This is a genomic window from Streptomyces sp. CA-278952, assembly GCF_028747205.1.
Taxonomy (GTDB): domain Bacteria; phylum Actinomycetota; class Actinomycetes; order Streptomycetales; family Streptomycetaceae; genus Streptomyces.
In genome coordinates this window covers 57,672-288,357 of record NZ_CP112880.1, presented here as the reverse complement: position 1 = coordinate 288,357, position 230,686 = coordinate 57,672, and the positions used below count along the sequence as shown (strand labels likewise).

At 71.8% G+C, this 230,686-nt stretch carries 164 protein-coding genes, 1 tRNA gene and 7 pseudogenes (2 of these 172 only partly in view); 75 read left to right on the top strand and 97 right to left on the bottom strand.

The window, feature by feature from the left end:
* The 5 genes in view from N7925_RS01080 to N7925_RS01060 are tightly spaced (at most 14 nt apart) and all read left to right on the top strand, a layout consistent with a single transcriptional unit that may run on beyond the window.
* Positions 1–8,412: the 3' portion of a non-ribosomal peptide synthetase gene (locus N7925_RS01080; protein ID WP_274342718.1), read on the top strand. The gene continues 7,194 nt to the left of window position 1, outside the view; only the last 8,412 of its 15,606 coding nucleotides appear in the window; its start codon lies beyond the left edge, outside the window; its stop codon occupies positions 8,410–8,412.
* Positions 8,409–20,687 (top strand): non-ribosomal peptide synthetase, encoded by a 12,279-nt coding sequence (locus N7925_RS01075; protein ID WP_274342717.1) that lies wholly within the window; start codon positions 8,409–8,411, stop codon positions 20,685–20,687. Before N7925_RS01080 ends, N7925_RS01075 begins: the two co-directional genes overlap by 4 nt.
* Entirely contained in the window at positions 20,684–38,017 is a 17,334-nt protein-coding gene (locus N7925_RS01070) for a non-ribosomal peptide synthetase (RefSeq protein WP_274342716.1), read from the top strand. Before N7925_RS01075 ends, N7925_RS01070 begins: the two co-directional genes overlap by 4 nt.
* A 2-nt stretch (positions 38,018–38,019) precedes the next feature.
* On the top strand, positions 38,020–45,186 hold the full coding sequence (locus N7925_RS01065) for an amino acid adenylation domain-containing protein (protein ID WP_274342715.1): 7,167 nt from the start codon (positions 38,020–38,022) through the stop codon (positions 45,184–45,186).
* Positions 45,187–45,200: 14 nt separating this feature from the next.
* Positions 45,201–46,307, top strand: a complete 1,107-nt coding sequence (locus tag N7925_RS01060; RefSeq protein ID WP_274342714.1) for an MFS transporter — start codon at positions 45,201–45,203, stop codon at positions 46,305–46,307.
* Between the two features lie 499 nt (positions 46,308–46,806).
* Here the strand turns inward: N7925_RS01060 and N7925_RS01055 are convergent, their stop codons facing one another.
* A complete protein-coding gene (locus tag N7925_RS01055; RefSeq protein WP_274346377.1) occupies positions 46,807–47,103 on the bottom strand; it encodes a winged helix-turn-helix transcriptional regulator in 297 nt (98 codons plus the stop codon).
* Between the two features lie 139 nt (positions 47,104–47,242).
* On the opposite strand from N7925_RS01055, the gene N7925_RS01050 reads away from it, so the two are divergent.
* Both N7925_RS01050 and N7925_RS01045 read left to right on the top strand, forming a co-directional pair.
* Complete coding sequence (locus N7925_RS01050) at positions 47,243–47,446, top strand: hypothetical protein (RefSeq protein WP_274342713.1); 204 nt, start codon at positions 47,243–47,245, stop codon at positions 47,444–47,446.
* A complete protein-coding gene (locus N7925_RS01045; RefSeq protein WP_274342712.1) occupies positions 47,439–47,750 on the top strand; it encodes an EthD family reductase in 312 nt (103 codons plus the stop codon). The genes N7925_RS01050 and N7925_RS01045 overlap by 8 nt, the downstream gene beginning before the upstream one ends.
* A gap of 791 nt (positions 47,751–48,541) precedes the next feature.
* Here N7925_RS01045 and exaC read toward each other — a convergent pair.
* From exaC to N7925_RS01020, 5 genes are all read right to left on the bottom strand, one after another.
* Positions 48,542–50,065 carry an acetaldehyde dehydrogenase ExaC gene (gene exaC, locus N7925_RS01040; protein WP_265597585.1) on the bottom strand — a complete coding sequence of 508 codons (1,524 nt, stop codon included), beginning with the start codon at positions 50,063–50,065 and terminating at the stop codon, positions 48,542–48,544.
* A 210-nt stretch (positions 50,066–50,275) separates the two neighbouring features.
* On the bottom strand, positions 50,276–51,535 hold the full coding sequence (locus N7925_RS01035) for a GAF domain-containing protein (RefSeq protein ID WP_265597584.1): 1,260 nt from the start codon (positions 51,533–51,535) through the stop codon (positions 50,276–50,278).
* A gap of 108 nt (positions 51,536–51,643) precedes the next feature.
* Positions 51,644–52,231 carry an N-acetylmuramoyl-L-alanine amidase gene (locus N7925_RS01030; protein ID WP_265597583.1) on the bottom strand — a complete coding sequence of 196 codons (588 nt, stop codon included), beginning with the start codon at positions 52,229–52,231 and terminating at the stop codon, positions 51,644–51,646.
* A gap of 548 nt (positions 52,232–52,779) precedes the next feature.
* Positions 52,780–54,186, bottom strand: a complete 1,407-nt coding sequence (locus N7925_RS01025; protein ID WP_274342711.1) for an SWIM zinc finger family protein — start codon at positions 54,184–54,186, stop codon at positions 52,780–52,782.
* Positions 54,183–57,197, bottom strand: coding sequence for a DEAD/DEAH box helicase (locus N7925_RS01020; protein ID WP_274342710.1), 3,015 nt, complete (start codon positions 57,195–57,197; stop codon positions 54,183–54,185). The genes N7925_RS01025 and N7925_RS01020 overlap by 4 nt, the downstream gene beginning before the upstream one ends.
* 256 nt (positions 57,198–57,453) lie before the next feature.
* Between N7925_RS01020 and N7925_RS01015 the strand changes: the two genes are divergently transcribed.
* On the top strand, positions 57,454–58,524 hold the full coding sequence (locus N7925_RS01015; RefSeq protein WP_265597580.1) for a fatty acid desaturase family protein: 1,071 nt from the start codon (positions 57,454–57,456) through the stop codon (positions 58,522–58,524).
* Between the two features lie 81 nt (positions 58,525–58,605).
* Positions 58,606–58,788 (top strand): hypothetical protein, encoded by a 183-nt coding sequence (locus N7925_RS01010; RefSeq protein ID WP_265597579.1) that lies wholly within the window; start codon positions 58,606–58,608, stop codon positions 58,786–58,788.
* A 33-nt stretch (positions 58,789–58,821) separates the two neighbouring features.
* Here N7925_RS01010 and N7925_RS36145 read toward each other — a convergent pair whose 3' ends face one another.
* Entirely contained in the window at positions 58,822–58,956 is a 135-nt protein-coding gene (locus N7925_RS36145; protein WP_416222857.1) for a hypothetical protein, read from the bottom strand.
* A 204-nt stretch (positions 58,957–59,160) separates the two neighbouring features.
* A complete protein-coding gene (locus tag N7925_RS36140) occupies positions 59,161–59,352 on the bottom strand; it encodes a hypothetical protein (protein ID WP_416222856.1) in 192 nt (63 codons plus the stop codon).
* A 123-nt stretch (positions 59,353–59,475) separates the two neighbouring features.
* On the opposite strand from N7925_RS36140, the gene N7925_RS01000 reads away from it, so the two are divergent.
* The gene (locus tag N7925_RS01000) at positions 59,476–60,381 is read left to right on the top strand and encodes an oxygenase MpaB family protein (RefSeq protein ID WP_274342709.1); all 906 of its coding nucleotides are present in this window, start codon (positions 59,476–59,478) and stop codon (positions 60,379–60,381) included.
* Between the two features lie 99 nt (positions 60,382–60,480).
* On the opposite strand, the gene N7925_RS00995 is transcribed toward N7925_RS01000, so the two are convergent.
* Together N7925_RS00995 and N7925_RS00990 are read right to left on the bottom strand one after the other, a co-directional pair.
* On the bottom strand, positions 60,481–61,083 hold the full coding sequence (locus tag N7925_RS00995; RefSeq protein ID WP_274342708.1) for a class I SAM-dependent methyltransferase: 603 nt from the start codon (positions 61,081–61,083) through the stop codon (positions 60,481–60,483).
* A 58-nt stretch (positions 61,084–61,141) separates the two neighbouring features.
* A pseudogene (locus N7925_RS00990) lies at positions 61,142–61,448 on the bottom strand (TerD family protein); the annotation flags it as partial.
* A gap of 49 nt (positions 61,449–61,497) precedes the next feature.
* Here N7925_RS00990 and N7925_RS00985 point away from each other — a divergent pair.
* Positions 61,498–62,027: pseudogene (locus N7925_RS00985) on the top strand (GTP-binding protein).
* Positions 62,028–62,060: 33 nt separating this feature from the next.
* Here N7925_RS00985 and N7925_RS00980 read toward each other — a convergent pair.
* A pseudogene (locus tag N7925_RS00980) lies at positions 62,061–62,479 on the bottom strand (PPOX class F420-dependent oxidoreductase); the annotation flags it as partial.
* A 133-nt stretch (positions 62,480–62,612) separates the two neighbouring features.
* Here N7925_RS00980 and N7925_RS00975 point away from each other — a divergent pair.
* The 3 genes from N7925_RS00975 (at position 62,613) to N7925_RS00965 (ending at position 64,808) form a co-directional block, all read left to right on the top strand.
* Entirely contained in the window at positions 62,613–63,026 is a 414-nt protein-coding gene (locus N7925_RS00975; protein ID WP_274342707.1) for a roadblock/LC7 domain-containing protein, read from the top strand.
* 129 nt (positions 63,027–63,155) lie between these two features.
* Positions 63,156–64,280, top strand: coding sequence for a DUF6397 family protein (locus tag N7925_RS00970; RefSeq protein ID WP_274342706.1), 1,125 nt, complete (start codon positions 63,156–63,158; stop codon positions 64,278–64,280).
* Positions 64,281–64,319: 39 nt separating this feature from the next.
* Positions 64,320–64,808: a GNAT family N-acetyltransferase gene (locus tag N7925_RS00965; RefSeq protein WP_274342705.1), complete on the top strand. Its 489-nt coding sequence runs from the start codon at positions 64,320–64,322 to the stop codon at positions 64,806–64,808.
* Between the two features lie 54 nt (positions 64,809–64,862).
* Here the strand turns inward: N7925_RS00965 and N7925_RS00960 are convergent, their stop codons facing one another.
* Positions 64,863–65,564, bottom strand: a complete 702-nt coding sequence (locus tag N7925_RS00960) for a histidine phosphatase family protein (protein ID WP_274346376.1) — start codon at positions 65,562–65,564, stop codon at positions 64,863–64,865.
* Between the two features lie 247 nt (positions 65,565–65,811).
* Here N7925_RS00960 and N7925_RS00955 point away from each other — a divergent pair, with 247 nt between their 5' ends.
* Positions 65,812–66,468, top strand: coding sequence for an LAETG motif-containing sortase-dependent surface protein (locus N7925_RS00955; RefSeq protein ID WP_265597573.1), 657 nt, complete (start codon positions 65,812–65,814; stop codon positions 66,466–66,468).
* A gap of 62 nt (positions 66,469–66,530) precedes the next feature.
* On the opposite strand, the gene N7925_RS00950 is transcribed toward N7925_RS00955, so the two are convergent.
* Positions 66,531–68,663, bottom strand: coding sequence for a SpoIIE family protein phosphatase (locus tag N7925_RS00950; protein ID WP_265597572.1), 2,133 nt, complete (start codon positions 68,661–68,663; stop codon positions 66,531–66,533).
* Between the two features lie 236 nt (positions 68,664–68,899).
* Here N7925_RS00950 and N7925_RS00945 point away from each other — a divergent pair, with 236 nt between their 5' ends.
* A complete protein-coding gene (locus N7925_RS00945) occupies positions 68,900–70,003 on the top strand; it encodes an enoyl-CoA hydratase/isomerase family protein (RefSeq protein ID WP_274342704.1) in 1,104 nt (367 codons plus the stop codon).
* Positions 70,004–70,049: 46 nt separating this feature from the next.
* Here the strand turns inward: N7925_RS00945 and N7925_RS00940 are convergent, their stop codons facing one another.
* Together N7925_RS00940 and N7925_RS00935 are read right to left on the bottom strand one after the other, a co-directional pair.
* On the bottom strand, positions 70,050–70,277 hold the full coding sequence (locus N7925_RS00940) for a hypothetical protein (protein ID WP_265597570.1): 228 nt from the start codon (positions 70,275–70,277) through the stop codon (positions 70,050–70,052).
* A gap of 459 nt (positions 70,278–70,736) precedes the next feature.
* The gene (locus N7925_RS00935) at positions 70,737–71,231 is read right to left on the bottom strand and encodes a hypothetical protein (protein ID WP_265597569.1); all 495 of its coding nucleotides are present in this window, start codon (positions 71,229–71,231) and stop codon (positions 70,737–70,739) included.
* 215 nt (positions 71,232–71,446) lie between these two features.
* Between N7925_RS00935 and N7925_RS00930 the strand changes: the two genes are divergently transcribed.
* Positions 71,447–72,289, top strand: coding sequence for a pentapeptide repeat-containing protein (locus tag N7925_RS00930; protein ID WP_265597568.1), 843 nt, complete (start codon positions 71,447–71,449; stop codon positions 72,287–72,289).
* A 32-nt stretch (positions 72,290–72,321) separates the two neighbouring features.
* Here the strand turns inward: N7925_RS00930 and N7925_RS00925 are convergent, their stop codons facing one another.
* The 5 genes from N7925_RS00925 to N7925_RS00905 form a co-directional block, all read right to left on the bottom strand.
* Positions 72,322–72,840: an SRPBCC family protein gene (locus N7925_RS00925; RefSeq protein WP_274342703.1), complete on the bottom strand. Its 519-nt coding sequence runs from the start codon at positions 72,838–72,840 to the stop codon at positions 72,322–72,324.
* 202 nt (positions 72,841–73,042) lie between these two features.
* Entirely contained in the window at positions 73,043–73,636 is a 594-nt protein-coding gene (locus N7925_RS00920; protein ID WP_274342702.1) for a hypothetical protein, read from the bottom strand.
* A 4-nt stretch (positions 73,637–73,640) separates the two neighbouring features.
* Positions 73,641–74,663 carry a DUF6286 domain-containing protein gene (locus tag N7925_RS00915; protein WP_274342701.1) on the bottom strand — a complete coding sequence of 341 codons (1,023 nt, stop codon included), beginning with the start codon at positions 74,661–74,663 and terminating at the stop codon, positions 73,641–73,643.
* Complete coding sequence (locus N7925_RS00910) at positions 74,660–74,887, bottom strand: hypothetical protein (protein WP_274342700.1); 228 nt, start codon at positions 74,885–74,887, stop codon at positions 74,660–74,662. Before N7925_RS00910 ends, N7925_RS00915 begins: the two co-directional genes overlap by 4 nt.
* Before the next feature lie 4 nt (positions 74,888–74,891).
* Positions 74,892–75,416: an Asp23/Gls24 family envelope stress response protein gene (locus N7925_RS00905; protein WP_265597563.1), complete on the bottom strand. Its 525-nt coding sequence runs from the start codon at positions 75,414–75,416 to the stop codon at positions 74,892–74,894.
* A gap of 307 nt (positions 75,417–75,723) precedes the next feature.
* Here N7925_RS00905 and N7925_RS00900 point away from each other — a divergent pair, with 307 nt between their 5' ends.
* From N7925_RS00900 to N7925_RS00890, 3 genes are read left to right on the top strand one after another with little or no spacing between them, the layout of a single operon-like run.
* Positions 75,724–76,311: an RNA polymerase sigma factor gene (locus N7925_RS00900; protein WP_265597562.1), complete on the top strand. Its 588-nt coding sequence runs from the start codon at positions 75,724–75,726 to the stop codon at positions 76,309–76,311.
* A complete protein-coding gene (locus N7925_RS00895; protein WP_265597561.1) occupies positions 76,302–77,078 on the top strand; it encodes a hypothetical protein in 777 nt (258 codons plus the stop codon). Before N7925_RS00900 ends, N7925_RS00895 begins: the two co-directional genes overlap by 10 nt.
* The gene (locus tag N7925_RS00890) at positions 77,075–77,413 is read left to right on the top strand and encodes an Asp23/Gls24 family envelope stress response protein (protein ID WP_265597560.1); all 339 of its coding nucleotides are present in this window, start codon (positions 77,075–77,077) and stop codon (positions 77,411–77,413) included. The genes N7925_RS00895 and N7925_RS00890 overlap by 4 nt, the downstream gene beginning before the upstream one ends.
* A gap of 90 nt (positions 77,414–77,503) precedes the next feature.
* Here the strand turns inward: N7925_RS00890 and N7925_RS00885 are convergent, their stop codons facing one another.
* Positions 77,504–78,421: an NADPH-dependent F420 reductase gene (locus N7925_RS00885; RefSeq protein ID WP_274342699.1), complete on the bottom strand. Its 918-nt coding sequence runs from the start codon at positions 78,419–78,421 to the stop codon at positions 77,504–77,506.
* Between the two features lie 126 nt (positions 78,422–78,547).
* On the opposite strand from N7925_RS00885, the gene ctaD reads away from it, so the two are divergent.
* Together ctaD and N7925_RS00875 are read left to right on the top strand one after the other, a co-directional pair.
* Entirely contained in the window at positions 78,548–80,221 is a 1,674-nt protein-coding gene (gene ctaD, locus N7925_RS00880) for an aa3-type cytochrome oxidase subunit I (RefSeq protein WP_265603709.1), read from the top strand.
* 49 nt (positions 80,222–80,270) lie between these two features.
* Positions 80,271–80,612 carry a hypothetical protein gene (locus tag N7925_RS00875; protein ID WP_265597558.1) on the top strand — a complete coding sequence of 114 codons (342 nt, stop codon included), beginning with the start codon at positions 80,271–80,273 and terminating at the stop codon, positions 80,610–80,612.
* A gap of 64 nt (positions 80,613–80,676) precedes the next feature.
* Here N7925_RS00875 and N7925_RS00870 read toward each other — a convergent pair whose 3' ends face one another.
* The 6 genes from N7925_RS00870 to N7925_RS00845 form a co-directional block, all read right to left on the bottom strand.
* Positions 80,677–81,054 (bottom strand): VOC family protein, encoded by a 378-nt coding sequence (locus N7925_RS00870; protein ID WP_265597557.1) that lies wholly within the window; start codon positions 81,052–81,054, stop codon positions 80,677–80,679.
* Between the two features lie 29 nt (positions 81,055–81,083).
* Positions 81,084–82,685 (bottom strand): sigma-70 family RNA polymerase sigma factor, encoded by a 1,602-nt coding sequence (locus N7925_RS00865; protein ID WP_274342698.1) that lies wholly within the window; start codon positions 82,683–82,685, stop codon positions 81,084–81,086.
* Positions 82,686–82,906: 221 nt separating this feature from the next.
* Entirely contained in the window at positions 82,907–83,101 is a 195-nt protein-coding gene (locus tag N7925_RS00860) for an antitoxin (RefSeq protein WP_265597555.1), read from the bottom strand.
* A 315-nt stretch (positions 83,102–83,416) separates the two neighbouring features.
* Positions 83,417–84,442, bottom strand: a complete 1,026-nt coding sequence (locus tag N7925_RS00855) for an MASE1 domain-containing protein (RefSeq protein WP_274346375.1) — start codon at positions 84,440–84,442, stop codon at positions 83,417–83,419.
* Between the two features lie 63 nt (positions 84,443–84,505).
* Entirely contained in the window at positions 84,506–85,339 is an 834-nt protein-coding gene (locus N7925_RS00850; protein WP_265597553.1) for a PP2C family protein-serine/threonine phosphatase, read from the bottom strand.
* Between the two features lie 99 nt (positions 85,340–85,438).
* A complete protein-coding gene (locus N7925_RS00845) occupies positions 85,439–86,059 on the bottom strand; it encodes a DinB family protein (RefSeq protein ID WP_274342697.1) in 621 nt (206 codons plus the stop codon).
* 149 nt (positions 86,060–86,208) lie between these two features.
* On the opposite strand from N7925_RS00845, the gene N7925_RS00840 reads away from it, so the two are divergent.
* Positions 86,209–86,478, top strand: a complete 270-nt coding sequence (locus N7925_RS00840) for a hypothetical protein (RefSeq protein ID WP_003964175.1) — start codon at positions 86,209–86,211, stop codon at positions 86,476–86,478.
* A 15-nt stretch (positions 86,479–86,493) separates the two neighbouring features.
* On the opposite strand, the gene N7925_RS00835 is transcribed toward N7925_RS00840, so the two are convergent.
* A tRNA-Trp gene (locus N7925_RS00835) sits at positions 86,494–86,569 on the bottom strand.
* 240 nt (positions 86,570–86,809) lie between these two features.
* Here N7925_RS00835 and mptB point away from each other — a divergent pair.
* From mptB to N7925_RS00820, 3 genes are all read left to right on the top strand, one after another.
* Positions 86,810–88,285, top strand: coding sequence for a polyprenol phosphomannose-dependent alpha 1,6 mannosyltransferase MptB (mptB, locus tag N7925_RS00830; protein WP_274342696.1), 1,476 nt, complete (start codon positions 86,810–86,812; stop codon positions 88,283–88,285).
* A 331-nt stretch (positions 88,286–88,616) separates the two neighbouring features.
* Complete coding sequence (locus N7925_RS00825; protein ID WP_265597549.1) at positions 88,617–90,293, top strand: ABC-F family ATP-binding cassette domain-containing protein; 1,677 nt, start codon at positions 88,617–88,619, stop codon at positions 90,291–90,293.
* 35 nt (positions 90,294–90,328) lie between these two features.
* Positions 90,329–90,898, top strand: coding sequence for an AAA family ATPase (locus N7925_RS00820; protein WP_274342695.1), 570 nt, complete (start codon positions 90,329–90,331; stop codon positions 90,896–90,898).
* Here the strand turns inward: N7925_RS00820 and N7925_RS00815 are convergent.
* The 7 genes from N7925_RS00815 to N7925_RS00780 all read right to left on the bottom strand — a co-directional run bounded on the left by N7925_RS00815 (position 90,883) and on the right by N7925_RS00780 (position 96,264).
* The gene (locus N7925_RS00815; RefSeq protein ID WP_003964170.1) at positions 90,883–91,107 is read right to left on the bottom strand and encodes a hypothetical protein; all 225 of its coding nucleotides are present in this window, start codon (positions 91,105–91,107) and stop codon (positions 90,883–90,885) included. The genes N7925_RS00820 and N7925_RS00815 overlap by 16 nt on opposite strands.
* A 116-nt stretch (positions 91,108–91,223) precedes the next feature.
* Positions 91,224–91,844, bottom strand: coding sequence for a hypothetical protein (locus N7925_RS00810; protein WP_265597547.1), 621 nt, complete (start codon positions 91,842–91,844; stop codon positions 91,224–91,226).
* A gap of 78 nt (positions 91,845–91,922) precedes the next feature.
* Positions 91,923–92,543 (bottom strand): L-threonylcarbamoyladenylate synthase, encoded by a 621-nt coding sequence (locus N7925_RS00805; protein ID WP_274342694.1) that lies wholly within the window; start codon positions 92,541–92,543, stop codon positions 91,923–91,925.
* Positions 92,544–92,668: 125 nt separating this feature from the next.
* Positions 92,669–93,685, bottom strand: a complete 1,017-nt coding sequence (locus tag N7925_RS00800; RefSeq protein ID WP_265597545.1) for a hemolysin family protein — start codon at positions 93,683–93,685, stop codon at positions 92,669–92,671.
* Positions 93,682–95,019 (bottom strand): hemolysin family protein, encoded by a 1,338-nt coding sequence (locus N7925_RS00795; protein WP_265597544.1) that lies wholly within the window; start codon positions 95,017–95,019, stop codon positions 93,682–93,684. Before N7925_RS00795 ends, N7925_RS00800 begins: the two co-directional genes overlap by 4 nt.
* A gap of 371 nt (positions 95,020–95,390) precedes the next feature.
* Complete coding sequence (locus N7925_RS00785) at positions 95,391–95,777, bottom strand: DUF4180 domain-containing protein (protein ID WP_274342693.1); 387 nt, start codon at positions 95,775–95,777, stop codon at positions 95,391–95,393.
* On the bottom strand, positions 95,770–96,264 hold the full coding sequence (locus tag N7925_RS00780; RefSeq protein ID WP_265597542.1) for a helix-turn-helix domain-containing protein: 495 nt from the start codon (positions 96,262–96,264) through the stop codon (positions 95,770–95,772). Before N7925_RS00780 ends, N7925_RS00785 begins: the two co-directional genes overlap by 8 nt.
* Positions 96,265–96,475: 211 nt before the next feature.
* On the opposite strand from N7925_RS00780, the gene N7925_RS00775 reads away from it, so the two are divergent.
* Both N7925_RS00775 and N7925_RS00770 read left to right on the top strand, forming a co-directional pair.
* Positions 96,476–96,910, top strand: a complete 435-nt coding sequence (locus N7925_RS00775; RefSeq protein ID WP_274342692.1) for a hypothetical protein — start codon at positions 96,476–96,478, stop codon at positions 96,908–96,910.
* A 151-nt stretch (positions 96,911–97,061) separates the two neighbouring features.
* Positions 97,062–97,232: a DUF6381 family protein gene (locus tag N7925_RS00770; RefSeq protein WP_265597540.1), complete on the top strand. Its 171-nt coding sequence runs from the start codon at positions 97,062–97,064 to the stop codon at positions 97,230–97,232.
* 59 nt (positions 97,233–97,291) lie between these two features.
* Here the strand turns inward: N7925_RS00770 and N7925_RS00765 are convergent, their stop codons facing one another.
* A complete protein-coding gene (locus N7925_RS00765) occupies positions 97,292–98,803 on the bottom strand; it encodes a hypothetical protein (protein WP_274342691.1) in 1,512 nt (503 codons plus the stop codon).
* A gap of 439 nt (positions 98,804–99,242) precedes the next feature.
* On the opposite strand from N7925_RS00765, the gene N7925_RS00760 reads away from it, so the two are divergent.
* Positions 99,243–99,743, top strand: coding sequence for a GNAT family N-acetyltransferase (locus N7925_RS00760; RefSeq protein WP_265597538.1), 501 nt, complete (start codon positions 99,243–99,245; stop codon positions 99,741–99,743).
* Positions 99,744–99,862: 119 nt separating this feature from the next.
* Here the strand turns inward: N7925_RS00760 and N7925_RS00755 are convergent, their stop codons facing one another.
* The 3 genes from N7925_RS00755 to N7925_RS00745 form a co-directional block, all read right to left on the bottom strand.
* Positions 99,863–100,606 (bottom strand): transporter substrate-binding domain-containing protein, encoded by a 744-nt coding sequence (locus N7925_RS00755; protein ID WP_265597537.1) that lies wholly within the window; start codon positions 100,604–100,606, stop codon positions 99,863–99,865.
* Between the two features lie 134 nt (positions 100,607–100,740).
* Positions 100,741–101,253, bottom strand: coding sequence for a DinB family protein (locus N7925_RS00750; RefSeq protein WP_265597536.1), 513 nt, complete (start codon positions 101,251–101,253; stop codon positions 100,741–100,743).
* Positions 101,254–101,344: 91 nt separating this feature from the next.
* Positions 101,345–103,756 (bottom strand): polysaccharide lyase 8 family protein, encoded by a 2,412-nt coding sequence (locus N7925_RS00745; RefSeq protein ID WP_274342690.1) that lies wholly within the window; start codon positions 103,754–103,756, stop codon positions 101,345–101,347.
* Positions 103,757–104,142: 386 nt separating this feature from the next.
* On the opposite strand from N7925_RS00745, the gene N7925_RS00740 reads away from it, so the two are divergent.
* The 5 genes from N7925_RS00740 (at position 104,143) to N7925_RS00720 (ending at position 109,864) form a co-directional block, all read left to right on the top strand.
* Positions 104,143–105,279, top strand: a complete 1,137-nt coding sequence (locus N7925_RS00740; protein ID WP_274342689.1) for a substrate-binding domain-containing protein — start codon at positions 104,143–104,145, stop codon at positions 105,277–105,279.
* A 224-nt stretch (positions 105,280–105,503) separates the two neighbouring features.
* Positions 105,504–106,811 carry an ABC transporter substrate-binding protein gene (locus N7925_RS00735; RefSeq protein ID WP_265597533.1) on the top strand — a complete coding sequence of 436 codons (1,308 nt, stop codon included), beginning with the start codon at positions 105,504–105,506 and terminating at the stop codon, positions 106,809–106,811.
* An 82-nt stretch (positions 106,812–106,893) separates the two neighbouring features.
* Entirely contained in the window at positions 106,894–107,904 is a 1,011-nt protein-coding gene (locus N7925_RS00730; RefSeq protein WP_265597532.1) for a carbohydrate ABC transporter permease, read from the top strand.
* The gene (locus N7925_RS00725; protein WP_265597531.1) at positions 107,901–108,830 is read left to right on the top strand and encodes a carbohydrate ABC transporter permease; all 930 of its coding nucleotides are present in this window, start codon (positions 107,901–107,903) and stop codon (positions 108,828–108,830) included. Before N7925_RS00730 ends, N7925_RS00725 begins: the two co-directional genes overlap by 4 nt.
* On the top strand, positions 108,827–109,864 hold the full coding sequence (locus N7925_RS00720) for a hydroxyacid dehydrogenase (protein ID WP_274342688.1): 1,038 nt from the start codon (positions 108,827–108,829) through the stop codon (positions 109,862–109,864). The genes N7925_RS00725 and N7925_RS00720 overlap by 4 nt, the downstream gene beginning before the upstream one ends.
* 85 nt (positions 109,865–109,949) lie before the next feature.
* Here N7925_RS00720 and N7925_RS00715 read toward each other — a convergent pair whose 3' ends face one another.
* The 8 genes from N7925_RS00715 to N7925_RS00680 form a co-directional block, all read right to left on the bottom strand.
* A complete protein-coding gene (locus tag N7925_RS00715; protein WP_265597529.1) occupies positions 109,950–110,819 on the bottom strand; it encodes a class II fructose-bisphosphate aldolase in 870 nt (289 codons plus the stop codon).
* 50 nt (positions 110,820–110,869) lie between these two features.
* Positions 110,870–111,757: an SIS domain-containing protein gene (locus N7925_RS00710; RefSeq protein ID WP_265597528.1), complete on the bottom strand. Its 888-nt coding sequence runs from the start codon at positions 111,755–111,757 to the stop codon at positions 110,870–110,872.
* Positions 111,758–111,942: 185 nt separating this feature from the next.
* On the bottom strand, positions 111,943–114,801 hold the full coding sequence (locus tag N7925_RS00705) for a hypothetical protein (RefSeq protein WP_274342687.1): 2,859 nt from the start codon (positions 114,799–114,801) through the stop codon (positions 111,943–111,945).
* Entirely contained in the window at positions 114,798–115,928 is a 1,131-nt protein-coding gene (locus N7925_RS00700; RefSeq protein ID WP_265597526.1) for an ATP-binding protein, read from the bottom strand. Before N7925_RS00700 ends, N7925_RS00705 begins: the two co-directional genes overlap by 4 nt.
* A gap of 120 nt (positions 115,929–116,048) precedes the next feature.
* Positions 116,049–117,425 (bottom strand): VWA domain-containing protein, encoded by a 1,377-nt coding sequence (locus N7925_RS00695; RefSeq protein ID WP_274342686.1) that lies wholly within the window; start codon positions 117,423–117,425, stop codon positions 116,049–116,051.
* Positions 117,422–118,825: a hypothetical protein gene (locus tag N7925_RS00690; protein WP_274342685.1), complete on the bottom strand. Its 1,404-nt coding sequence runs from the start codon at positions 118,823–118,825 to the stop codon at positions 117,422–117,424. Before N7925_RS00690 ends, N7925_RS00695 begins: the two co-directional genes overlap by 4 nt.
* Positions 118,825–119,328 (bottom strand): hypothetical protein, encoded by a 504-nt coding sequence (locus N7925_RS00685; protein ID WP_274342684.1) that lies wholly within the window; start codon positions 119,326–119,328, stop codon positions 118,825–118,827. Before N7925_RS00685 ends, N7925_RS00690 begins: the two co-directional genes overlap by 1 nt.
* 136 nt (positions 119,329–119,464) lie before the next feature.
* Positions 119,465–132,208: a non-ribosomal peptide synthetase/type I polyketide synthase gene (locus tag N7925_RS00680; protein ID WP_274342683.1), complete on the bottom strand. Its 12,744-nt coding sequence runs from the start codon at positions 132,206–132,208 to the stop codon at positions 119,465–119,467.
* 129 nt (positions 132,209–132,337) lie between these two features.
* Here N7925_RS00680 and N7925_RS00675 point away from each other — a divergent pair, with 129 nt between their 5' ends.
* Positions 132,338–132,883 (top strand): AAA family ATPase, encoded by a 546-nt coding sequence (locus N7925_RS00675; RefSeq protein ID WP_274346374.1) that lies wholly within the window; start codon positions 132,338–132,340, stop codon positions 132,881–132,883.
* A gap of 88 nt (positions 132,884–132,971) precedes the next feature.
* Here the strand turns inward: N7925_RS00675 and N7925_RS00670 are convergent, their stop codons facing one another.
* From N7925_RS00670 to N7925_RS00660, 3 genes are read right to left on the bottom strand one after another with little or no spacing between them, the layout of a single operon-like run.
* On the bottom strand, positions 132,972–133,301 hold the full coding sequence (locus tag N7925_RS00670; RefSeq protein WP_018960991.1) for an antibiotic biosynthesis monooxygenase family protein: 330 nt from the start codon (positions 133,299–133,301) through the stop codon (positions 132,972–132,974).
* Positions 133,298–134,404, bottom strand: coding sequence for a sensor histidine kinase (locus N7925_RS00665; protein ID WP_274342682.1), 1,107 nt, complete (start codon positions 134,402–134,404; stop codon positions 133,298–133,300). Before N7925_RS00665 ends, N7925_RS00670 begins: the two co-directional genes overlap by 4 nt.
* Positions 134,405–134,414: 10 nt before the next feature.
* On the bottom strand, positions 134,415–135,113 hold the full coding sequence (locus N7925_RS00660) for a response regulator transcription factor (RefSeq protein WP_274342681.1): 699 nt from the start codon (positions 135,111–135,113) through the stop codon (positions 134,415–134,417).
* A gap of 164 nt (positions 135,114–135,277) precedes the next feature.
* On the opposite strand from N7925_RS00660, the gene N7925_RS00655 reads away from it, so the two are divergent.
* From N7925_RS00655 to N7925_RS00635, 5 genes are all read left to right on the top strand, one after another.
* Entirely contained in the window at positions 135,278–135,883 is a 606-nt protein-coding gene (locus N7925_RS00655) for a M15 family metallopeptidase (protein ID WP_265597519.1), read from the top strand.
* On the top strand, positions 135,880–137,091 hold the full coding sequence (locus tag N7925_RS00650) for an endonuclease/exonuclease/phosphatase family protein (RefSeq protein ID WP_274342680.1): 1,212 nt from the start codon (positions 135,880–135,882) through the stop codon (positions 137,089–137,091). The genes N7925_RS00655 and N7925_RS00650 overlap by 4 nt, the downstream gene beginning before the upstream one ends.
* Before the next feature lie 331 nt (positions 137,092–137,422).
* The gene (locus N7925_RS00645; protein WP_265597517.1) at positions 137,423–138,532 is read left to right on the top strand and encodes a FecCD family ABC transporter permease; all 1,110 of its coding nucleotides are present in this window, start codon (positions 137,423–137,425) and stop codon (positions 138,530–138,532) included.
* Positions 138,532–139,314 (top strand): ABC transporter ATP-binding protein, encoded by a 783-nt coding sequence (locus tag N7925_RS00640; protein WP_274342679.1) that lies wholly within the window; start codon positions 138,532–138,534, stop codon positions 139,312–139,314. The genes N7925_RS00645 and N7925_RS00640 overlap by 1 nt, the downstream gene beginning before the upstream one ends.
* Before the next feature lie 16 nt (positions 139,315–139,330).
* Entirely contained in the window at positions 139,331–140,353 is a 1,023-nt protein-coding gene (locus tag N7925_RS00635) for an ABC transporter substrate-binding protein (protein WP_274342678.1), read from the top strand.
* Between the two features lie 72 nt (positions 140,354–140,425).
* Here the strand turns inward: N7925_RS00635 and N7925_RS00630 are convergent, their stop codons facing one another.
* The 3 genes from N7925_RS00630 to N7925_RS00620 form a co-directional block, all read right to left on the bottom strand.
* Positions 140,426–141,256 carry an aldo/keto reductase gene (locus N7925_RS00630; protein WP_274342677.1) on the bottom strand — a complete coding sequence of 277 codons (831 nt, stop codon included), beginning with the start codon at positions 141,254–141,256 and terminating at the stop codon, positions 140,426–140,428.
* Between the two features lie 71 nt (positions 141,257–141,327).
* Entirely contained in the window at positions 141,328–142,743 is a 1,416-nt protein-coding gene (locus N7925_RS00625; protein WP_265597513.1) for an NAD-dependent succinate-semialdehyde dehydrogenase, read from the bottom strand.
* 179 nt (positions 142,744–142,922) lie between these two features.
* Positions 142,923–143,813, bottom strand: a complete 891-nt coding sequence (locus tag N7925_RS00620; RefSeq protein WP_274342676.1) for an NAD-dependent protein deacetylase — start codon at positions 143,811–143,813, stop codon at positions 142,923–142,925.
* A 281-nt stretch (positions 143,814–144,094) separates the two neighbouring features.
* Here N7925_RS00620 and N7925_RS00615 point away from each other — a divergent pair, with 281 nt between their 5' ends.
* The gene (locus N7925_RS00615; RefSeq protein ID WP_265597511.1) at positions 144,095–144,673 is read left to right on the top strand and encodes a snapalysin family zinc-dependent metalloprotease; all 579 of its coding nucleotides are present in this window, start codon (positions 144,095–144,097) and stop codon (positions 144,671–144,673) included.
* A gap of 121 nt (positions 144,674–144,794) precedes the next feature.
* On the opposite strand, the gene N7925_RS00610 is transcribed toward N7925_RS00615, so the two are convergent.
* Positions 144,795–145,979: a GDSL-type esterase/lipase family protein gene (locus N7925_RS00610; RefSeq protein ID WP_265597510.1), complete on the bottom strand. Its 1,185-nt coding sequence runs from the start codon at positions 145,977–145,979 to the stop codon at positions 144,795–144,797.
* Positions 145,980–146,035: 56 nt separating this feature from the next.
* Positions 146,036–146,623 carry a TetR/AcrR family transcriptional regulator gene (locus N7925_RS00605; protein WP_274342675.1) on the bottom strand — a complete coding sequence of 196 codons (588 nt, stop codon included), beginning with the start codon at positions 146,621–146,623 and terminating at the stop codon, positions 146,036–146,038.
* A gap of 82 nt (positions 146,624–146,705) precedes the next feature.
* Here N7925_RS00605 and N7925_RS00600 point away from each other — a divergent pair, with 82 nt between their 5' ends.
* From N7925_RS00600 to N7925_RS00590, 3 genes are all read left to right on the top strand, one after another.
* Positions 146,706–147,197 (top strand): FBP domain-containing protein, encoded by a 492-nt coding sequence (locus N7925_RS00600; protein ID WP_274342674.1) that lies wholly within the window; start codon positions 146,706–146,708, stop codon positions 147,195–147,197.
* A 344-nt stretch (positions 147,198–147,541) separates the two neighbouring features.
* Positions 147,542–148,792 carry a cytochrome P450 gene (locus N7925_RS00595; protein WP_274342673.1) on the top strand — a complete coding sequence of 417 codons (1,251 nt, stop codon included), beginning with the start codon at positions 147,542–147,544 and terminating at the stop codon, positions 148,790–148,792.
* Positions 148,789–148,995, top strand: coding sequence for a ferredoxin (locus N7925_RS00590; RefSeq protein ID WP_265597506.1), 207 nt, complete (start codon positions 148,789–148,791; stop codon positions 148,993–148,995). The genes N7925_RS00595 and N7925_RS00590 overlap by 4 nt, the downstream gene beginning before the upstream one ends.
* Positions 148,996–149,088: 93 nt before the next feature.
* On the opposite strand, the gene N7925_RS00585 is transcribed toward N7925_RS00590, so the two are convergent.
* From N7925_RS00585 to N7925_RS00575, 3 genes are all read right to left on the bottom strand, one after another.
* Positions 149,089–149,643, bottom strand: a complete 555-nt coding sequence (locus tag N7925_RS00585) for a tellurite resistance TerB family protein (RefSeq protein WP_265597505.1) — start codon at positions 149,641–149,643, stop codon at positions 149,089–149,091.
* A 147-nt stretch (positions 149,644–149,790) separates the two neighbouring features.
* Positions 149,791–150,447, bottom strand: a complete 657-nt coding sequence (locus tag N7925_RS00580; RefSeq protein WP_274342672.1) for a DedA family protein — start codon at positions 150,445–150,447, stop codon at positions 149,791–149,793.
* A 992-nt stretch (positions 150,448–151,439) separates the two neighbouring features.
* On the bottom strand, positions 151,440–152,312 hold the full coding sequence (locus N7925_RS00575) for an alpha/beta fold hydrolase (protein WP_274342671.1): 873 nt from the start codon (positions 152,310–152,312) through the stop codon (positions 151,440–151,442).
* 365 nt (positions 152,313–152,677) lie between these two features.
* Here N7925_RS00575 and N7925_RS00570 point away from each other — a divergent pair, with 365 nt between their 5' ends.
* Positions 152,678–152,971: a hypothetical protein gene (locus N7925_RS00570; protein ID WP_265597502.1), complete on the top strand. Its 294-nt coding sequence runs from the start codon at positions 152,678–152,680 to the stop codon at positions 152,969–152,971.
* Positions 152,972–153,088: 117 nt separating this feature from the next.
* On the opposite strand, the gene N7925_RS00565 is transcribed toward N7925_RS00570, so the two are convergent.
* Together N7925_RS00565 and N7925_RS00560 are read right to left on the bottom strand one after the other, a co-directional pair.
* Complete coding sequence (locus tag N7925_RS00565; RefSeq protein WP_274342670.1) at positions 153,089–153,634, bottom strand: MOSC domain-containing protein; 546 nt, start codon at positions 153,632–153,634, stop codon at positions 153,089–153,091.
* Positions 153,635–153,708: 74 nt separating this feature from the next.
* A pseudogene (locus tag N7925_RS00560) lies at positions 153,709–153,867 on the bottom strand (TetR family transcriptional regulator); the annotation flags it as partial.
* 388 nt (positions 153,868–154,255) lie between these two features.
* On the opposite strand from N7925_RS00560, the gene N7925_RS00555 reads away from it, so the two are divergent.
* On the top strand, positions 154,256–156,217 hold the full coding sequence (locus tag N7925_RS00555) for a CASTOR/POLLUX-related putative ion channel (protein ID WP_274342669.1): 1,962 nt from the start codon (positions 154,256–154,258) through the stop codon (positions 156,215–156,217).
* 32 nt (positions 156,218–156,249) lie between these two features.
* On the opposite strand, the pseudogene N7925_RS00550 reads toward N7925_RS00555, so the two are convergent.
* Positions 156,250–157,067, bottom strand: a pseudogene (locus N7925_RS00550) (APH(3'') family aminoglycoside O-phosphotransferase).
* A gap of 116 nt (positions 157,068–157,183) precedes the next feature.
* Here N7925_RS00550 and N7925_RS00545 point away from each other — a divergent pair.
* The 4 genes from N7925_RS00545 (at position 157,184) to N7925_RS00530 (ending at position 160,695) form a co-directional block, all read left to right on the top strand.
* Entirely contained in the window at positions 157,184–157,807 is a 624-nt protein-coding gene (locus N7925_RS00545) for a class I SAM-dependent methyltransferase (protein ID WP_265597500.1), read from the top strand.
* Between the two features lie 94 nt (positions 157,808–157,901).
* Positions 157,902–158,585 carry a response regulator transcription factor gene (locus tag N7925_RS00540; RefSeq protein WP_265597499.1) on the top strand — a complete coding sequence of 228 codons (684 nt, stop codon included), beginning with the start codon at positions 157,902–157,904 and terminating at the stop codon, positions 158,583–158,585.
* Positions 158,582–160,111 carry a sensor histidine kinase gene (locus N7925_RS00535; RefSeq protein ID WP_274342668.1) on the top strand — a complete coding sequence of 510 codons (1,530 nt, stop codon included), beginning with the start codon at positions 158,582–158,584 and terminating at the stop codon, positions 160,109–160,111. Before N7925_RS00540 ends, N7925_RS00535 begins: the two co-directional genes overlap by 4 nt.
* Positions 160,108–160,695, top strand: coding sequence for a hypothetical protein (locus N7925_RS00530; protein WP_274342667.1), 588 nt, complete (start codon positions 160,108–160,110; stop codon positions 160,693–160,695). Before N7925_RS00535 ends, N7925_RS00530 begins: the two co-directional genes overlap by 4 nt.
* A 131-nt stretch (positions 160,696–160,826) precedes the next feature.
* Here the strand turns inward: N7925_RS00530 and N7925_RS00525 are convergent, their stop codons facing one another.
* The 3 genes from N7925_RS00525 to N7925_RS00515 form a co-directional block, all read right to left on the bottom strand.
* The gene (locus tag N7925_RS00525; protein ID WP_274342666.1) at positions 160,827–164,171 is read right to left on the bottom strand and encodes a S8 family peptidase; all 3,345 of its coding nucleotides are present in this window, start codon (positions 164,169–164,171) and stop codon (positions 160,827–160,829) included.
* A 182-nt stretch (positions 164,172–164,353) separates the two neighbouring features.
* Positions 164,354–164,902, bottom strand: a complete 549-nt coding sequence (locus N7925_RS00520) for a GNAT family N-acetyltransferase (protein WP_274342665.1) — start codon at positions 164,900–164,902, stop codon at positions 164,354–164,356.
* A 71-nt stretch (positions 164,903–164,973) separates the two neighbouring features.
* Positions 164,974–165,252: a DUF3253 domain-containing protein gene (locus N7925_RS00515; protein WP_018960964.1), complete on the bottom strand. Its 279-nt coding sequence runs from the start codon at positions 165,250–165,252 to the stop codon at positions 164,974–164,976.
* Positions 165,253–165,731: 479 nt separating this feature from the next.
* Here N7925_RS00515 and N7925_RS00505 point away from each other — a divergent pair, with 479 nt between their 5' ends.
* Positions 165,732–166,214, top strand: a complete 483-nt coding sequence (locus tag N7925_RS00505; RefSeq protein WP_274346606.1) for a hypothetical protein — start codon at positions 165,732–165,734, stop codon at positions 166,212–166,214.
* Between the two features lie 30 nt (positions 166,215–166,244).
* On the opposite strand, the gene N7925_RS00500 is transcribed toward N7925_RS00505, so the two are convergent.
* A complete protein-coding gene (locus N7925_RS00500) occupies positions 166,245–167,183 on the bottom strand; it encodes a sigma-70 family RNA polymerase sigma factor (RefSeq protein WP_274342664.1) in 939 nt (312 codons plus the stop codon).
* Positions 167,184–167,193: 10 nt separating this feature from the next.
* Positions 167,194–168,384: an NAD(P)/FAD-dependent oxidoreductase gene (locus N7925_RS00495; protein ID WP_274342663.1), complete on the bottom strand. Its 1,191-nt coding sequence runs from the start codon at positions 168,382–168,384 to the stop codon at positions 167,194–167,196.
* A 529-nt stretch (positions 168,385–168,913) separates the two neighbouring features.
* On the opposite strand from N7925_RS00495, the gene N7925_RS00490 reads away from it, so the two are divergent.
* From N7925_RS00490 to N7925_RS00465, 6 genes are read left to right on the top strand one after another with little or no spacing between them, the layout of a single operon-like run.
* Positions 168,914–169,216: an urease subunit gamma gene (locus N7925_RS00490; RefSeq protein WP_026291061.1), complete on the top strand. Its 303-nt coding sequence runs from the start codon at positions 168,914–168,916 to the stop codon at positions 169,214–169,216.
* Entirely contained in the window at positions 169,213–169,572 is a 360-nt protein-coding gene (gene ureB, locus N7925_RS00485) for an urease subunit beta (RefSeq protein ID WP_274342662.1), read from the top strand. The genes N7925_RS00490 and ureB overlap by 4 nt, the downstream gene beginning before the upstream one ends.
* On the top strand, positions 169,560–171,263 hold the full coding sequence (locus N7925_RS00480; protein WP_265597490.1) for an urease subunit alpha: 1,704 nt from the start codon (positions 169,560–169,562) through the stop codon (positions 171,261–171,263). Before ureB ends, N7925_RS00480 begins: the two co-directional genes overlap by 13 nt.
* Positions 171,263–171,928 (top strand): urease accessory protein UreF, encoded by a 666-nt coding sequence (locus N7925_RS00475; RefSeq protein WP_265597489.1) that lies wholly within the window; start codon positions 171,263–171,265, stop codon positions 171,926–171,928. The genes N7925_RS00480 and N7925_RS00475 overlap by 1 nt, the downstream gene beginning before the upstream one ends.
* Positions 171,921–172,673: an urease accessory protein UreG gene (gene ureG, locus N7925_RS00470; protein ID WP_274342661.1), complete on the top strand. Its 753-nt coding sequence runs from the start codon at positions 171,921–171,923 to the stop codon at positions 172,671–172,673. The genes N7925_RS00475 and ureG overlap by 8 nt, the downstream gene beginning before the upstream one ends.
* A complete protein-coding gene (locus tag N7925_RS00465; protein ID WP_274342660.1) occupies positions 172,670–173,437 on the top strand; it encodes an urease accessory protein UreD in 768 nt (255 codons plus the stop codon). Before ureG ends, N7925_RS00465 begins: the two co-directional genes overlap by 4 nt.
* A gap of 62 nt (positions 173,438–173,499) precedes the next feature.
* Here the strand turns inward: N7925_RS00465 and N7925_RS00460 are convergent, their stop codons facing one another.
* The 5 genes from N7925_RS00460 to N7925_RS00440 all read right to left on the bottom strand — a co-directional run bounded on the left by N7925_RS00460 (position 173,500) and on the right by N7925_RS00440 (position 179,544).
* Positions 173,500–174,756, bottom strand: coding sequence for a sugar ABC transporter permease (locus tag N7925_RS00460; RefSeq protein WP_274342659.1), 1,257 nt, complete (start codon positions 174,754–174,756; stop codon positions 173,500–173,502).
* Positions 174,753–175,613: an ATP-binding cassette domain-containing protein gene (locus N7925_RS00455; protein WP_265597485.1), complete on the bottom strand. Its 861-nt coding sequence runs from the start codon at positions 175,611–175,613 to the stop codon at positions 174,753–174,755. Before N7925_RS00455 ends, N7925_RS00460 begins: the two co-directional genes overlap by 4 nt.
* Before the next feature lie 114 nt (positions 175,614–175,727).
* On the bottom strand, positions 175,728–176,807 hold the full coding sequence (locus tag N7925_RS00450) for a substrate-binding domain-containing protein (protein WP_265597484.1): 1,080 nt from the start codon (positions 176,805–176,807) through the stop codon (positions 175,728–175,730).
* 109 nt (positions 176,808–176,916) lie between these two features.
* The gene (locus N7925_RS00445) at positions 176,917–178,389 is read right to left on the bottom strand and encodes an FGGY-family carbohydrate kinase (protein WP_265597483.1); all 1,473 of its coding nucleotides are present in this window, start codon (positions 178,387–178,389) and stop codon (positions 176,917–176,919) included.
* Between the two features lie 99 nt (positions 178,390–178,488).
* The gene (locus tag N7925_RS00440; protein WP_265597482.1) at positions 178,489–179,544 is read right to left on the bottom strand and encodes a 2-hydroxyacid dehydrogenase; all 1,056 of its coding nucleotides are present in this window, start codon (positions 179,542–179,544) and stop codon (positions 178,489–178,491) included.
* 200 nt (positions 179,545–179,744) lie between these two features.
* On the opposite strand from N7925_RS00440, the gene N7925_RS00435 reads away from it, so the two are divergent.
* From N7925_RS00435 to N7925_RS00425, 3 genes are all read left to right on the top strand, one after another.
* The gene (locus N7925_RS00435; protein WP_265597481.1) at positions 179,745–180,395 is read left to right on the top strand and encodes a histidine phosphatase family protein; all 651 of its coding nucleotides are present in this window, start codon (positions 179,745–179,747) and stop codon (positions 180,393–180,395) included.
* 5 nt (positions 180,396–180,400) lie between these two features.
* A complete protein-coding gene (locus N7925_RS00430) occupies positions 180,401–181,177 on the top strand; it encodes a DeoR/GlpR family DNA-binding transcription regulator (RefSeq protein WP_265597480.1) in 777 nt (258 codons plus the stop codon).
* 142 nt (positions 181,178–181,319) lie between these two features.
* Positions 181,320–182,792, top strand: a complete 1,473-nt coding sequence (locus tag N7925_RS00425) for an FGGY-family carbohydrate kinase (RefSeq protein WP_265597479.1) — start codon at positions 181,320–181,322, stop codon at positions 182,790–182,792.
* A gap of 129 nt (positions 182,793–182,921) precedes the next feature.
* Here N7925_RS00425 and N7925_RS00420 read toward each other — a convergent pair whose 3' ends face one another.
* Positions 182,922–183,554, bottom strand: coding sequence for a hypothetical protein (locus tag N7925_RS00420; protein ID WP_265597478.1), 633 nt, complete (start codon positions 183,552–183,554; stop codon positions 182,922–182,924).
* A gap of 223 nt (positions 183,555–183,777) precedes the next feature.
* Between N7925_RS00420 and N7925_RS00415 the strand changes: the two genes are divergently transcribed.
* A complete protein-coding gene (locus N7925_RS00415; protein WP_265597477.1) occupies positions 183,778–185,355 on the top strand; it encodes a pectate lyase family protein in 1,578 nt (525 codons plus the stop codon).
* On the opposite strand, the gene N7925_RS00410 is transcribed toward N7925_RS00415, so the two are convergent.
* The 12 genes from N7925_RS00410 to N7925_RS00355 all read right to left on the bottom strand — a co-directional run bounded on the left by N7925_RS00410 (position 185,343) and on the right by N7925_RS00355 (position 199,565).
* On the bottom strand, positions 185,343–186,506 hold the full coding sequence (locus tag N7925_RS00410; RefSeq protein WP_265603707.1) for a pectinesterase family protein: 1,164 nt from the start codon (positions 186,504–186,506) through the stop codon (positions 185,343–185,345). The genes N7925_RS00415 and N7925_RS00410 overlap by 13 nt on opposite strands.
* 227 nt (positions 186,507–186,733) lie before the next feature.
* Complete coding sequence (locus tag N7925_RS00405; protein ID WP_265597476.1) at positions 186,734–188,077, bottom strand: pectate lyase family protein; 1,344 nt, start codon at positions 188,075–188,077, stop codon at positions 186,734–186,736.
* Between the two features lie 81 nt (positions 188,078–188,158).
* Positions 188,159–189,013 (bottom strand): rhamnogalacturonan acetylesterase, encoded by an 855-nt coding sequence (locus N7925_RS00400; RefSeq protein ID WP_274342658.1) that lies wholly within the window; start codon positions 189,011–189,013, stop codon positions 188,159–188,161.
* 113 nt (positions 189,014–189,126) lie between these two features.
* Complete coding sequence (locus N7925_RS00395; protein ID WP_265597474.1) at positions 189,127–190,461, bottom strand: ABC transporter substrate-binding protein; 1,335 nt, start codon at positions 190,459–190,461, stop codon at positions 189,127–189,129.
* Positions 190,458–192,083 carry a glycoside hydrolase family 43 protein gene (locus tag N7925_RS00390; RefSeq protein WP_274342657.1) on the bottom strand — a complete coding sequence of 542 codons (1,626 nt, stop codon included), beginning with the start codon at positions 192,081–192,083 and terminating at the stop codon, positions 190,458–190,460. Before N7925_RS00390 ends, N7925_RS00395 begins: the two co-directional genes overlap by 4 nt.
* On the bottom strand, positions 192,080–192,934 hold the full coding sequence (locus N7925_RS00385) for a PmoA family protein (RefSeq protein WP_274342656.1): 855 nt from the start codon (positions 192,932–192,934) through the stop codon (positions 192,080–192,082). Before N7925_RS00385 ends, N7925_RS00390 begins: the two co-directional genes overlap by 4 nt.
* Positions 192,931–194,172 carry a Gfo/Idh/MocA family protein gene (locus tag N7925_RS00380; RefSeq protein WP_274342655.1) on the bottom strand — a complete coding sequence of 414 codons (1,242 nt, stop codon included), beginning with the start codon at positions 194,170–194,172 and terminating at the stop codon, positions 192,931–192,933. Before N7925_RS00380 ends, N7925_RS00385 begins: the two co-directional genes overlap by 4 nt.
* The gene (locus tag N7925_RS00375; RefSeq protein ID WP_265597470.1) at positions 194,169–195,080 is read right to left on the bottom strand and encodes a carbohydrate ABC transporter permease; all 912 of its coding nucleotides are present in this window, start codon (positions 195,078–195,080) and stop codon (positions 194,169–194,171) included. Before N7925_RS00375 ends, N7925_RS00380 begins: the two co-directional genes overlap by 4 nt.
* Entirely contained in the window at positions 195,077–196,009 is a 933-nt protein-coding gene (locus N7925_RS00370) for a carbohydrate ABC transporter permease (protein WP_265597469.1), read from the bottom strand. The genes N7925_RS00375 and N7925_RS00370 overlap by 4 nt, the downstream gene beginning before the upstream one ends.
* A gap of 195 nt (positions 196,010–196,204) precedes the next feature.
* Positions 196,205–197,959, bottom strand: a complete 1,755-nt coding sequence (araD, locus tag N7925_RS00365; protein ID WP_265597468.1) for an L-arabinonate dehydratase — start codon at positions 197,957–197,959, stop codon at positions 196,205–196,207.
* A complete protein-coding gene (locus tag N7925_RS00360) occupies positions 197,956–198,858 on the bottom strand; it encodes a dihydrodipicolinate synthase family protein (protein ID WP_274342654.1) in 903 nt (300 codons plus the stop codon). Before N7925_RS00360 ends, araD begins: the two co-directional genes overlap by 4 nt.
* A gap of 50 nt (positions 198,859–198,908) precedes the next feature.
* On the bottom strand, positions 198,909–199,565 hold the full coding sequence (locus N7925_RS00355; RefSeq protein WP_018960934.1) for a GntR family transcriptional regulator: 657 nt from the start codon (positions 199,563–199,565) through the stop codon (positions 198,909–198,911).
* Positions 199,566–199,986: 421 nt separating this feature from the next.
* Here N7925_RS00355 and N7925_RS00350 point away from each other — a divergent pair, with 421 nt between their 5' ends.
* The 7 genes from N7925_RS00350 (at position 199,987) to N7925_RS00320 (ending at position 208,915) form a co-directional block, all read left to right on the top strand.
* Positions 199,987–200,661 carry a DUF3159 domain-containing protein gene (locus N7925_RS00350; protein ID WP_265597465.1) on the top strand — a complete coding sequence of 225 codons (675 nt, stop codon included), beginning with the start codon at positions 199,987–199,989 and terminating at the stop codon, positions 200,659–200,661.
* A 43-nt stretch (positions 200,662–200,704) separates the two neighbouring features.
* Positions 200,705–201,970: a phthiocerol/phthiodiolone dimycocerosyl transferase family protein gene (locus tag N7925_RS00345; protein WP_274342653.1), complete on the top strand. Its 1,266-nt coding sequence runs from the start codon at positions 200,705–200,707 to the stop codon at positions 201,968–201,970.
* A gap of 95 nt (positions 201,971–202,065) precedes the next feature.
* Positions 202,066–203,640, top strand: a complete 1,575-nt coding sequence (locus N7925_RS00340) for an alpha/beta fold hydrolase (RefSeq protein ID WP_274342652.1) — start codon at positions 202,066–202,068, stop codon at positions 203,638–203,640.
* Positions 203,641–203,902: 262 nt separating this feature from the next.
* Complete coding sequence (locus tag N7925_RS00335) at positions 203,903–204,640, top strand: MerR family transcriptional regulator (protein WP_274342651.1); 738 nt, start codon at positions 203,903–203,905, stop codon at positions 204,638–204,640.
* A gap of 91 nt (positions 204,641–204,731) precedes the next feature.
* A complete protein-coding gene (locus tag N7925_RS00330; RefSeq protein WP_274342650.1) occupies positions 204,732–207,050 on the top strand; it encodes an MMPL family transporter in 2,319 nt (772 codons plus the stop codon).
* A gap of 4 nt (positions 207,051–207,054) precedes the next feature.
* Positions 207,055–208,239: a sensor histidine kinase gene (locus N7925_RS00325; RefSeq protein ID WP_274342649.1), complete on the top strand. Its 1,185-nt coding sequence runs from the start codon at positions 207,055–207,057 to the stop codon at positions 208,237–208,239.
* A gap of 1 nt (position 208,240) precedes the next feature.
* Positions 208,241–208,915, top strand: coding sequence for a response regulator (locus N7925_RS00320; protein WP_274346373.1), 675 nt, complete (start codon positions 208,241–208,243; stop codon positions 208,913–208,915).
* A 39-nt stretch (positions 208,916–208,954) separates the two neighbouring features.
* On the opposite strand, the gene N7925_RS00315 is transcribed toward N7925_RS00320, so the two are convergent.
* Positions 208,955–209,857, bottom strand: coding sequence for a LysR family transcriptional regulator (locus tag N7925_RS00315; protein WP_265597459.1), 903 nt, complete (start codon positions 209,855–209,857; stop codon positions 208,955–208,957).
* Positions 209,858–209,926: 69 nt separating this feature from the next.
* On the opposite strand from N7925_RS00315, the gene N7925_RS00310 reads away from it, so the two are divergent.
* Positions 209,927–210,838, top strand: coding sequence for an EamA family transporter (locus N7925_RS00310; RefSeq protein WP_331615087.1), 912 nt, complete (start codon positions 209,927–209,929; stop codon positions 210,836–210,838).
* Positions 210,839–210,875: 37 nt separating this feature from the next.
* On the opposite strand, the gene N7925_RS00305 is transcribed toward N7925_RS00310, so the two are convergent.
* From N7925_RS00305 to N7925_RS00285, 5 genes are all read right to left on the bottom strand, one after another.
* Positions 210,876–211,667 carry an alpha/beta fold hydrolase gene (locus N7925_RS00305; protein ID WP_274342648.1) on the bottom strand — a complete coding sequence of 264 codons (792 nt, stop codon included), beginning with the start codon at positions 211,665–211,667 and terminating at the stop codon, positions 210,876–210,878.
* 15 nt (positions 211,668–211,682) lie between these two features.
* Positions 211,683–212,099 (bottom strand): ester cyclase, encoded by a 417-nt coding sequence (locus N7925_RS00300; protein WP_274342647.1) that lies wholly within the window; start codon positions 212,097–212,099, stop codon positions 211,683–211,685.
* Positions 212,100–212,311: 212 nt separating this feature from the next.
* A complete protein-coding gene (locus N7925_RS00295; RefSeq protein ID WP_274342646.1) occupies positions 212,312–213,343 on the bottom strand; it encodes an endonuclease/exonuclease/phosphatase family protein in 1,032 nt (343 codons plus the stop codon).
* 351 nt (positions 213,344–213,694) lie between these two features.
* Complete coding sequence (locus N7925_RS00290) at positions 213,695–213,820, bottom strand: hypothetical protein (protein ID WP_274342645.1); 126 nt, start codon at positions 213,818–213,820, stop codon at positions 213,695–213,697.
* A 41-nt stretch (positions 213,821–213,861) separates the two neighbouring features.
* Entirely contained in the window at positions 213,862–214,179 is a 318-nt protein-coding gene (locus tag N7925_RS00285) for a thioesterase II family protein (protein WP_274342644.1), read from the bottom strand.
* 39 nt (positions 214,180–214,218) lie between these two features.
* Here N7925_RS00285 and N7925_RS00280 point away from each other — a divergent pair.
* Positions 214,219–214,539 (top strand): annotated as a pseudogene (locus tag N7925_RS00280) (transposase); the annotation flags it as partial.
* 34 nt (positions 214,540–214,573) lie between these two features.
* Here the strand turns inward: N7925_RS00280 and N7925_RS00275 are convergent.
* Together N7925_RS00275 and N7925_RS00270 are read right to left on the bottom strand one after the other, a co-directional pair.
* Positions 214,574–214,891, bottom strand: a complete 318-nt coding sequence (locus N7925_RS00275; protein WP_265597454.1) for a hypothetical protein — start codon at positions 214,889–214,891, stop codon at positions 214,574–214,576.
* 177 nt (positions 214,892–215,068) lie between these two features.
* A complete protein-coding gene (locus tag N7925_RS00270; protein WP_265597453.1) occupies positions 215,069–215,668 on the bottom strand; it encodes a hypothetical protein in 600 nt (199 codons plus the stop codon).
* A gap of 1,233 nt (positions 215,669–216,901) precedes the next feature.
* Here N7925_RS00270 and N7925_RS00265 point away from each other — a divergent pair.
* The gene (locus N7925_RS00265) at positions 216,902–217,183 is read left to right on the top strand and encodes a hypothetical protein (protein WP_274342643.1); all 282 of its coding nucleotides are present in this window, start codon (positions 216,902–216,904) and stop codon (positions 217,181–217,183) included.
* Between the two features lie 253 nt (positions 217,184–217,436).
* On the opposite strand, the gene N7925_RS00260 is transcribed toward N7925_RS00265, so the two are convergent.
* The gene (locus N7925_RS00260; protein ID WP_274342642.1) at positions 217,437–218,012 is read right to left on the bottom strand and encodes a hypothetical protein; all 576 of its coding nucleotides are present in this window, start codon (positions 218,010–218,012) and stop codon (positions 217,437–217,439) included.
* Between the two features lie 166 nt (positions 218,013–218,178).
* Between N7925_RS00260 and N7925_RS00255 the strand changes: the two genes are divergently transcribed.
* From N7925_RS00255 to N7925_RS00245, 3 genes and pseudogenes are all read left to right on the top strand, one after another.
* Positions 218,179–220,608 carry a protein kinase domain-containing protein gene (locus N7925_RS00255; protein WP_331615078.1) on the top strand — a complete coding sequence of 810 codons (2,430 nt, stop codon included), beginning with the start codon at positions 218,179–218,181 and terminating at the stop codon, positions 220,606–220,608.
* Between the two features lie 11 nt (positions 220,609–220,619).
* Positions 220,620–222,854, top strand: coding sequence for a protein kinase domain-containing protein (locus N7925_RS00250; protein WP_274342641.1), 2,235 nt, complete (start codon positions 220,620–220,622; stop codon positions 222,852–222,854).
* A gap of 33 nt (positions 222,855–222,887) precedes the next feature.
* Positions 222,888–223,769: pseudogene (locus N7925_RS00245) on the top strand (IS630 family transposase); the annotation flags it as partial.
* A 128-nt stretch (positions 223,770–223,897) separates the two neighbouring features.
* On the opposite strand, the gene N7925_RS00240 reads toward N7925_RS00245, so the two are convergent.
* From N7925_RS00240 to N7925_RS00230, 3 genes are all read right to left on the bottom strand, one after another.
* The gene (locus tag N7925_RS00240; protein WP_274342640.1) at positions 223,898–227,167 is read right to left on the bottom strand and encodes a BTAD domain-containing putative transcriptional regulator; all 3,270 of its coding nucleotides are present in this window, start codon (positions 227,165–227,167) and stop codon (positions 223,898–223,900) included.
* A 236-nt stretch (positions 227,168–227,403) separates the two neighbouring features.
* Complete coding sequence (locus N7925_RS00235; protein WP_274342639.1) at positions 227,404–228,990, bottom strand: MFS transporter; 1,587 nt, start codon at positions 228,988–228,990, stop codon at positions 227,404–227,406.
* Between the two features lie 100 nt (positions 228,991–229,090).
* A complete protein-coding gene (locus tag N7925_RS00230; RefSeq protein ID WP_265597446.1) occupies positions 229,091–229,675 on the bottom strand; it encodes an NADPH-dependent FMN reductase in 585 nt (194 codons plus the stop codon).
* A gap of 59 nt (positions 229,676–229,734) precedes the next feature.
* Between N7925_RS00230 and N7925_RS36135 the strand changes: the two genes are divergently transcribed.
* Complete coding sequence (locus N7925_RS36135; RefSeq protein WP_360731925.1) at positions 229,735–230,247, top strand: DUF6233 domain-containing protein; 513 nt, start codon at positions 229,735–229,737, stop codon at positions 230,245–230,247.
* Between the two features lie 68 nt (positions 230,248–230,315).
* Here N7925_RS36135 and N7925_RS00225 read toward each other — a convergent pair whose 3' ends face one another.
* On the bottom strand, positions 230,316–230,686 hold the 3' portion of the coding sequence (locus N7925_RS00225; protein ID WP_274342638.1) for a restriction endonuclease. Its footprint extends 22 nt past the window's final position; only the last 371 of its 393 coding nucleotides appear in the window; its start codon lies beyond the right edge, outside the window; it ends in the stop codon at positions 230,316–230,318.

Below are 230,686 nucleotides of genomic sequence, written 5' to 3'. Positions count from 1 at the left end.
CCCGTGGCCGGTCGCGACGACGACGCCACCCACGAGCTTGTGGGCTGCTTCGTCAACACGCTGGTCCTGCGCACCGACACCTCGGGCAATCCCACCTTCTCCGGGCTCCTGGACCGGGTGCGTGGCACCGACCTGGACGCCTACAGCCACCAGGACGTGCCCTTCGAGCGAGTCGTCGAACTGGTCAGGCCCGAGCGTTCCCAGGCCCACCAGCCGCTTTTCCAGACGGCACTGACGGTGCGCCAGTCGGTGGAAAACGCGGAGACGTTCGGCGGGCTGGCCCTCGAAAGCTTCGAAGTCGACACCCAGCAGGCCAAGTTCGACCTGCTGCTCAGCCTGGAGGAGCTCGGCGGTACGAGCGGCATGGCGGGGGTGCTCCAGTACGCCACCGACCTCTTCGACGAGGCCACCGCCGTGATGATCGCCGACGCCCTGCGCCGGGTGCTTGCCCAGGTCGCCGCCGCGCCCGGCACCCGGCTGGGAGAGTTGCGACTCCCGCCCTCCCCCGTTCAGCCGAACGCCGGTGGCACCGACGGGAGCGACGGCCCCGTCGCGCCGGTGGAGCCGCTTACCTTCCCCGAGCTGTTCGCCCGGCAGGTCGCCGCCGCTCCCGACGCCCCCGCGGTGAGCGGCGAGGACCGCGAGCTCGGCTACGCCGCACTCGACGCCGCCGCCAACCGCGTGGCCCACCACCTCATCGCCCGCGGCATCGGCACCGAGGACCTGGTGGCAATCGCGCTGCCCCGCTCCGTCGAACTCGTCGTCGCCGTCCTCGCCGTGCACAAGGCCGGCGCCGCCTACCTGCCCCTGGACCCGGACTATCCCGCCGCCCGTATCGCCCACATGCTGCGGGACGCCGCCCCCGCGCTCCTGCTGACCACCGCGGGGCTGACCGAGGGCGCGCACTGGGACGGCGTCCCGGCCGCCCTCTTCGAGGAACTGCCCACCGGGCCGGACAGCGGCACACCCGCCCTCGCGCCCACCGACGCCGACCGGATCAGGCCGCTGCACCCCGACCACCCGGCGTACGTGATCTACACCTCCGGATCGACGGGGCTGCCCAAGGGCGTCACCGTCACCCACCGCGGGCTCGCCGCCCTCGCCCGCACTCACCGGGAGCACCTAGGCGCGGGACCGGGCAGCAGCGTGCTCCAGTTCGCCTCGCTGAGCTTCGACGCCGCCGCGTGGGAGATCTGCATGGCCCTGCTGACCGGTGGACGGCTCGTCGTCGCCCCCGCCGAACGCCTCGTGCCCGGAGATCCGCTCGCGGCGCTGCTCGCCGAACGCGGCGTCACCCACGCCACCCTGCCGCCATCCGCCCTGCCCGTGCTCGCCGACGGCGCGCTGCCCGACGGCATGGTGCTCGTGGTCGCCGGCGAGGCGGTCGGGCCCGACCAGGTCGCCCGCTTCGCCCCCGGCCGCCGCATGGTGAACGCGTACGGCCCGACCGAGACGACGGTCTGCGCGACGATCAGCGCACCGCTGCGCGGCGGCGGGCCCGTACCGCTCGGCCGGCCGGTCACCGACGCCCGCGTCCGGGTGCTGGACGAGTTCCTGCACCCGGTCCCGCCGGGAGTGGCCGGAGAGCTGTACGTCTCCGGGGCCGGTCTCGCCCGCGGCTACCGGGGGCGCGCCGCCCTCACCGCGGCGCGGTTCGTCGCCTGCCCCTTCGGAGAGCCGGGCGAGCGGATGTACCGCACGGGCGACCTGGTCAGATACACCAGGGAGGGCGCGCTGCTGTTCGTGGGCCGCGCCGACGACCAGGTCAAGCTGCGCGGCTTCCGCATCGAGCTCGGCGAGATCGAGTCCGTCGCCGCCGACCACCCCGCCGTGGAGCAGGCCGTCGCCGTGGTCCGCGAGGACCGGCCCGGCGACCGCCGCCTGGTGCTGTACACCGTGACCACCTGCGACGAGGCCGACCTCGCCGTCCACCTCGCCGACCTCCGCGCGCACCTCGGCGAGCGGCTGCCCGCCCACATGTCGCCCGCCGCCGTGGTGCCGCTGCCCGCCGTGCCACTGACGCCGAACGGCAAGGTCGACCGCAAGGCGCTGCCCGCACCCGACTGGGAGTCCGGCACGGGCTCCTCGCGCCGCCCCCGCGACGTCCGTGAGGAGCTGCTCTGCTCCCTGTACGCGGAGGTCCTCGGCCTGGACGAGGTCGGGATCGACGACGGCTTCTTCACCCGCGGCGGCGACAGCATCATGAGCATGCGGCTGGTCTCCCTCGCCCGCCGCGCGGGTGCGTCCCTGTCGGTGCGCGACGTCTTCGAGCACCCGACCGTCGCCCGCCTCGCCTCGGTGGCCGACTGGTCGGGCCGTGACACGGACGAGGCTGCGGACGACGACGGAACCGGCCGCTTCCCGGCGCTGCCGATCGTGTCCTGGCTGCTCGAACGTGGCGGCGACTGGCGGGAGTTCAACCAGTCCCAGGCCGTGCGCACCCCCGCCGGGCTCGACGAGGCGACTCTGCGCACCGCGCTCCAGTCCCTCCTCGACCGGCACGACCTCCTGCGTTCCCGGCTCGTCTCCGTCGAGGCGCTGGACGCGATCCCCGAGCTGGACGTACGACTCGCCGGTGCCGTGCCGGCCGACTCCTGCCTGGACCGCGTCGAGGTGCCCGCCGGCACCGGGGACGCGGAGTGGCCGGAGCTGCTGTCCGAGCACGCCGACCGCGCCCGGCGCCGACTCGACCCGGCCGAGGGCGACATGCTCCGCTGCGTGTGGCTCGACGCGGGGCCGGAGGCCCCCGGCGCTCTGGTCCTCGTCGCCCACCACCTGGTCGTCGACGGGGTGTCATGGCAGGTACTGCTGCCCGACCTCGCCGAGGCCGTACGCGGCAACGCGTACGGCGGGACGCCCCCCGCACCCGTCGGGACGTCCGTACGCCGCTGGTCGCAGGAGATCGCCCGGCAGGCCACGACCGACGAGCGGACCGCCGAGCTCCCATGGTGGGAGGCAGTGCTGACGCCCCCGAGTCCGGTCACCGGCGGGACGCTCGACAGCGCCGTCGACACCTACGGCAGCGCGGGCGTGCACACCGTCACCCTGCCCGAGGACGTCTCGCGGACCCTGCTCGACCGGGTTCCGGTACTGCTCCGGGCCAACGCCGAGGACGTCCTGCTGGCCGGACTCGCCCTCGCACTGGACCGCTGGGCACCGCGCGACGGCGGTGACGGCTGGGTCGTGGACCTGGAGGGTCATGGGCGGCACGAGGAACTGCTGCCCGGCGCCGACCTGTCGCGGACCGTCGGCTGGCTCACCACGCTCCATCCCGTACGCCTCGCGGCCGGGAACCAGCCGTGGCGGGAGTCCGGTCCGGGAGAGGCCGCCGTGGGCGCCGCGCTCAAGCGCGTCAAGGAGCAGCTGCGCGCCACCCCGGGCAACGGCGCGGGCTTCGGCCTGCTCCGTCACCTGAATCCCGAAACCGCTGAAGCCCTGCGCCGACTCGACGCCCCCCAGCTGTCGTTCAACTACCTCGGCAGGTCCGCCGTCCTCCCCGGCGCGGCCACCGACTGGCAGCCGGTCGCCGCCGGTGTGGCCGGACCCGGACCGCACACTCCGCTCAGCCACGTCGTCGCCGTCAACGCCGGTGCCGAGGACGGCGGCGACGGGCCACGCCTGCGCGCCCACTTCAGCTGGGCGCCCCGGCTGATCACGCGGCAGCGCGTGGAGGAACTCGCCGGGCTGTGGGCGCGTGCGCTGGCGGCGATCGCCGCGTACGCCGACGCACCGAACTCCGGCGGGCTCTCCCCGAGCGACCTGGCCGACCCGACCCTCGACCAGGCCGAGATCGAGCGACTCGAGGCGGCCCACCCCGGTCTGGAGGACGTGCTCCCGCTGTCCCCGCTCCAGCGCGGCATGCTCTTCCACCACCTCTACGACGACACCGGCACCGACGTCTACACCGCGCAGCTCGCCTTCGACCTCGACGGCGCCGTGGACCGCGACCGGCTGAACGCCGCCGCGGGCGCCCTGCTGCGGCGCCACCCCAACCTGCGGGCCGGCTTCGTGCAGCGGGACTCGGGGGAGTGGTGCCAGGCGGTGACCCGCACCGTGCGGGTTCCGTGGCGCGACGAGGACGTCTCCGGAGCCGCCGACCCGCAGGCCGCCGCCGAGGAGCTGACGGCCGCCGCCCGCTGGGAGCCGTTCCCGTTGGACGCGCCGCCGCTGGCACGGTTCACCCTGATCCGGCTCGGGCCCGGCAGATTCCGCTTCCTGATGGCCAACCACCACATCCTGTGGGACGGCTGGTCCGCGCCCGTCCTGCTGCGCGAGCTGCTGACCCTCTACCGCGACGGCGCAGACGATCGAGCCCTGCCGCCCGTGCCCCCGTACCGCGACCGGCTCGCCTGGCTCGAGGCCCGCGACCGGGACGCGGCCGAACGAGCCTGGCGGGAGGCCCTCGACGGGCTGCCCGAGCCCACGCTCCTGGCCGCCGACCGGGCCCGCGCCACCACCGTGCCCGAGCAGCGGCACACCACCCTCGACCGGGAGACCACCGCGGCGCTCGGCGCGTACGCCCGCGAGTGGGGCGTCACGGTGAACACCGTGGTGCAGGCGGCCTGGGCTCTGGTGCTGTCCTGGACGACCGGTCGCGGCGACATCGTGTTCGGCGCCACCGTCTCCGGGCGCCCCGCCGACCTGCCGGGCGTGGAGTCGATGGTGGGGCTGTTCATCAACACCGTGCCCGTACGGGTGTCCCTGCGCCCCGCCGAATCCCTCCGCGGACTCGTGGAGCGGATCCAGCGGGAGCAGTCCGCGCTGCTGGAGCACCAGCACGTAGGCCTCGCCGACATTCAACGATGGGCGGGGCAGGGCGAGTTGTTCGATACCGCGCTGGTCTTCGAGAACTACCCCGTCGCACCTGACACCCTCTCCACCGACGGCAGCGGGTTCCGGATCGCCGCCGTGCACGGCCGCGGCGCCACGCACTACTCGCTCGGTCTCGTCGTCGCCCCCGGCGACGAACTCGTGCTGCGCCTGGACTCCCAGCCCGACGTCGTCGACGACGCACAGGCAGAGGCGACGCTGCGCCGGCTGACCACCGTGCTCCGCGGCCTCGCCACCGCCCCCGACCAGGCCTCCGGAACGCTGGACCTGCTGGACCGCGACGAGCGGCACCGCATCATCGAGGAGTGGAACAGCGGCACCGGGCACGACCGGCCCGGCACCGTCCGCGACTGGGTCCACGAGCAGATCCGGCGCACCCCGCAGGCGCTCGCCACCGTCAGCGGCGGCGACACCTTGACGTACGCGCAGCTCGGTGAGCGCGCCGACCGCCTCGCCCGCGTCCTGCGCGACCGCGGGGCCGGACCGGAGTCGTTCGTCGCCGTACTGCTGCCGCGCGGCGTCGACTTCGTGGCCGCGGTGCTCGCCGTGTGGAAGACGGGCGCCGCCTATCTGCCGATCGACCCCGACTATCCGGCCGAGCGCATCGGCTACGTCCTCGACGACGCGAAGCCCGTGCTCGTACTGACCACCACGGACCTTCAGGAGAAGGCGCCGGGCGCCGCACCGTGCCTCGTGGTGGACACCCCGGAGTTCGCCGCAGAGGCCGACCGCCACGCGCCCGAGCCGGTTCAGGTGCCGCAGCCGGACACCGCCGCGGCGTATGTCATCTACACCTCCGGCTCGACGGGACGCCCCAAGGGCGTCGTGCTCGCGCACACCAACGTGGCCGCATACGTGGGCTATTCGTCCCGGGAGTACCCCGACATGCGCGGGGTCGTCCTGGTCGGTTCCTCGGTGGCCTTCGACGCGACGGTCACCGGGCTGTTCACCCCGTTGGTCGTCGGCGGCTGCGTGTGGCTCGGCCGGTGGGACCCGAACGAGCCCGTCCCCGCCGCAGTCAAGGAGGCCGGCGGAATCTCCGCCACCAAGATCACCCCCAGCCATCTGGCCGTGCTGTCGCTGCTGCCCGAGGAGATGTCGCCCTCCGGCACCCTCGTGATCGGCGGCGAGGCTCTCCAGGGCCCGGCACTCGCGCGCTGGCGCGCCCAGCACCCCGGTGTACGGGTCGTCAACGCCTACGGTCCGACCGAAGCGACCGTCAACTGCTCGGAGTTCACCCTCCGGCCGGGTGACCCCACGCCCACGGGGCCCGTACCGATCGGCCGCCCCTACCCGCACGCCCGGCTGTACGTCCTCGACGCCGGCCTGCGCCCCGTACCACCGGGCGTCGCCGGTGAGCTCTACATCGCCGACGCCCTGGTCGCGCGCGGCTACTGGGGCCGCGAGGCCCTGACCGCCGAGCGCTTCGTCGCCGACCCGTTCGGCGCGCCCGGCGGCCGGATGTACCGCTCCGGCGACCTGGTGCGCTGGACCGACGACGGCAACCTGGTGTTCGCGGGCCGCGTCGACGACCAGGTGAAGGTGCGCGGCCACCGGATCGAGCTCGGCGAGATCGAGTCCGTGCTCGCCGAACACCCCTCGGTGCGGCGGGCGGTGGTGATGGCGCGCGAGGACCGCCCCGGCAACCGCCGACTCGTCGCGTACGTCGCCTATACCGGCGCACCGGACCCGGCGGTGGCCGACCACCTGGGCGAGCGGTTGCCGGACTACATGGTCCCCGCCGCCTGGGTCACCCTCGACACGCTGCCGCTCAACAGCAGCGGCAAGGTGGACCGCTCGAAGCTGCCCGCGCCCGAGTACGAGCGCACCGACGCGGGCCGCGCGGCGGACGGCCCGCGCGAGGAGGCACTGTGCGCGCTCCTCGCCGAGGTGCTCGGCGTCGCGGAGGTCGGCGTGGACGACTCGTTCTTCTCGCTCGGCGGCGACAGCATCGTCGCCATCCAGGTCGTCGGCCGCGCGCGGCGCATCGGCGCGGACTTCTCCGTCCGCGACCTCTTCCAGCACCCCACGGTCGCCGAGCTCGCGGAGGTCGCGGAGTGGCCCGACGACGACGGCGGACGGGCCGCAGCCGACGACGGCACCGGTGTCTTCCCGCAGCTGCCTGCCGCTCGCGCCCTCTTGGAGCGCGGCGGCAACTGGGCCGGGTACAGCCACACCCAGGTCCTGCGGGCACCGGCGGGACTGGGGTGGACGGACCTGGTCACCGCCGTCCGGGCCGTACTGGACTGCCACGACGTGCTGCGCGCCCGTACCCGCCGAGATCCCGCGCTGGGCGAGGTCCTGGACGTCGCCCCGGCGGGCTCGGTCGACGTCGGGTCGGTGCTGACCCGCGTCGACGTCGAAGGCCGAGACGCGGAGGCGGTACGGGAGGAGCGCACGGCACGCGCCCTCGCCGCACGCGAGCTGCTCGACCCGGCCGAGGGCCGCATGCTCGCCATGGTCTGGCTCGACGCGGGCCCCTGCGCCCCCGGCGAACTCGTCGTCGTCGCGCACCATATGGTCGTCGACGGCATCTCCTGGCGCGCCCTGCTGCCCGATCTGGCGCAGGCGGTCGATGGCGCCCGCAGAGGCGGTGCCCCCGCCGCGACACTGCCCCCGGTGGGCACGTCGCTGCGCACCTGGTCGCAGGAGCTGGCCCGGCAGGCCACCACCGACCGCAGGACCGGGGAGCTGCCCCGGTGGGAGTCCGTGCTCGCCGCCGGGCGGCCGGTCGCCGACGGAGAGCTGGACCCCGCGCGGGACCTGCACAGCACCATGGGGCTGCTGACCGAGTCCCTGACGCCCGAGATCACCGAGACCGTCCTCGTACGGGCGGCCGAACTGTTCCACGCGGGCGCCGAGGACGTCCTGCTGGCCGCCTTCGCCGCCGCGCTCTCGCACTGGCGGAGCCCGCTGGACGGTACGGGCTGCGTCGTGGACCTGGAGGGCCACGGCCGGCACGACGACTGGCTTCCCGGCGCCGAACTCTCCCGCACCATGGGATGGTTCACGACCCTCTACCCGGTGGCCCTGGAGCCGGGCCGGGTCAGCTGGCCGGACTTCACCTCCGGCGGACCCGTCGTGGGGGACGTCATCAAACGTGTCAAGGAGCAGCTCCGCGAGGTACCCGACCGCGGTGTGGGCTACGGCCTGCTGCGCCACCTCAATCCCGGTACCGCCGAGACCCTGTGCGCTTACCCCGTGCCGCAGGTGGGCTTCAACTACCTGGGCCGGCTGCGCACCGCCGACCCCGGGCACGTCCCCGACTGGCAGCCGCTGCCAGGCACCCTCATCGAAGGAGAACCGGATACCCCGATGAGTCATGTCGTGGAGCTCAACGCGGTCGCCGAGGAGACCGGGGGCAGCCTCCGGCTCCGCATGAACTTCAGCTGGGCGCCCCGGCTGCTGACCCGCGAGGACGTCGCCGCCCTCGCCCGGCTGTGCACCGAAGCCCTCAACGGCGTCGCCGCGCACACCGAAGACCCCGGAGCCGGCGGACTCACGCCCTCCGACCTCTCCCTGGCCGGCCTGAGCCAGCACGAGATCGAACTTCTTGACGCCGACTGGGGAGGCTCCGCATGAGCACGCCGCGCCGCAACATCGAAGACGTCCTTCCGCTCTCCCCGCTCCAGGAGGGCATGCTCTTCCACAGCGTCCACGACGAGGGCCCCGCCGACCTGTACGTACGGCAGCTCGCCGTCGACCTGCACGGCGAGCTCGACCGCGACCGCCTGTACGCGGCGGCCGAGGCACTCCTGCGCCGGCACGCCAACCTGCGCGTGGGTTTCCGCCACGAGGGCCTGGCCAAGCCCGTCCAGGTCGTCGCCCGGTCGGTGACCCTGCCGTGGCGCGACGAGGACGTCCAAGCCGAGAGAGACCCCGAGGCCGCCGCCGGGAAGCTCGTGGAGGCGGACCGGTGGGCGCGGTTCGACCTGCGGCTGCCGCCGCTCGTGCGCTTCACCCTGATCCGCCTCGCCCCGGGCCGCCACCGGTTCTTGATGACCCACCACCACATCCTGTGGGACGGCTGGTCCTCCTCGGTCCTGCTGCGCGAACTCGCCGTCCTGCACCGGCAGTCCGGCGACGACCGCGGCCTCCCCAGGGTCCGCCCGTACAAGGAGTACCTGGGCTGGCTCTCCGGCCGCGACCGCGCGAGCTCGGAGCAGGCCTGGCGCCGCGCCCTGGACGGCGTGACGGGACCCACGCTCGCCGGGCCCGCGGGCGGAAGCCGGGTCGCCGCCGTACCCGAGACGCTCACCGCCACGCTCGACGCCCGGACGACGCGCGGACTCCAGCAGCGCGCACGAGAGCTCGGCGTCACCCTCAACACCCTGGTGCAGGCCGGCTGGGCCGTCGCGCTGGGCGCGCTCACCGGACGGCGGGACGTCGTCTTCGGCGCCACCGTCTCCGGCCGCCCCGCCCAGCTGCCCGGCGTGGAGTCCATGGTGGGCATGTTCATCAACACCGTGCCGGTACGTGCCGTACTGGACCCGGCCGAGCCACTGCGGGAACTGCTGCTGCGGCTCCAGGCCGAGCACGCGGGACTCGCCGACCACCACCACGTCGGCCTTGCCGACATCCAGCGCTGGGCCGGGCACCGCGAACTCTTCGACACCGTCACCGTCTTCGAGAACTACCCGTTCGACGGCGACGACGGAGGCACGTTCGACGATCTCAAGGTCACCGACGTCGAGGCGCAGAGCGCGACGCACTACCCGCTCTACCTCCTCGCCCTCCCCGGCGAGACCCTGACCCTGCACCTGAAGTACCAGCCGCACCTCGTCGACGCCGTCCTCGCCGGGCGGTACGCGCAGGCCCTGCGGAACGTGCTCACCACCGCCGTCGACGACCCCGACCACCCGATCGGCGGCATCCCGCTGCTGTCCGCCGAGGAGCGGCACACCCTCACCGACACCTGGAACCGCACCGGCACCCCGGCCGAACCCCACCACCTCACCGGCCTGTTCACCCGCCAGGCTACCGCCACACCCGACGCCCTCGCGGTCGTCGCCGACGACGGACAGCTGACGTACGCCGAGCTGAACGAGCGCGCGGGCCGCCTCGCCCGGGTGCTCGCCGCATCCGGCGTGGGCCCCGAGACACCGGTCGGCGTGCTGCTCCCGCGCGGTACCGAACTGCTCGTCGCGCTGCTCGCGGTCTGGAAGGCCGGCGGCGCCTGGGTACCGCTGGACCCGGAGCACCTCGCCGAACGCACCCGGCACATCCTCGGCGACAGCGTGCCCGTCCTCACCGTCACCACCGGCGCGCTCGCCGCACGGGTCCCGGGCACAGCCCTGCTCCTGGACGACCCCGGCACCGCCGCCCGACTGCGCGACGCGGACCCCTGCGCCCCCGACGCCGACGTACCGCCGCAGTGCGCCGCCTACGTGATCCACACCTCCGGCTCCACGGGACTGCCCAAGGGCGTGGTCGTGTCGCGCGAGAGCGTCGCCGCGTACGTGGGCTACGCCGCGGGCGCCTACCCGGACATGACCGGAGTGACCTTCGTCGGCTCCTCCGCCGCGTTCGACCTGACCGTCACCGGCCTCATCACCCCGCTCACCGCGGGCGGCACGGTGTGGCTCGGCACCTGGGACGCCGACACCCCGGTCCCCGACGCCGTCACCGCCGCGGGCGGGGTGACGCTGGCGAAGGTGACACCGAGCCACCTGCCCCTGCTCTCCCTCGTGCCGGAGGCGATGCGCCCCTCGGGCACGCTCGTGCTCGGTGGCGAGGCGCTCCAGGGCGCCGCGCTGGAGCGATGGCGCGCCGACCGGCCCGGCGTGACCGTGGTCAACGCCTACGGCCCCACCGAAACCACCGTGAACTGCTGCCACTTCGTGCTGGCACCCGGCGCCCCCGTCCCCGGCGGCCCCGTGCCGGTGGGGCGCGCGTTCCCGCACGCGAGGACATACGTGCTGGACGCCGGACTGCGCCCGGTCCCGCCCGGCGTCCCCGGCGAGCTGTACGTCGCCGGCTCCGGCGTCGCACGCGGCTACCGCGGCCGCCCGGGCCTCACCGCGGAACGCTTCGTCGCCGACCCGTTCGGCGCGCCGGGTACCCGGATGTACCGCACGGGCGACCTCGTGCGCTGGACCCCCGAGGGCGAACTCGTCTTCGTCGGCCGGGCCGACGACCAGGTCAAAATACGTGGCCACCGCATCGAACCCGGTGAGGTCGAGGCCGCGTTGGAGCGCTGCACCGGCGTCGTACGGGCCGTGGTCACCGTCCGCGAGGACCGCCCCGGCGACCAGCGGCTCGTCGCCTACGTGGTGCCGGCCGACGGCGGACGCCCCGCTGCGGACGTGCTCCGCGAGGCGGCGCGGTGGCTCCCCGCGTACATGCTCCCCACCGCCGTCGTCACGCTGGCGGAGATCCCTCTGACCCCGAACGGCAAGGCGGACCGCAGGGCGCTGCCCGCCCCCGAGTGGGACGAGCCCGCCGCGGCCCTGGGCGCGCCCCGCACCCCGCAGGAGGAGATCGTCTGCGGGCTGTACGCCGAGATCCTCGGCCTGCCGTCCGTCGGCGTCGAGGACGGGTTCTTCGCCAGGGGAGGCCACTCCCTGCTGGCGACCCGCCTGGTCTCCCGCGTCCGCGCCACCCTGGGCGTCGAACTCGCGCTGCGGGACGTGTTCGAGCACTCCACCCCCGCCGAGCTGGTCCGGCTCCTCGCCGAGCGGACCGACCGCCCCCGCACTCCGCTGCTACCCGCCGCGCCCCGCCCCGCGCATGTACCGCTGTCCTTCGCGCAGCAGCGGCTCTGGTTCCTGTACGAGCTGGAAGGGCCGAGCCCGACCTACAACATCCCGCTGGCGCTGCGGCTCTCCGGCGAGCTGGACACCGCGGCCCTCAGCGCGGCGCTGGCCGACGTCGCGGTGCGGCACGAGAGCCTGCGCACCGTCATCGCCGCCACCGCCGACGGGCCCGCCCAGATCCTGCTGGAGCACGCCGAACCGCCCGTGGACATACGGGACTGCGGCCGGGAGGAACTGCCGGCCGCCCTCGCGCGTGCCGCCGCGCACCCCTTCGACCTCACCGCCGAGGCGCCCCTGCGCGCCACCGTGCTGCGGCTCGCCCCCGCGGAGTGGGCGCTGGTGCTGGTCGTGCACCATATCGCCACCGACGGCTGGTCGATGGCGCCGCTGGCCCGCGACCTCACCCGCGCCTACACCGCCCGCGTGGGCGGCACCGCGCCGACGTGGGCGCCGCTGCCGGTGCAGTACGCCGACTACACGCTGTGGCAGCGTGCACTGCTCGGCGACGACACACGCGAGGAGCGGGTGGCGGACACGGACGCCGACGACGGTCTGCACCACACCCAACTCGCATACTGGCGATCGCAGTTGTCCGAGCTGCCCGACGAGCTCGACCTGCCCGCCGACCGGCCGCGCCCGGCCGTGGCCTCGCACGAGGGAGCCCGGCTGTCGTTCGCCGTGCCCGCCGAGGTCCACGGAAAGCTGCGCGCGCTGGCCCGCAGCCGGGGCTGCAGCATGTTCATGCTGGTGCATGCCGCCGTGGCCGCGCTGCTGTCGCGGTTCGGCGCCGGGACCGACATCCCGGTCGGCGCCCCGATCGCGGGCCGCACCGACGAGAAGCTCACCGATCTGGTCGGCTTCTTCGTCAACACCCTCGTCCTGCGCACCGATCTGTCCGGCGATCCGACGTTCACCGAACTTCTCGGCCGGGTCCGCGGCACCGACCTCGCCGCCTACCAGCACCAGGACGTGCCGTTCGAGCACCTCGTCGAGGCGCTGAACCCCACCAGATCGCTGTCCCGGCACCCGCTGTTCCAGACGATGGTCACCTACAACAACCCCGGCGACCGTGCCGAGTCGGTGTCACTGCCCGGGCTGGAGGCCGAGGCGCTGGACATCGGCGTGGCGACGGCGCGTTTCGACCTCACCGTCTCACTCGCCGAACGCCCCGCCGCCGAGGGCGGCGAGGCGCATCTGGCCGGTGCGATCGGCTACCGCACCGACCTCTTCGACCGGCAGACCGTCCAGGCCCTGGCCCTCGGGCTCCAACTGCTGCTCCGCCAGGTCGCCGACAGCCCGCACACCCCGCTGTCCGCACTCGAGGTGCTCGACGCGGGCCAGCGGCAGCGGATGCTCGTCGACTGGAACACCCCGGTCGCCGACACCCTCCCCGAGACCCTGCACCCCGCGGTCGAGGCACACGCCGCCGCCACCACCGACGCCGTCGCGGTCACCGACGGCACTCGTGCCCTGACGTACGGCGAACTCAACGCGCACGCCAACCGGTTGGCCCGAGTCCTCATCGACCGGGGCGTCGGCACGGGCGACTTCGTCGCCGTCGCGCTGCCCCGCTCGGCGGAGCTCGTCGTCGCGCTCCTCGCCGTCTGGAAGGCCGGTGGCGCCTACGTACCCCTCGACCCGGACTACCCGGCCGACCGCCTCCGCCGCACCCTCGCCGACGCCGGGCCCGCGCTGACCGTCACCACCGCCGAGCAGGCCGGGACGCTCGCCGCGCGCACGCCGCTCCTGCTGCTGGACGACCCCGCCACCACCGCCGCGCGGGCCGGCGCGGACCCCGCGAACGTCACCGACGCCGACCGCACCCGGCCGCTCACCCCGGCCCACCCCGCGTACATGATCTACACCTCGGGCTCCACCGGCACCCCCAAGGGCGTGGTGGTCGAACACCGCAACGTGGCGCGGTTGTTCCGCTCCACCGACCACTGGTTCGGCTTCGGCCCCGACGACGTGTGGACCCTCTTCCACTCCTACGCCTTCGACTTCTCCGTGTGGGAGCTGTGCGGCGCGCTGCTGCACGGCGGACGGCTCGTGGTCGTCCCGCACGCGCAGCGCACCTCGCCCGCCGACTTCCTCCGGCTGCTCGGCGACGAGGGCGTCACGATCCTCAGCCAGACCCCCTCGGCCTTCCACCAGCTGAGCGCCGCCGAGCGCGAGCACCCCGAGGCGGGCGCACGCCTGGCCCTGCGCCGCGTCGTCTTCGGCGGCGAACCGCTGGACCCCCGCCGCCTCGCGGAGTGGTACGAGCGGCACCCGGCCGACTCCCCGGTCCTGGTGAACATGTACGGCATCACCGAGACGACCGTCCACGTCACCCACCGGCCCCTCGACCCGGGCACCGCCGCCGCGGCCCGCACCGGCGTCATCGGAGAGCGCATCCCCGACCTGCGGGTGTACGTCCTCGACGGGGCCCTGCGGCCCGTACCGCCATCCGTCGCGGGCGAGTTGTACGTCGCCGGCGCCGGTGTGGCCCGCGGCTACTGGCGCCGGCCCGCCCTCACCGCGGCCCGCTTCGTGGCCGACCCCTTCGAGCCGGGCGGCAGCCGCATGTACCGCACCGGCGACGTCGTCCGCTGGACCCGCCACGGCGAGTTGGAGTTCGTCGGGCGCGCCGACGACCAGGTCAAGATCCGCGGCCACCGCGTCGAACTCGGCGAGATCGAGGCCGCGCTGGAGGCCCACCCGGACGTCGCCGCGGCCGCCGCGACCGTGCGCGAGGACCGCACCGACGACCAGCGCCTGGTCGCCTATGTCGTGCCGCACCCCGGCGGCTCGGTGCCGCCGCTGCGGGACTGGCTCGCCGAACGGCTGCCCTCCCACATGGTCCCCGCCACCCAGGTGGAACTCGAAGCCCTGCCGTTGACCCCGAACGGCAAGCTCGATCGGGCGACGCTCCCCGCACCCCGGTACGAGGCGCAGTCCGCCGCCCGCGCCCCCCGGGGCCCGGAGGAGGAGATCCTCTGCGGCCTCTTCGCAGAGGTGCTCGGCCTGGCAGAGGTCGGCGTCGACGACGGATTCTTCGACATCGGCGGCCACTCGCTGCTCGCCACCCGCCTGGTCAGCCGCATCCGCTCCGCGCTCGGCGTCGAGGTGGCCATCAGGGACCTCTTCGACACCCCGACGGTCGCCGCGCTCAGCGCCCGAATCGGCTCCTCGGGCCGCGCCCGCACCGCCCTTCGCCGCGTCGTCCCACGCCCCGAGACCGTACCGGCGTCGTTCGCGCAGCAGCGGCTGTGGTTCATCCACCGGCTGGAGGGCCCGAGCCCCACCTACAACATCCCGCTCGCCATCCGTATGCGGGGCGCACTCGACATCGACGCGCTGCGGGCCGCCTTCGCCGACATCGTCGCCCGGCACGAGAGCCTGCGCACCGTCTTCGCCGACGGCGACGACGGCACCCGGCAGATCGTGCTTCCCGCCGAGCGGGCCGTGCCGGAGCTGGAGGTCCTGCCCACCGACGAGGCGAAGCTGCCCGAGGTCCTCTCCCGCCTCGCCCGGCACACCTTCGACCTCACCGGCGAACTCCCCGTCCGGGGCTGGCTGCTGCGCCTGGACGACGAGGGCACCGACTGGGTACTGGAGGTGATGCTGCACCACATCGCGGGTGACGGCTGGTCGCTCGGCCCGATGGTCCGCGACATGACCGCCGCGTACACCGCACGCCTGGCGGGGCACACCCCGCAGTGGCTCGAACTGCCCCTGCAATACGCCGACTACGCCCTCTGCCAGCGCGAGCACCTCGGCTCCGAGGACGACCCCGACAGCGTCCTGTCCAGCCAGCTGGACTACTGGCGCGAGCGCCTCGCCGAGCTGCCCGACGAGCTCGCCCTGCCCTTCGACAGGCCCCGTCCGCCGGTCTCCTCCCACCAGGGGCGCAGGGTGCCGTTCACCGTCACCGCCGAGCACCACGCCGCACTGGCCGCGCTCGCCCGCGAACACGGCTGCAGCCCCTTCATGGTCGTGCACGCGGCCGTCGCCACGCTGCTCTCCCGGCTGGGAGGCGGCACCGACATCCCGCTCGGCTCGCCCATCGCCGGACGCACCGACGACGCGCTCAGCGAACTGGTCGGCTTCTTCGTCAACAGCCTCGTGCTGCGCACCGACCTCTCCGGCAACCCCACGTTCGCCGAACTGCTCGAACGCGTACGGGAGACCGACCTCGCCGCCTACGCCCACCAGGACGTGCCGTTCGAGCGGCTCGTGGACGTGCTCAACCCCTCGCGGTCGCTGGCACGGCACCCGCTGTTCCAGACGATGATCGCGTTCAACAACACCGACAAGGCCATGGCGAAGGCCGCGCTCGCCGACTTCCCCGGCATGACGGTCACCCCCACCGAGATCGAGACAACCGCCTCCAAGTTCGACCTCGCGTTCTTCTTCGTCGAGGGCGGCGGCGAGGGCGCGACCCCCGGGTTCCAGTGCGTCCTGGAGTACAGCCGCGACGTCTTCGACCAGGAGACGGCGGACCGGATCATCGCCGGGCTGCACCGGGTGCTGGACCAGGTCCTCACCCGTCCCGAACTCCCGGTCGACGACGTGGACCTGCTCGACCCGGCCGAGCGCACCCGGCTCCTCACCGAGTGGAACGACACCGGCCGCACCGCCCCCGAGCTCTCCGTGCCGGAGGCCTTCGCCGCCGTCGCGTCCACCGCGCCCGACGCGGTCGCCGTCACCGCGGGCGACGAGGAGCTCAGCTACGCCCGGCTCGACCAGCTCTCCGACCGCCTCGCCGCGGTGCTCACCGCCCGCGGTGTCACCGCCGAGACACCCGTCGCCGTGGCGATGGAACGCGGAGTCCTCGTCCCCGTCGCCCTGCTCGCCGTCCTCAAGGCCGGCGGCGCCTACGTACCGCTGCGGCCCACCGACCCGGCGGGCCGCGTACGCCACCTCCTGACCGGGACGTCGGCCGCCCTCGCGCTCGTCGACCCCGTACACGCCGCTGCCGCGCGGGAGTGGGGCGTCGAGACGCTCGACCCGCACGCCGTGCTCGACGCCGAACCCACCGGCGCCCCCGCCCCGCTCACCGCCGTCCCCGCCACGGGGCTGGCGTACGTGATGCACACCTCCGGCTCGTCGGGCGTCCCCAAGGGCGTAGCCGTGACCCACCGCGACATCGTCGCCCTCGCCCGCGACCCGCGTTGGCGGGAAGGCCAGGAACGCGTACTCGCCCAGTCGCCCATGGCGTTCGACGCTTCGACGTACGAGCTGTGGGTACCGCTGCTCACCGGCAACCGGATCGTGTTCGCCCCGCCCGGCGACATCGACGTGGCGGTCCTCGCCGAGACCGTCTCCCGCCACGGGGTCACCGGACTGTGGCTGACGGCCGGCCTGTTCCGCGTGGTCGCCGAGGAGGAGCCCACCGCGCTGTCCGGCGCCCGCCGCGTGTGGACCGGCGGCGACGTCGTGTCGCCCACCGCCGTCGCCCGGGTCCGCGCGGCCTGCCCCGACCTGGTCGTCGTCAACGGCTACGGGCCGACCGAGACCACCACGTTCGCCCTCAGCCACCTCATCGCCGACGAGGAGACCGGCGCCGCGGCCGTACCCGTCGGACGGCCGCTGGCCGGGATGGCCGCGTACGTTCTCGACCACCGGCTGCGCCCCGCGCCCACCGGTGTCGCGGGAGAGCTCTACCTCGCCGGCGCAGGCGTCGCCCGCGGCTACCACGAGCGGCCCGCGGCCACCGCCGAACGCTTCGTCGCCAGCCCCTTCGGGCCCGCGGGCGAACGGCTCTACCGCACCGGCGACCTCGTACGGTGGAACCGCGGCGGCGAGATCGAGTTCCTCGGCCGCGCCGACGACCAGATCAAGCTCCGCGGCTTCCGCGTCGAACTCGGCGAGGTCGAGGCCGCGCTGGCCGCGCACCCCGCCGTCGCGCACGCCGCCGCCGTGGTCCGCGAGGACCGGCCCGGCGACCGCCGCCTGGTCTCCTACGTCGTCCCGGCCCGCCAGGTCGAGGTCGACGAGTCCGCGTCCACCGACGTCGTCGGCGCCTGGCACGAGGTGTACGAGGACCTCTACCGGCCCGATCTCGAAACCCCCGCGTTCGGCCAGGACTTCCGCGGCTGGCACTCCAGCTACGACAACGCCCCGCTGCCGCTCGCCGAGATGCGCAGCTGGCGGCGGGCCACCGTCGACCGCATCCGCGAACTACGGCCCCGCCGCGTCCTGGAGATCGGTGTCGGCAGCGGACTGATCCTCGCCGAGCTAGCCCCCGACTGCGAGAGCTACTGGGGCACCGACTTCTCCGCACCGGCCGTCGCCCGCCTCACCGACGAGGTCGCCGCCGTGCCCGGGCTCGCGGACCAGGTCGAACTCCGCGTCCAGGACGCCGCCGACGTCACCGGGTTGCCGCAGGGCCACTTCGACACGATCGTCATCAACTCCGTCGTGCAGTACTTCCCCGGCGCCGACTACCTCACCACCGTCCTCGACCGCGCACTGGACCTGCTCGCACCCGGCGGCGCCGTCCTCGTCGGCGACGTCCGCAACCTCCGGCTCGCCCGCCTCTTCCACAGTGCCGTCCAGCTGGCCCAGGCCGACCCGTCCACCCAACTGCCCGCACTGCGCCCGGCCGTCGACCGCGCCGTCCTCTTCGACAGCGAACTCCAACTGGACCCGGACTACTTCGCCGACTGGGCGCAGAGCGACCCCCGCGTCCAGGCCGTCGACATCCGGGTCAAGCGCGGCGACTACCACAACGAACTAAGCCGCTACCGCTACGACGCCGTCCTGCACACCTCCGCCGCGGCGCCCGCCTCCGCGCTGCGCAGCTTCGACTGGGGCACGGACGTCGACGACGAGGAGACACTCGTCGCCCTGCTGAAGACCGCCGCCGCCGAGGGCACCCGGCTGCGCCTGTGCTCCGTACCCGGTGACCGGCTCGCCCCCGACCTGGCCGTCACCCGCGCCCTGGCCCGCGCCGAGCGGCACACCACCGCCGCCGAACTCCGCACCGCGCCCGACGCGTCCGCACCCGGCGTCGACGTCGAGACGCTCGCCGCGCTGGGCGAGCGGCACCGCCTGGTCACCGCGCTCACCTGGTCCACGACCGGCGAGGACGGCCATGTCGACGTGCTCTACCAACCAGCCGCGCAGGGAGAGCAGTTCCCCGACGGATACGTCCCCGCGACGCTGGTGCCGCGCTCCCGCCGCGCCAACGACCCGATGAGCGTCAGCGACGTGAAGTCCCAGCTCGCGAACCTCGACGCCTACCTCCGTGAACGCCTGCCGGACTACATGGTCCCGGCCACCACCGTCGTCCTCGACGGGCTGCCGCTCACCGACAACGGCAAGGTCGACCGGAGGGCGCTCCCCGCACCTGAGTGGGAGAGCGCCGCCGGGAGCAGCCGCGCCGCGGCCGGCACCCGGGAGGAACTCCTTTGCGGGCTCTTCGCCGAGGTCCTCGGACTCACCGCCGTCGGCGTGGAGGACGGCTTCTTCGAGCTGGGCGGCGACAGCATCCTCTCCATCCAGCTCGTCTCCCGTGCCCGCCGCGCCGGGATCGGACTGTCCGTACGCGACGTCTTCGAGTACGGGACCGCGGCCGCCCTCGCCGAGATCGCGGACTGGTCCGGCCAGGACGCCGCCGGCGAGGCCGAGGACGAGCCGACCGGCGAGTTCACACCCCTGCCGATCGTGTCCTGGCTCGTCGAACGTGGCGGCCCCTGGCGCGAGTTCAACCAGTCCCAGGCGGTGCGCACCCCTGCCGGCCTCACCGAACAGGCCCTGCGCACCGGCGTCCAGCGTGTACTCGACCACCACGACGCCCTGCGCACCCGGCTCACCCTCGCGCCCGAGCTCGTCGCCGAAGTGCGACCCGCCGACAGCGTCGCAGCCGACGAGTGCGTCTCGCGGGTGGACGCCTCCGGCTGCGCGGACGAGGACGCCTGGTTCGCCCTCGCGTCCGCCGAGGCCGTACGGGCCCGCGGGACGCTCGACCCGGAGGCCGGCGCGATGGTGCGCTGGGTGTGGCTCGACGGCGGACCGGGTGCCGCAGGCGTCCTGGTCGTCGTCGCCCACCATCTCGTCGTCGACGGAGTGTCCTGGCGTGTACTGCTGCCCGACCTCGCCGAGGCGGTCGGCAGCGCCGGCGCGCCGCTCACCCCGGTCGGCACCTCGGTGCGGCGCTGGTCGACGCAGCTCGCCGCCCAGGCTGAGTCCCCGGACCGGCTCGCCGAACTCCCCTGGTGGGAAGGGATGCTCGCGCAGAGCACACCGCTCGCCGAAGGGGGACTGGACCCCGAGCGGGACACCTACGCCACCGCCGGCACCTGCACCGTCGAGGTCCCGGCCGATGTCTCCCGCGTCGTCCTCACCGAAACGGCGGGGCTGTACAACGCGGGCGTCGACGACGTCCTGCTCACCGCCCTCGCCCTGGCCCTCACCCGCTGGTCGCCCCGCCCCGCAGACCACGGCTGGGTGCTCGACCTGGAGAGCCACGGCCGGGACGAGGACCTGGTCCCCGGAGCCGAACTGTCCCGCACGGTCGGCTGGTTCACCACCATGTACCCCGTACGCATCGATGCGGGCGACGCCGCCTGGCACGAGGTCACCGCCGGCGGCCCCGCCGTCAGCACGGCGCTGAAGCGGGTCAAGGAGCAGTTGCGCGGCACCCCGGGCAACGGCGCCGGGTACGGGCTCCTCCGCCACCTCGCCGCCGGAGCCGCGGACACGTTCCGCGCGCATCCTTCCCCGCAGCTCGGCTTCAACTACATGGGCCGCTTCACCGCCGCCTCCGCGTCCGCCTCCGCAGACTGGGGCGTCCTCGCAGGCGGTGTCGCCGGGCAGCCCGAGCAGACCCCGCTCGCGCACGTGCTCGACGTCAACGCCGTCGCCCGCCAGGACCAGGACGGCGGGCTGGCGCTCCGCGCCACCTGGACCTGGGCCGACCGGATCCTCGACGGAGCGGACATGCGCGCCCTCGCCGACCTGTGGGTCGAGGCGCTGGCCGGACTCGCCGCCCACACCACCACCCCGAACGTCGGCGGACTCACCCCCACCGACGTCACCGACACGACGCTGACACAGGACGATCTCGACGACCTCGAGCTCGACCTGGCCGACGACTGGGAGAACGACGCATGACCAAGCCGGCCCGGAACATCGAGGACGTCCTGCCGCTGTCCCCGCTCCAGGAGGGCATGCTCTTCCACAGCGTCTACGACGACGCGGGCCCGGACGTCTACACGGCGCAGCTGCGCTTCGACCTCGAGGGCGACGTCGACCGCGACCGCCTGCACGCGGCCGCCACGGCGCTGCTGCGCCGCCACGCGAACCTGCGCGCCGCCTTCGTCCAGCGCAAGTCCGGCGAATGGTCGCAGGTGATCGCCGCCACCGTACGGGTGCCGTGGCGCGACGAGGACGTCAGCGGCGCCGACGACACCGCGGCAGCCGCCGCCGAACTGGCCGAGGCCGCCCGCTGGGAGCGCTTCGACCTGCGCAGGCCGCCGCTGCTGCGCTTCCTGCTCATCCGCCTGGGGGGCGACCGCTTCCGGCTCGTCCTGACCAACCACCACATCCTGTGGGACGGCTGGTCCCTGCCCATCCTGCTGCGCGAACTCCTCGTCCTCTACCGACAGAACGGCAGCGACCGCGGCCTGCCCCGCGTGCGCCCGTTCAAGGAGTTCCTGCGCTGGCTCTCCGCACGCGACCGCGAGGAGTCCGCACGGCTGTGGCGCGAGGCGATGGCGGGCTTCGAGGAGCCCACCCTGCTCGCGCCCGACCGCGACCGCGCGACGCACGTCCCCGAGCAGCTCTCGACGGCCGTCGACGCCGCGACCACCCGCGCACTCACCCAGTGCGCCCGCGACTGGGGCGTCACCCTCAACACGGTGACCCAGGCAGCCTGGGCGCTCGTCCTGTCGAGCCTGATCGGCCGCACCGACGTGGCCTTCGGCAGCACCGTCTCGGGCCGGCCCGCGGACCTGCCCGGCGTCGAGACCATGATCGGCCTGTTCATCAACACGGTGCCCACGCGCGTCGTGCTCGACCAGCGCGAGACCCTGCGCGAGTTGGTGACCCGAGTCCAGGAGGAGCAGTCCAGCCTCGTCGAGCACCAGCACGTCGGACTTGCCGACGTCCAGCGCTGGTCCGGCCACGGAGACCTCTTCGACACGGCGCTGGTGTTCGAGAACTACCCGGTCGACAGCAGCGGTGTCGCCGAGGACGCGGCCGACGAGGGCTTCCGCGTCGTCGACGCCGACGCCTCGGACGCCACGCACTACCCGATGAGCCTCATCGTCGCCCCCCGCGACGAACTGGGCCTCCGGCTCGGCTACCAGCCCGACGTCGTCTCGGCTGCCGACGCGCGCGCGACACTGGACCGCCTCGTCCGGGTGCTCCGGCAGATCAGCGCGACCCCCGACCGCCCCGTCTCGGCCGTGGAACTGCTGTCGGCCGAGGAGTCCGAGCGTGTGGTGCGGGGGTGGAATGTGACGGATGTGGTTGTTCCGTCGGGTTCGTTGGTGGAGTGGTTCGAGGCTCGGGTGGGGGAGCGGGCGGGTGCGCTCGCGGTGGTGTGTGGTGGGGAGCGGGTTGCGTATGGGGAGTTGAACGGGCGGGTCAACCGTCTTGCGCGGTTGTTGGTGGGCCGTGGTGTGGGTGTGGGTTCTGTGGTGGGGGTGGTGTTGCCGCGTTCGGTGGATTTGGTGGCGACGTTGTTGGCGGTGTGGAAGGTCGGGGGTGTGTATGTGCCGTTGGATCCGGAGTTTCCGGAGGAGCGGTTGGCGTATGTGGTGGGGGATGCCGATCCGTTGGTGACGGTGACGGTGGAGGCTCTGGTGCCGCGTCTGCCGGGGCGTGCGCGTTGTGTGGTGCTGGATGATGCCGGTGTGGTGGGGGAGTTGGCGGGTTGCGGGTCGTCGGATGTGGGGGTTTCGGTTTCTTCTGAGGCTGCGGCGTATGTGTTGTATACGTCGGGTTCGACGGGGCGTCCGAAGGGGGTGGTGGTGTCTCGGGGTGCTTTTGAGAATTTTGTGGTGGGGATGGATGGGGTGGTCGGGGTTGGTGTGGGGGATGTGCTGTTGGCGGTGACGACGGTGGGGTTCGATATCGCGGGGTTGGAGTTGTTGCTGCCGTTGGTGCGTGGTGGTGTGGTTGTGGTGGCGGGTGATGGTGTTGCTCGTGATGTGGGTTTGGTGTGTGGTCTGTTGGAGCGGGAGCGCGTGACGGTGGTGCAGGGGACGCCGTCGTGGTGGCGTGGTGTGTTGGATGGTGTGGGTCGGTCGGGTGTGTTGTCGGGTGTGCGGGCGTTGGTGGGTGGTGAGGCGTTGCCGGCGGAGGTGGCGTCGGGTCTGGTGGGTGTGTGTGCTTCGGCGGTGAATGTGTATGGGCCGACGGAGACGACGGTGTGGTCGACGTCGTTCGGGCTGTCGGATGCGGTGGTTGGTGGTGGTGTGCTGCCGATTGGTGGGCCGGTGGCGAATACGCGGGTGTATGTGCTGGATGGGGGGTTGCGTCCGGTTCTTCCGGGTGTGGTGGGTGATTTGTATGTTGCTGGTCGGGGTGTGGCTGTTGGGTATTGGGGTCGTGCGGGTTTGACGGGTGAGCGTTTCGTCGCGGATCCGTTCGGTCCGTCGGGAGCCCGGATGTATCGCACGGGTGACGTTGTCCGTTGGAACGGGGGCGGTGATCTGGTGTTCGTCGGTCGGGCGGATGATCAGGTCAAGCTGCGTGGTTTCCGTATTGAGTTGGGCGAGGTCGAGGCCGTCGCGGTGGAGCATCCGTCTGTTGCGCAGGCTGTGGCGGTGGTGCGGGAGGACCGTCCGGGGGATCGGCGCCTGGTCCTCTACGTGAAGTCTGCGGACGACCGGAGCCCGGCCGACGTACGTCGTCATCTCCAGTCGGAACTGCCGGAGTACATGGTGCCGTCGGTGGTGGTGGAGCTGGATTCGGTGCCGTTGACGCCGAATGGGAAGGTGGATCGTCAGGCGCTTCCGGTTCCGGACTGGGGGGGTGTGTCGGGTGGTTCGCGGGTTGCGGGTGATCCGCGTGAGGAGTTGATGTGTGGTCTCTTCGCCGAGGTGCTCGGTCTTGGGTCCGTGGGTGTGGACGACGGGTTCTTCGTTCTGGGTGGGCATTCGTTGTTGGCGACGCGTCTGGTGGCGCGGGTGCGGTCCGTTCTCGGGGTCGAGGTGCGGATTCGGGATGTGTTCGAGAACGCGACGCCTTCGGCGCTCGTGCGGGTGCTGGAGGAGCGGGCGGGGCGCGTGCGGCCTGGTGTGGTGGCCGCGGCGAGCCGCCCGGCACAAGTCCCGGTGTCGTTCGCGCAGCAACGCCTGTGGTTTCTGCACCAGTTGGAGGGGCCCAGCCCGACGTACAACATTCCGTTGGCGCTGCGTCTGTCCGGCCCCCTGGACGTCGTCGCTCTGCGGGCCGCCCTGGGCGACGTCGTCTCGCGGCACGAAAGCCTGCGCACCGTGTTCGCGGACTCGGAGCTCGGGGGTGTTCAAGTCGTACTCGACGCCGCCGTACCGGAGTTGGCACTGCGGGAAGTGGACAGCGATGAGCTGGACGCCGCGGTGGTCGATGCGGCGCGGTACGCCTTCGATCTCGCGGGCGAGATCCCGCTGCATGCGGAACTGCTCACAGTGGCGGCCGATGAGCATGTGCTGGTCGTGGTGGTACATCACATCGCCGCTGACGGCGGCTCCCTGGGCCCGCTGGCCCGGGCCCTGACGCGTGCGTACGCGGCACGCGTCGAGGGAGGGGCCCCGGTCTGGGCCGACCTGCCGGTGCAGTACGCGGACTACGCGTTGTGGCAGCGTGAGGTGCTTGGTTCGGAGGACGATGCGGAAAGTCTGGTCTCCGAGCAGCTGGCGTACTGGCGCCATCAGTTGGACGGCCTGCCGGAGGAGCTGAGCCTGCCCGTCGACCGCCCCCGCCCGGCGGTCGCCTCACATCGCGGTGCACGGGTGACGTTCGAGATCCCCGAGGAGCTTCACGCCCGACTGCGTGAGTTGGCGCGTGCGCAGGGGTGCAGCATGTTCATGGTGGTGCAGGCGGCGGTGGCCTCCCTGCTGTCGCGTTTCGGTGCGGGCGAGGATGTGCCGATCGGTTCGCCGATCGCGGGCCGTACGGATGAGAGCCTCGCGGATCTGGTGGGCCTGTTCGTCAACACCCTCGTGCTGCGCACCGACCTGTCGGGGAACCCGACGTTCGCCGAGCTACTGGCACGGGTGCGGGAGATGAACCTGGCGGCGTACCAGCACCAGGATGTGCCTTTCGAGCGCCTGGTCGAGGCGCTGAACCCGGCCCGCTCCCTCGCCCGGCACCCCCTCTTCCAGACGATGCTGACCTACAACACCAAGGACGAGCCGGTCGACGCCGCCGTCCCCGGTCTGCGCGTTGGCGGGATGGAGTTCGAGACGACCACGGCCCGGGTCGATCTCGCCTTCTCCTTCATGGACCTCGCCACCGAGGGCCCGGAACGCGCGCTTCGGGGAAGCGTGGAGTACGCCACCGATCTGTTCGACGCCCAGACCGTCGACCACCTCCTTTCCGGCCTGATGCGGCTTCTCGAGCAGGCGACGGCCAAGCCGGCCGCACGGCTCCTCTCGCTCGACGTCGTACCGGCGGATGTGGCCGAGCGTGTGGTGCGGGGGTGGAATGTGACGGATGTGGTTGTTCCGTCGGGTTCGTTGGTGGAGTGGTTCGAGGCTCGGGTGGGGGAGCGGGCGGGTGCGCTCGCGGTGGTGTGTGGTGGGGAGCGGGTTGCGTATGGGGAGTTGAACGGGCGGGTCAACCGTCTTGCGCGGTTGTTGGTGGGCCGTGGTGTGGGTGTGGGTTCTGTGGTGGGGGTGGTGTTGCCGCGTTCGGTGGATTTGGTGGCGACGTTGTTGGCGGTGTGGAAGGTCGGGGGTGTGTATGTGCCGTTGGATCCGGAGTTTCCGGAGGAGCGGTTGGCGTATGTGGTGGGGGATGCCGATCCGTTGGTGACGGTGACGGTGGAGGCTCTGGTGCCGCGTCTGCCGGGGCGTGCGCGTTGTGTGGTGCTGGATGATGCCGGTGTGGTGGGGGAGTTGGCGGGTTGCGGGTCGTCGGATGTGGGGGTTTCGGTTTCTTCTGAGGCTGCGGCGTATGTGTTGTATACGTCGGGTTCGACGGGGCGTCCGAAGGGGGTGGTGGTGTCTCGGGGTGCTTTTGAGAATTTTGTGGTGGGGATGGATGGGGTGGTCGGGGTTGGTGTGGGGGATGTGCTGTTGGCGGTGACGACGGTGGGGTTCGATATCGCGGGGTTGGAGTTGTTGCTGCCGTTGGTGCGTGGTGGTGTGGTTGTGGTGGCGGGTGATGGTGTTGCTCGTGATGTGGGTTTGGTGTGTGGTCTGTTGGAGCGGGAGCGCGTGACGGTGGTGCAGGGGACGCCGTCGTGGTGGCGTGGTGTGTTGGATGGTGTGGGTCGGTCGGGTGTGTTGTCGGGTGTGCGGGCGTTGGTGGGTGGTGAGGCGTTGCCGGCGGAGGTGGCGTCGGGTCTGGTGGGTGTGTGTGCTTCGGCGGTGAATGTGTATGGGCCGACGGAGACGACGGTGTGGTCGACGTCGTTCGGGCTGTCGGATGCGGTGGTTGGTGGTGGTGTGCTGCCGATTGGTGGGCCGGTGGCGAATACGCGGGTGTATGTGCTGGATGGGGGGTTGCGTCCGGTTCTTCCGGGTGTGGTGGGTGATTTGTATGTTGCTGGTCGGGGTGTGGCTGTTGGGTATTGGGGTCGTGCGGGTTTGACGGGTGAGCGTTTCGTCGCGGATCCGTTCGGTCCGTCGGGAGCCCGGATGTATCGCACGGGTGACGTTGTCCGTTGGAACGGGGACGGTGATCTGGTGTTCGTCGGTCGGGCGGATGATCAGGTCAAGCTGCGTGGTTTCCGTATTGAGTTGGGCGAGGTCGAGGCCGCGCTGGAACGCTGTGCGGGAGTTTCCCAGGCCGTCGCGATGGTGCGGGAGGACCGTCCCGGCGACCGGCGTCTCGTGGCGTACGTGCTGGGGTCCGGTAAAGACGTCTCCAGCGCCGAGCTGCGCAGGGGCGTGGGGGAGTGGCTGCCGGAGTACATGGTGCCGTCCGTGGTGGTATTGCTCGATTCGGTGCCGTTGACGCCGAACGGGAAGGTGGATCGTCAGGCGCTTCCGGTTCCGGACCGGGAGGGTGTGTCCGGCGGTTCGCGGGTTGCGGGTGATCCGCGCGAGGAGTTGATGTGCGGTCTCTTCGCCGAGGTGCTCGGCCTTGAGTCCGCGGGCGTGGACGACGGGTTCTTCGCTCTCGGTGGGCATTCGCTGTTGGCGACGCGTCTGGTGGCGCGGGTGCGGTCCGCCCTCGGAGTCGAGGTCGCGGTGCGGGATGTGTTCGAGCATGCTTCACCGGCCGCTCTGGTGCGGGTGCTGGAGGAGCGTGCGGGACGCGTGCGGCCCGGAGTGTTCGCGGTGAGCCACCCGGAGTGGGTTCCGGTATCGTTCGCGCAACAACGTCTGTGGTTCCTCCACCAGTTGGAGGGGCCCAGCCCGACGTACAACATTCCGTTGGCGCTGCGTCTGTCCGGCCCCCTGGACGTCGTCGCTCTGCGGGCCGCCCTGGGTGACGTCGTCACGCGGCACGAAAGCCTGCGCACCGTGTTCGCGGACTCCTCCGAGCACGGGGCGGTACAGGTCGTACTAGGTGCGGCCGTGACCGAGTTGGCCGTGCGCGAGGTCGTCGCGGACGGGCTGGACACCGCCGTGGAGGAGGCGGCGCGTTACGCCTTCGACCTTGCCACGGAGGTGCCGTTGCGAGCAGAGCTTCTGCGGCTCGGCGACGGTGCGCACGTGCTCGTGATGGTGGTGCATCACATCGCCGCTGACGGCGGTTCGCTGGCTCCGCTGGCGCGTGATCTGACGCGAGCGTACGTGGCACGTGTGGCGGGTCGGGAGCCGGTGTGGGCCGAGTTGCCGGTGCGGTACGCGGACTACGCGTTGTGGCAGCGTGAGGTGCTTGGTTCGGAGGACGATGCGGAGAGTCTGGTCTCCGAGCAGCTGGCGTACTGGCGCGCTCAGTTGGACGGCCTGCCGGAGGAGCTGAGCCTGCCCGTCGACCGCCCCCGCCCGGCGGTCGCCTCACATCGCGGTGCACGGGTGACGTTCGAGATCCCCGAGGAGCTTCACGCCCGACTGCGTGAGTTGGCGCGTGCGCAGGGGTGCAGCATGTTCATGGTGGTGCAGGCGGCGGTGGCCTCCCTGCTGTCGCGTTTCGGTGCGGGCGAGGATGTGCCGATCGGTTCGCCGATCGCGGGCCGTACGGATGAGAGCCTCGCGGATCTGGTGGGCCTGTTCGTCAACACCCTCGTGCTGCGCACCGACCTGTCGGGGAACCCGACGTTCGCCGAGCTACTGGCACGGGTGCGGGAGATGAACCTGGCGGCGTACCAGCACCAGGATGTGCCTTTCGAGCGCCTGGTCGAGGCGCTGAACCCGGCCCGCTCCCTCGCCCGGCACCCCCTCTTCCAGACCCTCCTCACCTACAACACCCAGGACCCTCATCGTCCGGTTTCGGCCGATGGGCCGATCGAGGTGTCCCCGTACGCGTTCGAGGTCGACACGGCCAAAACAGATCTCGCGTTCACCCTCACCGAGCGGTCCGACGCCGAGGGCCGGGCGGCCGGCATCGTCGGTAGACTCGCTTACTCTCACGACTTGTTCGACGAGCAGACCGCCGTCCGGCTGGCGTCCGGCCTGCAGCGGCTCCTGACCTCCGTCGTCGAGGAACCGGGACGCCCGGTCCGTACCCTCCCCGTACTGCCCGAGGCAGACCTCGCGCGGATCACACGCGAGTGGAACGACACGGGCGTACCCGCTCCCGCGGTGCCGCTCGTCGAGCGCTTCGAGCGCCAGGCACGGGCCACCCCCGAGGCACTCGCCGTGGTGAGCGCAGAGGGCGCCGCCTCGTACGGCGAGCTGAACGCACGCGCGGACCAGCTGGCCCGTCTGCTGCGGAGCCGCGGTGTCGTCGCCGAATCGTTCGTCGGCGTGCTGCTGCCGCGCGGCACGGACCTCGTCGCCGCGCTGCTCGCCGTGTGGAAGGCCGGCGGCGCCTACGTGCCCGTGGACCCGGAGTACCCCGCCGACCGCATCGGCTACGTACTGACCGACGCGGCACCAGCACTGACCCTCACCACCGGCGCGCTCGCCCCGCTGGTGCCGGAGACCGCTTTCCCCGTGGCGATCGAACTCGCCGATGTGCCGGACGACGTGGCGGACCAGGCACCCCCCGGGACAGCCATGCCGGTCGGGGAGGACTGCGCGGCGTACGTCATCTACACGTCCGGTTCGACAGGACGGCCGAAGGGCGTCGTCGTGTCCCGCGGGAGCGTGTCGACGTACGTCGGCCACGCGGCTTCCTCCTACCCGGACATGGCCGGAGTGTCGCTGGTCGGCTCGTCTGTCGCGTTCGACCTCACCGTGACCGGCCTGATCACGCCCCTCACCACCGGCGGCGCGGTATGGCTGGCGGGGTGGGACGAGCGGACGACCGCGCCGTCCGAGGTCTCCGGCACCGACGGGGTCGCGATCGCGAAGGTGACGCCCAGCCACCTGCCGGTGCTCTCCCTCGTACCGGACGCGATGCGGCCGTCCGGGACGCTGATCCTCGGCGGTGAGGCCCTGGGCGGCGCCGCGCTCGACGGCTGGCGAGCCGCCCACCCGGACGTGACCGTGGTCAACGCCTACGGCCCGACCGAAGCCACCGTGAACTGCTGCCATTTCGTGCTGGCACCGGGAGCGCCGACACCGGACGGAGCGGTACCGGTCGGACGGGCGTTCCCGCACGCGCGGCTGTACGTCCTGGACGAGGGGCTGAGCCCTGTACCGCCGGGTGTGCCCGGTGAGCTGTACATCGCCGGAGACGGTCTGGCCCGCGGCTACTGGCGCCGCCCCGGGATGACCGCCGAACGCTTCGTCGCCGACCCGTTCGGCCCCTCGGGAACCCGTATGTACCGCACGGGCGACGTGGTGCGGTGGGACGCCGACAGCCAGATCGTGTTCGTCGGCAGGGCGGACGACCAGGTCAAACTGCGCGGCTTCCGGATCGAGTTGGGTGAGGTGGAGGCGGCACTCGTCGCGCAGCCGTCGGTGTCGCAGGCCGTGGCGATGGTGCGGGAGGACCGCCCGGGCGATCGGCGGCTCGTGGCGTACATCGTGCCCGCGGGCGTCGCCCCGGACCCGGCGGGCGTACGCGCCGAGGCCGCTCGACGGCTGCCGGAGTACATGGTGCCGTCGGTGGTGGTATCGCTCGATTCGGTGCCGTTGACGCCGAATGGGAAGGTGGATCGTCAGGCGCTTCCGGTTCCGGACTGGGGGGGTGTGTCGGGCGGTTCGCGGGTTGCGGGTGATCCGCGTGAGGAGTTGATGTGTGGTCTCTTCGCCGAGGTGCTCGGTCTTGGGTCCGTGGGTGTGGACGACGGGTTCTTCGTTCTGGGTGGGCATTCGTTGTTGGCGACGCGTCTGGTGGCGCGGGTGCGGTCCGTTCTCGGGGTCGAGGTGCGGATTCGGGATGTGTTCGAGAACGCGACGCCTTCGGCGCTCGTGCGGGTGCTGGAGGAGCGGGCGGGGCGCGTGCGGCCTGGTGTGGTGGCCGCGGCGAGCCGCCCGGCACAAGTCCCGGTGTCGTTCGCGCAGCAACGCCTGTGGTTTCTGCACCAGTTGGAGGGGCCCAGCCCGACGTACAACATTCCGTTGGCGCTGCGTCTGTCCGGCCCCCTGGACGTCGTCGCTCTGCGGGCCGCCCTGGGCGACGTCGTCACGCGGTACGAAAGCCTGCGCACCGTGTTCGCGGACTCGGAGCTCGGGGGCGTTCAAGTCGTACTCGACGCCGCCGTACCGGAGGTGGCGCTGCGGGACATCGTGGCCGAGGAGCTGGACGTGGCGGTCGTGGAGGCGGCGCGGTACGCCTTCGACCTCGCGGCGGAGGTGCCGTTGCGCGCAGAACTGCTCACAGTGGCGCCCGATGAGCATGTGCTGGTCGTGGTGGTGCATCACATCGCCGCCGATGGCGGTTCGCTGGGCCCGCTGGCGCGTGATCTGACACACGCGTACGCCGCACGTGCGGGGGGACGGAAGCCGGTGTGGGCCGACCTGCCGGTGCGGTATACGGACTACGCGTTGTGGCAGCGTGAGGTGCTTGGTTCGGAGGACGATGCGGAGAGTCTGGTCTCCGAGCAGCTGGCGTACTGGCGCGATCAGTTGGACGGTCTCCCGGAGGAGCTGAGCCTCCCCGTCGACCGCCCCCGCCCGGCGGTCGCCTCACACCGTGGCGCACGGTCGAGCTTCGCGATACCTGCCGTGGTGTCGGCGCGCCTGCGTGAGTTGGCGCGTGCGCAGGGGTGCAGCATGTTCATGGTGGTGCAGGCGGCGGTGGCGTCCCTGCTGTCGCGTTTCGGTGCGGGCGAGGACGTGCCGATCGGTTCGCCGATCGCGGGCCGTACGGACGAGAGCCTCGCGGATCTGGTGGGCCTGTTCGTCAACACCCTCGTGCTGCGCACCGACCTGTCGGGGAACCCGACGTTCACCGAGCTGCTGGGTCGGGTGCGGGAGACGAACCTTGCGGCGTACCAGCATCAGGACGTCCCGTTCGAGCGCCTGGTCGAGGCGCTGAACCCGGCCCGCTCCCTCGCCCGGCACCCCCTCTTCCAGACGATGCTGACCTACACCAACCAGCGTCAGCCCGAGCTCGGTGCCGAGATCAGCGGCGTGGACGTCGAGCCGGTCTCCTTCGCCGACGCCACCTCGCGGTACGACCTGACCTTCGAACTCGCCGAAACCGCTCTGGCGGAGGGTGGGTTCGAGATCCGAGGAAGCGTCGAGTTCGCGACCGACCTCTTCGACGCGGGAACCGTCGAGCGCATCACTTCCGGGCTCAACACTCTCCTCGACACGGTTTCCCGTGAGTCGGAGACGCTCGTGCACACGATCGACGTGCTGCCGGCCGATGTGGCCGACCGCGTCGTGCGGGTGTGGAACGAGACGGAGGTCGCCGTTCCGACGGGTTCGCTGGTGGATTGGTTCGAGGAGCACGTCGCTGAGCGGCGGGACGCGTGGGCCGTGGTGTGCGGCGAAGAGCGCCTGACCTACGGAGAGCTGAACGCACGCGTGGAAGGCGTCGCGAGTGTGCTGGCGGGCCGTGGTGTGGGTGTGGGTTCTGTGGTGGGGGTGATGTTGCCGCGATCGGTGGATCTGGTGGCGACGTTGTTGGCGGTGTGGAAGGTCGGGGGTGTGTATGTGCCGTTGGATCCGGAGTTCCCGGAGGAGCGGTTGGCGTATGTGGTGGGAGACGTCGACCCGTTGGTAACGGTGTCCGTGAACGCGCTGGTGGCGCGTTTGCCGGAGGCGTCGCAGCGTGTGGTGCTGGATGCGCCGGAGGTCGTCGAAGAGTTGGCCGACTGGTCCGGTGCGACTCTGCGGCGCTCGGTCCCCTCCGGCTCTGCGGCGTATGTGTTGTATACGTCGGGTTCGACGGGGCGTCCGAAGGGGGTGGTGGTGTCTCGGGGTGCTTTTGAGAATTTTGTGGTGGGGATGGATGGGGTGGTCGGGGTTGGTGTGGGGGATGTGCTGTTGGCGGTGACGACGGTGGGGTTCGATATCGCGGGGTTGGAGTTGTTGCTGCCGTTGGTGCGTGGTGGTGTGGTTGTGGTGGCGGGTGATGGTGTTGCTCGTGATGTGGGTTTGGTGTGTGGTCTGTTGGAGCGGGAGCGCGTGACGGTGGTGCAGGGGACGCCGTCGTGGTGGCGTGGTGTGTTGGATGGTGTGGGTCGGTCGGGTGTGTTGTCGGGTGTGCGGGCGTTGGTGGGTGGTGAGGCGTTGCCGGCGGAGGTGGCGTCGGGTCTGGTGGGTGTGTGTGCTTCGGCGGTGAATGTGTATGGGCCGACGGAGACGACGGTGTGGTCGACGTCGTTCGGGCTGTCGGATGCGGTGGTTGGTGGTGGTGTGCTGCCGATTGGTGGGCCGGTGGCGAATACGCGGGTGTATGTGCTGGATGGGGGGTTGCGTCCGGTTCTTCCGGGTGTGGTGGGTGATTTGTATGTTGCTGGTCGGGGTGTGGCTGTTGGGTATTGGGGTCGTGCGGGTTTGACGGGTGAGCGTTTCGTCGCGGATCCGTTCGGTCCGTCGGGAGCCCGGATGTATCGCACGGGTGACGTTGTCCGTTGGAACGGGGGCGGTGATCTGGTGTTCGTCGGTCGGGCGGATGATCAGGTCAAGCTGCGTGGTTTCCGTATTGAGTTGGGCGAGGTCGAGGCCGTCGCGGTGGAGCATCCGTCTGTTGCGCAGGCTGTGGCGGTGGTGCGGGAGGACCGTCCGGGGGATCGGCGCCTGGTCCTCTACGTGAAGTCTGCGGACGACCGGAGCCCGGCCGACGTACGTCGTCATCTCCAGTCGGAACTGCCGGAGTACATGGTGCCGTCGGTGGTGGTGGAGCTGGATTCGGTGCCGTTGACGCCGAATGGGAAGGTGGATCGTCAGGCGCTTCCGGTTCCGGATTGGGGGGGTGTGTCGGGTGGTTCGCGGGTTGCGGGTGATCCGCGTGAGGAGTTGATGTGTGGTCTGTTCGCCGAGGTGCTCGGTCTTGGGTCCGTGGGTGTGGACGACGGGTTCTTCGTTCTGGGTGGGCATTCGTTGTTGGCGACGCGTCTGGTGGCGCGGGTGCGGTCCGTTCTCGGGGTCGAGGTGCGGATTCGGGATGTGTTCGAGAACGCGACGCCTTCGGCGCTCGTGCGGGTGCTGGAGGAGCGGGCGGGGCGCGTGCGGCCTGGTGTGGTGGCCGCGGCGAGCCGTCCGGCTCAGGTCCCGGTGTCGTTCGCGCAGCAACGCCTGTGGTTTCTGCACCAGTTGGAGGGGCCCAGCCCGACGTACAACATTCCGTTGGCGCTGCGTCTGTCCGGCCCCCTGGACGTCGCTGCTCTGCGGGCCGCCCTGGGCGACGTCGTCACGCGGCACGAAAGCCTGCGCACCGTGTTCGCGGAGGGCGAGGCGGGAGCGTCTCAGGTCGTACGGGGTTCCGTCGCGCCGGAGCTGGCCGTACAGGACGTCGACGACGCGTCCTTGGATGCTGAGGTCCTGAAGGCCGCGCGGTACGCCTTCGACCTGGCCGCCGAGATCCCCCTCCGTGCCGAACTGCTGCGTGTGGCCGCCGAGGAGCATGTCCTTGTCGTCGTGGTGCACCACATCGCGGCCGACGGCGGCTCCCTGGGCCCGCTGGCGCGCGACCTGACGCGCGCCTACGGAGCACGCGTCGACGGACGGGCCCCGGAGTGGGCCGAACTTCCCGTGCAGTACGCGGACTACGCGCTCTGGCAGCGCGACGTACTGGGTTCGGAGAATGACCCGGAGAGTCTGGTCACCGCACAACTCGCCTACTGGCGTCGTCAGCTGAGCGAACTTCCGGAGGGTCTGAGCCTCCCGACCGATCGCCCTCGTCGCACCGCCGCGTCGCACCGGGGCGCCCGGGTGACGTTCGAGATACCGGCCAACGTGAGCGACCGCGTGCAAGAGTTGGCGCGGTCGCAGGGGTGCAGCATGTTCATGGTGCTGCACGCCGCCGTGGCGTCCCTGCTGTCGCGCTTCGGCGCGGGCGAGGACGTGCCGATCGGTTCGCCGATCGCGGGCCGTACGGACGAGAGCCTGGCCGACCTGGTGGGCCTGTTCGTCAACACCCTCGTGCTGCGCACCGATCTCTCGGGCGACCCGACGTTCGCCGAGCTACTGGCACGGGTGCGGGAAACGGACCTGGCGGCGTACCAGCACCAGGACGTGCCCTTCGAGCGCCTGGTCGAGGCGCTGAACCCGGCCCGCTCCCTCGCCCGGCACCCCCTCATCCAGATTCTCATCACCTATAACACCCACTCCCAGACGCAGCAGTTGACGGACGAGGCTGCGGGCCCGACGACCGTCTCCGCGTACCCGTTCGCCGCCGACACGGCACGCATGGACCTCGCGTTCACGTTCACCGAACGCCCCGGCGGCGACGGCATCACCGGCCTGCTGAACTACGCCACCGACCTATTCGAGGAGGAGACCGCCGCCCGGCTGGTGTCGGCGCTGCACCTGCTGCTCGGCGCGGTCGTCACCGATCCGCACCTGCCGGTGTCCCGCGTCCCGGTTCTCCCGCAGGACGAGGTCAAGCAGATCGTCCAGGGCTGGAACGAGACCGGCGGTACGGCGGCCACGCGGCTTTCCGTCGTCGAGCGGTTCGAGCGGCAGGCGGCCGCCACCCCCGACGCGGTCGCCGTCGCCTCGGGTGCCGACGGGATCAGCTACGCCGAGCTCAACGCGCGGGCCAACCGGATCGCCCGCGTCCTGGGCGAACGCGGTGTCGGCACCGAGACGTTCGTCGGCGTGCTGCTGCCGCGCGGCACGGACCTCGTCGCCGCGCTGCTCGCCGTGTGGAAGGCCGGCGGCGCCTACGTACCGGTCGACCCCGACTACCCTGCCGAGCGCGTCGACTACATCCTCGGTGACGCGGCCCCCGCGCTCACCCTCACTACCTCCGCCCTCGCCGCCCATGCCCCGGGCGCTCTACTGGAGTTGGACAGCCCGGAGGCGGTCCGCGCCCTCGACGCCGCCGACCCGGCGGACCGCAGCGTCGCGGCTCCGCAGTCCGCCGCGGCGTACGCGATCTACACCTCCGGATCGACCGGCCGCCCCAAGGGCGTCGTCGTGTCGCGACAGGGGGTGGCCGCCCACCTGGCGTTCGCGACCGGGGCGTACCCCGACATGGCGGGCGTGTCGCTGGTCGGCTCGTCGGTGGCGTTCGACCTCACCGTGACGGGCCTGTACACGCCGCTGCTGGTGGGCGGCTGCGTCTGGCTGGGGGAGTGGGACGCCGACGAGCCGGTGCCGCCCGCCGTCACCGCCGCGGGCGGGACGAGCGTGGCGAAGGTGACCCCGAGCCACCTGTCCGTACTGCCTCTGATGCCGCGGCAGATGGTGCCCACCGGCACCCTCGTCGTCGGCGGCGAGGCGCTGAGCGGTGCCGTTCTCGACGGCTGGCGGGCCGACCACCCACAGGTCACCGTCGTCAACTCGTACGGCCCGACCGAGACCGCGGTCAACTGCTGCCAGTACGTGCTGCGTCCGGGCGAACAGGCGCCCGCCGGGGACGTGCCGATCGGCCGTCCGCTCCCGCACGCGCGGGCGTACGTGCTCGACGGCTCGCTGAGCCCGCTGCCGCCCGGCGTCGCGGGCGACCTGTACATCGCCGGCGCCGGAGTCGCACGCGGCTACCGAGGGCGCGCGACAGCGACGGCGGAACGCTTCGTACCCGACCCGTTCGGGGAGCCCGGCACGCGGATGTACCGCACCGGCGACGTGGCGCGCTGGACCCGCGACGGGGAGCTGGTCTTCGTCGGCCGAGCCGACGACCAGGTCAAGGTCCGCGGCTTCCGCATCGAGCTCGGCGAGATCGAGACCGCGCTCGCCGCACACCCGGCGGTCACCCGGGCAGTGGCGGTCGTGCGCGAGGACCTGCCCGGCACGCGCCGGCTCCTCGCCTACGCAGTCACCGACGAGGACACCGGCGAGCTCCGCGGGCATCTGCGCCGCAGCCTCCCCGCGTACATGGTCCCCGCGAGCGTCATCGCGCTGACCGAGCTGCCGCTGACACCCAACGGCAAGGTGGACCGGGCCGCGCTACCCGCGCCCGTGGACGCCGCCGCGCTGTCGCGGGCGCCGCGCGGGGAGCGCGAGGAGCTGCTGTGCGGGCTTTTCGCCGAGATCCTCGGGCTCGCGGAGGCTGGAGTCGGCGTGGACGACGGCTTCTTCGAGCTGGGCGGTGACAGCATCCTGTCGATCCAGCTCGTCTCCCGCGCCCGGCGCAGCGGCGTCGGCCTGTCCGTGCGGGACGTCTTCGAGCACCAGAGCCCGGCGGCCCTCGCCGAGGTCGCGGACTGGTCGGGTCAGGGCACCGCGGCGGACGTGGTGGACGAGCCCGTCGGCACGTTCCCGCCGCTGCCCATCGTGGCGCGCATGGTGGAACGCGGCGGCGACTGGCGCGGCTACAACCAGTCGCGCGTGGTGCGCACCCCGGCGGGCCTGACCGAACCGGCGCTGCTGCGCGGCGTGCAGACGCTGCTGGACCACCACGACGTACTCCGCTCGCGCCTCACCGTCCCGTCCGCCGACGGACCCGGTGCTCAGCGCGCCCTGGAGTCCGAGGTGCTGCCCGTCGGCGCCGTACGGGCCGAGGACTGCGTCGTCCGCGTGGACGTGGTCGGCGGAGCGGGGGAGGACGACTGGTCCGCCCTGGTACGTACGGAGGCGGCACGGACCCGCGAGGCACTGGACCCGGCCGCCGGGGCGATGGTGCGGCTCGTCTGGCTCGATGCCGGTCAACTCAGCCCTGGAGCACTGGTGATCGTGGCGCACCACCTCGTCGTGGACGGGGTTTCCTGGCGGGTGCTGCTGCCCGACCTGGCCAAGGCGGCCGGGCCGGGGGACACGGCCCTGGCGCCCGTCGGCACGTCGGTGCGCCGCTGGTCGACGGAGCTCGCGGCACAGGCCGCGTCCCCGGAGCGACTGGCGGAGCTTCCCCGGTGGGAGTCGGTGCGCGACACCACCCCGCTCGTCGGCAGCGGCGCCCTCGACCCCGTACGGGACACCCACGGCACGGCGGGGCACCGCACCACCGAGCTGCAGCCCGAGCTGACGCGGACCGTGCTGACCCGCACGGCGGGGTTGTTCAACGCCGGTGTGGACGACGTCCTGCTGACGGGCTTCGCCCTGGCGCTCACGCGCTGGGCGGGCCGCGAGGAGCACTCCTGGGTGCTGGACCTGGAGAGCCACGGCCGCGACGAGAACCTGCTGACCGGTGCCGAACTGTCCCGCACCGTGGGGTGGTTCACCACCCAGTACCCGGTCCGGCTGGAGGCCGGACCCGTGACCTGGAGCGACGTCACCGCGGGCCGCGAGGCGGTCGGCGAGGCGATCAAGCGCGTCAAGGAGCAGCTGCGCGGCACCCCGGGGCGGGGCACCGGATACGGGCTGCTCCGCCACCTCGCCCCCGGCGCCGCCCGGATTCTGGCAGCCCACCCGCAGCCGCGGATCGGTTTCAACTACCTGGGCCGGTTCACCACCTCCGCCACCGACGAGGCGGGCGGCGACTGGACGGTCCTGGCCGGCGGCGTCGCGGGCCAGCCCGCGACCGCACCGCTCGCCCACGTCCTGGACGTCAACGCCGCCGCCCAGCAGGACCCCGACGGCGGCCTCGTCCTGCGCGTGAACTGGACCTGGGCGAGCCGACTCCTGCCGGAGGCCGAGGTGGAGGCGCTGGCCGGCCTGTGGGCGCAGGCCCTGGCGGGCATCGCCGCGTACACCGAAGACCCGGGGGCCGGCGGACTCACCCCGGCCGACGCGGCGCTGACCTCGCTGAGCCAGGAAGAGCTGGACCTGCTCGAAGACGATTGGGAGATCTGAGCATGAGCACGCAGAAGCGCGGCATCGAGGGCGTGTTCCCGCTGTCCCCCCTCCAGGAGGGCATCCTCTTCCACAGCGCGTACGACGAGCGCGAACTCGACGTCTACACCGTACAGATCGTCTTCGACCTCGAGGGCGCGGTGGACCGGGACGCACTGCACGCCGCGGCGTCGGCACTGCTGCGCCGCCACCCGAACCTGCGCGCCGCGTTCCGCTACGAGGGCCTGTCGCAGCCGGTGCAGGCGGTGGCGCGGACGGTGGAGACGCCGTGGCGCGACGAGGACGTCTCGGCCGCCGCCGACCCGGAGTCCGCCGCCGCGGCCCTCGTCGAGGAGGACCGCTGGACGCGCTTCGACCTGCGCCGCCCGCCGCTGGTCCGCTTCCTGCTGATACGCCGGGGCGAGGGCCGCTTCCGCTTCGTCCTGGCCCACCACCACATCCTCTGGGACGGCTGGTCCACCCCGGTTCTGCTGCGCGAGCTGATAACGCTCTACCGGCAGGGCGGCGACGACCGCGGCCTGCCGCGCGTACCTCCTTACCAGGACTACCTGCGGTGGCTCTCCCAGCGGGACCGGGACGCCTCCGAGCGCGCCTGGCGCGAGGCGCTGGACGGCCTGGACGGGCCCACGCTCCTCGCTCCCGGACGGCGCCCCGTGCGGGTGCCCGAGCAAGTCCGCGCGACCCTGGACCGCGAGACCACCGCCGCGCTCACCCGACGGGCACGCGAGTGGGGCGTCACCCTGAACACCGTGGTACAGGCCGCCTGGGCGCTCGTACTGTCCTGGACGACCGGACGCGCCGACGTCGTCTTCGGGGCCACCGTCTCCGGCCGCCCTGCCGAACTCCCGGGCATGGAAAGGATGGTGGGCCTCCTCCTCAACACCGTTCCGGTACGGGTCGCGGTCGACGCCCGCGCCTCCCTGCGCGAGCTGGCGGTACGCCTCCAGCGGGAGCAGTCGGCCCTGGTGGAGCACCAGTACGTCAGCCTCGCCGAGATCCAGCGCTGGGCCGGCCACGGCGAACTCTTCGACACCGCCACGGTCTTCGAGAACTACCCGGTCAGCGCCGAGGGCATGGCGGACGGCTCCGGCGAGGAGCTCCCCGGGAAGGTGGTCGGGGCCGTCGTGCGCGACGCCACGCACTACGCGCTCGCCCTGATCATCGAGCCGTCCGACGCACTCGGACTGCGGCTCAGCCACCGCCCGGACGCGGTCGGCACCGAACTGGCCCGCGCGACCGTACGGCGCCTGACCGCCGTGCTGTCCGCGATGGCCGCCACCCCCGGCCGCGCCTGCGGCTCCCTGGATCTGCTTGACCCGGCCGAACGCGACACCGTCCTGCGCCGCTGGAACGACACCGCCGCACCGCTGCCGCCCGGCACGGTCTCCGACTGGTTCGAGCGGCAGGCCGCCGCCACGCCCGCGGCGACCGCCGTGACGGCCGGCCGGGACCAGCTGTCGTACGCCGAGCTGAACGACCGCGCGAACCGGCTCGCCCGGGTGCTGCGCGCCCGCGGCGTACGCGCCGAGTCGTTCGTCGGCGTCCTGCTGCCCCGCGGCACCGAGCTGCTGGCGACGCTGCTCGCCGTGTGGAAGGCGGGCGGCGCCTACGTTCCGCTCGACCCCGCCTATCCGGCCGACCTGCTGGCGCACGTCGTGGGTGACGCCCGGCCCGTACTGACCGTCACCACAGGCGAGTTGGCCGACCGGCTGCCCGGCGCGGCCGCCCGGCTGGAGCTGGACGCGCCGGACACGGCCGCCGAGACCGCCGCGGCGGACCCGTCCGACCCCGGCGTCGCCGTACCCGCGTACGCCGCCGCGTACGCCATCTACACCTCCGGCTCGACGGGCCGCCCCAAGGGCGTCGTCGTGCCCAGGGCGAACGTCGCCAACCTCGTGGCGTGGGCCCACCGCGAGTGGGGCGCCGAGCGGCTCGCCCGGGTCGTGTGTTCCACGTCGACGAGCTTCGACGTCTCGGTCTTCGAGCTGTTCCCTCCGCTGACCTGCGGCGGCACGGTGCGGCTCGTGGACAACGCGCTGTCCCTCGCGGACCCCACCGTGACCGAGGGCGCCGACCTCGTCAGCGGCGTGCCCTCCGCCCTCACCCACGTCCTCACCGGCCACGAGGTGCGTTGGGACGTGGGCACGGTCGTCCTGGCCGGCGAGGCGTTCACCGCGGCGGCCCTGGAGACGGTCCGCGCGGCCGCACCCGACGCCCGCGTCTACAACTGCTACGGGCCCACCGAGGCCACCGTCTACGCGACCGTCTGGCGTGCCGGCGACGACCCCGGCAGCCCGGACATCGGCGTGCCGCTCCCCAACACCCGTGCGTACGTGCTCGATCCGCTCCTCCGCCTGATGCCTCCCGGCGCCGTCGGCGAGCTCTACCTCGCCGGCGTCGGGGTCGCCCGCGGCTACCTGGGCCGGGCCGCGCTCACCGCGGACCGGTTCGTCGCCGACCCGTTCGGCGACGGCGGCGCGCGCATGTACCGCACCGGCGACCTGGTGCGGTGGACCGGCAACGGCGCGCTCACCTACCTCGGCCGGGCCGACGACCAGGTCAAGGTCCGCGGCTTCCGCATCGAGCTCGGCGAGATCGAGACCCACCTCGCCCGGCACGACGACGTCGCGCAGGCGGTGGCCGCGGTCCGGGAGGACCGCGCCGACGGCCCCGAACTGATCGCCTACGCCGTACGCCGCCCCGGCCACAGCGGAGCCGACCTGCGGGAGCACCTGCGCACCCGCCTGCCCGACCACATGGTCCCGGCCGTCGTCGTCGACCTCGACGCCCTGCCGCTCAACCCGAACGGCAAGGTCGACCGCGCCGCGCTCCCCGCACCCGAACGCCGCCTCGCCGCCTCCCGCGCCCCGCGCGACCCGCGCGAGGAGATCCTGTGCGAGCTGTTCGCGGAAGTCCTCGCGCTGCCGTCCGTCGGGGTCGACGACCACTTCTTCCACCTCGGCGGGCACTCGCTGCTCGCCACCCGGCTGATCGGCCGCATCCGCACCGTCCTCCAGGTCGAGCTCTCCATCAGGACCCTCTTCGACGCGCCCACACCCGCGGGCGTCGCCCGCGCGCTCGAACACGCCGCCGACGCACGCCCCCCGCTGGTACGGGCCGCACCGCGCCCCGACCGGCTCCCGGTGTCGTACGCGCAGCGGCGGCTGTGGTTCATCCACCGCTTCGAGGGGCCGAGCCCCGCGTACAACATCCCCGTCGCCGTGCGGATGAGCGGGCCGCTGGACGTCGACGCGCTGCGCTCCGCGCTCGCCGACACCGCCGTCCGCCACGAGTCCCTGCGCACCGTGTTCACCGAGGACGACGCCGGGCCCGTCCAGGTGGTGCTCCCGCCGGGCAAGGCCGTGCCCGAGCTGACGGTGTCCCACGTCGCCGAGAACGAGCTCGCCGGCGCGCTCTCCGCGGCCGCCCGCCACACCTTCGACCTCACCCACGAACCGCCCCTGCGCGCTTCGCTGCTGCGGCTGTCCGAGACGGAGTCCGTACTCCTCCTGCTACTGCACCACATCGCCGGCGACGGCTGGTCCCTGCGGCCGCTGCTGCGGGACGTCACCGACGCCTACACCGCCCGCGCCGAGGGCCGCGAACCGGACGCTGCGCCTTTGCCCGTCCAGTACGCCGACTACACCCTGTGGCAGCAGCGGGTCCTCGGCTCCGAGGACGACGAGCACAGCCCCCTCGCAGAACAACTGCGCTACTGGCGCGAGCAGTTGGACGGCCTGCCGGAGGAACTCCCGCTGCCGTTGGACCGTCCGCGCCCCGTGCGCGCCGGCTACCGCGGCGGCAGGCTGCCCCTCGAGGTCCCCGCCGAGCTGCACGCCGGGATCGTCACCACCGCCCAACGGCACGGATGCAGCGTCTTCATGGTCCTGCACGCCGCGCTGGCGGCGACGCTCTCCCGCTTCGGCGCGGGCACGGACGTACCCCTCGGCACTACTGTCGCGGGCCGCACCGACGACGCGTCCGCCGACCTCGTCGGCTTCTTCGTCAACACCCTCGTGCTGCGCACCGACCTGTCGGGCGATCCCGCCTTCGGCGAGCTGCTGCGCCGGGTGCGCACCACCGACCTGGCCGCCTACCGGCACCAGGACGTGCCGTTCGAGAGGCTGGTGGAGGAGCTGAACCCCGCCAGGTCGGCCGCCCGGCACCCGCTCTTCCAGGCCATGCTGACCCTCGGCACCACGGGAGACGTGCACGGCGACCGGGAGTTCGCGACCCCCGGCGGGCTCACTGTGAGCCCCGAGCGGACCAGTTCGGGCACAGCCAAGTTCGACCTGCTGCTCGCCCTCAGCGAGCGCCGCGCCGCCGACGGCACCCCGTCCGGTCTGTCCGGCGGACTGGAGTACAGCGCGGAACTGTTCGACCCGGAGACCGCGCGGGCGCTCGCCGACGGATTCCTCCGCGTCCTCACCCAGGCCGTCGGCTCACCCAAGCGGCGGCTCAGCCGCCTGGACGTCCTCGGCGAGCAGCGGCGCGCCGCGCTCCTGGAGAGCGGCAGCGGCGGCCCCGGCCAGACGGTGCACCGCACCCTCGCGGAGACCTTCGAGGAGCAGGTGCGCCGCACCCCGCGGCGCGAGGCGGTCGTCGACGACGGCACCATCCTCGGCTACGCCGAGCTGAACGCCCGCGCCAACCGGCTCGCCCGTCTCCTCCTGCGGCACGGCGTCGGGCCCGAGCACGTCGTCGGCGTCGCCACCGGCCGGGGCGCGCAGCTGCACATCGCGACGCTGGCCGTATGGAAGGCCGGAGCCGCCTATCTGCCGCTCGACCCCGCGCAGCCCGCCGAACGCACCGCCCGCACGCTCGCCGAGGCCCGGCCGACCGTGGTCGTCACGGTCGACGCGCGGCGCGTGGACCTGCCGCCCGTACCCGGCGGCACCCTCCTCGTGCTCGACGCGCCCTCCACGGCGGGGGAGACGGCCGCCCTGCCGGACGGAGACCTCGGCCCCGCGGACGGCGTCCGCCCCATGGCGCCGGACCACCCCGCGTACGTCCTCTACACCTCCGGCTCCACCGGCCGGCCCAAGGGCGTCGTCATGCCGGCCGGTGCCCTGCTCAACCTGGCCCATTGGCACCGCAGCGCCTTCGGCACAGAACACCCCGCCCGTACCGCGCAGTTCACCGCGGCCACCTTCGACGTCTCGGTTCAGGAGGCCGTCGGCGCGCTGCTCCACGGGAACGCCCTGGTCGTCGTCCCCGAGGACGTGCGCCGCGACCCGCGTGCACTGGCGCACTGGCTGAGCGAGCACCGGGTGCGGGAGCTCTTCGCGCCCCACCTCGTGCTCGACGCCCTGGCGTCCGCCGCCCTCGCCGACGGCGTCGACCTCCCGGAGCTGGACACCCTCGTCCAGGCAGGCGAGGCCCTGACCCCCGGCGCGGACCTCAGGGCGTTCTGCGCGGCGCTGCCCGCACGCCGCCTCTACAACAACTACGGCCCGACCGAGACGCACGTGGTCAGCGCCCTCGCCCTGCCCGCCGCCGCGGACGACTGGCCCGACCCCGTACCGATCGGCGCACCTCTGCCCGGCACCCGGCTCCACGTGCTCGACGAGCGACTCGACCCCGTCCCCGTCGGTGTCGCGGGCGAGCTGTACGTGGCCGGCTCCGGACTCGCGCGCGGCTACCTCTCCCGCCCCGGGCTCACCGCCGAACGGTTCCTGGCCGCGCCCTTCGGCCCGCCGGGCAGCCGGATGTACCGCACCGGCGACCTTGTACGGTGGCGGCGTGACGGCACCCTCGCCTTCCTCGGCCGGGCTGACGCCCAGCTCAAGCTGCGCGGCTTCCGGGTGGAGCCGGGCGAGATCGAGAACGTCCTGCTCGCGCACGCCGATGTCGCCCGGGCCGCCGTCCTGACCGCGCCCGGGGAAGCGACGCGGCTCGTCGCCTACGTGGTCCCCGCCCCCGGCCGCACGGCCGACCCCCGGGAACTGCGCGCCCACGCCGCCCGGCAGCTGCCCGCGTACATGGTGCCCGCGGCCTTCGTCCCGCTCGACGACCTGCCGCTGACCGCGAACGGCAAGCTCGACCGCGCTGCCCTCCCGGTACCGGAGGCGACCCCGTCGGGCGGCCGCACCCTGGCCCGCACCCCGCAGGAAGAGCTGCTGTGCGAGCTGTTCGCCGAGGTGCTCGGGCTGGAGAGCGCCGGGGTGGACGACGACTTCTTCCTCCTGGGCGGCCACTCGATGCTCGCGATCCGGCTGCTCCGCCGGATCGAGTCCGTCCTCGGTGTGCGGCTGGCGGTGCGGGACGTCTTCGCCGCGCCCACGCCCGCCGGGCTCTCCGGGCGGCTCGGCGCGGGAGACGAGGAGAACGCCTTCGCGACCCTGCTGGCGCTGCGCACAGGCGGGACGCAGCGCCCGCTGTTCTGTCTGCACCCCGGCTCCGGCCTCAGCTGGTGCTACAGCGGACTGCTGAAGCAGCTGCCGTCCGACCTGCCCGTCTACGGCCTGCAGGCCACACGGCCCTCGGCCGGCGAACGCTTCCCCGCGACGATGGAGGAGATGGCGGCCGACTACCTCGAGCGCGTCCGCGAGGTGCAGCCGTCGGGCCCGTACCGGCTGCTGGGCTGGTCGTTCGGCGGGCAGATCGCCTACGCGCTGGCCACCCTCCTCCAGGAGCGCGGCGAGAGCGTCGAGCTGCTGACGCTCGTCGACGCCTACCCCAACGACCGCGACCGGCCGAAGGACGACAGGTACGGGCTGATGGCCCGCCGTTTCCGCGACGCCGGTATCGCCGTCGGAGAGGAGGAGCTGGAGGAGGACCCCGAGCCGGTCCTCGCCCGCTACCTGGAGAGCGTGCGCGCCGAGGGCGGTTCCCTGGCGCAGCTGCGGGACGAGGAGATCCGCGACCGCTTCGAGGTGTACGTCAACAACGTGCTGCTGATGCAGCGCTACGTGCCCTCTCTCTTCCGCGGCGACGTCGAGTTTTTCACCGGCACGCACGAGCAACTGGTGAGCGAGGTCTCCACCGCGCAGTGGAAGCCGTACCTGGAGGGGCGGCTGAGCGAGCACCCCACCGGCGTCGCCCACGGGGACATGCTCCGGGACCCCGGCGTCCTGGCGGCGCTGGGCGAGGTGCTGACCGCACGTCTCGGCCTCGCCGCGTCCCCGTCCGCACCGGCGGCCGCCCGGCCCCGCACCCCACGGAGCTGACGCGCCGCCCGCCCGTGCCCGAACCCGACGCAGCCGCCCCCGGAGGACGGCTGAAGCCCACGTCCGACAGAGGTCCCACGATCAGTGACAACCCGGCCGCCGTTCCGGAGCGGCGCCGGCCGTACCCCCCGCAGCCGCTCGACTCGCTCGTCCGCGCCACCGGCGAGGTGACGGCCTTCCGGCGCAGGGACGAGGAGACCGTCACCGAGATGGCTGAGGCACTCCGCGCCCATCTGGACCTGCCCGGCCTCCTTACGGAAGACCAGCGCGAGAGCGACCCCGCCCGATACCGCCAGCACGTACTGCACGCCCGGTCCGACGGCTCGTTCTCGAGTCTCGCGCTCGGCCCCCTCCTGGCGGGAGCCGTGCTGGTGATCGGCGGCACGGCCGGTGCATTCACCGCCGCGGGCGCGCTCTTCGCTCTCTCGCTCGTCACTCTGCTCACCCTGCGGACCGCTTCGCGAGCGGAGGTATCCCGGCGCGGCTCCGCGTGGGACGAACTGCGTGACGGTCTGCGGTACGTCCGCCGCCACCGGATGCTCGCCCCGCTGGTCACGATGATCGGGCTGAGCGAGATGTGCTTCAGCGGCCCGGTCGCCACCGGCCTGGTCCTCCTGGCCGACGAACGCGGCTGGGGCGCCTCAGGCATGGGGTGGGTCGCGAGCGCGTTCAGCGCCGGCGCCGCAGCCTCGGCTTTGCTGCTCACCGTCTTGACCCGGATACCGCGCGCCGGGCTGGCGATGTGCGGCGCGCTGCTCGTCACGGCCGCGGGAGCGGTCGCCCTGGGGCACGCTCCCTCACTGCCCGTCGCCGTCGTGTTCGGCTTCTCGATCGGCCTGACCAGTGGGTTCACGACCACCGTGACCGGCGCGTTCGTCCAGACGGAGACGGACCCCCGCTACCTTGGACGGGTCACCTCGGTCACGACCTTGTGCACGCTTGGCCTCGCACCCGTGCTCTTCCCCGCAGTCGGCATGACGGTGGCCCTGTGGGGAGCGGAGGTGTTCTTCATCGGATGCGGTGCGATCAGCCTGCTCGCCGCAGCGCTCGGCCTCTGTGTCCCCCTGATACGACGCGCCGAACCCCACCCGACCAGGCCCGCATCGACAGCCGGCCGGTGACGGGACCGGACAGGCTCACGCGTCCGTACGTTCGTCGGCCGGCGCCTCATCGGCCGCCGTACGGGGGCCGGGCATCGCGACCGCGGTGAGGTTGAGGCGGTAAAAAGATCCACGGCCGCTCACGGCCAGGTGGTTACGTCCGCCGCATACCAGTTCTTATCTGACGATCAGGCCGCGTCGTCCGGGAAGTTCAACGAGGAGCCGACTCGGCCGGAGCTGGAGCGGTTCTTCTGCGAGGAAGGGGCGGTCAGCACGGCGTCCCCGGCCGCCCCGGTGAAGTGCACCCCGGCACCGGGGTCTTCTCCGCGACCGTGTCGAGGACGGCCCGCCACCCACGAGCTCGGCGACGAGCCCGACGCGTACGGCCCGCGCCTGAATGTCGACTTCACCCCTCAGCGCGGCGACGAGCCACCGACCGAGGTTTTCTCGCAGGCCGCGTGAGCCCGTGTCCCGAGTCGGCGGCCGTCACATCACCGCTCCATCTGGTCGGGCGTGACCTTCACGTCTCCGTGGGGTCCTGATCGTCGTGTTCTTGCTCCTGCGCCCAGGCGATCGCCCATTCGTCGAGCGGACGAAGGGCATCACGGAGTGCTGTCCCCAGCCGAGTGAGCTCGTAGCCATCGGCCGAGGGCGCGATGATCCCGCTCGATGCGAGTTCGCGGAGCCGCTGGTAGAGGACGCTGGATGACAACCCTTCGCACCGTGCCAGCAGCGCGCGGGCACCGAGCGGACCCGCACGCAGCTCCCAGAGAATTCGCAGCGCCCACCGACGGCCGAACAGGTCCATCGCGGCCATGACGGGGCGGCCGGTCGTCGATCCACGAACCGGTGTTCCTGGGCGCGGCGTCGGCATGACCCTCCTTGCGTTTCTTTATTCGAAACACTAGCATCCATCCGGTGTTTCTGATTTAGAAACGAACTCGACGGGAGAGCCGATGTCGCGGATAGCCCTGCGGGAACCGCCGTGCACCGACCAGGCCAGCGCACGGCTCGCGCACACGGTGCCCAAGGGCGCCCCGCCGATCGGGCTGTTCCGCATGTTCGCCAGAAACCTCCCGATGGCCGGCACCATGCACGGGTGGGGTCGCTACGAGTTGGGCAGAGCGCTGACGTCCCTGGACGGAGGTCGTCATGCATAGGTCGTTGGTCCTGTATTCCGAGCCCGCCGACCCTGACCACTTCCGCGACTACTACGTGAACAACCACCTTCCGCTGGTCAAGAGTTGGCCCGGCCCGCTTGCGTGGCGCTACAGCTTCGACGTGGCGGCGACCGAGGGAGAAGCCCCGTATTTCGCGGTCTTCGAAGCTGACTTCGCTGACGCCGCCGCCATGGACGCGGCGCTGGCGTCGCCGCATGGCCAGCGGGTGGCTGCCGATGTCGTCAACTACGCCACCGGCGGTTTGGTCGTCATCAACTATCCGGTGCAGGACGGCACCGGCTGAGGCAGGCCGGTACGCTCCGGGACGCGTTCGGTCGGCCGCTCAAGCAGGCCCGGCTAGCGGACGCCGTTAACTGTTGCCGGTTCGTTGAGCGTCAAAGGTGGGCCGATGTCGTGGCCGGATGTCACGGTGGTCGATGCGTGCGTGCGGCGCGACGAGCGTGCCGCGCTCACCGCGGACGACCCGCATCCACCGGCTTGGTAAACGCCTCCAGCAGAGCCTGGGCAACCGGAGGTTGGCGGTAGCGCGGGTGCCGGTAGCCCGCCAGCCATTTCACGTTCGCGAGCAGCACCGCATCCACCGCCCCGACCCGCTCGAATCGCCACCCCGGCCAGGTCACAGGCCCCCGCGGTCGCCGCGAACGCCTCCGCGCCATCCGGCTCGATCCGGTCATCCGGCCGGACATCCACCACCAGGCCCTCCCCGTCGATGCGGCGGGCGAAGAAGGTAGGCACATGCCCGCCCCGGCCCCGGCGTGTGGGCCAGAACAGCCGACGTCCAAAAACACCACCCGATGCCGTTCCAGGTGCGACTCACACAGCAACGGGCCCTGTGTCGTCGCGGCCCAGTACTGCCGTGTCACTGACTTCTGCCCCGGACACGTTCTGACTGTACGAACCGGCGGTAGCCGCTCGAACCTCTCAGCCCAGCACTCGGTCAGCTCCGCCCGTCGGCGTACGCAGTCCACGTCGACGTACTCGACCTCGAACCCCGCAGGACTTTCCGGCAAGACCATCACGACGACGAAGGTGCCTGCCAGGGAAATCCCCTGGTCAGGCGCCCTTTTGCGGTGCCTAGAAGAAGCCCAGCTTCTTTGGCGAGTACGACACCAGAAGGTTTTTCGTCTGCTGGTAGTGCTCCAGCATCATCTTGTGGTTCTCCCTGCCGATCCCCGACTGCTTGTAGCCTCCGAATGCCGCGTGGGCCGGGTAGGCGTGGTAGCAGTTCGTCCAGACCCTGCCCGCCTTGATCCCGCGCCCCGCCCGGTAGGCCGTGTTGACGTCGCGGGTCCAGACTCCGGCCCCCAGCCCGTACAGGGTGTCGTTCGCCATGCTGATGGCGTCGTCGAAGTCCGTGAAGGACGTCACGGCCACGACCGGGCCGAAGATCTCCTCCTGGAAGACCCGCATCCGGTTGTCGCCCTCGAGGACCGTCGGCTGGACGTAGTAGCCGCCCGCCAGCTCACCGTCGTGCTCGATGCGCCGGCCACCCGTCAGGATCTTCGCTCCCTCCTGCTGGCCGATGTCCAGGTACGAAAGGATCTTCTGCAGCTGGTCGTTGGAGGCCTGGGCGCCGATCATCGTGTCGGTGTCCAGCGGGTGACCCGGCACGATCTGTTCCGTGCGGGCGATGCCTGCCTCCAGGAACGCGCCGTAGTGGCCGCGCTGAATGAGAGCACGCGACGGGCACGTGCACACCTCCCCCTGGTTGAGAGCGAACATGGTGAAACCTTCGAGCGCCTTGTCGAGGAAGTCGTCGTCGGCGCGTGACACGTCGTCGAAGAAGATGTTCGGCGACTTGCCGCCCAGCTCCAACGTCACCGGTTTGATGTTCTCGGAGGCGTACTGCATGATCAGTCGGCCCGTCGTGGTCTCACCGGTGAAGGCGATCTTCGCGACGCGCGGGCTTGAGGCGAGCGGCTTCCCGGCTTCCGCTCCGAAGCCGTTGACGATGTTGACGACGCCGGGCGGAAGCAGATCCGCCACCAGGCTCAGCCAGTAGTGGATCGAGGCGGGCGTCTGCTCGGCGGGCTTGAGGACCACCGCGTTGCCCGCGGCGAGCGCCGGCGCGAGCTTCCAGGTGGCCATCAGGATGGGGAAGTTCCACGGGATGATCTGGGCGACCACACCCAGCGGTTCATGGAAGTGGTAAGCGACGGTGTCATCGTCGATCTCGCTGAGCGAACCCTCCTGGGCGCGCAGAGCCCCCGCGAAATAGCGGAAGTGGTCGATGGCCAGGGGAATGTCGGCCGCCAGTGTCTCCCGTACGGGCTTCCCGTTCTCCCAGCTCTCGGCGACCGCCAGCTCCTCCAGGTGCGCCTCCATCCGGTCGGCGATCCTGTTCAGCACCGAAGCCCGGTCCCCGGCGGATGCGGCTCCCCAGCCCGGAGCCGCCGCATGGGCGGCGTCCAGGGCCAGTTCGACGTCCTCGGACGTGCCGCGTGCGATCTCGGTGAACGGGCGGCCGTTGACGGGGCTCGGGTTCTCGAAGTACTGGCCACGGGCCGGCGGGACGTACGCGCCGCCGATCCAGTGGTCGTAGCGGGACGCGTAGGTGACGATCGCGCCCTCGGTGCCCGGCGCTGCGTAACGGGTCATCTCAGTGGCCTCCCGGATCCGGCGCCGCCCGTCGTTGGACGGCCTTCGCCGCGAGGCTAGGGACGGGGACGTTGCAAGGGCGTTGCAACGGCGTCGCCGGGCACCCTCCACGGTCTGTCGTCACCGTACTTTCGGCCGGGCGGCGACACGACAACGCCGCAGATACGCGCGCCGGGGCCCACGTGTTCGCCGAGAACCGCGGGACAGTCCTCAGCCGCGCTGCTCGGCGTCCAACCTCCGTACTCTGGCCAGCAACGCCGCCCGCTGGTCCACCGGAACCGCCCCGGCCAGCGCGCGCCACACCGGCAGGTCCTCCTCGCCCCACGGGCTGTAGGCCCAGTCGGCCAGCAGCCCCGGATCAGCCCGGGCGATCAGCGCAGCCCGCAGCTCTTCCGAGATCCGCCGCCGCAGCCGTACGACCGCAGGGGCCCGGGAACCCGGCAGCAGCGGGCCCGCGTACGCGCCCAGCGCCGCCGCCACCGCGCCCGAACCCAGCCGGCGCGTCACCGTGTCGAAATCGGCGTCCACCGGGACGGCCAGCCGGTACGGGCGCGAGCCCAGCAGATCGGGCCCCAACAGCCGCCGGAGCCGTGAAAGCTCGGCCCGCAAGGTCACCGGGGTCACCGACTCGTCCTCGTACAGCTCCACCAGCAGCTCGTCCCCGCTCAGGCCCTCCGGCCGACGGGCCAGGGCGACCAGGATCTCGCTGTGCCGTCGGCTGAGCCGCAGCCGGCGCCCGCGCGCCACCAGTAACGCCTCGTCCCTGCCCAGCGTGGTCAGCCGCACCGACTCGACATCGGACTCGGACGGCGGCGTCAGCAGCGCGAGCTGCGACTCGGCGGCCCGGGCCACCGCCTGGACGAACGCCAGACTGTGCGGGTGGGCGAGCCGGTCACCGCCCGTGATGTCGACGGCTCCCAGCACCCGGCCCGTACGGGGGTCGTGCAACGGCGCCGCCGCGCAGGTCCACCGCTGTACCGGGCGCAGGAAGTGCTCGGCGGCGAAGACCTGGACCGGACGGTCCACGGCGATGGCCGTTCCCGGGGCGTTCGTCCCTGCCACGGACTCGGCCCAGCGGGCACCCTCCACGAAATTCATCACGCCGGCCCGCCGCCGCGCCACCGTATGCCCCTCGACCCACAGGAGCCGTCCGTGGGCGTCGCAGACGGCCAGCAGGTGTTCCCCGTCCGTCGCGTACGCACCCATCAGCTCGCGGATCACAGGCATCGCACGGGCCAGGGGATGCGCCGCCCGGTAGGGGCCCAGCTCGTCCGGGCCGAGCTCCACCGCGGGGGCGTCGTCCGGGCTGACCCGGGCCCGCGCCGAGCGTCGCCAGGACGCGCCGACCACCGCGCGGACCGGCCGCTCCAGACGTCCCGCCGAGGTGAACACGTCATGGGCGCGGCGCATCGCGCCGCTCCGTTCGCCGGGATCGGTGTCCGCCGCCAGCGCCACCCAGGGGTCCGTCAACTCACCCTCCCGTCCGCGGGCCTTCGTGCCCTCCCATCGTCGTCGCCGTCGGCCTCCGCTACAAGCTCGGTGCGGAGAGTCATCACCACGGGTGCCGGGGGAGGTCGCTCAGGAGGCGTCGACGACGAGCCGGAGATAGCGTTCCCAGTCCCAGTGGACGCCCGGGTCGGTGTGGTCGCTGCCCGGCACCTCGTGATGGCCCACGATGTGCTCCCGGTCCTTGGGAATGCCGTGGCGGTCGCAGACGTCCGCGGTGAGTCCGGCGGACCGTAGATACATGACGTCCGTGAAGAACTCCGGGCGGTCCACCCACCCTTCGTGCTCGATGCCGATGCTCCGGGTGTTCCAGCTCCAGTTGCCCGCGTGCCAGGCGATGTCCTTCTCGCGTACGCACTGGGCGACATGGCCGTCGCCGGAGCGCACCACGTAGTGGGCCGACACCTGCTTGGAGGGGTCGCGGAAGATGCCCGCTGTCGGCGTGAACAGCTGTTGGGCGACATGGATGACGACGCGGTCGATCCGGCGCTCCGAAGGGCGGGAGGGGACGGTGTAGTTGGCGGCGGCCGCCGGAGCCCAGAGCGCCGTCGCGTAGTCGGTGGGCCCCTTCGGCGCCGCCTCCACGGTCCTCGCGGAGGCGGGCAGGACGGCCGCCGCCGTCGTCGCGGCGGCGCACTGAATGATCCTTCTGCGGTGCAACGGCACTCCTGAGGCCGGGGCCAGGGGCCGAGGCATGGACGGAACGGGGCGGGACAAGTGCAGGACAGGGGCAAGGGTGGAGACACGCGCAGGGCAAGGACGGGGCGGGTACCTACGGAGCTGAGCCGGGGCGGCCTCCCGGTTCGTGCATCGCCCCCGCCCATGCAGATGACGAACCCGCCGGACATCCGGTTCCCCGCAGCCACTGTCCGGACAGTCTCGCCTCGCGCCCGTGCGGCTCCTACGCGCGCGGCTCCGACGCGTGCGGCTCCTACGCGTGCGATTCCGACGCGTGAGGCTCCGACGTGTGAGGCTCCGACGCGTGAGGCTCCTACGCGTGCGGCTCGTCCGCGTGCCGCCGCCGCGCTGAGGCTTCCGCGCCGGGGACACCCTTTCCCGCGCACCACGGATTCGCCCGCCGCCGCCCCCTGTCCCTGGCGCCCCGGCCCCCCGCTTCCGACGCGCGGACCCCGCGGCCCGAGGCTCCCCAGCCCAGCCCAGCCCAGCCCAGGCCCCCACCCGCACCCCCAGCCCCCCGACCGGACGGTTCAGACTGCCGTGTCCGCCGCCCCGCCGTCGGCCCCCGCCAGCGCGCCCGCCGGGTCGTCGTCCGCCGGTCCGGCAGGCACCCAACGACCGCGCTCCTTGCGGTAGGGCCACCACCGCCCGTTCCGGTCCAGCCGGAGCTGGAGGTCGGCGCCCGCGACGGTCCACCGGGCCCGGCCGCTCGCCCGCAGGGCCGGCCGCTCGCCCGCCTCCCACGCCTCGCCGAGCCGGGCACGGGCCCGCCCCAGGTCCTGCGGGTCCGGCGTCCATTCCTCGTCCAGCACGGCGAGTGCCGCGACCCCGCCGTACCGCCAGGCGCGGACCGCCGCGGGCAGGTCCGCGGCCGGGCGGCCGGATCCCGCGGCCAGGCGGGCCCCGATGCGCGGCTCCGGCCGGGTGTCCGCGGCGAGCCGTACCGCGTCCTGCCGCGGAGTCAACTCGACCGGGAGCGGCTGTCCTTCGTGCCCCGGGGCCAGCGCGTCCAGCAGCATCCGGTGCGCCCGTACCGCGCTGTCGGCCGCCAGCACCTGCAGCGCCACCGGGTCGACCCCGGGCGCGGGGGCGGTAGCCGTGTCCAGCGCAGGCCCGAGCCCCGGTTCATCGGGGGCCGGTGGGGGAGTGGGGAGCGGCGGCAGGATTCCGGCAGCCGCGAACGCCTCGGCGGCCGGGACTCCGTGCACCTCCCGCTCCCCGTCGTCCGCCGCCTCTCGCTCCCCGTCGCCCGGCCGGACCGCGCGGGCGGCGCTGCGCACCTGGAGTTCGTCCAGCAGCCGCTGCTCCTCGCGCCCCCGCATCAGCAGCAGGACGAACGGGTCCTCGTCCAGCAGGCGCGCCACCTGGTAGCAGAGGGCGCCCGAGTGCGGGCAGTGGTCCCAGGTCCCACAGGTGCACTCCGGCTCCAGATCCCCGATGCCGGGCAGCAGCTCGACACCGGCGCCCGCCGCGTCCTCCACCAGATGCGGCGGCATCTCCCGGTCCAGCAGCGCCGCGATGTGCCCCGCCCGGTCCACGGCCATATCCAGGAACCGGTCCCAGGCGCCCGTGCCGAGCTGCTGGAGCAGGACATCGCTGCGGTAGGCCGTGCCGTCGCGGTCCCGGACCACGGCTGTGATCCGCCCCGGCCGTACGGAGACCGCCCCGACCCTGCCCTCCCGGGCCAGCCGCCGGCCCTGCTTGAGCTGCTGGCCGTCCAGCGCGGTGTCCTCCAGGGCCTTGAGCCACGCCAGCCCCCACCAGGACGTCGCGAAACCCCGGCCCTGCGCAGGGGAAAACGCCGCGAACACCCGCTCCGCCCCGCGTCGGCCGTCCCGCGACGCCCCGTCGCCGCCCCCGTCGGAGGCGGCCGCGTCGCTCGTCCCGTACTCCGCCCCGTACGCGTAGTCGTCCTCGTCCTCGTAGTCATCGCTCATCGTGCGCCCCTTCGCAGCTCGACCAGGTTGGCCAGTTCCGCATCGGTCAGTTCGGTCAGTGCCGCCTCGCCCGAGCCGAGCACCGCGTCCGCGAGTCCCTGCTTGCGGGCGAGCATCTCGGAGATCCGGTCCTCGATCGTTCCCTCGGCGATCAGCCGGTGCACCTGCACCGGCTGGGTCTGCCCGATGCGGTAGGCCCGGTCCGTCGCCTGCGCCTCGACCGCCGGGTTCCACCAGCGGTCGAAGTGCACGACATGACCGGCCCGGGTGAGGTTGAGCCCGGTGCCCGCAGCCTTGAGGGACAGCAGGAACACCGGGGCATCGCCCGCCTGGAAGCGGTTCACCATCTCCTCGCGCCGGGCCACGGGCGTACCGCCGTGCAGGAACTGCGTATCCACTCCGCGCGCGGCCAGGTGTTCCTCCAACAGCCGGGCCATCTGCACGTACTGCGTGAAGACCAGCACCGAACCCTGCTCGGCCAGGATCGTGTCCAGGAGTTCGTCCAGCAGCTCGACCTTCCCCGACCGGTCCGCGATCCGCGGCTGTTCCTCCTTGAGGTACTGCGCCGGGTGGTTGCAGATCTGCTTCAGCGCCGTCAGCAGCTTCATCACGAGACCCCGGCGCTCGAAGCCGTCGGCGGCGGAGATCTCCGCCAGGGTCTCGCGGACCACCGCCTCGTACAGGCCGGTCTGTTCCGGCGTCAGCGACACGGCCCGGTCGGTCTCGGTCTTCGGCGGCAGCTCCGGAGCGATCCCCGGATCGGACTTCCGGCGGCGCAGCAGGAACGGCCGCACCAGCGCCGCGAGCCGCTCGGCCGCGCCCGGGTCGCTGCCGCTCTCGACCGCTGCCGCGTACCGCGTACGGAAGGCGCCGAGCCGGCCGAGCAGACCGGGTGTCGTCCAGTCCAGGATCGCCCACAGCTCGGAGAGGTTGTTCTCGACGGGGGTGCCGGTGAGCGCGACCCGGGCCCGGGCCCCGATGGTCCGCAGCTGCTTGGCCGTCGCGGAGTGCGGATTCTTGACGTGCTGCGCCTCGTCGATGACGACCATGCCCCAGGACGCGGCGGCGAGCCGGGGCGCGTCGAGGCGCATCGTGCCGTACGTCGTCAGAACGAACTCGCCGTCCACCACGCCTTCCAGAGAACGCGACGCGCCGTGGAAGCGGCGTACGGGGGTGCCCGGCGCGAACCTCTCGATCTCCCGCTGCCAGTTGCCCATCAAAGATGTCGGGCACACCACCAGCGTCGGGCCGGCCGCGTCGCGGTCGCTCTGCCGGTGCAGATGCAGGGCGATGAGCGTGATCGTCTTGCCGAGGCCCATGTCGTCGGCGAGGCAGCCGCCGAGGCCGAGCGAGGTCATGGTGTTCAGCCAGTTCAGGCCGCGCAGCTGGTAGTCGCGCAAGGTCGCGGTGAGCGTCTCGGGCTGTCCGATCGACTGCTGGGCGGCGGACTCCGGGTCGGCCAGCCGGTCCCGCAACCGCTGGAGCCAGCCGGTCGCCGCCACTTCGACGCGACGGCCGTCCACCTCCGTCGAACCGGTCAGCACCGCGCCGAGAGCGTCGATCGGGGTGACCTTGCGGTCCTGGGTGTCCCGGGCGCGGCGCGCCTCCTCGGGGTCGATGAGCACCCACTGGTCGCGCAGCCGCACGATGGGCCGGGTGGACTCGGCGAGCCGGTCCAGCTCCTCGCGGGTCAGCTTCTGGTCGCCGAGTGCGAACCGCCAGTCGAACGACAGCAGTGCGTCGGCGGAGAGGAACGAGGGCACGTCCGCGGCGGTGCGTCCCCGCGTCCCGGCCTCCTGCCCGACGCCTTCCCGGTCCGTGGAGTCCCGGTCGTCCGGGCCGATCACGGCGCGCGCGGTGAGCTTCCTGGCCAGTTCCCTGGGCCAGTGCACCTGTACTCCGGCGGCGGCCAGGGCGCGCGAGGCCGACCCCAACAGCTCGGCGATCTCCTCGTCGGCCGGTTCCACCGAGTCCGGCACCGCGGCGGAGAGCAACGGCGCCAGCGGCGGCCAGGCGCGGGCGGCCCGGCGCAGGGTGAGGAGGGCGTCCATCCGGGCCCGGACCCCGAACGCGGCGGCGGTCCGCGAGTCGCCCGCCCACACCTCGGCCGCGTCGGCGACGAGGGAGGGATCGCTGACACTGTGGATCTGCAGCACGGCACGGAACGAGGGGGCGGCCAGCTCCGGACCGGCCAGCTCCGGACCGGACCCCGCACCCACCGCCCCCGGGCCCGATCCCGGGCCCATCGCTTCCGGGGTGGCCTCGGGGCCCGCCTCCGTGCCGCTCCGCCGCGAGGCCACACCCGCGACCTCGATACGCAAGGAGAGCCGCACGCCCGCGTCGTGACCGGCCGCCACATCGGCCGCCCAGGCCCGTCCCGCGGGCAGGTGCTGAGGCTCCTGGGAGGTGAACGCGGGACCTGAGGTGGCGAATCCTGCGGCCGGCGTACGGGGCATCGCGTCGGCGACGGCATCGAGGAACGCGCGCAGCAGGCGTTCCGGTTCGGGCAGCAACGTTTCGCCGACGGCGCTGAGGCGGCCGAGCACTTCGCGCTGGGCGGGGGTCGCGTGGGCGGCCGGCGGCATCGACGCCGCCAGTTCCCGGATCCGTTCGAGGTCGTCGGCGTTCAACGGCCCGATCCGCCAGGCGTCGTGGTCGCTATCGCTCAGCCCTGGCAACAGGAGGCCGCGTGCGACGAACTGGAGAGCGAGAAGCGCGGCGGCGCCCCAGAAGGCGGTGGCGGGTGAGGCACCCGCGACGGCGCGTGCCCGGGTCAGCAACGGCAGGGCGTCCCGCACGGGGAGGTACTGCGCCGTCACCGTACGGGGTCGCAGGTCGGTTCCGATGACGGTCAGCTCCGACAAAGGCCCGGGAGTGTCGGAAGGGGTGCTACCGTCCGGGTTCCAGAACGCGATCCTGCCGGTACGGGCTGGATCCGCGGGGACGAAGACTGCGGAGCAGCGAGCCAGTTCGGCGATCTCGGAGGGCGTTGCCGCAGGGTGCCTGTGCACAGCGATGTCAGATTCCTCAAATTTGACTAGTGGGCGGAGTCGCCGAGGGTACTCCACTTCGAGCGGCGACAGGCCGTCGGGTCATGTGGTGTGCGTCACTCCTTCTCCTTGCCTGGCCCAATGGTGCAGCCAGCCCCACCCTCGGGCACGGGGGCCTGCCCCAGGGGAACCAGGGTGGTGGCGCCATGGCCCGCACCCGCCCCCGGTCCGTACGTTCCATGAGGTCAGCGCATATGTTCCAGAGACCGGAGACGTCATGCCCCAGGCGACAGCCACTGTTGCGGATCCCGCCGACGAAAGCAGCCCCGACCGTCCGGCCGACGTTCGCGGGGCGGCGGCCGGGAGCGACTTCGCGCCGCTGCTGCGCGCCGTGCGGGACCAGGGACTGCTGGAGCGCCGCACGGACCGGTATGTGCTCGGTATCGCCGCCAATCTGGCGGCCCTGGGCGCGGTGATCACCGGATTCGTCCTGCTGGGCGACACTTGGTGGAGCCTGCTTCTCACCCTGCCGCTGGCGGTCTTCTGGACCCGTACGGCTTTCGTCGCCCATGACGCCGGGCACGCCCAGATATCCGGCGACCGCAGGACGAGCAGGCTGATCGGTCTCGTACACGCCAATCTGCTCCTCGGTATGAACGAGGCATGGTGGAACGACAAGCACGTACGCCACCACGCCAACCCCAACCACATCGACAAGGATCCCGATGTCGGTGTCGGCGCCCTGGTCTGGACCCAGAAACAGGCGGCGCAGCGTGAGGGGTTCGCCCGCTGGCTCACCAGGAACCAGGCGCGGCTGTTCTTCCCGATGCTCCTGCTCGAAGGCATCGCCCTGAAGATCTACGGATTCCAGTTCCTGCGCCGCCAGCCCCTCCGGGAGCGGGCCGTCTCGGGGCTGCTGCTGACCGCGCACTTCGCCCTCTACGCGACGCTGCTGCTCAGCACACTGTCCCCGGGCAAGGCGATCGTCTTCGCACTGGTGCTGCACGCGCTGTTCGGCCTCCACCTGGGCATGGCCTTCGCCCCGAACCACAAGGGGATGGAGATGCCCGACCCCGACGGCGAGCGCTGGGGCCACCTCCAGCGACAGGTCCTGACCTCGCGCAACGTACGCGGCGCCGCCCTGACCGACTGGTTCCTCGGGGGGCTGAACTACCAGATCGAGCACCACCTCTTCCCGAGCATGCCCCGCCCCAATCTGCGCCTCGCCCAGCCCCTGGTCAAGGCGCACTGCTCCGGTATCGGCATGCCGTACGCGGAGACCGGCCTGATCGAGTCCTACCGGCAGGCGCTGTCTCATATGCACGAGGTCGGCGAACCGCTGCGCTAGCGCGGCCGACGGGGAACGTTGGAGCGTGCGGACGCGTTGACACAACCAGGAGCGGCGCCGGCCGCGAAGGAGGCGTGGACCATGTCGAATGGTGCGAAGGTCGCTATCGGGGGAGTGCTCGCGGCAGCCATCCTGTGGCCCCTGATCGGATTCTGGTGGGCGATGCTGATCGTGATCGGCGTTCCCGTGGCGGGCTATCTGCTGCTGGACCCGTCCCAGCGACGCAGGCTCCGCAGGATCAACCGCAAGCAGATCGGCCGCTGAGCCCGGATCGCCCCGGGTGATCCGACGAGGATGTCACGCGGGGCGGGCGGCCAACCCGTCGAGGGCCGGGAGCAGTCCGGGCAGCGCGGCTCCGCGCCTGACAGGAATGACCGTGCTGGGCTCCTCGTCCAGCAGGAACAGAGCTATGTCGTCGGTCCGGGCCACCATCGACCACCCCGGGCCGTCGACGCGCAGGGTGCGTGCGTCGGCCGAGGCGTACGAGGACCGGATCCGCCCGGGCGGCGGAGCCTTCGTATAGGCGGTCGCCTCCGACAGGGCCCTGCGGACACCGGGGTGCCGGAGGGCTGTGGAGGGCTCGCCGTCCTGCTCTCCCGCAGTGTCGCTCTGCTGGTCAGGACGAGCCCGTGGCCCTCATACGGTTCGAGCGCGAGCATGCCGCACGCTGCCACGTAGTCGTCCCCCAGCACGCCACGCTGCCACGTAGTCGTCCCCCAGCACGCTGGGAAACCGTGCGGCCGTCAGCATCATCGCGGTGAGCACCAGTAGCGCGTCGTCGGCGACCGCATCGTCCGCACCGGCCGCGGTGTCCTCCCCATCGCTCATCGCCCGCCTCCTCATCGCGCGGTCCGGCGTCCCTCGGTCCGTCGGCGCACCTTGAAGCCGAAGGCCCGGGCGCGAGGAAGGCCTCGGCGTAAGATTGGACGTCCGGCCGAGCGAGGGGACAGCGTGGTGAAGCGGTATGACCGGCTGAAAGAGATTCAGCGACTCGACCCCGAGCGGGACTTCCTGGAGATCTACCGTCTCACCGTCACCCACGAGTTTCCCTGGGACATCGCCCGCGCCCTCGAGCTGGCTCTGTACCGCACCTACGCCGTGCCCAGCATCGGCCGACTCCTCGACGAGACGGCGGAGTTGACGGAGCGCTCCCAGAAACGCTACGACGACACCGCCCTGCTGCTCGATACGGTGGTGGAGCACGGCTTCGACACCGACGAAGGCCGCACCGCCGTCCGCCGGATCAACGGGATGCACCGCAGCTACGACATCAGCGACGACGACATGCGTTACGTCCTGTGCACGTTCGTCGTCACTCCGAAGCGCTGGCTGGACAGCTTCGGCTGGCGACGTCTGTGCTGCCACGAGCGGGGCGCCTTCGCTGCCTACTACCGCACGCTCGGTGCTCATATGGGGATCAAGGACGCTCCCGAGACCTACGAGGACTTCGAGCGCACCCTCGACGCCTACGAGCACGAGCATTTCGGCTGGGACGAAGGAGCCCGCCGGGTAGCCGACGCGACCCTGGCGCTGATGGCGTCCTGGTACCCGGCGCCCCTCGCCCCGCTGGTGCGCGGCGCCAGCCTCGCGCTCCTGGACGACTCGTTGCTCGGCGCGTTCCGCTACCGCCGCCCTGGGCCGGTGGCCCGCGGAGTGACCAGGGGCGCGCTCAGGCTCCGGGCTGGTGCCGTCCGGCTCCTGCCGCCCCGGAGGACGCCCCACTACGCGCGCCAGAACCCCGAGATCAAGGGATATCCGAACGGGTACGAGATCGCGGAGCTCGGTACGTTCCCCACGCCGGGCGTCCGTGGCTGCCCGGTTCCAGGCCGCCGCCCGTCGCAGTCCCCCGCCGAGTGACGCGACGCGCCCCAGCCGGATCATGCGCGGGGCCGCCACGGCAGAGCCTGGCTGGGACGCTTTTCGCGTACGGCGGGGAGCCCGGCCGTGCCCTCGGCCTCAGGGCTGCCTGACGGCGAGGGCGAGAAAGCGGCCGTCCTCGTCCGTGTAGGACTCCAGCCGCCACCCCGCACCCGCCAGCAGCACGCGCAGCCTCGGCTCGGCCCGCAGGTCGTCGTCGGTGACGGTCCGTCCCTGGCGCGCGGCGAGGGCGGCCCGGCCGATCGGGTGGAACAGAGCCAGGACCCCGCCCGGCCGGACCACGCGGGCGAGTTCCGCCGCATCGGCCTCGGGGTGGGCCAGATGAGAGATCAGCCCCGCTCCGAACACCGCGTCCAGGACTCGGTCACGCAGCGGCAGCCGCGCGACGTCGGCGCGGACGAGCGTCCCACTGTTCCCTCGTCCCGCCCGCACCGCGGCCTCCAGCATGGCCGGGGTCAGGTCGGCCCCCAGCACCGTGCCCTCCGGCCCGACCGCGGCCCGCAGCGCGGGCAGCGCGCGCCCCGTCCCGCAGCCCGCGTCGAGCACGGCATCGCCGGGACGCAGCCCGAGCAGTCCGGCCGCGGTGGCGTAGGCAGGGCCGTCGTCGGGGAACCGGCTGTCCCAGCCGGCCGCACGCGGAGTGAAGAAGTCCAGGACGTGATGGGTGTGGTCGTCGGTCATGGAGACATGATCGCGCGACCGACGGGGGGCATGCCATCACGGAACCCGATCTGTCCGGTCAGACGTTGACGCCATAGTCCGAGGCGATGCCCGCCGGACCGGAGGCGTAACCCTGACCGACGGCCCGGAACTCCCCCTCGGTGCCGCGCCGGTACGGCTCGCCGAAGACCATCGCGGTCTCGATGAGGCGTCCTCGCTCAGGCCGTAGCGGGCGAGCTCCACGCCGTTGGCCCCACGATCTTCGCGATTCCGGCGGGGACCGACGACAGGTCGACCTCGACCGACTCGTCGTCTCCCTCGCCCTCACCCGTCAGGTTGTCACCGGTGTGGCGGACGGAACCGTCGGGGTTGTTGAGGTTGTTGTAGAGCCACGCCGCCCGTTCCGGGCAGCAGAAAACAACCAGTGGGGGGGCCCTGGCCCTGGCGGTGGGGGCCGGGTCGGTCAGCGAAATCCGCCCGCTGTACTCGGAGGGAGACGCTGGGCGAGAGGGGCGGACCCAGGACCGACCGCACCGACGAGGCGGAGCGGAGCGCCACCACGACCGTAGCGATGGATTTCGGCCATATCACCGCCCACTCGGGCCTGACGCTCCACCTGTTCGGCACGCCAGGACAGGACCGCTTCCGATTTCTCTGGGACGAGCTGTACCAGGGCACCCTCGCGGCGATCGTGCTCGCGGACACGCGACACCTCGGGGACTGCTTCACCGCCGTCGACTACTTCGAGCGCGGGCGGATTCCGTTCGTCGTCGCCGTCAACCGGTTCCCCGACGCTCCTGACGACACTGAGCTGGACTTCGCGCGGATGCTCGACCTCCGACCGTGGCACTCCGGTCGTGCTGTGCGACGCCCGCGACCGGGCATCCGGAAAAGAAGTCCTGATCCGTACGGTCGAGCACGCCGGACGCGTGCACGCCGCCCGGCTCCTCGACTCCGTCGGCTGACGGCCCGGCATCGCGATCCGTCCGTCGGCCGACCATGTCGGCCATCGCGACCACCTTGTCGTCCGCACCCGTACGACCAGTTCGCCGAGCACGCCGTTGCGCCGGCCGAACTCCTCGGCGGCGTCGGCGTCCACGTAACGGTGCGCGATCAACGTCGCCCACCGCAGCAGTTCCCCGGGCTCCGTGCTCAGCTCGGCATACCCCTGCACCACCGCGAACGCGTACGGAGGCCGGTCGTCGTCGACGCAGAGGGAGCCCCGCCCGTCGCGTGCGAGGTCGCGCCGCTTCGCGCTCTCCTCGCCGGTGCTGAAGACCACGGAGTCGCCGTCGAGACGGAAGCACATGGACGCGATGTGCGGACTGCCGTCGGCCCGCACCGTCGAAACCTTCGCCGTGCGCGTGCCCTTCGAGAGGGCGGCCCGCCCTTCTTCTTCGGTCCTGTGGTGTGCCATGGGTCCATCCCGGGCCCGATCCCCGCATGGCGCGAAGCGGAGCCCCCAGAGGGGAGGGGCGCTTGCCCCCGCGGGGCCGTTGCGCAAGGCTTACGCGCGTAGCGGGGCACGAGGGTACGGGGAGGACGAGCACATGCCGCTTGACCGGGGACTTGACTGGCTCCTTGACGATCTCACCCGCAGGGTGCAATTCATACGGCATGCCCTGGTGCTGTCGAACGATGGACTGGTCACCGGGGCCAGCACCGGGCTCGCCCGTGAGGACGCGGAACACCTGGCGGCGGTCTCCTCCGGTCTGCAGAGCCTGGCGCGCGGCTCGGGGCGCCACTTCCGGGCGGGCCGGGCGCGTCAGACCATGGTCGAGTTCGATGAGGCACTGCTCTTCGTGACGGCCGCCGGCGACGGCAGCTGTCTGTGCGTACTGACCGCGGCCGAAGCCGATGTCGGCCAGGTCGCCTACGAGATGACCCTGCTCGTCAACCGGGTCGGCGAACACCTCGGAGTCTCCGTTCGTCAGGGCGGTCCCGAAGACATCGGACCCTTCTGACCTGACCTGACCTGACCTGACCTGCACTTCCCGTCGCCGGAGAAGAGTTATCCACAGGGGTGACGGGCGGTGACTCCCTCGGGCTATCGTCATCACGGAGAGTGATCGAGCCGATGGGGGAGGACAGTCATGACGGTCAAGGAAGTGTTCCGAGCACACGCCGGGGCCCAGGTCGCGGACACCAGGGCCCAGGCCGCGCGGGCCGGCACCCGCGGCCCACGGGCCAACGACACGAGCGTGCGGGGCGATGCCCATGCCGGGGACGCCGGCACGGCGGTGGAGGGCGAAGGCGGGCCAACCGCGTCCGCCGCCCCCGCGGCGACGGTCGCGGCCGGGCGCGCGGCCCAGGAGCTGGGCATCCGGCGTGCGGAGTTCGAGCTCGCGGTACACCTCGGGCTGATCGCCGTCGCCGCCGCACCGGGCGGTGGGCGGCCAAGGGTGCACGAGGAGGAGATCGCGCGCCTGCGGGAGCAGCCGGGCTTTCCCGATGGCCTGGCGGAGCGGGTCCGCACCGTCGGAACAGCGGAGGGAGCGGCCCTGCTGGATATCGCCCCGGCGCGGTTGACCCGGCTTGCCCGGGCAGGCTGCCTCTCACCGGTCACGTTCTATCTGAACCGGTACCGCGCGGTGGTCTGGCTCTACCTCGCGGACGAGCTTGCCGCCTTTGCGGCCCGGGAACCCGACCTGCTGGCCGGACGGACTCCGTTGGGGATGCGCTCGATGCTCGAGTCGGGCGTCGACTGGCGGCCGCGCAACTGGCGCTCGCAGCGCATCGAGCGGCTATTGAACCGCACGAGGGACCCCTGGGCGCGAACGGCGGTCCAGGCGTCGGCACTGGACCCCGTTCAACTGGCGGAAGTGGTGGACGACCCCTATGAACGCGCCTATCTCGTGCGGGTCCGGCCGGAGCCGGTCTTCGGACGCCCGGGCTCCATGGCGGCGAGGGAGGCTATGGGGGAGCTGATGCTGGCCGATCACCCCGACGAAATTCTCTGGCGGCGAGTCAACCTGACGCTCGAACTGGACGGGGCACGCGAGGACCGGCCGGCCCCGCGCCCCGGGGACGACGGTGCAATCCGAGCGGCGCCCGCCGTCCGGACCGGCGCCGGCACCCGTACGGTGACCGCGGCACCCGCCGCCGAGCCGGCTCCGCCGCCCGCCGGCTACGGGGCGCCAGGCTCCGCCGCGGCGGGTGCACCGACCGGAAAGGGGCTGCTCGCAAGGCTGGGATGGCGTGGGCGCGGAGCCGGATAGGTGCTCGCGCCGAACGTTCGGATGGGCCATGCTGTCCGCATGTTGATCAGGGAAGCAACCTCCGAGGACTGGCCTGCCATCTGGCCGTTCTTTCATTCGATCGTCTCCGCGGGCGAGACGCTCACCTATCCACTCGATCTCGGTGAGGAGGACGCCGAGGGATGGTGGTTCGTCGCAGCGCCGAGCCGAGTGGTCGTCGCCGTGGACGATGCCGGGGCCGTGCTGGGCACGGCGAAGATGAACCGCAACCACATGGGCAACGGAGCGCACATAGCCAGCGCCACGTACATGGTCGACCCCGCTCACTCCGGCCGGGGAGCGGGGCGCGCGCTGTGCGAGTACTCGGTCGACTGGGCTCGCGCCCAGGGTTATCGGGCCATGCAGTTCAACGCGGTGGTCGAGACCAACACCCATGCCGTCAAGCTGTACCGCTCGATCGGCTTCGACGTGATCGGAACCCTTCCGGAGGGCTTCAACCACCCGACCGAGGGCTATGTGGGGCTGCACATCATGCACAAGGCACTGTGACGACAGAGCGACTCCGCAGCGCCACGCTCTCACCTGCTGGTGTGAGCACGGAGATCAGCCGCAGGGGTGATCCGCTGTCGGCCCCAGCTCCGGGCCCGGCAGCGTTCGACCCGCCGGGCCGGCGTCCGCCGCGCCGCTCGCGGAGACCCCCGGGACGACAGTCCCGGCCCAGGAGGCAGCCGTCCACCCAAGGTCCGGTGAGCCCTCGACCACCACCACGCCCGTGTTCTCCAGGCTGTGTTCGGCGGCGAACCCGACTGTGACGTTCCGTGCGCGGGCGGCCGTCCACACCCGGATGGCGGCACCATGACTGACGAGCGCCACGGTCCCGCCCTCCCCGGCGCCCGCTGCCTCGGCCACCACGGCTTCGAAGCGGGCCAGCGCCTCCGTTCCGCTCTCGCCCCCCGGCATCCGGCGGTCGATGTCCCCGGCGGACCAGGCGAAGGCGGTCGTCAGGTACTGCCGGACCGCGTCCTCGTCGGCCCGCATCTCCAGGTCACCGGCCGACAGTTCGCGGATTCCGTCACGGATCCGGACCTCGATGCCGCGCTCCGCGGCGAGGGGTGCGGCCGTGAGTTGCGTACGGATCAGGGTGGAGGCGTACAAGGAGGCGATGTCCTCCCCGGTGAGTGCCCCGGGGAGGGCCGCTGCCTGCCGCAGCCCGAGGTCGGTGAGGCCGGGACCTGGCCGGGCGGTGTCCAGGAAGTGGCCGACATTGGACGGTGTCTGGCCGTGACGGATCAGCAGCAATCGCATAGAACGGGTCATGCTCCAGGATCGGGCGCGCGGGTGGCGGCACATAGGTGCGCAGTCCATCCTCTCATTCGGCCGGACCGGAGGGCAGCGAGGCGTGGGGCCCGCCCGCATTGCCGGAAGTAGCGCGGCTGTGCCTGGAGTTGGTTCGGCGGGTTACGCATGGGGCGACTGCGCCGTTCCTGGACGATGGCAGTACTGTGCGCCCCATCGCCATTCGGGCGATGAGACGTATCTGGAGGAAGAAACCATGACCATACCCAGGAGATCGTGGCGTGGCGCGGGAGCACTCGTGGCCGCTGCGGTCGTCGGTCTGACCGGAGGCGTCATCTCCGCCGGTCCGGCCGCGGCTCACACCCCCACCTGGGCCGTGACCTGCTCCGAGGTGACTGTTGACCTCACCAACTACACGAGCGATGTCCCCAACACGGTGACCGTCACGGTGGACGGCAAGGGCCTGCTGCCCACCGAGACGTTCGGCCGTGAGTTCCACAAGAAGCTGACGCTCCCCGAGCACGACGAGCCGCTGACCGTCCGACTGGTCGTCAAGGCCGCCGACGGCGAAGGCAAGCACTCCATCGACGAGACGAAGACGGCGGAGGTGTGCGACGAGGAGCCCAGCCCCACGCCGCCGACCCCGACCCCGACCCCGACCGAGTCGGTCCCGGGCGAGCCGACCCCGTCGGAGACGCCGTCCACCGGGACGCCCGAGCCGAGTGCCACCCCGAGCCAGCAGCCCTCGGAGTCCGCGCCCGCCGCGCCCGCCCCGAGCCCGAGCTCGCCGGACCTGGCCGAGACCGGCTCGTCGTCGTCGACGCCGGTCATCGGTGGCGCCGCCGTCGCGGTGCTGCTGGCCGGTGGCGGCATCCTGTGGGCCGTCCGCAAGCGGCGTACCGCCCAGAACTGACGCTTCGCGGTCGAGGGGGGTGCCGCACCACCGCGGTGGTGCGGCACCCCCCTTTCCGTCTGTCACCGCTTCGCGACCGTCTGGGGCGGTGTGGTGGCCGGCGGCGGAGCGGGGCCGATCTCGCACCAGACGGCCTTGCCCTCGCCCCTCGGTTCGATGCCCCAGCGCGTGGCGACCGCGTCGAGCAGGAGCAGCCCCCGGCCGGAGGTGGACGTCTCGCCCGGCGTACGCCGACGGGGCCAGGCACTGGACCGGTCCTGGACCGACAGCCGGATCCGCCGCACCGGTTCGGGCAGCACCTCCAGCGTCAGGACTGCCCCGCCCTCGGTGTGCAGGAGGACGTTCACCAACAACTCGCCCGTGACGAGCTCGGCATCGTCGGCGAACTCGGCCATGTCCCAGTCGGCGAGGGCCTGGCGCACGATCGCGCGGGCGTCCGAGAGCCCTTCCGGGTCCGCCTGGTGAATGTACTGGTGCAGCCGCGGCGCGTGCGACGACCCAACGTCGGGGCTTCGGCGCAGGACGAGGAGTGCGACATCGTCCCCCGACCCCCACCGTTCCCACAGTCGCTCCGACAGGTGATCGGCCAGTGCCTCGGCCCCGGCGGGCCCGGCGCTCACCTCGTTGCGCAGCGCGTCGATCCCGGTGTCGAGGTCGGCTCCGGGCTCCTCCACCAGCCCGTCCGTGTACAGGACGAACGTCTCACCGGGCACCAGATCCAGCCGGGTCTCCGGGTACTCCTCGTCCTGGAGGTCCGTGGAGATGCCCAGCGGCAGCCCGCCGCGCACCTGTGGGCTGCCGACCCGCCCGTCGAGGTGGCGGATCAACGGGCCGAGGTGCCCGGCCCGGACCACCTGCACCGCTCCGGACGCCAGGTCGACCTGGGCGTAGGTGCAGGTGGCGAAGCGGTCGGTGTCCAGCTCGGCGAGGAAGCGTGAGGCCCGTGCCAGCACGGTGGCCGGGGGGTGCCCCTCGGCGGCGTACGCGCGCAGGGCGATACGCAACTGGCCCATGATCGCGGCCGCGTGGGTGTCGTGTCCTTGTACGTCCCCCACGACCAGTCCGTAACGGTTCTTGGGCAGGGTGATCACGTCGTACCAGTCGCCACCGACCTGCCGGCCGCTCCACGCCGCGTGGTACCGGACCGCGATCTCGCCGCCCTCGACCTCCTGTATCCGGGGCGGGAGCATCGCGGACTGGAGCTGGGTGGCGAACTCCCGCTCCTCGTCGAAGAGCATCGCCCGTTGCAGGGACTGGGCCACGATGGCCGCGAGGCCGAGGCACAGAATGCGCTCGTCCGCGTTGAAGACCGTGCGCTCGCGGTAGAAGAGGGCCAGACCACCGAGCGACCGGGCCTGCGCCACCAGCGGAAGGTACGCCGCTGCCCGAAACCTCAGCTTTCCGAGATGCGGCTCCAGCCCCGGGTAGCGACGGGCCAGCGCGGAGAGGGAGGTGATGAACCGGGGGCGCCCGCTGCGGATGGCGTCCGCGAGGGGGAGGTTGCGGTCGAGATCACCGGAGCCGAGCCCGTCGAGCACCTCGAGCGACTCGCCGCTCAGCGCGACGATGTTCAGCTCGGAATTCTCCACGAGCCCCAGGGCGAGGCCGTCGGCGCCGAGCCGGGCCAACCCGCCGGGTCCGGTGAGGGCTGCCGTCACATCGTCCACGGTCACCGCACGGGACATGGCACTCGTTGTTCGTTCAACGATATTTGTCTGGCGCTGCCGCCGCTTTTCCAGATCGAGAACGAAGGCCGAATGGGTGACCTCCGCCGTAGCGTCCCGGACGACCCCCACGATCCGGTGTGCCATTCCGTCCTTCGATCGCAGAATGCGGGCCTGGACATGGGTCCACTGCGTGGTCCCGTCGTCCAGCGGTACACGGAAGTGGACGCTGAAGGAATTACTGCCGCCGGTGATGGCCTCGTCGATCGTGACATCGAGCCGGGCCCGCTCCGCTGGTTCCAGGTGCTCCAGCAGGGCGCCCGGGCGCGCGTCGAACGTCGCAGGATCCACGCCGAACACCATCAGCCCGGCCTCGTCGATGTCCAGGGTCCGGGTGTCCAGGTCCCAGTCGAAGCTGCCGGTCCGATTCATGGCGAGGCGTTCCGTCGGCCGGATCTCACCGTTGGTCTTCCGGTCGATCCGGCGGAGCGGAGAGGCCTCGGCGTCCTGCCGCCGTTCGTCGTCGGTCATGCCAGCTCCGGAGGTCGTCCGGCGGGGCCGCACGTCGGCGGACCCCGTAGGCCTCAATTGTCGAGCCGCATCCATGGGAGTGCCACAGCGGCTCGCCCGCGAACCCTTACGCCGGGCCCCCGCGCCCACCTACCCGCTCCCGGCCCGGTCCGGGGGCGCGGGGCGGCGGCCGAGGGCTGTGAGCGACCATGGAGGGCGTCCCACGTGTCCACGAGCTCAGCGAGCGGAGCGCACGCATGAACGACGACCGGCCCGTCCTGCTGGAGAAGAGGGGCACATGCCTGCACCTCACACTGAACCGCCCCCGGGCTCTCAACGCTCTCAGCCACACCATGGTGAGGCTTCTCGACGAAGCCCTGTCCCGCGCCGAGCACGACGAATCAATCGCATCCGTACTGCTGTCGGGGGCCGGCGACCGAGGTCTGTGCGCCGGTGGCGACATCCGCGCCCTGCACGACGACGCACGGTCCTCGGGCCGTGCGTCCCTGGAGTTCTGGCGTGACGAGTACCGCCTCAATGCCCGCATCGCCCGATTCCCGAAACCGTACGTCGCACTGATGGACGGCATCGTGATGGGCGGAGGAGTCGGAGTGTCCGCACACTCCGGAATCCGTGTCGTCACCGAACGCTCACGCGTCGCCATGCCCGAGACCGCGATCGGCTTCGTGCCCGATGTCGGGGGCACCCGCCTGCTGGCCACCGCCCCCGGCCAACTGGGCACCCATCTGGCGCTCACTGGCCGATCCGTCGGGGCGGCCGACGCCGTTCTCTGCGGTCTGGCCGATCATCACGTCCCTGCCCGCCTCCTGCCTGCCCTGACCGAGGCGCTGGGAGAGCCGCCCGGCCAGAACCCGTCGGCGGCGGGCATCGTGCAGCGGTTCGCCACGGAGCCGCCGGCCGGCGAGCTCGCAGCGGATCGCGACTGGATCGACGGTTGCTACGCGGCGGACAGCGTGGAGGAGATCCTCCGCCGACTACGTGAGAGCGGTCTTCCCGCAGCGGAGGCGGCGGCGGACGAACTCCTGACCAAGTCGCCGCTCGCGCTCAAGGTGACGCTCGCCGCCGTCCGCCGGGCAGCCCGACTCGACAGCCTGGAGGCCGTTCTCGACCAGGAGTTCCGCGTCTCCAGCCGGGCGTTCGAACACCCTGATTTCGTGGAAGGGGTACGAGCCCGGATCATCGACAAGGACAACGCACCGCAGTGGAAACCGGGCTCCCTCGCCGAGGTCGACGACCAGGAGGTCGCCCGGTTCTTCGCACCGCTCGGCCCCGGCGAACAGGAGCTCGGACTCGCTCCGGGACCCACGCCCATTCCCGTCAACGGAGGACAGGCCGGATAGGACGGACCGGCGGGCGCCGGTTCGCCCGCCGGCACCTCCGCCCCGCCTATCTGTCGCTGCCGGAGAGGCTCGGCTGCAGTGCCCGTACGAGAGCGAACAGCCGGTCCTCGTTGCCCGTCAGCCCCGCGCTGCGCAGGGCACGGTCCGCCTCCCGCATCGGAGAGGTGAGCAGCGGCAGGTAGACCGGTGCGTCGTCGGGGTCCGTGAGCGCTGCCCGGGTGGCCTCCAGCAGCCGGACGTACGCCTGTGCCGCGGCGAGCTCATCGTTGTCCATCTCAGCATCTCCTCCTCAGAGCTGTCGGACCGTCAAGCATCCCCCATGGGTCTGACAGTGAGGATGTAGGCGGCATCGCTCGGGCGCATGGATCTGGGTCTGACTGGCGCTTCGGTTGCCTGTGCGTTGAATCGTCGGCCTCCCGGAGGATGCCATCGCGTGTGCTCACGGGTGCCCGTGGCCTCATAGGGGCTTGGCCACCGGCCTCTTCACTGTCTTGTCCGTCCGCCCGGGCAGCACGCGCTGTTCGCAGCCTCGAAGGTTCGTCGCCTGCGAGATCTACAGGCACCCCGTGAACACCGATACCCCGACCACGACAGCCTCGACCAGAGCCGGATCACGACGCCGAGTACCCGCCACGCTCCAAGCCACCGGAGTCGGACGACGAGGCCACGACCAGACGCTCGACGAACGACACCGCCCACGGACTTGACGATCTATAGGAGCTTCAACGCCGCCTCAGGCCCGGCCGCGCCCGCCGGACAACCCGCTCGGCGGTTCCACCTCAAGGTAACGCCGTCTGCGGGGCCCTCGGTAGAGCAGGGTTGTCCAGCCCAGTTCCCGCAAGGCCGAAGCGCAGCCGGCCAGCGCCTCCTCCTCGTCATGGGCGGCACCACTGCCGGGCGGTCCGGTCCACTCGACCCGTACCGAACCTGGCGACTCTCCGTCGCTCACCCGGTATCCGGCCGACACGCGTTGTCCCGACGGGTCGACGGCCGAAGGCGTGGCCCCCGACCTCTCCAGAGCCAACGCGATGGCCCTGACCGGGCGGTTCACTTCCCACGGAGCCGGTGCGGCCACGGGGTCGGGCCGCCCGGCACCGGTGAGCCGACGGATCTGCAGCAGCCCCTCGAACGCGGTCCGCACCGAAGCGGCCCGTGCCGCCGCGGATTCGGCGACGGGTGGGCCGTCGCCGGTCGCGGGCTCGAATCCGTTGCTCTCCTCGGTGCCCATCTGTCCCCCTCGCCGTCCGTACCCTGCCCAGTCTGCACCGGCGGCGGCCGACGGTATCCCCGGGGAGTCGCAGTGGTCGACTGGTGCCCTGGGCCAACAGTGCCGAACGGAGCCGGCAAGGGCCGACGGGAGTGTCGCCTCCTCACCTCTCGGTAGACTCGTGTGCTCTGCACCCGTTCTTTCCGCAGCACCACTCACGCGAGGACCCGCCGCCCGTGCCCGACAACAAACCGACCGCCGTGCCCACCGACGGACGGGAGGCCCTGCGTGCGGACTGCGCGAACTGTTTCGCTCTGTGCTGCGTCGCCCTCACGCTGACGGCCTCTGCGGACTTCGCTATTGACAAGGACGCCGGGCGGCCCTGCCCCAACCTTCAGGACGACTTCCGCTGCGGCATCCACACCCGGCTGCGGCCGAAGGGCTTCTCCGGCTGCACCGTGTACGACTGCTTCGGTGCCGGCCAACAGGTCTCCCAGGTGACCTACGGTGGCCGTGACTGGCGTTCGTCCCCCGACCTGGCCGCGCAGATGTTCCAGGTGTTCCCGGTCATGCGTCAGCTCCACGAACTTCTGTGGTATCTCACCGAGGCTCTCACTCTGCCGGACGCACGTCCCCTCCACGGCGAGATCCGCCGGGCCCTCGAAAAGACGGAATGGCACACCACACGGCCGGCCGTCGACTTCGCGGAACTGGACATCGCCGGTCACCGCGATCGGGTCGCCGGGCTGCTTCTGCGCACCAGCGAACTCGTCCGGGCCGCCGCGCCCCGGCGCAAGAAGCGCAATCACCGCGGTGCCGACCTCATCGGAGCCCGTCTGCGCGGAGCCGACCTGCGCGCGGCGGACCTCCGTGGGGCCTATCTGATCGCCGCCGATCTCAGCGGCGCCGACCTCCGCCTGGCCGACCTCATCGGCGCGGACTTCCGTGACGCCGACCTCTCGGGCGCCGACCTCACGGGAAGCCTGTTCCTCACCCAAGCCCAGCTCAACGCCGCAAAGGGAAACGCGGAGACAGCACTTCCCACATCCCTGAGCCGCCCTCCGCACTGGGCCGCCTGACCACCCGACTCACCTGGTTCACCTGACCGTCCTTAGCTTCCGGTGCCCCGGGAGTCCGCCTCCAGAGCTGCCTTGAGACGCTTCAGCGTCGTACGGATGTTGCCGCCCTGGAACTGCGCGAAGGTTTTCCCGCCCGTCGCGACGCGGTCGAACGCGTTGGCGAGGAAGTCAGGCCAGCGGTGCCGGTCGTCGGTCCAGGTCTCGGTGACCCGGGTCGCGCCGTCCACTGCCTCGAAACGGTAGTCCCACGTGGCGATCGGCCCCGGGAGCAGAGGGCGCCGCAGACCGATTGCGTGCACCCGGAAGGCGAAGCGCTCGCCGGGGTCGGCCGCCGTCACTGTGCACCGTGTCGTCCAGCGTGCCGCACCGCGCTTGTTCCGGCCCTCGAAGACCATGCCGACGTACGCACCACGCGGCTCGCCGTGCACGGTCGCGCCACGGTTCTCCGGACTCCAACGCCCCATCGCCGTGGGGTCGCTGAGCTGTTCATAGACCTTAGCCGGGCTGGCGTCGATGACGATGCTGTCTGCTACGGACATGGTGCGGGGCACAGTGAGACTCCTTGTCCACGGCCGTTGACGGGCCACGCCCGGGTGCCGTACGGGCCGTGGGCCGACATCCCGGAGCCCATACCTTACTCGCGAGTAGACTCTGTGGGGGCGAGGGTGGGAGGAGCTCTGTAGGGCTGCCACACACAGCCGTGGGCGGCGGCCGGACTGCCGTGGCGCGACTCGGCACACGGGCCGCGGCGGTTCAACGCGTCCGGCGCTCCCGCCGGTTCGCGACCCGGACCCGTATGTCGGCCGACAGACTCCTTACGCCGCCGCTGTCACGGGCCTCCGCGATGACCCCGGCCACGGACCGCACGATCTGTGCCGGCCGGGCCCCGGGCTCCACGACCACCGTCACCACCGCCCGCAGTGGCCGGCCCCCCACCAGTCGCACGCGGGCACGCGCCACGTCGTCGAACGCCGCCACCTGGGTGGCCATCGCCCGTTCCCACGCACGCCTGCGCAGTACCGGCCCGCTCCGTGGCAGCACCGACCAACGGGTCCTGCCCGACAGTGCCTGACGGGCCAACCACCACCCCAGCAGCGCCAGAACGAGGGCGAGCCCGGTGATCAGCGCAGGGCTCCACCAACTCTTCTCCCGGAGCCGTGCCGTCAATCCGCGGTCCAGCAACACCCCGTCCGGCGAGGGCGTCGGCCACCAGTGCGGGACGCGGTCCACCACCGGGACCCATGCCGAACCGTCGCCCACGGCCAGCCAGCCGCCGCAGACCACCAGCACCAGCCCGGCGACACCGAGCAGTGACCTGTTGACCACGCCACGCCTGATCACCGACATCCCTTCACACCTCTCTCTGTTCAGCCGGAGCCGGAGCCGGAGCCGCTGTCGTCGAAGCGGCTGCGGATTCCGTCGGCTCCTCGGTGGAGGGCGGCGGGCCATGCCGGTCACGCCGGACCCGGGTCCCGACCCGCAGCGCGGGAGCCCGAGCCAGTCCCAGCTCCGGCAGGGCCGCTCCGACGACTCGGACCACTTCGGCCCGCACCTGCTCCGGGTCGCCGTAGCCCACCTCCGCCAGCACCTTGACGCGTCGCCGCCGCACACTGACCCGGACCCGAACCACTCCGGCTACGGCGGCGGTCCGCTCCTGGACGACCCGGGCGGCGGCCGAACGGTCGAGCGCCGCCCGCAATCGCGGCGCGGGCGCCGCCATCGTCAGTCCGCGCCGGTGCCCCGGGAGCAGGGCGCACCCCAGCAGCCATGCGCCGGTCAGCGCGGCCAGCATCCCGCCGACCCGGACCGCCGTGTCCGCCGGGCCGTGCGTCGACGCCCAGTCGACCAGCCAGGTCCGCCAGGCGGCGGGTGTGCCGCCGACCCGGACAGCGACGACGTCCACCAGGAGCAGCGCACAGCCGGCGGCTCCGACGGCCGCCGTCAGTGCCGCGGGAATCCGGCGCTGGGCCCGGGGCCGGCCGCCGGGGCCACCGCCCCGTACGGTGTGCTCCGCCCTGCGCGCCGCATCGTCCGCCCCGGAGGGCACATCGCCCGAGGGTTTCCGGGCGGGCGGCAGCGGAATCACCGAGAGCTCATCGATCCGGACGTCCGCGTGCGGAACGGACAGGCCCGTCAGGGCCGCCGTCCGGGTCCGTGCCCGCTCCCGGATCCGCTCGGTCGCCTCATCCGCCCGTATCGGATATGGCAGTCGGATGCCGACCGTGACCCGCGCGGACGCGCCGCGCACCGAAGCGGAACCGCGGGTCACCGCGCCACCGACGGGCAGTGCCTCGGCCACCGCCCGCTCGGCGATCCGCCGGACGGCGCGGGGAACCACCGTCGTCGTACCACGCCCGCCGGCCGGCACCGTCATGGCCGCCGCCCCGCCACCGTGTCCAGGAACTCGCGCAGGCTGGTGCCCCGGTCCACGAGGTGCCCGGCGAACCAGCCCACCGCGCCCAGCGATGCGACCACGAGGAAGGCACCGAACCCGCCGAACCAGCCCGCGAACCCCAGCGCCATGCCCGCCGCCGCCCCATAGGCACCCCGGCCCGGCGCACCCCCCGCCGGGCCGGACGCGTCCATCTTCCGCGTCACGCCGTCACGCCACGCGCGTCTCGGACGAGGCGACCTCGTCGTCATCCTCGGGCAGATGCACGTCGTTGACCGTCACATTGACCTCCACGACCTCAAGGCCCGTGGTGCGCTCCACCGCCGCGATGACGTTCTCGCGGACGTCGTGCGCCACATCGGTGATCGCGACTCCGTACTCGACGACAAGGTCCAAGTCGATGGCGGTCTGGCGCTCGCCCACCTCGACCTTGACGCCCCGCCCGACGTTCGGCCGGCCGCCCGGCACCCGGTCGCGGACCGCGCCGAGTGTGCGGGAGAGGCCGCCGCCCATGTCGTGGACGCCGGGGATCTCGCGGGCCGCCATCCCCGCGATCTTCACGACGACGGTGTCCGCGATGGAGGTGCGGCCTCGCGTCGCCGCCGGCTCGGTCGCCCCGGTGGCCCCGCTGCCGACCGTGGTGGTCCCGCCCGCGGAGCCGCTCTGCTTCGTCGAGCCCGTCCGTGAAGTGGCTCCCGCGGGGGGAACGGTCGCTGCTGGCTGGATGGTGGTCATGGAAACTCCTCGCGTCTCGCTCGGCTCGTTCTGCCTGACATTTCGTTGGACACGCTGTGCGCCGATTCGTCACGCGGGTTCGCGGATATTTCCCGGAAGCAGGGCGGCGGACGAGGGACTACGGGCGACGGCACACCGTGCCGTGCGGAAAAGAGCTGCGTGAGTGCGTGACATACGGCCTCGCGGTGGGTCCAACGACGAGAAGCGGTCACGAGGCCACGTGGAGAGACGCGTGCGGGGTCGTGTGCCGGACGGGTACAGAAGCAGGAGCAGGCGTCGTGGAAATGAGCGGGGAAGGAGTTGGTCCGTGCCCGGCGACGGGAATCAGCTGACGGAGCGCGCGCCGGACGCCGCGCCGTCCGACGAGGCACTGCTGGTCGTGAGGGCGGGGGAGGGGGACGAGGAGGCCTTCGAGGTGCTCGTGCGCAGGCACGGCCCCGTGATGTTGCAACTGGCGACGCGGCTTCTCGGCGACCGGGCGGACGCGGAGGACGCCGTACAGGACGCTTTCGTGAGCGCCTGGCGAAAACTCCCCGAGTTCCGCCGGGACGCCTCCTTCCACACCTGGCTCTACCGCATCGTCACCAACCGCTGCCTCAACCGGCTCAGAGCCCGCAGACCGGCGGCGGACCTCGACTCGGTGCCCGAGCAGGCCGCCCCCGAACACCAGGCGTCCCCCGCCCGTGCGGTGGAGTCGCGGGCGGCCGTCGACGCGCTGGCCGAGGCGATGGCGAGCCTCTCACCCGAACAGCGGGTGTGCTGGGTGCTGCGTGAGATGCAGGGACTGTCGTACGAGAGCATCGCGGGAACGGTCGGAATCAGTCTGCAGGCGGTCCGCGGCCGGGTTTTCCGGGCCCGCCGCTCCTTGACGGAGGCGATGAGCGCATGGCGATGAGCGCCAATCCGGACCGGCCGGAGAAGAGCCGGCACGAGGAGAGCCGATACAGGGAGAACCGATACGAGGAGAGCCGATACGAGGAGGAGGATGAGCGGCTCGGTTGCGGGCGCCTGCTCACCGACGTCTGGGAGGCCTGGGACACTGGTCGCTCGGCGGAGGAACCCCACTTCGCCGATTGCCCCTTCTGCTCTGCCGCCCTGGCCGACCTCACAGGCCTTGACGACGCGGTACGCCGTACCTGTGAGCAGGAGCCCGGCACACCGGACACCACGGCCATAACGGCTCGTGTCATGGACCTCGTACGGCTCGAACTGCGCCCGGGACGCCCACTGCCGCTGGGAGAGCCGGGGGAGGACCACTGGATGGTCGAGTCCGCGGTCGCACGGATACTGCGGGCGGCGGTCGACAGCCTGCCCGGGGTGCGGGCCGGGAGCTGCCGTATCGCCCCACTCGACCCGGCGGACCCCACCGGAGAGCTGCATATTCGGGTCGAGGTGGCGGCGAGGCTCGGCCTGCCCCTGCGAGACCTGGCCGACACCGTGCGCGCACGGGTCGCCGAGGTCGCCGACCGGGACATCGGTATCCGCCTCGCGACCACCGACGTTCTCGTTGTCGACATCCTCGACACGGTCGACACTCTTGACGTCTTCTACGAGGACGTTGGCCACCGTGTGCACAGCGACAGCCACGGAGACGACGGTACGGTCATCGGCGGTCAAGCGGACGGCCGGGCCGACGGACACGGGACGGGAGCAGCGCGATGACCGCGGACACACGCCGGGACCGGGTGGCCGGGGCTGCCGCCGAGGCCGCTCGGGGCGTGCGGGGCGTCGCGTTCCTGCGCCCCGGCATGGCGGACCTGCTACGCACCCGGATCGCCGAGCGCACCCCGCGCCGCGCCCCATTGACCGGGAACAGGACACCGGGAGTGCGGGTCGGCCGGGACGAGAACGACGGCTGGCACATCGACATCCGGTTCGTCCTGTGCCGTGGTCACCGGGCGCTCGACGTCACCAGGGCCGTCCAGGCCGCGGTCGGCGCCGTGCTGCCGGAGGAGCCAGTTGTCTCGCTCCGGATCACTGTGACGGGCGTCGTCTGAGGGCGGCCGGCACTCCGGCCGGGCGAGTGCCCCCGTTTCCCGCCCGGCCGGAGTGGTCGCCCGGTCGTCCCGCCGGCGTGACGACCGGCCTCAGGCGCGCCACTCAGCGGTGCGCTCCTGCGATGCTTCCGAGAGGGCCTTCACGATGGCGTCGACGTCGCCCTGGCTGCCGTACACCGGCGTGCCGGGCTGCTGGCGCCAGGATTCGTCCAGGCCGCCGCTGTCGACCGTGTCGAAGCCCAACTCATCGATGAGGTCGCGGACCGCCTGTTTGGCCTTCGGGTCGTCGCCCGCCACGGGGAGCGCCTGCCGGCCCGGAGTGCCCTGCGGGCGGCCCCGGTTCAGGATGTCCTGGGCGTACGTGCCGTTGAACGCCTTGATCACGGGGTGACCGATCTGCCGCTCCGTCCACCGGCTCTCGGGCAGCCCGTCCTCGATGGCGGCGATGCGGCCGTCGCGCTGCTGCGGGTAGTAGTTGCCCGTGTCGATGACCGCGGCGCCCTCCGCCGCACCGTCGAGGAATCCGTCGGGCAGGTCGGGCACGGCCTTCAGCGGCACGGTGACGACGACCACCTGGGCGCCTCGCGCAGCCTCCGACGCGGGCACCGGCTTCGCCCCCGTCTCTTCGGCGAGGGCGGTGAGCGTGTGGGGGCCGCGGGAGTTGGCGACCGCCACCTCATGCCCGAGGGCGGTGAGACGTCGCGTCAGGTTGCCGCCGATGTTGCCCGCGCCGATGATGCCGATCTTCATGGATCCGACCTTCCGAAGCTTGCCGAGTGGAGAAGAGTGGACAGGAGTGGAGGAGGAGAGAAGTGATTCTGTCGGTTCACCAACTCCGGTACCGGAGGAGCTATTCCCGGGTCCGCCGGGCCCGCGAGGGAATAGCTGATCGACGCCCGGACGTTGACGCCCTGTTTTGGTTGCGTCCGCCGGGAACCGTGGGACAGCGGTTAGGCCATTTGAGTGTCCTTGTCGGCCGCTCGCCCCGGACGGGGAAGGATGTCCCACCGCGCCGATCGCCGCGGGTCCATTCTGGTCGCCGAGTCCACACCGGCCGTCGACCGAAGGAGCGTCGTAGTGACGACGAGGGGCATCTCGCAATCGGTGGAGACCGATACCGCCGACCAGGACGAAATGCCGGTACGGCGCGGCGAACCCGGCAACGTGGTCATCAAGTGGATGACCACCACGGACCACAAGACGATCGGCACGCTCTACCTTGTCACCTCCTTCGCGTTCTTCTGCGTGGGAGGGCTCCTGGCGCTGGTGATGCGAGCCGAACTGGCCCGGCCCGGTATCCAGCTGATCTCGAACGAGCAGTTCAACCAGGCGTTCACGATGCACGGCACCATCATGCTGCTGATGTTCGCGACGCCGCTGTTCGCCGGATTCGCGAACTGGATCATGCCGCTGCAGATCGGCGCGCCCGACGTGGCGTTCCCGCGGCTGAACATGTTCGCGTACTGGCTGTACCTCTTCGGCTCGCTCATCGCGGTGGCCGGCTTCCTCACCCCGCAGGGCGCGGCCGACTTCGGCTGGTTCGCCTACTCCCCGCTCAACGACGCGGTCCGCTCGCCGGGCATCGGCGCCGACATGTGGATCATGGGTCTGGCCTTCTCCGGCTTCGGGACGATCCTCGGCTCGGTCAACTTCATCACCACGATCATCTGCATGCGCGCACCCGGCATGACGATGTTCCGCATGCCGATCTTCACCTGGAACGTCCTACTGACCGGCGTTCTGGTCCTGCTGGCCTTCCCGGTCCTCGCCGCGGCTTTGCTGGCGCTAGAGGCCGACCGTAAGTTCGGTGCCCATGTCTTCGACGCCGCCAACGGCGGCGCCCTGCTGTGGCAGCACCTGTTCTGGTTCTTCGGCCACCCCGAGGTCTACATCATCGCCCTGCCGTTCTTCGGCATCGTCACGGAGATCCTCCCGGTCTTCAGCCGTAAGCCGGTCTTCGGCTATATCGGCCTGGTCGCGGCCACCATCGCCATCGCGGGCCTGTCCGCGACCGTGTGGGCGCACCACATGTTCGTCACGGGCGGTGTGCTGCTGCCGTTCTTCTCCTTCATGACCTTCCTCATCGCCGTGCCGACAGGCGTGAAATTCTTCAACTGGATCGGCACCATGTGGAAGGGGTCGCTCTCCATGGAGACCCCGATGCTCTGGGCCGTCGGTTTCCTGGTCACCTTCCTCTTCGGCGGTCTGACCGGGATCATTCTCGCCTCACCGCCCCTGGACTTCCACGTCTCCGACTCGTACTTCGTCGTCGCCCACTTCCATTACGTGGTATTCGGCACCGTGGTGTTCGCGATGTTCGCCGGATTCCATTTCTGGTGGCCGAAATTCACCGGGAAGATGCTGGATGAACGGCTTGGGAAGATGACGTTCTGGACACTCTTCGTCGGATTTCACGGGACGTTCCTCGTTCAGCACTGGCTCGGGGCCGAGGGCATGCCACGCCGTTACGCGGACTACCTCGACGCCGACGGCTTCACCGCGCTGAACACGATCTCCACCATTTCCTCCTTTCTGCTGGGCCTGTCGATCCTGCCGTTCTTCTACAACATCTGGAAGACCGCCAAGTACGGCAGGAAGGTCGAGGTCGACGACCCGTGGGGCTACGGCCGTTCGCTGGAATGGGCCACCTCCTGCCCGCCGCCCCGGCACAACTTCGTCACCCTGCCGCGGATCCGTTCCGAATCCCCGGCGTTCGACCTGCACCACCCGGCGGTCCGCTCTCTGGAGGAAGCCACCAACCGCCCCCAGGACTCCACGATCGTCGCGCCGGGGGACCGGCACGAATGAATGCGACCCACGCCCTGGACGAAGCGACGGAGTGGGAGAGGAGGACGGGGTGGAACCCGACAAGGACTGCGCCCGGGGCCTGGCGCAACTGGAAGGCTTTCTGCTGTGGAACGCCGAGGTCGAGAGGGCGCGACGCCAGGCGCGCCGCTTCACCGACCGGTTGCCCTGGTTGACCACAGCGCAGCGTGAGGATGTCGAGCGGGTGTTCATCGCCGAACGCGTCGCCGCTTCCCGGGAGTCGCTCACCCGCATCCGCGACCGCGCGGACGAACTGCGCAAGGAGTACACCGAGCGTTACGTCCGGCTCCGGGTCCGCTGCGTCGCCGCCTCGGCCGGCGCGGTGGGCGCGGCGATCTGCGTCGGCACGGCCCTGATGTTGACCCTGCGCTGAGCCCGGCGGGATCCCGGCGCGGCCGGTCGGCGGCCGCACCGGACGGGCCTCGGCGCCGGAACGGTCAGTGCCGTACCAGGCAGAAGGGGTGCCCGGCGGGGTCGGCGTACACACGCCACCCGCGCGCCTCGTCCCCGGCGTCGAGGAGGGACCCCCCGCACGCCAGAACCACCTCGTGCGCCCGTTCCTGGTCGGTGACGCCGAAGTCCAGGTGGAACTGCTGGGGCGGGTCCTGGCCGGGCCAGCCGGGCGCCCGGTGGTCGTCCACCCGCTGAAAGGCGAGGACGAGTCCACCGGGCGTGTGCAGCGTGGACCAGTCCGCGTCGCACGCCCACCTCCGGTCGGTGCGGTCGACCTCGCCCCCGAGCAATGACGCGTAGAAGCCGGCCAGTTCCTTCGGATCCGGGCAGTCCAGTACAACGCACTCCACTTGAGCGATCATGGCGGCATCCTAAGGGGTGTCCAGCGGACTCAGCGGGCCCCGAACACCTGGGTCCAGACCGGACCGCCGCTCGAATTCTGCTTACCGACGCCGATCTCCTCGAAGGAACAGTTGAGGATGTTCGCGCGGTGTCCCGGGCTGTCCATCCAGGACCGCATCACGTCGGCCGGGGTCTGCTGGCCCTTGGCGATGTTCTCGCCGTAGGTGGACCACCGGTACCCGGCGGCGGTGATCCGGTCGCCTGGATCCCTGCCGTCCTGGGAGGTGTGCGAGAAGTAGTCCTTGGCCTCCATATCGGCGGAGTGCCGTTGCGCGGCTGTGTTGAGCTGATCGTTGACGGTCACCGGACCGCAGCCCTCCTTGGCCCGCTCGGCGTTGACCAGATCGGCGACCTGGTCGGCGGTTCCCGCCGGTGCGGGCGGTGCGGGCGGTGCGGGCGCCGGCGGGTCCGGCTTCGGGGCCGGGGCGGCGGTGGGGGGAGCGGGCGGTGCCGGGGTGCTCTTCTTCGGCCTGGCCTTGGGGGTGCGCGAGGGGCTCGGCGTCGGCGAGGTGCTGGGCGACACGGACGCGGAGGCCGAGGGAGACGGGGACGACGTCGGTGAGGCCGAGGTGAGCGCCTGGGAGCGAGCGTCGGCGGTGACGGTCGTCGCGTCCCGGTCGTCGCCGTCGGTGTAAAGGTGCACGGCCGCGCCGCCCGTGCCGAGCGCGGCGACCGCGACCACGGCGGCTATGGCTGAGTTGCGACGGCGTCGCCGGGCCTGCACCCGTCTGCGCTCCACGCGCCCCGCCCCGGCGCCGTGCGACCCAGGACCGGGCACCTGGAGCTGCGCAGCCGTGGTGAGCAGTTCCGGAGCGGCCCCCGTTCCTGACGCGGCCACCGGGACCAGTGCGAGACCCACCAACAGCCCTTCGGCGGGAACAAGCCCCGAGCGGTGTCCCGAGCACACGGTGCATTCGCGGGCGTGGCGGGCCAGCCGCTTGCGCCACAGGGCGGAGGGGACACCGTCCCAGCCGACAGCGATGTCCTCCAGAAGCACGCACGGCGGTTCGGCCGCCAGCGCGCCCACGACGACCCTCGCCGCCTCCAGCTGGGCCTTCATCCGTTGCACCCGTACGGCGGTGTGCTGCGGGGAGAGTTCGAGAGCCGCGGCGACCTCGGCACGGGACAGGTGACCGGCCGTCTCCAGCCACCACAGCGACAGCAGGGCGCGGTCGTCCTCGTCCAGCCAGCGAGTCGCCTCCGCTACCTGGCGACGCTGGCCGGTCAGACCCAGTTCCAGGATCGTCACCTCGACGAAGTCCGCCCGGGGATCCGGCAGGTCGTACGCCGTGTCCAGCCGGTCCGCCGGTATCGAACCGGACTGTCGGTCACGCCAGTGCGTGCGTACCTCGTTCATGGCTATCGCCACCAGCCAGGAACGGAAACGCTCCGGGTCGCGCAGTTCGGGCAGGCCCCGGAGCACGCGCAGCACCGTCTCCTGCACCACGTCGTCCACGTCCGCATGACCGTCCAGCGCACGTCCGACGACGTTGTACAGCAGCGGCAGGTACGCCGAGACGAGCTGGTCCTTGGCCTGCTGGTCGCCGCTCTGCGCCGCCGAGATCAAGACCGTCGGGTGATCCTTGCCCATGCTGTGCTCACTCTTCCGGGGTCCGGTGCTGTCACTTCCCACACACGGGAGACGGGGTGCGGGCGGGACGATAACAAGAATCCGGCAGGCAACCCCCGAAATCTTCGCCGCCGCCCATCGCCGCGGGTCTCGTCGGCCCCCGGGGGCCGGTGGGCGCAGGGGGCTCGACGTACTTCGCGCACCGGGCCGGACGGCGACCGTCCGGTCACCGGCGGGGCGGCTCAGGTGCGGGGCGGCCCGTCCTGGTCGCGGTCCGCCCCGAACTGCTGCTTGAGCCTGTCCTGACCGGTGTCGACGTGACCCTTGTACTTGCCCTTCGTGCGGTCGTCGACCATGTCGCCGGCCTTGTCGATGCCCTTGCCGGCGTGCTCCTCGTGGCCCTTGAGCATCTTCTTGATCTTGTCCAGTGCGGACATGCGTCCTCCTCAGTCGACTATGCGCCCCCCATCTCAAGGGTCACCGCACCGGGCACCGCCCGCATCCGCGCCGAGGGACGCCGCGGGCGCCGACAGGTGGGACGGGGCGGCCGGGAAGTGTGAAGCCGCGCCGACTGGGCACATACCGGTTGACCAGGAGGAGGTGGTGGCAATGGGCCGCATCCGAGTTGTCGTCCGTCGTCCCCCGCCCCCTACGGGGCCGCCGCCGCTGGATCTGCGCACCCCGTCCGGCCGCCCCCTGCCGTACTGACCGTCGGCGCCCCCGCCCTTCGAGGCATCGGTGCGCAGTACGCGCTACCGATGGTCCGGGTGGGGGCCGCCGTCGAGCGGGCCGTGCCGCCGTTCTCTGTCCTCGTACCGCGCCGAGGCCGGCCCCGACAGCGGCGCCAACTGGTCCACCAGGGCCTCCAGCTCCTCGACGGCGTACTCCGTCTCGCGGCGGATGTTCTTGTGCTCCGCGACGACGGCCCCGAGCAGCAGCGCGGTGAGCGCGACGCTTCCGTTGAGCAGCGAGAGGTTGGCCATGATCTCCATCAGGCTGTGCCCCGCGAACGGCCCCACTCCGTCCGTACCGGCGATGATGGCGAGCACCGAGACGACCAGGGCGCACGGAGCGCTGCCGGGCAGCTGGAAGCGCAGGGCCGCCCAGATGATCACCGGGAACACCAGATAGATCATCGACAGCGAGCTGCGCGTGGCGATCAGCGACGACGCGACCACGACGACCGCGAGGACCGACGCCTCCAGCCACCGGTCGGAGGGGCGGGGCCACCGCACCCCGCGCAGGACCAGCAGCACGGGGGCGACCACCAGGACCCCCATCACGTCCCCCGCCCACCAGGACGACCAGACCAGCCAGAAACGCCCCGGCGGAACCTTGCCGTCGAGCAGCAGCGTGAAACTCCCGATGGTGGCGCTGATCAGCATCCCCGCGAACGCGCCGAGGAAGACCAGGCAGATCCCGTCCCGCAGCCGGACCAGCTCACTGCGGAAGCCGACCCTCCGCAACAGGGCGTACGAGGCGAGCGGGGCCACCGTGTTGCCGAACATGATGGCCAGACTGCTCACGGTGAACGCGCCGCCGGTCTCGAGGACTGCCAGCAGCGCGCCCAGCGCGATGCCCGGCCAGACGCGGACGCCCAGGCACAGCAGAGCGGCCAGGGCGATGCCGGTGGACGGCCACAGAGGTGTGACGACCGCGCCGTCCACGACGACCTGCCGCAACAGCCCGAGATGCCCCGACAGGTAGTAGGCGCCGGCCACGCCCAGGATCTGCGCCACGTACACGGCCCGACGTCTGGCTTCCTCGGTGCGGATCACACCACTCATCAGACACCGGCCACGATGGGACTCGGCAGGTGACACGCGCGGTACGGTCCGGCGTCACCGAGGTCCGCGGCGGGCGGCGGCATGCCGCAGGACCAGTACGGCGGCATCGTCCTCGTGCCCCGTCACCTCCGTCGCGCGCAGGACCTCGTCGGCCAGCTGCGCCGCGCCTGCCCCGACGTGCGCGGCGACCAGCTGCCGTACTCGCTCCAGGCCGTCCTCGATCAGCAGCGACGGCCCCTCGACGACCCCGTCGGTGAGCAGCACGATCGCCCCGTCGGAGTCGAGGGTGCGGCGGGTGACGGGATAGCCCTCGCCCGGCTCGATGCCCAACGGCAGGCCGCCCGGGTCCTCCGTGACGCCGGACCGCCCCTGGGTGGTGGCCCACACGCATGCCACGTGCCCGGCTCTCGCGCTGTGCAGCTCCCAGGTCGTCGGATCCAGACGCATGAACGTACAGGTCGCGAAGAGGCCCGAGTCCACGGACACCAGCAGATCGTTCGTCCGGCCGAGGATCTCGCCCGGATCGGACGCCGTGCCCGCGATGGCCCGCATCGCGATGCGGACCTGCCCCATGAAGGCGGCGGCCTCGACATCGTGCCCCTGTACGTCGCCGATGGCGAAGCCGAGGGCCCCGTCCGCGAGCGGGAAACCGTCGTACCAGTCGCCGCCGATGTCCAGACCGTGGCGGGCGGGCGCGTAGCGTGCCGCGGACTGGAGACCGGGGACCGTGGGCAGGGCCGCCGGAAGCATGTCGCGCTGGAGCGCCTGCGCCAGTTCCACCCTGGCCTGGTGGAACTCCACCTCGCGCCGAGCGCGGGCAGTGAGGTTCTGCAAGGTGTTGAGCAGGTCTTCGGCGCTAGCTGAGCGGGGAGTCCGACGCCGGTTCATGTGCCGCTCCGCGGTGCGTTATGTCCCTGAATCATATGGCGGGCGTCCTTGAGCGGCGACTGCGGGCGCTTCCGCGTAGCCGCGGGCCCCGGGGCCCGCTCAGGACCGCCGGGCACGGTACAGATCGCGGAGCAGGGCGATCTCGGCACCGTGGTGCAGCACCTCCTGGTTGACCCACCAGACGATGTCGACGAAGGGATCCTCGGCGTCGCTGCCGTTCGGGTACGTGCTGTACCCGACGGTGTCCAGGGCCACGTCGTCGGCGGTGAGCAGGGCTTCGCGCCAGGCTGCGGACGCGGTTTCGAAGGCGGCCACCGCCCCGGCGGCGTCCCCCGGAGTGCGGTAGCCGTCGCGCGTGAGCGTCCTGCCGCCCCAGGTGTGGTCGGCACGGAGAGTGAGCATTTCGGCGAGATGGCTCAGACGCCACGCGATGGTGGTGAACGGCGGCGGGAACGGATGCGGGGAGTCCGCCGAGTCCCGCCCCCAGCCGCCGGCTCCCGCCAGAACGGTCGCCCGCGCCCCGGGGGCGTCGCCGCGACGGCGTACGGACCAGCAGTCGGGCACGGGTTCCCAGAGGTGTTCGTCGTCGCCGAGAGGGGTGACGCCGATGTCGACGCCGTTGCCGCTGTCCATGACGGGACCGGCCAAGCGGGCGAGCAGCCGCTCGCAGGCGAAGTCGAACTGTTCCAGCAGCGGGACCAGACGCGGTGGGAGGATCATCGGTGGAGCGTGTCACGGCGACCGGGCGGGCGCGCGCCCATTTCCGGCGGCCAACGTGCCGCTCGCCCGGACCGGCGGGGTGCGGCGGACACTGGCCGGATGGACCCGCGTACCGAGCCGTTGTCAGTGCCCGGTGGGATGCTGCCCGCATGGACGAGCTGATGAGGCAGCGACGGGTGTACGGCACCGACCACGACGACCCCCGCCCCGGGCCGAGGCCGGGGCACGACTACCGGGAGCTGGTCGGCGGCCCGCTCGACGGGCTGCTGCTCGACGTCACGGGCTGGGGCGAGGCGGACCTGCGCGACGGCGTCGGGCTGGTCACCGAGATCGGCGCCTACGGGCCCGGAGGACGCGCCGAGTACGGACCGCGGTCGCCGGACAGCCACCAGTGGGACTGGCGCGGCGACGTGCGGTGAAAGGCCGGGTGGTGATGGCAGGGGCGGCAGGAATCGAACCTGCGACCTACGGTTTTGGAGACCGCCGCTCTGGCCGCTGAGCTACGCCCCTTGGTTACGGGTGGAGTCTGGCACGCGCGTGCCCCCACGCCAACAGATTTACGTGGGCGCGGCGTTGAGCCCCGTCGTGCGGAACGGCCCCACGGCCGGCCGGCCGGGGCTCCGGATGCGGCGCGGCGCCTCCTCCGGGATGCCGGGCAAGCTGGGGGAGGGGCTGCGGGCCGGTCGGGGCTGTCCGATAGGTTGGCCGGTCATGTGGGCTTTGAGCGCGGTCGGGCACCGTCGGCTGGGTGTGGCAGGATCTCTGGCGATCGTCGCCGGCGGCTGGTTCGCCGGGAAGCTGCCGGTCCATGACCCCTGGGGCCTGTGGACCGACCACGGGTCCGCCACGAAGGCGGCGGCGGCCGTCCTCGCCTACGTCGGACTGACCGTGCTCGTCGTGGCCTGGTGGCAGTACGGCAAGATCGCCTCCACCGCCCGCGAGACCCTCGTCACCCTCGCGTGGTGGACGGCCCCGTTCCTGCTCGCGCCCCCGCTCTACAGCGCCGATGTCTACAGCTACATCGCCCAGGGCTCGATGGTCGTCGAAGGGCACGACGTCTACACCGTCGGCCCCTCCGCCCTGGACCCCGGCGGCATCGGCGGCGACGCCGCCGCGAGCGTCGGCAACCACTGGCGCGACACCCCGGCCCCCTACGGACCGCTCTTCCTGCTGCTCTCCGCGGCCGTCGCCTGGATCACCGGCGGCACGATCGTTCCGGCAGTCCTGGCGATGCGGCTCGTCGCGCTCGCCTCCCTCGCCCTGATCGTCTGGTCCCTGCGCCGCCTGGCGCGCGAACACGGCCGCAGCGAGAGCCGCGCCCTGTGGCTGGGAGCGCTCAACCCCCTGCTGCTGATGCACGTGGTCGGCGGCGTGCACAACGACGGGCTGATGATCGGCCTGATGCTCGCCGGCCTGGTGCTCGCGCTGCGCGGCAGGTGGATCTCGGGCAGCGCCCTGGTCGGCCTCGCCATGATGGTGAAGTCCCCGGCGGCCGTGGCACTCCTGTTCATCGGGGTTCTCGTGCATGCGTCCGCGACCGGCCCCCGATGGCGCCGCTGGGCCATGGGACTGCTCGCACCCGGCCTGATCGCCTGCGCGGTGGCCGGAGGGGCCACACTGATCAGCGGCACCGGATTCGGCTGGCTCCGCACCCAGGGCGTCGCCGCGAACATCCACACCGCGCTCTCCGTCACGAGTGACATCGGCCTCGGACTGGGAGAGCTGGCCCAACTGCTTCTGGGTGTCGACGCGGAATCCGTCAAGTCCGCCGTCCAGACCCTGGGCCTGGCGGTGGCGCTCGGGGCGATCGTCGTGCTGGCCCGGCGTGCGATGCGGGGCGCTATGGCGCCGGCCCACGCCTTGGGCCTCTCCCTGCTCGTCCTGGTCGCCCTCTCGCCCATGGTCCAGCCCTGGTACCTGCTGTGGGGCATGGCCGTCGTCGCCGCGACCGAACAGTACGGCCGCCTCTCCGCCGTCCTGATCGTGCTCTCGGCGGCGTTGGTGTACGAGACCCACCCCATGGGGGCCACCCCGCCCTACGGATTCGTGCTGGCCGGCCTCGCCGCCGTCCTCGGCACCCTCGCGCTCCGGCGTACCCCCGTCGTGCCGCGCGGCGTCCGGCTGCCCGGCCAGCGGGGCCCCGCGGACCCGGCGGGCTCGGAGGAGAACCAGGACACCTCCGTGTCCACCGCCTCGCCCGCCCCGGCGCCGCAGAGCGCTCCCTGAGCGCTCCCTGAGCGCTCCTTCAACACCTTCCCTCGACGCCCGGCAAGATCATCGGCTATGCTGCGCGGGTCCTGTTGTCTCCGATAGAGGTGGACGTTGCGCATCTGAGGCCCGCGATCATCGCGCGGTACGGCCCTGGCCCGTACACGGTCACGACGCTGTCGGCATTTCTGCCGCCCGTGACTTCCGCGTGAGTGCGACCTCGGTGCTGAGCCGTCCCTCACCTTCGCAGGACGGTTCTTCCCGCCACCTTCCGGCCCCGGCCGGGTCGCCGCGTGCTGTTCGCATACGAAGCCCCCCGTTCCTCCCCGCTTCCGACTGCGAGAACCACATGAGTCATCCCACCGCGCCCAGCGCCTCCGTGGCAGCCTCCAACCTCACCTTCCGGTGGCCCGACGGCACGAACCTCTTCGACGGGCTCTCCCTCACCGTCCCCAGGGGCCGCACCGGTCTGGCCGGAGCCAACGGCGCCGGCAAGTCGACCCTGCTGCGCCTGTTCGCCGGACTGCTGCGCCCCTCGGAGGGGTCCGTCACGGTCGGCGGAAACCTCGCCCACCTGCCGCAGAACATCACCCTGGACACCTCCCTGCGCGTCGATTCGGCCCTCGGCATCGCCGAGCGGCGGGCCGCCCTGCGCGCCATCGAGTCCGGAGACGTACGGGAGGAGCACTTCGAGACCGTCGGCGACGACTGGGACGTCGAGGAGCGCGCTCTGGCCACCCTCGGCTCCCTCGGGCTCGGCGCCGTCGAACTGGACCGCACCGTCGGGCAGTTGTCCGGCGGGGAGACCGTCCTCCTGCGCCTGGCCGCGCTGCTCCTGGAACGCCCGGACGTCCTCCTCCTCGACGAGCCGACCAACAACCTGGACCTGTTCGCCCGCCGCAGGCTCTACGACGCCGTCGACTCCTGGCGCACCGGCATCCTGATCGTCGTCAGCCACGACCGGGACCTGCTGGAGCGGGTCGACCGCATCGCCGAACTGCGATCGGGCTCGGTCAACTGGTACGGGGGCGGCTGGTCCGCCTACCAGGAGGCCCTGGCCACCCAGCAGGAGGCCGCCGGGCGGATGCTGCGCGCCGCCGACGCCGACGTACGCCGTCAGCAGCGAGAACTGGAGGAGACCCGGATCAAGGTCGCCCGCCGTCAGCGCCACGACAAGAAACTCGACGGCCAGCGGAAGGCCCCGCGCATCGTCGCCGGGGAACGCAAGCGCTCGGCCCAGGAGTCCGGGGACCGGCTGCGCGGGCTGCACGAGGACCGGCTCGACGAGGCCCGCGAGCGAAGGGAGGAAGCCGCCGAAGCCATTCGCCGGGACGCCGAGATCAAGGTGAGCCTGCCCCACACCGCGGTGCCCGCGGGCCGCACCGTCCTGACCGTACGGGACCTGAGCCTCCCCTACGGGCGGCTGCGCGAGGGCAGCCTCCAGGTGAAGGGACCCGAACGCATCGCCCTGGTCGGCCGCAACGGCGCCGGCAAGACGACACTGCTGCGGGCGCTCACCGGGGAGCTCGCGCCGAGCACCGGGGAGGCCACGGCCGCGGTGCCGCTGAAGTTCCTTCCGCAGCGGCTGGACGTCCTCGACGACGCCCTGAGCGTCGCCGACAACGTCGCCCGAACAGCCCCGGGCACCGCCGACAACCAGATCCGCTCCCAGCTCGCCCGGTTCCTGTTCAAGGGGGCCCGCGCGGAGCAGCCGGCGGGCACCCTCTCGGGCGGCGAACGCTTCCGGGCCGCCCTCGCGGCGACCATGCTCGCCGCCCCCGCCCCCCAGCTGCTTCTGCTGGACGAGCCGACGAACAACCTCGATCTGGCCAGCGTGCGGCAGCTGACGAGTGCCCTGGAGTCCTACGAGGGCGCGCTCGTCATCGCCGGCCACGATCTGCCCTTCCTGGAGTCCGTGGGCATCACCCGCTGGATCCTGCTGGACGACACACTGCGTGAGACCGACGCCCAGGAGGTCCGCGCACTGCTCGGAAGCCCGCAGCCGACCCCGGCGGGCACGGCGTGACACCCACCGCACGATCGAAGGAGGAAGAGATCTTGATGGGCACCGACCTCGGACCCTGTGTCGTACTGATCACTGGAGTGATGGCCGCGGGGAAGTCCACCGTCGCCCAGCTCCTGGCGGAGAGCCTGCCACGCGCGGTCCATGTGCGCGGAGACGTCTTCCGCCGCATGATCGTCTCCGGCCGGGCGGAGATGACACCCGGCGAGGCGGAAGAGGCGCGGAGCCAGCTCGACCTCCGCCAACGGATCTCGGCACAGGTGGCCGACGCCTACGCGGACGACGGATGGACGGCCGTCGTCCAGGACATCGTCCTCGGTGAGGACCTGCCCCGCTACGTCGACAGGGTCCGCACCCGTCCGCTCCACGTCGTCGTGCTGGCCCCCTCACCCGCGGCCGTGCGCGAAAGGGAGGAAACCCGGGCGAAGACGGGGTACGGGGAGTGGACGGTCGAAGCGTTCGACGAGCTTCTGCGGAGCGGGACGCCCCGTATCGGCCTGTGGCTGGACACCTCCGGTCAGACGCCCAAGGAGACGGTTTCGGCCATCCTCGACGGGCTGTGCGGTGCGGGAGGTTCAGGTGATGAGGCCCCTCAGGCCGCTTCGTAGTGGTGGGCCCGCCCGCCCCGCCACTCCACCCAGACCGGATTGTCGAGGATCCGGTCCGCTTCTTCGAGGCCGGCCTCGTTCAGGAACACGATCACGTCGTGGTCGCTGTGGGCCAGCCCGAGTATCTCGTCCCGGCCTTCGTAGTGCACGGTCACCCGGCGGCCGCCCGAGGGGGTCGGCCGGTGGATGACGATCGGGGGATTCGCCATGGGTCCACCCTGCGACGCGCCCCGCACCCTCGCATCCCCGGCCCGCCCCCTCCGACGGCGGGCAGAAGCCGCTCCTGAAAAGGCTCCCGCGCCCTCCCCGGGGGCCGGGGAGGGCTTCAGCGCCCGGCGGTCGAGAGTTCCACCGTTGTGGTGACGCGCACCAGGGAGGGCCTGCGCGGGGCGGAGCCGAACCCGAAGGCGACGGGCGGATCAAGCGGGGCGAGCCGCCCCAGGCCCGCCCCGTCCAGCACGGCGTCGGCGGCCACGACCGGCCGCAGCCCCCGCGCCCCGTACCACTCCCGCCGCCCGGGACCCGCACGGCCCAGGGTGCGTACCCCGGGCATCAGCAGCCGGGCCGGCACGTCGCACAGCGCGGCCCAGAGCGGGCTGCGGGCGAGCGGGGCCGGTACGGCGGACAGCAGCAGGCCGAGGGCGGAGCGGCGTCCCGCCCGCAGCCGCAGACGCAGCGGCCCCGCCTCGACGAGCCAGGTGTCGCCGGCGACCGTGACGGTCACGGGCACCACCTCGACCCGGTCGAAGCGGTACGTGGCGGCGACGAAGTCCGCGATCCGCCGGGACGGGGCCAGCAGGACCCGTACGCCGTCGGGATGCTCGACCATGACGTCGCTGAACGCCCCGAACGGCGAACGCGGCCAGTGGCCGACCACCAGCCGGGTGCCCGAGGCGGTCCCCACACCGGCGATCCAGCCGTCGAACCGCAGTCGCTCACCTGTCACGCCCGCCAGTCTCCCCCGTCACGGGCGACGGGGGGAGGACCGGCGACCGGCGCGCGGCGGACCCCGCCGCCGTACGGGCTACTCGAAGCGGGACGTGTCCCCGGCTCCGCGGCGTACGATCTCGGGCTCGTCGCCGGAGAAGTCGATGACCGTGGTCAGCTCGGTGCCGCAGTCGCCCGAGTCGATGACGGCGTCCACCTCGTGCTCCAGCCGCTCCTTGATCTCCCAGCCCTGCGTCAGCGGCTCCTCCTCGTTTGGCAGCAACAGGGTGCTGGAGAGCAGCGGCTCGCCGAGCTCGGCGACGAGCGCCTGGGTCACGACGTGGTCGGGGATGCGCACGCCGACGGTCTTCTTCTTCGGGTGCAGCAGCTGGCGGGGAACCTCCTTCGTCGCCGGAAGGATGAAGGTGTAGCTGCCGGGCGTCGCCGCCTTGACCGCCCGGAACACGTCGTTGTCCACGCGGACGAACTGCGACAGCTGCGCGAAGTCGCGGCACACCAGGGTGAAGTGGTGCTTGTCGTCGAGGTTCCGGATCGACCGGATCCGGCCGAGGGCGTCACGGTTGCCCAACTGGCAGCCCAGCGCGTAGCACGAGTCGGTCGGATACGCGACGAGCGCACCGGACCGGATGCTGTCGACCACCGTGCTGATGGTGCGGGGCTGGGGATTTGCGGGGTGCACGTCGAAGTACTTGGCCATTCGCCGAGCTTACGCGCTCGGGCCGGACCGGCAGAGCCCTCCGCCGGGAAGAGTGGGAGGCGGCCCGTCGGACGACGGGCCGCCTCTTCTTCCGCTTCGCGCGGTGGAGTTCACCGCCGGGCCGGTCAGACCGCGGCGGCCCCCACCAGCTCGTCCAGTACGTCCTCCATGGTCACGAAGCCGATCACCGTGCCCTTGTCCCCGGCGACCGCCGCGAGATGCGTACCGGCTGCACGCATCGCGGTGAGGGTGTCGTCGAGCGGGGTGTCGATCTCGACCCGGATGACGGGGTGGAGGGCGCTCGTGGGCAGCGCCTTGGTGCGCTCCGCGACGCCGAGGGCGTCCTTGATGTGGAAGTAGCCCAGCAGCCCGTCGTCGGGCCCGGTGACCGGCAGCCGGGAGAATCCCGAGGCGACGGCGGCCCGCTCCAGACCCTGCGGGGTGATGCCCAGGTCGACGGTGACGGTCCGGTTCAGCGGGACCATCACCTCGCCGACCGGCCGGGTTCCGAGCTCCAACGCGTCCCGCAGACGCTCCCCGTCGGCCGGGGCCAGCAGCCCGGCGTCGCTGGAGTCCTTGACCAGCCGCACGAGCTCGTCGTCCGTGAATACCGAGGCGACCTCGTCCTTGGTGTCGACCTTGAGCAGCCGCAGCAGCATGTTGGCGAAGGCGTTGATGCCGAAGATGACCGGCCGCAGCGCCCGGGTCAGGCCGACCAGGGGCGGCCCCAGTGCCAGCGCGGTGGCGACGGGGGCGGCGAGCGCGATGTTCTTCGGGATCATCTCGCCGATGAGCATGTGCAGATACGTCGCCAGCGTCAGCGCGATCACGAAGGCGATCGGGTGGACCAGCGCCTCCGGCACGCCGACCGCGTCGAACGGCGGCTCCAGCAGATGGGCGATGGCCGGTTCCGCGACGGCGCCCAGCACCAGGGAGGAGATGGTGATGCCGAGCTGTGCGGTGGCCATGGCGGCCGACAGGTGTTCGAGGCCCCACAGGGCGCTCTTCGCGCGTCGGCTGCCCCGCATGGCCTGCGGTTCGATCTGGCTGCGGCGGACCGAGATGAGGGCGAACTCCGCGCCCACGAAGAACGCGTTGGTGAGGAGGGTGAGCGCGCCGATGGCGAGCTGGATGGCGGTCATCGGGCGTCCTCCTCCACGAGGGCCGGCGCCGGTGCGGGCGCGCTGATCCGGACCCGGTCGGCCCGGTGGTGCTCGATGTCGAGCACGTCGAACTGCCAGCCGTCGACCTCCACCCGGTCCGTACGGACCGGGATGCGGGCCAGTTGGTTGGCCAGGAGACCGGCGAGCGTCTCGTAGGGGCCTTCCGGCGCGTCGAAGCCGATCCGGTCGAGCTGGTCCAGCCTGATGCTTCCCTCGGCCTCCCAGACCGGGCGCCCGTCGCCGAGCGGCTCGACCGGTGCGAGGTCGGGGCGCTCGTGGGGGTCGTGCTCGTCGCGGACCTCGCCGACGACCTCCTCGACGATGTCCTCGACGGTGGCGACCCCCGCCGTACCGCCGTATTCGTCGATCACCACCGCCATCGTCCGGTGCTTGCGCAACTGCGCGAGCAGCCGGTCGACGGGCAGCGAGTCGGGTACGAGGAGCGGCTCGGTCGCCAGGGCCGTGACGGGCGTCCGGCCCCGCTCGGACTCGTCCAGGGCGAGCACATCGCGGATGTGGACCGTGCCGATGACCTCGTCCAGGCTGTCCCGGTAGACCGGGAAGCGGGACAGGCCGGTGGCCAGGGTCAGGTTGGCGGCGTCGGCGGCGGTGGCGTGTGCCTCCAGCGCCCGGACGTCGACGCGCGGCGTCATCACGTTCTCGGCGGACAGCTCCGCCAGGTGCAGGGTGCGGACGAACAGCTCGGCCGAGTCCTGCTCGATGGCGCCCTCGCGGGCGGAGTGCTGAGCGAGCGCGATCAGTTCCTGCGGCGTACGGGCGGAGGCCAGCTCCTCGGCCGGCTCCAGGCCCAGGCGGCGCACGAAACGGTTCGCGGTGTTGTTGAGGTGCCGGATCAGCGGAGCGAAACAGGCCGTGAAGGCACGCTGCGGGGTCGAGACGACCTTGGCCACCGTGAGCGGGCTGGAGATCGCCCAGTTCTTCGGGACCAGCTCACCGATGACCATGAGGACGACGGTGGAGACGGCCACACCGAGGAGGGTGGCGACCGTGGACACGGCGCCGGCCGGAAGTCCGGCGCCCTCCAGCGGGCCGCGCAGCAGTACCGCGAGGGACGGCTCGGCCAGCATGCCGATGACCAGGGAGGTCACGGTGATGCCGAGCTGGGCGCCGGAGAGCTGGAAGGTGAGCCGCTTCGCCGCCTTGAGGGCGCTCTCGGCACCACGCTCCCCGGCCTTCACCGCGCGTTCGAGCTCGCTGCGCTCGATGGTCGTGAGCGAGAACTCGGCCGCGACGAACACCGCGCATGCCAGTGTCAGCGCGAGGGCGAGGAGAAGAAGGGCCACTTCGCTCACCGTGTCACCTCCGTCCCCTGGTGCGTGGGGTCAGGGATGACACGGTTCGTACTGGGAGGCTCACCCATTGCGGTGCGCAGCTCCTTCTCTGTTCGGGGCGTCGGGATCGACGGTGGACTGCGGGTGTGACCCCGCCCCATAGATAGTAAAGGGAACGCAAAGCAATGGGGAGTGGCGGGTGTCACACGGAGCGCCGCCCCGGGTGGCCCTGAAGGTCGTGATCGAGGCGGACAAGCGCGCCGGACCGCTCTCCGACGGCCACGACACGGTTCACCGCTTCACCGTCTCACACCACACGGTTCTTCCGTCCGCCGCGCCCGCCCCGTCGGTTGCCCCCGTGGATCAGCTCGTCCCGGAGACGGCCGGCTGCCTCAGCCGGACGACCAGCGAGCCCCGCTCGGGGCCAGACGGTCGGCGAGAGCGTCCAGATCCGGCACGAACCAGATGTCCCGGCCCCGGTTGGCCTCGCGAACGAGGTCGGGGAGGGCCGAACTGGCCGACAGATGATGGCCGATGTCTCCGAGGACGACGAGGCGGAGCCGGTAGTTCGCGAACTTCTGCAGGATGGCTCCGGCGAGGCCGGTGCTCAGGTCGAAGAAGCGGTCGTCCAGCCGCGCGGACGGCACAGCGACCACCTCCGCACACGCGAACGCGGCCCCGATCAGGTGGTCGAGGGCGTCCTGAACGTCGGCGATGGTGACTCCGGTGGCGTCGCACACCAGGACCGGAACGCCGTGGTACTCGACGACGTCAGGCACGATCCACCCCCTGTGCGGACGTGGAGGCTGAGCTGAACAGGCCGCTGTCCGGGCCCAGCAGGCCGTCGACCATGTGCAGCAGATCGGCGGTGGCGGCGGCGCCACCGAGAATGACGATCTTCATCCGGGTTCGCTCCTCGTCGTAGACCGTCTGGATACGCAGAGGGTCCGACGCGTCCCGCCCGGACTGCGCGCCCGCCATGACGAACGTGCTCAGCCGGTGTGCGGCGTCCGGACCGAGCGCGTCGATCTGCACGATGCTGGACACCTCGACATGCCCCGGCACGTATGCCGGTTCCGGGGCCGTGTCGTGCGTCGGCCGACCGGTCAGGGCGGCCAGATCCTCCTTGTAGATCCGGTACTGCTTGCCGATCCGGACAGCCTTGAGCCGGCCGTCGCGCACGTAGTTCCGGACGGTCCGCACATGCAGCCCCAGCAGCTCGGCCACCTCGCCGACCGAGTAGAGCTCCCGCTCGTCATTCCCCATGACTCCGTATCCTACGTTAAATGTCTCTCAAAAGGACTCTCATGCGCGATGATAGCGCGGTTTAGGGAGCATCGTGGCTGCGGTCACCTGCCTCGGAGGTACTCGGCGGGTGCGACGAAGCCCCGAGTAGGACAGTGGGAAAAGCCCCTAGTGGCGAGGTGGAGAACGAACGGCCGCCCACGCACGCGACCGCCCACGGACAAGGAGCCCCATGAACGCCGAACACCGGCCGCCGGATCCCCGGCACCAGCGCCCCGAAGGCGTGAGCGACACGACCGTCGAGGCCCTCGGAGCGCTCTCGAAGGCACTGGAGACCGCCGAGCGTGCCCGCGGCGCCCTCTACGACTTCCATCAGCTCACCGGGAGTGCCGACCTCGGGCTCGACGACGCCGTACGACTGCTCCGCGCCGCGGGGCACGGACAACACGCCGAGCGGGTGGAACGGGAGATCCTTGGCCGCAACGTGATCCCCGGGCACTGGACCTTCCAGATCGTCGAGGAGTACAACGCCACCTACTACGACGTGTTCCGGACGATCGAACGAAAGATCAGGCAGGAGCTCGCCGAGGGCCGCGACCACCTCTACGAGGCCGAGATGAAGGCGACCCGGCGGACCGAGGGGCATCCGGACCACACGGCCGAGTGACGGTCGGTCGCCGTCCTCCGGGAACCCGCCCCCTGCCGTCACCGAACGTAGCCGCACGAGATGCGGACCGGGCGGACTCCGGTGACGCTGGGGCTCCGGTCACGCGCGCAACGCTGGTTGCCGACGGAGGACCGAAGACGGAGGACACCCCATGAACCTGTACGACACCCCGATGGAGCGAGCCCGCCGCAACCGCGAGCGCGCCGAGGAACTGGGCCGTGCCGCGGACCGGGCCACCGACCCCGAGCACCGGCAGCGGCTGCGGGAGAAGGCGCTGCGGCTGCTGCGCGAGGAGCCGACGGCCGAGTCCCGTCCTTCCTGAAGGTCTGTCGAACTTCCTGAAGGTCTGTCGAAGTGGTCGCGTTCGAACGCGACCACGCCCTAATCCCTGACTTTGAGGAAGCGCATCCGGGTCGCGCCATTGCTGTCGGTGCCGCCGGCCTCGGCGTCGGAGACCTTGCCGCCGGTGGGGACGAACATCAGGTGCAGGCGGACCGTCCGGGGGCCGGAGGCGACCGTGTACTCGGTCATGATGTGTGTCGTTCCACCCTGCTGCTCCTGCCTCGCCGCGTTGATCGCCGCGATCTGGGTGAAGCTCGTCAGGAGGGTCTCCGTGGTCTCGTCCCTGAGCCAGCCGATGATGTAGCCGCTGCCGCCGGTTGCGGAACCGAGCGCGTACCGTACGTCGCTGTCGATGTGGTAGACGCCGGCTTCGGGGAGCACGATGTCTGACTCGGGGATCGGCACGTCGGTACCGGCCCGGGCCAGGAGGTCGGCATGCTGCCGCTCGGCGTTGAGGAACGCGCTCACCGGCGTGAGGCGGGCGCCGATCTGCCACCTCTCGGGGCAGCCGGGCGCCCCGGTGACATCGATGTCCACGGACCGTTCGACGCCGCTGTTGCCACCGGGAGCGAGCCCCGTCAGGTCGATCCGCGGCACGAGCAGCCCGCCGGTCGTGTTCCGTGCGGCATTGCACGGGGAGGGGTCCAGAGAAGGTGTGTCGGGTGCGTACAGACACCCGTCGCTGCCCCGGGTGATGGCGTTGTCCCGGTCGGTGGAGATGCACGGAGGGCGGGCGGTGGCGCAGCCGTCCTGGCAGGAGGAGACGACCGGGATGACCGGCGGGACGGGGGCGTAGGGGGCCGAGCCGTCGAGGGTGTCGGTCGTGCAGGTGACCGCGCCGTCGCAGTTGCGGCAGGTCGTACGGAGGAACGGTCTGCCGCAGCCCGGGGCGGATGCCTGGACGGTGAGGACGAAGCTGTCGACGGTCCACTGTTTGGGGCCGACTCGGCAGGCGTCGTCGTTGCCGGTCTCCAGGTTGAGCTCGACGACGATCTTTCCCGCGAGGACGTCCGCGAGGGGCACGGTGGTCGGTGGGATCACACCGTTGTCGTCTCCACCCGCCGGCAGATCGGGTGGGCCCAGGAGATCGGTGCGGACCGGGGTCGTGCCGTTCCACAGGGCGAAGCGGCCGTAGAGCCGGCAGGCCGGATTCCTGCCGTCGTTGTGGACGTGGACCGAGGCGCTGACCGTGACGCTGGTGGGGCTGGAGCGCAGTGACGCGGGGTCGATGTGCACGACGCCGGCGAGCCAGGTGTGCTGGCCGTTGTGCGTCCCGTCGTCGGCCGGGAACACTCCCGTGCCACTGTCCAGGATGGTCTGGGCGACGACAGGGTCCAGTGCGGCATGGGTGTTGGCGATGGTGTAGTAGGGCGTCGGATCGGTGGTGCTCGCGGTCGCTGTGACCCGGTACGGCGCGGAATCGCGCAGAGGGGTCGTCTCGCAGTGCTCGCACGGCTTGGAGCCGGGACAAGCCACGGGAGGGCAGGCCGGAGGGGAGGGGCGACAGTCGCCGATGGAGATCGGTGACTGCCCGCAGCCGCATGCGCTCATGGGTCAACTCCATGGGGGGAAAGGGCGTTGCTGGTTTCGCTGGGTTCCGTGCAGCCGAGGAGTGGAAGAAGACCGCCCGGCGGCCTCTTCGCCGCGGGTGTGTCCGACCTGACGTCGACCGTCATCCGGCCGCGTGTTCCCGCAGCCGGCCATGTCCTTGGGGTGGGAAAGGGAAGGGGCCATGTCGGCCCGCTGCTGCGATTCCGCTACTGGGCAAACCGCCGTGAGCGCTTGGACATTGACCTATCTGATGCCCGGTCACTTGTCTTCTTCGTTGCCATCTCCAAGGTACTGTCCCGTGATCTGTCGGGCATTACCCCGTAAGAGTGGATGATTCCCCGTCGAGGCGGCAGAACGCTCGTACTTCCGTCGGCGTCTCGCCGGTGTGCGGGACATGTCGATTGCCCGGGCGGTCGTCGCGCGGGTAGCGTCACGCGCCGTGACCCCGACTCTGCGCACCGAGAGGCTCCTGCTGGAGCCGTACGTCCCCGAGGACGAAGAGGACTTCGTCGCCCTGTTCCAGGACACCGAGGTGTCCCGGTGGATGGGTGACGGCCCTTCCACCGAGGCGGAGGACCGTGCCCTGTTCAAGCGGGTCTTCACCAAGGTCTACGCCCGGGACCTGTTCGCCGTGTGGGCTGTGCGCCGAGACGGGCTCCTCGTCGGGCATGCCGAGATCAAGCGGACCGATGCCGTCGACGGCCACGAGATCATCTATGCCCTGGCCCCCGCCGCATGGGGGTCCGGCCTGGGAACCGAGCTGGCCAAGGCTGTCGTCGCCCACGGTTTCGGCACCCTCGGACTGACCGAGGTCCACGCCACGGTCGCCGCCGCGAACGAGGCCTCGCTGACTCTGCTGGGCAGAATCGGTTTCGAGCACACGAGGGACATCGAGGAGGACGACGGCAGTACCACCCGCGTGCTGACCCGTCACCGCTGAGGCGAAGAACCCGCCCATCACCCGGCCGGGCCCGCGGAGCCGCCCGATGCACGCTCCGTCCAGCCCGGCGTGGGTGTCCCCGTCGCCACACCTTCAAGCGGCGGCCGCCCGGCGGGGATTCACCCCGTCGGCGCCACGATCGCGCCCTCCACGCCATGCCGCTTCAGGGCGTCGGCGACAGAACCGACCGTCTTCATCTCCTCCACAAACGACGCCAGCAGCTCCTGCGCCGCCGTCCCTCGCCCGGCCGGCACCCCCATGGCCTGCCGGATCACCATGAACCGCCCCGGCAGCACCCGTAGCCCCTCGGCCCGCGCGGCCTCGGCCTCCAGCAACTGCCGGATACCGGCGGCCACCTCGACCTCACCCGCCCGCAGGGCCGCGAGCGCGCGAGGGGCACCTTCCAGCCGGACGATCTCGGCCCGGCGGATCTCGCGGGTGAGGAAGAGGTCGTACGCGGACCCGGCCCCGACCGAGATCCGGGTGCCCTCGCGGTCCACCTGGCCGTTCTCGGAGACCAAGGACGCCTCCGGCACCAGATACGCGCCCTCGATGAGGACGTACGGGGCGGTGAACCGCAGCCCCTCGCCCCGGGCGGGATCGACCGCGAAGAATCCGATGTCCGCCCGCTCGGCCCGCACCGCGTCGACCGACAGCGCGGCCCTCTCGAAGGCCATGAGCTCGACGGGCACCCCGAGCCGCCGCCCGAACTCCCTCGCGAGGTCGACGGAGACCCCGGCCGGTTCGCCGCTCGCCGGATCCCGGTGGGCCAGGATCGGATTGCCGAGGTTGATCGAGGCACGCAGGGCGCCGCCGGGCGCGAACGTGGAGGCGAGGGCGGGAGACGCCGGCTGCTGAGTCATGGCGCCGAGTCTACGAGTGGGCCCACCGCGGTCGAGGGGCGTACGCCACGGCCCGAGCGGCGTACGGGACGGCTGCCCCTGTGCCCGCCGCGGTCGCAGGATGCGGGTCCGTCCACCGTCCGGGGCTCCGGGGCTCAGACCCCCACCGTGCCGTCCACCCCTTCCCGCAGCAGGTCCGCGTGACCGTTGTGGCGGCCGTACTCCAGCAGGACGTGCACCATGACCATGCGCAGCGAGACCTCCTTCTCCCAGCGCGGCTGACGCCCCACCAGGTCAAGGGAGGCCGCCTCCCGTTCGATACGGCGTGAGGTCTCCACCTCGGCCTCCCAGGCGGCGAACGCCTCGGCCCGGGTCGAGGCGTTCGCGTTGTACGCCGCCTGGAAGTCGAAGGGCTTCCCGGACCACACCATGGGGGCCGTCCCGTCCTCGAAAACCCGCCGGAACCAGGCGCGTTCCACTTCGGCCAGATGCCGTACCAGAGCCAGCAGGGACAAGGTGGACGGCGGCATCGACCGCTCGCGCAACTCGTCGTCGCCCAGCCCCGCGCACTTCATGGCGAGGGTCTCCCGCTGGTAGTCGAGAAAGGCCCTCAGCGTCTCGCGCTCGCTCCCCAGCAGGGGAGGCGCGATCCGGTCGTCGTCCGTCATGATGCTGTTCCCCACTCCGTGTTCCGGCCGACAGTATGACCGGCCGACGCCTGCGAACGGCCGCCTTCCGGAGGCCCTGCGCCGACGCGGTTCAGGACAGCCGTACCTTGACCGTCTGCGTCGCGCCGCGCGTCCCGGAGAGGTCGCCGAAGACCAGGCGCAGCGACGCCCCCGTGGTCGCCGATGCCACCGTCGCCGGCTTCGACACGACCGAGACGACGGCCCGGTTCCACGTGAGCGTCAGGCTCGTCCGCATCCGCATGGGGTCACTCACACAGACCGTCGCCGTTCCGTCGGCGTGCTCGGTGACCATCACCGAGCACGGGGCGTCCGCCACCAGCGGCCCGACGCTCCCGCCGAACCAGAAGTTGACGGCGGTCAGCCCGAGCCGGTCAACCGCCACCCCCTGCTGATCGTCCGTGTTGGCGAGCACCCGCAGCCAGCCGCTGTCCGCTGCCCGTGCCGCCGTGCGCTGTTCGGACGCGCCGGGCAGGAGCTGGTACGCGTACGTGGCGTCCGACGGGTCCTGGCCGTGGTCGAACCAGAGGGTGAGGTATTTCCGGGAGACCGGATCCGTGGAGCCCGCCCTGTTGATGTCGCGCCAGCGGCCCGTCCGGTCCTCCCGCAGTGCCTTTACGGTGGCCCCGCCCGGGAAAACGTAGCCGCCATGACCGGCGAGATGCGCCCAGGAGGCTCCGGTCAGGGTCGCCGACCAGGGGAACGTGAGAGGTTTCACCGAGCCGTCGACGGTGAACGGTGCGTTGCCCGTCGGCCCGAGATTGCGGTTGTCGACGGTCGTCTCCACGGCCGCGCCGTCGCGGCCGTGGATGCCCGCGCCCAGGCACACGACGGTGTCGTCGAGGAAGAACCACGACTTCTTCGCCATCAGCGTGCTGGACAGTCCCTTGAGGTACTGCCCCACGGCGGCCCGCTTCTTGTCCGTGACCCCGCCGACCCAGTTCACATCGGGGAGCGAGATGCCCCAGTCGCCGCCCGCCCCGTCGGCGAGTACCTTGCGCGAGGCCGTGGTGCCGGGTAGCCGGTACGGGTCGACGGTGGGCCAGAAAGCGTCGCTGTACTGGCCGTTGGCAAAAGCGTCACCCCACCAATAGAGCATCCCCGACCCGGTGTGCCAGCCGCGCAGGTTCTCGCCGTTGCCGGCCTCGTAATAGGTGATCCGCCGGTCGGCCATGCTCAGTGACGCCGCCCAGCCCGGACGGCGGTGGGTGGCCCGCGCCATGTCGGGAAAGAGCCGGTGGCCCTCCGGCTCGGGGACGGGAGTGAGCGAGGTGTCGTCCAGGACGTCCTTGATCCGGGCCAGCGCGGTGAGCCCGAGCGAGGGGTTGCTCAGCGGCGGGCTGTAGTAGTCGCGCTGCGCCCAGCCCTTGACGAGCCCCCGCCACCGGCTGTTCTCGGCGGCCGACGCGCCACGGCCCAGCAGCACGACGGAGGCGAGGATCGGGTGTCCGCGCCGGTGGTCGTCGACCTCGCCCCGGCTGATGGCACGCCCGGCGACGGCGTCCATGACGAGGCCGTTGAAGAGGAACGGGGCCCACGCGTTCTCCACCGCGTCGAACACCACCTGCCGCTTAGGGTCGGTGACCTCCCAGGCGGTCCCCTTGAGCAGCGCGAACAGCAGGCCGAGCCCGCCGAGCATCACCGATCCGTAGCTGCCGGTGTACGGGACGGTGGTGTGCTGGATGAACGAGCCGTCGGCGTACAGGCCGTCGCCCCTGGTCACCAGGGGGAAGACGGGGGAGAGGGCGTCCCGGGCCAGCGCGATCTTCGCCGCGCTTCCTCCGACGACCCCGCGCAGGGCCAGGACCCGGCACAGGTCGACCCGGTTCGCGCCGGTGCTGGTCCCGGTGTACGAGGCGACCGCCGAGTCCGGTACGAAGTGGTCGACGGCGGCGCAGTAGCGCGTGAGCCGCTCCGGGGCGATGGCGTCGTACATCAGCACGCACACGTCCAGCAGGGCCTGCGGCGCGCCGATCTGCCAGCTGTACCAGTTTCCGTACCGGACTCGGCCGTCGTTGTAGACCTGGGTGTTGAGGTGCTCCAGGCCGGTGAGCACCGCATCGCGCAGCCCCGCGTTCCCGGTCAGGCCGGTGCCGTGCTGGCGGTAGGCCTGGGCCAGGGTGTTCAGGCGGATGAAGCTGTCGGCCATCCGTCCCGAGAGGACGTACGACTCGGCGTCCGTGTCCGGGTCCGGATCGGCGAACACCGCGTCGGGCCAGAGCGAGCCCTCCGCCGGCGCCATGGTCTCCAGCAGGCGCGAGGCCTTCGCGCCGAGCTCGGCCAGTCGGCTCTTGAAGGGTTCGGCGGTCGGGCTGAACTCCTCGCCGAGGATCAGCGCGCTCCAGGTGGTGCGGAGTGCTACGTACGGATCGTCCTCGGGGGTGGCGGCGGCGCCGGGCGTGGCGAGCATCAGCGCTCCGCCGCCGGCGGCGGAGAGCGCCGCTGAGGTGGCCAGGAAGGTACGGCGGGACCAGGCAGAAGTCATGGGGGAGCTCCGGGTCGGTGACGTGTCTCCGCGGGGAACCCGGCGCGCAGGACGCTGAGCTGTTCCCGGGATCCGACTGTTCTGAGCGGGCGGGCACTTTCTAGCAGCCGCCAGACGACTCGCTCAATGACTTTGGCCGAATTGATCGTATCGATCGTTCCTCGGGGTGTGTGAGTCCGGTCCGATTGAGAACCGGCGTGCGCCGGTCGCACCGGGGCGGAATCCCGCTCGGATCGTTTCGAGCGCATGTGATCGATATGGTTGAGGCATGCCGGACAGGACCCGGGAGGCAGCCGTGCGGGAGCAGGAGTCCGAGCGGTTCCCGTCGCCCGGGCGGCGGCCGATCGGCCGCCGGAACACCGTCAAACCCGAGCCCAGGGGGATCCATGCGACTGCACGTCGATCAGCGCCACGAGCGGGTGCTCGAGCTCGTCCGCGAGCGCGGCAGCCTGCGCGTCGCCGAACTCGCCGAGGAGCTCGGCATGTCCGCTGTCACCCTGCGCCGGGACGTCGAGGCGCTGGCCGCGCAGGGCCTGGTGGAGCGGCTGCACGGCGCGGTGGTGTGGCCCACCGGGCAGTCCCGCCCCGCCCCCGTCGCCGCGCCCCCCGCCGAAGGGCTGGTGGTGGGCATGGTGGTGCCGACCACCGACTACTACTACGCGGACGTCGTGCGCGGCGCCCGGCAGACCGTCGAGGCCGCCGGCGCCCGCCTGACGATCGGGCTCTCCCGCTATCTCCCCGACGAGGACGCCGCCCAGGCCCGCCGGCTGCTGTCCACCGGTGCCGACGGCCTCCTGCTGACGCCCAGCTGGGAGCGCGGCTGTCCGGAGCAGGGCGAGGGGCTGTGGGCGGCGGAGCAGAAGGTCCCGGTCGTCCTGGTGGAACGCTCGGCGCCCCTCGGCCATCCGGCGGCGGGCCTGGACCGGGTGCGCTCGGACCATGCGCACGGCGCCGCCGAAGCGGTGGCGCATCTGGCCGGGCTCGGGCACCGGGCGATCGCGCTCGCCGTGCAGGACAGCCCGACCGCTCCCCGGCTCCGGGTCGGATACCGGGCCGCCGTGGAGGCGTTGGGGCTGACCCGGGTGTCGGCCGCGCCGCTGGACGACGCCCCCTCGCGGTCGGAGGCGAAGCGTTTCGAGCGGACCCTGGAGTACCTGTGCGAGGCGGTGGCGAGCGGCAACGTGACCGCCGCGATCGTGCACAGCGACGCGGACGCGATCGTGCTCATCCCGCGGCTCCAGGCCCGGGGCGTGCGGGTGCCCGAGGACCTCGCGGTGATCGCGTACGACGACGAGGTCGCCGGCCTCGCCGATCTGCCGCTCACCGCCGTGGCCCCGGACAAGCACGCCGTGGGGGCCGCCGCCGCCCGGCTCCTGCTGGACCGCCTGGGTGTGACGGAGCCCGGCGCGACGGATCCGAGGGCGGGCGAGGCGGGCCGGAGCTCCGCCGCCCGCAGGCACCTGGACATCCTGCCCAGCCTGCGGATCCGGGTCTCCTGCGGGGCGGTCGCCGCCGCCCCCTGACGGAAGAAGTTCCGCGCGAGGAGCCGTGCCCGGGCCAACAGGCCCTGCGGGTACGGCTCTTCGGGTGTCAGGGCGACGATGGCTCGGAGCGGGGACTCGGACTCGTAGGTGATCGATTCGATTGAATTGGTCATTTGCTCTTGACGGCGATCACTTCTGCGCAAAATGATGTGTGCCGTTCACCTCATCTCCCGCGCAGTTCGAGGTCCCGTAGGAGCCGGCCCATGCCCTGTAACGCCCGCACGTCCCGCCTCGCCCTCGCGGCGTCCGCCGCCTCACTCGCCCTGCTCGTCACCGCCTGCGGCGGTGGGTCGGGGTCGGACGCCTCGGGTCCCGGCGACGGCAAGCCCGTCACCCTCACCTTCTGGTCGTCCGCACTGGGCGCCGAGGAGACGGCCGACGCGTTCAACAAGACGCAGACCGGCATCAAGGTCACATTCTCCATGGTGCCCGCGGGGCCCGAGGGCGTCACCAAGCTGTCCAACGCGGTCAAGGGCGGCAACGCCCCCGACGTGGCCACCATGGACTACTCCGCCCTGCCCGAGTACGCCAGCGAGGGCAACCTGGTGAACCTCACGCCCACCTCCGGAGAGCTGGTGAAGAAGGAGTTCCCCGAAGCGGTCCAGTCCCTGGTCAACCTGGGCGGCTCCACCTGGGCGGTCCCGTTCGACGTCACGCCCATCCAGCTCTTCTACCGCAAGGACCTGTTCAAGAAGCACGGCGTCGAGGTGCCGACGACCTGGGCCGAATACCGTACGGCCGCCGAGAAGATCCAGCGGGCCGACCCCGATGTCGCCATCACCAACTTCGGCGGCGGCGACCCCGCCCTGCTCTCCGGCCTCGCCTGGCAGGCCGGCGCCCGGTGGTACGGCACCAACGGCGACGCCTGGAAGGTGAACATCGACGACCCGGCCTCCCGCAAGGTCGCCGCCTACTGGGACGACCTCCTTGGCGACGGCCTCGCATCGAAGACCCCGCTCTGGGGCGAGGGCGAGGCCAAGGAGCGCTCCACCGGCAAGGTCGCCACCGTGATCGGCGCCGCCTGGAGCGCCGGGACCTTCCCCGTCAGCTACCCCGACAGCAAAGGCAAGTGGGGCATAGCCCCCCTGCCGACCTGGGACGGCAAGCCGAGCACCGGTATGTACGGCGGAACCTCCTACATCGTGCCCAAGGGCAGCGAACACACCGAGGCGGCCGCCGAGTTCATCAAGTGGGTCACCACCGACCCCGCGGCCATGACCGCCCGCCTCAGCTCCCTCGAGGCCCCCAGCAGCGCCCTGCCCGCCAACGAGGGCATGCGCGCCGCGGCGGCGAAGGAGTTCGACACCTCCTACTTCGCCGGCCAGGACGTCTACGCCATGGCCGGCGAGGCCGCCGACACCATCGTGCCCGGCTGGACCTGGGGCCCGGTGCAGCAGCAGGTCGTCTCGGCGCAGATGGCCGCGGGCAGCGACCACACGAAGATGCTCAGCTCCGGTCAGGCGAAGGGCGAGAGAGCGGTCACCGATCGCGGTCTGAAACTCGACAAGTAGCAGCACGGCTGCCCGGGACAGACCGTGCCGGGCAGCCCGCCCCCCTCTCCCCGCCCACCCCATCCAGCCGAAGGAGCATCAGGTGGCAGCCCCACTCGCCCGGCCGGCCAAGACCCCGGCGCCCCCGGCCGCGCCGCCGCCCACGGGGCCCGCAGGTCCCGCCGGCCCGGCCGTTTCCGCCGGACCGGGAAAGCCGGGCGGCCCCGGCACCCGACGCGGACAGCGCCGGGCGGTCGCCCTGTTCACGATCCCGTTCTTCGCACTGTTCACCGCCGTCACGGTCCTGCCGATGCTCTACGCGGCCTGGATGAGCCTCTACCGCGAGGAGTCCTCCGGCCTGGGATTCGGCGGCACCGAGCGCGTCTTCGCCGGATTCGGCAACTTCACCGAAGCCCTGGGCAACGAGGCGTTCCTCCGCTCGTTCGGGAACATCGCGCTCTACTGCGCGCTCTACATCCCCGCGATGGTCGGCGGAGCGCTCATCCTGGCCCTGCTCGTCGACTCGACCATGGCGCGGGCCCGGCGCTTCTTCCAGATCGCCTACTTCCTGCCGCACGCGGTACCCGGCCTGATCGCCTCGCTGATCTGGCTCTACCTCTACACCCCGGGCCTCAGCCCGATCACCGACGCCCTCGACGCGCTCGGCGCCCAGTGGAACTTCTTCGGCCAGGACGAGGCGATTTTCTCGGTCGTCAACATCTCCGCCTGGCAGTGGACCGGCTACAACATGATCATCTTTTACGCCGGTCTCCAGGCCGTTCCCCGCGAGGTCCTGGAAGCGGCGACCGTCGACGGAGCCGGAGCCCTGCGTACCGCCCTCCAGGTCAAGATCCCCATGATCCGGCCCACCGTCGTCCTGACCCTGCTGTTCACGTGCGTCGGCGCCATCCAGCTCTTCGACGCCCCCAAACTCGTACAGCTGCGCGCCAACACCATGGGCGAGGACTGGTCGCCGACCATGTTCATCTACACCGCGGCCTTCAAGGGCCACGACTACGGCCTGGCCGCCGCGAGCTCCCTCCTGCTCGCCCTCGTCGCCGGCCTCCTGTCCTTCGTCGTCACCAAACTGGGCAACCGGTGGAAGGCCTCATGAGCACCCAGACAGCCACCCCCGACGCACCGCCCGCGCCGACGCCGCCCCGCCGCGCCGGACGCCGTTCCGCCCCGCCGCCCGACCGCCGGGGCCGGGGGATCACCTCCCGCGTCATGGTCAACGGGGTCCTCGCCGTCGTCGCCGTCTACACCCTGATGCCGCTGACCTGGCTCCTCATCGCCTCCACCAAGAGCTACCGGGACCTGTTCGCCACCAACCCGTTCAGCCTCGGCGACTTCCAGTTCCTGGCCAATCTGAACGCCCTCCTCGACTACAACGACGGGGTCTTCGTCCGCTGGCTGCTCAACAGCCTCCTGTACACCGTCGTCGCCTCCGGACTCTCCACCCTCATCTCGGTGGCGTGCGGCTACGCCTTCGACAAGTACGCCTTCCGCGGCCGGGAGAGGTGGTTCGGAGTCGTCCTCGTCGGCGTCCTCATCCCCTCGACCGTCGTCCAGCTCCCGCTCTACCTGATGGCCTCCGAGCTGGGCCTCGTCAACACCTACTGGGCCGTCCTGATCCCCAGCCTGGTGAACCCGTTCGGCGTCTACCTGGCCCGCGTCTTCTCCGAGGGGTACGTACCGGGCGAGGTCCTGGAAGCGGCCCGGATGGACGGGGCGGGAGAGGTGCGGACCTTCACCAAGGTCGCCCTGCCGATGCTGGCGCCCGGCTTCGTGACCATCTTCCTGTTCTCCTTCACCGCGAGCTGGAACAACTTCTACGGCGCGCTCATGATGCTCAACGACGACCGGCTCTACCCGGTCAACCTGGGCCTGTACATGTGGAACCAGAACGTCTACCAGCAGCCGGAGCTCTACCCGCTGGTCATCATCGGCTCGCTCGTCGCCGTCGTCCCCCTGATCGTCGCCTTCCTCTGCCTCCAGCGCTTCTGGCGCTCGGGCCTCACCGCAGGAGCCGTCAAGTGAGCCACTCCGCCGCGCCCCAGCGGACCCGCCCCCGCACCGTCCTGGCGATGAGCGGCGAGACCCGCGCGGCGATCCTGGCCCCGGAAGTCCTGGACCGGCTCACCCGCGTCGCCGACCTCGTCCCCGGCCTCCTCGTCACCGACTTCGGCGCCGACGACCCCGCCCAGCGCACCGGGCTCCACGAGGCCGAGGTCCTGTTCACCGGCTGGGGCTGCCCGCCGCTCGGCCCGGCGGCGCTGAGCGCCATGCCCCGACTGCGCGCGGTCGTCCACGCCGCCGGCTCCGTCAAGCACCACATCACCCAGGACGTCTGGGACCGGGGCATCGCCGTCAGCACCGCCGCCACGGCCAACGCCTTCCCGGTCGCCGAATACACGGTCGCGGCGATCCTCTTCGCCAACAAGCGGATCCTGGAGAGCGCCCGCGTCTACCGCGAGGACCGCTCCCGGGTGAACCTCCTGAGGCGCTTCCCCGCCGTCGGCAACTACCGCCGCACCGTGGGCATCGTCGGCGCCTCCCGCATCGGACGCCGCGTCGTCGAACTGCTGCGCCCCTACGATCTGCGCGTCCTGGTCCATGATCCGTACCTGGACGAGGACGGGGCCCGGACCTTGGGAGTGGAGCGCGCCACCCTCGACGCCCTGGCGGCACAGAGCGACGTCGTCAGCATCCATGCCCCCGAACTCCCGGCGACCCGGCACCTGTTCGACGCCGGGCGCCTCGCCCTCATGCGGGACGGGGCGACCCTCGTCAACACCGCACGCGGCTCCCTGGTGGACACCGACGCGCTCGTGCGGGAACTGGTCTCCGGGCGGCTGAACGCCGTGCTCGACCACACGGAACCGGAAGTCCTGCCCGCCGACTCACCCCTCTACGACCTGCCGAACGTCCTTCTCACCCCGCACATCGCCGGGTCCCAGGGCGGCGAACTCCACCGACTCGCGGACGCCGCCGTCGACGAGCTCGAACGCTACGCGCACGGCCTGCCGTTCGCCCACGCGGTGGACCCGGGCACCCTGCACCAGCAGGCCTGACCCGTACGCGTACCCGCATCCCGCCCCTGCCCGCCGGGAGCACCCGCCGGAGACGCGTCCCGTCGGGTGTGCCCCCGGCGCAGCGTCACGCGGCGTACGCCCGCCCCGAAGGCAGCACCGCGATCATCCGGGCCACGGTTCGGGCCATCGCGTCCCGGCCGTCCGCCAGATAGCGGCGCGGGTCCACGCCCCGGTCGTCCCGGGCCAGTCGCTCCCTTATCGCTCCGGTCATCGCGATGTTGAGCGCGGTGCCGATGTTGACCTTGCGGATCCCGCCCGCCACGGCGCGGGCCAGTTCCTCGTCGGAGGCCCCGGACGAACCGTGCAGCACCAGGGGGACCGGCACGGCCTCCCGCAGCCTGTCCAGCAGACCGTGGTCGATGACGGCGTCCCGCGAGGTCATGGCGTGCGAGGTGCCGACCGCCACGGCCAGCGCGTCGACCCCGGTGGCCGCGACGAACGACCGTGCCTCCTCGGGATCCGTACGGGCCCCGGGCGCATGGGCGTCGAGCGCCGGCTCCCCGTTCTTCCCGCCGACCTGCCCCAGCTCGGCCTCCAGCCACAGGCCCCGCTCGTGCGCCCACATGACGGCGGCGCGGGTGGCCGCCAGGTTCTCCGTGTACGGCAGCCGGGCGGCGTCGAACATCGCCGAACTGAAACCGCAGTCCGCCGCCCGGTGCAGCAGTTCGGTCGACTGCACATGATCGAGGTGGAGGGAGACGGGGACGGCGGCCTGGTCGGCCACCTCCGCCGCGGCGCGCGCGAGAGGCCGCGGCCGGCCCCGGTGGTAGGCGACCGCGTTCTCGCTGATCTGGAGGATCACCGGCGATCCAGCCGCCTCCGCGCCCTCGGCGATGGCTTCCGCGTGTTCCAGGGTGATGACGTTGAACGCGGCGACCGCACGGTGCTGTGCGGCGGCCTCGGCGATCAGATCGCCGGTGGCGGCGATGGGCATGGCGACTCCGGGGTGAGGGACCGTCGGGCGGGAGGGTGCGGCCGGGGCCGTCAGACCGTGCTGCTGAGGATGACCGAGCGGGTGAGGTGGCGCGGCCGGTCCGGGTCGAGACCGCGGGCGTTCGCGATGGCCAGGGCCAGACGCTGCACCCGGACCAGCTCCGCCAGCGGGTCGAGGCCGCCGGCCACCCACCGGGCGCCCGTCGCGTGCACCTCGTCCATCAGCCCGGACGGGGCCTCGCCGAGCATCCAGGTCGCGGTGGAGCGGGTGGAGATGCTGATCGGGCCGTGCCGGTACTCCATCGCCGGGTATGCCTCGGTCCAGGCCAGCGCTGCCTCGCGCATCTTCAGCGCGGCCTCGTTGGCGAGCCCCACGCTCCACCCCTGCCCGAGGAAGGTGAACTGGCTGCACTCGACCAGACCGCTGGGCAGCGGCTCGGCGAGCGCGACCTGGGCGTCCTCGACGACCGCGTCGGTGTGCAGGCCCAGATGGGCGCGGAGCAGGGTCAGCGCCGAGGTGGCGAAGCGGGTCTGGACGACGGACTTCTCGTCGGCGAACTCGAGCACGATCGTGTCGTCGGCCATCGCCGCCATCGGGGTGTCGGGGTCGCCGATGACCACCGTGCGGCGGGTCGTGTCACCGATCTTCCCGAGGAGTCCGAGCACTTCGGTCGTGGTGCCGGAGCGGCTCAGCGCCACGACCCGGTCGTACGGGCGCCCGGTCGGGAACTCCGAAGCGGCGAAGGCGTCGGTCTCGCCCTGGCCGCTGCCCTCCCGGAGCGCCGCGTAGGCCTGGGCCATGAAGTACGACGTACCGCAGCCGACCACGGCGATGCGCTCGCCGGCCGCCGGAAGCCGGTGGGCGAGCCCGTCCGCCATGCCGGCGGCCACCTGCCAGCAGTCGGGCTGACTGGCCAGCTCCTGAGCCACGTGCGTCATCTGTGCTCCCTGTCCCGGCGGTCGATGCTCGAAGCTGCATATTAGGCAAGCATTTCAAGCAATATCAAGCAGACGGGTGGGTGAGGCGCCGTGCGATGCCGGTCGATGGAGCGGCCGGGGGTTCCGAGGGGCCGAAGGGACGCGGCGCCGGGGCGAGGTCGCCCTCCCCGGCGTCGCGCGCGCCCTCACGCCCCCGCGAGCAGCGACTCCCACGCGGTCGCGGTGTCGGGGTGACGGGCTGTCAGCACCGCGCCGCCCGGCTCCGCCGGGCCCTCGCCGGGCGCGGCCCACGAGCCGTCGCAACCGAGCAGCTCCGCGGCCGCGTCGAGCGTCCCCGGGTGGGTGAAGAGCAGCGCGGCGCCGCGGTTCCCGCCGCCGGCCGCCTGCGCACGGACGGCTTCCGGCGCACCGGCTTCCGGCGCCTCGCGCCACGGCGGCACCCATGCGTCCAGCGCCGTGAGGCGGGCCGGGAAGATCCGCCCCGCCTCACGGATCAACAGGGGAGCCAGGTCCGCCGCTCCGGCGCGCAGCGTCGTGAGCAAGGTCGGCAGCCACGGCAGCAGCACCGGGTCCGGCAGCCGCCCGAACGCGTTCGACACGGCCTCCACCACCACGTCCGCAAGCCCCGGCACCGGCACCAGCGCGTGCACGAAGCCGCTGAGATATCGCGGGTAGGCGGGCACCACCATCGGGTTCGCCAGCAGCTCGCCGCAGCGCTCCCGCAGCTCGGCCCGGGACAGGACGCCGAGCTGCACCTGCGCCGCCCACAGGAGCGCCGTCCGCTCCGGGTCTGTGGGACGCGACTGGGCGACGGCCAGCTCCAGCTGGGCCCGGTCGCAGCCCAGGGACAGCGCCAGGCCCTCCATGCCGAACAGGAAGCCCAGCATCGCCGCCACCTGCCCCGCGGTGACGTCCTCGTCGGTGAACGCCGTCGGCAGCAAGGTGCAGTAGTGCGCGTAACCGGTCTTGACGAACGACTCCACCCACGGCGGCAGGACCGGCTCGCCGGTCCGGTAGTAGGCCAGCAGCCCCCGCACCCGGCGCAGCACCTCCGGCGCCCCGTCCACGGTGCGTTCGGCGCTGAGGACCTCCAGGGCGCGGGTGCCCAGCTCGTCGGCGAGACGGCGGCTGCGGAGATACAGCGTCGCGTCCTCGACGGCGGCGAGGACGACCGCAGTGGTCGCCCGCGGCCCGTACGCGTCGCGGCGCAGCCGCTGCTCCAGGACCTGCTCGATGCTCACACCCTCGTAACCGAGCTCGATCAGCGCCCGCTGATGGGTGCCCAGCGCCAGGTCCCACGACTCCTGGATCGACCGCTCGCCGAGCTTCCGCTCACCCATGATCGGCCGGGCCGTGCCGTGCGGCATCAGGCGGCGGAGCATCCACAGCACGTCGGAGCACGCCCCGAGCTCCGGGCGGGAGCCCATGTCCAGCAGGGCACGCTGCACACCACGCTGCTGGAGCTTCAGCTCCAGCGGTGCGAGCCGGTCATGCACATCGCGGGCCAGCGGCGGCAGCGCGTCATAGCCGACCCGCCCGATCCGGTCGCCGCCCATCATGATCTCGACGAGCCGGCGCACGTCCCGCCGGCCCGGCACCGAGTCCTTCTCGATGCAGGTGATCGCCGCGTCCTGGAAGTCGTACGGAGTGGGCTTGGCCCGATCCCGCATACCTGCGAGCAGGATCGACGTCTCGAACACCGCTATGGCGTCGGCGGTGGACGCCAGATAGCCGCTGCGCCGTGCCGCGCGCACGATGTCCACCGACCAGCCGAGCAGCTCGGCCTCGTCCAGGGTGTCGAGGACCGGCGGCCGGCGCAGGAACCCGGAGAGCCGGTCCGCGGCTGCTTCCGGCGGGGGAGCGGGGGTGGCCGGGGCGGCCTTCTTCGGTGTGCGGGGCTTCTTCGCCCCGTCCTGGCCGGCCAGCCGGTACGGCTGCACCCGGGTGCGCGCGAGGTTCTTCGCCCACTGGGTCGCGGCGATCGACACCGACCCGGAGGCCAGCCCGAACTGCGCCTCGATCGCCGCGTGGCTGGACGGGATCAGCCCGTGCTGCCAGGTGGTGCCGGAGCGCGGGGAGATCGGATACGACCCGCCGCCCGCCACCCCGAACTCCTCGACCCGGCTGGCCGCGTGGAAGGCGCCGCACACATACAGGCAGTCTTCCGGGTCCACCCCGCTGGACGCCAGGTGCTCGCGCATCCGGGTCCACATGTACCGCTCGCGGTCCTCGTCCACCCGGAGCCGTTCCCCGTCGCCGGGGGCGAGTCGCCGGAACAGGCTGCCGACGAGGAACATGACCTGGCGGTAGGCGGCGTGGTCGCTGTCGCCGAGCGGGATCTCGACGTACTGGTGCCACCACTCCGACCAGTGCCGCACCTTGCCGTGGCGCAGCAGATGCTCCTCCAGCTCCGCGAAGCGGGGCCGTAGGTCACCGATCTCCACGCCGACCGCCTCACCGTGCAGCGCCGCTTCGGGCTCCGGAGACCCGTCCACAGGAGCGGCCACCCCCTCGGGGGCGCGCTCGCCGTGCCGGCTGTCCCACTGGAAGACGTGGTCGGAGGACCGGTCGACGAGGACCAGCTCGACGCCCGGGGTGTCGAGGGCGTACGCGATGGCCTGGTACTCGGCGGAGGCCTCGGTGATCGGGGCGACGACCGACAGCGGGGCCCACTCGGCGGGGAACCCGTCGATATCGCTGGCGAACGCCTGGACCGCCACCGGCAGGCGGCAGTTGCGCAGCTCGTCGAGGAGCGGCGCCATGTCCTCGCACAGCTCCAGATAGACGACCTTGGGCTGCTTCTCGCGCAGCCGACGGGCCATGGCGAGGGCGGAGGCGGGCGAGTGGTGGCAGACCGGGAAGATCTCCAGGGGTTCGCGCACCGCCCGGTCGACGTCGTCGACCATGCCGAGGAGGATGCCCTCCAGCGCGTCGGGGCCGTCCGCGAAGGCGGTGGCGGCCTCGTGCAACTGCCCGCGCAACGCCGCGAACGACGTCTCCCCGGGGCCGTTCTCTGCGGGGCCGTTCGTGGGGGACCCGCTCATGACAGCGTGGCGATCGTGTCACGGCCGCCGTCCAGGAACTCGGGCCACGAGCCGCCCTCCTCCTTGCTGCGCGGTTCGACGACGCCGTGCAGATACTTGTTGAAGATGGCCAGGTCCTCGGGGTCCCGCCGGGCGAGCGAGCCGACCAGCGAGGAGGCGAGGGTCCGGGCGGTCAGCGTGCTCTCGCCGAAGAAATTGCTGTGCAGGACGGCGTCCTCCAGCACGCCGATCTGCTCCGCCGTCGACAGCGCGGACTCCAGTTTCTCGTCGTCGCTGCCCGCGGCGGCGGCCGAGGCCCGCAGATCGGCGAAGCTCTGGAGAAGGATGTCGAGCAGCGTCGGCGGCACGTCCAGGTCGATCGCGTGGCGGCGCAGCAGCTCCTCCGTGCGGAAGCGGACGATCTCCGCCTCGCTCTTCCTGTTCGTCACGACCGGAACGCGGACGAAGTTGAAGCGGCGCTTCAACGCGGACGACAGATCGTTGACGCCCCGGTCGCGGCTGTTGGCGGTCGCGATGATCGAGAAGCCCGGCTTGGCGAAGACGATGTTGTCGCCCGCGTCCCCTCCGTCGCTCTGCAGCTCGGGAACGGAGATGTACTTCTCCGAGAGAATCGAGATCAGCGCGTCCTGTACGTCGCTGGTGGAACGGGTCAGTTCCTCGAAGCGGCCGATGGCGCCCGTCTCCATCGCGGTCATGATCGGCGACGGGATCATCGACTCACGTGACTGCCCCTTGGCGATGACCATGGACACGTTCCACGAGTACTTGATGTGGTCCTCGGTCGTGCCGGCCGTACCCTGCACCACCAACGTGGAGTTGCGGGAGATCGCGGCGGACAGCAGCTCCGCCAGCCAGCTCTTGCCGGTGCCGGGGTCACCTATCAGCAGCAGGCCGCGGTCCGAGGCGAGAGTGACGATCGAGCGCTCGACGAAGCTCCGGTCGCCGAACCACTTCGGTGAGATCTCCCGGTCCAGGCCGTCGGCGCGCTCGGACCCCAGGATGAACAGCCGGACCATCTTCGGGGACAGCCGCCAGGAGAACGGCTTGGGACCGTCGTCGATCGACTCCAGCCAGTCGAGCTCCTCCGCGTACTTGGTCTCGGCGGGGGCGCGCAACACGTCGGACATCAGAAGGCCTTTCTGAACAGGCGGGAAAGCGGGAAGGAGAAAAGGGGTGAGGAGGAAAGGGGTGAGGAGAAGAGGCGTGCGGCGGGCGGAAGGGCTGCCCCGCCCCGCTGGGCCTCAGCCTCATGTCAGGAACGTCTTCAGCTCGTGCACGAGCTTGTTCACATGCCCGGAGACCACGGGCGTGCCCAGGGCCTTGAACCGCTCCCGGAACCAGGGATTGACCTCCTGCCGTCCGGAGCTGGTCACCGAGCCGACGGGGATGAACTTCACCCCGGAACGGTGAACGGCCTCGATGCCTTCGAACAGCGGCTGGGAGCGGTCGAACTCGTAGAAGTCCGAGATCCAGACCATGACGGTGTTCTTCGGCTCGGCTATCTTCGGGCGGGCCATCGCCATCGCGACGGGGCCGTCATTACCACCGCCGAGATTCGTGCGCAGCAGTACGTCGAACGGGTCGTGCACCCACGGCGTGAGGTCGATCGAGCGGGTGTCGTAGGCGATGAGGTGGACGTCCACCTTTGGCAGCCCGGCGAAGATGGAGGCGAGGACGGTGCAGTTCACCATCGAGTCGACCATGGAGCCGGACTGGTCCACCACGACGATCAGCCGCTGCGGCGTCGTCCTGCGGACGGTGTGCCGGTAGTAGAGGCGATCGACGTAGAGCCGCTCCTCCTCCGGGCTCCAGTTGGTGAGGTTCTTCCAGATCGTGCGGTCCAGGTCGAGATTGCGGAAGACGCGCTTGGGCGGCACCGAACGGTCCAGCTCGCCGACGGATGCCTTCTCCACCTGCGTACGCAGCACCTCGGCCACCTCGTCGACGTAACGGCGGATGAGCGACTTGGCGTTGGCGAGGGCCACCCCCGACAGATTGCCCTTGTCGCGCAGCAGCTGCTCGATCAGCGACATGCTGGGCGTCAGCCGCGCGGCCAGCGCCGGGTCGGCCAGCACCTCCCGCAGCCGCATACGGCCCACGAGATCCGCCTCGATCGCCGCCAGCTCGGGCCCGAGGCCGCCGGCGTCCAGGCCCGCGCCCGCCGCCCGCCCGCCGCGAAGCCCGCCGGGCGGGCCGCCCAGCGCACGCTCCAGCCAGCCCGCGTCGGACTGCCAGCGTGCCAGCTGCTCGGCGGTCACCGTGCTCGAACCGGTCGCGAAGACATTGAGCAGCACCTTCGAAACCAGTGCGGCACGCCGTACCTCCGCCGCCCGGTCGCCGTCGCCGGCCGCGTCGTCGTCCGGTGTCATCAGGCCGTCGAATTCGGCGGCCAGCTCCGGATGGCGCTGCACGACGGAGTCGAGCGACGTCCCGGGGTCCAGCAGCGCGGACGGCAGCCCGATGTCCTCGACCACCCCCAGGCTCGCCGACTCCAGCGCGGGCTGCTCCTCCCCGTCGAAAAGGCGGGCCAGGAGCCGCCAGTACAGCACCTGGCGGCGGTTGTCGTACGGGTCGGGACCGGCGGGGGACGGGCCGGGCGGCTGCCCGGTGAGGTCCTCGGTCATTTCCGCAACAGCCTTCCGGCGCGCTCGCGCAGCACGGCGACGGCGTCGGTGGCGGCCTTCTCCGCCCGGACACCGGCCTTGTCGGTGGTACCGCCCGCCCACGCCCCGGCGTGGGCGGCGACGGCCTTCTTCCGCACGGTCGCCTCGACCGCGAGCGGCTGGAGCAGGAACTCCCCGGCATCCCAGCGCAGCAGCCCCACGCAGGAGTGGGAGGCCGCGACCGCCTCGTGTGTCAGCGGACCGGCGGCGGGCGCCCGGTCGGTGTCCACGGCCAGAAGCCGTCCCGCCAGATCGAACACGAGCCGGTCCTCCTCGCTCCGGGCGGTGTACCCCTCCAGCAGCACCGGCACGGCGATCCGGACAGGATGCCGGTCCAGCGGTGCGACGCGAGTGGCGATGGCGGTGGACAGCATCACGCGCGCGGTGGCGAAGGCGTCGGCGGGCTCACCCGGGCGGGCGCGCCCGTCGTCCCAGAGCAGATCCCCCTCGGCGGTCACCGGCATGGCGTCCAGCTCCATCGAGCGGCCCTCGCTCACGGCGCCGAGCAAGGACATGCGGGGACGCAGCAGCTGCCACAGACCCGCCCCGACGACCGTGTCGGGCTTGGGCGCCGAAACACCGGCGCGCACCAGACGGGGCGCGCCTCCGTCCGCCGGCTCGAACACGGCGTGGACCTGGGCCTGTACGGCCGTCGCGTGCTCCTGCACATCGACGCCGAGCGGCAACAGGCGACCGGTCACCGGCGTGACGGTGCGATCCCCGGCGGAGCCGGGCACCGTCAACAGCAGGGCGCGTGACCACAGGTCGGCCCAGCGGCGCACCGGTACGCGCTCCAGGGTCGCCCCAGGGCAGGACGCCGCGAGCTCGGCGGCGAACCCGTCGAGCAGCGTCGCCCGACGACGCAGGCCCGGATCGGGCAGCATCGCGGAGACCACCGGCGCGGCCCCGGCGACCAGCTCGTGGTCGATGCCCCGCCAGCCGCCGCGCGCGAGGTCGCACAGCCAACTACGGGCCGCCGCGAGGAGGTTCGTCCCCGGGGCAGCCACGGCGGACGCCGGCCCGGACCCCTCCGCCTCGTCCTCGGCGGTGGGCCGGCCGACGGCCTCGCCGATCCGCTGCGTCAGGGCGTCGTGCACGGAGCCGAGCAGCGCGCAGCGGGCGGCGGCGAGCGCCACGAAGTGATCCTCACCGGCGGCGCCGGCCGTTGCCCGGCCGGCCGCCTCCGCGACCCGCGCGGCCAGCGGGGTCCCGGCGACGGCGTCGGCGAGCCCGGCAACCGCCGCGGCCTGGGCGGGGCCCGGCCGCAGCAGACCGGCCACCAGCGCCTCGTCGAAGGCGTCCACGACGGCGAGCGCCTCGTCGAGCCCCTCGACCGGATCGGACAACAGGTCGCCGCGCATCAGGCCACCGCCCGCGTCGGCGGGAACCACTGCATCTCGGGCAACGGCGTGGTGACCGCGTCCAGTTCGAGATAGGTCAGCTGCCGCAGGAACCGGCTGAACACCTGCGCGGCCGCCGAGGAGTCGCCCTGCACCGGCCGCGCCGCGGTCATGGCGGCGGTGAGGGACCGCGCGTCGGGCTCCCCGTCCGGGGTCTCCACCGCGAGGTAGCGGGCGACGCGCTCCGCACCGTACTGGAGCACCGCCTCGCCGACGAGCGCCTGGATGTGCTTGCAGAACATGCCGCGCGCGCCGCCGCAGGGCCGGTTGTTGTTGGTGCTGCAGGCGAACGCGTACGTCCGGGCCGCCACGGACGACACGTACACCCGACCGATGTCCGATCCGCTGGAGACGACTCCCTGCAACCGCCCGTCGGCCAGTTCGACGAAGGGCACCTTGGCCAGCTTCCGCGGACGCGCGGGCGGCATCACCCGCGCCGTACTCGACTTCTCCCAGACCGACAACGCGCCAACTCCCATGCATACGAAAGGGGACGTCCACACCGTCGCGGCGGGACATGAACGAACTTAATCCCGACCACTGACAACGCGTCCGACGGCCCGCGACGCCCCCGCGTCCGACACCCGGCTCGGGAAGGGGTCATGATCTCCACGGGCGTCGCGTGAACATGTCCGGGGCGACGGTGCGGGTGAGCAGGTGAAGGGGCGCGGCGTGGATGCCGGTCGCCTCCGCCGCTTCCCAGTAGGCCAGTGCGGTGGCCGCGTCGACCGGACCGTGGACGAGCGGCACCCCGGCACCCGAGGCGTGGAGCAGGGACTCCAGTCGGCAGGACGCGATGGTGTCGGGCACCATCGGCTGCGCGAGGTATCCGGCCACCGCGGCGGCCGGGAGGCCCTCGGCCACCCGCCGTTCCGCGGGGCCGGCGCTCAGCAGCCCGCCGCCCACGACCAGGACGTCCTTCTCCCGTTCCATCCGGCCGATGGCACGGGACGTGTCGAAGCAGTGCGGGAACGAGTCGTCGACCACCGTCGTACCCGGTGCCAGACGGTCGATGTCCAGCAGTGTGCCGCCCCCGCTGACCGCCGCGACGATCAGGCGGGCGTCGTACACCGCGTCGGGCAGGCCGTGATCCGACTCGACCACCTCGACGATCTCGACGAGACGGCGTTCCAGGAGGTTCTCGGCCAGCTCCTTCAGCCGTGGCCCGCTGCCCGGCACGTCACAGAGCAGCAGCCGGGCGGGCGGCTGCTGGGCCCGGGTGAGCAGCAACTCCAGCGAGGAGGAGCCGATCGAGCCGAGCCCCACGAACGCGACGGTGAGAGAGCCCAGTCGCTGCCCCGTCGCGTCGAGAGCCGCGTGCACGGTCCTGACGACGGACACGACGGTCGCCGCGTGACCGGTGGTGACGGCGGGGCCGGCCGCGGCAGGGGTGACGGCTCCGGTCGTGCCGACGGCCCGCAGGACGTCGAAGCCGTAGCCCGTGAGCGAGGGGATCATGCCCGCGAGGGACACGGCCCGCGCACCGAGCGACGAGGCGAGCTCCACCCCCCGCGTGGTGTGCCCGAGCAGGCCTTCGCCGGGGGCGAGTTCGTCCGCGAACAGCGGGACGCACACGAAGCCCGAACGGCCCAGCGGCGTCCTCAACGTCTCCAGAAGCCGTGGCAGCCCGTCCGGGAACAGCAGGGTCCGCAGCCGCTCGCGCGGCAGCGCCGCCTCCGGCAGACCCGCCAGCCGGGCGAGGTCGGCAGGGGACGGCAGATAGCCGATGAGCGCGGCATCCATCCGCGCGTCCCGGCCGGGGCCCCCCGGGGTGTCGAGGCGGCCGGCATCGCGCACGGTCGAGGCCGCCGCATGCGCCAGACCCTCGCGCACCGAGTCCGTGAACGCGGCCAGCGCCTCCGGTGTGAACGCCGTCGCCGCCGCCCGGACGGTGATCCGCAGCCGCCCGCCGTCCGGACCGGCCGCCAGGAACACGTCCGTACCGGCCGGCGGCGGTGTGAACACGCTGTCGCCGCCCTCCCGGGCGACCGTCAGCGTCCTGCCGCTCTCCGGACCCAGGGCGGAGAAGTCCAGATAGGTGAAGAAGAACTGCGAGGCCATGGGCAGGCCGTTGGACAGCGGAGGCACGGGCCCCTCGTACGTCCGCGCCTCGGCGGCCTCGGTGGCGACGCGCCGCAGATCGTCCTCGAAACCCGCGCTGTCGGACCGCCCCGACGCCGGACCCGCCGGCCGCAGGGGAACAGCCGTGGCGAAGGGACCGAACACCCGGTGTGCGTCGGGAACGGAGTGGTCCCGGCCGCTCACCGCCATACCGAGCACCAGGTCCGCCTGTCCCGTGACGGACACGAGCGCCCGGTAGTAGGCGGTGAGCACCGGGGCGTGGAGGGTGGACCCGGTGCGTGCGGCGAGCCCGCGCAGCGCCTCCGCCCGGCCGGCGTCGACCGTGAACCCGCAGGTGTGGAAGAGCGGGCCGGGGGCGTTGCCCGGAGGCGTGCCGGTGGTGGTCGTACCGGCGGCGAGCAGGGGCGGCAGGTAGGGCGCGCTCAGCCGCTCCCACCGGTCCTCGCCGGTCGGGACGCCCGGCCGGAGCGGCGCGGCCGGGGGGATGGCGTCTCTCCCGGCCGTGGTACCGGAGGTCGTTGCCGGGGCGGCGTCCGTGCGCGCCGCGAGCTGGAGGGCGTGGTCGCGGAAGGTGCTGCGCGGTGGGACCGACGCCGGTTCTTCGCCGCTGGACAGGGCGTCGTACACGGCCGTCAGCTCCCGTACCAGGAGTGCGGCGCTGTAGCCGTCGCCGATGATGTGATGGGCGTGGGCGACCAGGACGTGCTCGTCGGGAGCGACGGTGAGCACCCGCAGGCGCAACAAAGGCCAGGCCCAGGGTTCGAAACGGCGCGCCCGTTCGGCGGTGACCCGCTCCTCCACCTGATCCGGGCCGGTGAGGACCTCGAAGTCGACCGGCAGGCGCAGGGAGGACGGAAGCTCCTGCTGGACGGCGGGGCGCGCCCCGGCGGGGAAGACGGTACGGAGCATCGGGTGGCGCCCGACGAGGGTGTCCACCGCGCTCTGGAAGCGAGCGGTGTCGAGGCGGCCGTTCAGACGCAACTGTGTGAGCCAGGCCGATGTGGTGCCCGGGGCGAGGGCTTCGGCCAGCAGGAAGCCCCGCTGGGTGGGTGTCAGTGGGAAGGGCGGGGGAGCGACGCCCGGATCGGGGGCCCCCGGGCGGTCGCCCCGTGCATGGCGCTCTGGTACCGACGGGTCCGCCGCGGTGCGGGCGGCCTTGACGGTGGTGTCGGCAGGAGCGGTTCCGACGCCCGCCGCCGCGGTATCGACGGCAAGGCCGATGGCGGTGTCCGCTGCGGCGTTCACTCCCGGTGCGACGGCGGTGCCCGCTGCTGCGTCCACCGCGGAGGCGAGGGCCGCGAGTGTGCGGTTGCGGTAGATGACGGTCGGCCGGGGGAGCGGACCGCCCTGCTTCTCCAGCCTGGCGAACACTTCCAGCACGAGGAGGGAGTCGCCGCCCAGGACGAAGAAGTCGTCCTCGCGGGACACGTCCTCGGCCTGGAGCAGAGCGGTCCAGATGGCGGCCAGCCGGACTTCGGTGGGAGTGCGGGGCGGCGTACGGGCGTCGCCCGGACGCGCGCCGATGCCGGTGTCCGTGTCCGCCCCGGGCGGCTCGGTCGCTTCCTGGAGTGCCGGAAGCTTACGCCGGTCGATCTTGCCCGTGCTGGTGAGTGGCATCCTGCCGACGCGGGTGATCCGGGACGGAAGCATGTACGCGGGCAGTGACTCCGCGAGATGGAGCCGGAGCGCCACGGCGTCCGCTCCGGCAGGTCCGGGCCCCGGGGTCACGAAGGCGGTGAGGCGTCCGTCCTCGGCGAGGACGACGGCGTGGGTGACGTCCGGGTGGGTCTGGAGCACCGCCTCGATCTCACCCGGCTCGACCCGGTTGCCACGGATCTTCACCTGGTCGTCCAGCCGCCCGAGGAATTCCAGGACGCCGTCCTCGGTCCACCGCACCCGGTCGCCACTGCGGTACCAGCGGCGACCGCGCCGGACGGTGAACGCGGCCCCGGTGAGGGCCGGTTCGCCGAGGTAGCCCGGGGTGAGGCCGACTCCGGCGATGAGGAGCTCACCGGCCTCGCCGGGCCGCACGGGCTCCCCGTCGGGGCCGACGACCGCCACCTCCGTGCCGGTGACGGGGCGGCCGATGGGAAGGCGCCGCACCTGGTCGCCGGGCCGGGCCCGGATGATGTGGCAGGTCGTGTTGATGGTGGCCTCGGTCGGGCCGTACAGGTTGGCGATGTGCTGGCCGTCGCCGAAGAGGTCGAACCAGCGGCGTACGTGGGCGGGTGACAGGGCCTCGCCGCCGACATGGATCCACCGGAGCGCGGACAGGTCCGGCGGCGGCGCGCCGTTGCGTACGCGTTCCTCGGAAGCGCTGAGGAGCTGCTCCCAGAGCGTGGGAACGGAGCTCCATACGGTGATGCGACTGCGCACGACGTGGTTCAGCAGCCGGTCGGGATCGCGGAGCAGGTCCCAGGCCACCGTGACCACGGTGGCGCCGACGAGCAGCGGGGCCAGGAGCTGGCGGACGGACGCGTCGAAGCAGGGCGACGCGGTCTGGGCGAGCCGGTCGTGCTCGTCGTATCCGAAGGTGCCGATCGCCCAGTCGAGGTAGTTCTCCATCGACCGGTGGGTGATGGGCACGGCCTTGGGCCGGCCGGTGGATCCGGAAGTGAAGATCACGTAGGCGATGCCGTCGGCGTCGACCGGGCCGTCGGGTGCGGGGAGTTCGTCCGGTGACAGGTGCGGGCCTGCGAACCGGGCCCGGCCTGCGGCGGGCCCGGGATCCGCCGCGCCCCGGTACGGCGCTGCCGCAGCGTCGACGTGCACCAGGGCGACGTCGCCGAGCGCTTCCCCCACCGCCCGGGTGGCGGCGTGGCAGAGCACGGTACGGGCGCCCGAGCGCGTGAGCTGGTCCGTCAGCCGCGCGGTCGGGTGGCCGGCGTCCAGCGGAACCCAGCCCGCCCCGGCGCGCAGGGCCGCGACGACCGAGACGACGGTGTCGGCGCCGGGTTCGGTGAGGAGCCCGACGAGGCTTCCGGGGGTGACGCCGCCGGCCAGGAGAGAGGCCGCGAGGGCGTGGGAGGCACGGTCGAGTTCGGCGTACGTCAGGGTGGCGGCGCCGGTGTCGACGGCGACCGCGTCCGGGGCGGCCCGGAACCGCTCGACCAGCCGACGCACGAGCGTGGCTGATCCGGTGCCGGTGCCGGTGCCGGTGCCGTGGACGGGCGTGGGCTCCGTGACCGCCGGGAGGCCGGGCCGAGGCTCGACGAGCGCGGCCAGCTCGTCGTGGAAGTCCCGGTCCAGGCGCGCCACCGTCGCCGGGTCGAAGAGCCGGACGGGGAAGTTCCACGAGAAGCGCAGGATCGCCTCGTCCTGCCAGCACAGCAGGCTCAGGCGGGTCGCGGCGGTGGCGGTGCCGGCCGCCGTCGGCCGCACGCTCACCGGACAACGCCCGTCGAGAGCGGCGGGGAAGCGGGAGAAGCTGAAGCCGGCCGGGCTCACCGTCCGGGGGCCGGCCCCGGACGGGTCCGCCGGCAGTAGCCGTGCCAGGTCCAGGCCGGTGAGGCTCGCGTGCTGCTCGCTCTCCAGCCAGATTCCCGCCAGCCGCTCGGCCAGGGCCCCCACCGACTCGTCCGGGTCCGTCACGCACAGCAGGGGCAGGGTGTCGGCGAGAGGCCCCACGAGTCGGTCCAGGCCCGTCATACGGTCGTCCCGCCGGGCGCGGGCGACGTTCACCGCGATCTCCCGCTGTCCGCTCCACCGGGCCAGACAGCGCACGTGCACGGCGAGCAGCAGCTGGAAGAGGCTCACCCCGTGAGCGGCGGCCCGTTGCTCCAACGCGGTGGTCGGCACCGGGTCGAGGGCGCTCTGGTGGGTGGCCATCGGCGCCGCGGGCAGGGCGAACGGATCACCGTCGTACGGCAGGCGCAGCGGTTCGCCCCAGGAGGCGAGCCGCCCCGACCAGTACAGGCGGTCGGCGGTGAGGGCCCCCATGCCGTCCGTGGAGGACCGCCCATCGGCGGTGGCGGCCGCATACCGCGCGAAGTCGGTGCCGAGCGCGGGCAGTGTCGGTGCGCGCCCGTCGGCGAGGGCGGTGTAGAGCGACCAGAGTTCTCCGGCGAGGACGTTGAGGCTGTACCCGTCACCGGCCGCATGGTGGATCACCAGCACCAGATGGGAGAGCTCAGGGCTTTCCCGGGCGAGGAGCGCGCGCACGGGAGGCTCGGCCGAGAGGTCGAACGGCCGGTTGCACAACGCCGTTTCGAGCTCTTCGATGCGGCCGGTCAGCTCGCGGACCTCGTACCAGGCGGACAGCGCGGCGGGGGGCGCGACGTACTGCCTCGGTGTCGCCGAGCCGATCCCGTCGCCGATCCTGCCGCCGACCCTGACATCGGTGCTTCCGGTGCTTCCGGTGCTTCCGGTGTTTTCGATGCGGATCCGGAGCATGGTGTGCCGGTCGGCGAGCGCGGCGAGCGCCCGGCCCAGGAGCAGGGTGTCCAGGGGCCCCCGTACGGTCTGGCGGACGTAGCCGTGAGCCGGGACGTCCGGGTGGAGCCGACTGCTGGTGTGCAGGGCCAGTTGGACGGGGGTGAGCGGGAAGGTGTCCCCGTCCGGCACGGGAGCAGGGGTCGGCGAGGGGGAGAAGGAGCGGGAGGCGTCGGTCGGCGGTTCAGGGGAGGGCGTGGTGTCGAGGTGGGCGGCCAGTTCGGCGACCGTGCGGTACTCGAAGAAGAGCGTGGCGGGCAGCGGCCTGCCCAGCTCCCGTTCGAGCTGCCTGACGAGGTCGACGGCGGCGAGCGAGTCGAGGCCGAGGGCGAGAAACGGCTCGTCGTCAGGGACCCCGGCGGCAGGCAGACGCAGCGCCGAGGCCAGCAGCCGCCGGAGCAACGCCGCGGTACTGCTGCCGGTCGCGGTACGGGGCCCGGTTCCCGCCCGCGTACCGCTGTTCACGCGGGTGTTGGGTGCCCGGCCCGCGGTGGGCGGTTCCGCCCCGGATCCCGTGGTGGATTCCGTGGAGGGGCCTGTTCCCGTGGCTGCCGCCGAAGTGGCCGGGTCCGCCCTGACGGCGGGCCCCGGGGACGGCGGCAGGTGGGCGAGCAACAGCTGCGCCGCGTCGACGCCGCATGCCGTGCGGAGCGCCGCCAGCGCGGGACGGAGGGCGACAGGGCGGCCCCCGGCGCTCGGTACGGTGGCGGAGCCACCTCCTGTCCCGGTTCCGAGGGCCGCCGCCATGCCCGTACCGGCGAGTGCCGCGAGGTTCACCGACTGCCAGGGCCTGCCCGCGTGCCGTTCCGACGCGGCGAACGCGTCGAGGAAGGCGTTGGCGCCGGCGTAGTCGCCCAGCGCCCCCGCCAGTCCGGGCAGCACGGCGCTGACGGAGGAGAACGCGACACGGACCGCCGGGTCGAGCCCGTGCCGGCGCAGCGCCAGCGAGAGCAGCAGACTGCCCCGGACCTTGGCGGCCAGGGCCTTTGCCGTCTCCTCCGCACGCCGGTCGCGCAGGGTGCCGGGTCGCACCGTCCCCGCGGCGTGGAAAAGGCCGTCGAGGTGGGGGAGTCCGGCGAGGAGCGCGTCGACGTCCTGCTCCACCGAGACGTCGGCCACGCGGTAGTGGACGGTGGCGCCCAGCGAGCGGAGTTCCTCGGCCAGCCCCAGGGGCGGACGGGAGGAGCGTCCGGCGAGCACGAGGGTCGGGCGACCCCGGCCGGCGAGGTCCCGGGCGAGCGCGGCACCGATCCCGCCGCCGCCCCCGGTGATGAGGTAGGTGCCGTCGGACGGCAGCGGTGGCCGCGTCACCCCCGCCGGTGCGGCGGCGCCGCTCGGCAGTGGTGCGCAACGGCGGGTGAGCCTGCGCCCGGCGCGCCAGGCGACGGTGACGGCCCCGCCCGGGGTGCTGCCGCCGGCCGACTTCAGTTCGGCGAGTTCGGCCAGCACGGCGGTCAGCCGCTGGGACGGGGTGTCCAGCGAGCAGAGGTCGAGGGCGGTGGCCGAAGCGCCCGGAGTCTCCTGCGGCAGCGCCAGCAGCAGCCCGCCGAGGACGGCATGGGCAGGCCGTGGCCTTTCCCGTAAGGCCCCCGTGGCGTGGACGTCCTCGGTCAGCACCAGCAGCCGGTCCGCGCCTGCCTCGTCGAACCGTGCGAGGGCCTCACCGAAGGCGGCCAGCGCGGCGTCCTGGGCCCGGCCGAGCGCGTCGGCGGTGTCCTGGACGGGAGCGGGACCCGCCACCAGGACCACGGCATCCGGTGGCCCGTCGCCCGTTTCGTGCATCCGGACGCCCTCGGCGGAGAGCTGCGAGGCGAGCCCGGCGACATACGCGGAGTCGTGGCCTGTCAGCAGCACCGAGCGCACGGCTGCCGCCGCCTGCCCGGGCGGCGCGGTCTCCTCCCACAGGACTCGGTGAAGGAGCGGGCTCGTGGGGGGATCGGCCCAGTACCGGCGGCGCTGGAAGGGATAGGTGGGCAGGGCGATCCCCTGGTGCTCCGCGTCGAGCGCCGTACGGTCCAGCGGCACGCCGTGCGACCACAGGCGGCCGATGGTTCCCAGCAGGGCGCCGCGCCCGCCGTGGCTGTCATCGGCGAGCCGTTCCGTATCCGTGCGGCCGTCGGAACGTCCCGGCAGGGCGCACAGCACCGTCGTCGTGCCACCAAGGGCGCCAGGGGCGTCAGTTGTTCCGGAGGCCCCGGAAGCTCCGGGCCCGCCCGCGTGTGCCGCCCGGGCGTCGTCGGCGTACACCTCCGTAGCCGCGCGGACCGCACCCGACAGCGTCGCGCCGTGGCCGACCTCCACGAACGTGTCGTACCCCTCCCGGGCCAGGCGTTCCACGGCCGCGCCGAACAGCACGGGCCGTTCGGCGTGGTCACGGAGGTACGCGGGGCCGAGGACCGGCTGCCACTCGGCGGTGACGGTGCTCATGAGGGGGACGGACGGGACCTGCGGGGTCAACACACGGGCCGCGTCGGCGATCCGGTCCGCCACCGGCCGCATCAGCGGCGAGTGGAAGGCCCGGGAGACCCGCAGGCGACGGGTGGGGACACCCAGGGCTTCGAGGCCGGCGGCGGCGCGCTCCACCGCACGGACGCCCCCGGAGAGGACCTGGAGCCCGGGACCGTTGTACGCGGCCACGGCGAGCGCCCCGTCGGACTCCGCCACCGCCGCGGCGACCGCCTCCTCACCCCCGCGGACGGCGATCATGGCCCCGGGCTCGGTGAACGCGCCCATGAGACGGCCTCGTTCGGCCGCGAACCGCACCGCCTCCCGGAGGGTCAGCATCCCGCTGACGCAGGCGGCGGTGATCTCCCCGACGCTGTGCCCGGCGACCGCGTCGGGTTCCACGCCCCAGGCCCGCAACTGGCGGGCGAGCGCCACCCCGGAGGCGACGAGGAGCGGTTGCGCCTTCTCCGTCGCGGCCTGGGCGGTGGGGTCCACCTCCGGATCGAGCGCCCACTCCAGCAGGGACCGCCCGCACACGGGCCCGAGAAGAGCGGAGGCCTCGTCGAACGTCTCCCGGAACACCCGCGCCGTCCGGTACAGCGCCCGGTCCTGGCCGGGGGACCGCGAGCCCTGCCCGGGGAACAGGAAGACCACACGCGGCCGGGAACGCACGAGGCTCCCGACCTGCCCGCCCGCCTCTCCCGTCGCGCCGGCGGCGATGGCGGCGAGCCGCTCCCGCAGATCACCGTCGGCGACGACGGCGAGCCGGTGGGGCCCCTCGTCCCGGGACGTGCTCGCGGTGCGGCAGACATCGCCCTCGCGCAGCCGCGGACGGCTTTCCAGATGTGCGGCGAGCCGGGTCACCGCGTCCCGCAGCGCGCCCGGACCGCGCGCCGACAGGGTCAGCAAGTGAGGCCCGTCGACCGCCACTTCACGCGCGACACCAGAAAGAGGCGAGCCCGGGGACGGCGGGGGCGGGGCCTGTTCGAGAACGGCATGTGCGTTGGTGCCGCCGAAACCGAACGCGTTGATCCCCGCGACGAGGGGCCCGGCGGACGATGTCCAGTCCCGGGCCTCGGTCACCACGGAGAAGCCCGCGGGGGCGAGACCCGGCGAGGCCGGGGCGTGGTGCAGCGACGGAGGCAGCCTGCGGTGGCCCAGGGCCAGTACGACCTTCACCAGCGCGGGAAGTGCGGCGGCGTTCAGCAGATGCCCGATGTTGGACTTCACCGATCCGACCAACCGCGTTTCGCCGTCGGTGCGTTCGGGGAAGGCGTGGGCCAGCGAACGCAGCTCGATCGGATCGCCCACGGCCGTGCCGGTGCCGTGGGCCTCCACGTAGGTCACCGAGGCGGGATCGACCCCCGCCGCCTCGTACGCCCGGGTGATGACCTCGCGCTGCCGCAGCGGGTTGGGCGCCATGAGGCTCATCGACCGGCCGTCGTTGTTGACGGCCGTGCCCCGGACCACCGCGAGCACCTGATCGTCCGCGAGGCGGGCGGCGTCGAGCCGCGTCAGGACGAGGGCCGCGCCTCCCTCGCCGGGCACGAAGCCGTCGGCGTCGGCGCTGAAGGCGCGGCTGCGTCCGGTGGGGGACAGGGCCCCCGCCTCTTCCAGCAGCCGGTGCGGCGTCGAGGTCAGGTGGAGGTTGACCCCGCCGACGACGGCGAGGTCGCACTCGCCGTCCAGCAGGCTGCGCCGGGCCAGGTGCAGAGCCACCAGCCCCGACGAGCAGGCGGTGTCCACGGCGAGTGCGGGACCGTCGAGATCGAGGCTCTGCGAGACCCGGGCGGCGACGAGGGCGGGCAGGTTCCCGGTGAGCGCGGCGGGCAGCGGGGAGCCGCCGGCGGCGGCCCGTTCCAGGATCTCCCGGTAGCCGCTGTCCCCGACCGCCGCGAACACACCGATCCTGCGACCGCGCCGACGGGGCCCCGCGTATCCGGCACGTTCGAGTGCTTCGTGCGCGAGTTCCAGGAAGAGCCGGGCCTGCGGGTCGAGTGCGCGTGCCTCGTCCTCGCCGATACCGAAGTAGCCGGCGTCGAACCCGGCCGGGTCCTCCAGCAGTGCGGCCCACCGCTTCCGGGGAGCTGTCGGAGCTGCGGGAGCTGCTGGAGCCGCCGACGTCGTCGGCCGGTCCCTCGGAGGGTCCTCCTGGCCGTCGTCCCATCGTCCACGCGGTACGGGGGCGACGGCGTCGTGCCCGTCGACGAGCAGGTCCCAGAAGGCCTCGGGGGTGTCCGCGCCGGGGAACCGGCACGCCATCCCGATGACGGCCGCAGCGGTGGCGGCAGCGTCGGTGGGGAAGGGGAGTGCCGGGTCCGGCCCGGCGGACGTTCCTCCGGCCCGCTGTGTGGCGCTCTCCGCGGTGTCAGCGGTGTCAGCGGTGTCAGCGGTGTCAGCGGTGTCAGCGTCGTCCGCGGCGGACGGCGCCGGAGCGGGAGCCACCGTCAGAAGGTGACCGGCCAGCGCGTCCACCGTGCCGTGGTCGCGGATGACCGCCGGCGGCAGCGTCACACCGAAGGCGTCCTCCAGCGCCACCAGCACCTCCATGGCCTTGAGCGAGGTCCCTCCGAGGCTGCCGAACGGCTCGTGCGCCCCGATCGAAGCGGCGGGCCGGCCCAGTACCCGCGCCCACGCCTGCCGCACGACCTCGACGGTCTCCGCGCGGGCGCGGGGCGCCTTCGCGCGGGGTTCCGCCGCAGGCCGGGGCAGTCCGGACGAAACACCACCACCATCACCGGTCCCGAAGACGCCCTCCTCGAAGCGCTCGCGCAACCGCCGACGTTGCAGCTTGCCGCTCGTCGTACGGGGGAACGCGCCCGGCGGCAGGGCCAGCACCCGCACGTCGTCATGGAGCAGGGCCTCGCGCACCCGGGCCGCGACGCGTTCGAGTACCTCCGCCGCCTCGGGCGCGGGCCGTGCCCAGGGAACGAACACCACGACGCGCTCCGCACCGGTCACGGGGTCGGTCGACCCGACCACCGCCGGGGCGCCGGGAGGCAGCCCGGGTGTCGCGGCCGCGACCTCCTCCATGTCCGTGGCGTGGAAGGTGCGGCCGTTGAGGAACAGCACGTCCTTGTGCCGGCCCGTGACGCACAGCCGGCCGTTCCGCAGGAACCCGAGATCACCGGTGCGGAGCCACCCCCCGCCGAACACCTCCGCGCTCACGTCGGGAAGGCCGTGGTAGCCACGGGCGAGCTGGGGGCCGCTCACCAGGATGTGCCCGGTCCGCCGCTCCCCGAGGACGGTGCCCGCGTCGTCGACGATGCGCACGGCGCAGCCCGCCACCGGCAGCCCGACGTCCATCAACGCGACGGCCCCTTCGCCCGGTTCGGCGTCCACCGCCACTCCACGGCTCAACGACGCCCGGTCCAGGACCAGGGGCTCGGCCACCTCCCCCGGCGGCGGGAAGGTCACCGCCAGCGTCGCCTCCGCCAGGCCGTAGACCGGCTGGGCCGCCGCCGGGTCCAGCCCCGACGGCCGGGTCCTGTCGGCGAAGGCACGCCACACCGCGGGCGCGATCGGCTCCGCCCCGACCAGGATCAGCCGTACCGCCGAGAGGTCCAGCCGGGCCAAGACCTCCTCGGGAACACGGCGTACGGCTAGTGCCAGGGCGAAGTTGGCCGCGGACAGAACGGTGGCCCGGTGCCGGGCCGCCACCTCGAACCACAGGCGGGGCCGCTTGGCGAACGACAGCGGACCGATCTTGACCTGCCGGGCCCGGGCGGCCAGCGGGGCGAGGTGGGTGCCGATGAGCCCCATGTCGTGGAAGTACGGCATCCAGCTGACCACCACGTCGTCGGGGCCCAGCGCCGAGGCGACCCGTATCTGCTCCAGATTGGCCAGCACCGCGCCGTGTGTCACCTCCACCCCCTTGGGGGCGCCGGTGCTCCCCGAGGAGAACTGCACGAACGCGACGTCGTCGCGCTCTGCGGTGGCGGTCTCCCGCAGGGCCGGTCCTTGCCGCAGGACATCGAGGGGCAGGGTACGGACGGTGTCGGGAAGTTCGCCGGACAGCGACGCGGTCGAGGCGTCCACGACCACGGGCGGCCGCCCCAGGTGCTCCCAGACCGGGAGCACCCGACGGGCGTCCGGCGCCAGCGGAACCGGAACGAGACCGGCCGCCACCGCACCCCAGAACATCGGCTGGAAGTCCTCGCTGCGATCGGCGAGCAACGGCACACAGGTCCCCGGCGCTATCCCCGCCTCCCGGAATCCCCCCGCCACACGGAGGGAGTCGTCCAGGAGCTCGCGCAGGCTGACCGTCAGCTCGCCGCCGTCGCCGCGGACATGCACGACGACCTGCCCGGGAGCCTCACGCACCGCGTCCAGTAGTACATCCAGCAGTGTCATGTCGTGCTCCACCGGTCCGTCGGTCCGTTTCATCAGAGAATGATCTTAAAAACGCGCGGGTCGCGGGGAATCAGCCGCCGGGAGGAGAGCGCATGCACCCTGGGAGTGACCTCACGGGAAGGGCCTCGGTTCAGGACCGGGCCGGGCCCGGCAGAGGCTAGCCTGTCCACCGTGAACGTGGGGACCGCGGAGACCCGGCTGATCGTCCTGCGCGGCAACAGCGCGACGGGGAAGTCGAGTGTGGCGGCCGGTCTCCGCGACAGCTTCGGCCGCGGACTGGCCGTGGTCGGCCAGGACAACCTCCGCCGTACCGTCCTGCGCGAACGCGACCGGCCCGGGGCGGCCAACATCGGTCTGATCGACCTGACCGCCCGCTACGCCCTGGACGCCGGCTACCACGTGGTGGTCGAAGGCATCCTCTACGCCGCCCACTACGGCGACATGCTCGCCCGGCTGCGCGCCGACCACCGGGGCCCGACCCACGGGTACTACCTGGACGTCCCCTTCGCCGAGACCGTGGCCCGGCACGCCACCAAGCCGATCGCCGACGAGGTCGACGAGAACCAACTGCGGGAGTGGTACCGCCCCCGCGATGTGCTGCCCGACGGTGTCGAGACCGTGATCGGTCCCGACAGCGTTCTGGCCGGGACCGTCGACCGCATCATGCGCGGCACCGGCCTGGCCCGGCTGCCGGCGGTCGACCGCTGACCCGGCCGGCCCTCCGGCAGACGGCAGGGACCTGCCCGGCCGGCCATGTGGGCCGGACCGGGCAGGTCACACATCTCTGCTCGCTCGGCTACGCGCCGGTCGGGGCGGCCTGCTGCACGACCTCGAAGGACCACACCGTGGACCCGCTTGCCGCCGGCTTGGGGCGCTCACCGCTCTCGGCACCGCCGCCCTGATGGGCCGCCTTCATCGGCCCCTCCATCCACGCCTGGAAGGAGGCCTCGTCACGCCAGCGCGTGTAGACGAGGTAGTCGTCCGTGCCCTCGACGGGCCGGAGCAGCTCGAACCACTCGAATCCGTCGGAGCCCTCCACGGCATGGGCCCGGGAAGCGAAGCGCTTCTCCAGCGTCTCGCGTTGTTCCTGGGGGACGGTCAGCACATTGATCTTGACTACGCTCATGGCTCCATCCTGCCGTACGCCGTCCGGACTCCGTCGGCGGGCGGGGCTGTCGCCGGGAGTTCCACCATGATGCGCAGCCCGCCGGCCGGGCGCGGGGTGAGGGTGAGCGTTCCGTCGTGTGCGCGGGTGATGGTCTTGACGATGGCCAGGCCGAGGCCGATACCCGCGTGGTGGGTGCGCAACCGTTCGGCTCCGCGCCGGAACGGTTCGGTGAGCGTCGCGGCCAGCTGCGGGGTGACCTGCGCACCGGTGTTCTCGACGGTGAGCACCACGGTCGCGCGGCGGACGCCGGTAGCGACCCGGACGGTGCCCCGGCCGGGCAGATTGTGGACGATCGCGTTGTGCACGAGGTTGGTGGTCAGTTGCAGCAGGAGCGCCGGCGATCCGATCGCGGGCGCGATCTCGCCGCGTGTCTCGACGGTGACGCCATGCTCTTCCGCGAGGGGGAGGAGGGTCTCGGCGGCCTCCTCCGCCAGCAGCGACAGGTCGACGGGCTCCCGGGTGAAGGAACGCCGGTCGGCGCGGCTGAGCACGAGCAGCGCCTCGGTGAGGTCGATCGCCCTGCCGTTGACGGCGTACAGGCGGTCGATGATCTCGTCGGTGTCGCGGTCCGGATTGGTGCGGGCCACCTCGAGAAGGGTCTTCGAGATCGCCAGCGGGGTGCGCAGCTCATGGGAGGCGTTGGCCGCGAACCTCTCCTGCTCGGCGACGTCTGCTTCGAGCCGGGCGAGCATCGTGTCGAAGGCGTCGGCGAGTTCCCGGAACTCGTCCCTGCGGCCCGGCAGCCGGATCCGGTGGGAGAGTGACCCGTGCGTGGCCGCGCGGGTGGCTTCGGTGATCCGGGTCAGAGGGGCGAGCATACGGCCGGCGAGGACCCATCCTCCCAGGAGGCCGAAGACGAGGAGGACCGCCAGTACGGTGGCCGCCGCCGGGGCGAAGGTGTACGCGAGGAGCTGGCGGTTGGGATTCTCGTGGAGCATCCGCTTGTCCCAGTCGTCGGGAACGTACTCCAGGAGGAACACCCACACCGCTGTGAGCAGCAGGACGCCGGCGACCATGAGGAATCCGGCGTAGCTGAGGGTGAGCTTGAGGCGGACGCTCAACCCGGGCCGCCTAGCCACGGTCCCGTCCCTCGCCGCGACCGGTGCCGGACGCCGCGCCGATGCGGTAGCCGACGCCCGGCACGGTGGCGATGATCCACGGTTCGCCGAGGCGTTTGCGCAGGGCCGAGACGGTGATGCGTACGGCGTTGGTGAACGGGTCGGCGTTCTCGTCCCACGCCCGTTCCAGGAGCTCTTCGGCGCTGACGACACCGCCGTCGGCGGCGACGAGGACGTCGAGTACCGCGAACTGCTTCCTGGTCAGCGCGACGTAGCGGCCGTCCCGGTAGACCTCTCTGCGGAACGTGTCCAGCCGCAGACCCGCGATCTCCCGCACGGGCGGTCTGCTGTGGGCGCGTCTGCGGTCGAGTGCTCTGAGCCTGAGCACGAGCTCCCGGAGATCGAAGGGTTTCGTGAGGTAGTCGTCGGCACCGAGCCCGAACCCGGAAGCCTTGTCGTCGAGGCGGTCGGCCGCCGTGAGCATGAGGATCGGCATGCCACTGCCGGAGGCGACGATGTGTTCGGCGATCTCGTCACCGGACGGCCCGGGGACGTCGCGGTCCAGGACGGCGATGTCGTAGGTGTTGACGCTCAGCAGCTCCAGAGCGGTCTCCCCGTCCCCCGCGATGTCCGCCGCGATCGCTTCGAGACGCAGGCCGTCGCGGACGGCCTCCGCCAGATAGGGTTCGTCCTCGACGATCAGCACGCGCATGGGCCGATGCTACGAGCCGGCACCTATCGTCGGCGTATCGAGAACCGCATACGTGCCGGCAACACCTCGCCGCCTTTTCTTGCGGTATGACTCGACCACGGCCGTCAGTGCGAACAACGCCCCGCCGGACACGCGGGCCCCTTGTCGTCGGCGCGGTAGCCGTCGTGGCAGCGATCGCGGCAGCCCTCGGCCACGCCCTGCTGAACCCGACGCACGCCCCGTCGACCTCGGCCTCACCGCGCTCCCCGTCCGCCGCCCCCTCCTCGGCGCCGGCATCCCTGCCTCCTCCCCTTCACCGTGAGCTCCGCGGAGCGCTGGGAGCGGCCGACGGGGCCGTCCCCGATGGCGTGACGGTGCTCGACGACGGGATCCCGGCCGTCGCCAACCTCGACGCGGATCTGCTCGCGGCCCTCCGCAGGGCGGCAGGGGAGGCGGCGCGGGAGGGCGTCGAGTTCGCCGTCAACAGCGGCTGGCGATCACCGGAGTACCAGAATCAGCTGCTCCGCAAGGCGATCGCGCGGTACGGGTCCGAGGCCGAGGCCGCCCGATGGGTGGCCACCGCGACGACGTCGCCGCACGTGTCGGGGGAGGCGGTCGACATCGGGCCGGACGACGCGACGGAGTGGCTGTCCGAGCACGGCGCCGCGTACGGACTGTGCCAGACCTACCGCAACGAACCCTGGCACTACGAGCTGCGCACGGAAGCGATCGACCGGGGTTGCCCGCGCATGTACGCCGACCCCACCCAGGACCCGAGGATGCGACAGTGACCGGCAGCGAGCGAGGACAGACGATGACGCGGGTGGGCACGGCCGGAACCGCACAGGGCGACGTGGACACGGCCGGAACCGCACAGGGCGACGTGGACACGGCCGGAACCGCACAGGGCGACGTGGACACGGCCGGGACGGCGGAGAGCGACGTGGACACCTCCGGTTCCGGGCGGGGCGACGTCGATCTCGGGGACGCGGGCCCCGGGGGCCCAGGCCCCCGGCGCACCGGCGCGAGGACTGGCCCCTGGAAACGCGGCCGGGTGCTCGCGGCGGCGGCGCTGCTGCTGGGCCTGCTCCTCCTGCTGCACCCGAGCATCCCGAACCGGATCGGGAACCTCGGCAGCCTGGTGGAGACCTTCCTCCCGTGGTTCGGCCTGTTCATCCCGGTGCTGCTGGGCGGGGCGCTGCTGCGCCGTTCCGTCCTCGCACTCGTCGCGCTGCTGCTGCCGGCCGTCGGCTGGCTGAACCTCTTCGGCGGGCTGCTCACCGACAAGTCCCACCCGGGCGGCGACCTCACCGTGGTCAGCCACAACGTCGGCGCCGACAACCCCGACGCGGCGGGCACCGCCCGCGCCCTGGCCGCCTCCGGTGCGGACGTGCTGGCACTGGAGGAGCTGGACCCGGCGGCCCGGGGGACGTACGAGAAGGAGTTGGCGACGACGTACCCCCATCACACGGTCCTGGGCACGGTCGGCGTGTGGAGCAGGCTGCCGCTGTCGGACACCCGCCCGGTCGACGTCGGGATGGACGCGGGGCCGCTGGGGGACGCGAAGCCCGCCGACGTCAAGCTGGAGTACAACCGGGGACTGCGCACCACGGTGACCACGGACCACGGGCCCCTGGCGGTGTACGTGGCGCACCTCGGATCCGTACGGGTCAATCCCCGGGCGGGCCTCTCGTCGGGCCAACGGGACGCCGGCGCGCGGTCGCTCGGCCGGGCCGTCGCCGCCGAGCGGAACGAGCGGGTGGTGCTGCTCGGCGATCTGAACGGAACGCTGGACGACCGCGCGTACGCCGGCATCACCTCGCGGATGCGATCGGCGCAGGAGGCGGCAGGCGACGGGTTCGGCTTCACCTGGCCCGCCACCTTCCCGGTGGTACGGATCGACCAGATCCTGGTCCGGGGCCTGGAGCCGGAGAGCTCGTGGCTGCTGCCCTCGACCGGCAGCGACCACCTCCCGGTGGCGGCCCGCGTCAGCTGGTGAACACCGTGGAGGCCGCGGGACGTCCGGGCCTCCCTGCCGCCTCGGGGCGGGCGACCGAACCCTCCGCGTGCCGCTGCCGTTCACCCTCCGCCGGGCGGAGGGCGAACGCACGCGCTAGGCTGCGTTCCGCCACGGGGGAAGTCCGGTCGAAATCCGGCGCTGACCCGCAACGGTAGACGGAGCCCCCGGGCTCCGTGAGCCCGATCACCCGCGGCGGAGAAGGCTCCTGACGATTCGCCGTGGACTGCGAATGGGCGCTGCGCGGGGCGGCCGCCGTCCGGGGCCGCTCCTCATCGCGCGACGCACGGCCCGAGGCGAAAGCGACCAGCCTGTGGCCACGTCCCTCGACCGCAAACCCTCCAAGCCGCCGCGCCCCGCGTACCTCGGCACCGGACCGGCGCCACCCCGGCGTGTGCCCCTGCCGCTCCTCCTGGCCGGCCTGTGCGCGGCCCTGCCCCTCTCCCTCTTCTGCGGGGCGGCACTCGGGGCGTCGGGGCTCTCCTGGGCGGAGGTGACGCGCTACCTGTGGGCAGGGCTGACCGGCGGGCCCATCCGCCCCGACGAGGTCCCGGCCTACACCATCGTCTGGGAACTGCGCCTGCCCCGAGCCGTGCTGGCGGCCGTCGTCGGGGCCGGCCTGTCCGCCATCGGCGTCGCCGTCCAGGCCATGGTGCGCAACGCGCTGGCCGACCCGTTCGTCCTCGGCATCTCCTCGGGCGCGGCGGTCGGCGCCAACGCCGTACTCATCTTCGGGGCCTTGGGAGCCCTGGGCATCTGGGCGCTGTCCACGGCGGCGTTCCTCTCCGCACTCCTCGCCATGCTGCTCGTGTACGCGGTCGCCCGCACCGAACGCGGCCTGACCCCGCTCCGGCTCGTCCTGACGGGGACCGCGATGTACTACGGGTTCTCCGCCGTCACCACGTTCATGGTGTTCGCGGCCGAGCGCGGGGAAGCGGCCCGCTCCGCGATGATGTGGCTGCTCGGCAGCCTGAGCGGGGCCAACTGGGCCGCCGTGCCGATCGCCGCCGGAGCGGTGCTCGCCGGTCTCGCGCACCTCGGCTGGTCGGCACGGCGCCTGAACGCACTCGCCATGGGGGACGAGACCGCCGCCGCACTCGGGGTCGATCCCGGGAGACTGCGCAAGGAGCTCTTCCTCGTCTCCGCGGCCGTCACCGGGGCGGTCGTCGCGGTGAGCGGGGCGATCGGCTTCGTCGGCCTGATGGTCCCGCACGCCGCACGGATGCTGGTCGGCGCGGACCATCGCCGACTCCTGGCCGTCGCCCCCCTGGCGGGAGCCGTCCTGCTGATCTGGGTGGACATCCTCTCGCGCGTGGTGCTGGCGCCGGCCGAGCTGCCGGTGGGCGTCCTCACCGCGGTCATCGGCGTTCCCTGCTTCATCCTCCTCATGCGCCGGCGCGCCTACTCCTTCGGAGGCATCTGATGCGGATCGACATCGACGCGCTGACCGTCGAGATCGCCGGTGCGCGGCTGGTGGACCAGGTCACCCTGGGCGCGGCCGACGGGCAGCTCGTCGGCCTGGTCGGTCCCAACGGCAGTGGGAAGTCGACCCTGTTGCGCTGTGTCTACCGGGCCCTGCGCCCCTCGGCCGGTGCCGTGAGGATCGGCGGTGAGGACCTTCACGCCCTGAGCACGCGGGAAGGCGCCCGACGGCTGGCGGCCCTTCCGCAGGACGCGGTGGACGCATTCGACTTCACCGTCGCCGAGATCGTCGCCATGGGGCGGCTGCCGCACCAGGGGCCGGTGGCCCGGGCATCCGACGAGGACCGCCGTCTCTGCGACGAGGCGCTGGCGGGGGTCGGCGCGGGACACCTGGCCGAACGCGGCTTCCTCACCCTCTCCGGCGGCGAGCGGCAGCGTGTTCTGATCGCCCGCGCCCTCGCCCAGCGGCCCCGGGTCCTGGTGCTCGACGAACCCACCAACCACCTGGACATCGCCCACCAGTTGGAAGTCCTCGCCCTGGTCCGCGGCAGTGGCCTGACCGTGCTCACCGCCCTGCACGACCTGAATCTGGCGGCCCTGCACTGCGACCTGGTCCACGTCATCGACAGCGGGCGGATCGTCGCCTCCGGGGCCCCGCACGCGGTCCTGACCACCGAGCTGCTGGCCGACGTCTTCGGCGTACGGGCGCACCGTGTCGCACATCCGGAGACCGGCGCGCTCCAACTGCTCTTCGACCTTCCCCCTGCCCGCCCCACCTCCTGAAGGAGCCTCGATCACCATGCCCAACCCCCTGCGTCCCGCGGCCCTCGTGCTCGCGGCCGCCCTGGCCCTCGCCGGCTGCGGAGCGGACGTCACCTCACAGGCCGACGGGAAGACCGGCGCGTCCGGAGCCGGTCGCCACTACCCGGTGACCGTCGAGAACTGCGGGGAGAAGAAGACGTACGACAAGGCCCCGCAACGCGTCGTCACCAACGACACCGGCATCACCGAGATCATGTTCGCGCTCGGGCTCGAGGACCACATGGCCGGGTACGTCATGCCCGACGACAAGGGCGACATGACGTCCGTCCCCTGGAAGGACGGCTACAAGAAGACCAAGTGGCTCTCCAAGGAGCGGATCAACAAGGAGTTGGTGCTCGATGCCCGCGCCGACCTGGTCTTCGCCGGCTGGAACTACGGATTCAACGAGGGTGAGGGTTTCACCCCCGCCGAACTGGAGCGCGTGGGCATCGACTCCTATCTGCTCAGCGAGTCGTGCCGCAACGGGCGGGGCAAGGCCCGCGGAGTGATGCCCCCGCTCGAAGCGCTCTACACCGACCTGCGGAACCTCGGAAAGATCTTCGACGTCGAGGAGCGGGCGGACACCCTCATCACATCGTTCCGCGAGGAGGTCGCCGACGTACGGGCGGAGGCGGCCAAGGGCAGTGACCGCCTCCGCGTCTTCCTGTACGACGACGGGAAGGACAAGCCGCTGACCTCGGGCGCGTACGCCGGACCGCACGACATCATCACCAAGGCCGGCGGCGACCACATCATGAAGGACCTCGAGGACAGCTGGACGACGGTGGGCTGGGAGACCGTGGTCGACCGCGATCCCGAGGTCATCGTCATCAACAACTACGGGGACACCGGAGCGGACGAGAAGCGGAGGTTCCTGAAGTCCTACAAGCCGCTCGCCGGCGTGTCCGCGATCAAGAATGACCGGATCGTGGTACTCGACTACGTCGACCTGGTCGAGAGCCCGCGCAATCCCGCGGCGATCAGCTCGCTGGCGGAGGAGCTGAGGGAGTTCGCGCGGTAGGTGGGCCGCCCCGCTTGAGGCGGGGCGGCCCGGCCCGGGGGCACCTCCCTGGCCGGGCCCCGCTCGGTCGGCTCAGCCGTTGAACGTATCCGGGTCGAACCCGGTGCGCTCGTCCCGGTTGAGGGCGGCGATCTCGCCGACGTCCCCTCCGGTGAGCTCGAAGTCGAAGAGTGCGAAGTTGTCCTGGATGCGCTTCAGTGTCACGGACTTGGGGAACACGATGTCCCCACGCTGCAGATGCCACCGCAGCACCACCTGGGCCGGGGTCCTGCCCAGCCGCTCGGCGATGCGCGTGATCGTCGGGTCCGAGAGCACCTTGCCCTGGGCGATCGGCGACCACGCCTCCGTGGCGATGCCGTGCTCCGCCCCGAAGGCGCGCAGGGCATCCTGCGTGAGATACGGGTGCACCTCGATCTGGTTGACGGCGGGCACCACCGTGCTGTTGTCCAGCAGCCGCCGCAGGTGGTTCTCCTGGAAGTTGGAGACCCCGATCGCCTTGACGCGTCCGGACCGGTAGATCTCCTCCAGGGCCTTCCACGTCTCCACGAAGTCCCCCGGGCCCCCCGGCAGGGGCCAGTGGATGAGGAAGAGGTCCAGGTGGCCGAGGTCCAGTTCCTCCATGGACCGGTCGAACGCCCGGAGCGCCTCCTCGGGTGCGTGCGCGCCGTTGTTCAGCTTGCTCGTCACGAAGACGTCGGCGCGGTCGAGTCCCGATTCGCGGACCGCCTGGCCGACCTCCTTCTCGTTGCCGTACATCTGCGCCGTGTCGATGTGCCGGTAGCCGGTCTCCAGGGCGGCGAGCGTGGTCTCACAGGTTTCGTCCGGCGGGATCTGGAAGGTCCCGAAGCCGAGCTGGGGGATCTTCACACCGTTGTTGAGCGTGATGGAGGGTACTGAGGGCACGGTTGCTCCTTGCTGTGTCGAGGCCTCGGAAGGCGGTGCGAGATGTACGGGGGTGGGGGCGGGGCCGCCGCTCAGCCGGCGATGCCGCGGAGTTCGGCGTCGGGCGGCAGCACCCGGACGAGCTTGCGGTTGACGAACTCCCGCATACCGAGCTGCGACAGCTCCCGGCCGTAGCCGGACCGCTTGATCCCGCCGAACGGCAGATCGGGCTGGGTCGACGTGGGGTGGTTGACCCAGACCATGCCGGTCTCCACCCGCTCGGCCACCCGGCGGCCCCGCTCCACATCGGCGCAGAAGACGGATCCGCCCAGCCCGTACTGGCTGTCGTTGGCGAGCGCGACGGCTTCGTCCTCGTCCTCGGCCCGGTAGATCACCGCGGCCGGGCCGAACAGTTCTTCCGCGTACGCGCGCATTCCCGGCTTGACGCCGGTGAGGATCGTCGGCCGGACGAAGGCTCCGGGACGGTCGATCCGGTCGCCGCCGGTCAGCAGCTCGGCTCCCTGCTCCACTGTCTCGCGGATCTGCTCGACCAGGTCGGTGGCGGCCCGTTCGGACGAGAGCGGCCCCAGCGTCGTCGCCTCGTCGGCCGGGTCGCCGGGCTCCAGGGCCTCGAAGGCGCGTCGCATGCGCTCCACGAAGTCGTCGTAGACGTCCGCCAGCACGATGAACCGCTTCGACGCCACGCAGCTCTGCCCGGTGTTGGCCATCCGGCCGGCCACCGCGGCGCCGACCGTACGCTCCAGCCCCTCACCGTCGAGGACGATGAAGACATCACTGCCGCCCAGCTCCAGCAGGCTGGGCTTCATGTTCCGCCCGGCCCGCTCGGCGACCTGGGCCCCCGCGCGTTCGCTTCCGGTCAGCGACGCGCCCTTGACCACCGGACTGTCGATGATGCGCGAGATCTCCTCGTGGCTCACGAACAGGTTGGTGTAGACACCCTCGGGCGCGCCCGCGTCACGGAAGAGCACCTCCAGGGCCAGGGCGGACTGCGGGCAGATCCCGGCGTGCTTGACCAGGACGGTGTTGCCCAGGACCAGGTTGGGTCCCGCGAAGCGCACCACCTGGTAGAGCGGGAAGTTCCACGGCATGACGCCGAGCAGGACTCCGAGCGGCTCGTTGACGAGGTACGCCTGTCCCTCCTCGACGTCGAGGGGTTCGCGAGCCGCGAAACCGGGCCCGTGTTCCGCGTAGTACGCGAGGATGGAGGCGGCGAGATCCACTTCTCCCCGAGCCTCGGAGATGAGCTTTCCCATCTCCAGGGTGATGAGTTGCGCCAAGGTCTCCTTGCGCTCCCTCATCAGCCCGGCGACACGGCCGACCAGCGCGGCACGCTCCTCGACAGGCCGCATCCGCCACGCGTCGAAGGCGCCGTCGGCGGTCTCCAGCACCGCGTCGACTTCCCGACCCTCGATGGCCGGGAACTCCGCGAGCGTTTTCCCGGTGTACGGATTGACGGTGGCGAACGAACTCTTGCGCTGCTCTGACATGGAATCTCCAGAACGACGGTTCTGAGGCAGGGGCGGAACGGTGCGCTCCGCCTCTCTGCGGGGTACCCGACTGGGTGGGCAGAAAACCGTCTATAAGCACCTATATCGGTAATGGTGCACTCGCGCAGAGTCATGGAACCGCAGGCTCGCGCTCTCCTGCCCCGCTCCGCTCCGCGGTCTTACGGGAGGTCGACGGGTACGCCGAGCCGGCGGGCCGCGGTGGTGAGGGCGTCACCCAGCGGGAGGCCGACACGGGTCAGGGCGTGCCGGTCGCCCCGCGTCGGGTCCCGGTTGACGATCAGAACCGGCACTCCGGCCTGTTCGGCCTGGCGGACGAACCGGAGCCCGGACATCACCGTCAACGAGGAGCCCAGGACCAGCAGGGTGCCCGCTCGGCGGACCAGTTCGCGGCAGTGCTCGACCCGCTGCGGGGGCACGGCCTCGCCGAAGAACACCACGTCCGGTTTGAGGACGCCGCCGCAGACCGCGCACGGCACCACGCGGAAGTCCCCGACCTGTTCGTCGGTGAGGTCGGCGTCGCCGTCCGGGTTCATCGAGGCGGCCACCGGCGCGAACCCCTCGTTGGCCTCCTCCAGCCGGAGCGCCAGCGCGGGGCGCGGGCTGAGGGCGCCGCACGACAGGCAGACGACCCGGTCCAGGCGGCCGTGGAGGTCCACGACGTCCGCGCTGCCGGCGGCCTGGTGCAGGCCGTCGACGTTCTGGGTGATCACACCCGAGAGCAGCCCCCGCCGCCCGAACGCGGCCACGGCCCGGTGCCCGGCGTTGGGCCGGGCACGGCCGAACGTACGCCAGCCGAGATGGCTGCGCGCCCAGTACCGGCGACGGGCCCCGGCGTCGGCGGTGAAGTCCTGGTAGGTCATCGGCGTGTGGCGGCTCAGGCTCCCGCCCTCGCCCCGGTAGTCGGGGATGCCCGACTCCGTGGAGATGCCCGCACCGCTCAGGACCAGCACACCGCCACCGCGCAGCGCCTCGACGACCGGGTCCAGATCGGTGGTGCCCGGCAGCGGCTCCTCGGTGGAGGTCCAGCTCAGGGTGGGTCGCATGCGCATGCCCTCAGGGTACGGAACATGCCCCCGATGGCGACGATGCCGGGCGACGGGGCCGCGGGGGTGACCCGATGGGACGAAGGGCCCGGGCCGAAGATCCCGGCAGGGTGCGTTTCCGGCCTCATTTTATGACAGGAGCATGATCAAGCTGCGATCGCGGCATAGGTTCTCCGGCCCCGGGAGGATCGGCGGCCGCCCCGTGCGTCCATACGGTTCGCGGCGACCGCCCTCCCACTCCCTCGGCTCCGCGCGGAGCCGAGCCCCCCATGAGTGAAGGGACAGCAATGCTGGAATACAGATGGCTCAAGGCAGTCGGTGTCGCCGCGGCGATCACCCTGGCCACGGCTACGGCCGCACAGGCCGCTCCCGCGCCGGACCCGGCGGCGGAGGGTGCGTCGGCGGTGGTGACGCTCCGGTACGACGACAGCCGCGCCGGCGGCTGGGAGGCGCAGATCGCGGCAGGGGTCGCCTCGTGGAACTCCACCGTCGACAACGTCAAGCTGGTCGAGGCCGCGCCCGGCACGCGTGCCGAGATACAGATCGTGGCCACCAGCGGCTGGCCGCAGGCCACCCTCGGCCCGGTCCGGCCCGGCGGCCAGGTCAGGGTGGAGCTGGGCAGCCAGGCGGTCGCCCAGGGCCACGACAAGACCCGTATCGCCGCTCACGAGATCGGCCACAGCCTGGGGCTGCCGGACACCAAGCCCGGCCCCTGCTCCCAGCTGATGTCGGGATCCAGCGCCGGTACCAGCTGCAAGAACGCCGTACCGAACGCGGCCGAGCAGTCCCGCGTCGAGTCCGCCTACGCGGGCGGCCTCGCCCCGCGTGTGCCGGCTGACGGACGCGTCCTGGTGGACGCCCCGTAACCGGCTGTACGCGGACGCATGAGGCGCCGGCCTCGGTCTGAACCGGCGCCCGGTCACCCCGTTCCCGGCCGGCCGCCGCCGGAACCCGGGAACGGGGTGACACGCCGGATCCGCCCCGGCGTCAGCGGTTCTTCGGCGTGAACGGACCGTCGTGGCCGAAGGCGAGGCGGGCGAAGCGTTCGGCGATACGCCGGTGGGCGGCGGGGTCCGGGTGCAGGTCGTCGGGGAGCGGGAGTTCGGCGTGGTCGCTCTCGCCGTAGAGGTCGAGGCCGTCGAGGTAGTGCAGATGGGGGTCGGTGGCGGCTCGTTCGGCGACGATCCGGGCGAGCTCGTCACGGATGACGGTGAGGGTCAGCTTCCCGGCGGCGCTCTCGGCGGGGTCGCCGATGGCCACGAACCGGAGCCGTCCCTCGCCCATCGCGCTGTAGTCCGGGGCGCAGGGGCCCGGAGTGGTCTCGTGGATGGGACAGCAGATCGGCGAGACCACCAGCAGCGGTGCGGTGGGGTGGCCTTCGCGGATGGTGTCGAGGAAGCCGTGGACCGCCGGGCCGAACGCGCGCAACCGCATCAGGTCGGCGTTGACGAGGTTGATGCCGATCTTGACGCTGATCAGGTCGGCAGGGGTGTCGCGCATGGCGCGGGCGGTGAACGGGTCGAGCAGGGCGCTGCCGCTGAACCCCAGGTTGATCAGCTCGGCTCCGCCGAGGCTCGCGGCCAGAGCGGGCCAGGTGCCGGTCGGGGTGGTGGCGTTGGACCCGTGGCTGATGGAACTGCCGTGGTGCAGCCAGACCGGCCGGCCGCTCGGCCCGGGGTTCCGGAGCGGCGCGTCGGTGCGCAGGGCGACCAGGAGCGTGGTCTCGTCGTGGGGCAGCCAGATCTCGACGTCCTTCTCCTCGTCCGGCAGTCCGGTGAACCGGAGCGTCTCCACGGGGCCCGGCCGGGTCCGCGAGGTCATCGAGGCCAGATCCACGGTGAGCGTGTCGCCGTCGGGGGCACTGGCCCGGGCAGCGGGGCGGCCGTCCACGAGGAGCTCGTACACGCCGTCCGGGCGCGGCGGCGCACCTGGATACACCCGCTTGGTGGCCACCACGTCCAGCTCGACGGCGGTGGCCCGGGTGCGGAACACCAGTCGCACCCCGGAGGGCTGTGATTCGGCCATGGCCAGATGGTCGTCGGGAATCTGTTGCCGTGCCCGCGCGGGCAGCCGGTGCGGCAGCATGCCGCGCCCGGTCCGCTCCAGGTCGAGCGCGCCCCGCAGGATGTCGGTGGTGATGGGGGTCGTCGTCCAGTCGTGCCGGGTGGTCATGTTCTCGGTCTCTTCGTTCGTCGAGGGGCGGGAGGCGGGGGCGTGAGGGGGCGGGGTCAGGAGGGGGCGGGGTCAGGAGGGGCGGGCCAACTGCGCAGCAGGGAGTCGAGCGCGTCGAGGATCTCCGTCCAGCTCTCCTGGGAGTCGGGGGAGCTGTGGCGAAAACCGCCGGCCGTCTCCAGCCCCACGTAACCGCTGAAGACGCTGCCCAGGAGCCGCACCGCGTGGGTCTGCTGGAGCTCGGTCAGCTCGTAGCCACGCAGGATCGCCCGCATCATCCGGGAGTGCTGGACGCCGGCGCTCGCGGCCGCGGCGTCCGCGTCGAGCCGGAACCCGGCCGCGGCGAAGCGCCCCGGGTGCTGGAGGGCGTAGTCGCGGTAGGCGTTGGCGAAGGCGCCGAGCGCGTCCCGGCCCGCCCGCCCCGCGAGTGCCGCCGACGCCTGGTCGGCGAGTTCCTCCAGGGCCAGCAGGGCGATCTTCGTCTTGAGGTCATGGGCGTTCTTGACGTGCGAGTACAGGCTCGCGGTCCTGATGCCCAGCTTCCGGGCGAGCTCCGACGGGGTCACCTGCTCGAAGCCGATCTCGTCCGCCAGCTCGGCCCCCGCCCGTACGACGCGCTCCGCGGCCACTCCTGCTCGTGCCATGCGACCCTCCGAACGCCCACCTGCGATTGCCTAAGAGAATATATGTTTGCCTAATGAGATTAGGCAAATTAGCGTGAGTTCCATGAAGCCTCTGACCGAACAAGAGATCCGTACCGCCTTCGTGAACTGCACGAAGGGCGAGGCCAAGCGCCTCTCCGTCCCCCGCGACCTCGCCGACCGGCCCTGGGCCGACCTGGACTTCCTGGGCTGGCGCGACCCGCAGGCCCCCGACCGGGCCTATCTGGTGCTCGCCTCGGGCGAGGGTCCCGTCGGCATCCAACTGCGCTCCTCCGACGCCGGGTCCTGGCAGACCCGCCGCAGCATGTGTTCGCTGTGCGTGACCGTCCACACCGGCGGCGTCTCCCTGCTGGTGGCCCCCAGGGCCGGAAAGGCGGGCCAGCAGGGCAACTCGGTCGGCGCCTACATGTGCAGCGATCTCGCCTGCTCGCTCTACGTGCGCGGGAAGAAGGACGCGGGCGTCGGGTCGCGGCTCCGCGAGTCCCTCACCCTGGAGCAGCAGATCGAGCGAACCGTGGTGAACGTCGAGGCGTTCATCGCCAGAGTGACGGCGTGACCCGACACCTCCGGCCGAGGCGTCGCCCCGCGGCACGGAAAGCACGCGTGCGCCTCCGTCGATCGTGGACGACCTGGCCGACGGCAAGGTTCCGGACGCCGCGGTGAACGGTTCCGGCCGCGGAAGGGGCGGTGCTCGCTCCGATGCCGCTCCGCCGCACCCGCTGGACCTGAGCGGATGCGAAACCGTTCGACCGTGTGCGAAAGGCACCGGCCAGATCCCGCGATCCCGCGATGTGGCCGGTCCGGACGTCGACCCAATAGGTGCCTGGGGCATCCAATTGTGTGAGGGGCGGAGCGACCCGCTCCGTACCTATCACCGAGCACTGCGAGGCGACCGCTCCAATGACGCAATCCACGACGGAACCGGCCCGCCAGGACCCCGCTCTCACCAGCCCTTCGATCCAACCGACCTCCGCGACACCGTTCCCGCAGGACCGCGAGTGCCCCTACCACCCGCCCGCCGGGTACGAACCGCTGCGCGCGGAAAGGCCGTTGAGCCGGGTCACCCTCTTCGACGGACGTCCGGTCTGGGCGGTCACCGGCCACGCCCTGGCCCGCCGGCTCCTCGCGGATCCGCGACTGTCCACCGATCGCACCCATCCCGACTTCCCCGTTCCGGCCGAGCGGTTCGCGCAGGTGCAGCGGCGGCGCGTCGCTCTGCTCGGCGTCGACGACCCCGAGCACAACGCCCAGCGCAGGATGCTCATCCCGAGCTTCTCCGTGAAGCGGATCGCCGCGCTGCGCCCCCGCATCCAGGAGACGGTGGACGGTCTGCTGGATGCGATGGAGCGGCAGGGGCCGCCGTCCGAGCTGGTCGCCGACTTCGCACTGCCGGTGCCGTCCATGGTGATCTGCGCGCTCCTCGGTGTTCCGTACGCCGACCACGAGTTCTTCGAGGGCTGCTCGCGACGGCTCCTGCGGGGCCCGGGCGCGGCCGACGTGGACAAGGCCCGGATCGAGCTGGAGGGCTATCTGGGCGCCCTGATCGACCGCAAGCGGGGGGAGCCGGGGGAGGGGCTCCTGGACGAGCTGATCCACCGGGACCACCCGGACGGGCCCGTCGACCGCGACGACCTCGTCTCGTTCGCGGTGATCCTGCTCGTCGCGGGGCACGAGACGACGGCGAACATGATCTCGCTCGGCACGTTCACGCTGCTGAGGCACCCGGGGCAACTGGCGGCGCTGCGGTCCGGGGAGACCACGACGGCCGCGGTGGTCGAGGAGCTGCTGCGGTTCCTGTCCATCGCCGACGGTCTGCAGCGGCTGGCCACCGAGGACATCGAGGTGGACGGGACGACGATCCGCGAGGGAGAGGGCGTGTTCTTCTCGACCTCGCTCATCAACCGCGACACCGAGGTGTACGAGAATCCGGAGACGCTCGACTGGGACCGGACCTCCCGCCACCACCTCGCCTTCGGCTTCGGCGTCCACCAGTGCCTGGGCCAGAACCTGGCCCGCACCGAGCTCGACATCGCTCTGCGTACGCTCTTCGAGCGGCTGCCGGCGCTCAGGCTGGCCGTGCCCGCGCACGAGATCCAGCACAAACCGGGGGACACGATCCAGGGTCTCCTGGAACTGCCCGTGGCCTGGTGAGCGACGTGGGCGTCCAGGTCGACAAGGAACGCTGCGTGGGGGCCGGCATGTGCGCGCTGACCGCGCCGGACGTGTTCACGCAGGACGACGACGGATTCAGCGAGATGCTTCCCGGCCGCACGGCGGGGGCGGGGGACCACCCGCTGGTGCGGGAGGCCGTACGGGCCTGCCCGGTCGGGGCGGTGTCCCTGACCGACGACTGAAGGGCCGGGCCCGGCGGGACGCGATACGGTCGCGCCCGCCGGGTCCCCGCCGCTACGGAAAACGCACCGGCCGGACCAAACGCGCCGGCCGGATCAGAGGCCGAACTCCTGCGGGGACACCCCGAGCGCCATGCACGCTTCCCGCAGAACCTGCGCCTCCGCCGGGGCGATGTACCCGTCCGCACCGGCGATCACGAAACCGGTCTGGACGACCGCCTTCGCCTCCACCGGCTTCTTCGCGGCCTTGGCGATCTCCTGCATGGCCTCGGTCTTGCCCTGCTGGAAGTTGAACATCATCTGATCGACATGCTTGTTGAACCTCTGCCGCAACTGCTCCGGAGGGAAGTTCTGCAGGACGTCGTTCTGCAGGATCAGCGTCTCCACGTGGTGCCGCTCGGCGGGGTCGACAGACCCGTCGGCAGCCGCGACCAGAGCACACATCGCCATACTGGCGTCCCGGTACGCCCCGCTCTTGAGCTCCGTCTTGAGCGAGCCGAGCTGCGACTTGAGCAGCCCCACCAACTTCTCCTTCGAGCCGCCCGCGGCTCCCGTACCCGCCTGCCGCTGCCCGGCGGGGCCCCTCGTGCCCTGCGACTGCTGCTGCTGCAGCCCCTTGGCCTGGTCCTTGATGCGGTCCCACATAGCCATCCGTGCCACCTTGTCGATCGGATCGATGGTCCGCGCACTGTGCGCGGCCGCTTGCAACCATTCTTCGTGGGCCGCTCGCCGGCGGCCCACGCCCGGTGACCGGTGAGCCTCCCGGAGCAGGCGGCACCGGGCGGTTCGGCGCACCGGTCACGCGTGGTCCTTCTGCCGATCACCTCGACGGGAACGCAGCCTGCGACCGACCGCCACGACCAGCGCCACGACCACCAGTACCAGAACAACCTTCGAGAGCACCCCGACGTAACTCTCCACGAGCTCCCACTGATCACCCAGCAGATATCCGGCCATGACGAGGATGAAGTTCCATATGAAGCTGCCCAGAGCGGTGAGGAGTACGAAGATCGGCAGCGGCATCCGCTCAACGCCTGCCGGGACGCTGATCAGGCTGCGAAAGATCGGAATCATCCGGCCGAAGAAGATGGCCTTCATACCGTGCTTGACGAACCACTCCTCGGTCTTCTTGAGGTCGGAGACCTTCACCAGGGGAAGCCGCTCCCACAGGGCGTACATGCGGTCCCGGCCGAAGAGAGCGCCGATCTGATAGAGGGCGACAGCCCCCACCACCGACCCCAGCGTCGTCCAGAACAGGGCGGAGAACAGGCTGATCACTCCCTGCCCCGCGGCGAAGCCCGTCAGCGGCAGAATGATTTCGCTCGGCAACGGCGGGAAGAGATTCTCCAAGGCGATCGCCAGCCCGGCCCCGGGGCCGCCCATGGTTTCGACAAGGCTGGTCGCCCACCCTGCGATGCCGCTCGCCGGCTCCGAGGCGAGGGGGAAATGCTGCATGTGCGTCTGCTCCAGGACTGAGTAGGGGGCCGAAAGGCCGGAGTGCCGACCAACTCGGCGTCATATCTTTTCGGGACCGGAAATCCCACGGGGGCCGGTCGGATACCGAGAGAGGAATCCGAGGCCCATCACGAGTGAATCGCGGCGGCATTCCGCGTGACGCGGGACGTGATGGCACGTATCCGTGATCGGGAGATCAAGGCCTGGGGCCGCCGGGGGCGTGCTCACCGAAGGGTCGAGCATGGCGCGATGCACCGGGGCGAACGAACGCCGAGCCGCCGCAGGGCCTCGGGCTGTGCGGGGCCCGGGGGCTGCCGCAGGACGATCGGAGGCTCCGCTCAGCAGCGAAGGATCTGGACACGGACAGGGCTTCGCGATCCCGAGTGCGAAGAATGCTGCCGGGCGACATCCGTCGCGCAGTCGTGGAGATCCGGTGATGAGGAGGGGATACCTGCCTGCACGGGGGGTGCGGCCGTCGTGCTTCCCGCTTTGTGGCGGTGCTGGAGCGTGACGTCACCGTCGACGCCCTCCAGCGGAGCACTCGGCCCCGACCTGTCGAATACGGGCACGGAGTGGGAATGGGCTGCCGTGTCGACGGTCTGCAGGGTCTGGGTGGAGTCGCCGAGAGCGAACGCGGAAATCATCAGGAGCACGGCGATACCGGCGTAGAAGGCCAGCATCTCCCTGCAGCGCATTCCTACGCTCCCTGTCCCGGTCGATTCGGCCCGTAGGGCGAAGTGCCAAAGCCGCTCGGCGAATTGCCGCCGCAGGACTGCACTCTAACAGCCCGAACTGAAGCGAACCTGAAGCTCATTTCGTCGTACGGCTCACGCGCTGCCGCGGCCGTACGTCCACCGGTCCGGTCGGGCGGCGGGGTCGTGACGGCCGCGGAGCCAGGCGAGCACGGGCGTGCGCCCGGCGCCGGCCGTGGACGGTGGCCGGCGTCGGGCGCACGCCGCCTTTGGCTTCCCGTCGCAGGGGTCCTGGCGTGGTCAGGCCGCGCTGTGGACGCGTCCCAGGAAACCGAGGACGAGCGCGGCAACCGTGTCACCGGCGCTTTCCAGCAGGAAGTGCCCGCCGTCGAGGAGGTGGATCTCGGCGTCCGGAACATCGTCGGCGAAGGCGCGGGCTCCGTCGGGGCCGAAGATCGGGTCGTTCCTGCCCCATACCGCGAGAACCGGCGGCCGGTGCGCGCGAAGGTACGTGTGCAGTGCCGGGTACAGCAGCGCGTTGCTGGCGTAGTCACGGAACAGCGACAGCTGGACCTCGTCGTTGCCGGGGCGGGAGACGAGGGCGAAATCGTGGTGCCAGGCATCGGGGCTGACCGTGCTCTCGTCCGGAGTGCCGGTGACGTACTGCCACTTGATGCCGTCCAGGGTCAGCGCGCCGCGCGCGTGCGCCTCGTTCTCGGGTGTCTGCTCGCGCTGGTAGTCACTGATCGGCTTCCAGAAGCTCTCGACGAAGCCCGCGTCGTAGCCGTTGCCGTTCTGCGTGATGATCGCCGTGATGGCCCCGGGGTCGGCGAGGGCGAGCCGCCAGCCTATCGGCGCTCCGTAGTCCTGGACGTAGATGGCGTAGTGGTTCACCCCCAGCTGTTCGAGCAGTCGCGCGGTCAGCTCGGCCAGCGCGTCGAAGGTGTAGGTGAACGCGTCGACCGAGGGGGCGGCGGAGAGACCGAAACCCAGGTGGTCGGGCGCGATCACGTGGAAGCGCTCGGCCAGCGCGGGAATCAGCTCGCGGAACATGAACGAACTGGTGGGGAAGCCGTGCAGCAGCACGACGGCGGGTGCGTCGGCGTCGCCGGCCTCTCGGTAGAAGATCCGCTGTCCCTGTATGTCCGCGTAGCGGTGGTGGAGCGCAGTCATGGCTAACCCCTCTCGGTCGGTTTACTGGTTAGCTCCATGATGCCGCTCGAATTTAACCTGTCAACTATGTATGGGGGGTTAGGGGTAGGGGTGGAAGATTCGCGAGGATGTGGGAATCAGTCCCTCCGCCAGCTGCGATGGCTAGGGTCCGAGGAATGGAGACCATGGGAAATCGACGGGCGAGACGTGTGACGGCGGCATTGGTCGGTGCCGCTGCCGCGGTGGTGTTCGGAGTCGGCGGTGCGCTGGCCGCGGGTACGTCGGACGAGGCGCCGACCGGCCCGGATCCGGTACCCGTGGAGAGCGTGCCCCGAGGATCCAGCGGTGGCGGCGACGTCTCGGGCGGCTCTGACGCTGGCGGGAGCGTGAGTGGCTCGGGCGGCGTCGACGGAGGGTCGGACGGTGGCGGAAGCGTCAGTGGGTCCGGCGGGTCGGTGGGCGCCGATGCCGGATCCATCGGGGGGCCCGAGCCCAGTGCCCACCCGAGCGGTCCGGATCCCACGGGCGGACCCAGCCCCTCGCCGACGGCTCCGGTCGATCTCGCGGAGGTCGCCCAGCGGATCGACGACCTGGAGAAGAAGGTCGACGAGCTGCCCACGAAGAAGGATCTGGCCGATGCGCTGCGCGCGTTCGCGGACTCCTTGGAGCAGCAGGGCTGAGACGGGGCGGGAACGTGGCCCCGACGCCGGCTCTCCGGTCGCGACCGGGCGGCGTCCGCCACGGGAGCCAGGCGCCGGCCGTGACCGGGCGGGTACTCCGCCTGCTCGGGACAGCCCTCAGACGCGTTCCAGGGCCCGGTGAGGGGGCGGCGGCAGCTCGACCTCGACGGTGTCGCCGGCGCGGACCGTCCCGCCGGTACGGACCACGGCCATGACGCCCGACTTGAAGGTGAACTCACCCGACACGGGATCCAGGGCGAAGACCTCACCCAGCAGCCCCTGGCGGAAGTCGTTGATCTTCGCGCACGGATTGCGCAGCCCGGTCACCTCCAGCACCGCTTCCTCGCCGAGGCGCAGCAGGGTTCCGGTGGGGAGGCAGAGGAGATCAACTCCCGCGGTGGTGACGTTCTCGCCGAGCTGGCCCGCCGACACACCGAAGCCCTTGAGCGCGAGCTCCTCGAAGAGTTCCTCGTGCATCAGGTGGACCTGGCGCAGGTTGGGCAGGTCCGGTTCGTACGTCATGCGGAACTGGTGGCGGATCGTGGTGCCCGCATGCACATCCCCCTCCACGCCGAGCCCGGCGAGCAGCGTGATGAATGGGTAGGTGGGTTTGCTGAACCCGTACCGCTCGTTGCGGCTCACCGCGGTGACCCGGCCACCCATGTTGTCCTCCGTGTGTCGTCGTCCGTTGCTGCCCGATCGTACGGAGGCCTTGTCCGGGTCCGGACGCCGGTCATCAAGGCAAGCCCCTGAGAGGCTGCCCGCAGAGCGGCCGGGACGCAGGTCGTGATCTCCCCGCCCGAGGCCTGGGGGCCGTCCGCGTACTGCTGGGCGAATTCCTCCGCCGCCGCCGCGCGCAGCGCGCCGTTGGGCGTCGCCGCGTGCACCTTCGTTCCCTGCTACGGATTCACCAGGAGCAGGAAAGATCCTCACCAACCATTCCGCGCCCCTCCTCACCAACCAGGGTGGTGCGATCGGATGGCTGACCGACCGGCGCGCCGGGAAACGGTCCACCCGCTGGTCCCTACCGGCCCAGCCCTGACCCGACCGACGGCCGAGGCTGCGGCGGAACACGGAGACCCGATTCGACGTCGTACCGGTGACGGCGCGAACGCCCCTCCGCCCGGCCGGAACTTATGTGCCGCGTTGCGACGGAGCGCCCGAAAGGATGAATCGACCGCCGAACCCGACGTGCCCCGAGGGCGGAGGTCGCACGCTGCCGGGAGGGACGGCCGATGCCGCACCCACCGCGGGGTGCGCGGCGGCGGGCTAGGGGGAGTAGCAGTGGAATCAGCCAAGGGCCGGCCGCGGGTGCGGTTACGGGACTGGGCGCGCTACCGGTTCGACCGCACGCTGGCCCGCTCCACCGGCACCCTGATGGGCTGGCTGGTGATCACCTGCCTGGCCGTCGTCGTCCCGGTCAGCCTGCTGCTGGTGTGGACGGATCCCGGATCGCCCACGTCCCTCTCGGAGCGGCTGATCGCGACATGGCGGATCAGCGCGGAGACGCTCCGCCTGGGCGCGGCCACCGGTACGCCTCTGCGCCTGGTGCTCTCCGCGTTGCTCGGGCTGGTCGCGTTGCTCTGCGTGTCGACCCTCGTCGGGGTCATCACGACCGGACTGGCCGAGCGCATGGCGGAGTTGAGCAGGGGGCGGTCCACGGTCCTGGAGCAGGGGCACGTCCTGGTGCTCGGCTGGTCGGACCAGGTGACCACCGTGGTGGGCGAGCTGGTCGCCGCCCGGGCCCCGCGTCGGCCGCGCGCGGTCGTGCTGCTCGCCGACCGCGACAAAGCCGATATGGAGGAGGCACTGACCGCTCGGGGTGCCCCGACCGCCCGCGCCCGGATCATCTGCCGCAGCGGTCCCGCCAGCGACCCGGACGTTCTCGCACTCGTCAGTCCGCGGTCGGCGAGCACCGTCGTGGTGCTGCCGTCAGCGGAACCGACGGCCGACGCCGAGGTGCTGCGCATCCTGCTGGCCCTGCGGGCGGTCCTCGGCGAGGACACGGACGGGCCACCGGTGCTCGCCGCGGTCCGGGACGACCGGTACCGGGCCCCGGCCCGGCTGGCCGCAGGTCCCCGCGGCACGGTCCTGGAGACCGACGCGGTCACGGCCCGGCTGATCGCGCAGTGCGTCGGCCGCCCCGGCCTCTCCCTCGTCCTGCGCGACCTCCTCGACTTCGCGGGCGACGAGTTCCATCTCGTCGACACCACCGCGTTCCACCACGGCCCCTTCGGACAGACCCTGCTGAGCCACCAGAACTCCTGTGTGGTGGGGCTGCTCACGCCCGAGGGCCGTACGCTGCTCAACCCGCCCGCCGACACCGTCGTCCGGCCCGGAAGCCGCCTGATCGTGCTCGCCCGCGATGACGACAGCACCCGCGTCGAGGACTGCCGGCACCTGGTCGACACCTCGGCGATCGTTGCTGCCCGGCCCGATCCGGCCGGCCCCTCCCGGCTGCTGCTGCTCGGCTGGAACCGCCGGGCCCCTCTGGTCCTGGACCAGTTACGGAGCACGGCCCGCCCCGGCTCCGTCGTGGACGTGGTCGCCGACAGCGCCGTACCCGGACCGAGAGAGCCGGAGGGCGGGGAGCCGGCCAGGCCGGACGTGCACTTCCGGTCGGCTCCCCTGTCGCGGCCCGAGATCCTGCTCGGCCTCGACCTCGATCCGTACGACGCGGTGGTCGTCCTGGGCCCGGACCGGGGCGACGGCCCCGACCACCCGGACGACTGGACCCTGGTCACGCTGCTGGCCGTGCGACTGCTGGAACAACGAACAGGACGCGAGACGCGTGTCGTCACCGAGCTCGTCGATGACCGGAACCGACCCCTGGCACCCGTGAACAGCGGTTCCGACGTCATCGTCGGCGGGATGCTGGTCGGCCTTCTCATGGCTCAGATCGCACAGAACAGACATCTGGCCCCCGTCTTCGAGGAGTTGTTCTCCGCGGACGGCAACAACGTCTGTCTGCGGCCCGCCCGTGCCTACATCCACCCGGGCGCCGAGGCCACCTTCGCCGGCGTCGTCGCCGCCGCGCGGGACCGGGGCGAATGCGCGATCGGTTACCGTCGGCACGACGTCGCCCGCACCGGACCCGGGGACCACGGCATCAGACTCAACCCGCCGAAGGGCGAACGGCGCGTCTGGCACGCCGAGGACCAGGTGGTGGTCGTCGCGACGGACCGTCATCACCTGCCCACGGTCGCCGCCGGACCGGACGAATCCACCACCGCCGGTTCGCCCTGAGGTCTGCCCCGCCGGGAATAGCGGGACAGCCCTCAGCCCCAGGTGAGCGGGTCGAGATGAGGTAGAAGCGCAGGCGCTCCTGATCGAGGGGCATGCCGTACCGCTCGGCGAACGCCGCGTCCGCGACCTGTGCCCGCTCCTCGTCCACCCATGTCTCGCGCGCGTTGGCGAGCAGCAACGCCAGGTCGGCGTGACGGTCGGCCGCTCCGAGGCGGCCCAAGTCGATGAAGCCCGACACCTCCAGGGTCTCCGGATCGAGGATGATGTTGGGCAGACACAGGTCTCCGTGGCAGACGACCGTGTCGGCGGCCTCCTGATCCCGGCGCCGAGGGATCTCCCCGGTGAGGCGGGCCAGCAGCTCCGCGGGGGGCACGTGTTGCTGCCCTACCGGGAGGAACTCCGGATGCACGGCGCCACGGGCCACGACGTCACGTGCGACGTCGACCACGGTATCCAGCCCCCGGCGGAACGGACACGAGGCCACGGCCACCTCGTGCAGCTGACGGACCGCGTCCGCGATGTGCCGCCAGGATGCGAGAAGGTCCTCGGCGCGCACCTGATCGGCGGGTACGCCGGAGACGGCACGGGTGACCAGGCAGGCGCCCGCATCACCGGCGTACCAGTCGAGCACCCGGGGACCCGGTACGCCCTGACCGCTCAGCCAGGCGATCCGGTCGCGTTCCGCCTCCAGACCGGTCGCGTCGGTGGCGGGCACGCACTTGGCGTACCGGGTGGCGTCCGCGGCGCGAAAGACGGAGGCACCCGATTCGCCCGCGGCGACAGGCGGCCAGTCGCCCGCCACGCCGAACAGCACCGGCGGGACGGCCCCGGGCTCGCAGTGATCACTCATGGCGCAGACTCCGGACAGCCCGGCGTACCGGGCCGGCCCGGAGCCACCCGAACCGGACTCCGTGTGACAGGCTCGTTTATGCTCCCGCTGGGGGCTGACCGGAGGGCAAGCTGAACATGACTGGGCAACGCGACCGTTGGGCAGAACTGACCGGTGGACAGGCGGGGGAGGAATACGCCCAGCGGTTCGCACGGCTCGCCGAGTCGGGCCACGACATCCACGGCGAGGCATCCTTCTGCGCCGCGTTGCTGGAACCGGCCGCCCGAGTGCTCGACGCGGGCTGCGGCACCGGCCGGATCGCGATCCGCCTCGCCGAACTGGGCCACCACTGCACCGGCGTGGACGTCGACGCCTCGATGCTCGCCGTCGCCCGCCGCGAAGCACCCGCACAGGACTGGCTCCTCGGCGACCTGGCCCGGCTGGACGCCCTCGGCCTGGAACCGGACTTCGACCTGGTGCTCGCCGCCGGAAACGTCATCCCCCTGCTGGCCCCCGGCACCGGAGCGGCCGTCGTCGGGCACCTGGCCGCCGCCCTGCGCCCCGGCGGTCTGCTGGTCACCGGCATGGGACTGGACGCGGCACACCTGCCGCTCGACGAGGCTCCGGTGACCATCGCCGAGTTCGACCAGTGGTGCGCCCGGGCCGGACTGTCCCTGCGGCAGCGCTACGCAACCTGGAGCGGCGACCCGTACGACGACGGCGGCTACGCGGTCAGCGTGCACACCCGACCCGCCACGTGAACCCGCGGCCTCTTGGGGATTCCGCTCCCCGCCGCTCACTCACCGGAAGCGACCTCTCGCGATCCTTCCTCTCCCAGGACCTGGAGATACCGGAATGCCACGCGTCGTCCTCGTCGAAGATGATCCGTCCGTACGCGACGGCGTGGAGATGGGGCTGCGCCGCCGCGGGCACGAGGTCCTCGCCACCGCGACCGGAGAGGCCGGCCTGGAGGCGCTGGACGCGTTCCGCCCCGACCTCCTGCTGCTCGATCTGATGCTGCCCGTGATGGACGGTGTCGAGGTGTGCCGCCGCGTACGCGCGAACAGCCAGTTGCCGATCATCATGCTCACCGCGCGCGGTGATGACGTGGACATCATCGTCGGCCTGGAGGCCGGTGCGGACGACTACGTCGTCAAGCCCGCCCGTACCGAGGTCATCGAAGCCCGTATCCGCGCTGTGCTGCGCCGCATCGAGGCCCCGGCCGGTGCCCGGCCCGCCGTGGAGCACCACGGCGACCTGGACATCGACCGTGCCGGTCACACCGTCCTGAAGTCGGGCCGGCCGGTCCCTCTCGCACCTTCCGAGCTGAAGCTGTTGCTGTTCCTGTCCGCGGCGCCGGTGAAGGTCTTCAGCCGACAGCGACTCCTGGAAGAGGTCTGGGACCACAGCTACCACAGCGATGTGCGCCTCGTGGACGCCTGCGTGCGCCGACTCCGCATCAAGATCGAAGACGTGTCCGACAGCCCTCGGTACATTCAGACCGTGCGGGGATTCGGCTACCGCTTCGGCCCGCTGTGAAGATACCCGGAGCGGCCGCCGCGTTCGGGGTGCGCACCCGGCTGGTGCTCGCGTTCCTTCTGGTGGCCGCGGTCAGCGCGGTCACGACGGCCGCGCTGACCTACCGGGAGGCGCGCAGCGCGGTCCTCGAACGCGCACAGGACACGGCCGTCGCCTCCTTCCGCGAGGAGGTCGAGCGGTTCGTCCCCGGCCTGCCCCTGGACCTGGAATCGGTCCGGTGGGAGCTGTACGACATCGCGGCCCGCGCCAAACCCCATCCGTGGATCGTGTTCGCCGAGTACGGCTCGGTGCGCGTCTCCTCGGGCGACCGGCCCGTCTCCGGTGTGCTGACCGGGGAGCTGCGCCGTGCCGCGCGGACCTCGCCGCACGGCAGCTTCCAGCGGGTCGTCAAGGACGGGAACGCTTATCTGACGATCGGGATGCCGGTGATGACACGGGTCGTCGCGGGCGGTGGCGCGGTGCCCAGCGGTCTGGTCCTCTTCGCCGTGATGCCCATGGCGAACGAGGAGACGGACATCGACGCACTGGTGACCGCCGCCCGCGACGGTGCGCTGCCAGGGTTGGCCGTGGCCCTGGTGCCCGCCCTGTTCGCGGCGCGCAGCGTACTACGCCCCGTGCGTGAACTGCGGCGTGCCGCGGACTCCATGGGCGGCGGGCGGCTCGACGCGCGGATCACCGTGCGCGGCAGGGACGAAATGGCCGACCTCGCCCGGACGTTCAACAGCTCGGCGGCCCGCCTCGAACACTCCGTACAGGAACTCCGGGACGCCGGGGCACGGGCCCGGCGTTTCGCCTCCGACGTCTCGCACGAACTGCGCACCCCCCTCGCGGGGATGCTCGCCGTCACGGACGTGCTGGACGAGGAGGCCGGGACGCTCGACCCGGACACCGCCCGGGCGGTGCGCCTGATCAGCGCCGAGACCGGCAAACTGGCCGTGCTGGTGGAGGACCTGATGGAGATGTCCCGCTTCGACGCCCGCGCGGCCGGACTCACCACCGACGAGGTGGACGCGGCGGAGGCCGTACGGAGAACCCTGTCCGGCAGGCAGTGGCAGGACCGGGTCCGTGCGGAGCTGCCCGAGGGCGTCCGCATCCGCCTCGACCCGCGCCGCTTCGACGTCATCGTGGCCAACCTCGTCGGCAACGCCCTGCACCACGGGAGCGAACCCGTCACCGTCCGGCTGTCGGCCCGCGCGGATGCGCTGATCACCGAGGTGCGCGACAGCGGCCCCGGAATCGCCCCCGAAGCGCTGCCGAACATCTTCGACCGCTTCTACAAGGCGGACGCCGCACGTTCCCGCTCGTCGGGCAGCGGCCTCGGACTCGCGATCACCCAGGAGAACGTGCGCCTCCACGGCGGAACGATCCGTGCGGAGAACACCCCCGGCGGCGGCGCGCTGTTCACGGTGGAACTGCCCTTCGACGGGCCCGCCGCCTGGGACCACGGCGCACCGGGCGGTCAGGAGTCCGCAGACGGCAAAGTGCCGGGGACCGGCCCCGACAACAGCACGGAGGCCCACGCGTGAGGAAGCGGGCGTTCCGCGCGGTCGGGCTGACCACACTGCTGGTGCTCGCCGGGGCACCGCTTCCCGGCTGCGGTATCCAGGAGACGGGCGTGGTCGGGGCCGGGAGGCCGCCGGTCGGCGACCTGTTGCCCCCGCGTGACTCACGGGTGCTGTTGTTCTTCTTCTCTCCCGACGACGAACTGCTGCCCGTGCCACGGATCGTCGACGTTCCCTGGCAGGGCGGCCCCGGGAGTTCACCCTCCGAGGGCGAGGAGGCGAGCGAGGCCCTGTCGCCCCTGACAGCCGTCACCGCCCTGCTCGACGGGCCGAACAAGGCCGAACGGCGGGCCGGGCTCCGCAACGCCCCCTCACTGCCCCGTGGGGCGTCCGCCGTTGACCGGGTCCTGACAGGTGATTCCACCGTCGAGGTCAGGCTGGGCCTGCGGGTGCGGCGGCTGTCCGCCCCCGCCCGCGACCAACTCGTCTGCACGGCCGCCTTCGCCGCGCAGACACAGGGGGCCCTGCCCGTCACCCTGGTCGGACGGGACGGTCGCCTCGCTCCGGCCGACTGCTCCCTCCGCCCGGTCCCGGCCCCGGCACGCTGAGCGTGTGAAGGGGGTGCGGCAACGGCCCCCGGTCACCACACCGACGGCATGACAGCGGCCCGCCGGAACTCCCGTTCCGGCGGGCCGCTACGCCAGGAATCACCCCGGGCGGTGTTCCGCCCGGGGGCGCCTCACCTTCCGAAGAAGGCGTTGTGGATCGTGACCGTCGACTCGTTGCCGCTCTTGTCGGTGACAACGGCCTTCAGCGAGATCCCCTTGCCCTTCGCCGGGGCGCTCACGGTGACCTTGCCCGCGGTGACCTTGGCGGGCAGCCACTTCTCGTTGTCGTACGCCACCATGACCCGCAGCGACTTCAGGCCGGCTCCGGCCGCCGCGCCCTGCACCAGGACGGGGAACGTCTGCTGGGAGCCCGCCGGAACGGTGGAGTCCAGCGCGAGCCGCGGCTGGAAACGGACTGTGGAGACCGGCAGCGTCGCCGGAGCTTCGGTGCGGGCCGAGGAGAAGGTCCACGAGGCGTCGATCCGGTTCCCGGCGCGGTAGATCGCCGGGTTCCGGTTGATCGTGGTCGCCACCTTGTACGTGGCGGACTCCGGAGGCAGCGCGAAGAACCGCTCGTCGATGGCCGCGTCCTCCTTCGCGTACAGCGCGCCGTCACGGTGGATGGTGGTGGTCGCACCGGCGTACCGGGCGAACCCTGGATGGCCCGGCCCGTCACTGACCAGCGCCAGCGAGCCGTAGAGGTTGTCGCCGTCGCGCACGAGCCCGTCGCCGGCCTCGATCCGCGGCCCCATCACACCGGCGTGGAAGGTCTCGGTGTGCGTCGTCCCCGGCTCGAAACGCCGTGACTGCGCGAAGGAGTAGGCCCCTTCGACCTGCCGGTTACCGGCCGCGTCCTTCTCACCCAGCACACCGGCCGCGATGTTCCAGACGGCGTCGTCGTCCGTGGACAGGTACACCTTCCGGGTGCCCGGCAGGGGGTGCGCCGAGTAGAGCGCGGCGATCCCCCCGTTGGCCAGTTCACCGTCGGCCCTGACGATGCCGTCGAGGCCGGGCACGGACGCCCCGATCCGCACCTTCACCAGGGCCATGTTCTTGGTCGTGTACGTCTTGCTGTAGCCGGTGGCCAGCTCCGGGACCAGACTGCCGGCGAGCGCGTTGTACTCGGTGGCCCCCTGCTTCCAGTGGGCGGACCACTGCTGGTAGAGGGAGGAGTCGCCGGTCACCGGGGAACCCTGGTACGCGGTACGGACGTTGTCGAAACTGGTGAAGTCGCTCCACAGCGTGATGCCCGTCTCGGGCGTGTTCAGGGCGTACATCATCCCCGCGCGCGTCGGAGTGGCCCCCGCGTCCGGCACCTTGAACGTCACCGGCCGCGTGGACCGGGCGTCGAGGTCGACCGTGGTCGGGCCGGTCACCGAGAACCGGGGGTTGTTGATCAGATCGGCGCCCTTGCCCGGAGCCGCGGGGTCGACCAGCATGTCGGCCGACAGGTTGTAGGTGCCGCGCGGCAGCCGGACAGTCGCCGAACCGGACGACAGGTCCGGGAAGAACCGCAGGCCCGAGGCCTGACCGACGTACCCCTTCAGGTCCGCCTGCCAGCCGGTGCTGGGCGCGCCGTCCCGTCCGGTGGCGTTGAAGGTGACCTCGTACGACTCGGCCTCGCGCTCCACCGCTGCCGCCGTGCGCACGCTCTGGCCGCCCCCGGACGCCACGACCGTGGCGGAGTAGGAGCCGTCGACCGTACCGCCGAGGCGGGTGTCGGCGGTCAGGTCAACGGCTGCGGTGCCGCCCGCCGGGACCGTGACCCGCTGGGCTCCGAGGGTGAAGAAGCCGGCGGGGGCGGGCTGCCCGTCCCCCCCGGTCGGCGTGGACAGCGACAGGCTCAGCGTCACGTCGGCGCTGCCGTTGTTGCGGTACGTCACCTGCTCGGTGACGGGGGCGTCGTCGGTGTGGGGCCAGGTCTGGGTGCCCAGGTTCACGGAGACCGGCTCGGCGACGACCGTCTGGTCGATCGCCTTGTCGACGGTGAGCCGACCCGCGCCCTGCTGGAAGACCGAGTGGGCGCCGTCCTTGGCAGAGCCCGTCAGGACGGCCTTGATCCGCGCGCCCGTCCAGGTGGGGTTCTTCTGCTTGAGGATCGCCGCGGCCCCCGCGACGTGCGGAGTCGCCATCGACGTGCCGTTCAGACTGTGGTACCCGGGCGGGTTCTGCCCCGCCACGCCCTCCGCCGCTGCCGCCGTGATCGACACGCCCGGTGCGGTGATGTCGGGCTTGACGGCCTTGTCACCGGTACGGGGACCGACGCTGGAGAAGTCGGCCATCAGGTCGTCGTCGTCGACGGCGCCGACGGTCAGGGCCGCGTCTGCGCTGCCCGGCGACGCGACCGTGCCCTGGTTCGGCCCGTTGTTGCCCGCGGCTATCGCGAACAGGACGCCCTTCTCCGCGGAGACCTTGTTGACCTGGGCTTCCAGCGGGTCGATTCCGGGGGTGTCGAGTCCGCCCAGGCTCATGTTGATGACGTCGGCGCCCTGGGCGACGGCCCAGTCGACCCCGGCGATGATGCTGGAGTCGTCACCGGCGCCCCGGTCGTCGAGCACCTTCGCGTTGATCAGCCGGGCTCCGGGGGCCACGCCCTTGAACCGGGCGTCCTTCGCTCCCGTGCCGGCCGCCGTGGAGGCCACGTGCGTGCCGTGCCCGTTACGGTCCTTGGCGTCCGGGGAGCCGCTGAAGTTGCGCTCGGCGGCCACCCGGCCCGCCAGGTCGGGATGGGTGGCGTCGATGCCCGTGTCCACGACGGCGATCTTCACACCGGTGCCGTCGAACGACCGGGCCCAGGCCGCCGGGGCGCCGATCCGACCGGTGCTGCGGTCGAGCGAGGCCTTGCGCACACCGTCGAGCCAGATCCGCGCGATGCCGGACGCGGTGGCCGCCGAACCGTCCTTCCGCTGACGCGTCAGGGCATCCCACAGAGCGCCCTCGCTGTCGGTGGCCGCGGCACTGGTGACGGCATCGGCGTCGAGGGCCGACAGGGTCCGGCGGACGGTGGTGCCGTCGGCGGACCGCACCTCGGCACGGGCGGACCCGGCCGTCGCTCCCCGGTAACCGACGATCACCTTGAGCCCGGCCCGGTGGGCCTCGAGGCTTTCCGGCTCGGCCAGAGCGGTGATGTCGAACAGCCGCCGGTCCAGCCTGCCGTCGGCGATCAGCTGCCGGGCGTCACGCGGCACCACATGGGTGCGGCCGTCGTGGATCTCGGTGAAGAAGGGAATGTCCTCCCGGCCCTTGGCCCGCTGGATGCCCCCGACCCGGCCCTTGGCGTCCACGAGGACCCGGTCACCGGTGATCAGGGTGACGGTGTCGACGGTCCGGTCGTCTGCCTTTAAGGCCTTGGCGGTGGTCGGGGATGCCGGGTCCGGGCCGCCGGTCTTCCCCGACGCCGGAGCGGTCATGCCCGCCGTCAGGGCGACCGAGGCGGCGGCGACGAGCGCGTACGCCCTCGTTGATCTTTTTCGCAAGATTGTCCCTGCTCAGGAGTGGTTCGGGCGGGCGAAGGCCCGGCCGCACGGGGCGCGTTCGGATACGCGTTCGGCCCCGGATTCCTGAAGTATGCAGAGGCCGTTCGGGCGCACTCAATGATCGTTGTGTAACAGCGGAGCGCCGTGATCCGCCTTGCGCGCGAGGGCGTGCGGCACCTGGATCAATCGGACGGAGTGACCGGACTCCACACGCCGAACCACTGCTCGGCGCCGTACTCCTCGAACCGCGCCACTTCGGTGAACCCCAGCTTCCGCGCGAGGCGCATCGAGGGGGTGTTGGCGATCTGTGTGCAGAGGACGACCGGTTCGCCCGGCCGCGCGGCGGCGAACCAGCCGAGTACGGCGGCGCACGCCTCGGCGGCGTATCCGGCCCCCCACGCCCGGGGCAGGAACATGTACCCGAGCTCGGCGCGGTCGCCGTCCGGACCGAGGCCGCCCGGACGCTCGGCGGCCCGGCGTTCGAGCGTGACCGTGCCGACCATCGCTCCGCCCAGGTCGACGACGAAGAGACCCCGGCGCTGTCCCGGCACCTCGGGAACGGCCCGTTCGAGTTCATCACGCGGGCGGGGGCCGCCGAGGTGGACGCCCACCTCCGGCGATGCGAACAGCTCGATGAACGCCGCACGGTCCCGGGCCGCGGACTCACGGAGCACGAGCCGCGCCGTGTCGATCGGTGCAGGTGGCCAGGCGACGCATCCGAGTTCAGTCATGGCGGGCAAACTACCGGGCCCGCCCGCAGCAGCGCATCAGGTGCCCTGCGCGATGAGTCGGCGCGCGGACGTCAGCGGGCGCGGCGCATCCGGATCCGGATCGGGCCCCGGGCCTCGTCCGGTGCGACGGGGCGGCCTCCCTGGGTGATCTCGACCCGACCGGCTCCGACCAGCCGCCGGGCCGCCTGGCGGGCGGGCTCCATCAGGGAACGCCAGCCGTCGTCGTCGCCCCGGTACACGGCGCGCGCGGCGTCGGAGGGGCAGATGGTGGCGTTCGGGCCACGCCGCTTCAGCAGGTCGATGATCGCCTGCTCCAGGCGTCTGCCGTTCCGTTGCTCGTCCTCGGGCACCTCTCCATGGTGTCACCGGTACGCCGGGGGCGCGCGGAGCCGGGGAACCGCCTCGGCGGGTCCGGCAGGCGACCACGGTGTGCACGGGGCGGCGCGGCCAACCCGGTGTTCACGGGGACGGTGAACCCGTACCGGTCCTACGATCTTCACGAGAGCGTGGCATTCCAGCGCTGCCATGTGTACGTCCGCCGACGCGAGCCGCTCGCACGACCAGCCCCGCCGGGCCGACCGGCCACAGCTCTCGGCTCCGCCGACCGCACGACGACCTCCTGGAGTGACCGGCATGCCCACCCGTGTCCACGTTCTCGCCCATCGGCCGCTCACACCCGCGGCGGTCGCCGAGTTCGTCGCGCTGCCGACGGGCCCGCCGGTGGGCGACGAACGCGAAGCTCTCGACGCGGAGCCGGCGCGCCGCGGATGGGACTGGGAGCACGAACTGGTCTGCGACTCCTTCCGCACGGGGCACGGGGCACGGGCACGTGCTCTGCTCCGACGGCAGGAACCCCTTCGGGCAGCCCGACGTCCGCAGCTTCCTCGTGTTCGGAGAGCTGTACCCCTTCGACGAGCACGACGAGGGCATGACCAACGAGCCCTGGCTGCGCGAGCACATGGGCCTCTGGGGGCAGGCGACGGGCTGGGAGAGCTACGAGCCGTCCACCGAGCAGGACTGCGAAGCGACCCTCGTAGGGGCCGCCCGGGCCGTGACCGAACACCTGGGCGCGGCACCCGAGCGGACCCTCCTGTCGGACGCCGCGGTGGTGACCGGTCCGGCGATGACGCACCGCGTCTGGCGGACCTCCACCCACGCCCTGGTCCTCGGCCCGGCGGCCGACAACGGCCCCTACGGCTATCTCACCCACCTCCAGCTGTCCCTCACTCCTCTCACCTGCGCGCCCGAACTGCCTCCCGCGGGAGACGGGAACGCGCTCGACGCGTGGATCAGCGCGCACATCGACTGGTGACCGTCCACCACGTGCCGGTCACCATGGGGGTCACCACGCGTCGATGACCGGTACGCCGGGTCCGTGGTGCTGCCACGCCTCGTCGAGGCGCGCGAGCCGGTCCGTGGCGGCGATGCCGCACAGGGACGCGACCTTGCCGTCGCTGATCTCGAACGCCACGGCGCCCACGACCCGGCCCCCGACCACGGCGACGACGGCCAGGGTGCCGTTGACCCGCGCGAGATGCATCGCGAGCGAGCCACCGGCCAGCCGCCGCTTCGCCGGCGTCGCCTTGAACCCCGCCCGTACGAAGGAGGCGACCCGCTCGCGCGACCTGTACCGCAGCAGCCGCCTGGCCAGTCCGGCGCCGTCCGAGACCGCCGTCACGTCGTCGGTGAGCAGCGCCACCAGCCGATCGGTGCGCCCGGACGTGGCGGCTGCCAGGAACTCCTCGACGACCCGGCGCGCGGACGCGGGGTCGGCCGCCCCGCCGCGGCGGCGCTCGGCGGCGACCCGGGTACGGGCCCGATGGGCATGCTGCTGGCTCGCCGCCTCGGTGACGTCGAGGATCGCGGCGATCTCGGCGTGGCTGTACGAGAAGGCCTCGCGCAGGACGTAGACGGCGCGTTCGGCCGGCGAGAGGCGCTCCAGGAGGGTCAGTACCGCCAGGGTCACCGATTCACGCTGCTCGAAGGTGTCGGCAGGGCCGAGCATCGGGTCGCCGTCGAGGAGAGGTTCGGGCAGCCACGCGCCGGCCGTTCGCTCGTGACGCGCCTGTGCCGAGCGAAGCCGGTCGAGGCAGAGGTTGGTGGTGACCTTGGTCAACCACGCTTCCGGTACCTGGATGTGCTCACGGTCCGCGGCCTGCCAGCGCAGGAACGTGTCCTGCACAGCGTCCTCGGCGTCGGCCGCCGAGCCGAGCAGACGGTACGCGAGCGAGGCCAGCCTGCTCCGGCCGGCCTCGAACTGATCGACGGCTGCGCTGTCCATGCGCAACAGCCTAGGCGGCGACCCGCGCACCGGCCCGGCCGGGCGCGGGGGCCAGCCGGTGCCTGCGCTTCGGCAGGCCGAAGGTCGGATGGGCGATGCCCCACCCGGCCCCCTCGAGCACACCCGACTTGAGCCGTGCGGCGGTTCGGCCGCCCAGGTACCAGCCCTTCGACCGGACGTCTCCGTCCACCATCTGGAAGATGGCGTCCCGCCGTCCGAGGCTGATGTGGTTCCCGACATACTTCAGCCCGGTGGCCGGGACCTCACGCCCCGTCAGGCGCGCGATGATCGCGGCGGTCGCCTGCATGTTGGTGAGACCGGCCGAGGCGCAGGACATCGGCAGCGGCCGGCCGTTCTCGCCGATCGCGTAGGCGCAGTCGCCCGCGGCGTAGACATCCGGGTGAGAGACCGAACGCATGGTCCGGTCGACGACGATCTGGCCCGTCCCGGCGACCTCCAGCCCGGCGGCGGCCGCCATGGGGTGCACGGCGAACCCGGCCGACCACACGGTCACATCGGCCGGGATGCACCTGCCGTCGGCGATGATCACCCGTGTCGGCTCGACGGCTTCGACGGCGGTGTGTTCGTGCACGGTGACACCGAGCCGGTCGAAGGCGCCGCGCAGATGACGGCGCGCCTTCGGGGAGAGCCAGGCGCCCAGCTCGCCGCGGGCCGCGAGGGCGACCGAGAGCCCGGGACGCGACTCGGCGAGCTCGGTCGCCGTCTCGATGCCGGTCAGACCCTCGCCGACGACCACGACGGTGCCGCCCCCGCCCAGGTCGGCCAGGCGCTCGCGCAGCCGCAGCGCCGAGGACCGGCCGGCCACATCGAAGGCGTACTCGGCCGCGCCGGGGACGCCATGGTGGGCGACGGAGCTGCCGAGCGCGTAGAGAAGGGTGTCGTAGGCGAGTTCACCGGCGCCGTCCTCGCCGGCCACGGCGACGGTCCTGTGCTCGGGGTCGATACCGGTGACACGCGCCAGACGCAGCCGCACCCCGGTGCCCGCGAATACGTCGGTGAGCTTGCGGGACGCGAGATCCTGGCCACTGGCGAGCTGGTGGAGCCGCATCCGCTCGACGAAGTCGGGCGCGGCGTTGACGACGGTGATCCCGGTGTCGGCGGGGGAGAGCCTGCGGGCCAGGTTGCCGGCGGCGAAAGCCCCGGCGTAGCCGGCGCCGAGTACGACGATGCGGTGCTTCATGACATGGCTCCTGTCTCGTTCGTGTGCCCTCTGAACGAGATGGCGCCCCGATTGCTGACAGGGGCCATGTGTGAGGCGGGTCACCCGACGGCCCAATCCCTCCGGCGTCCGGCTCCGAATCACTGGTGAGGGCGGGACCGGACTTCTTCCGAAGGAGCAGGTGGGATCGATGACCCGGACACGATCACTCCTCACCCCTGATCTTCCGCCGCGTTTCGAGACGCCGGACCTTCCGGCGGCGGGGACCGGCGACACCGTTCGGTCATCACTGCCTCCCGCGCGGGACGAGGGCGGACCGGGCGAGGCACCACCACCGCCGGAACCCTCCGGTCGGCCCGCTGCGACGCGCCGATCCCGGTAGTCACCCGACCGAATTTTGTACGTTTTGCCCGTATGTAGTGGGTCGTAACCACAAAAAGGGACTTTTTGCCGTGCGCAGGAATTTGCCACGCCGCGAAGAGAAGAGCTATAAGAGGCATGTGGTCAGGCGCCGCCGGGAATTCCGGGGAGGCCGCCATGGAGGTTTCCCATGTTTCTGACTCCGTCCGACACGGAGAAATTGCTACTGAGTGTTGCCGGAATGGTCGCCCGTGACCGGCGGGCCCGCGGTGTCCGCCTCAACTACCCGGAGACCGTCGCCCTGCTCGCGTGCTGGGCGATGGAGCGGGCCCGTGAGGGAGCCCCGGTCAGCGAGCTGATGACAGCGGGGAGGGCCGTGCTCACCCGTGCTGAAGTGCTGGAAGGCGTCCCTGAGATGCTGCACGACGTCCAGGTCGAGGCGACCTTCCCGGACGGGCGCAAGCTCGTCACGATCACCTCGCCGATCCCGTGATCCCGGGCGAGATCCGGACCGGCTCCGGAGTGGTGCACATCAATGCCGAAAGCACGGTATTGCCTCTCACTGTGGTGAACGACGGAGACCGGCCCATTCAGGTCGGATCCCATCTGCATTTCTCCGACGCGAATCCGGCACTTTCTTTTGACCGGGCTGCCGCCCGGGGATTTCGGCTCGATATTCCGTCGGGCACGTCGCTGCGCTTCGAACCGGGGGTCGGCGTGAACGTCAGCCTCGTCGAACTCCGCGGCCGCCGCCGCGTTCCCGGCATCGTGCTGCCCGAGGCCCGGACACCCGTCCCCGCCCCCGCCCCCACACCTCGAACGGAGGACCTGGTGACATGGCCCAGCTGACCCGCGCCGCCTACGCCTCGCTCTACGGCCCCACCACCGGGGACCGGATCCGCCTCGCCGACACCGATCTCTGGATCGAGGTCGAGGAGGACCGGTGCTTCGGCGGCGACGAGGCCGTCTTCGGGGGCGGCAAGTCCATCCGTGAGTCGATGGCCCAGGCCACCGCGTCCCGGGCCGAGGGCGCACCCGACCTGGTCATCACCAACGCGGTCGTCCTGGACCACTGGGGCGTCGTCAAGACCGACATCGGCGTCCGCGACGGGCGGATCGTCGCCCTCGGCCGTTCCGGCAACCCCGACATCAGCGACGGCGTCCATCCGGATCTGGTGATCGGCCCGGGCACCGACGTGATCTCCGGCGAGGGACGCATCCTGACGGCCGGGGCCGTCGACACCCATGTCCACTTCCTGATGCCGGAGACGCTCCACGAGGCGCTCGCCACCGGTACCACCACCGTCATCGGGGGCGGCACCGGCGCCACCGAGGGCTCCAAGGCCACCACCGTCACCCCCGGCGCCTGGAACCTCGCCATGATGCACCGGTCCCTGGACCGCGTCCCGCTCAACGTCATGCTGTTCGGCAAGGGCTCCACCGTCGGCGAGGAAGCCCTGCGCGAGGCGGCACTCAGCGGCGCCGGCGGCTACAAGGTCCACGAGGACTGGGGCGCCACCCCGGCCGCGATCGACGCCGCGCTGCGGGCGGCCGACGCGTACGGCCTCCAGGTGGCGCTGCACGCGGACAGCCTCAACGAGGTCGGCTACGTCGAAGGCACCCTCGACGCCATCGCCGGACGCGGTATCCACGTCTTCCACGCGGAGGGCGCGGGCGGCGGCCACGCTCCCGACATCATCACCGTGGCCTCCCACCCCAACATCCTCCCGGCGTCCACCAACCCGACGCTCCCGCACACCGTCAACACCGTCGCCGAGCACCTCGACATGCTGATGGTGTGCCACCACCTCAACCCCCGGGTCCCCGAGGACCTCGCCTTCGCCGAGTCCCGGATCCGGGCCACCACCATCGCCGCCGAGGACGTGCTGCACGACATCGGCGCCCTCTCCATCACCTCGTCCGACGCCCAGGCGATGGGCCGCATCGGCGAAGTCGTCTGCCGCACCTGGCAGGTCGCCCACGTCATGAAGCAGCGCTTCGGCGACCGCGGCAGCGAACTGCCCGCCGACAACGAGCGGGCGCGCCGGTACGTCGCCAAGTACACGATCTGCCCGGCCGTCGCCCACGGCATCGACCACGTCGTCGGCTCCGTGGAGCCCGGAAAGCTCGCCGACCTGGTGCTCTGGGACCCCGCCTTCTTCGGGATCCGGCCCGCCGCCGTCATCAAGGGCGGCATGGCCGTGTACGCGCCCCTGGGCGACGCGGGCGCGGCGATCCCCACCACCCAGCCGGTCCTCCTGCGCGCCACCGCCGCCGCCGAGGCCGCGCCGCACCTCTCGGTCAGCTTCGTCTCCCCGCTGGCGCTGGCCGACGGGCTGGCCGAACGGCTCGGCCTCGTACGGGAGCTGGTCGCCGTACGGCCCACCAGGCACCTCACCAAGGCGGACCTGCCGAACAACACGGCGCTCCCGGCCATCGACGTGGACCCGGAGACCTTCGCCATCCGCATCGACGGGGAGCTCGTCGAGCCGGCCCCCGCCGCCGAACTGCCGCTGGCCCAGCGGTACAGCATGTTCTGATGGCGTTCCTCGCCCCCTACCTCCTCGCCGACGGGCGGCTCCCGGTCGGCGCCCACACCTACAGCGCGGGCCTCGAACCGGCCGTCGCGGCGGGCCTCACGCGCGCGGAGATCCCCGCGCTGCTGAGGGCCCGCCTGCACACCACCGTCGTCACCGAAGCGGCCGCCGCCGTACTCGCCCTGCGGGCGGCCCAGCGCGATCCGGTGGAGTACGGGCCCGTGCAGGAGGCGCTCGCCGCCCGGACACCGACGGCACCGCTGCGCGAGGCCTCCGCCGCACTGGGCCGAGGCGTGCACCGCCTCGCCCGCCGGCTCGCCCCCGACCATCCCGCGGTCACCGCCCTGACACCGCTCCACCCGCGCCCCCTGCGGCCGGTGACCCTCGGGGCGCTCGGGGCCGTTCTGGGGGTGGGGGAGGAGGAGTTGGCCCACGGCGTCGTCTACGACGAACTGCAGACCATCGCCTCCGCCGCGCTCAAGCTGCTGCCCGGCGACCCCCTCGACTCGGTCGCATGGATCATCGCCGCCGAGGCGGACGCCGCGAGAGCCGTCACCGAAGCACTGGCCGTGCGCACCCCCGCCGAACTCCCCGCCCGAACACCACCGCTCACCGAGCAGTGGGCACTCGAACACGACCGACGCGAACGGAGACTCTTCCTTGCCTGACAACGCACCCGCCCAGCAGCCCGGACAGCCCGCCCAGGGCCCCAACGAGCACTACCACCAGCCGCTCAACCAGCCGCGCGCCCTGCGCCTCGGCGTCGCCGGCCCCGTCGGCACCGGCAAGAGCTCCATCCTCGCCACCCTCTGCCGCGAACTGGCCGGCGAGCTCTCCATGGCCGTCGTCACCAACGATATCTACACCGACGAGGACGCCCGCTTCCTCCGCTCGGCCGGCGTCCTGCCCACCGAGCGCATCCGTGCCGTCGAGACCGGAGCCTGCCCCCACACAGCGATCCGCGACGACGTCAGCGCCAACCTCGACGCGGTCGAGGACCTGGAGGAGGCCTACGGACCGCTGGACCTGGTGCTCATCGAAAGCGGGGGCGACAACCTCACCGCCACGTTCAGCCCCGCCCTCGCCGACGCCCAGCTCTTCAGCATCGACGTCGCGGGCGGCGGGGACGTCGCCCGCAAGGGCGGCCCGGGCATCACCGGCGCGGACCTCCTGATCATCAACAAGACCGACCTGGCCCCCCACGTGGAGGTCGACGTGACCGCGATGGTCGCCGACGCCGAACGCGCCCGCGACGGTCTGCCCGTCCTCGCGCTGTCCAAGCACGACCCGGAGTCGATCGCCCAACTGGCCGACTGGGTGCGGGCCGTGCTGGTACGCCACCGCTCCGGCACCCATGTCCCGACCGACCCCGGCCCGATGGCGCCCCACAGCCACAGCCACGACGGCTCGTGACCGGTCCGCCCACCCCCGCCGCCCGCCCGGCCGAGCCCGACGACCCCACGGTCGTCGCCGTCGAGCGGGACGCCTCCGGCCGGCACCTCGCCCGCGAGCTGTCTCCCGGGGCGTTCCTCGCCCCCCGCCCCCTGCTGCCGTGCGCGGACCGCCTGCGGATCGCCCTCGTCGGCACCCGGGCGGGCCTGCTGGCCGGCGACGATCTCCGGCTGCACGTCTCGGTCGGCCCGGGGGCCCGCCTGGAACTGGTCGAACCCTCCGGTCTGGTGGCGTACGACCACCGGGGAGGCAGATCGGCGTGGCGGGCCAGGATCGACATCGCGGCAGGCGGACGACTGGACTGGGACGGGAAGCCGTTCGTGGTCGCGCACGGGGCGTGGGTCGACCGCACGATGGAGGTGACGCTCGCGCCCGGCGCCCGGATGCTGTGGCGCGACACCCTCGTCCTGGGCCGATCCGGTGAACGCGGTGGCCACGTCCGGGCCAGGACCCGGGCCGTGCACGACGGCCGGGAACTGCTGGTCGAGGACCTCGACCTCACCGACCCGGAGATGCGCGAACTTCCCGGCGTCCTCGGCCCGAACCGGATCATCGGCTCCGTCACCGCCCTCGGCGCCCGCCCGCCCGGACCGCCCCACCCCTACCGGACGGACCTTGCGGGCCCCGGGGCCCAGGTCCGGCTGCTGGGCACCGAGGCACCGGCGATGGAAGCGGAACTGTCGGCACTGTGCGAGCACTGGCGGACCGGGCACGAACGTGAATGACGCTCGTCAGGGGCGTTCCAGCACCGTGAAGGGGGCGGTGGTTACCGCATACGGGCGGTGCCTCAGGCCCTGCCGTGGGAGACCCGCGAACGCCGGGCCACGGCATCCAACGACACCGCCAGCAGCAGTACCCCGCCCGTCACCATGAAGCGGTACGCGGAGTCGAGATTCAGCAGGGTGAGCCCACTGGAGATGGACTGGATCACGAGAACGCCGAGCAGCGCGGCGAACGCGGTGCCCCGGCCGCCGAACAGACTGGTGCCGCCGATGACGGCCGCCGCGATGGCGTTGAGGTTGACGTCACCGCCGCCGCTGCTCTGGTTGGCCGCCGCGAGCCGAGAGGCGGAGAGTATGCCGCCGACGCACGCGAGCGTCGTGCACAGAACGAACGCGGTGGTGAGGACGGCCTTCACGTTCACGCCCGCACGCCGGGCCGCCTCCATGTTGCCGCCGACCGCGTACATCGACTTGCCGAACGAGGTGCGGGACAGGACGTAGTGCAGCGCCAGCACCAGGGCGAGGAAGAACACGAACATCCACCCCACCCCCCGGTCCCGGTTGAGATACCAGACCCCCGCGCCGAGGCCGGCCAGCAGCGCCAGACTCCGTCCGGCGAGCAGGCGCCGGGAGGCGGCGGTGAGCCCTGCCCGGCGGCGCTCCGACGCGCGGGCGGCACCGGTCGCGTACAGCACCGCCGCGCCCGCGACGACCAGCGCGTACGCCAACCAGGGTGGCAGGAAATGGAGTTGGGCGAAGACCACCAGGCCCGAGTCGAAGGGCAGGTTGATCGATCCCTTGGGCCCGAGTATCCACAGCTGCACGCCGAGGAAGCCGAGGAGGCCGCCGAGGGTGATGACGAAGCTGGGTACCCCGATCCGGTTGTGGACCTGGGCGTAGAACCAGCCGATCAGCCCCGCGAGGGCCAGCGAGACGGCGACGGCGAGCCAGGCCGGCAGCCCCCGGTCCACGAAGAGGACCGCCAGTACGGCAGCGCCGAGGCCGCTGACCGAGCCGACCGACAGATCGATCTGGCCGACGAGAAGGACGCAGACGATTCCCAGGGCGATGATGCCGACCGGCACGCTTTCGAGGGCGAGGTTCGTGAGATTCGCGCTCGACAGGAAGATGGGGTTGAGGATCTGCATCACGACCCAGATCACGACCAGCCCGGCGAGGACGGGCAGGAGGCCGAGGTCGCCGCCGCGCAGCCGGATGAGAACGGCTCGCAGGCGGTCGCGCGCACCGGCGGACCGGGGCGTCGGATCGACGGGCTCGCCGGGGGAGAGCCCGGGGCTCGAGACAGCGGCCGGTTCCGTCATGATGTTTCCCCCCGGTGCGCCGCGTCGGTCCGGTCTGCCGACTCCGTTCCGTCGCCCGTGGCCCGGTCGCGGCCGGCGCGGCGGCTGACCACGTTGTCGGTGGCTCCGGTGATGGCCGCCACCAGCTCCGACGCCGTCGTTCCGGCCGCGTCGAAGACTCCGTTGTTGCGGCCGAGCCGCAGGACGGCCACGGTGTCGGCGACGGCCCGCACGTCGGCCATGTTGTGGCTGACCATGATGACGCCCAGACCACGGTCCTTCAGACGCTCGATCAGATTGAGGACTTCCGCCGTCTGAGCCACCCCCAGGGCGGCCGTCGGCTCGTCCAGGATGATCACCTTGGGGTCGCCCAGGAGCGTCCGTGCGATGGCCACCGTCTGCCGCTGCCCCCCGGACAGGGCCGCGACCGGGACGCGTACCGAGGGGATCTTCGCCGACAGCTCCCCGAGCAGAGCACGGGAGCGGACCTCCATGCCCACCTCGTCCAGGCGCAGCCCACGCAACTCGCGCCCGAGGAAGAGGTTCTCCACCACGTTCAGGTTCTCGCACAGGGCGAGGTCCTGGAACACGGTCGCGATGCCGAGCCGCTGTGCGGTGGCCGGGGAGGTGACCGCCACGGTCCCGGTGCCGAAGCCGACGGTTCCGGCGTCCGGCTGATGCACCCCGGAGAGGACCTTGACCAGGGTGGACTTCCCCGCGCCGTTGTCGCCCACCAGAGCCACGACCTGCCCGGCGTCGACGTCGAGGTCGACATCGGTGAGTGCGGCGACGGCGCCGAAGGATTTGCTGATTCCGCGCAGGGAGAGCAGCGAGCCGCCCGGCGCCTCATGAGGGGAGGGTAAGGAGTCAGCGGGCATGGACCGGCCTTCCGGGGGCGGGCGGGCGGGCGGGGGAGTGGTGGCCCTCGCGGGGCGGGCGTGCCTCCCACCCCGCCGCGGACGGTCGTGGGCGCCGAGGCCGGGCCGGTGGGACTACGTGAGGCCCACCTCGGCACAGGCGGCGGCGTACGTCGTCGTGCACACATCGGCGGTCTTCAGCGGCTTCCCGTCGCCCACCAGCACCTCCGCGATGTTCTCCCGGGTGACCACGGTGGGGGTGAAGAGTTCCGAGGGAGTGCCGAAGAGCGTGGTGTCGCCCCGGGGCTTCTCACCCCGGGCGAAGGCGAACGCCGCGGTGGCGGCGGCTTCCGCGACGGTCTTGATGGGCTTGGAGATGGTGTTGTACTGGTCGCCCTTGATGATCCGCTGGGCGGCGGCGAGTTCGGCGTCGTTCCCGGTCACCGGTGGCACGGGCGCTCCGGCCGCTTTGAACGCGGCGATGGAACCGCCGCCCGTGCCGTCGTTGGCGGCCACCACTCCGGCGATCCTTCCCGGGAACTTGGTTATCTGGCCGCTGACCCAGCTCTGCGCCTTCCCCGGTTCCCAGGCAGGGGTGTCGTACTCGGCGAGGAGCTCGTACCCGCTGGAGTCGACCGCGCTGTGTATGCCCTTCTTGATCAGGCCCGCCGCCGCGTCGGTCGGTGATCCGTTGACCTGGAGGAGGCCGCCCTCGGCCGAGGTGGCCTCGAGGTGCTCCACCAGGGACGCGCCGATCATGGAGCCGATCTTCTCGTTGTCGAAGGAGACGTAGTAGTCGGCCTCGACCGCCGGGATCGGCCGGTCGTACGCGATGACCGGGACCTCTCGTCCCTGTGCCGTACGGACGGTGCCGGCCGCCGCGGCGGAGTCCACCGGATCGATCACGATGACGTCGGCGCCCTGCGCGAGAGCGGAGTCGGCCTGCTGCTGTTGCTTCGCGGCGTCGCCGCCCGCGTTCTGGTACAGGACCTCGCAACCGCCGCAGAGATCCTTCATCTTGGCCCTGAAGAGGGGAGCGTCGTACAACTCGTACCGGGTGGAGGCGATGTCGGGCATCAGGAACGCGATCTTCGCGTCCTGCGGTGACCCGCCGTCCGTACCGTTCGGCGTCTTCGTCGTACAGGCGGCGGCGGAGACGATCACCGCCATCGCGGACAGGGCAGCGGCGAACGATCTGACAGAGCGTTGCTTCACTGGAATCTCCTGGTCTTCAGGCGGAGAGCCCTCCTTCGCGTCAAATTAACAGCGCACGTGTTAGTAGTGTCAATGGGCATGTCATAAATAACAGGGGCGGAAGGCCCGTTCAGAGACGTCCGGGCAACCGCGCGCGAGCCCTCCACTCCGCTCGGGCCGTCGCCAACTCCGCCCGGTACCGCTCGTAGCCGTCCTCGTACAGCGCCCGTACGTCCTCACGCGGCTCGACGACCCGGTGGCGTCCCGGCGGGGCCTCGTACCCGGGGGAGAGGGAGGCCCGGGCGACGGACACCACGCCGAGCGCCCCGACCTGCTCCTCCAGCGGAACGCGGACGGGCCGGCCGAGGACGTCGGCGATCAGCCGGGCCCACATCACCGACCGGGCGCCGCCGCCGCACAGGGCCAGGGTCCCGCTCAGCCCCGCCGTGTCCAGACAGTGCCGGGCGGCGTAGCCGATGGCCTCGCAGACGGCCCTCACGGCGTCCGCCCGGCCCGTCGCCAGGCTGAGCCCGTCGAGTCTGCCCTGGGCCGACGGCTCGACGAACGGGGCCCGTTCGCCCGCTTCGGACAGGAAGGGGAAGGCGTGGACGCCCCGGGCTCCGGGCGGGCTGTCGGTAAGCAGGGCGTCCACGTCGGCCGTGGTCGCGCCGACGAGGGTGAGCACCCACTCCAGCGCCGCCGTTCCCACCATGGCGGGCATGGCGCGCAGCCATCGGCCGGGGATGGGCGTGCACAGCCACATGCCGGCGGGCTCCGCGGCCGGCTCGAGATCGACGCGGTCGGTCAGCACCTGGCTCGCGAGGGTCGTGCCGAGGATGAGAACACCGTCCCCCACCTCGCGCACCCCGCTCCCGATCGCGCAGGCCGGCAGGTCGTACGGCCCCGCCACGACCGGCAGCCCCTCGGGCAGCCCCAGGAGTCCGGCGCCGCGACCGTCCAGTTCGAGCACCGTGCCCGGAGCGGCGGGAGGAGGCAGCAGCCCCGCTCGGTCCTCGACACCGCAGGCAGCCAGGGCCTGGGGCGCGTAGCGGCGGGTACGGGGGTCGAGGAACGGCAGCGTCGCGTCGGAGGCGTCCAGGCACACCCGGCCGGTGAGGCGCTGAGCGACCGCGTCGACGCAGTACCCCGCGACGGCGGCCCGGTCCAGGGAGCCCGGTTCGTGCTCCTGCAGCCAGTTCAGCAGCGGGCCGTGGCACCCGGGGAACATGCCGGAGCCGGTGTGCGCGAAAGCGGTGCTGATCGTGCCGTCCGCCAGCCAGCGGGTCACCACGTCCGAAGCCCGCGCGTCCATCCAGGAGATGGCGGGCCGCACCGGGCGGCCCTCGGAGTCCCGCAGCCACAGACCGTCCCCCTGCCCGGTGAGCGCCACGGCGTCCGGAGGCCGGCCGACCGCGGCGGCGACCTCGCGCACGACCTCGCCGACACCGGCCACGACGTCGTCGAGATCCTGCTCGACCCGTCCGCCCGGCAGCATGTCCAGGTGCGAGCGCCGGCTCGCGGAGGCCAGGGCACCGCCTGCCCCGTCGAAGGCCACGGCCTTGGTGACCGACGTTCCGATGTCCACACCGATGATGGTGCTCACGCCTGGTGCCTCCTCTACGAGCCGGTAGCAGCCGATACGAGCCGATGGGTTGCCGGGCGAGGGTCACGGCGACGGCGGCCGTCAGCGTCCGACCGGCCGTCAGGGCCGACCGGCCGACAGAACGTCGGGGTTCGCGAGGTGGGACAGCTTCTCCCCGCGCAGGAAACGGCCGACCTCGGCGGCGGTGATGGCCGCCGCCCGGTGCGCCGTCTGCCGGGTCGCGCCGGCGAGATGGGGTGTGGTGATCAGGTTCGGCACGTCGCGCAGGGCCCAGTCGGCCGGGATCGGCTCGATGTCGTACACGTCCAGGGCGAGCGCCCCGAGAGCGCCGCCGCGCAGCAGCTCCGGCAGTGGCGCGTGGTCGAGCAGTCCGCCGCGGGCGGAATTCACCAGGACCGCGCCGTGCGGGAGCAGCCCGAGGCGGCGGGCGTCGATCAGGTGATGGGTCTCCTCCGTCAGGCGGGCATGCAGGCTCACTATCTGACTACGGATCAGAAGAGTGTCCAGATCGACGAGTTCAACGCCCTCCGCCTCGGCCGCCGCACGGTCGGCGTACGGGTCGGCCGCCAGCACACGAGCTCCGAAGGCACGCAGCACCCGTGCCACGATGCGGCCGATGGCGCCGTAGCCCACGAGTCCGACCGTGGCACCGCCGAGCTCGCCGCCGCTCTCCTCGTACGCGTACAGATCGCCCCGCCAGACGCCCCGCTTGAGCTCCGCGTCGGCGGCGGCGATCCGGCGCATCGCGGTGAGCATCAGCCCCACGGCGAACTCCGCGGCGGCCTGGGCGTTGCGGCCGGGGGCAAAGCTGACTCCGACCCCGTGACGGGTGGCGGCGGCCAGGTCCACATTGACCGGCCCACCCCGGGAGACGGCGACGAGACGCAGCGCGGGCGACGCGGCGAACACCCGCTCGGTGAACGGGGCCATCTGCGTCACACAGACCGAGGCCCCGGCCAGCGCCTCGACGAGCTCGCCCTCCGTACCGCTCGCCTCGCGGACCTCCGCGACCGGACCGAAGGGCTCGTGGGGCCAGGGCAGGGTCAGCTCCGTGAACTCCGGGAGCTCCCGGCCCATGCGGGACAGCTCCTGGCTCACCGCCGCACGGATCAACGAGGGACGGACGAAGTGGTCGCCTGCGGCGAGGATGCGCATGACGTCGGATTCCTTCTGCGAGGAGAGCCGGTGGGAGTGCGTGGCGAGCAGGTCGGAGCGTGATCCGAGCCGCGAGAGGCCGGTCCTGGGCTGTGGAATTTCTGTTAAATTTAACAGCGCTCACGTGAACCGGCAATGCGCACGGCGCGCGCGGCCTGTCGCTGATCCTTCGTATGCGCCGACCTCGAAAGGGCCTCTCCATGACCTCTCGTCTCCTGCTGGTACGCCACGGCGAGACCGAGTGGCACGCGGAGAACCGGTATGCCGGTGTCACCGACGTCGCCCTGACGCCCAAGGGCGTGGCCCAGGGAGCCGACCTCGGAGTTTGGGCCGCCCGCAGCGGCTTGGACGCGGTCGCCTGCTCCCCGCTCGGCCGCGCCCGCCTGACCGCGGCGCCCGCGGCGGCGGCGCTGGGGCTGGCGGCGGACGTCCAGGAGGGGCTGCGGGAAGTCGACTTCGGATGGGGCGAGGGCAGGACCATCGAGGAGATGGCCGAGGAGGACCCCGAAGCCGTACGGCGGTTCCGCGAGGACGCCGCCTCCGGCGCCTTCCCCGGCTCCGAACCCGTCGCCCTGGCCGCGGCGCGGGCGACCGGCTCCCTGCGCGACCTCGCCCACCGTCACCAAGGGGGAAAGGTGCTCGTCGTCGCTCACAACACCCTGCTGCGCATCGCCCTGTGCGAACTCCTCGGACTTCCCCTCGGGCGCTACCGGCGGATCTTCCCGCGACTCGACAACGGAGCCGTCACGGAGATCGAGATCCGCGGCACGGAGACGGCGCTGCGCTCGCTCAACCTACCCACCGCCGCTCCCCCCGCCCCCGCGCCCGGCCCGAGCCCTGCGGGAGACTGACCCCCATGACCAAGAGATCCGCCGAAGAACGGCGACGGCTCATCGCCGACCACGTCGTGGAGCGGGGCACCGCCACGGGCGCCGCGCTCGCCCAGCTCACGGGCGTGAGCCTGATGACCGTCCACCGCGACCTCGACGACCTCGCGCGGCAAGGGGTGCTGCGCCGCTTCCGCGGCGGCGCGTCCGCCCTGCCGTCCACGGTGTTCGAGTCGAGCCTCGACTACCGGCTCGGCGTCAACACGGCGGAGAAGAACGCCGTCGCGCGCGCCGCCGCCGCGTTGGTGGAGCCCGGAATGTCGGTGATGCTCGACGATTCCACCACGGTCCTGGTCATGGCCGGCCTGCTGGTCGACCTCGCCCCCCTCACCGTCGTCACCAACGCCCGCCGGGTGCTCGACGTCTTCACCGGGTGCGAAGGCATCCGCCTGATCGCCCTGGGCGGCGAGTACTCGCGCACCCACGACTCCTTCCTCGGGATGCCCTGCGTCGAGGCGGTGGAGGCGCTCTCCGTCGACCTGGTCGCGGTCTCCACCTCGGCCCTCGACGCCAGGACGGCCTACCACCAGGAGCAGGACGTGGTCCTGGTCAAACGGGCGATGCTCACGTCCGCGGCGACGAAGGTGATGCTCATGGACCACACCAAGCTCGCCCGGACCGCGCTGCACCGGGTGGGGCCCGTCGGCGACCTGGACCATCTCGTCGTGGACGACGGGGCGGACGCCGAACTGCTCGGCAAACTCCGCGAACGGACCCGGGTGACGGTGGCGGCCGTCGCACCATGAGCCGTTCCTCCCGCAGGAGACCGTTCCTCCTGTCATGATGGAACGCATGTTAATTTCACACACACGCGGCCACCGCGATGGATCGCCCACCCGATCGGTGGACACCTGAGGCCCGTTCCGCCGGGGAAGGACGCTTTCCGCCATGAGCAGTGCATCCCGTCGCCCCACTCCCCACGCCCCGGCCGTGATCGGCATCGACGTGGCGACCGCGTCCGTCCGCGTGGTGTGCGTGGACGGCCAGGGACGCGTGCTCGCCGAGGCGCGGGGCGAACTGCCGCCCCCCGTACGGACCGCCGCCGGGACGAGCGAGCAGGACGCCCGTTCATGGTGGCCCGCCGTACGCTCGGCGCTGCGCCGCACCACCGGCGTGCTGCCCCGGGGCGGCCGTGAGGTCATTGCGGTGGCCGTGTCCGCCACGTCAGGAACCATCGTGCCCACCGGGGCCGACGGCGTCCCGCTCGGCCCGGCCCTCATGTACGACGACCGGCGGGCCGCCGACGTCAACACCGAGGCGCAGCGGGCGGGCAGCGCCCGGTGGGACGCCCTCGGCCTGTCCGTGGGGCCCACCGCGGCGTTCGGCCGTGCCGTCTGGTGCCTGCGGACGTACGGCTCGGGCCTGCGCCACGTCCTGCACACCCCCGACGTCGTCGGGCGCGCGCTGACGGGTCATCCCGTCGCCACGGACTGGAGCCACGCACTCAAGTCGGGCTACGACGCCCGGGCTTCGGAGTGGGCGTACGAGGTCTTCGACGCCTTCGCCTTCCCGCTCGCGCTGCTCCCCGCCGTACGCGCCCCCGCCACGGAGGCCGGAGTCGTCGGCCCGGAGGCGGCCGAGGCCACGGGCCTGCCCGAAGGGTGCTCCGTGCGCCTCGGGATGACGGACGGCTGCGCGGGCCAGATCGCCACGGGGGCGGTCGAGCCGGGTCGCTTCGTGGGCGTGCTCGGCACCACGTACGTCCTCAAGGGGGTCTCCGCGGACCTGGTCCGCGACGCGACCGGAGCGGTCTACAGCCATCGGCACCCCGACGGCTGGTGGCTCCCCGGCGGTGCGTCCAACACCGGAGGGGAGTGCCTGGCCGACGTGGACCCGGCCCGCCTGCCCGCGCTGGACGCCGCCGCGGCGGCCCGGGGCCCCGCTTCGTACGTGCGCTACCCGCTACGCCGCGACGGGGAACGGTTCCCCTTCGTCTCCGGCGCGGCGCGCGGATTCGAGCTGGGCGGCCCCCGCGACGAGGCGGACGCCCACCGGGCCGCACTCGAAGGAGTCGCCTTCGTCGAACGCCTGGCCCTGGACCGGGTCGAGCGACTCGGCGTTCCGGTGCTCGGCCCCCTGCACGCGGCAGGCGGGGGCAGCCGCAGCACCGTGTGGACGACGATCCGGGCCACCGTCCTGGACCGCCCGGTCCGGGTCGCAGAGCGCGCGGAGACGGCCTTCGGCGCCGCACTCCTCGCCGCGACCGGCACGCTCCACGAGGACCTCGCGGCGAGCGCCGCCGCCATGGTGCGCGGCGGCGCCCTCGTCGAGCCCGCGCCGGAGGAACGCCCCGCCCTGGACGACGCCCACGGCCGCTTCGTCGCGGCGCTGCGCAAGCGGGGCTGGCTCCCCGACGACTGACGCGTCGCGCCTCGCGCGTACGCGACGGCTCACCACCGGCCGGAGCGGCACCGCCGGCCCGGGCGCCTCGGGCAGCGGCGGATCCGCCGACCGTGGCTCGTGCCCGGCGAGCAGAAGCAGGAGATCGGCTCAGCCGGCCGTTCCTGTGAAGTCGGAGGCGTGGCCGCGGGCCCACCGCACGTAGGAGCGTCCCGGTCGGCCGAGGACCTCGGCGAGGGTGAGGTAGGCGCCGTCGGAAGCGGGGTTCGCTTCGCCGGGTTCGTCGGTGACGCCCTCCACCCCGTCGTAACTGGTGAAGCCGTAAAGCCAGTCGGCGTTGTCGGCCGCGAACCCGCCCTGCTCGCGGTAGAAGCGGAGCGCCTGTTCGGGCGTCACCTCGTCGAGGGCGATGTCCTCTCCCACCGCCTCGGCGATGAGGGCGACCTGTTCGCGCTTGGTGAGCGTATCGGGGCCGATGATCGTGTCGATGCGTCCGCGGCGGTCGTGATCGAGCAGGTCGGCGACGATGACGTCCGCGATGTCCTGCTCGTGGATCGGGTCGCCGGCCTGGTCGGGGAACGGCTCGACCGCCCGCCGGCCGGAGCGGATGGACGGGCCCCAGATGAGCAGGGCGTTGGTGGCGAACTCACCGGGCCGGACGATCCATCGGCGCGCGCTGAGGCGGGGGCCGGCGCCGGGGGGCGCCCGAACGGGTCCGGGAGTGGGGGCACTTCGACGCGAGAGCGGTCTCGGAAAAAGCCGCTGCCGCACGCACCTTGCCATGCTGGTCGGACCCCTCTACGTTCACCTTTAGAAAGCGCTTGCTGTCCTGTCGCTCCCGGTAGGGAGCCCAGGACGCGGGGGCGCTGCCGCACGCACCCTGGTGGATCGAGCCGCTTCTGCGCGGGTCCGTGCGGGAGCGCTCCCATATGTCATGAGCATGCCATGACGCAGTGCGTGCTCTGTCATTCATCGCCAACCAACCGAAGACGCATGGGAGACGAACATGGGACGACCAGTCGCACGGCGGCTGCAGGCCGCCGTGGCAACCCTGGCCCTCGCGGCCGCGACCGGAGCGGTGCTGTCGGCGCCCGAGGCGGTGGCGGCGACCGGGAGCGCCACCGGCTACGCCACCCAGAACGGCGGGACCACCGGCGGTGCGGGCGGGCAGACCGTTCGCGCCACTACCGGGACCCAGATTCATGAGGCGCTGTGCGGGCGGGCCGACAGCAGCACTCCGATCGTGATCGAGGTCGAAGGCACCATCAACCACGGCAACACCACCAAGGTGTCCGGCGACAGCTGCAGCACCGCCGCCGGCGTGATCGAGCTCAAGCAGATCAGCAACGTCACGATCGTCGGCGTCGGCAGCGGGGCCGTCTTCGACCAGCTGGGCATCCACCTGCGCGAGGCCAGCAACATCATCATCCAGAACGTGACCGTCCGGAACGTCAAGAAGTCCGGCTCGCCCACCTCCAACGGCGGCGACGCCATCGGCATGGAGTCCGGCGTCCGCAACGTCTGGGTCGATCACACGACCCTGGAGGCGTCGGGCGGGGAGTCGGAGGGGTACGACGGCCTCTTCGACATGAAGGCCAACACGCAGTACGTGACCCTCTCGTACAGCATCCTGCGCAACTCCGGCCGCGGCGGCCTGGTGGGGTCCAGCGAGAGCGACCTCTCCAACGGCTTCATCACCTACCACCACAACCTGTACGAGAACATCGACTCCCGTGCCCCCCTGTTGCGCGGAGGTATCGCCCACATCTACAACAACCACTACGTGAAGCTCAACGAGTCCGGCATCAACTCCCGGGCCGGGGCCCGCGCCAAGGTGGAGAACAACTACTTCGAGGACTCCAAGGACATCCTCGGCACCTTCTACACCGACGAGGCCGGCTACTGGCAGGTCAGCGGCAACACCCTCGACAACGTCACCTGGTCCAGCCCCGGCGGCACGACCCAACCCGCAGGCCCCGACATGAAGTCCACCACTACGGTGAACATCCCCTACACCTACCGTGCCGACGCGGCCAGTTGCGTGCCGGACGTGGTGAGCCGCACGGCGGGCGCGGGCAAGGGCCTGAAGGTCTCGGACGGAAACTGCACACCGCAGACGCCCACTCCGACGCCCACCGACCCGACACCGACGCCCACCGACCCGACGCCGGGACCGACGGACCCGACTCCCGGGCCGACCGACCCCACCCCGCCCACCGGGACCAACCTCAGCATCGGAGCGGGCTCCGACGGATCCAGCAAGGCCGCCGGAACAAGCTACGGCGATCTGCGCGACGGCGACCTGAGCACCTACTGGTCGCCCGTGGGGCCCACCGGCTCCGCCTCGATCAAGTGGGGTTCCGACACGGCCGTCTCCTCGGTCCGGATCCGTGAGGCGGCGGGCTCCGCGGGCACGGTCACGACGTGGCGGCTCCTCAACGCGGACACCGGCGCCGTCCTGACCTCCGGCACCGGCGCCGGGGACATCGCCTTCCCCCGCACCTCCCTGCGGAAGATCACCTTCGAGATCACCGGCTCGACCGGCACCCCGAAGATCGCCGAGTTCGAGACCTACGCGGGCTGACCACGCAGGCCGCGCCCACCGTCCACGGCCCGCATCTCCCACGTACCCGGGAGGTGCGGGTTCCGGGCGTCCAGCCAGCGGCCCGGGGTGTGGGCGCGGGCCTCGGCCGCGCTGAGCTGGGGGCGGTTCGCGGGGACGGTGACCAGGGCGCCCGGGCCGGTGTTGCGGTGCTCGGCGAAGCGCTGGTCCTGCCACGGGAAGCCCGCGGACATGGTGGCGTACGGCGCCCTGGCGTCGATCCCCGGGCCGAGCCGGCTGTCGCGGACGGTCAGCATGGGGTGCGCGGTGAGGTCCGAGGAGGGCACCCAGGGGCGGGCGAGCTTGTAGTACGCGTCGGGGGCGGTGCTCGTGACCTGGGAGCGCACGACCAGGAAGCCGTACGGATTGGCTCCGGCGGTGCTCGGCGCGAAGACGTAGCCGTACGGGGCCGAGGCCAGGTCGGTGCGGGTGAGCGCGCGGAAGTGGCAGCGGTCGAAGACGGCGGTGGCGCGGCCGAAGACGAAGTCGACGTCCCCCTCCACGTAGCAGTCGCGGTAGTACTGGCGGGCGAACGCGGTGACGGCGAGGGAGTCGGCGTACAGGGTGTCCTGGTGGCCTAGGAACCGGCAGCCGTAGAACGCCGACCGGTCCCCCTGGACCTTGATGGCGACGGCCTGCGTGCCGGTGTACTCGGGGTTGTCGGAGCGCAGCCAGTCGTTGGCGAAGGTCAGGTCGCGGGCGGTGAACCCGGCCGCCCGGACGGTGACGGAGGCCGATCCACTGGTGCCCAGGGTTCCGGAGCCGTCGGGCCTGGGCGTGCCCGCCGCGTTGTCGTACACGAGCACGGTGTTCCGGGCGTCGCCGTCCGCACCGACCAGGGTGAGCCCTTCGTGGGCGGGGCCGATGAGCACCGTCGCGCGGTACACACCGGGGGCGATCACGAGCGTGCGTCCGGTGCCGGTCGCCGCGTCGACGGCGGACTGTACGTCGGTGTGGTCGCCGCGGCCGTGCGGGTCGACGTACAGCGTGCGGGGATCCAGCCGCCGGGTGGGCGAGCCGTAGCGCCCGAAGGGGCGGGGGCCCGCGGCCCCGGCGTGGGCGGCGGTCGCACCGAGGGCGAGGACGGCACCGGTTCCGGCGAGCAGGGCGAGGGCGGTGCGCCTGCTGGGCAGGGAAGGCCCGTTGGGCAGGGAAGGTCCACTGGACATGATGGGGCTCCTCGGGGTGGGCGGCGAAAGGCCGGAGCGGCGCTCTCCGGGGTGGTGGAAAGCATGCGGTGCCGCTCCGGCCGGTTCAGGGAGGGTCGGATGGGGGGGGAAGCAGGCCCGGAGGCGGCCCGCCCGGGGTGATGCGGTGCGTGGGCGGTCGCCTCCGGGTGTGTGCGCTCGGGGACGGGCTCTCAGCGGCCGCTCACGCTCGCCCTGCCCGCTCCGGCCTTGAGCGCCACGAGCACCGGTATGACGAGCGGGTGGTGGACGGCCGTCCGCAGGTGGGGCTTCCAACCGGCGCCCTCGGTGAGGTGCTCGCCCGGCACACCCGCGTTGTGCATGGCGACCAGGTCGGTCTTCCGCCCGCCGACGTAGTTGTTCTCCGCCGTGAGCGACGACTCCGACCACTTCTTCAGGATCGTCGCGGGGTCCACGCCCCGCGCCAGGGTGAACGCGTTGTGCTCGGCGACCAGTCGCGACTCCGCGCCGATCCCGTACGTGTACCCGTAGGCACTGCCCTTCGTCGCCACGAAGTGGTTGTTGTACGAGTCGACCTGGCCGAAGCGCACGCGCGGGGCCCGCTCCTTGACGTCCTTGAAGAGGTTGTGGTGGAGCGTGACGCGGAGCTTGCCCCGGTCGGTGGCGCCGGCGCCGTCGCTGTTGCCGATGAGCATGGTCTTGTCGTGGTCCTTGAGGACGTTCCACGAGACGGTGACCAGGTCGGCGCCGCGCACGATGTCGAAGAGGCCGTCGTGCTGCTGGTACACCTGGCCGAAGTAGTGGGGCTGGTCCGCGTCGGGGCGGTCGCCGTCGCTGAAGGTGTTGTGGTCGACCCAGACGTGGCGGGACCCGTACACGACGAGGTTGTCGTACTCGGAGTTCCAGGCGCCTTCTGCCCCGTCCGTGGGGTCCCACTGGGGGAAGCAGTCGTAGGTGTCCTCGAAGCCGATGTTACGGATGATGACGTTGGAGACGTCCCGCACCTGGAGCGAGGCCCCGATGACCTTCGGGTCCTTTCCCACCCCGACCAGGGTGGTGTTGGAGGGGACCTTGATCGTGACGGCGGCCGCTTGCAGCTTCGCGGAGGCGACGCGGGCCTCCTCCAGCGGACCCGAGGGGACCGCGTCCCGGCCCCAGACCTCGGGGTCGTAGGCGGCGAGGTACTTCTCCAGCGTGTATCCGCCGGTCTGATACTGCTCGCAGCCGATCGGCGTGCCGCTCACGTCGGAGTTGCCGTGCACGGTCCCGGAGATCCTGATGATCTTCGGGGCGTCGCCCGCCTCCGCGAAGGCGGCGACGAGTTCGGCCCGGTCGGTCACCGTGTAGACGTGGTCGGGGGTGGCGTTCGCGCCACCCGTGGTGGAGCCCTCGGCGGCGGCCCAGCCGTCTCCGGCGGGCAGTACGGCGCGCTCGACGCCGGGGCCGGCGTGGCGCGGGTGCGCGGTGGCCTGGGCCGGGGTGCAGAGAGCGAGGGCCAGGGAGGTGCAGCCCAGGGTCACGGCGATGGCGCGGGTATGACGCTTGCGTGCGGGCATGGCGAATCCTTCTGTGTCGTAGGCGGAGGGGAGAGTCTTCGGCAGAGGGGAAAGGACGAGGGGAAGAGCGTCAGGCCGGTGTCAGGCGGGCCCGGACCAGGTGATCCACTCCGCCGGGACCCGGTCGTCCAGGCGGCGGAGGTCGCGCGGGGCGAGCACGCCCTCGCCGAGCAGCGCCCGTGCGGTCAGCCGGGCCACCTCGATGGCGCCCACCGGCCTGAAGTGGGTGTTGTCCTGGGCGCCGTCGGGGTAGTTGGGCGAGTCACCGGGATCCAGCCACAGGAAGCACGCCTCGGTACCGTCCGGACCCAGCTCCTGCCAGCGGGCGAGGGAGAGCGACTGGACGTCGACCAGCGGGACGTCCTCCTCGGCGGCCAGGGCGCGCATCGCCGCCGGGTACTCGCCGAGCGTGGGCCGGGCGGTGCCGTCGGCGGCGAACCGGCGGCGCTCGACCGAGGTGACGAACACCGGCCGGGCCCGTCGTGCGCGGGCGCCCTTCACGTACCGGCGCAGGTAATCCTGATAGGTGGTGTACGGGTCTGTGCCGCGGGCCGGGTCCTCGGTCTTCTGGTCGTTGTGGCCGAACTGGATGAGGACGAGATCGCCGGGTTGGACACCGGCCAGGAGCGCGTTGAGGCGGCCCTCGTCGAAAAAGCTCTTCGAACTGCGGCCGTTCACCGCGTGGTTGGCGACTCGGAGCCGATCGGCGAGAAAGAAGGGGAGCGCCATGCCCCAGCCCGTCTCGGGCGCGGCGTCGGAGTGTTTCGCGGCGGCCGTGGAGTCACCGGCGATGTGGATCGTACGGGGCCGGGGTCTGCCGCCCTCACCCCCGCCCCCGCCGCCGTGTGCGAGCGCGGGGGTGGCGGTGAGGGCGAGGGCCGGGCCCAGGGGCACGGTGAGCAGTGCGGCGGCGGTCTGTCGGCGGGTGAGTGACACGGAGGGCTGCCTCTCTTGGGTGCGCGCTTGCGCGGGAGAGGGACCGGCGGCGGAGCGCGACCCGGACCGCCGCCGGCCCCGTCATCGGGGGAGGGACGGAGGAGGAGGCCGGATCAGCCGTTGCCGATCTCCTTCCACTCCTTGTTGGCGGCGTTCAACTGCTCGGCCATGTCGTCGAGGAACGCCTTGGCCGTGATCTTGCCGAGCAACACCTTCTGGAACTCCGGCTCGTTGTCCGCCTTGCTGATGTTGTTCCAGTCGGGCAGGTAGTAGGGCAGATCGACGACCTTCGTGGAGCCGTCGGTCAGGGTTTGCGCGGCCAGCGCGGTCGACTCGGTCTCCTTGATCCAGGGGTCCTTCGCCGCTTCGGTGTTGGCCGGGATGGCGCCCGCCGACTTGTTCCACTTGCTGTTGGACGCGTGGGAGGCCGCGAACTCGATGAACTTCCACGCCGCGGTCTTGTTCCGGCTCGTCCGGAAGAGTCCGAGGCCGTCCACGGGGTTGGAGACCTGCACCCGGGTGCCGCCGTCCCCGATGGGCGCGGGTATGCCCGCGAACTTGTCCTCACCGAGAGCCTTCAGATGGTCCTGGTAGGAGCCCAGGTTGTGGCTCAGCATGCCGATCGTGCCGGTGTCCCACTGGGCCACCATCTTGGTGAAGTCATTGTTGACGTCGGCTGCGGGCGTGGTCTTCTTGAAGAGCCCGGCGTACTTCTCCAGAGCGGCGACGTTCTTCGGGTCGTTGAGCGTCGTCTTGTCACCGTCCCAGAACTCGGTGATGCCGGACTGCCCGTAGACGGAGTCCAGGGCCTGCGCGATGGAGCCGGCGCCGCCGCGGATCGTGTAGCCGAACTTGTTGTTCTTCGCGTCGGTCAGCTTCTCGGCCGCCGTGTAGAAATTCGCCCAGGTGTCGGGGGCCTTCAGACCGGCCTGCTCGAACAGGTCGGTGCGGTACCAGAGCACGCCGTTGTTCGCGGAGGTCGGTACGGAGTAGACGTCGTCGCCCCGGCCGGCCGCCGCGCGGACGCTCTCGACCATGGACTCGACCAGTTTGCCCTTCAGCGCGGACTTCTCCAGCCGGTCGTTGACCGGCTCCAGGGCTTCCTGGGAGACCATGTTGGCCAGATAGGCCGTGCCGACGCCACCGACGTCCGGCAGCCCGCCGCCCGCGATCGCGGTGTCGTACTTGGACTGGACGTCGGCGATCGGGATCGGGACGTACTTGACCTCGATGTCCGGGTGCTGCTTCTCGAAGTCCTTGATGATCTCGGTCCAGACGGCGGTGCGCGGACCGCCGTTGTTGTCCCAGAAGGTGATCTCGCCCTTTCCGCTGCCCTCCGTGCCGGAGCCGCTGCCGTCGTCGCCGCACGCGGTCGCCGTCAGCGCGAGCACCGCCGCGATGGAGACCGTGGCCGCGGTACGTCCCCGCTGGGTCTTCGAAATGGTCATCGTCGGCTCTTCTCTGTCTGGTGATGCGGGTGTGATGGGTGTGATGGGTGTGATGGAGATGGATCCGTACTCGTGTACTTCTGCGGGGGGTGGGTGCCGGTGACGCGGAATGCGGTGAAGCGGGCCGTTCCGGCGGGGACCGTCCCTGCCGGCGCGGTGGCGAAGAGCCCGAGGAGGGCCCCGACCCAGCGCCAGGGGGTGGCGGCGAAGACCTGGCCCGAGGGCCGGAACCCGTCGCCGGTGTCGGCGGAGAAGCGGCAGCGGGCCCCCGCCGCGACCTCGACGCGCAGCCTGGCCCGTCCGCCGGGGGACGCACGGGACCCGGCCGCGTCCCGTTCGTGTGTGGCGACGCCCTCGGCGAAGCGGTGGACGAGCCGCACAGTGCCGTCCGCGGCGACCGCGAGCCCGATCCAGTCGAAGGCGTCGCCCACCACGGCGAGTCCGGCCTTGGCGCCCGGTTCGCCGCTGTCCAGTGCGAGATCCACGTCGACGGTGAACGCTTCGGCGGGCAGCCGCTGGACCAGAATGTTGGGCAGCAGCCGCAGGTCGTGCTCGTACGCGGTCCGTACGCAGGTCAGCCGCAACCCGGCCCCGCTGTGCCGGGTGGTCCAGCCGGGGCGCGGGTTGGCCGTCCACTGCCACTGGGCCCCGGGGCGGCCGTGGGGGAAGTCGTCGTCGACGGCGGGTGCCGCCACCGGCTGGGCGGGGGCGACGGGTTTGGTGTGCCGGGGCACGGGCTCGCCCCCGTCGCCGATGACGGGCCACCCTTCGGCGTCCCAGCGCATCGGCTGGAGGTGGACGACCCGCCCGTACGCTCCCCGGGCCTGGAAGTGCAGGAACCAGTCCTCACCCGCGGAGGTGTGCACCCAGCCGCCCTGATGGGGGCCGTTGACGTCGGTGCGGCCCTGGGCGAGGACGACGCGTTCCTCGTACGGGCCGAAGAAGTCCCGGGAACGGAAGGCGCCCTGCCAGCCGGTCTCCACGCCGCCGGCCGGTGCGAAGATCCAGAAATAGCCGTCGCGCCGGTAGAGCTTGGGGCCTTCGAGGGTGAACCAGCCCGGAATCCGGTCGGCGTCCACCAGCGTCGATCCCGCGTCGAGGAGTTCGCGGCCGTCGGGGCTCATCCTGTGGCCGGTGAGCCGGTTCTTGACGCCGGAGCGGGACCTGGCCCAGGCGTGGACGAGATAGGCCTCGCCGGTCTCCTCGTCCCACAGCGGGCAGGCGTCGATGAACCCCTTGCCCGCCTTGAGCAGATGCGGGGCGCTCCAAGGGCCCTCGACGCGGGGTGCGCTGATCTGCTGGACACCGTGGTCGGGGTCGCCCCAGAAGATCCAGAAGCGTCCGCCGTGGTGGCGCAGCGAGGGGGCCCAGACCCCGCGGTCGTGGCGGGGAGCGGCGAACTCGGCGGCGGGTTCGAGGCGGTCCAGCGCGTGTCCGACGGCGGTCCAGTTGACCAGGTCGCGGGAGTGCAGGAGCGGCAGCCCGGGGGACCGGCCGAAGCTGGACGCGGTGAGGTAGTAGTCGTCACCGACGCGGACGACGTCGGGGTCGGACCAGTCGGCGTTGAGGACCGGGTTGCGGTACGTCCCGTCACCGAGGTCGGAGCTCCAGGGCGGGCTCACCGGGCCACCGCCTCGCGCGCGTACCGGGCGGCGGTCTCCCGGTCGGGCCTGCCGTCCACGACGACGGTGATGATCCGGCGCACGACCGACGCTCCGGCGGCTACGGGCAGCCGCTCGTGCGCCGCCAGGCTGGAGCCGACGCCCGGGTACTCGGAGGTCCTCACGAACCATGGGTCGCGCCGGGTCTCCTCGGTCGCCCCCACGAACACGAGCGTCCAGCCGTCCCCGGAGAGCGCCAGCCAGTCGGCGGTGCGGCCGTGAACCGCGCTCTCGCCCTCGTGCGCGCCGCTGAACACGGTGGGCGGTTCGGCCTCCTTGGGGGCGCGCCAGAAGAAGCCGCCGTACCCGGCGCCCGGCCGGCCGTTGGTCGCGGGGCTGCCGATGGAGAGATCCGTGCCCCCGGGGTTGGTGAGCACGAAGGAGAAGTCCAGCTCCCAGGCGGTGCCGGAGATCCGGGTGGCCGACAGGGTGCGGTGCTCACGCAGGAGCTCGACGCCGGCCGCTTCCCAGCCGAGCTCCTGCGTGAAGCCGTTCGGGCTGCGGTGCGGGCGGGCCAGGTGGCGTTGGACGCCGTGGTTGTCGAGTGCGGTGGGCCCCCGGCCCCGTACGAAGGTGCGCCCGCCCCAGAAGTTGTACCCGGCGACGTCGGGGACGGCGACGGAGACGCCCAGGTGGTGGAGGTGGTCGGTGGGACGCTCCTCGGTGACGGCGATCCCGCCGAGCGTGGTGACGGGGTGCAGGCGGGGGCGGCCGTCCGCGCCCGGCGCGTAGCCGTAGTGGGCGACGGTGTCGGAGCCGCAGGCAAGGGTGGCCGGCAGGTCGGGGAACGGGTCGGTGGCGTGCTGGGTCATGAGGCGGCCGCCTCGCCCACCCGGGCCCAGGGGGCGCCCAGTTCGGAGAAGAGGCTGAGGGACTCGGCCCCGGCGGCGACCAGGGAGTCGATGCCCGGCACGACCCGCCTCGGCCCGCCGCCCGGCCCGTCGTACCGGGTCTCCCAGGCACGGTCGGGCAGCGGGGCGGGCTCGGGGGCGCTGCGTACGGCCTCGACGACGCGCATGAACGCCCCCGTGGACGCGGGCGGAACCAGCAGCGGTGTGCCGTGCTCCAGGTGGTCGAGGAGGTTCTCCAGGAGATCGGTCCGCCCGTGGACGGTCTCCTCGGGGCCCCGTCCTGCGCGCTGCACCAGGACGCGGTCCTGCTTGTACCAGAAGGTGATCCGTCCCTTCTCACCGTGCACGATGACGTACGGCTCCCCGGCCCGTTCGGCGCACAGGGTGACGGCGACGGTGACACTCGGCCCGCCGGCGGTGGTGACGCGGACGCTGCTGGTGTCGTCCGCCTCGATGGCGTGCGCCCGGTACAGCTCCGTCTCGATGGAGGTGACCTCCTCGGACCTGCCCCGGCAGGCCAGTTCGAGCGCGGTGGCCACGGCGTGCGCCAGGGGATTGGTGAGGACGCCGTCGACCACGTCGGTGGTGCCGATCCTGCGCCGCCCGGCCCAGGGCGCCCGCCGGAAGTAGGCGTCGTCCCGGACCCACGCCCCGGCGGCCCCGAAGCCGGTGACGGTCCCGATGGCTCCGGTGGCCACCAGCTCGCGGATGGCGGGCAGGGCGTGCGACCCGAAGGACTGGAACCCCACCTGGCAGGCGATGCCCGCTCGTTCGACGCCTTCGGCCATCCGCGCGTAGTCGGCCCAGCCGGCGGCGGGCGGCTTCTCCAGCAGCAGGTGGACGCCCCGGGCTGCGGCGGCGAGGGCCAGCTCGGTGTGGGTCTGGATGGGGGTGCAGATGATGGCCGCCCGCGCTCCGGTGCCGTCCAGAAGCGCGCCGAAGTCGTCGGACTGCTCGGGCGACTCGCCGGCGCCGAAGCCGGAGGCGGCGAGTTCACCGGCGGTCAGCGGCTCCAGCTCGCAGATGCCGGCCAGCCTGACCCGGCCCTGGTGCTGGAGCCGGCGCACATTGGCGAGGTGCCACCGGCCGTGGCCCCGGGCGCCGGCCAGGACGACGGGCACGGGGGCGGGCACCGGGGCGGTCGGGACGACGGGCACGCGGGCGGCCGGGGCCGCGGTGGGGGCGGTCTCTTCCCTCATCCCTTCACCGCGCCGGCGCTGAAGCCCGTGACGAGCCACTTCTGGATGAAGGCGAAGACGATCACCACGGGAACGGCCGCGATGACACCGCCCGCCGCGAGCGCGCCCAGGTCGACGCTGTCCGCGCCGATCAGGGTGTTGAGACCGACCGGGATCGTCTGCTTGTCCTGCTCGCTCAGGAATATCAGGGCGAAGAGGAAGTGGTTCCAGCTGTGCACGAACGCGAAGGAGCCGACGGCGATCAGCCCGGGGCGCAGGAGCGGCAGGACGACGGTGCGGAAGGCGGTGAAGCGCGAGCAGCCGTCGACCCAGGCGGCCTCCTCCAGGGAGACGGGGACGTTCTTGATGAAACCGCTGATCAGGATGATCGACAGCGGGAGCTGGAACACCGTCTCCGCGATGACGACGCTCCAGAGCGAATTGATCATCTGGAGGTTCCGGAAGATCTCGAAAAGGGGTACGAGCATCAGGGCGCCCGGGATGAACTGCGAACAGAGCAACGCGAGCATGAACGCGCCCTTGATCTTGAAGTCGAACCGGGCCAGGGCGTAGCCGCCGGCCAGGGCGACCAGGGTCGTGGCGACGAGCGTCGCGACGCCGACGATCATGCTGTTCTGGAAGAAGACGGCGAAGCTCCGCTCGTTCCAGACCTTGTCGAAGTGCGCTCCGGTCATCGGCCAGGGCACCAACGAGGTGGAGCCGGCGGGCCGTACGGCGAAGAGCAGCATCCAGTAGAACGGGATGAGGGTGAAGAGCAGGTAGAGGCCGAGCGGCAGATAGATCTGCCAGCGCGGCACGTCGTCGAAGGCGCGCTCCCGCCCGGGGCGACGGCGCGGGGAGGACGGCGGGGAGCCGGGAGCGGAGGACCGCCGAGCGGTTCCGTTCTTCTCGGTGAGCAGGGCGGTCACGTGCGGTCGCCTCCGAACTTGCTCAGGCGCAGATAGACGATCGAACAGAAGAGGAGGATCACGAAGGCGACGGTGGTGAGCGCGGAGGCGTACCCGAAGTCGTGGCCCTCGATGCCGGTGTTGGCCACGTAGAGCGGCAGGGTGGTGGTCTCCCCCGCGGGCCCTCCGCCGGTGAGGGTGTAGAGCAGGTCGACGTTGTTGAACTCCCAGACACCGCGCAGCAGGGTGGCGAGGATGATCGCGTCCCGCAGGTGGGGCAGCGTGATGTGGAAGAACTGCCGCAGCCGGCCCGCGCCGTCGACCGAGGCCGCCTCGTACAACTCCTTCGAGACGGACTGGAGGTCGGCGAGGATGAGAATCGCGAAGAAGGGGACGCCGCGCCAGAGTTCGGTGACGGTGGCCGCCCAGAAGACGGTTCCGGTGTCCGAGAGCACCGACGTGCCGTACTCGCCGATCCCGGCGTCCGCGAGGTAGCGGCTGAACCCCGTCGAGGAGTTGTAGAGCAGGATCCAGATCGTGCTGGTCAGCACACCGGAGACGGCCCAGGGGGAGAAGACCATGGCCCGGGAGATGCCGCGCCCGATGAACGTCTGGTTGACGATCAGGGCGAGCGCCAGGCCGAGGAGCAGCTGGAGCGTGACCTGGGTGACGACCCACTGGGCACTGAACCCGAGCGTCGGCCAGAACTGGTCGTCCTCGGTGAACATGCGCCGGAAGTTGTCGAGCCCGGCGAAGCCGTTCCGCCACGGCTTGGTGACGTTGTAGTTCTGCAGGCTGTAGTAGAAGACGCTGAGCACCGGGTAGGCGATGAAGCCCAGCATCAGGAGGCCCGCCGGCGCGATCAGTAGATACGGCAGGCGGCGGGGGCTTGCCCGGCGGCGCCGGGTCTCTTTGGGCGGCGGTGTGGCCACGGCTGCGGTTGGGGCCATGACGCGTCTCCGATCTCTGGGAGGTGCTGGATGCGCTGGACGTTCGGGCCTGCTGGCCACTGGTGGTGAAAGCGCTTGCTATGAAGAGCTGGAGCGACCCGGGGGAAGTGAGGTGCAGAGGGGGCCCCGGCTCCGCCCGCGTACGGTCACTGACCCGCGTACGGTCGCGGGGCCCGTACAGTCACAGGGCCCGGTTCAACCCGCGTACGGGTCGGGCACCTCTCCCTGCCGGGCCAGGAACGCGAAGTCGCATCCGGTGTCGGCCTGGGTGATCTGGTCCTGGTACAGCGCCCCGTAGCCCCGCCCGTAGCGGGCCGGCGGCGGGGACCAGGCGGCCCTGCGCCGCTCCAGTTCCTCGTCGTCGACGTCGAGCCGCAGGAGCCGGGCCTCGACGTCGAGGGTGATGAGGTCGCCGGTGCGGACCAGGGCGAGCGGACCGCCGACGAACGACTCGGGCGCGATGTGCAGCACACACGCCCCGTAACTGGTGCCGCTCATCCGCGCGTCGGAGATCCGCACCATGTCCCGTACACCTTGCTTCAGCAGGTAGTCGGGGATCGGCAGCATGCCGTACTCGGGCATGCCGGGGCCGCCCTGGGGCCCGGCGTTGCGCAGCACGAGCACATGGTCCGGAGTGAGGCCGAGGGCCGGGTCGTTGATCGTGCGCTGGAGCTCCCGGTAGTCGTCGAAGACGACGGCGGGCCCGGTGTGGCGCAGCAGACGCGGCTCGGCGGCGATGTGCTTGATGACGGCCCCGTCGGGACAGAGGTTGCCGCGCAGCACCGCCACCCCGCCTTCCCCGGCCAGCGGGTCGGAGCGCTCGCGGATGACGTCGCTGTTGTGCACGGGGGCCCCGTCGAGCTGCTCGCGCAGGGTGGTGTGCGCGACCGTGGGCCGGTCCAGATGCAGTACGTCGGTGAGGCGCCCCAGAAAGCCGGGCAGGCCGCCGGCGAAGTGGAAGTCCTCCATCAAGTACCGCCCGCCGGGACGGAGGTCGGCGAGGACGGGCACCGTACGGGCGATCCGGTCGAAGTCGTCCAGGGTGAGCTTCACGCCGGACCGGCCCGCCATCGCGATCAGATGGATCACGGCGTTGGTGGAGCCGCCGAGCGCGAGAACCGTGGCGACGGCGTCCTCGTACGCCTCCGGCGTCAGGATCTGCGACAGCGTCACCTGCCGCATGACGAGGTCGACGATGCGCAGCCCCGAGGCCGCGGCCATCCGCTCGTGCCCCGAGTCGACGGCGGGTATGGACGAGGCGCCCGGCAGGGTGACGCCCAGCACCTCGGCGGCGGCCGTCAGGGTGGAGGCGGTGCCCATCGTCATGCAGTGGCCGGGGGAGCGGGCGAGACCGTTCTCCAGCTCGGCCATCTCGCAGTCGCCGATGTTCCCGGCCCGCCGCTCGTCCCAGTACTTCCACATGTCCGTGCCGGAGCCCAGCACTTCGTTGCGCCAGTGCCCGGGCAGCATCGGCCCGGCGGGCACGAAGACGGTCGGCAGGTCCACGGAGGCGGCGCCCATCAGCAGCGCGGGCGTCGACTTGTCGCAGCCGCCAAGCAGCACGGCCCCGTCGACGGGGTAGGAGCGCAGCAGCTCCTCGGTCTCCATCGCCAGCAGGTTGCGGTAGAGCATCGGGGTCGGCTTCTGGAAGGTCTCCGAGAGGGTGGAGACCGGGAACTCCAGCGGGAACCCGCCCGCCTGCCAGACCCCCCGCTTGACCGCCTGTGCCCGTTCGCGCAGGTGGGTGTGGCACGGGTTGATGTCGGACCAGGTGTTGAGCACCGCGATGACCGGCTTGCCGAGGTGCTCCTCGGGGAGGTAGCCGAGCTGACGGGTGCGGGCCCGGTGGCTGAAGGACCGCAGCCCGTCGGTGCCGAACCATCGGTGGCTGCGCAGCTCTTCGGGCGCGATACGGCCGGTTGCCGGGCCCCGGGTGGACGTGTCGGTCACAGCGCCCACTCGGCTGTCAGTCCGGCGACCTCGGCGCGCCGGGCCTCGGGCAGGACCCGGCTCGGAGCGCGTACATCGCGGCGGCAGAGCCCCAGCGCGGACAGGGCCTCCTTCACGACGGTGACGTTGTCGGCGGACTGCTCCGCGGCGCGGAGCTCCTCGAAGCGGCGGATACGCTCCCAGACCTTCATTGCCGCCACGTAGTCCCCGGCCCGCAGTGCCTCCAGCATGTCGAGGGAGACGGCCGGGGCGACGTTGACGAGACCGGAGGTGAAGCCGGTGGCGCCGGTGGCGAAGTAGGAGGGGGCGTACAGCTCCGCGAGGCCGGCGATCCAGACGAACCGTTCCAGGCCGGCGTCCCGGGCGAAGGCGCCGAAGAGGGCCGCGTCGGGGACCGCGTACTTCACACCGATGACGTTGGGGCAGGCGTCGGCGAGTTCGGCGAGCCGCTCGCCGGCCAGCCGCGGACTGCGGATGTAGGGGACGACGCCGAGCTGCGGCACGGCCTCGGCGATCGACCGGTGGTAGTCGACCCACCCGTCCTGCGCGATGTACGGGTGCACCGGCTGGTGCACCATCACCATGTCCGCACCGGCCTCGGCGGCGTGCTCGGCCGCGGCCACCGCGGTCGGCACGTCGTGACCGACGCCCACCAGGACGGTGGCGCGCCCCGCGGCCTCCTCGACGGTCAGCTCGGTGACGAGGCGCCGCTCGTCGGGGGTGAGGGCGTAGAACTCCCCGGTGTTGCCGTTCGGGGTGACCGTGCGGACGCCGCCGTCGAGCAGCCTGCGCATCAGGACGCGGTGGGTCGCGGTGTCGATACTCCCGTCCTCGGCGAACGGCGTCACCGGGATCGCCACGACGTCTGCGAGGGCCGCCTTGAGCGGTGAGTGGTCCATGCGGACTGGCCTTTCTTCGAGGTGCTGGTGGAGCGTGTCCAGCGGGCGGTTCACGCGGCGTCGCCCCCGTCTTCGTCGTCGGGGAAGGCGCGGCGCACGAACGATGCGATGTGGTGGTGCAGGGCCCCGGCGGCGGCCTCCGCGTCATCGGCGAGGGCGAGCCGCAGGATCTCGCGGTGCTCGGCCGCTTCGCGCTCCCAGGACGGGACGGCCGACCAGGCCACGGTCGACACGAGCGCCGCCTGGTCGCGGACCTCGTCGAGCATCCGGGAGAGCAGCGGGTTGCCGCAGGGCAGGTACAGGGCCCGGTGGAAGTCGCGGTTGGCCAGCGACCTGTCCGCCGTGTCGGCCGCCGAGTCGGCACGTTCCAGGGCCTCTTGGGCCGCCTCCAGCGAGGCGCCCCGGGTGATGGAGCGGCGCAGCGCCTCCGGCTCCAACAGAAGGCGCACGTCGTACACCTCCCTGGCCATGGTCGCGTCGACGAGCCGCACGGTGACGCCCTTGTACTGGCTCATCACCACGAGTCCCGTGCCCGCGAGCGTCTTGAGCGCCTCGCGGACGGGAGTCTTCGACACCCCGAACTGTGCGGCGAGTTCGGTCTCGACCAGCGCCTGTCCCGGTCTCAACTGCGCGGTGAGGATGGCGTGCTTGATGGCCTCCAGCACGTACTGGGTCCGGGACGGGATCGGGGCAGGGGCGAAGGTCATGGGTGACGGGCTCTCACATCTCGCGTATCGCGTCTCATATATGACGTACGAAGTACGACGCGATGAAGCTAGAGCCACGCGGAATGTTTCGTCAACGCTTCCGACCGAAGAACTTCTGCGCCCCGGGTGTCACTTGACGACGCCGGTGGGCGTGCTGCCCGTCGGGGCGGGCCCCGTCGGCGAAGCCGGTCTCTCCCGTGCGGTGCCGGCCCGGCCCGCCCGGCCTCCGCCGCTGGGACGTGCGCGACCCCTATGCGCGGAACTGTGCCGTAACGTCACGGGTTTCGCCGGGAATCGACGAGGTAAACGCCCTTTGAATACCCAAGCCCCGGCGTCGTTCGACGGAAACGAGACGACGTGGGGAAAAGGGATTGCATTCGATTTCAGGGCGGTCCTGGAACCGACTACCCAGGAGAACTTCATGACTTTTCTGGACGGTGACCGCAGCGCTCCTCAGGAGCCCGCCGCACCCCTCGTATCCGCGCCGGTCCCTGACCCGAAACCGACCATGCTCGAATCCATGGGAGGCCCGGCGGGATTCGTCTACTCCACCATCCCGGTCGTCGTCTTCGTGGTGGGAAATTCCCTGGGGACCACAGCGGTGGCCATCTCCGTGGCGATGGCCACCGGCGTGGTGCTCACCGTGGTGCGCCTGCTGCGCGGCGAGCGCTTCGCCTCGGCGGTCGGCGGGCTCGTCGGCGTGGCGTTCGCCGCGGGCATCGTCGCGCTGACCGGGTCGGCCAAGGACTTCTTCCTGCTCGGGATCTGGGCGGCCCTCGCCGGATTCATCGCCGCTTTCGGCTCGCTTCTGGTCCGTCGGCCGCTGACCGGCGCCGCCTGGAACCTCCTCCACGGCGGCAAGCACGCCTGGCGGGAGGACGCGGTGGTGCTGCGGGCGCACGACATCGCCACCCTGGCCGCGGCGATCGTGTTCGGTGGCCGATTCGTCGTCAAGCAGTGGCTCTACGTCCACGACTTCACCGGCTGGCTGGCGTTCGCGAAGGTCGCCATGGGCACCCCACTGACGATTGTGGCCGCGCTTGTCGCCGCCTGGGCTTTCCGGCGGAGCTCCCAACGGCTGATCCGTGAACCCTGACCGGCCCAAGCACACGGCGACATCATTCGGAAAGGGCGGGAAAGTGACGACCAGTATCAGCCGGGGAACGGCATTGCGCGCGCTCGGCGCATTCGAGAAGACCATCGATCTCTACATGCAGAGAAACCCTGTCCAGTTCTCCCTGGTGGCCCACATCGACCGTCAGGTATCGGCGGCGACGCTGGCACGGGCGCTGGCGCGCCTCCAGGAGCGGCATCCCCTGCTCGCGGCCTCGGTCGACCGCAGCGAGGTGGAAACCCTGTACCGCTCGGCGGAGGACGCCGTCGACGTCACGACACGTGCCGCGGGCACCCCGTGGCAGGCGGTCGTGGCCACCGAACAGACCCGCCCCATTCCGCCGGAACCGGGCCCCCTGTTGCGAGCCGTCCTGATCCCCGGAGACACGAACTGCTCCGTCGTGCTGACCTTCGCCCATCAGATCACCGACGGAGTCGGCGGCCTGCACGTGCTGCTGGACCTGATCGCGGCTCTCGACGGCGGCGAACCCGAAAGGGCCGGCGGCGTCCCGCGGGCCCAGGAGGACCTCCTCGCCGGCCTCGACGTACGGACGGACACCGGCGACGCCGCGGCTCCCGTGGTCTCGCCGGCGGAGGACGAGCGTATGAGCGCACCCGGAGAGCTCGTCCCGTTCTCCGCGCTGCTGCCGCACGTGTCCGCCCTGGCCCTGGACCGTGAACTGACCACGAGGCTCGTCGGCCGCTGCCGTACGGAGGGCATGTCGGTGCACGCGGCCCTCTGCTCGGCCGCCTCCACGGTGTTCCACCGGCGGGGCCGCGACTTCGTGCGGGTGCTGAGTCCGGTGGACCTGCGCCGCGCGGCCGGTCTGCCCGACGATGTCGCCAACCGCTTCGCGGGCGCTCGGACGGCGAGTGAGGCGACGCATGCGGACGACTTCTGGGCCCTCGCCCGGCGACACCATGCGTCGCTCGCGCGGCAACGCGCACCGCACGCGCTCCGGGCCGGTTCCGCGGCTCTCTCCGAGAACCCACCGCAGACCCCCGAGGACGCCGAGGCGATGATGGCCGCGGTCACTGCGGCCGATATCCAGATCACCAACCTCGGTGCGGCGGAAGCGCACGGACCGATCCCGCCTTCCGTCACGGCTCTCTGGGGCCCCGCGCAGATCACCCAGGTACGAGGGGAGCACGTCCTCGGCGTCGTCACCGTCGGCGGGCGCCTGCGGATGACCGAACTCACCCACGACCCCGTGGCCGGCCTTCTCCCGGAGATGGCCGCTGTTCTCGCCCAGGCATGCGCGGCCTTTGACCCGGACGCCGGCCCCACGTGACGGTTCCCGCCCACGCGGCGGGCCCGCCGGGAGCCGGCCCGCCGCGCACGACCGCACGCTCTTCCCCATCGCCCACCCCTCCACGAGGAGCGACGTTGCCCTACCTGCCCACCCGACTCCGCCCGGCGATGACCGCGGTGGCCGTGCCGCTGCTGCTTCTGGCCGGAGCCTGCAGCCCGAGCACATCCGACACCTCGCAGTCGGCGAAAGCCTCGACGAAACCACCCGGCGGGCTGGCCCGCTTCTACGACCAGGACCTCGCGTTCGGCTCGTGCAAGGGGTACGGCACCACCCCGGCGGACGAAAAGGCCTTCGCCGACCCCGGCCTTCAGTGCGCCCGGCTGGATGTGCCGCTGGACTACAGCGAACCCGCCGGCAGGAAGGGGCAGATCGCGGTGCTCCGGGTTCCCGCACGCGGCCAGTCGAAGGGGCCCTTGCTCCTCAACTCGGGCGGCCCCGGCGGCACCGGCCAGAACTTCGCGGCGCAGACCGGCACGGCGCTGGCGAAGAGCCCCGTGACCGAGAGCTTCGACCTCGTGGGATTCGACCCCCGCGGCGTCGGAGCGTCCAAACCGGCGATCAGCTGCTTCAGCGAGGAGGACTACCTCGCCGGTGACGTACGGACCGAACTCGTGCTCACGGCCGGTCGCTTCACCGAGGAGGACACCGAGCGACTCGTCGACAAGTGCGCGCGAGGCTCCGGCGGTGTACAGAACCTGGGCAGCGTCAGCACCCGCGACACGGTCCGCGACATGGACATCCTGCGGTCCGCCCTCGGCGGGAAGAAGCTGAACTTCCTGGGCCAGAGCTATGGAACCCGTATCGGAGCGCTGTACGCCGAGCAGTACCCCGGCAACGTACGCAGCATGGTCCTCGACGGCGCCGTCGACCCCCACCTCGGCAGCGAACGGCGACTGTCCCAGTACAGCGGCTTCCAACGCTCCTTCGACAAGATGGCCGAGGCCTGCGCCGCCGGCAAGGACTGCCCCCTGGGCACCGATCCGAAGCAAGCGACCGAGAAGTTCCAGAAGATCGCCCGTCCGCTGCTCGAAAAGCCGCTCACCTACGGGCAGGGGATGCGGTTCACGTACAACGACCTCATGGACGCCGTGATCTCCGGCCTCTACTACCAAGCGGTCTGGCCGAAGATCACCAAGGGCATCGCCGAGGTGCGGTCGGGCAACCCTGAACAACTCCTGGCCATCTCCGCGGCCTTCAGCGGGCGCGGCCCGGACGGGAGCGGCAGCAACTTCGACGTGGCCAACTACGCCATCACCTGTATGGACGAGGCACGCATGACCCCCGAGCAGGCGGTCGAGATGCGCGGCAGGACCTACCGGGCGGCACCGTTCGTCGACCCGGGCACCGGCACCGAAGGGGCCAGGGACACCTGCGAGTTCTGGCCGGCCGAGCCGAAGACCACGTACCCCTTCCCCGACCGCGTCGACGGGCTGCCCGCCACCCTGACGATCTCGATCACCGGTGACCCGAGCACCCCGCATCAAGCCGGTGTCAATCTGGCCGAGACCCTCGACGGCAGCCTGCTCACCGTGAAGGGGGAGCAGCACACCATCGCCGCATCAGGGGTCAATGCCTGCGTCAACAAGGCCGTGGCCGACTATCTGATCCACCTGCGCACCCCGTCCGAAAGCACCACCTGCACCCTCTGAACACCCCACCGAAGCCCGCCGACGAGCGTCTGCGCCCGGTCCGTGTCCTTCTTCCCCCGCCGAACAGCGAGGGAAGAAGGACACTGCGGTTCCGGTGGGAGGGACACCTTCGCTTCCCGGCGCGACCTGGCCGTACGCTGCCGGGGCCAGGTGCGCCCATCCCGCACCCCCGCGCTTGACCATGCCGCTGCGGCATGGTTTCCACTGGACCCCTTCGGCGCGACCGCGCCGACAACACCGGCTGCCGAGGGAGAAACCCATCATGGCGTGGAGCACCCGCGAGATCGCGGAGCTCGCCGGCACCAGCCTGAGGACGGTGCGGCACTACCACGACATCGGGCTGCTCGATGAGCCGGAGCGGCGCTCCAACGGCTACAAGCAGTACGGCGTCGCCCACCTCGTCCGGCTGCTGCGGGTCAAACGCCTCACGGCCCTCGGATTCTCCCTGGCCCAGATCGCCGCCCTGCGCGACCACGAACACCCCCGGGACGCCCTCCAAGCCCTCGATGCCGAACTGGCCGCCACCATCGAACGCCTCCAACAGGCCCGCGTCGAGGTCGCGGCACTGCTGAAGAAGACCGCCGCCACCGATCTGCCTCTCCGGTTCGCAGAGGCGGACGAATCCGCCGAACTGCCCGACCCGGACCGCTCGTTCGTCACCGTCCTGGGCACGATCCTCGGCCCGAGCGGCCTGGACGCCTACGCGGACATGCTGCGCCAGGACCCCGACGCTGTCGCCCTGGAACTCGACGACCTCCCCGCCGACGCCGACGAACCGACGCGCCGGGACCTCGCGGAACGCCTCGTGCCCTATGTTCGCGCACTGCACGTGAAACACCCCGGACTGGACGACCTCTCCTCGGACGCCCCACGCGGCCCGGAGCACACCGCGCGGACCATCGGCAGAGCGATCACCGACCTCTACAACCCCGCCCAGGTCGACGTGATGCGCCGCCTCAGGACCCATCTCGCGCGGCCGGAGGGAAACACGACCGTCTGACCCGGCGGCCCCTTGTCCACCGGTCGGTGGACAACGGGTTCAGTCGGCGGGAGGTGTCGGGCGCCGCACCCCTGCGGCCAGGATTTCCGACATGAGACACCTACCTGTACGTATGGCCCGATGGAGCGCCCGGCACGCCGGGCGGGCGATCGCCGGCTGGTTCGCGTTCGTCGTCCTGTGCCTCGTCGCCGGCATCGCGCTGGGCACCAACGAGGCCACCACCAAGGACTTCTGGGTCGGCGAGGCGGGACGCGCCGAGGCGACGGCGACCGAGGGCGGACTGGAGCGTTCCCCCACCGAGCGGATCATGATCCGGGCCAGGTCGGGGGAGCTGGACATGGCAGCGGCCGGTGCGGCGGCCCGGGACGTGACCGTGCGGATGCGGTCCCTGCCCGAGGTGGAGAGCGTGGCCGCACCCGTCCGCTCGAAGGACGGCGAGGTCCTGCTCGTCTCGGTGGTCCTGAACGGCCCGGAGCTGGAAGGCAGGACGAACGTCGTGCCGCTCCTGGAGCAGACGGCGGCGGTGGGCGCCGACCACCCCGCCCTGGTGGTGGAGGAGACCGGATCCCCCGCCATCAGCAAGGGCGTCAACGACCAGCGCGATGAGGATCTCGCGCTCTCCGAACGCATCAGCCTGCCCGTCACCGTCATCACCCTGCTGATCGTGTTCGGCTCGGTGATCATGGCGGGTGTACCGCTCCTGCTGGCACTTTCCTCGATCGCCGCTGCGATCGGACTGTCCATGGTCGCTTCGCACGTCATGCCCGACGCGGGCGTCGGGACGAACCTCATCCTGCTCATAGGTCTGGCGGTCGGCGTCGACTACACGCTCTTCTACCTGAAGCGCGAGCGGGAGGAACGGGCGCGCGCCGACGGGCGGCTCGGCCCGGAGGCCCTCGTGGAGCTGGCAGCGGCGACAGCGGGCCGGGCCATCGTGGTCTCGGGTCTCGCGGTGATCGTCTCCACGGCCACCCTGTATCTGGCCACGGACGTCATCTTCTCCTCACTGGCGACGGGGACCATCCTCGTCGTGGCCGTCGCGGTGGCCAGCTCGCTCACCGTGCTTCCCGCGCTGCTGGTCGTCATCGGCCGCCGTGCCGACCGCCTCGCTCCCCGCAGGGCCGCCCGCCGGGCGGAGCGCGGCATGCCGGCCCGGGCCGGGAAGCCGGAGACGGGGCGGGTGTTCGCCGCTCTGCTGCGCCCGGCCCGGACCCGCCCCGCCCTCACCCTGTGTCTGTCGGTCCTCGTCATGCTCGGTCTGGCCGTGCCCGCGCTCGGCCTGAAACTGATCGACCCGGGCAGGGACACCTTCTCCCGCGACATCCCGGCCATGCGTGTCTACGACCGGTTGACCGAGAGCTTCCCCGAACTCCTCGTCACCCACGAGGTCGTCACCCGCTCCACGCCGGAACAGGCGGCGCGGGTGAAGCACGCGCTGGAGGATCTCGGCCGACGGGCCCAGGCCGACCCCCTTTTCGCGCAGGCCCCGAAGAACGCGAAGAACGCGAAGAACCCGGTGGACCCGGTGGACCCGGTGGACCCGGTGGACCCGAAGGACCTGACGAACCCGGCGGCGAATCCCGGATCCCCGGAGCACTTCCACCCGACGGTCCGCACGTCGGCCGACGGCCGGATCAGCGTGCTGGAACTCTCGGTCCCCCATCCCGCGCCCTCCGCCGAGGCGATCGCGTCGCTCACCCACCTCCGCGAGGACCACATCCCCGCGACCGTCGGCCGACTGTCCGGCGTGGAGACGGCGGTGAGCGGCGACGTCGCACGGGGCCGCGACTACGTGAGTCACGAGAGCGACAAGCTGCCGCTGGTCCTCGGCTTCCTGCTGCTGATGACCTTCCTGATGACCGTGTGGGCGTTCCGCTCCGTGGTGATCGGCGCGATCGGCGTCGTACTGAACCTGCTCTCCGCCGGTGCCTCGCTCGGCATGCTGGTCCTGGTCTTCCAGGGGACGTGGGCGGAGGGGCTGCTGGCCTTCGACTTCCTCGGGGCGATCGCGTCCAGGGTTCCGCTGTTCCTCGTGGTGATCCTCTTCGGCCTATCGATGGACTACCAGGTGTTCGTGGTCAGCCGGATCCAGGAGGCCAGGCAGAACGGCATGTCCGCCCGTGAGGCAGTGGTGGAGGGCATCAACCGGTCGGCCAAGGTGGTGACCAGCGCGGCGATCGTGATGGTGACGGTGTTCGGCGCGTTCGTGGCCCTGCACCTCACCGAGATGAAGCAGATGGGGTTCTGCCTGGCCGTGGCCGTCCTCCTGGACGCCGTGGTCATCCGGCTCATGGTCCTGCCGTCGGTGCTGTTGCTCCTCGGCGAGCGTGCCTGGTGGCCGGCCCGGCGCCCCGGCCGGGTCGGACGGACGCAGGAACCCGCCGCCGGGCCCCTGGCGGAAGTAGGCTGACGCGGTGAACCAACGGCCGCAGCCCGACACCGCGTTGACCGTACCCTCACTGCACCGGTGGAACGCCGTCTTCTGGGTGCTGCTGGGCGTGGTCCCGCCGGCCCTCGCGGTCGCCGACGCACCCGGGACGACGCGCTACCCGGTGCTGGGGCTGCTGGCCGCGCTCGCCCTCTCGTACGGCGCGGTGGGGCTGTTCCCCGGCAACCCCGCCCTGCGCCCCCGCCCCTACCTGTACGTACTCGTCGTGGGCCTCGGAGCCATGTCGTACCTGCTCGACGGCAGCGCGGCGCTCTTCGTGGTGACACTGCCGCACTTCTGGATCTACACCACGAGCGCGCGCGCCGCGATCGCACTCAGCGGCGTCGCCGCGGCGGGGGTTGTCGCCGGCAACGTCGTACGGCAGGGCTGGGACGGAGAGTTCTTCACCGGCAACGTGATCTCCACGCTCATCGGGTACGCGGCCGGCGTGCTCATCGGTCTGGGGGTGCGCCACATCACCGAGGACGCCGACGAGCGAGCCCGTCGGCTGAGCGCCGAACTGGAGGAAGCACGGCTCCGGCTCATCGAGGCACACCACCGCCAGGGAGCGGCGGACGAGCGCGAACGTCTCGCGCGGGAGATCCACGACACGCTCGCCCAGGGATTCGCGTCCATCATCGTGCTCGCGGAGGCGGCCAGATCCGGTCTGGCCACCGACCCGGGCAGGAGCGGGAAGCACCTGCTCGCGATCGAGAACACCGCGCGCGAGAACCTCGCCGAGGCGCGCGTCCTCGTCGGCTCGGCCCCGGCGAGCGGTGTCGCCGCCGGCTCGGTGGCGGACACCCTGCGACGGACCCTGGACCGGTTCGCCGAGGACACCGGGACCGGTGTCACCTCCGAACTGCCGGACGTCACCTGCGACCAGCAGACCCGCATCGCTCTCCTGCGCTGCACCCAGGAGTCCCTCGCCAACATACGCAAGCACGCGGCGGCCTCCACCGTGGAGGTGGTCCTCACCGCGCAGCCGTACGGGATCGAGCTGGAGATCACCGACGACGGCGCGGGCTTCGTGACGGAGGACTCCCATGGCTTCGGGCTGCACGGAATGCGCAAGCGCCTGGCCGAGCTCGGCGGCGAGCTCACCGTCACCAGCTCGCTCGGCGACGGCACCCGCGTCCTGGCCATGATTCCCACCGATGGGCAGGGCTGAGATGTCACACGGGCCGACAGCGGAGAAGAAGCTCCGGATCCTCGTGGCGGACGACCACACGGTGATGCGTGCCGGGGTCGTCGCCCTGCTGGCGAACGAACCCACCATCGAGATCGTCGGCGAGGCCGAAGACGGGCGGGCGGCCGTCGGTCTCGTCGAACAGCTGGAGCCGGACGTGGTGCTGATGGACCTGCGGATGCCCGTCCTCGACGGGACGAGCGCCACGACGGAGGTCGTCGCCGGGCCCGCCCGGACCCGTGTGCTGATCCTGACCACGTACGAGACCGACGCCGAGATCGAGCGCGCCGTCGAGGCAGGCGCCATCGGCTACCTGCTGAAGGACGCCACCCGCGAGCAGCTGGTGGAGGCCGTCCACGCCGCGTCCCGCGGCGAGACCGTGCTGGCTCCGCGCGTCGCGGCGCGGCTGGTGGCCCGGATGCGACGGCCGACGCCGGTGACGCTGACGCCCCGGGAGGTGGATGTGCTGGGCGCGGTGGCGGACGGGCTGTCCAACGGGGAGATCGGCCGCCGGCTGGTCATCGCGGAGGCGACCGTGAAAACGCATCTGCTGAGGGTCTTCGCCAAACTCGACGTCGCCGACCGTACGCACGCGGTGGTCAAGGCACTGGAGCTCGGTCTGCTCGCAGGCCCCCGGGGGAGAGCGGAAGGCGCCTGACCTCCTTCCCGGCCGGTGCCTGCCCCCGCTCCTGGCGGGTCATCCGCGCGGGCGCGCGCCGGGGCGGTCCTCGCGGTAGAGGCCGCTGGCGAGGGCGATCGCGGTGTGCGTGGCGGGGTGGGTGGTGTGGGCGCGCCAGATGAGGTGGACGGTGACCGGGCCGGCGCCCCGGAGAGGGCGGTAGGTGATGCCGTCACGACGGTACTGGGCGGCGGTGGCCCGAGGCGTGATCCCGACGCAGCGGCCGGTGGCGATGGCGGCCAGCCAGTCGTCGATGTCCTGGGTGAACTCGACCCTCGGCCGGTCCTGCTCCGGCCACAGATCCAGAGCGGTGGTGCCGGTGCGGTGGTCGATGGCCAGGGTACGGGTCGGGATCTCGTCCAGGCGGATACCGCGGCGGCGGGCCCATGGGTCGTCGGACGCCATGGCCACGTAGCGGGCCTCGGTGCCGATCCGGGCGTGGGACCACGGCTTGAGGTCGATCGGAGCACGGATGACGGCGAGGTCGCACAGCCCCTCGGCGAGGCCGCCGGTAGGGGTGTTGTGACGGATGAGGCGCAGGTCGGTCCCGGGGTGCTGTTCGTGCCAGCGGCGCTGGAACTCGGTGGTGTGCCGGCCGAAGGCGGACCAGGCGTGCCCGATGTGCAGGCGGGTGTGCCCGGTGGTGGCCTCGCGGACGAATTCCTCGGTGCCGGCGAGCACGATGCGGGCGCGGGCCAGCGCCCGAACTCCCGCGGCGGTGGGGGCGACGCTGCGACTGGTGCGGCTCAGCAGCCGTACCCCGAGGAGGCTTTCGAGGCCGGCGAGGGTCCGGGAGACGGCGGCCTGCGACATACCGAGTGCGTGGCCGGCGTCGGTGAAACTGCCGGTGTCCACGATGGCGACCAGACACCGGAGCTGCTTCAGCTCCAGCGCACCCGCTGTGCCTCCCGACCCATCCATACGCCCATCGTATAGATACGTGCGCGGATGCATTTTGCGCAGGGGCATGGCTCTCCCATCGTCGGTGGCATGAAAACCGATACCTCTCCGGCCTCGACGCCCCGCCCGACCGGAGCCGACGGGGCGGCGCCGCCACGGGGCGCGGGGCGGGGAGCCGGTGTGGCGCTGATGCTGGGCAGCGGCCTGTCCAACCAGACGGGCGCCTCCGTCGCGGCGCTCGCCTTCCCGGTGATCGGGCCCGCGGGGGTGGTGGCGGTACGCCAGTGGGTGGCCGCCGTCATCCTCGGCGCCGTCGGCCGGCCACGGCTGCGGCACTTCACCGCCGCGCAGTGGCGTCCCGTCCTGGGCCTCGCCCTGGTGTTCGCCGGGATGAACCTCTCCCTGTACATGGCGATCGACAGAATCGGCCTCGGGCTGGCCGTCACGCTGGAGTTCCTCGGCCCGCTGACCGTCGCCCTGGCCGGCTCCCGCCGCCGGATCGACCTGGCCGCCGCCGGAGCAGCCGCGGGCGCGGTGGCCGTTCTCATGCGCCCCACGCCCTCCACCGACTACCTGGGCATCGGCCTGGCCCTCCTGGCGGCGGCCTGCTGGGCCTGTTACATTCTGCTCAACCGGACGGTCGGAATCCGTCTCCCCGGCCTGGAGGGCTCGGCCGCCGCGGCGATCGTCTCCGCTGTGCTCTACCTGCCCGTCGGCGCCTGGGTGCTGTGGCATCACCCGCCCACGCCCACCGCACTGGGCTGCGCCCTCGTCGCCGGGGTGCTCTCCTCGGCGGTGCCGTTCCTGGCCGACCTGCTGGCGCTGCGCCGTGTCCCGGCGCACTTCTTCGGCGTGTTCATGAGCGTCAACCCGGTCTTCGCCGCCCTGGTCGGCCTCGTCGTTCTCGGGCAGCGGCTCGATGTCCCCGCCTGGCTGGCCATCGCGGTGATCGTCGCCGCGAACACCGCTGCCGTGTCCACCGCACGCCGGGGAACCCCATGAAGATCACGTCGACGTCCACCGCGCGTCCGGCCCGTACCTACCGCTGCGTGACGGTGGTGAGGAAGTCCAGGACGAGCGGGCTCGCGACGGCGCGGAACTCCTCGAAGTAGGCGTGCCGCGCTCCGGGGATCAGGTGCAGACGGGCGCCGGGGACACGTTCCGCGAGCAGGGCAGCGTTGGCGGCCGGGTTGAGCAGGTCATCGGTGCCGTGCACGACGAGAGTGGGCGCGCCGATAACCGGCAGCAGCTGCCACGCGTCGTGCTGGTTACTGGCCGCGAGATGGCGCCGTTGGGCGTGGGCGGGCATGCCGGGGTCACCGAGCGTCCGGTACGGTCCGGGGTTCGCCGCCAGCCAGGCAGGGGTGTACATCAGCTCCAGCAGGGCCCGCCGCGCCGCACCCGGTCGCGTCTGCACCAGGGACCTGCGCACGTCGTTGGTGCGTTCGACGGCGTGCGGGCCACCGGGCGATGTGCACCCGAGCACCAGGGCGCGTACACGTTCGGGATGGCGCGCCGCGAGCTGCTGGGCCACCCGCCCGCCCATGGACGTCCCGTAGACATCGGCCCGCTCGATACCGAGGGCGTCGAGCACCGCGATCACGTCCAGGGCGAACAGCTCGGTTTTGTAGGGCAGATCGGGCTTGTCGCTCTCCCCCGTGCCCCGGTAGTCGAACGTGATGGTGCTGCGGACGCCGTGGAAGTCGCCGCGCACCGAGTCCCACCAGTGGTGGTTGTTGGCCTGCCCCGCCAGGAGGAGCAGGGGAGCAGCCCGGTCGCCCTGGACCTGATAGGCGATACCGACCCCGTCGGGCGTCGTCGTGTGCGGCATACGCGTCCTCACTCCTCATAGGCCGGTGGCCGGGGGAGCACCGACCTGTTCGAGCGCGCCGGCCAGGTCGTAGTTGAACCAGCTCTCGGCGATCCGGCCCTGCTGGAACCGCAAGGTGACGTGACCGGTCGTCTCGAACGCTCTGCCGCTGGGCGGGTTCCCCCGGTAGTCACCGGTGTGGCGGCCGTGGATGACGAATCGGGAACAGACGAGATCACCTTCGGCCACCAAGCTCTGCGCGGTGTGGGTGACTTCGAAGGCCTCGCGGACCTCTCGGTACGAACGCCTGGCCTCCGCGAGGCCCACGGTCTCCTGCTCCATGTTGGGGTCGTGCTCGGCGTAGTCGGCTGTGCAGTGGTGTGCGTAGACGGACTCGCGGTCGTCTTCTGCTGACTCTTCCAGAAACCGGCGGGCAAGCGATTTGGTGTCCATGACCCCGTTCCTACCTCCCCTCACCGGTCCGGCCGTGCCTCTTCACCCTCTGCCCGGCGGGTTTCTGGGCTGCCCGGTCGAATCGGAGCGGAGCTCCGCGCAGGATGCCGGCCGCGCTGCGCCTGCTCCCTTCAGCGGCCTCTCGACGCCGCGCTGACGCGGGGCACCGATCAGCGTACCGACGGCGCACACCGCGGAACCGGGACGCACGACTATCGACTCCGTTCCCGGTCCTTCTCCGGCAGCAGCGCCAGCACCGCGACGACGGCTCGATGATCGGTGCCCGGCACGGTTCGCTCGCCCACCGAGACTCCTGCGAGACCCGGACCGTGCAGGACGTGATCCAGCTGGACCACGGGTGGGACGAGGGCACGGCCGACGGGCCACGTGGGCGCCCACCCGTGGCCGAGCTCGGCATGCGTGTCCGTGAGGCCGGCCGCGAGCAGGTCCCGCATCGGAGCATGGTCGAGGGAAGCGTTGAAATCACCCAGGAACACGGTGTCCGGGCCCGCGCGCCGTGCCAGAGAGGTGAGCGCGGCCATGTCCCGGGTCCACCGCTCCGGGCTCCCGAGGGGGTAGTAGGTGTGCACCGCCACGAACTGCACGCTACGTCCGCCGACCGTGACCTCGGCGACGGTCTGGGGCCAGGCGGTGTCGGCGTGCGTCGTACCGGCTTCGCCGAGCGGGAGCCGTGAGTAGACCGAGGAGTCGTACTCGGGGTGGAGTTCCTGATGCGGCAGCAACGCGCCCAGGCCCGCCCTGTCGAGGGCTTCCACGCCGCCCGGCGGCATCTGCTGCACCGCCAGAACGTCGATCCGCTCCGTACGGACCAGCCGCACCACGGCCTTGGCGTCGGCGGCGCCACCGTTGGTGTTGATGGTGGCCACACGCAGCTCGACCGCACCTTCGGGCACCTGCGGGCCATCGGAGAGGAACCGCGGGGCCAGCAAGACCGCGTGAGCCATCACCAGGACTGCGGTGCCGGCCAGGGCCCATCGGGACCGCAGCGCCGGAACAGCGGCCATCAGCAACAGCACCAGTACACCGATGACGGTCGTCCAGGGAAAGAGCACGATCGGCATCGCCAGCGGTGTTCCGGCGTCGAGTCCTGTCAGCCGGACGACGAGCAGAGCGGCGGGCGCGATGAGCGCGACCCCGCAGCCCAGCAGCCCCCATCGCCGTCCGCGACCACCGGCCCGCCGCCTTCTCTCAGCGGGCGGGGTTTCTGTAGCCGTGTGCGTCACTTGTTCCCATCCTGGAGTCGTGCCCGGTGGGCTGAAGGCGATGGCCGGATCCCGGACGGAGACGTCTGTGCATGCTGCGTGGTTCCGCCGGTTCCAGCGTGGTGCCGGCGAGACCGAGGGTCGGTGCGCGTTGGAATCGCCGGAGGAGAAGCCGGCCAGGTCCAGGATGGCCGATCGATCTGGCCTGCGGGTTCGGGGGGCTCGACACCGAAACGCATGATTCTCCAGCGATTCGATCAGCCGTCAGGTGCGCCTGACGAGGGACAGGGACATAGGCACGACGGCATCCCACCGCGGCCCTGATACCGGGCGTACCGCCGTGGGGGTAAGGCCTGGGTTCGTGCAGGGGAATCATTTGGCGGGGGCCCGGGCGTCGGCGTCCGAGGCTGCGGCGGGTGCCGGCCAGGCGGCGATCTTATCGGTCACCGCTGAGGCGTGGGTGTTGAGGTGGAAGTGGCCGCCGGGGTAGACGGTCATCTCGCGGGTGCTCGTAGCGGTAGGTTTCAGCGGCTCTGTAGTCAGCACGGATCGAGGGCACGGCCATGCGCGGAGCCACCTCGTCGAGGCGACCGAGGCCCCCGGACCGTGCCCGAACAGCGCCGCGGCTCGTCCTGCCACGGGTCGATGACCTCGACGATGTGGTCGGCCAGTTCCTGCACCGTCTCCACGTACGGTTCGTACCCGCGGTCCTGCCTGCCCGGGTACTGCAAGGCCAGGGTCTCGACGCGCGGGGTGAGACGTTGGGAGACCGGGTGGAAGCAGTTCGCGGAGCCTCGCGCGTGCGGGAGGCAGAGCAGCCGGAGCGGTGCCTGGGGTGCGGGAGGGAAGGGGCGCACGTACAGGTCGACCGAGTTGCCCGTCGCCCCCTGATCCCGCTCGTGAAGGGCATCCCGCCGGTCCGCTCGCGCCGCGGCCGGCGGCGGCGCAAGCCCGGCAAGCACCACGCCGACAAGGGCTACGGCTACGCCCACCTGCGTCGATGGTTGCGCGAACGCGGCATCATCCACCGCATCGCCCGCAAGGGAGTCGAGTCCTCGCAACGGCTGGGCCGCCACCGCTGGACCGTCGAACGCACTATGGCCTGGCTCGCCGGAGGCCGCCGCCTTCACCGCCGCCACGAACGCGAAGCCGACCACTTCCTCGCCTTCGCCAGCAGCGCCTGCACTCTCATCTGCTACCGCAGGCTCACTTCCTGATTCGGCGGCGTGCTATCGGACGAACGGATGCGCATTACGCGCCCTCGACAGGCAGTCCCGCAATGAACTCCGAAAGATCGGACCCTTCGGGCGGCGCCTGCCCGGGCAGGAAGCGCTGGTAGTGGTCCGCTACGAGACGACGCAGGTCTGCCTCAGCCGATTCATCATCGCTGAGCTCAAGGGTGACCTGATGCGGCTCACCCGTCATACGCAGCGGTCTGGCCAAGGCGTCGAACCCCAAGGCGCACTCGTCGGGCACCTCCCACCATGCCTCGGCGGACGCTCGGTCCTGGAGGACGTACATGTGGTAGTCGTCATCGAAGAGGACCACGGGGCCTATCGGTGTAGTCACTCGTGGAGTATGTACCAGCCTCCACGTCAGATGGGCGCCGCAATAGCCTGAACCCTATGTTCATGCGCCAAACGAGATGGCTCCTATAGCCGGGCGGAGGGGCCGCCCGCTCCACGACGAAGAGCCCGTCAGCGTACTGACGGGCTCCCGCGGGTTTGCAGCTAACCTGCCATCAGGTCAGATCGTCGGCGTCTCGTCCATGATCTCCTTGTGCGGTTCGACGACGAACTTCCAGCCCTCGCTGGGCTCGAGGAACCGTACTCGCGTAGGGAAGATGTCCAGGGCGCGGCGGTCGCGGTTCTGGTTGTTCGCGTTCTTGCGTCCCCGGGCGGGCTCCTCGTACAGGTCGACCTTGACGTTCGGTACTTCGACGACTTCCTCGCTCCAACGCTGGACGATCCCCGCGCCGAATGCTTCCCGGGCCGCGGAATAGAGAGATTCCAAGGACTCCTTGCTTCCGCCGGGAACAAAGAGGGCCAGGTTCAGAAGAACGCCGGCACTCTGGAGAACCTCGATTGACTCCCCAGCCTTGTCCGCGATCCAGATCCCGCCCTCTTCGGCATTATCCGGAAGGAGGTGAATCTCCTCGCCGAATGCCGTTCGCACGATGAAGGACCCGCCCTCGAAACTCTTTCCCGGTTTCGTAAGGAAAGCTGGTGCGTAGCAGTCGGGGGAAACGCCATCCATACCCGCCAGGACGAAGACGCCGTCCTGCGGACCCAAAGCTGAAGTCTCCTCGGCTGTAAGACGCCGAGCCGTAAGCTTCTCAGTATTCACGCCATTCCCCTTTTATCGCGTCGTTCTACTAAACCATCAAGACTCTATCATGTAAAGGACCAAAGACGGCCCTTAGGTGCCCTATACCGGCAGGAAGCCGAACGCGGAGAAAGCGTTCGGCATATGGAACGTCTACAGTCTATACGTGGAGGCCCCGAAGGAATGGAGTCTATGTTGCTGGGTGGCAACTTCTGCCGAATGCAACTCGTCCTTTCAGGTTGCGGCGCTTCCCGCTCTGAGCCAAGGTCGGAGGCCGGCAGGTACGTTCGGGTGGTCGAGGGCGTGAGGCGAGTCGGAGAGGAGGGTATGAGCGGTGGTCGGATTCACGAGCGAGCGCACGGCTGATGAAGCGCTGGTATTGCCGCATTGGCTGGAGAAGCTTCATATGACGGACCTCAGTCGTGTTGTCGACTAACCGGCGGTCTGGGCGCCGATCCATCGGATCGCCGGGAGGTTGGACAAAGCGCCGCCTGAGCTGTTCGCGCCCGACTACGACCGGCGACTTGAAGCGGCTCGTCAGCGGTTGCGGCCGGAGGGCTGAGGGACTGGTTCGACCTCCTCATCTGGCAGTGGCGGGTTGGGGTTCGTGGGAGGTTTCGTCGCGGAGCATGGCGAAGAGGGCGTCCGCCATCAGCCACGAGGGCCTGCGCATCTTGCTTTGCGAGAAAAGACGTCTCCATTCGACGCCTGAACCCATGAACCTGTCAGTGGCGGGCGACCTGTAACCGCTACGGCGGAGTACGGCTCATGCCGCCGCGCTGGACCTGTCCCAGGACAAGCTCTACGGCCACGTCAGACCGGTCGAGAAGCGGATGCGGTTCCTGCGGTTCTGCCGCTAACTGCGCAGCCTCTATTTTGCACCGTGCGGATCGCGATCGTCAGCGGCGACTTCTTCCGCACCTGGCCGCGAAGGAGTGCCAGCGCGTCGGCACCGGGACAGCGGCGAATAGCGTCGATGTGGCATAGACCCCAGCCAACGGCTCCTGGCTCAACCACATCGAATCCCAGTTCACTGACCTGCGCTACCTCGCCCTCGACGGCACCGACCACGCCGACCACACGCAACAGAGCAGCATGATCCGCCGCTACCTCACTTGGCGAAACCGCTACGCCAACGACCAACGCCTACGCGCCGTCGTCGAGAGGGCAAACGTTGCCTGATCCGGCCCTGTTGGTGCCGTGGCATCGGGCTCGGCCTCTATAGTCCGATGCGCCGATGGGTGTACTGGGCGATTGTCCGCGCGCACGACGTTCCTGAGTGGTGGTCGGGCGAGGCTGGAAAGCACCGCCGACGTCGGTGGCCGGATCGCCTTCACCGTGAGCGCCAAGAGGAAGGACTTTCTGATCGACTCCGGTGCCGCACCGACTCATCCCGCATCCGCACGCACGGCTTCCGGGGCTATGGGCCGCGCAATGGGCGGCAGCTTGATCGTGGCGGTGGTCTCGGCGTCGGCAACGGCCTCGGACTTGTTCTGGCGGACGTCGCCGGAGCTGGTGCCCTGGCCGCCCGGCTGATCGCCGCGGTCCTGGTCACCGTCATGGCTGTGCCGTTCGTCCGGTGTGCGGGGCGCTAGCCTTGGGGTGCTTGGTTGGGCACCGGCGTGGAACGGTGGTGGGCGGTCTGGATCGGGTGCCCTGATCAGGCCGGTTCCGGCTGCCGGGCAACGGGCCTGGGTCCACCGCGTGGCAGGCCACCCGTCAGCTCGGTTGCAGTACTACGCCGAGAACGATCGGCGCTGGAACGGACGGAGCGTCAGGACGGCCCCGATCACCACTCCAAGACTCCCTGGGCATCACCGTTGAGTTCACCGTGCCGCGCCCGCAGCAGGCTATTCACCGCCGCCCGTGCCTCTCTGGTCCGCTCCAGCGTCGCGCGGACCTCCGGGTCCACGGTGTGCATCAGGGTGCCTTCACCCACGGAGTGGCGCAGGAGCTCGGCCCGGATCAGCCGATTGCTCTCGCGTAGATGCCCCAGCAGCCGGGAGCGGGTCCCGGCTGCCAGGACGTCCGCCTCCCCGGCGCCCCGGGGTGGGGCGCTCAGCTCGCGGGGCAGCTCGAACGAATCGTCCCGCAGATCGATTCCCGCTTTGTACGCCTCCTGGCCCAGCCGCACGGTCTCCTCGTCGAACCGCTCCAGATCCGTCGGCCGACAGGCGTCGAGTTCCTGGACGGCACGGTCCAGTGCGTCGAGCCAGGCCCGGCTCGTCACTCTGATCAGCAGTAGGCGGGCGGTCTCGGCCTCCCGCCAGAGCGCCAGCTTCTCGCTCTCCTGTTTCAGCGACTGGCGCCGGTGCAGCCGCAGTGGGCCGTAGACCCCGCCGAGGGCGGTGAGTCCAGCACCCACGAGTGCCCCGATCGCTCCATATAGTGCCCCGATGTCTGCCACACGTCCCCTTTCCGGAAGCGGGCGACTCGTTTGCAGAGTCGGCTAACTCGCCTCCGTGTCCGGTAGGTTGATCAGAGCGTACGTTGGCGTCCCCGTCGGCGGGAGGCCATGAAGGGGGCGGGCCGTGCTGAGAGCGCTCGGAGTCACATCCCCGCGGCAGATCGGTCCCTATACGGTGCTGGCCCGACTCGGCGGTGGCGGGATGGGCGATGTCCATCTCGGTTGCCGGGAGGGGGAATACCGGCCGGACGCGCTGGTGGCTGTGAAGACGATGCGCCCGCATCTGGCAGACGTCCTCTCCTTCCGTGAGCGGTTCCGGCGGGAGACGGACCTGGCCGGTACCGTACGGGGCCCCTGTTTCGCCGTGCCGGTGGCGGCCGACGCAGACGCCGACCCGCCCTGGCTGGCCACCCGCTATGTCGCGGGGCCCACCCTGGGCGCCGCCCTCCGGCGCGGCGGACCGCTGCCCGAGGACGCGGTTCGGGCTCTCGGCGCTGATCTCGCTCGGGCCCTTGGGGCACTGCATGCCGTGGGAATCGTCCACCGTGATGTGAAGCCGGGCAATGTGCTACTTGACCGCGACCGGGCGCTCCTCATCGACTTCGGTCTCGCCCGCACGCCCGGAGGCACCACCACCAGCGAGGGCGATGTACTGCTCGGCACACCCGACTTCATGTCCCCGGAGCATCTGCGGAACAGCCGGGGGGCGACCCCCCGGTCGGACGTGTTCAGCCTGGGCGCGCTGCTGTGCTTCGCGGCGACCGGTGCGAAGCCGTTCGGCAGCGGACCGGCCGCCGCCGTACAGCACCGGATCTCCGCAGGGCTCCCAGCGCTCGACGCGGTGCCCGACGGGCTCAGGGACGCCATCGGGCGCTGTCTGGACCCGATTCCGGACCGCCGCCCCCGGCCCGAGGAACTGGTGGAGTGGTGGGGCGCAGACGCCCGGTGGGCCGGCTGGCCGAACCCCGTACAGGAGCATATTGAGGAGTACCGGCGGGAGGCCAGGGAGGTGTGCGCACGGGAGGCGCCTCTCCTTGCTCCAGGGCCTCCGGAAGCGCAGGACGAGGTCGTGCCCCGATTTCCGGAGGCATGGAACGGGTGCCGGAGGCGGCGGGCGGCCCTGGCCCTGACCCTCGCGCTGGTGTCGGTGGCCGGCACGGGTATCTGGCTGTGGCGGGCCGGTCCCGAGGGGGGAGGTACGGACCCAGCCCCGGCCCAACCGGGTGGCGTGGCGCAGCCGGCCGGTGTCGACGACCGTGGCACGGCCGATTCCTCCCGCGTCCTGCCGCCGGGCCCCCGTGGCACCCCGGCAGGATGGCGGCCGTGGCGCGCCGGGCTCGCAGGGCCCGCGATGGGCTGCGCCGCCGGGGCGGAGGTGCTCGTCTGCCGACTCACGGACGGCACTTATACCGCGCTGGATCCCGCCCGGGGGCGGACGCTGTGGACCATCGGCCGGTACGACCCCGACACGTACGCCTCCATCAGTCCGACGGGCTCCACCGTCTACCCGGCAGGGAGCACCCAGCCGACAGTCCACGGCCGGTACGTCGTCCTCAGCACAGACGGCTGGCTCCAGATACGCGAGGCGCGCACCGGGAAGCTCCGCTGGGAGCGGGAAGCGACGGGTGCGCTCGCCGCCCGGTCCCGTCCGCTGGTCGGCGACGGCATGGTGTTCGCGGTGACCCCGCAGAAGAAGGCGGCGTCCAGCGCCACTCCCCACTTCGCGATGACGGCCTTCGCCCTGTCGGACGGCCGAAAGCTCTGGACGAGGACTCTCGCCACGGAGGAGCTCAGCCGTGCCCACATGCGGGACTTCGAGCCCGTCGCGTACGCCGACGGTCTGATCTACGCGCTGAGCAACGGCGGCCTCGTTTCCTACGACGGGCGTACAGGCGCCGCACGCGGCCAGGTGAGGAGCGAGGCCAAGGAGTGCGACGTGCTGGCGGTCGCGGGACGGACCGCGTTCTGCTCTCACCGGAAGGGCCAGGACACCGGCCCCGGCCGCCTGCTCCTGCACCGGCTCGACGCCGTCACCCTCCAGCCGGCCGGTCGGCCGATATCGCCGAAGGGGCCGCCGATGGGGGAACTCGCCCGGCTCGCCGCCGTCGACGACCGGGCCGCTGTCGTCCTCGACCCGGGCTCCGGAACGATGGAGACGGAGGAGGGGATGACGACTCCGGCAGTAGTCCTGCTCGATCCGCGCACCGGCGCGGAGCGCGGCCGGTATCCGCTCCGGCCCGGCGTGAGCTCCTTCCTCGGGCCGGCCGGCCAGGGCCAAGAGTTCACCGATCCGATGATCGTCGGTGATGCTCTCCTGTACGCGGACCATTCGGCCCTGCGCATCATTCCGTTGACGGCGGGCGGGCGTCCCGGGCGGGAACATGTGGTGCCGGTGAAAGGGGCGCCCGGCCCGCGCCCGGAGGACCGGTACGACCCCATGGGCGGAACCAACCTGGCGCGGGAGATCAGACCGCCCGTCATGATCCCGCTGGGGAACGCCCTCCTGATCGTCTACGACAAGGGGACCGTCGTCTCCGTACCCCTGCCGGAGTAGGCGGAGCCACTGTGCTGGAACCCTTTCCCCCGGATCGCCCGGCCCGGCAGGTCGGCCCCTACCGGTTACTCGGCCGGCTCGGTAGCGGCGGCATGGGCGAGGTACACCTGGCCTGCCACGCCACCGCCCTCACCGCCGACCCGGCGCGCATGGTCGCGGTGAAGACGATCCGCGGAGACCTGGAGCTGGACAGCCGGTTCCGGCGCCGTTTCGCCCGGGAGTACGCCGCCGCCCGGGCCGTCCGCTCCCCGTACACTGCCGCCCTGGTGGACGGCCGCGCCGACGACGAGGACCCCTGGCTGGCCACCACATACGTACCGGGCCCCTCACTCGCGGAAGCGGTCGGCCGGAGAGGGCCGCTGGATGAACCGGCGGTCCGGGCCCTGGGCGCGGCGCTCGCCGACGCGCTGCGCGGGGTTCACGCCGCCGGTCTGCTGCACCGGGACCTCAAACCCGACAACATCTTGCTCTCCGCCGACGGCCCCCGGCTCATCGACTTCGGGGTCGCCCGCGCGTTCGACGCCTCGGCGCTGACCCGGGCGGGGACGCCGGTGGGGACGAAGAGCTTCATGGCGCCGGAGCAGCTCGCCGGCAGGCAGAGTCTCACGGCCGCCACCGATGTGTTCTCGCTCGGCATATCGCTGTACTTCGCCGCGACGGGACGGAATCCGTTCGCCTTCATCCGGGAGGCCCGGGAGAAGGACGACCGGATCGCGGAGCTGCTGACGGATGTCCCGGCCGGACTACGCCCCGTGCTCACGCGGTGTCTGCATATACGCCCGGCCGGGCGGGCGACCCCGGAGTGGATCGCCGAGCAGTGGGCGGTGCCGGCCGGCGCGTTCCCCTGGGCGCCCGGCGTCCGGGCGCTGATCGCCGGGGATGAGGAGGCGGCCCGGCGGTGTGGCGCGGCGCTCATGGCGCCTCTGACGACCGCTGACCGGAACGCACCGGTCCCGCACTCGCCGACGCTGCAGGGCAACGCTATCCGGCCGGCGTCGGCGCAGCGAAAACCGCGCCAGGCGCTGCGCGCAGCGCTCAGGATGCTGAGCGTCACCGCGGCACTTCTGGTCGTCTCGGCCGACGAACCGGAGAAGCCCACGCCGAAGAAGCACGCCGCCGCCCTGCCCGCCCATCTAGCCCCGTACACAGGGGAGGGACGACCGAGGGACTTCGGGAAGGGAGCCGTGTCCCGGCTGCACCGCCCGGCGTACTGGTCCCCCTGGACCGGCCGTGCCCAGACGCGGACCGGGCCGTGCGCGCTCGACGGCACAGTCCTGCTGTGCGCGAGCAAGGGGGGAGCACTGACCGCCCTGGACGCAAATTACGGCCATACGCTCTGGTCGCACAGAGGTGACACCTCGGCAGCGGGAGCCACCGCCGCCAACCTCGGCGTTGTCGCGGGCGTGGCATACGTCAACGGCCCCCGGGGGACGGACGGATACCGCGTCCGGGACGGCGTCCGGGTCGCCCATCATGACCCGCCGCCCGGCCGCTACACGATGGGCGGTGCGGAGACGCTAGACGGGGTCATGTACTCCGTCTACGCAGGCCCCTTCAACGGCGACGGGACGGGGCTGCTCACGGCGCGAAAGCTGGATTCCGGAGACGAAGGACGAGGGGGCGGCGGACGAGAGCTGTGGCGCATTCCCGTTCCCGGCGGCCCCCAGCAGCCGCTGGTGGCCGGAGGCCGTGTCTACGTGCCACGGCTCCTCGAGGGGCTGGTCTCCTACGACGCACGGACGGGGGGCGACCGCGTCGACAGCGACGGCGTCTCCTGCGAGTGGGGGCAGGTGCGCGACGGCCGGCTGGTGTGTGTGGGTGCCGACGAGCGGGGCGGTGTGCACATTCTGGACGCGCGCACACTGAAGCGGCGTTCGCTGATAGGCCGGGGTCGCCATATGAGGTCCAGCCCCGCGCTCGGGCCCGGCGGCCTACTGGCGATCGGCGACGGAAAGACCGTCTCCCTGCATAACTTGGCCACCGGGCGGACCTTGTGGTCCGAGTCCGTGGAGTACCTGGATGGCAACCCCGGACCGCTGTACTTCGCGGACGACCGGCTCATCCTGGTCAACGGAGCGGAGATCATGAAGTTCGCCGTGTCGTCCGGGGAAGCCCTCACCGCGCAGTACCCCGGACCGAAGGACTGGGAGACGGATGAACTGCTCGAGAACGGCGAATGCCTCGCCGTCGGCGGGATTCTCTACGTCACCTTCTCGGACGGAACAGTCGTGTCCGGGTACCTCTAGTGACCTGGGTCAGAGGTTTGGCGTTAGTTGGTTATGAGTCGTCCGGGGCCGAAGATTCCGCCGTTGTCACTGACCGATGCTCAACGGGCTGTGCTGGCGGGCTGGGTGCGTCGGCGGACGACCGCGCAGGCGCTGGCTCAGCGGTCACGGATCGTGCTGGAGTGCGCGGACGGCCACTCGATCATGGAGGTGTCCCGTCGGCTGCGGGTTGCGCCGGACACCGTCCGCACCTGGCGGCGGCGTTCCCTGGAGAACGGCTTGGACGGCTTGTGTGACGAGCCCAGGCCGGGTGTCCCGCGGAAGATTACCGACGTGGATGTGGAACGAGTGATCGTCAGAACGCTCGAGGAGACACCGAAGAACGCGACGCACTGGTCGACACGCTCGATGGCCGCCGCGACGGGCATGTCGCAGTCGACGGTATCCAGGATCTGGCGGGCGTTCGCTCTGGCCCCGCACCGCTCGCAGACCTTCAAGCTCTCCACCGACCCGTTCTTCATCGACCCGTTCTTCATCCACAAGGTCCGCGATGTCGTCGGCCTCTATCTCGACCCGCCGGAGAAGGCTCTGGTTCTCTGCGTGGACGAGAAGTCGCAGATCCAGGCCCTGGACCGGTCCCAGCCGGTCCTGCCGATGATGCCCGGGGTTCCCGAGCGCCGAAGCCACGACTACATCCGCGCCGGCACCACCACTCTCTTCGCCGCCCCGGAAGTCGCGACGGGCAAGGTGATCGGATCGCTCCACCGCCGCCACCGGGCCGTCGAGTTCAAGAAGTTCCTGGCCAAGCTCGACAGGGAAGTCCCGGCCGGCCTTCAGGTCCACCTGATCCTCGACAACTACGCGACGCACAAGACGCCCGAAATCAAGAAGTGGCTGCTGGCACAGGGTGCCCCGGAACTCTTCGCTCCGTTTACCCGCCACATTTAGGTCTAGACCTTTCTTCGTCGGTGGTGGTCTTCCGGTTCGGAGGTCCAGCTGCCGGGGCGGTCGCGATTGTGCGCGGGGATGGGCCAGAGGGGGTTGGCGCGCCTTCTGTACCCAGGTCAGGGGAGCGGGTTCTGCAGATGCTCCTCCGGGGCCAGTGTGCTGCCCCGCTCGAACTCGGCCTGGTAGCGGGTTTCGCCCAGCGCATCCCTGACCCGGGTGGTGATGCGGTCCACGTCGAAGCGCTCGCCGCCCCGCAGGGGCGCCTGGACCGACTGCCTGGCCGCCGTGGCCGCCCCGAGCAGGCGGGCGGCGTGCTCGGAGTGGCCGGCCAGCGACTGGGCCCCGGCCAGGCCCTCCAATGCCAGCGCCACCGCCCGCGGGTTCCCGGTGTCGCGGGCGGCGGCGTGAGCGTCCAGTTGCAGGGCCAGGGCGGCCGGGGCATCGCCTCGGGCCTCCGCGACGAAGCCCAGCTCGGCCAGGATCACCGAGGGCCTGGCCGGCTCGTAACCCATCTGGCGGTGCAGGTCGAGCACCCGGGTCAGATGCCGCTCGGCCGCACCGAGGTCTCCCGCCCGGCGCGCCCCGAGGGCGAGGCCGATCTCGGCATACTGCTCCCCGAAGCTGTCCGACTGCCCGGCAGCGAGCCGTGCCGCGCGCTCATGGAACTCCTCGGCCCGAGGCAGGTCCCCGGTCAGCAGCGAGACCCGGCCGAGGCCTGAGAGCTGGAAAGACGCCTGCGGCCAGAGCCCCAGGTCCTCCGCCATCCGCAGGCCCTCCCGGTACAGCCGCCCGGCCCGCTGGTAGTCGCCCACGGTTTCGGCCAGCGTCCCGAGCGGCACCGATGCCTGGAGCTGCCCCCACTGGTCGCCCAGCTCACGGAAGAGCGCGAGGCTCTGCTCGCCGTCCCGCCGCAACGCGTTGAGGTCGCCCCGCTGATTCGCGTGGAAGGTCCGGCTGCCCAGGGCCGCCGCCATACCCCAGCGGTCGCCGAGCGACCGGAAGGTGGCCAGCGCCCGGTGGACCAGCTCCTCGCTCGGCCCCACGTCGCCGATCCCGTAGAGGCTGGACCCGAGGAACCACTGGGCCCGCGCCCGCCCGCCCGGATCGTCCAGCTCCTCGTACGGCCGCAGCGCCGTGCGGTACTCCGCCACCGGGTCGCCGACGCCGCCGAGCACCAGCTTGAAGCCGCCCAGCAGGGCCGTGGCCTTGGCCACCGCGGCCGGCTCCGCCCCACCGAGGGACAGCGCCACGGTCAGAGACCGCTTCGCCTCGTTGCTCCGGCCGCGCAGGTACCAGTACCAGCTGAGGGCGTTGGCGAGACGCAGCGCGCAGTCCGCGTCGCCGAGCTGCGCCGCGTAGTCGAACGCGGTCCGCAGATTCGCGGTTTCGGCGTCCAGGCGATGCAGCCACTGCCGCTGGCCGTGGCCCCGCAGATGCGGCTCGGCGCGCTCGGCCAGACCGGTGTAGTAGTCGCAGTGCCTACGCCGGAGGTCCTCGTACTCGCCCTTCTCCACGAGGCGTTCGATGCAGTATGCGGTGACCGATTCGAGCAGCTGGTACCGGGGCCCGTCCGTCCCGTCGGTCATGACCACCAGTGACCAGTCCACCAGCCGGGCGACGACGTCGAGCACCTCCGTACGGTCCAGGTCCTCCGCCGCGCAGATTTGCTCGGCGGCGTCAAGGGTGCAGCCGTCGGCGTGTACGGCCAGCCGCCCGAGCACCACCCGTTCCTGGTCGCCGAGCAGCTCCCAGCTCCAGTCGATCACGGCCCTCAGGGTGCGCTGCCGCGCCGGGGCGCTGCGCGCGCCCACCGCGAGCAGATGGAACCGGTCGTCCAGGCGCGCCGCCAGCTCACGTACCCCCAGCGCCCGCACCCGGGTGGCAGCCATCTCCAGGGCCAGCGGAATGCCGTCGAGGCGCCGGCAGATCGAGACGACCGCCTCGACGTTGCCCGCGCCGAGTACGAAATTCGGGGCCGCCGCTGTCGCCCGCGCCACGAACAGCTCCACCGCGCTGTACCGGCGTACGGACTCGGGGTCGAGCTCCGCCGTGGGCTCGGGCCCTCGCAGCGGCGGCACCTCCTGGAGGTATTCGCCGGTGATACCCAGGGGCACCTGACTGGTGGCCATGATCCTCAAGGCAGGCACGGCCTTGAGGAGTTGGTCGGTCAGCTCGGCGACCGGGCCGACCACATGCTCGCAGTTGTCGAACACCAGCAGCGCCGGCCGCTCGCCCAGCGCCTGGGCAACCCGGATGGTCATCGAGGGCGCCGCGCCCCCGGACCCCGGTCCCGAGGCCGTGTCGTCCCGGACCCGGAGAACCGACCCGAGCAACTCGTGCACCGCGACCTGCGCGGCGGCTGCACCCTTCCCCCGGTCGGCGCTCGACGGGGAGGGGTCGAGCGCACCGAACTCGACTAGCCGTACGCCGCCGGGGAACTCGGCTCCGACCTGCGCGGCGGTCGATAGCGCCAGCTGTGTCTTGCCCACCCCGCCCGGACCGATGAGCGTGACCAGCCTGTTCGCGCCCAGCACCTCCCGGAGCTCGCCGAGCGCCTCGGCCCTGCCGATCAGGCCGGTGAGGGAGGTCGGCAGGTTCGTCGGCGGGCTGGCCGCGGCAGTGTCGGGTTCGGGGGCGGTCAGCGCCGCGTCCTGGGTGAGGATCGACTGGTGCAGGGCCGCCAGCTCGGGGCTGGGGTCAAGACTCAGGGTTTCGGCCAGGTGTTTACGCAGGTCGGCGTAGCTGCTGAGGGCCGCACTCTGCCGGCCCGCACGGTAGAGCGCCCGCACATGAGCGGCGCGCAGCCGTTCCCTGAGGGGGTGCAGGTCCACCACCTCACCGAGTTCGTCGGCCACCAGCGCGTGTTCACCGAGGTTCAGCCGGGCCTCGGCCTGCTCCTCCAGTGCGGTCAGCCGCTGTTCCTCCAGCCGGTCCCGCGCGGGCCGGGTGAACTCCTCGTCGGCGAAGTCGGCGAAGGCGGGCCCCCGCCACAACGCCAGCGCGTCCGCCAGCAGGGCGGCGCGCACCCGGAAGTCCTCGGCCGCCCGCGACCGTGTCATCAGGTCGTGGAACCGGTCTGCGTCCACCGCGTCGGCGCCCGCTCGCAGCTGGTATCCCGGCGAGTGGGACACCACGAGGTCCCGGCCGCCCGGCTCGGCGTCCTCAAGCGCCCGCCGCAGCTGCCACACCTTGTTCTGGAGCACGCCTGCCGGGTTGTTGGACGGCCTCGTGGGCCATAGGTCGTCGATCAGCCTGTCCGCGGAGACCGTTCGTCCCTGGTGGGCCAGAAGGCAGGCCAGCAGAGCGCGGACTTTGAGCTCCGGGATCCGGACCGGTCGTCCGTCCCCCGTCCACACCGCCAACGAACCGAGAACCCCGAAATACATGTGATCACGCTAACCCAGCGCAGCGGGCAAGAACAGGACGATCCTGGTCCGGCGGTCGGCCGGGACCGGCCCGTGAGCACCGACGTCCCACGCCGCCGGGGTGCCGCTGGCGAGGGGCCCGAGCCCGCGGCGGACCGCGCGGAACGCACGGGAGGACTCCGGCCGGACCGTGCGGTCATGGGCCGGCGTCCTCCCTCTGGTTCCCGGTGCCTGGTTTCCCGTTCCCGCCGGAGGGCTCAGGTGGTCGAGAGCGAGTCCTCGGCCTTTTCCTCCTGCTCCTTCGGAGCGGTGCCGGACGGGACGGCCCCGCGGCTCTCGCGTAGCAGCGTGAACGCGAAGGTCGCGCTGATCGCGGTGACGACGGCGCAGGCGATGCCGATCGCGTTCAGCCCGCTGGCGTAGGCGTCCGATGCGGCGGCCAGCAGGCTGTCGGCGGCATCGGACGGCAGTTCGCGAGCGGCCTTGAGCGCGCCCTCCATGCTTCCCTCGGCGGAGTCGGCCGCGCCGGACGGTGTGCCGTCGGGCGCGTCGAGCGAGTTGCGGTAGACGGCGGTGCCCAGGCTGCCGAGTGTGGCGATGCCGAGTGCGGTGCCCAGGTCACCACTGATGGAGGAGAGCGCCGCCGCGGAGCCGCCACGCTCCGGCGGGACAGACCCGACGACCAGGTTGGTGCCGAGCGCCCCGAAAGTGCCGACGCCGATGAAAGTGATCACGAAGCCGGTGATCAGCAGCGGCATCCCGCCGACCGGGCCGACGAAGATGAGGAGCACGTAACCGATCATGCCGATCAGCAGGCTCACCCCGATGACGGTGCTGAGCGGGTGCTGCTTGGCGAAGATCGGCGCCAGCTGCGCCGCGAGGATCGACGCGATGGCCGCGGGCACCATCCACAGGCCCGCTTCCAGCGGCGAATAGCCCTCCACCATCTGGACGAACCCGGTGATGAACAGGTACCCACCGCCGGTGCCCAGCATGGAGACCATGAGGATCAGCAGTGCGGCTGTGAACGCGCCGGTCTTGAAGAGCTTCAGGTCCAGCAGCGGATCGTCGAGCTTGTTCTGGCGTGACAGGAACACCGCGCCGACCGCCAGGCCGAGGACGATCGAGAGGACCGGCACCAGCTCGAATCCGTAACGCGCGAGCTCCTTCAGGCCGTAGATGATCGCCAGGATCGACACCAGCGACAGCAGGACGCTGAGCAGGTCGATCTTGCCGGCGTTGGGGTTCTTGTACTCCGGCAGGACGAGGGGAGCGACGATCAGCAGCACCACCATGACGGGCACCCCGATGAGGAACACCGAGCCCCACCAGAAGTACTCCAGCATCGCGCCGCCGACGACCGGCCCGAGTGCGGTGCCGCCCATGAAGCAGCTGGCCCACACCGCGATGGCGCGGCCACGCTGGTACGGGTCCTCGAACATGTTGCTGATGAGGGCGAGGGTGGACGGCATCAGGGTGGCGGCGGCGATGCCGAGCAGGGCGCGGGTGGCGATCAGACCTTCCGCGCTGGTGGAGTAGGCGGCGGCGATCGAGGTGATGCCTACGGCCGTCGCACCGATCAGCAGCAGCTTGCGGCGGCCGATCCGGTCGCCCAGCGTTCCCATGGTGATCAGGAAGCCGGCGATCAGGAAGCCGTAGATGTCCATGATCCACAGCGTCTGGGTACCGGTGGGGTTCAGACCCTCGGCGAGGTGGGGCAGGGCCAGGTACAGCACGCTCTGGTCGAGGGAGATCAGCAGGGTGGGCAGGGCCAGCGCCGCCAGTCCCACCCATTCCCGCGCCCCGGCCTTCCGGACCGGGGCCTCGGGAGCATTCGATGACATGGCTTTCCTTTCTTGGGCCTGGTACGTGATCAGGCGTGGTTGCGTACGCGTATGGCCGCGGGGCCCAGGGCGTGTCCGGCGGATCAGGACCGGACACGCCCTAGCCCGGATACGGCTGCCGGGCGCGGGCGTCGCTCAGGACGTGGCCCCACCAGGCGAGTTGGTCGAACATGGTCGTGGCCGCCGCTGCACAGCCCTCGGGGTCCGCGGGCCGGCCCTCGGCGTCGAAGTGCTCCTGGTAGTTCGGGAAGCAGACGGAGTCCCGGACGGTGACGCTGTGTAGCCCGGGAAAGATTCCCCGCAGGTCGGCCACCGCGCGCAGCCCGCCGGCCATGCCGCCGTAGGAGACGAAGGCGACCGGCTTCGCCTTCCACGCGTCGACGTACCAGTCGATGGCGTTCTTCAAGGAGGCGGGGAAGCTGTGGTTGTACTCCGGTGTGACGATCACGAACGCGTCCGCCCTGTCCAGCCAGGGGGCGAGGTCGATCACGGCCTGCGGCAGCGGGCGGTCGAGACTCTCTGGCAGCACGTCGGGCAGCCACACCTGGGCCAGGTCGATCACATCGACGTCGAAGTCGTCGCGCTTGGCCGCCTCGGCGGCGATCCACTGGGCGGGGACGGGGCCGAAGCGGCCGGCGCGGGTACTGCCTATGAGTACGGCCAGGTTCAGTCTGCGTTCCCGCATCACGGTTCTCCCTCGGGCTCGGGTGCCTGCACCTCATACGGTGCGCCGTGCCACTCGTGATGCACTCTCGGTCCGTTCTCGGTTCCCTCTCGGCCCGGATATCGCTGCGTCGCGCAACGCGGAACGGGGTGCGGGATCGATCCCGCACCCCCGCGGTGATGACCGGCGCACGTCAAGGTGTGGCAGCAGCGGATCAAGATGAAATCCCGACGCCGACGGAGGTCGATCTCGTCGCGGCGCATATATCGCCCGCTGGCCGAGCAGATGCCTCGCCGGGCCGTCATGGTCTGGTCGGACACGGGCGCTGTCGTGCGGCAGGCGCAACCCCAGCGCGCACCGTGGCCGTCGGCCGCCGCTGCCCGGTCTGCCGGGCCGCCTCGTGCAACCACGCTGACTGGGGCATCTCTTCTGTCGGTATCGGGGCGCCCGTCACTGAGATTCACCGGGGGGACTGCTTCGCCGGGGGCAAGGCGCTCCGGCCGGTCAGTGCGGAGCGTGCTCGTGCCGAGCTGGCCGACGGTGTCCGGGCCTGCGGGGTGTGCCGCCCGGACACCGTGCTCAACAAACCGTGACCACCCGCGCCCGGCCGCGCTGGACAGGGCCGTGGGTAGGGCGTGCCGTGCGACGTCGGAGCCTGCGCTCAGAGGGCCGGCGTGGGGTTCTGTGCGGTGTCGAGTCGGTCGAGTGCCCGGTACAGGGCTTGGATCAGCCGGGCCCGGTTCTGCACTTTTGCGGCGGTGGTGCCGGGGCCGGTCGAGAGGCGGTTCACCGACTCCCGCAGCACGACCCTGGTCAGCGGGCGCAGTTCGCTGTCCGCCGACAGGGTCTCGAAGCGCTGCCGGCTGTCGGCGGCCACGCAGTGTGCGTGGCCGGTGAGCTGGAGGCCGATCTGCGCACAGTCCGCCGCCCGTACGCCTGCCGGGTTCGGGCCCCAGGCCAGGACGGCGGCGACGAGCGCGAGGTACGGGTCACGGTCCAGCGGCAGCCCGCCGGTCACCGCACCCGAAGGGT

Excerpts from the sequence above, each read along its gene's own strand:
- N7925_RS01075 (WP_274342717.1), top strand. The coding sequence starts at position 8,409 with ATGAGCACGCCGCGCCGCAACATCGAAGACGTCCTTCCGCTCTCCCCG.
- N7925_RS01070 (WP_274342716.1), top strand. The coding sequence starts at position 20,684 with ATGACCAAGCCGGCCCGGAACATCGAGGACGTCCTGCCGCTGTCCCCG.
- N7925_RS01065 (WP_274342715.1), top strand. The coding sequence starts at position 38,020 with ATGAGCACGCAGAAGCGCGGCATCGAGGGCGTGTTCCCGCTGTCCCCC.
- N7925_RS01055 (WP_274346377.1), bottom strand. The coding sequence starts at position 47,103 with ATGGCCGCGATGGACCTGTTCGGCCGTCGGTGGGCGCTGCGAATTCTC.
- N7925_RS01050 (WP_274342713.1), top strand. The coding sequence starts at position 47,243 with ATGTCGCGGATAGCCCTGCGGGAACCGCCGTGCACCGACCAGGCCAGC.
- N7925_RS01045 (WP_274342712.1), top strand. The coding sequence starts at position 47,439 with ATGCATAGGTCGTTGGTCCTGTATTCCGAGCCCGCCGACCCTGACCAC.
- exaC (WP_265597585.1), bottom strand. The coding sequence starts at position 50,065 with ATGACCCGTTACGCAGCGCCGGGCACCGAGGGCGCGATCGTCACCTAC.
- N7925_RS01025 (WP_274342711.1), bottom strand. The coding sequence starts at position 54,186 with ATGAGCGATGACTACGAGGACGAGGACGACTACGCGTACGGGGCGGAG.
- N7925_RS01015 (WP_265597580.1), top strand. The coding sequence starts at position 57,454 with ATGCCCCAGGCGACAGCCACTGTTGCGGATCCCGCCGACGAAAGCAGC.
- N7925_RS01010 (WP_265597579.1), top strand. The coding sequence starts at position 58,606 with ATGTCGAATGGTGCGAAGGTCGCTATCGGGGGAGTGCTCGCGGCAGCC.
- N7925_RS36145 (WP_416222857.1), bottom strand. The coding sequence starts at position 58,956 with ATGGTGGCCCGGACCGACGACATAGCTCTGTTCCTGCTGGACGAGGAG.
- N7925_RS36140 (WP_416222856.1), bottom strand. The coding sequence starts at position 59,352 with ATGAGCGATGGGGAGGACACCGCGGCCGGTGCGGACGATGCGGTCGCC.
- N7925_RS00995 (WP_274342708.1), bottom strand. The coding sequence starts at position 61,083 with ATGACCGACGACCACACCCATCACGTCCTGGACTTCTTCACTCCGCGT.
- N7925_RS00975 (WP_274342707.1), top strand. The coding sequence starts at position 62,613 with ATGCCGCTTGACCGGGGACTTGACTGGCTCCTTGACGATCTCACCCGC.
- N7925_RS00970 (WP_274342706.1), top strand. The coding sequence starts at position 63,156 with ATGACGGTCAAGGAAGTGTTCCGAGCACACGCCGGGGCCCAGGTCGCG.
- N7925_RS00965 (WP_274342705.1), top strand. The coding sequence starts at position 64,320 with ATGTTGATCAGGGAAGCAACCTCCGAGGACTGGCCTGCCATCTGGCCG.
- N7925_RS00960 (WP_274346376.1), bottom strand. The coding sequence starts at position 65,564 with ATGCGATTGCTGCTGATCCGTCACGGCCAGACACCGTCCAATGTCGGC.
- N7925_RS00955 (WP_265597573.1), top strand. The coding sequence starts at position 65,812 with ATGACCATACCCAGGAGATCGTGGCGTGGCGCGGGAGCACTCGTGGCC.
- N7925_RS00950 (WP_265597572.1), bottom strand. The coding sequence starts at position 68,663 with ATGACCGACGACGAACGGCGGCAGGACGCCGAGGCCTCTCCGCTCCGC.
- N7925_RS00945 (WP_274342704.1), top strand. The coding sequence starts at position 68,900 with ATGAACGACGACCGGCCCGTCCTGCTGGAGAAGAGGGGCACATGCCTG.
- N7925_RS00940 (WP_265597570.1), bottom strand. The coding sequence starts at position 70,277 with ATGGACAACGATGAGCTCGCCGCGGCACAGGCGTACGTCCGGCTGCTG.
- N7925_RS00935 (WP_265597569.1), bottom strand. The coding sequence starts at position 71,231 with ATGGGCACCGAGGAGAGCAACGGATTCGAGCCCGCGACCGGCGACGGC.
- N7925_RS00920 (WP_274342702.1), bottom strand. The coding sequence starts at position 73,636 with ATGTCGGTGATCAGGCGTGGCGTGGTCAACAGGTCACTGCTCGGTGTC.
- N7925_RS00915 (WP_274342701.1), bottom strand. The coding sequence starts at position 74,663 with ATGACGGTGCCGGCCGGCGGGCGTGGTACGACGACGGTGGTTCCCCGC.
- N7925_RS00905 (WP_265597563.1), bottom strand. The coding sequence starts at position 75,416 with ATGACCACCATCCAGCCAGCAGCGACCGTTCCCCCCGCGGGAGCCACT.
- N7925_RS00895 (WP_265597561.1), top strand. The coding sequence starts at position 76,302 with ATGGCGATGAGCGCCAATCCGGACCGGCCGGAGAAGAGCCGGCACGAG.
- N7925_RS00890 (WP_265597560.1), top strand. The coding sequence starts at position 77,075 with ATGACCGCGGACACACGCCGGGACCGGGTGGCCGGGGCTGCCGCCGAG.
- ctaD (WP_265603709.1), top strand. The coding sequence starts at position 78,548 with ATGCCGGTACGGCGCGGCGAACCCGGCAACGTGGTCATCAAGTGGATG.
- N7925_RS00870 (WP_265597557.1), bottom strand. The coding sequence starts at position 81,054 with ATGATCGCTCAAGTGGAGTGCGTTGTACTGGACTGCCCGGATCCGAAG.
- N7925_RS00865 (WP_274342698.1), bottom strand. The coding sequence starts at position 82,685 with ATGGGCAAGGATCACCCGACGGTCTTGATCTCGGCGGCGCAGAGCGGC.
- N7925_RS00860 (WP_265597555.1), bottom strand. The coding sequence starts at position 83,101 with ATGTCCGCACTGGACAAGATCAAGAAGATGCTCAAGGGCCACGAGGAG.
- N7925_RS00850 (WP_265597553.1), bottom strand. The coding sequence starts at position 85,339 with ATGAACCGGCGTCGGACTCCCCGCTCAGCTAGCGCCGAAGACCTGCTC.
- N7925_RS00845 (WP_274342697.1), bottom strand. The coding sequence starts at position 86,059 with ATGATCCTCCCACCGCGTCTGGTCCCGCTGCTGGAACAGTTCGACTTC.
- N7925_RS00840 (WP_003964175.1), top strand. The coding sequence starts at position 86,209 with ATGGACGAGCTGATGAGGCAGCGACGGGTGTACGGCACCGACCACGAC.
- N7925_RS00825 (WP_265597549.1), top strand. The coding sequence starts at position 88,617 with ATGAGTCATCCCACCGCGCCCAGCGCCTCCGTGGCAGCCTCCAACCTC.
- N7925_RS00820 (WP_274342695.1), top strand. The coding sequence starts at position 90,329 with ATGGGCACCGACCTCGGACCCTGTGTCGTACTGATCACTGGAGTGATG.
- N7925_RS00815 (WP_003964170.1), bottom strand. The coding sequence starts at position 91,107 with ATGGCGAATCCCCCGATCGTCATCCACCGGCCGACCCCCTCGGGCGGC.
- N7925_RS00805 (WP_274342694.1), bottom strand. The coding sequence starts at position 92,543 with ATGGCCAAGTACTTCGACGTGCACCCCGCAAATCCCCAGCCCCGCACC.
- N7925_RS00800 (WP_265597545.1), bottom strand. The coding sequence starts at position 93,685 with ATGACCGCCATCCAGCTCGCCATCGGCGCGCTCACCCTCCTCACCAAC.
- N7925_RS00780 (WP_265597542.1), bottom strand. The coding sequence starts at position 96,264 with ATGGGGAATGACGAGCGGGAGCTCTACTCGGTCGGCGAGGTGGCCGAG.
- N7925_RS00775 (WP_274342692.1), top strand. The coding sequence starts at position 96,476 with ATGAACGCCGAACACCGGCCGCCGGATCCCCGGCACCAGCGCCCCGAA.
- N7925_RS00770 (WP_265597540.1), top strand. The coding sequence starts at position 97,062 with ATGAACCTGTACGACACCCCGATGGAGCGAGCCCGCCGCAACCGCGAG.
- N7925_RS00765 (WP_274342691.1), bottom strand. The coding sequence starts at position 98,803 with ATGAGCGCATGCGGCTGCGGGCAGTCACCGATCTCCATCGGCGACTGT.
- N7925_RS00755 (WP_265597537.1), bottom strand. The coding sequence starts at position 100,606 with ATGACTCAGCAGCCGGCGTCTCCCGCCCTCGCCTCCACGTTCGCGCCC.
- N7925_RS00750 (WP_265597536.1), bottom strand. The coding sequence starts at position 101,253 with ATGACGGACGACGACCGGATCGCGCCTCCCCTGCTGGGGAGCGAGCGC.
- N7925_RS00745 (WP_274342690.1), bottom strand. The coding sequence starts at position 103,756 with ATGACTTCTGCCTGGTCCCGCCGTACCTTCCTGGCCACCTCAGCGGCG.
- N7925_RS00740 (WP_274342689.1), top strand. The coding sequence starts at position 104,143 with ATGCGACTGCACGTCGATCAGCGCCACGAGCGGGTGCTCGAGCTCGTC.
- N7925_RS00735 (WP_265597533.1), top strand. The coding sequence starts at position 105,504 with ATGCCCTGTAACGCCCGCACGTCCCGCCTCGCCCTCGCGGCGTCCGCC.
- N7925_RS00725 (WP_265597531.1), top strand. The coding sequence starts at position 107,901 with ATGAGCACCCAGACAGCCACCCCCGACGCACCGCCCGCGCCGACGCCG.
- N7925_RS00715 (WP_265597529.1), bottom strand. The coding sequence starts at position 110,819 with ATGCCCATCGCCGCCACCGGCGATCTGATCGCCGAGGCCGCCGCACAG.
- N7925_RS00710 (WP_265597528.1), bottom strand. The coding sequence starts at position 111,757 with ATGACGCACGTGGCTCAGGAGCTGGCCAGTCAGCCCGACTGCTGGCAG.
- N7925_RS00705 (WP_274342687.1), bottom strand. The coding sequence starts at position 114,801 with ATGAGCGGGTCCCCCACGAACGGCCCCGCAGAGAACGGCCCCGGGGAG.
- N7925_RS00700 (WP_265597526.1), bottom strand. The coding sequence starts at position 115,928 with ATGTCCGACGTGTTGCGCGCCCCCGCCGAGACCAAGTACGCGGAGGAG.
- N7925_RS00695 (WP_274342686.1), bottom strand. The coding sequence starts at position 117,425 with ATGACCGAGGACCTCACCGGGCAGCCGCCCGGCCCGTCCCCCGCCGGT.
- N7925_RS00690 (WP_274342685.1), bottom strand. The coding sequence starts at position 118,825 with ATGCGCGGCGACCTGTTGTCCGATCCGGTCGAGGGGCTCGACGAGGCG.
- N7925_RS00680 (WP_274342683.1), bottom strand. The coding sequence starts at position 132,208 with ATGAAACGGACCGACGGACCGGTGGAGCACGACATGACACTGCTGGAT.
- N7925_RS00670 (WP_018960991.1), bottom strand. The coding sequence starts at position 133,301 with ATGAGCGTAGTCAAGATCAATGTGCTGACCGTCCCCCAGGAACAACGC.
- N7925_RS00660 (WP_274342681.1), bottom strand. The coding sequence starts at position 135,113 with ATGCGCGTGCTGATCGTCGAGGACGAACCCTATCTGGCGGAGGCCGTC.
- N7925_RS00640 (WP_274342679.1), top strand. The coding sequence starts at position 138,532 with ATGCGGATCGACATCGACGCGCTGACCGTCGAGATCGCCGGTGCGCGG.
- N7925_RS00635 (WP_274342678.1), top strand. The coding sequence starts at position 139,331 with ATGCCCAACCCCCTGCGTCCCGCGGCCCTCGTGCTCGCGGCCGCCCTG.
- N7925_RS00625 (WP_265597513.1), bottom strand. The coding sequence starts at position 142,743 with ATGTCAGAGCAGCGCAAGAGTTCGTTCGCCACCGTCAATCCGTACACC.
- N7925_RS00620 (WP_274342676.1), bottom strand. The coding sequence starts at position 143,813 with ATGCGCATGCGACCCACCCTGAGCTGGACCTCCACCGAGGAGCCGCTG.
- N7925_RS00615 (WP_265597511.1), top strand. The coding sequence starts at position 144,095 with ATGCTGGAATACAGATGGCTCAAGGCAGTCGGTGTCGCCGCGGCGATC.
- N7925_RS00610 (WP_265597510.1), bottom strand. The coding sequence starts at position 145,979 with ATGACCACCCGGCACGACTGGACGACGACCCCCATCACCACCGACATC.
- N7925_RS00605 (WP_274342675.1), bottom strand. The coding sequence starts at position 146,623 with ATGGCACGAGCAGGAGTGGCCGCGGAGCGCGTCGTACGGGCGGGGGCC.
- N7925_RS00600 (WP_274342674.1), top strand. The coding sequence starts at position 146,706 with ATGAAGCCTCTGACCGAACAAGAGATCCGTACCGCCTTCGTGAACTGC.
- N7925_RS00595 (WP_274342673.1), top strand. The coding sequence starts at position 147,542 with ATGACGCAATCCACGACGGAACCGGCCCGCCAGGACCCCGCTCTCACC.
- N7925_RS00585 (WP_265597505.1), bottom strand. The coding sequence starts at position 149,643 with ATGGCTATGTGGGACCGCATCAAGGACCAGGCCAAGGGGCTGCAGCAG.
- N7925_RS00580 (WP_274342672.1), bottom strand. The coding sequence starts at position 150,447 with ATGCAGCATTTCCCCCTCGCCTCGGAGCCGGCGAGCGGCATCGCAGGG.
- N7925_RS00575 (WP_274342671.1), bottom strand. The coding sequence starts at position 152,312 with ATGACTGCGCTCCACCACCGCTACGCGGACATACAGGGACAGCGGATC.
- N7925_RS00565 (WP_274342670.1), bottom strand. The coding sequence starts at position 153,634 with ATGGGTGGCCGGGTCACCGCGGTGAGCCGCAACGAGCGGTACGGGTTC.
- N7925_RS00545 (WP_265597500.1), top strand. The coding sequence starts at position 157,184 with ATGACTGGGCAACGCGACCGTTGGGCAGAACTGACCGGTGGACAGGCG.
- N7925_RS00540 (WP_265597499.1), top strand. The coding sequence starts at position 157,902 with ATGCCACGCGTCGTCCTCGTCGAAGATGATCCGTCCGTACGCGACGGC.
- N7925_RS00520 (WP_274342665.1), bottom strand. The coding sequence starts at position 164,902 with ATGACTGAACTCGGATGCGTCGCCTGGCCACCTGCACCGATCGACACG.
- N7925_RS00500 (WP_274342664.1), bottom strand. The coding sequence starts at position 167,183 with ATGGACAGCGCAGCCGTCGATCAGTTCGAGGCCGGCCGGAGCAGGCTG.
- N7925_RS00495 (WP_274342663.1), bottom strand. The coding sequence starts at position 168,384 with ATGAAGCACCGCATCGTCGTACTCGGCGCCGGCTACGCCGGGGCTTTC.
- N7925_RS00490 (WP_026291061.1), top strand. The coding sequence starts at position 168,914 with ATGTTTCTGACTCCGTCCGACACGGAGAAATTGCTACTGAGTGTTGCC.
- N7925_RS00480 (WP_265597490.1), top strand. The coding sequence starts at position 169,560 with ATGGCCCAGCTGACCCGCGCCGCCTACGCCTCGCTCTACGGCCCCACC.
- N7925_RS00475 (WP_265597489.1), top strand. The coding sequence starts at position 171,263 with ATGGCGTTCCTCGCCCCCTACCTCCTCGCCGACGGGCGGCTCCCGGTC.
- N7925_RS00460 (WP_274342659.1), bottom strand. The coding sequence starts at position 174,756 with ATGACGGAACCGGCCGCTGTCTCGAGCCCCGGGCTCTCCCCCGGCGAG.
- N7925_RS00455 (WP_265597485.1), bottom strand. The coding sequence starts at position 175,613 with ATGCCCGCTGACTCCTTACCCTCCCCTCATGAGGCGCCGGGCGGCTCG.
- N7925_RS00440 (WP_265597482.1), bottom strand. The coding sequence starts at position 179,544 with ATGCGCATCCTCGCCGCAGGCGACCACTTCGTCCGTCCCTCGTTGATC.
- N7925_RS00435 (WP_265597481.1), top strand. The coding sequence starts at position 179,745 with ATGACCTCTCGTCTCCTGCTGGTACGCCACGGCGAGACCGAGTGGCAC.
- N7925_RS00430 (WP_265597480.1), top strand. The coding sequence starts at position 180,401 with ATGACCAAGAGATCCGCCGAAGAACGGCGACGGCTCATCGCCGACCAC.
- N7925_RS00425 (WP_265597479.1), top strand. The coding sequence starts at position 181,320 with ATGAGCAGTGCATCCCGTCGCCCCACTCCCCACGCCCCGGCCGTGATC.
- N7925_RS00420 (WP_265597478.1), bottom strand. The coding sequence starts at position 183,554 with ATGGCAAGGTGCGTGCGGCAGCGGCTTTTTCCGAGACCGCTCTCGCGT.
- N7925_RS00415 (WP_265597477.1), top strand. The coding sequence starts at position 183,778 with ATGGGACGACCAGTCGCACGGCGGCTGCAGGCCGCCGTGGCAACCCTG.
- N7925_RS00405 (WP_265597476.1), bottom strand. The coding sequence starts at position 188,077 with ATGCCCGCACGCAAGCGTCATACCCGCGCCATCGCCGTGACCCTGGGC.
- N7925_RS00395 (WP_265597474.1), bottom strand. The coding sequence starts at position 190,461 with ATGACCATTTCGAAGACCCAGCGGGGACGTACCGCGGCCACGGTCTCC.
- N7925_RS00385 (WP_274342656.1), bottom strand. The coding sequence starts at position 192,934 with ATGACCCAGCACGCCACCGACCCGTTCCCCGACCTGCCGGCCACCCTT.
- N7925_RS00380 (WP_274342655.1), bottom strand. The coding sequence starts at position 194,172 with ATGAGGGAAGAGACCGCCCCCACCGCGGCCCCGGCCGCCCGCGTGCCC.
- N7925_RS00370 (WP_265597469.1), bottom strand. The coding sequence starts at position 196,009 with ATGGCCCCAACCGCAGCCGTGGCCACACCGCCGCCCAAAGAGACCCGG.
- N7925_RS00360 (WP_274342654.1), bottom strand. The coding sequence starts at position 198,858 with ATGGACCACTCACCGCTCAAGGCGGCCCTCGCAGACGTCGTGGCGATC.
- N7925_RS00355 (WP_018960934.1), bottom strand. The coding sequence starts at position 199,565 with ATGACCTTCGCCCCTGCCCCGATCCCGTCCCGGACCCAGTACGTGCTG.
- N7925_RS00350 (WP_265597465.1), top strand. The coding sequence starts at position 199,987 with ATGACTTTTCTGGACGGTGACCGCAGCGCTCCTCAGGAGCCCGCCGCA.
- N7925_RS00335 (WP_274342651.1), top strand. The coding sequence starts at position 203,903 with ATGGCGTGGAGCACCCGCGAGATCGCGGAGCTCGCCGGCACCAGCCTG.
- N7925_RS00330 (WP_274342650.1), top strand. The coding sequence starts at position 204,732 with ATGAGACACCTACCTGTACGTATGGCCCGATGGAGCGCCCGGCACGCC.
- N7925_RS00320 (WP_274346373.1), top strand. The coding sequence starts at position 208,241 with ATGTCACACGGGCCGACAGCGGAGAAGAAGCTCCGGATCCTCGTGGCG.
- N7925_RS00315 (WP_265597459.1), bottom strand. The coding sequence starts at position 209,857 with ATGGATGGGTCGGGAGGCACAGCGGGTGCGCTGGAGCTGAAGCAGCTC.
- N7925_RS00310 (WP_331615087.1), top strand. The coding sequence starts at position 209,927 with ATGAAAACCGATACCTCTCCGGCCTCGACGCCCCGCCCGACCGGAGCC.
- N7925_RS00305 (WP_274342648.1), bottom strand. The coding sequence starts at position 211,667 with ATGCCGCACACGACGACGCCCGACGGGGTCGGTATCGCCTATCAGGTC.
- N7925_RS00300 (WP_274342647.1), bottom strand. The coding sequence starts at position 212,099 with ATGGACACCAAATCGCTTGCCCGCCGGTTTCTGGAAGAGTCAGCAGAA.
- N7925_RS00290 (WP_274342645.1), bottom strand. The coding sequence starts at position 213,820 with ATGACCGTCTACCCCGGCGGCCACTTCCACCTCAACACCCACGCCTCA.
- N7925_RS00240 (WP_274342640.1), bottom strand. The coding sequence starts at position 227,167 with ATGTATTTCGGGGTTCTCGGTTCGTTGGCGGTGTGGACGGGGGACGGA.
- N7925_RS00235 (WP_274342639.1), bottom strand. The coding sequence starts at position 228,990 with ATGTCATCGAATGCTCCCGAGGCCCCGGTCCGGAAGGCCGGGGCGCGG.
- N7925_RS00230 (WP_265597446.1), bottom strand. The coding sequence starts at position 229,675 with ATGCGGGAACGCAGACTGAACCTGGCCGTACTCATAGGCAGTACCCGC.
- N7925_RS36135 (WP_360731925.1), top strand. The coding sequence starts at position 229,735 with ATGCACTCTCGGTCCGTTCTCGGTTCCCTCTCGGCCCGGATATCGCTG.